The sequence below is a fragment of the Mesorhizobium sp. B2-7-2 genome (assembly GCF_006440775.1).
GTDB lineage: Bacteria > Pseudomonadota > Alphaproteobacteria > Rhizobiales > Rhizobiaceae > Mesorhizobium.
The window spans coordinates 1-227303 of record NZ_VFTZ01000007.1 but is presented as its reverse complement, the minus strand read 5'-3'; the positions used below and the strand labels follow the sequence as shown (position 1 = coordinate 227303).

At 63.7% G+C, this 227303-nt stretch carries 209 protein-coding genes, 2 tRNA genes and 1 riboswitch (1 of these 212 running past the window's edge); of the genes, 117 read left to right on the top strand and 94 right to left on the bottom strand.

All coding sequences use genetic code 11. The features are described 5' to 3' along the window. The 4 genes in view from FJ425_RS12515 to FJ425_RS12500 are tightly spaced (at most 41 nt apart) and all read left to right on the top strand, a layout consistent with a single transcriptional unit that may run on beyond the window. On the top strand, positions 1 to 1005 hold the 3' portion of the coding sequence (locus FJ425_RS12515) for an aminomethyltransferase family protein (protein ID WP_140634661.1). Its footprint begins 129 nt before the window's first position; the window shows 1005 of its 1134 coding nt (coding positions 130-1134); its start codon lies beyond the left edge, outside the window; it ends in the stop codon at positions 1003 to 1005. Positions 1006 to 1046: 41 nt separating this feature from the next. Next, complete coding sequence (locus FJ425_RS12510) at positions 1047 to 1637, top strand: dimethylamine monooxygenase subunit DmmA family protein (protein ID WP_140634659.1); 591 nt, start codon at positions 1047 to 1049, stop codon at positions 1635 to 1637. Then, positions 1634 to 2599, top strand: coding sequence for a PDR/VanB family oxidoreductase (locus FJ425_RS12505; RefSeq protein ID WP_140634657.1), 966 nt, complete (start codon positions 1634 to 1636; stop codon positions 2597 to 2599). Before FJ425_RS12510 ends, FJ425_RS12505 begins: the two co-directional genes overlap by 4 nt. Before the next feature lie 9 nt (positions 2600 to 2608). Then, positions 2609 to 3649: a DUF3445 domain-containing protein gene (locus FJ425_RS12500; RefSeq protein ID WP_140634655.1), complete on the top strand. Its 1041-nt coding sequence runs from the start codon at positions 2609 to 2611 to the stop codon at positions 3647 to 3649. A gap of 251 nt (positions 3650 to 3900) precedes the next feature. Here FJ425_RS12500 and FJ425_RS12495 read toward each other — a convergent pair whose 3' ends face one another. Then, positions 3901 to 4623, bottom strand: coding sequence for an XRE family transcriptional regulator (locus FJ425_RS12495; protein ID WP_140544172.1), 723 nt, complete (start codon positions 4621 to 4623; stop codon positions 3901 to 3903). 48 nt (positions 4624 to 4671) lie between these two features. On the opposite strand from FJ425_RS12495, the gene FJ425_RS12490 reads away from it, so the two are divergent. Further along, entirely contained in the window at positions 4672 to 4944 is a 273-nt protein-coding gene (locus FJ425_RS12490; protein WP_140723727.1) for a hypothetical protein, read from the top strand. Continuing rightward, positions 4941 to 6299 (top strand): NAD(P)/FAD-dependent oxidoreductase, encoded by a 1359-nt coding sequence (locus FJ425_RS12485; RefSeq protein ID WP_140634653.1) that lies wholly within the window; start codon positions 4941 to 4943, stop codon positions 6297 to 6299. Before FJ425_RS12490 ends, FJ425_RS12485 begins: the two co-directional genes overlap by 4 nt. A 46-nt stretch (positions 6300 to 6345) precedes the next feature. On the opposite strand, the gene FJ425_RS12480 is transcribed toward FJ425_RS12485, so the two are convergent. The 4 genes from FJ425_RS12480 to FJ425_RS12465 form a co-directional block, all read right to left on the bottom strand. Further along, on the bottom strand, positions 6346 to 7449 hold the full coding sequence (locus tag FJ425_RS12480; protein WP_140723724.1) for a mandelate racemase/muconate lactonizing enzyme family protein: 1104 nt from the start codon (positions 7447 to 7449) through the stop codon (positions 6346 to 6348). Positions 7450 to 7645: 196 nt separating this feature from the next. Continuing rightward, entirely contained in the window at positions 7646 to 8794 is a 1149-nt protein-coding gene (locus FJ425_RS12475; protein ID WP_140634649.1) for an efflux RND transporter periplasmic adaptor subunit, read from the bottom strand. A 36-nt stretch (positions 8795 to 8830) separates the two neighbouring features. Then, the gene (locus FJ425_RS12470) at positions 8831 to 12028 is read right to left on the bottom strand and encodes a multidrug efflux RND transporter permease subunit (protein ID WP_140723721.1); all 3198 of its coding nucleotides are present in this window, start codon (positions 12026 to 12028) and stop codon (positions 8831 to 8833) included. Further along, complete coding sequence (locus FJ425_RS12465) at positions 12022 to 12258, bottom strand: hypothetical protein (protein ID WP_095768759.1); 237 nt, start codon at positions 12256 to 12258, stop codon at positions 12022 to 12024. Before FJ425_RS12465 ends, FJ425_RS12470 begins: the two co-directional genes overlap by 7 nt. A 251-nt stretch (positions 12259 to 12509) precedes the next feature. Between FJ425_RS12465 and FJ425_RS12460 the strand changes: the two genes are divergently transcribed. Next, positions 12510 to 13091, top strand: coding sequence for a TetR/AcrR family transcriptional regulator (locus FJ425_RS12460; RefSeq protein ID WP_140544202.1), 582 nt, complete (start codon positions 12510 to 12512; stop codon positions 13089 to 13091). A gap of 782 nt (positions 13092 to 13873) precedes the next feature. On the opposite strand, the gene FJ425_RS12450 is transcribed toward FJ425_RS12460, so the two are convergent. From FJ425_RS12450 to FJ425_RS12430, 5 genes are all read right to left on the bottom strand, one after another. Beyond that, complete coding sequence (locus FJ425_RS12450; protein WP_140723718.1) at positions 13874 to 14896, bottom strand: LacI family DNA-binding transcriptional regulator; 1023 nt, start codon at positions 14894 to 14896, stop codon at positions 13874 to 13876. Positions 14897 to 14983: 87 nt separating this feature from the next. Further along, positions 14984 to 15775: an ATP-binding cassette domain-containing protein gene (locus tag FJ425_RS12445; RefSeq protein WP_140723715.1), complete on the bottom strand. Its 792-nt coding sequence runs from the start codon at positions 15773 to 15775 to the stop codon at positions 14984 to 14986. Between the two features lie 4 nt (positions 15776 to 15779). Then, the gene (locus FJ425_RS12440; RefSeq protein ID WP_140634641.1) at positions 15780 to 16766 is read right to left on the bottom strand and encodes an ABC transporter permease; all 987 of its coding nucleotides are present in this window, start codon (positions 16764 to 16766) and stop codon (positions 15780 to 15782) included. A 107-nt stretch (positions 16767 to 16873) separates the two neighbouring features. Further along, complete coding sequence (locus FJ425_RS12435; protein ID WP_140634639.1) at positions 16874 to 17806, bottom strand: substrate-binding domain-containing protein; 933 nt, start codon at positions 17804 to 17806, stop codon at positions 16874 to 16876. Between the two features lie 269 nt (positions 17807 to 18075). Then, complete coding sequence (locus FJ425_RS12430) at positions 18076 to 19233, bottom strand: fumarylacetoacetate hydrolase family protein (RefSeq protein ID WP_140634637.1); 1158 nt, start codon at positions 19231 to 19233, stop codon at positions 18076 to 18078. Between the two features lie 199 nt (positions 19234 to 19432). On the opposite strand from FJ425_RS12430, the gene FJ425_RS12425 reads away from it, so the two are divergent. From FJ425_RS12425 to FJ425_RS12400, 6 genes are all read left to right on the top strand, one after another. Next, entirely contained in the window at positions 19433 to 20716 is a 1284-nt protein-coding gene (locus tag FJ425_RS12425; RefSeq protein ID WP_140634635.1) for an FAD-dependent oxidoreductase, read from the top strand. Between the two features lie 103 nt (positions 20717 to 20819). Then, positions 20820 to 21707 (top strand): ABC transporter permease, encoded by an 888-nt coding sequence (locus FJ425_RS12420; protein ID WP_140723712.1) that lies wholly within the window; start codon positions 20820 to 20822, stop codon positions 21705 to 21707. Then, entirely contained in the window at positions 21704 to 22522 is an 819-nt protein-coding gene (locus tag FJ425_RS12415) for an ABC transporter permease (protein WP_140723709.1), read from the top strand. The genes FJ425_RS12420 and FJ425_RS12415 overlap by 4 nt, the downstream gene beginning before the upstream one ends. Positions 22523 to 22549: 27 nt before the next feature. Next, a complete protein-coding gene (locus FJ425_RS12410) occupies positions 22550 to 23620 on the top strand; it encodes an ABC transporter substrate-binding protein (RefSeq protein WP_140634630.1) in 1071 nt (356 codons plus the stop codon). Between the two features lie 175 nt (positions 23621 to 23795). Next, positions 23796 to 24404 (top strand): cupin domain-containing protein, encoded by a 609-nt coding sequence (locus FJ425_RS12405; RefSeq protein ID WP_140634628.1) that lies wholly within the window; start codon positions 23796 to 23798, stop codon positions 24402 to 24404. Beyond that, complete coding sequence (locus tag FJ425_RS12400; RefSeq protein ID WP_140634626.1) at positions 24394 to 25479, top strand: ABC transporter ATP-binding protein; 1086 nt, start codon at positions 24394 to 24396, stop codon at positions 25477 to 25479. The genes FJ425_RS12405 and FJ425_RS12400 overlap by 11 nt, the downstream gene beginning before the upstream one ends. Positions 25480 to 25492: 13 nt before the next feature. Here the strand turns inward: FJ425_RS12400 and FJ425_RS12395 are convergent, their stop codons facing one another. Continuing rightward, positions 25493 to 26194 carry a GntR family transcriptional regulator gene (locus FJ425_RS12395; protein WP_181164991.1) on the bottom strand — a complete coding sequence of 234 codons (702 nt, stop codon included), beginning with the start codon at positions 26192 to 26194 and terminating at the stop codon, positions 25493 to 25495. Between the two features lie 266 nt (positions 26195 to 26460). Here FJ425_RS12395 and ggt point away from each other — a divergent pair, with 266 nt between their 5' ends. From ggt to FJ425_RS12360, 6 genes are all read left to right on the top strand, one after another. Further along, positions 26461 to 28047 carry a gamma-glutamyltransferase gene (gene ggt, locus FJ425_RS12385; RefSeq protein ID WP_140634622.1) on the top strand — a complete coding sequence of 529 codons (1587 nt, stop codon included), beginning with the start codon at positions 26461 to 26463 and terminating at the stop codon, positions 28045 to 28047. 45 nt (positions 28048 to 28092) lie between these two features. Beyond that, positions 28093 to 29622: an acyl--CoA ligase gene (locus FJ425_RS12380; protein WP_140723706.1), complete on the top strand. Its 1530-nt coding sequence runs from the start codon at positions 28093 to 28095 to the stop codon at positions 29620 to 29622. Further along, positions 29622 to 30608: a 2-dehydropantoate 2-reductase gene (locus tag FJ425_RS12375; protein WP_140634618.1), complete on the top strand. Its 987-nt coding sequence runs from the start codon at positions 29622 to 29624 to the stop codon at positions 30606 to 30608. The genes FJ425_RS12380 and FJ425_RS12375 overlap by 1 nt, the downstream gene beginning before the upstream one ends. Positions 30609 to 30664: 56 nt before the next feature. Continuing rightward, a complete protein-coding gene (locus FJ425_RS12370) occupies positions 30665 to 31300 on the top strand; it encodes a 2'-5' RNA ligase family protein (RefSeq protein ID WP_140634616.1) in 636 nt (211 codons plus the stop codon). Between the two features lie 135 nt (positions 31301 to 31435). Continuing rightward, entirely contained in the window at positions 31436 to 31789 is a 354-nt protein-coding gene (locus tag FJ425_RS12365) for a nuclear transport factor 2 family protein (protein ID WP_140546912.1), read from the top strand. 230 nt (positions 31790 to 32019) lie between these two features. Further along, complete coding sequence (locus FJ425_RS12360; RefSeq protein ID WP_140634614.1) at positions 32020 to 32373, top strand: ArsC family reductase; 354 nt, start codon at positions 32020 to 32022, stop codon at positions 32371 to 32373. Positions 32374 to 32583: 210 nt separating this feature from the next. On the opposite strand, the gene FJ425_RS12355 is transcribed toward FJ425_RS12360, so the two are convergent. From FJ425_RS12355 to FJ425_RS12345, 3 genes are all read right to left on the bottom strand, one after another. Further along, positions 32584 to 32940, bottom strand: a complete 357-nt coding sequence (locus tag FJ425_RS12355) for a DUF488 domain-containing protein (protein WP_140723704.1) — start codon at positions 32938 to 32940, stop codon at positions 32584 to 32586. A 95-nt stretch (positions 32941 to 33035) separates the two neighbouring features. Then, entirely contained in the window at positions 33036 to 34292 is a 1257-nt protein-coding gene (locus FJ425_RS12350; protein WP_140723701.1) for an aminopeptidase, read from the bottom strand. A gap of 126 nt (positions 34293 to 34418) precedes the next feature. Next, on the bottom strand, positions 34419 to 35333 hold the full coding sequence (locus FJ425_RS12345) for a LysR substrate-binding domain-containing protein (RefSeq protein WP_140723698.1): 915 nt from the start codon (positions 35331 to 35333) through the stop codon (positions 34419 to 34421). Between the two features lie 98 nt (positions 35334 to 35431). Here FJ425_RS12345 and FJ425_RS12340 point away from each other — a divergent pair, with 98 nt between their 5' ends. From FJ425_RS12340 to sbmA, 3 genes are all read left to right on the top strand, one after another. Further along, positions 35432 to 35632, top strand: coding sequence for a hypothetical protein (locus FJ425_RS12340; protein WP_140723696.1), 201 nt, complete (start codon positions 35432 to 35434; stop codon positions 35630 to 35632). Between the two features lie 191 nt (positions 35633 to 35823). Then, the gene (locus tag FJ425_RS12335) at positions 35824 to 36981 is read left to right on the top strand and encodes a YbfB/YjiJ family MFS transporter (protein ID WP_246677923.1); all 1158 of its coding nucleotides are present in this window, start codon (positions 35824 to 35826) and stop codon (positions 36979 to 36981) included. A gap of 122 nt (positions 36982 to 37103) precedes the next feature. Further along, on the top strand, positions 37104 to 38381 hold the full coding sequence (gene sbmA / locus FJ425_RS12330) for a peptide antibiotic transporter SbmA (protein ID WP_140634605.1): 1278 nt from the start codon (positions 37104 to 37106) through the stop codon (positions 38379 to 38381). Between the two features lie 16 nt (positions 38382 to 38397). Here the strand turns inward: sbmA and FJ425_RS12325 are convergent, their stop codons facing one another. Further along, positions 38398 to 39408, bottom strand: coding sequence for a polysaccharide deacetylase family protein (locus FJ425_RS12325; protein ID WP_140634603.1), 1011 nt, complete (start codon positions 39406 to 39408; stop codon positions 38398 to 38400). Positions 39409 to 39610: 202 nt separating this feature from the next. Here FJ425_RS12325 and FJ425_RS12320 point away from each other — a divergent pair, with 202 nt between their 5' ends. After that, a complete protein-coding gene (locus FJ425_RS12320; protein ID WP_140723693.1) occupies positions 39611 to 40276 on the top strand; it encodes a tetratricopeptide repeat protein in 666 nt (221 codons plus the stop codon). A 6-nt stretch (positions 40277 to 40282) separates the two neighbouring features. Then, complete coding sequence (der, locus tag FJ425_RS12315; protein WP_140723690.1) at positions 40283 to 41713, top strand: ribosome biogenesis GTPase Der; 1431 nt, start codon at positions 40283 to 40285, stop codon at positions 41711 to 41713. A 226-nt stretch (positions 41714 to 41939) separates the two neighbouring features. Here der and FJ425_RS12310 read toward each other — a convergent pair whose 3' ends face one another. Then, positions 41940 to 42860: a LysR substrate-binding domain-containing protein gene (locus FJ425_RS12310; RefSeq protein WP_140723688.1), complete on the bottom strand. Its 921-nt coding sequence runs from the start codon at positions 42858 to 42860 to the stop codon at positions 41940 to 41942. A 116-nt stretch (positions 42861 to 42976) separates the two neighbouring features. On the opposite strand from FJ425_RS12310, the gene FJ425_RS12305 reads away from it, so the two are divergent. From FJ425_RS12305 to FJ425_RS12275, 7 genes are all read left to right on the top strand, one after another. Beyond that, positions 42977 to 44254: an MFS transporter gene (locus tag FJ425_RS12305; RefSeq protein WP_140723685.1), complete on the top strand. Its 1278-nt coding sequence runs from the start codon at positions 42977 to 42979 to the stop codon at positions 44252 to 44254. Between the two features lie 169 nt (positions 44255 to 44423). Beyond that, complete coding sequence (locus FJ425_RS12300; protein WP_095768725.1) at positions 44424 to 45605, top strand: cell wall hydrolase; 1182 nt, start codon at positions 44424 to 44426, stop codon at positions 45603 to 45605. A gap of 390 nt (positions 45606 to 45995) precedes the next feature. After that, positions 45996 to 46388, top strand: coding sequence for an AtpZ/AtpI family protein (locus FJ425_RS12295; RefSeq protein ID WP_140693977.1), 393 nt, complete (start codon positions 45996 to 45998; stop codon positions 46386 to 46388). Positions 46389 to 46453: 65 nt separating this feature from the next. After that, positions 46454 to 47212, top strand: a complete 759-nt coding sequence (locus tag FJ425_RS12290) for a F0F1 ATP synthase subunit A (RefSeq protein WP_095768723.1) — start codon at positions 46454 to 46456, stop codon at positions 47210 to 47212. Between the two features lie 75 nt (positions 47213 to 47287). After that, entirely contained in the window at positions 47288 to 47512 is a 225-nt protein-coding gene (locus FJ425_RS12285) for a F0F1 ATP synthase subunit C (protein WP_027164582.1), read from the top strand. A gap of 60 nt (positions 47513 to 47572) precedes the next feature. After that, positions 47573 to 48154, top strand: coding sequence for a F0F1 ATP synthase subunit B (locus FJ425_RS12280; RefSeq protein WP_140634593.1), 582 nt, complete (start codon positions 47573 to 47575; stop codon positions 48152 to 48154). A gap of 11 nt (positions 48155 to 48165) precedes the next feature. Next, positions 48166 to 48657: a F0F1 ATP synthase subunit B gene (locus tag FJ425_RS12275; protein ID WP_140546306.1), complete on the top strand. Its 492-nt coding sequence runs from the start codon at positions 48166 to 48168 to the stop codon at positions 48655 to 48657. A gap of 447 nt (positions 48658 to 49104) precedes the next feature. Here the strand turns inward: FJ425_RS12275 and FJ425_RS12270 are convergent, their stop codons facing one another. Then, entirely contained in the window at positions 49105 to 49803 is a 699-nt protein-coding gene (locus tag FJ425_RS12270) for a ribonuclease HII (RefSeq protein WP_140634592.1), read from the bottom strand. A 294-nt stretch (positions 49804 to 50097) separates the two neighbouring features. Next, positions 50098 to 51252 carry a PA0069 family radical SAM protein gene (locus FJ425_RS12265; RefSeq protein WP_140545516.1) on the bottom strand — a complete coding sequence of 385 codons (1155 nt, stop codon included), beginning with the start codon at positions 51250 to 51252 and terminating at the stop codon, positions 50098 to 50100. Positions 51253 to 51400: 148 nt separating this feature from the next. Between FJ425_RS12265 and FJ425_RS12260 the strand changes: the two genes are divergently transcribed. Continuing rightward, on the top strand, positions 51401 to 51904 hold the full coding sequence (locus FJ425_RS12260; protein WP_095768718.1) for a glycosyltransferase: 504 nt from the start codon (positions 51401 to 51403) through the stop codon (positions 51902 to 51904). A gap of 180 nt (positions 51905 to 52084) precedes the next feature. Here the strand turns inward: FJ425_RS12260 and FJ425_RS12255 are convergent, their stop codons facing one another. The 7 genes from FJ425_RS12255 to FJ425_RS12225 all read right to left on the bottom strand — a co-directional run bounded on the left by FJ425_RS12255 (position 52085) and on the right by FJ425_RS12225 (position 56488). Next, a complete protein-coding gene (locus FJ425_RS12255) occupies positions 52085 to 52510 on the bottom strand; it encodes an aldehyde-activating protein (protein ID WP_140545517.1) in 426 nt (141 codons plus the stop codon). A 124-nt stretch (positions 52511 to 52634) separates the two neighbouring features. Further along, positions 52635 to 53192 (bottom strand): molybdenum cofactor biosynthesis protein B, encoded by a 558-nt coding sequence (gene moaB / locus FJ425_RS12250; RefSeq protein WP_140545518.1) that lies wholly within the window; start codon positions 53190 to 53192, stop codon positions 52635 to 52637. Continuing rightward, positions 53179 to 54072, bottom strand: coding sequence for a 4-(cytidine 5'-diphospho)-2-C-methyl-D-erythritol kinase (locus tag FJ425_RS12245; RefSeq protein ID WP_140634590.1), 894 nt, complete (start codon positions 54070 to 54072; stop codon positions 53179 to 53181). The genes moaB and FJ425_RS12245 overlap by 14 nt, the downstream gene beginning before the upstream one ends. Positions 54073 to 54097: 25 nt before the next feature. Further along, positions 54098 to 54283 carry a hypothetical protein gene (locus tag FJ425_RS12240; protein WP_095768715.1) on the bottom strand — a complete coding sequence of 62 codons (186 nt, stop codon included), beginning with the start codon at positions 54281 to 54283 and terminating at the stop codon, positions 54098 to 54100. 84 nt (positions 54284 to 54367) lie between these two features. Beyond that, positions 54368 to 55225 carry a S49 family peptidase gene (locus tag FJ425_RS12235; protein WP_140634588.1) on the bottom strand — a complete coding sequence of 286 codons (858 nt, stop codon included), beginning with the start codon at positions 55223 to 55225 and terminating at the stop codon, positions 54368 to 54370. A gap of 241 nt (positions 55226 to 55466) precedes the next feature. Next, complete coding sequence (locus FJ425_RS12230) at positions 55467 to 56264, bottom strand: methyltransferase (RefSeq protein WP_140634586.1); 798 nt, start codon at positions 56262 to 56264, stop codon at positions 55467 to 55469. Beyond that, a complete protein-coding gene (locus tag FJ425_RS12225; protein WP_140545522.1) occupies positions 56264 to 56488 on the bottom strand; it encodes a DUF2007 domain-containing protein in 225 nt (74 codons plus the stop codon). The genes FJ425_RS12230 and FJ425_RS12225 overlap by 1 nt, the downstream gene beginning before the upstream one ends. A 154-nt stretch (positions 56489 to 56642) precedes the next feature. On the opposite strand from FJ425_RS12225, the gene FJ425_RS12220 reads away from it, so the two are divergent. The 5 genes from FJ425_RS12220 to FJ425_RS12200 all read left to right on the top strand — a co-directional run bounded on the left by FJ425_RS12220 (position 56643) and on the right by FJ425_RS12200 (position 61588). Next, positions 56643 to 57656: a polyprenyl synthetase family protein gene (locus FJ425_RS12220; RefSeq protein WP_140634738.1), complete on the top strand. Its 1014-nt coding sequence runs from the start codon at positions 56643 to 56645 to the stop codon at positions 57654 to 57656. 100 nt (positions 57657 to 57756) lie between these two features. Beyond that, positions 57757 to 58422, top strand: coding sequence for a GntR family transcriptional regulator (locus tag FJ425_RS12215; RefSeq protein WP_140634584.1), 666 nt, complete (start codon positions 57757 to 57759; stop codon positions 58420 to 58422). Between the two features lie 165 nt (positions 58423 to 58587). Then, complete coding sequence (locus tag FJ425_RS12210) at positions 58588 to 59196, top strand: biotin transporter BioY (protein WP_140634582.1); 609 nt, start codon at positions 58588 to 58590, stop codon at positions 59194 to 59196. Beyond that, positions 59193 to 59609, top strand: a complete 417-nt coding sequence (locus FJ425_RS12205; protein WP_140634580.1) for a DUF1284 domain-containing protein — start codon at positions 59193 to 59195, stop codon at positions 59607 to 59609. The genes FJ425_RS12210 and FJ425_RS12205 overlap by 4 nt, the downstream gene beginning before the upstream one ends. A gap of 203 nt (positions 59610 to 59812) precedes the next feature. Then, on the top strand, positions 59813 to 61588 hold the full coding sequence (locus tag FJ425_RS12200) for a tetratricopeptide repeat protein (RefSeq protein ID WP_140634577.1): 1776 nt from the start codon (positions 59813 to 59815) through the stop codon (positions 61586 to 61588). 509 nt (positions 61589 to 62097) lie between these two features. Here the strand turns inward: FJ425_RS12200 and FJ425_RS12195 are convergent. After that, positions 62098 to 62559: a GNAT family N-acetyltransferase gene (locus FJ425_RS12195; RefSeq protein ID WP_140634575.1), complete on the bottom strand. Its 462-nt coding sequence runs from the start codon at positions 62557 to 62559 to the stop codon at positions 62098 to 62100. Positions 62560 to 62752: 193 nt separating this feature from the next. On the opposite strand from FJ425_RS12195, the gene FJ425_RS12190 reads away from it, so the two are divergent. Genes FJ425_RS12190 through FJ425_RS12180 form a run of 3 tightly spaced genes read left to right on the top strand, consistent with a single transcriptional unit; the run spans position 62753 to position 65635 of the window. Continuing rightward, a complete protein-coding gene (locus FJ425_RS12190) occupies positions 62753 to 63676 on the top strand; it encodes a glycine--tRNA ligase subunit alpha (RefSeq protein WP_176480037.1) in 924 nt (307 codons plus the stop codon). A gap of 43 nt (positions 63677 to 63719) precedes the next feature. Then, positions 63720 to 64739, top strand: a complete 1020-nt coding sequence (locus tag FJ425_RS31995; protein ID WP_246673517.1) for a hypothetical protein — start codon at positions 63720 to 63722, stop codon at positions 64737 to 64739. 29 nt (positions 64740 to 64768) lie between these two features. Further along, a complete protein-coding gene (locus tag FJ425_RS12180) occupies positions 64769 to 65635 on the top strand; it encodes a DUF4209 domain-containing protein (protein ID WP_246673516.1) in 867 nt (288 codons plus the stop codon). A gap of 85 nt (positions 65636 to 65720) precedes the next feature. Here the strand turns inward: FJ425_RS12180 and FJ425_RS12175 are convergent, their stop codons facing one another. Beyond that, on the bottom strand, positions 65721 to 65903 hold the full coding sequence (locus FJ425_RS12175) for a hypothetical protein (RefSeq protein ID WP_140634573.1): 183 nt from the start codon (positions 65901 to 65903) through the stop codon (positions 65721 to 65723). A 252-nt stretch (positions 65904 to 66155) separates the two neighbouring features. Here FJ425_RS12175 and glyS point away from each other — a divergent pair, with 252 nt between their 5' ends. Continuing rightward, positions 66156 to 68456 (top strand): glycine--tRNA ligase subunit beta, encoded by a 2301-nt coding sequence (gene glyS, locus FJ425_RS12170; RefSeq protein ID WP_140634562.1) that lies wholly within the window; start codon positions 66156 to 66158, stop codon positions 68454 to 68456. A gap of 267 nt (positions 68457 to 68723) precedes the next feature. Further along, on the top strand, positions 68724 to 69077 hold the full coding sequence (locus FJ425_RS12165) for an ATPase (RefSeq protein ID WP_140634560.1): 354 nt from the start codon (positions 68724 to 68726) through the stop codon (positions 69075 to 69077). 95 nt (positions 69078 to 69172) lie between these two features. Here the strand turns inward: FJ425_RS12165 and FJ425_RS12160 are convergent, their stop codons facing one another. Together FJ425_RS12160 and FJ425_RS12155 are read right to left on the bottom strand one after the other, a co-directional pair. After that, entirely contained in the window at positions 69173 to 69562 is a 390-nt protein-coding gene (locus FJ425_RS12160) for a hypothetical protein (RefSeq protein WP_140634558.1), read from the bottom strand. Positions 69563 to 69662: 100 nt separating this feature from the next. Further along, positions 69663 to 70151, bottom strand: coding sequence for a hypothetical protein (locus FJ425_RS12155; protein WP_246677922.1), 489 nt, complete (start codon positions 70149 to 70151; stop codon positions 69663 to 69665). A gap of 174 nt (positions 70152 to 70325) precedes the next feature. On the opposite strand from FJ425_RS12155, the gene FJ425_RS12150 reads away from it, so the two are divergent. From FJ425_RS12150 to FJ425_RS12140, 3 genes are all read left to right on the top strand, one after another. Beyond that, complete coding sequence (locus FJ425_RS12150; RefSeq protein ID WP_181175886.1) at positions 70326 to 71288, top strand: L-threonylcarbamoyladenylate synthase; 963 nt, start codon at positions 70326 to 70328, stop codon at positions 71286 to 71288. A gap of 79 nt (positions 71289 to 71367) precedes the next feature. After that, the gene (locus FJ425_RS12145; protein WP_140723682.1) at positions 71368 to 72801 is read left to right on the top strand and encodes an FAD-binding oxidoreductase; all 1434 of its coding nucleotides are present in this window, start codon (positions 71368 to 71370) and stop codon (positions 72799 to 72801) included. Positions 72802 to 72985: 184 nt separating this feature from the next. Further along, on the top strand, positions 72986 to 73552 hold the full coding sequence (locus FJ425_RS12140) for a DUF6101 family protein (protein ID WP_140723679.1): 567 nt from the start codon (positions 72986 to 72988) through the stop codon (positions 73550 to 73552). Between the two features lie 168 nt (positions 73553 to 73720). On the opposite strand, the gene ubiA is transcribed toward FJ425_RS12140, so the two are convergent. Then, positions 73721 to 74704, bottom strand: a complete 984-nt coding sequence (ubiA, locus tag FJ425_RS12135) for a 4-hydroxybenzoate octaprenyltransferase (protein WP_140723825.1) — start codon at positions 74702 to 74704, stop codon at positions 73721 to 73723. Positions 74705 to 74770: 66 nt separating this feature from the next. Further along, complete coding sequence (locus tag FJ425_RS12130) at positions 74771 to 75682, bottom strand: LysR family transcriptional regulator (RefSeq protein WP_140723676.1); 912 nt, start codon at positions 75680 to 75682, stop codon at positions 74771 to 74773. Positions 75683 to 75774: 92 nt separating this feature from the next. On the opposite strand from FJ425_RS12130, the gene FJ425_RS12125 reads away from it, so the two are divergent. Together FJ425_RS12125 and purD are read left to right on the top strand one after the other, a co-directional pair. After that, positions 75775 to 76569, top strand: coding sequence for a phytanoyl-CoA dioxygenase family protein (locus FJ425_RS12125; protein WP_140547226.1), 795 nt, complete (start codon positions 75775 to 75777; stop codon positions 76567 to 76569). Between the two features lie 461 nt (positions 76570 to 77030). Next, complete coding sequence (gene purD, locus FJ425_RS12120) at positions 77031 to 78311, top strand: phosphoribosylamine--glycine ligase (protein WP_140545719.1); 1281 nt, start codon at positions 77031 to 77033, stop codon at positions 78309 to 78311. 9 nt (positions 78312 to 78320) lie between these two features. On the opposite strand, the gene FJ425_RS12115 is transcribed toward purD, so the two are convergent. From FJ425_RS12115 to FJ425_RS12090, 6 genes are all read right to left on the bottom strand, one after another. Continuing rightward, the gene (locus FJ425_RS12115) at positions 78321 to 79691 is read right to left on the bottom strand and encodes an alpha-glucosidase/alpha-galactosidase (protein WP_140545718.1); all 1371 of its coding nucleotides are present in this window, start codon (positions 79689 to 79691) and stop codon (positions 78321 to 78323) included. A 20-nt stretch (positions 79692 to 79711) separates the two neighbouring features. After that, positions 79712 to 81382: an ABC transporter ATP-binding protein gene (locus tag FJ425_RS12110; RefSeq protein WP_140545717.1), complete on the bottom strand. Its 1671-nt coding sequence runs from the start codon at positions 81380 to 81382 to the stop codon at positions 79712 to 79714. Positions 81383 to 81391: 9 nt separating this feature from the next. After that, positions 81392 to 82531 carry an ABC transporter permease gene (locus FJ425_RS12105; RefSeq protein ID WP_140723673.1) on the bottom strand — a complete coding sequence of 380 codons (1140 nt, stop codon included), beginning with the start codon at positions 82529 to 82531 and terminating at the stop codon, positions 81392 to 81394. Further along, complete coding sequence (locus FJ425_RS12100) at positions 82532 to 83539, bottom strand: ABC transporter permease (protein ID WP_140545715.1); 1008 nt, start codon at positions 83537 to 83539, stop codon at positions 82532 to 82534. Positions 83540 to 83649: 110 nt separating this feature from the next. Then, positions 83650 to 85731, bottom strand: coding sequence for an ABC transporter substrate-binding protein (locus FJ425_RS12095; RefSeq protein WP_140723671.1), 2082 nt, complete (start codon positions 85729 to 85731; stop codon positions 83650 to 83652). Between the two features lie 105 nt (positions 85732 to 85836). After that, positions 85837 to 87303 carry an alpha-glucosidase/alpha-galactosidase gene (locus FJ425_RS12090; RefSeq protein ID WP_140634538.1) on the bottom strand — a complete coding sequence of 489 codons (1467 nt, stop codon included), beginning with the start codon at positions 87301 to 87303 and terminating at the stop codon, positions 85837 to 85839. A 51-nt stretch (positions 87304 to 87354) separates the two neighbouring features. On the opposite strand from FJ425_RS12090, the gene FJ425_RS12085 reads away from it, so the two are divergent. Continuing rightward, positions 87355 to 88392, top strand: a complete 1038-nt coding sequence (locus FJ425_RS12085; RefSeq protein WP_348639823.1) for an AraC family transcriptional regulator — start codon at positions 87355 to 87357, stop codon at positions 88390 to 88392. 40 nt (positions 88393 to 88432) lie between these two features. On the opposite strand, the gene FJ425_RS12080 is transcribed toward FJ425_RS12085, so the two are convergent. Both FJ425_RS12080 and FJ425_RS12075 read right to left on the bottom strand, forming a co-directional pair. Beyond that, positions 88433 to 89596: a glycoside hydrolase family 25 protein gene (locus FJ425_RS12080; RefSeq protein ID WP_140634536.1), complete on the bottom strand. Its 1164-nt coding sequence runs from the start codon at positions 89594 to 89596 to the stop codon at positions 88433 to 88435. A 76-nt stretch (positions 89597 to 89672) separates the two neighbouring features. Beyond that, positions 89673 to 89909, bottom strand: a complete 237-nt coding sequence (locus FJ425_RS12075; RefSeq protein WP_140634534.1) for a hypothetical protein — start codon at positions 89907 to 89909, stop codon at positions 89673 to 89675. A 421-nt stretch (positions 89910 to 90330) separates the two neighbouring features. Between FJ425_RS12075 and FJ425_RS12070 the strand changes: the two genes are divergently transcribed. Next, positions 90331 to 92100: an acyl-CoA dehydrogenase family protein gene (locus FJ425_RS12070; protein ID WP_140723668.1), complete on the top strand. Its 1770-nt coding sequence runs from the start codon at positions 90331 to 90333 to the stop codon at positions 92098 to 92100. Between the two features lie 19 nt (positions 92101 to 92119). After that, complete coding sequence (locus tag FJ425_RS12065) at positions 92120 to 92872, top strand: crotonase/enoyl-CoA hydratase family protein (protein ID WP_140723665.1); 753 nt, start codon at positions 92120 to 92122, stop codon at positions 92870 to 92872. A gap of 21 nt (positions 92873 to 92893) precedes the next feature. Here the strand turns inward: FJ425_RS12065 and pdxH are convergent, their stop codons facing one another. Continuing rightward, the gene (gene pdxH, locus FJ425_RS12060; RefSeq protein WP_281407503.1) at positions 92894 to 93520 is read right to left on the bottom strand and encodes a pyridoxamine 5'-phosphate oxidase; all 627 of its coding nucleotides are present in this window, start codon (positions 93518 to 93520) and stop codon (positions 92894 to 92896) included. Positions 93521 to 93547: 27 nt separating this feature from the next. On the opposite strand from pdxH, the gene FJ425_RS12055 reads away from it, so the two are divergent. The 4 genes from FJ425_RS12055 (at position 93548) to FJ425_RS12040 (ending at position 96620) form a co-directional block, all read left to right on the top strand. Further along, the gene (locus tag FJ425_RS12055; protein ID WP_140545707.1) at positions 93548 to 94009 is read left to right on the top strand and encodes an RT0821/Lpp0805 family surface protein; all 462 of its coding nucleotides are present in this window, start codon (positions 93548 to 93550) and stop codon (positions 94007 to 94009) included. 115 nt (positions 94010 to 94124) lie between these two features. Next, positions 94125 to 95051: a J domain-containing protein gene (locus FJ425_RS12050; RefSeq protein WP_140723659.1), complete on the top strand. Its 927-nt coding sequence runs from the start codon at positions 94125 to 94127 to the stop codon at positions 95049 to 95051. A gap of 108 nt (positions 95052 to 95159) precedes the next feature. Next, positions 95160 to 95978, top strand: coding sequence for an enoyl-ACP reductase FabI (fabI, locus tag FJ425_RS12045; protein WP_140545705.1), 819 nt, complete (start codon positions 95160 to 95162; stop codon positions 95976 to 95978). Between the two features lie 54 nt (positions 95979 to 96032). After that, positions 96033 to 96620 carry a histidine phosphatase family protein gene (locus FJ425_RS12040; protein WP_140723656.1) on the top strand — a complete coding sequence of 196 codons (588 nt, stop codon included), beginning with the start codon at positions 96033 to 96035 and terminating at the stop codon, positions 96618 to 96620. Positions 96621 to 96849: 229 nt separating this feature from the next. Here FJ425_RS12040 and FJ425_RS12035 read toward each other — a convergent pair whose 3' ends face one another. After that, on the bottom strand, positions 96850 to 97113 hold the full coding sequence (locus tag FJ425_RS12035; RefSeq protein WP_140723654.1) for a DUF1344 domain-containing protein: 264 nt from the start codon (positions 97111 to 97113) through the stop codon (positions 96850 to 96852). Positions 97114 to 97312: 199 nt separating this feature from the next. Here FJ425_RS12035 and aroC point away from each other — a divergent pair, with 199 nt between their 5' ends. Together aroC and ribB are read left to right on the top strand one after the other, a co-directional pair. Continuing rightward, positions 97313 to 98425 carry a chorismate synthase gene (gene aroC, locus FJ425_RS12030; protein ID WP_140723651.1) on the top strand — a complete coding sequence of 371 codons (1113 nt, stop codon included), beginning with the start codon at positions 97313 to 97315 and terminating at the stop codon, positions 98423 to 98425. A gap of 99 nt (positions 98426 to 98524) precedes the next feature. Further along, positions 98525 to 99625: a 3,4-dihydroxy-2-butanone-4-phosphate synthase gene (gene ribB / locus FJ425_RS12025; RefSeq protein WP_140723649.1), complete on the top strand. Its 1101-nt coding sequence runs from the start codon at positions 98525 to 98527 to the stop codon at positions 99623 to 99625. A gap of 230 nt (positions 99626 to 99855) precedes the next feature. Here the strand turns inward: ribB and FJ425_RS12020 are convergent, their stop codons facing one another. Further along, complete coding sequence (locus FJ425_RS12020; protein ID WP_140723645.1) at positions 99856 to 101076, bottom strand: MFS transporter; 1221 nt, start codon at positions 101074 to 101076, stop codon at positions 99856 to 99858. A gap of 119 nt (positions 101077 to 101195) precedes the next feature. Here FJ425_RS12020 and FJ425_RS12015 point away from each other — a divergent pair, with 119 nt between their 5' ends. Continuing rightward, a complete protein-coding gene (locus FJ425_RS12015) occupies positions 101196 to 101789 on the top strand; it encodes a TetR/AcrR family transcriptional regulator (protein WP_140541513.1) in 594 nt (197 codons plus the stop codon). 131 nt (positions 101790 to 101920) lie between these two features. Beyond that, on the top strand, positions 101921 to 102904 hold the full coding sequence (locus tag FJ425_RS12010; RefSeq protein ID WP_140694178.1) for a hypothetical protein: 984 nt from the start codon (positions 101921 to 101923) through the stop codon (positions 102902 to 102904). Here the strand turns inward: FJ425_RS12010 and bluB are convergent, their stop codons facing one another. After that, positions 102905 to 103636 (bottom strand): 5,6-dimethylbenzimidazole synthase, encoded by a 732-nt coding sequence (gene bluB / locus FJ425_RS12005; protein WP_140723642.1) that lies wholly within the window; start codon positions 103634 to 103636, stop codon positions 102905 to 102907. Between the two features lie 42 nt (positions 103637 to 103678). After that, a riboswitch (cobalamin riboswitch) is annotated at positions 103679 to 103857 on the bottom strand. A 116-nt stretch (positions 103858 to 103973) separates the two neighbouring features. Between bluB and FJ425_RS12000 the strand changes: the two genes are divergently transcribed. The 6 genes from FJ425_RS12000 to FJ425_RS11975 all read left to right on the top strand — a co-directional run bounded on the left by FJ425_RS12000 (position 103974) and on the right by FJ425_RS11975 (position 109157). Further along, positions 103974 to 104900: a histone deacetylase family protein gene (locus FJ425_RS12000; RefSeq protein ID WP_140723640.1), complete on the top strand. Its 927-nt coding sequence runs from the start codon at positions 103974 to 103976 to the stop codon at positions 104898 to 104900. A 3-nt stretch (positions 104901 to 104903) separates the two neighbouring features. Further along, positions 104904 to 105155 (top strand): exodeoxyribonuclease VII small subunit, encoded by a 252-nt coding sequence (locus tag FJ425_RS11995; protein WP_140723637.1) that lies wholly within the window; start codon positions 104904 to 104906, stop codon positions 105153 to 105155. Between the two features lie 193 nt (positions 105156 to 105348). Continuing rightward, positions 105349 to 105615, top strand: coding sequence for a DUF2277 domain-containing protein (locus FJ425_RS11990; RefSeq protein ID WP_095766753.1), 267 nt, complete (start codon positions 105349 to 105351; stop codon positions 105613 to 105615). 9 nt (positions 105616 to 105624) lie between these two features. Beyond that, positions 105625 to 106545: a pirin family protein gene (locus FJ425_RS11985; RefSeq protein ID WP_140723634.1), complete on the top strand. Its 921-nt coding sequence runs from the start codon at positions 105625 to 105627 to the stop codon at positions 106543 to 106545. Between the two features lie 266 nt (positions 106546 to 106811). Beyond that, positions 106812 to 108719, top strand: a complete 1908-nt coding sequence (gene dxs / locus FJ425_RS11980; protein WP_140723632.1) for a 1-deoxy-D-xylulose-5-phosphate synthase — start codon at positions 106812 to 106814, stop codon at positions 108717 to 108719. Positions 108720 to 108869: 150 nt separating this feature from the next. Further along, positions 108870 to 109157, top strand: a complete 288-nt coding sequence (locus FJ425_RS11975; RefSeq protein WP_140694251.1) for a hypothetical protein — start codon at positions 108870 to 108872, stop codon at positions 109155 to 109157. Here FJ425_RS11975 and FJ425_RS11970 read toward each other — a convergent pair. Beyond that, complete coding sequence (locus FJ425_RS11970; protein WP_140723629.1) at positions 109154 to 109555, bottom strand: GFA family protein; 402 nt, start codon at positions 109553 to 109555, stop codon at positions 109154 to 109156. The genes FJ425_RS11975 and FJ425_RS11970 overlap by 4 nt on opposite strands. A gap of 107 nt (positions 109556 to 109662) precedes the next feature. Between FJ425_RS11970 and FJ425_RS11965 the strand changes: the two genes are divergently transcribed. The 3 genes from FJ425_RS11965 to FJ425_RS11955 all read left to right on the top strand — a co-directional run bounded on the left by FJ425_RS11965 (position 109663) and on the right by FJ425_RS11955 (position 114410). After that, complete coding sequence (locus FJ425_RS11965; protein ID WP_140723626.1) at positions 109663 to 110430, top strand: TlyA family RNA methyltransferase; 768 nt, start codon at positions 109663 to 109665, stop codon at positions 110428 to 110430. Beyond that, a complete protein-coding gene (locus tag FJ425_RS11960; RefSeq protein ID WP_140723622.1) occupies positions 110427 to 111668 on the top strand; it encodes a class I SAM-dependent RNA methyltransferase in 1242 nt (413 codons plus the stop codon). Before FJ425_RS11965 ends, FJ425_RS11960 begins: the two co-directional genes overlap by 4 nt. Positions 111669 to 111833: 165 nt before the next feature. Beyond that, positions 111834 to 114410, top strand: coding sequence for a caspase domain-containing protein (locus FJ425_RS11955; RefSeq protein ID WP_140723619.1), 2577 nt, complete (start codon positions 111834 to 111836; stop codon positions 114408 to 114410). A 239-nt stretch (positions 114411 to 114649) separates the two neighbouring features. Here the strand turns inward: FJ425_RS11955 and FJ425_RS11950 are convergent, their stop codons facing one another. The 5 genes from FJ425_RS11950 to FJ425_RS11925 all read right to left on the bottom strand — a co-directional run bounded on the left by FJ425_RS11950 (position 114650) and on the right by FJ425_RS11925 (position 118419). After that, positions 114650 to 115309: a transglutaminase-like cysteine peptidase gene (locus tag FJ425_RS11950; RefSeq protein WP_181175892.1), complete on the bottom strand. Its 660-nt coding sequence runs from the start codon at positions 115307 to 115309 to the stop codon at positions 114650 to 114652. 198 nt (positions 115310 to 115507) lie between these two features. After that, the gene (locus tag FJ425_RS11940; protein WP_140723616.1) at positions 115508 to 115783 is read right to left on the bottom strand and encodes an AbrB/MazE/SpoVT family DNA-binding domain-containing protein; all 276 of its coding nucleotides are present in this window, start codon (positions 115781 to 115783) and stop codon (positions 115508 to 115510) included. Between the two features lie 39 nt (positions 115784 to 115822). After that, positions 115823 to 117235, bottom strand: coding sequence for a metalloprotease TldD (gene tldD / locus FJ425_RS11935; protein ID WP_140723613.1), 1413 nt, complete (start codon positions 117233 to 117235; stop codon positions 115823 to 115825). 99 nt (positions 117236 to 117334) lie between these two features. Further along, positions 117335 to 117802, bottom strand: a complete 468-nt coding sequence (locus FJ425_RS11930; protein ID WP_181165023.1) for a YbjN domain-containing protein — start codon at positions 117800 to 117802, stop codon at positions 117335 to 117337. A 77-nt stretch (positions 117803 to 117879) separates the two neighbouring features. Further along, complete coding sequence (locus tag FJ425_RS11925) at positions 117880 to 118419, bottom strand: invasion associated locus B family protein (protein WP_095766761.1); 540 nt, start codon at positions 118417 to 118419, stop codon at positions 117880 to 117882. Positions 118420 to 118748: 329 nt separating this feature from the next. Here FJ425_RS11925 and coxB point away from each other — a divergent pair, with 329 nt between their 5' ends. The 14 genes from coxB to FJ425_RS11855 all read left to right on the top strand — a co-directional run bounded on the left by coxB (position 118749) and on the right by FJ425_RS11855 (position 129194). Then, the gene (coxB, locus tag FJ425_RS11920) at positions 118749 to 119633 is read left to right on the top strand and encodes a cytochrome c oxidase subunit II (RefSeq protein ID WP_140635281.1); all 885 of its coding nucleotides are present in this window, start codon (positions 118749 to 118751) and stop codon (positions 119631 to 119633) included. A 38-nt stretch (positions 119634 to 119671) separates the two neighbouring features. After that, a complete protein-coding gene (gene ctaD, locus FJ425_RS11915) occupies positions 119672 to 121321 on the top strand; it encodes a cytochrome c oxidase subunit I (protein ID WP_140541529.1) in 1650 nt (549 codons plus the stop codon). A gap of 76 nt (positions 121322 to 121397) precedes the next feature. Further along, positions 121398 to 122342: a heme o synthase gene (locus FJ425_RS11910; RefSeq protein ID WP_140723610.1), complete on the top strand. Its 945-nt coding sequence runs from the start codon at positions 121398 to 121400 to the stop codon at positions 122340 to 122342. Further along, positions 122339 to 122530, top strand: a complete 192-nt coding sequence (locus FJ425_RS11905; RefSeq protein WP_140723607.1) for a hypothetical protein — start codon at positions 122339 to 122341, stop codon at positions 122528 to 122530. Before FJ425_RS11910 ends, FJ425_RS11905 begins: the two co-directional genes overlap by 4 nt. Then, a complete protein-coding gene (locus FJ425_RS11900; RefSeq protein WP_140723604.1) occupies positions 122530 to 123159 on the top strand; it encodes a cytochrome c oxidase assembly protein in 630 nt (209 codons plus the stop codon). The genes FJ425_RS11905 and FJ425_RS11900 overlap by 1 nt, the downstream gene beginning before the upstream one ends. 1 nt (position 123160) lies before the next feature. Continuing rightward, positions 123161 to 124042: a cytochrome c oxidase subunit 3 gene (locus tag FJ425_RS11895; protein WP_140541533.1), complete on the top strand. Its 882-nt coding sequence runs from the start codon at positions 123161 to 123163 to the stop codon at positions 124040 to 124042. A gap of 84 nt (positions 124043 to 124126) precedes the next feature. After that, on the top strand, positions 124127 to 124513 hold the full coding sequence (locus FJ425_RS11890) for a DUF983 domain-containing protein (protein ID WP_140541534.1): 387 nt from the start codon (positions 124127 to 124129) through the stop codon (positions 124511 to 124513). Continuing rightward, entirely contained in the window at positions 124510 to 125265 is a 756-nt protein-coding gene (locus tag FJ425_RS11885; RefSeq protein ID WP_181175884.1) for an SURF1 family protein, read from the top strand. Before FJ425_RS11890 ends, FJ425_RS11885 begins: the two co-directional genes overlap by 4 nt. 137 nt (positions 125266 to 125402) lie before the next feature. Continuing rightward, the gene (gene ispH / locus FJ425_RS11880) at positions 125403 to 126407 is read left to right on the top strand and encodes a 4-hydroxy-3-methylbut-2-enyl diphosphate reductase (protein ID WP_140723601.1); all 1005 of its coding nucleotides are present in this window, start codon (positions 125403 to 125405) and stop codon (positions 126405 to 126407) included. 6 nt (positions 126408 to 126413) lie between these two features. After that, entirely contained in the window at positions 126414 to 127376 is a 963-nt protein-coding gene (locus FJ425_RS11875; RefSeq protein WP_140723598.1) for a homoserine kinase, read from the top strand. Next, positions 127373 to 127903, top strand: a complete 531-nt coding sequence (gene rnhA, locus FJ425_RS11870; RefSeq protein ID WP_140541537.1) for a ribonuclease HI — start codon at positions 127373 to 127375, stop codon at positions 127901 to 127903. Before FJ425_RS11875 ends, rnhA begins: the two co-directional genes overlap by 4 nt. 39 nt (positions 127904 to 127942) lie before the next feature. Then, positions 127943 to 128536 (top strand): histidine phosphatase family protein, encoded by a 594-nt coding sequence (locus FJ425_RS11865; RefSeq protein WP_140723595.1) that lies wholly within the window; start codon positions 127943 to 127945, stop codon positions 128534 to 128536. Positions 128537 to 128617: 81 nt separating this feature from the next. Further along, positions 128618 to 128899 (top strand): type II toxin-antitoxin system ParD family antitoxin, encoded by a 282-nt coding sequence (locus FJ425_RS11860; protein ID WP_140723592.1) that lies wholly within the window; start codon positions 128618 to 128620, stop codon positions 128897 to 128899. Next, on the top strand, positions 128889 to 129194 hold the full coding sequence (locus FJ425_RS11855; RefSeq protein ID WP_140723589.1) for a type II toxin-antitoxin system RelE/ParE family toxin: 306 nt from the start codon (positions 128889 to 128891) through the stop codon (positions 129192 to 129194). The genes FJ425_RS11860 and FJ425_RS11855 overlap by 11 nt, the downstream gene beginning before the upstream one ends. 28 nt (positions 129195 to 129222) lie before the next feature. On the opposite strand, the gene FJ425_RS11850 is transcribed toward FJ425_RS11855, so the two are convergent. The 3 genes from FJ425_RS11850 to FJ425_RS11840 form a co-directional block, all read right to left on the bottom strand. Beyond that, a complete protein-coding gene (locus FJ425_RS11850) occupies positions 129223 to 129699 on the bottom strand; it encodes a DUF2938 domain-containing protein (protein ID WP_140723586.1) in 477 nt (158 codons plus the stop codon). Positions 129700 to 129790: 91 nt separating this feature from the next. Beyond that, complete coding sequence (locus FJ425_RS11845) at positions 129791 to 130273, bottom strand: peroxiredoxin (protein WP_140723583.1); 483 nt, start codon at positions 130271 to 130273, stop codon at positions 129791 to 129793. A gap of 139 nt (positions 130274 to 130412) precedes the next feature. Then, a complete protein-coding gene (locus FJ425_RS11840) occupies positions 130413 to 131219 on the bottom strand; it encodes a protein-disulfide reductase DsbD domain-containing protein (RefSeq protein WP_140723581.1) in 807 nt (268 codons plus the stop codon). Between the two features lie 125 nt (positions 131220 to 131344). On the opposite strand from FJ425_RS11840, the gene FJ425_RS11835 reads away from it, so the two are divergent. Further along, the gene (locus tag FJ425_RS11835; protein ID WP_095767156.1) at positions 131345 to 131953 is read left to right on the top strand and encodes a YqgE/AlgH family protein; all 609 of its coding nucleotides are present in this window, start codon (positions 131345 to 131347) and stop codon (positions 131951 to 131953) included. 163 nt (positions 131954 to 132116) lie between these two features. On the opposite strand, the gene FJ425_RS11830 is transcribed toward FJ425_RS11835, so the two are convergent. From FJ425_RS11830 to thrC, 4 genes are read right to left on the bottom strand one after another with little or no spacing between them, the layout of a single operon-like run. Continuing rightward, entirely contained in the window at positions 132117 to 135005 is a 2889-nt protein-coding gene (locus FJ425_RS11830) for an EAL domain-containing protein (RefSeq protein WP_176476983.1), read from the bottom strand. Positions 135006 to 135007: 2 nt separating this feature from the next. Next, positions 135008 to 135604, bottom strand: a complete 597-nt coding sequence (locus tag FJ425_RS11825; RefSeq protein ID WP_140541542.1) for a GNAT family protein — start codon at positions 135602 to 135604, stop codon at positions 135008 to 135010. A gap of 15 nt (positions 135605 to 135619) precedes the next feature. Then, positions 135620 to 136912 carry a pitrilysin family protein gene (locus tag FJ425_RS11820; protein WP_140541543.1) on the bottom strand — a complete coding sequence of 431 codons (1293 nt, stop codon included), beginning with the start codon at positions 136910 to 136912 and terminating at the stop codon, positions 135620 to 135622. A gap of 14 nt (positions 136913 to 136926) precedes the next feature. Beyond that, positions 136927 to 138324: a threonine synthase gene (gene thrC, locus FJ425_RS11815; protein WP_140723578.1), complete on the bottom strand. Its 1398-nt coding sequence runs from the start codon at positions 138322 to 138324 to the stop codon at positions 136927 to 136929. A gap of 128 nt (positions 138325 to 138452) precedes the next feature. Between thrC and FJ425_RS11810 the strand changes: the two genes are divergently transcribed. Further along, positions 138453 to 139196, top strand: a complete 744-nt coding sequence (locus tag FJ425_RS11810) for a hypothetical protein (RefSeq protein ID WP_140723575.1) — start codon at positions 138453 to 138455, stop codon at positions 139194 to 139196. Positions 139197 to 139255: 59 nt separating this feature from the next. Here FJ425_RS11810 and FJ425_RS11805 read toward each other — a convergent pair whose 3' ends face one another. Further along, the gene (locus tag FJ425_RS11805) at positions 139256 to 140818 is read right to left on the bottom strand and encodes a winged helix-turn-helix domain-containing tetratricopeptide repeat protein (protein ID WP_140723572.1); all 1563 of its coding nucleotides are present in this window, start codon (positions 140816 to 140818) and stop codon (positions 139256 to 139258) included. Positions 140819 to 140927: 109 nt separating this feature from the next. On the opposite strand from FJ425_RS11805, the gene FJ425_RS11800 reads away from it, so the two are divergent. Further along, on the top strand, positions 140928 to 141389 hold the full coding sequence (locus FJ425_RS11800; protein WP_140723817.1) for a cupin domain-containing protein: 462 nt from the start codon (positions 140928 to 140930) through the stop codon (positions 141387 to 141389). Between the two features lie 17 nt (positions 141390 to 141406). Here FJ425_RS11800 and FJ425_RS11795 read toward each other — a convergent pair whose 3' ends face one another. Further along, entirely contained in the window at positions 141407 to 142096 is a 690-nt protein-coding gene (locus FJ425_RS11795) for an HAD family phosphatase (RefSeq protein WP_140723569.1), read from the bottom strand. 173 nt (positions 142097 to 142269) lie between these two features. Between FJ425_RS11795 and FJ425_RS11790 the strand changes: the two genes are divergently transcribed. Then, complete coding sequence (locus FJ425_RS11790) at positions 142270 to 143403, top strand: site-specific DNA-methyltransferase (protein WP_140635258.1); 1134 nt, start codon at positions 142270 to 142272, stop codon at positions 143401 to 143403. Positions 143404 to 143449: 46 nt separating this feature from the next. On the opposite strand, the gene FJ425_RS11785 is transcribed toward FJ425_RS11790, so the two are convergent. Further along, positions 143450 to 144061, bottom strand: a complete 612-nt coding sequence (locus tag FJ425_RS11785; protein WP_140723566.1) for an HAD family phosphatase — start codon at positions 144059 to 144061, stop codon at positions 143450 to 143452. 10 nt (positions 144062 to 144071) lie between these two features. Then, complete coding sequence (gene mutY / locus FJ425_RS11780) at positions 144072 to 145223, bottom strand: A/G-specific adenine glycosylase (protein WP_140723562.1); 1152 nt, start codon at positions 145221 to 145223, stop codon at positions 144072 to 144074. Between the two features lie 32 nt (positions 145224 to 145255). Between mutY and FJ425_RS11775 the strand changes: the two genes are divergently transcribed. The 3 genes from FJ425_RS11775 to smc all read left to right on the top strand — a co-directional run bounded on the left by FJ425_RS11775 (position 145256) and on the right by smc (position 150203). Further along, the gene (locus tag FJ425_RS11775; protein ID WP_140541553.1) at positions 145256 to 145765 is read left to right on the top strand and encodes a DUF721 domain-containing protein; all 510 of its coding nucleotides are present in this window, start codon (positions 145256 to 145258) and stop codon (positions 145763 to 145765) included. Positions 145766 to 145919: 154 nt separating this feature from the next. Next, the gene (locus FJ425_RS11770) at positions 145920 to 146681 is read left to right on the top strand and encodes a DsbA family protein (RefSeq protein ID WP_140723559.1); all 762 of its coding nucleotides are present in this window, start codon (positions 145920 to 145922) and stop codon (positions 146679 to 146681) included. Between the two features lie 63 nt (positions 146682 to 146744). Further along, entirely contained in the window at positions 146745 to 150203 is a 3459-nt protein-coding gene (gene smc, locus FJ425_RS11765) for a chromosome segregation protein SMC (protein WP_140723556.1), read from the top strand. 31 nt (positions 150204 to 150234) lie between these two features. Here smc and FJ425_RS11760 read toward each other — a convergent pair whose 3' ends face one another. After that, a complete protein-coding gene (locus FJ425_RS11760) occupies positions 150235 to 151947 on the bottom strand; it encodes an HAD family hydrolase (RefSeq protein WP_140635250.1) in 1713 nt (570 codons plus the stop codon). A gap of 238 nt (positions 151948 to 152185) precedes the next feature. On the opposite strand from FJ425_RS11760, the gene FJ425_RS11755 reads away from it, so the two are divergent. After that, positions 152186 to 152695 (top strand): anthrone oxygenase family protein, encoded by a 510-nt coding sequence (locus FJ425_RS11755; RefSeq protein ID WP_140635248.1) that lies wholly within the window; start codon positions 152186 to 152188, stop codon positions 152693 to 152695. A gap of 85 nt (positions 152696 to 152780) precedes the next feature. Here FJ425_RS11755 and FJ425_RS11750 read toward each other — a convergent pair. The 5 genes from FJ425_RS11750 to FJ425_RS11730 form a co-directional block, all read right to left on the bottom strand. Continuing rightward, positions 152781 to 152855, bottom strand: a tRNA-Gln gene (locus FJ425_RS11750). A gap of 204 nt (positions 152856 to 153059) precedes the next feature. Beyond that, complete coding sequence (locus tag FJ425_RS11745; RefSeq protein ID WP_140635247.1) at positions 153060 to 154043, bottom strand: NAD-dependent epimerase/dehydratase family protein; 984 nt, start codon at positions 154041 to 154043, stop codon at positions 153060 to 153062. 95 nt (positions 154044 to 154138) lie between these two features. Further along, positions 154139 to 155122 carry a GDP-mannose 4,6-dehydratase gene (gene gmd, locus FJ425_RS11740; RefSeq protein WP_140635245.1) on the bottom strand — a complete coding sequence of 328 codons (984 nt, stop codon included), beginning with the start codon at positions 155120 to 155122 and terminating at the stop codon, positions 154139 to 154141. A 99-nt stretch (positions 155123 to 155221) separates the two neighbouring features. Further along, on the bottom strand, positions 155222 to 156646 hold the full coding sequence (locus tag FJ425_RS11735) for a phosphomannomutase (RefSeq protein WP_140723553.1): 1425 nt from the start codon (positions 156644 to 156646) through the stop codon (positions 155222 to 155224). A gap of 392 nt (positions 156647 to 157038) precedes the next feature. Then, complete coding sequence (locus tag FJ425_RS11730; RefSeq protein ID WP_140723550.1) at positions 157039 to 157371, bottom strand: hypothetical protein; 333 nt, start codon at positions 157369 to 157371, stop codon at positions 157039 to 157041. Between the two features lie 250 nt (positions 157372 to 157621). Between FJ425_RS11730 and FJ425_RS11725 the strand changes: the two genes are divergently transcribed. Together FJ425_RS11725 and FJ425_RS11720 are read left to right on the top strand one after the other, a co-directional pair. After that, positions 157622 to 158722 (top strand): acyltransferase, encoded by a 1101-nt coding sequence (locus FJ425_RS11725; RefSeq protein ID WP_140723547.1) that lies wholly within the window; start codon positions 157622 to 157624, stop codon positions 158720 to 158722. A gap of 113 nt (positions 158723 to 158835) precedes the next feature. Further along, positions 158836 to 159891 (top strand): NAD-dependent epimerase/dehydratase family protein, encoded by a 1056-nt coding sequence (locus tag FJ425_RS11720; RefSeq protein ID WP_140723544.1) that lies wholly within the window; start codon positions 158836 to 158838, stop codon positions 159889 to 159891. A 40-nt stretch (positions 159892 to 159931) separates the two neighbouring features. Here the strand turns inward: FJ425_RS11720 and FJ425_RS11715 are convergent, their stop codons facing one another. Then, entirely contained in the window at positions 159932 to 161800 is a 1869-nt protein-coding gene (locus tag FJ425_RS11715; protein WP_140723541.1) for a rhamnan synthesis F family protein, read from the bottom strand. Between the two features lie 172 nt (positions 161801 to 161972). Here FJ425_RS11715 and FJ425_RS11710 point away from each other — a divergent pair, with 172 nt between their 5' ends. Continuing rightward, positions 161973 to 162863: a hypothetical protein gene (locus FJ425_RS11710; protein ID WP_140723538.1), complete on the top strand. Its 891-nt coding sequence runs from the start codon at positions 161973 to 161975 to the stop codon at positions 162861 to 162863. Here FJ425_RS11710 and FJ425_RS11705 read toward each other — a convergent pair. The 7 genes from FJ425_RS11705 to FJ425_RS11675 all read right to left on the bottom strand — a co-directional run bounded on the left by FJ425_RS11705 (position 162845) and on the right by FJ425_RS11675 (position 169417). Continuing rightward, positions 162845 to 164278 carry an ABC transporter ATP-binding protein gene (locus FJ425_RS11705; protein WP_140723535.1) on the bottom strand — a complete coding sequence of 478 codons (1434 nt, stop codon included), beginning with the start codon at positions 164276 to 164278 and terminating at the stop codon, positions 162845 to 162847. The genes FJ425_RS11710 and FJ425_RS11705 overlap by 19 nt on opposite strands. Then, a complete protein-coding gene (locus FJ425_RS11700; RefSeq protein WP_140723531.1) occupies positions 164268 to 165050 on the bottom strand; it encodes an ABC transporter permease in 783 nt (260 codons plus the stop codon). Before FJ425_RS11700 ends, FJ425_RS11705 begins: the two co-directional genes overlap by 11 nt. Positions 165051 to 165075: 25 nt before the next feature. Beyond that, positions 165076 to 165963, bottom strand: coding sequence for a dTDP-4-dehydrorhamnose reductase (gene rfbD / locus FJ425_RS11695; protein WP_140723528.1), 888 nt, complete (start codon positions 165961 to 165963; stop codon positions 165076 to 165078). Continuing rightward, positions 165960 to 167153, bottom strand: coding sequence for a dTDP-glucose 4,6-dehydratase (rfbB, locus tag FJ425_RS11690; protein ID WP_246677920.1), 1194 nt, complete (start codon positions 167151 to 167153; stop codon positions 165960 to 165962). Before rfbB ends, rfbD begins: the two co-directional genes overlap by 4 nt. Before the next feature lie 14 nt (positions 167154 to 167167). Then, on the bottom strand, positions 167168 to 167722 hold the full coding sequence (gene rfbC / locus FJ425_RS11685; protein ID WP_140723525.1) for a dTDP-4-dehydrorhamnose 3,5-epimerase: 555 nt from the start codon (positions 167720 to 167722) through the stop codon (positions 167168 to 167170). Beyond that, positions 167715 to 168605 carry a glucose-1-phosphate thymidylyltransferase RfbA gene (gene rfbA, locus FJ425_RS11680; protein ID WP_140723522.1) on the bottom strand — a complete coding sequence of 297 codons (891 nt, stop codon included), beginning with the start codon at positions 168603 to 168605 and terminating at the stop codon, positions 167715 to 167717. Before rfbA ends, rfbC begins: the two co-directional genes overlap by 8 nt. Before the next feature lie 221 nt (positions 168606 to 168826). After that, positions 168827 to 169417, bottom strand: a complete 591-nt coding sequence (locus FJ425_RS11675; RefSeq protein WP_140541571.1) for a biotin transporter BioY — start codon at positions 169415 to 169417, stop codon at positions 168827 to 168829. 220 nt (positions 169418 to 169637) lie between these two features. On the opposite strand from FJ425_RS11675, the gene FJ425_RS11670 reads away from it, so the two are divergent. Then, positions 169638 to 170546, top strand: coding sequence for an MBL fold metallo-hydrolase (locus FJ425_RS11670; RefSeq protein WP_140723520.1), 909 nt, complete (start codon positions 169638 to 169640; stop codon positions 170544 to 170546). Here the strand turns inward: FJ425_RS11670 and FJ425_RS11665 are convergent, their stop codons facing one another. Continuing rightward, the gene (locus FJ425_RS11665) at positions 170547 to 171332 is read right to left on the bottom strand and encodes a DUF1499 domain-containing protein (protein WP_140723517.1); all 786 of its coding nucleotides are present in this window, start codon (positions 171330 to 171332) and stop codon (positions 170547 to 170549) included. An 82-nt stretch (positions 171333 to 171414) separates the two neighbouring features. After that, entirely contained in the window at positions 171415 to 173043 is a 1629-nt protein-coding gene (locus FJ425_RS11660) for a fatty-acid--CoA ligase (RefSeq protein WP_140723514.1), read from the bottom strand. Positions 173044 to 173235: 192 nt separating this feature from the next. On the opposite strand from FJ425_RS11660, the gene FJ425_RS11655 reads away from it, so the two are divergent. Next, positions 173236 to 173592 (top strand): hypothetical protein, encoded by a 357-nt coding sequence (locus FJ425_RS11655; RefSeq protein ID WP_140541575.1) that lies wholly within the window; start codon positions 173236 to 173238, stop codon positions 173590 to 173592. 200 nt (positions 173593 to 173792) lie between these two features. Next, a complete protein-coding gene (locus FJ425_RS11650) occupies positions 173793 to 174182 on the top strand; it encodes a DUF427 domain-containing protein (RefSeq protein ID WP_140541576.1) in 390 nt (129 codons plus the stop codon). Positions 174183 to 174265: 83 nt separating this feature from the next. On the opposite strand, the gene FJ425_RS11645 is transcribed toward FJ425_RS11650, so the two are convergent. The 4 genes from FJ425_RS11645 to ppdK all read right to left on the bottom strand — a co-directional run bounded on the left by FJ425_RS11645 (position 174266) and on the right by ppdK (position 180476). Further along, positions 174266 to 175003, bottom strand: coding sequence for a polysaccharide deacetylase family protein (locus FJ425_RS11645; RefSeq protein ID WP_140723814.1), 738 nt, complete (start codon positions 175001 to 175003; stop codon positions 174266 to 174268). 134 nt (positions 175004 to 175137) lie between these two features. After that, positions 175138 to 176238, bottom strand: a complete 1101-nt coding sequence (locus tag FJ425_RS11640) for a glycosyltransferase family 9 protein (RefSeq protein ID WP_140723511.1) — start codon at positions 176236 to 176238, stop codon at positions 175138 to 175140. 313 nt (positions 176239 to 176551) lie between these two features. Then, positions 176552 to 177655: a glycosyltransferase family 9 protein gene (locus FJ425_RS11635; RefSeq protein WP_140723508.1), complete on the bottom strand. Its 1104-nt coding sequence runs from the start codon at positions 177653 to 177655 to the stop codon at positions 176552 to 176554. A gap of 136 nt (positions 177656 to 177791) precedes the next feature. Beyond that, the gene (ppdK, locus tag FJ425_RS11630) at positions 177792 to 180476 is read right to left on the bottom strand and encodes a pyruvate, phosphate dikinase (protein ID WP_140635205.1); all 2685 of its coding nucleotides are present in this window, start codon (positions 180474 to 180476) and stop codon (positions 177792 to 177794) included. A 216-nt stretch (positions 180477 to 180692) separates the two neighbouring features. On the opposite strand from ppdK, the gene FJ425_RS11625 reads away from it, so the two are divergent. Then, positions 180693 to 181037 carry a VOC family protein gene (locus FJ425_RS11625; RefSeq protein WP_140541580.1) on the top strand — a complete coding sequence of 115 codons (345 nt, stop codon included), beginning with the start codon at positions 180693 to 180695 and terminating at the stop codon, positions 181035 to 181037. Between the two features lie 394 nt (positions 181038 to 181431). Here the strand turns inward: FJ425_RS11625 and FJ425_RS11620 are convergent, their stop codons facing one another. The 4 genes from FJ425_RS11620 to FJ425_RS11605 are packed head-to-tail and all read right to left on the bottom strand — an operon-like array spanning position 181432 to position 184814. Continuing rightward, positions 181432 to 181812, bottom strand: a complete 381-nt coding sequence (locus FJ425_RS11620; RefSeq protein ID WP_140635203.1) for a hypothetical protein — start codon at positions 181810 to 181812, stop codon at positions 181432 to 181434. After that, positions 181802 to 182752, bottom strand: coding sequence for a WxcM-like domain-containing protein (locus FJ425_RS11615; protein ID WP_140635202.1), 951 nt, complete (start codon positions 182750 to 182752; stop codon positions 181802 to 181804). The genes FJ425_RS11620 and FJ425_RS11615 overlap by 11 nt, the downstream gene beginning before the upstream one ends. Continuing rightward, positions 182749 to 183687 carry a glycosyltransferase family 2 protein gene (locus tag FJ425_RS11610; RefSeq protein WP_210239106.1) on the bottom strand — a complete coding sequence of 313 codons (939 nt, stop codon included), beginning with the start codon at positions 183685 to 183687 and terminating at the stop codon, positions 182749 to 182751. The genes FJ425_RS11615 and FJ425_RS11610 overlap by 4 nt, the downstream gene beginning before the upstream one ends. Next, the gene (locus FJ425_RS11605; RefSeq protein WP_140635198.1) at positions 183684 to 184814 is read right to left on the bottom strand and encodes a DegT/DnrJ/EryC1/StrS family aminotransferase; all 1131 of its coding nucleotides are present in this window, start codon (positions 184812 to 184814) and stop codon (positions 183684 to 183686) included. The genes FJ425_RS11610 and FJ425_RS11605 overlap by 4 nt, the downstream gene beginning before the upstream one ends. Before the next feature lie 571 nt (positions 184815 to 185385). Here FJ425_RS11605 and FJ425_RS11600 point away from each other — a divergent pair. From FJ425_RS11600 to FJ425_RS11590, 3 genes are all read left to right on the top strand, one after another. Next, on the top strand, positions 185386 to 187416 hold the full coding sequence (locus FJ425_RS11600) for a nucleoside-diphosphate sugar epimerase/dehydratase (RefSeq protein WP_181165019.1): 2031 nt from the start codon (positions 185386 to 185388) through the stop codon (positions 187414 to 187416). A 92-nt stretch (positions 187417 to 187508) separates the two neighbouring features. Further along, positions 187509 to 188420 carry a glycosyltransferase family 2 protein gene (locus FJ425_RS11595; protein WP_246673563.1) on the top strand — a complete coding sequence of 304 codons (912 nt, stop codon included), beginning with the start codon at positions 187509 to 187511 and terminating at the stop codon, positions 188418 to 188420. A gap of 3 nt (positions 188421 to 188423) precedes the next feature. Then, positions 188424 to 188960 carry a sugar transferase gene (locus FJ425_RS11590; protein ID WP_140635194.1) on the top strand — a complete coding sequence of 179 codons (537 nt, stop codon included), beginning with the start codon at positions 188424 to 188426 and terminating at the stop codon, positions 188958 to 188960. A 13-nt stretch (positions 188961 to 188973) separates the two neighbouring features. Here FJ425_RS11590 and FJ425_RS11585 read toward each other — a convergent pair whose 3' ends face one another. Then, a complete protein-coding gene (locus tag FJ425_RS11585) occupies positions 188974 to 189918 on the bottom strand; it encodes an NAD-dependent epimerase/dehydratase family protein (RefSeq protein ID WP_140635192.1) in 945 nt (314 codons plus the stop codon). Beyond that, positions 189915 to 191207: an O-antigen ligase gene (locus FJ425_RS11580; RefSeq protein ID WP_140635190.1), complete on the bottom strand. Its 1293-nt coding sequence runs from the start codon at positions 191205 to 191207 to the stop codon at positions 189915 to 189917. The genes FJ425_RS11585 and FJ425_RS11580 overlap by 4 nt, the downstream gene beginning before the upstream one ends. Positions 191208 to 191662: 455 nt before the next feature. Between FJ425_RS11580 and cysD the strand changes: the two genes are divergently transcribed. The 3 genes from cysD to cysQ are packed head-to-tail and all read left to right on the top strand — an operon-like array spanning position 191663 to position 195301. Next, on the top strand, positions 191663 to 192568 hold the full coding sequence (gene cysD / locus FJ425_RS11575; RefSeq protein WP_246673561.1) for a sulfate adenylyltransferase subunit CysD: 906 nt from the start codon (positions 191663 to 191665) through the stop codon (positions 192566 to 192568). 2 nt (positions 192569 to 192570) lie between these two features. Beyond that, positions 192571 to 194508 carry a sulfate adenylyltransferase subunit CysN gene (gene cysN / locus FJ425_RS11570; RefSeq protein WP_181165018.1) on the top strand — a complete coding sequence of 646 codons (1938 nt, stop codon included), beginning with the start codon at positions 192571 to 192573 and terminating at the stop codon, positions 194506 to 194508. Between the two features lie 7 nt (positions 194509 to 194515). Beyond that, the gene (gene cysQ, locus FJ425_RS11565; RefSeq protein ID WP_181165025.1) at positions 194516 to 195301 is read left to right on the top strand and encodes a 3'(2'),5'-bisphosphate nucleotidase CysQ; all 786 of its coding nucleotides are present in this window, start codon (positions 194516 to 194518) and stop codon (positions 195299 to 195301) included. A gap of 72 nt (positions 195302 to 195373) precedes the next feature. Here cysQ and FJ425_RS11560 read toward each other — a convergent pair whose 3' ends face one another. From FJ425_RS11560 to FJ425_RS11545, 4 genes are all read right to left on the bottom strand, one after another. Beyond that, positions 195374 to 196516 carry a DegT/DnrJ/EryC1/StrS aminotransferase family protein gene (locus tag FJ425_RS11560; RefSeq protein WP_140635185.1) on the bottom strand — a complete coding sequence of 381 codons (1143 nt, stop codon included), beginning with the start codon at positions 196514 to 196516 and terminating at the stop codon, positions 195374 to 195376. 244 nt (positions 196517 to 196760) lie between these two features. Then, entirely contained in the window at positions 196761 to 197684 is a 924-nt protein-coding gene (locus FJ425_RS11555) for a carbohydrate kinase (protein WP_140723505.1), read from the bottom strand. Further along, positions 197681 to 198127: an RbsD/FucU domain-containing protein gene (locus FJ425_RS11550; protein ID WP_140635181.1), complete on the bottom strand. Its 447-nt coding sequence runs from the start codon at positions 198125 to 198127 to the stop codon at positions 197681 to 197683. Before FJ425_RS11550 ends, FJ425_RS11555 begins: the two co-directional genes overlap by 4 nt. Before the next feature lies 1 nt (position 198128). Further along, on the bottom strand, positions 198129 to 199352 hold the full coding sequence (locus FJ425_RS11545) for an ROK family transcriptional regulator (protein ID WP_140541595.1): 1224 nt from the start codon (positions 199350 to 199352) through the stop codon (positions 198129 to 198131). A gap of 212 nt (positions 199353 to 199564) precedes the next feature. On the opposite strand from FJ425_RS11545, the gene FJ425_RS11540 reads away from it, so the two are divergent. The 10 genes from FJ425_RS11540 (at position 199565) to FJ425_RS11495 (ending at position 216020) form a co-directional block, all read left to right on the top strand. After that, positions 199565 to 200599, top strand: coding sequence for a sugar ABC transporter substrate-binding protein (locus FJ425_RS11540; protein WP_140635179.1), 1035 nt, complete (start codon positions 199565 to 199567; stop codon positions 200597 to 200599). A 162-nt stretch (positions 200600 to 200761) separates the two neighbouring features. Next, complete coding sequence (locus tag FJ425_RS11535) at positions 200762 to 201823, top strand: ABC transporter permease (protein WP_140541596.1); 1062 nt, start codon at positions 200762 to 200764, stop codon at positions 201821 to 201823. A gap of 2 nt (positions 201824 to 201825) precedes the next feature. Next, positions 201826 to 202608, top strand: coding sequence for an ATP-binding cassette domain-containing protein (locus FJ425_RS11530; RefSeq protein ID WP_176477005.1), 783 nt, complete (start codon positions 201826 to 201828; stop codon positions 202606 to 202608). Positions 202609 to 202750: 142 nt separating this feature from the next. Beyond that, complete coding sequence (locus tag FJ425_RS11525; RefSeq protein WP_140635177.1) at positions 202751 to 205213, top strand: glycogen/starch/alpha-glucan phosphorylase; 2463 nt, start codon at positions 202751 to 202753, stop codon at positions 205211 to 205213. Positions 205214 to 205367: 154 nt separating this feature from the next. Continuing rightward, positions 205368 to 207581 carry a 1,4-alpha-glucan branching protein GlgB gene (gene glgB / locus FJ425_RS11520; RefSeq protein WP_140635309.1) on the top strand — a complete coding sequence of 738 codons (2214 nt, stop codon included), beginning with the start codon at positions 205368 to 205370 and terminating at the stop codon, positions 207579 to 207581. Positions 207582 to 207643: 62 nt separating this feature from the next. Beyond that, positions 207644 to 208912 (top strand): glucose-1-phosphate adenylyltransferase, encoded by a 1269-nt coding sequence (gene glgC, locus FJ425_RS11515; RefSeq protein ID WP_140723503.1) that lies wholly within the window; start codon positions 207644 to 207646, stop codon positions 208910 to 208912. Between the two features lie 196 nt (positions 208913 to 209108). Further along, positions 209109 to 210554, top strand: a complete 1446-nt coding sequence (glgA, locus tag FJ425_RS11510) for a glycogen synthase GlgA (protein ID WP_140723501.1) — start codon at positions 209109 to 209111, stop codon at positions 210552 to 210554. Between the two features lie 3 nt (positions 210555 to 210557). Next, the gene (locus FJ425_RS11505) at positions 210558 to 212186 is read left to right on the top strand and encodes an alpha-D-glucose phosphate-specific phosphoglucomutase (RefSeq protein WP_140723499.1); all 1629 of its coding nucleotides are present in this window, start codon (positions 210558 to 210560) and stop codon (positions 212184 to 212186) included. 181 nt (positions 212187 to 212367) lie between these two features. Then, positions 212368 to 214365: a glycogen debranching protein GlgX gene (gene glgX, locus FJ425_RS11500; protein WP_140723496.1), complete on the top strand. Its 1998-nt coding sequence runs from the start codon at positions 212368 to 212370 to the stop codon at positions 214363 to 214365. Continuing rightward, entirely contained in the window at positions 214365 to 216020 is a 1656-nt protein-coding gene (locus tag FJ425_RS11495; RefSeq protein WP_140723493.1) for an alpha-glucosidase family protein, read from the top strand. Before glgX ends, FJ425_RS11495 begins: the two co-directional genes overlap by 1 nt. A gap of 8 nt (positions 216021 to 216028) precedes the next feature. Here FJ425_RS11495 and FJ425_RS11490 read toward each other — a convergent pair whose 3' ends face one another. Together FJ425_RS11490 and FJ425_RS11485 are read right to left on the bottom strand one after the other, a co-directional pair. Further along, positions 216029 to 217783, bottom strand: coding sequence for a TadG family pilus assembly protein (locus FJ425_RS11490; RefSeq protein ID WP_140723490.1), 1755 nt, complete (start codon positions 217781 to 217783; stop codon positions 216029 to 216031). Further along, a complete protein-coding gene (locus FJ425_RS11485) occupies positions 217780 to 218208 on the bottom strand; it encodes a TadE/TadG family type IV pilus assembly protein (protein WP_140723487.1) in 429 nt (142 codons plus the stop codon). Before FJ425_RS11485 ends, FJ425_RS11490 begins: the two co-directional genes overlap by 4 nt. Before the next feature lie 312 nt (positions 218209 to 218520). Here FJ425_RS11485 and FJ425_RS11480 point away from each other — a divergent pair, with 312 nt between their 5' ends. The 4 genes from FJ425_RS11480 to FJ425_RS11465 all read left to right on the top strand — a co-directional run bounded on the left by FJ425_RS11480 (position 218521) and on the right by FJ425_RS11465 (position 223952). Further along, entirely contained in the window at positions 218521 to 220113 is a 1593-nt protein-coding gene (locus FJ425_RS11480) for a peptide ABC transporter substrate-binding protein (RefSeq protein ID WP_140541605.1), read from the top strand. A 177-nt stretch (positions 220114 to 220290) separates the two neighbouring features. Further along, positions 220291 to 221214, top strand: coding sequence for an ABC transporter permease subunit (locus FJ425_RS11475; RefSeq protein ID WP_140541606.1), 924 nt, complete (start codon positions 220291 to 220293; stop codon positions 221212 to 221214). After that, positions 221207 to 222331: an ABC transporter permease subunit gene (locus tag FJ425_RS11470; protein ID WP_140723482.1), complete on the top strand. Its 1125-nt coding sequence runs from the start codon at positions 221207 to 221209 to the stop codon at positions 222329 to 222331. Before FJ425_RS11475 ends, FJ425_RS11470 begins: the two co-directional genes overlap by 8 nt. Position 222332: 1 nt before the next feature. Then, positions 222333 to 223952 carry an ABC transporter ATP-binding protein gene (locus FJ425_RS11465; protein WP_140541608.1) on the top strand — a complete coding sequence of 540 codons (1620 nt, stop codon included), beginning with the start codon at positions 222333 to 222335 and terminating at the stop codon, positions 223950 to 223952. 27 nt (positions 223953 to 223979) lie between these two features. On the opposite strand, the gene FJ425_RS11460 is transcribed toward FJ425_RS11465, so the two are convergent. Further along, positions 223980 to 224306 carry a hypothetical protein gene (locus FJ425_RS11460; protein WP_140541609.1) on the bottom strand — a complete coding sequence of 109 codons (327 nt, stop codon included), beginning with the start codon at positions 224304 to 224306 and terminating at the stop codon, positions 223980 to 223982. A gap of 256 nt (positions 224307 to 224562) precedes the next feature. After that, positions 224563 to 224639 (bottom strand) — tRNA-Pro (locus tag FJ425_RS11455). A 191-nt stretch (positions 224640 to 224830) separates the two neighbouring features. On the opposite strand from FJ425_RS11455, the gene FJ425_RS11450 reads away from it, so the two are divergent. Further along, a complete protein-coding gene (locus FJ425_RS11450; protein ID WP_140635156.1) occupies positions 224831 to 227068 on the top strand; it encodes an AGE family epimerase/isomerase in 2238 nt (745 codons plus the stop codon). Positions 227069 to 227303: the final 235 nt, after the last annotated feature.

The following is a 227303-nucleotide window of genomic DNA, read 5'->3' as shown; positions in this document are numbered from 1 at the left end:
ATCCGCACCAAGGCCGGGCTGATGGACGTCTCCGGCCTGAAGAAGGTCCACATCACCGGGCCTCACGCCTCGCATCTCATCGACCTCGCCACGACGCGCGACGTGGAAAAGATCTATCCCGGCAAGTCGACCTATGCCTGCATGCTGAACGAGGCCGGCAAATTCACCGACGACTGCATCCTCTACCGCATCAGCCCGAACTCGTGGATGGTCGTGCACGGCTCGGGCACGGGCCATGAGGAGCTGCAGCGGGCGGCGATGGGCCGCGATGTCTCGCTGCGCTTCGACGACAATCTGCACGACCTGTCGCTGCAAGGCCCGACCGCGGTCAACTATCTCGCCAAGCATGTGCCGGGCATCCGCGACCTCAACTATTTCCATCATATGCAGACGCAGCTCTTCGGCTTTCCGGTGATGATCTCGCGCACCGGCTACACCGGCGAGCGCGGCTACGAGATCTTCTGCCGCGGCCAGGATGCCGGCACGATCTGGGACAGGATCCTCGAGGAGGGCAAGAGCGCCGGCATCATTCCCTGCCGCTTCACCACGCTCGACATGCTGCGCGTCGAGAGCTATCTGCTCTTCTATCCCTATGACAACTCGCAAAAGTATCCGTTCGAGAACGAAGGCCCCGGCGACACGCTGTGGGAGCTCGGCCTCGACTTCACCGTCAGCCCCGGCAAGACCGGCTTCCGCGGCGCCGAGGAGCATTATCGGCTGAAGGGCAAAGAGCGCTTCAAGATCTATGGCGTGCTGCTCGACGGCAAGGAGCCGGCCGACGAGGGCGCGCCCGTCTATCGCGACGGCAGACAAGTCGGCGTGGTGACCTGCGCCATGTATTCGCCGCTGGTCGAGAAATCGATGGGCATCGCGCGCCTCGATGTCGACTGCGCGGTCAAGGACACCAGGCTCGAGATTCGCAACCGGAGCGGCTCGATCAAGGCGACGGCGCAACCGCTGCCGTTCGACGATCCCAAAAAGACCAAGCGCACCGCCAAGGGTTGAGGCATCATCACGGGGAGGGGGCTCGAGGTACGAAGGAAAGAATGACAGCCAAGACGATCATCAGCCGGCCCGTTTACGGAACGCTGTCTCCGCAGCCCGGCAAGCATCATCTCTTCATCGCCGACGCGGAAGGCGCGCTGGCGATTACCGACATGGCCGGCAAGGCGCCGCCCGGCTTTTTCGACGGCGCGGAAATCGTCTTCATTCCGGGGGGCAAGCACATCGCCGCCCTCGAAGCGCTGAAGCCGATGCAACTCCACATAGCTCCGTCCTTCGCCAGTCTCTTGCCGCGGCTGAAGCAGATGCTGACCAACGCCCATATGGGGCTGCGCCTTTATCTTGCCGGCACCGAAGGCCTTATCGGACAGGCGATGCAAGTAGCGCTCGAAGCCGGCATCGACCACACCTCGATTGAGACCGAGCATCGCGGCTCGCTGGCGCGGCGCATGCAATGCGTGCACTGCAAGGGCATCACCGAAAACGTGACGACGCAGCCTGCCACCTGCTCGCATTGCGGCTTGCTGCTTCTGGTGCGCGATCACTATTCGCGGCGCCTCGCGGCCTTCCAGGGCGTGTGCATCAACGCCGAGGATCGCTCCGAGAGTCCTCCGATCGAGGAGGCCTTCCCATGAGCACCGGCACCACCAAGCTCGACGTCGTCGTCAGCGATGTCGTTCCCGTCAACGATCTCGTGACCCGCTTCCATTTCCGCCGTCGCGACGGCGAGCTGCTACCGACCTTTTCCGGCGGCGCCCATGTCGTGGTCGAGATGCGCGACGGCGACCGCACCAGGCTCAATCCCTATTCGCTGATGGGCTCGCCGCTCGACACGCGCGAATACACGATTTCCATCCGGCGCGACGATGTCGGCCGCGGCGGTTCGCTGTTCATGCACCGGCAGGTCAAGCCCGGCCTGGAGATGGTGATCAGCTATCCGGTCAATCTGTTCTCGCTGGATCTCCGGGCGAAGAAGCACCTGATGCTGGCCGGCGGCATCGGCATCACGCCTTTCATGGCGCAGACATCGCAGCTGGCAGCCGCCGGCGGCAATTTCGAATTGCACTACACTTGCCGCACCGCCTCGCTGGGGACCTATGCCGATGTCCTGCAGCAGCGCTATGGCAACCGGGTCAGGCTCTACCACGACGACCGCGAGGAGCGCATCGACCTCGAGCGGCTCTTGTCCTCGCAGCCGCTCGGCACGCACCTCTATGTCTGCGGCCCGGCCGGCATGATCAACTGGGTGCGCGATCGCGCAGCTAGCCTCGGATGGCCGCCGGAGACCGTGCATTTCGAGCATTTCGCGGCCCCGCAGCCCGGCGCGCCGTTCGACGTGACCTTGGCCGTCAGCGACAAGACGATTCGCGTCGGCGAGCAGCAGAGCCTGCTCGAGGCGATCGAAGCCGCCGGCGTCGACCCGCCTTATCTCTGCCGCGGCGGCGTTTGCGGCCAGTGCGAGACCAATGTGATCTCCTTCGACGGCAAGTTCATCCACAACGATCACTGGCTGAGCGAGGAAGACCACCGTTCCGGCTGCAAGATCATGCCTTGCGTCTCGCGCTTCGAGGGCAAGTCGCTGGTCCTGGAAAGATAGGAGGCGTCAATGGGCATCACCTTTCGCAAAGAAACGTTTCGCGACGATTTCACCTTCAAGAACAGTCCGGAGCACATCCGGCGCTTTCCCTTCCCGTTCAACGAAGACGCCTACATGTATGCGGTCAACATCGAGCCGCATGTCGTCGGGCCCAAGGGCAGCGTTCTCGAGAACCTGATCGACGTCGACGAGCACTATGTCGCCGAGATGCAGGACCGCGCGCTGGTGCTGGCCGAGGATCCGCTGCGCTGCCAGTCGCTGCCGCATATGACGCTGGCCGGCTGGGACCTGCTCGAGCTTCTGATGGAGCAGCAGGCGCTCGGCTATCCCGAGCATTTCACCTTGGAGCGAGACGGCGACCGCTGGCGCTGGATCAACCGGCCACTCGGCATCGACGACACCTTCATCTTCGGCGACACCTCGACGCTGCCCTACGGGCCGATGGAATACATCACCCGCCAAAGCCAAGGCGATTTCTGCATCCTGGACCAGCGCGACGGCAATCTGTGGATGGATGCCGGCATGGTCACCACCCAGGCCGACTGGTCGCTCGACTTCGACATCGGCATGAACTTCTTCGAATGGCACGCGCCGGTGCCGCTGGCGCATGAGAAGGGCATTTTCACCCGCGCGCTGAAATTCCTCACCAACATCCAGCAGGGCAAGCCGGCAAGGCGCCTCAACTGGACGATGACCATCAATCCGCGCCTCGATACCAGCCCCGAGAACTATCACAAATGGGGCCCGGACCGCGCCACGGTCACGCCGGAGAATGTCGGCGACAAGGTGCATCTGCGCGTCGAATTGCAAAGCTTCTGGCGGCTGCCGCGCTCGAACGCCATCGTCTTCCCGATCCGCTGCTACCTGATCAAGATGGACGAGCTGGTCACGCAGCCGAAATGGGCGCGCCGCCTGCACCGCGTCATCCGCGACCTGCCGGAAGAGCTCGCCACCTATAAGGGCCTGACACGATACAGGCCGACGCTGGTGGAATGGCTGTCGAAGCTCGACGACGGCAGCCCGACGTCACCAGGATTCGGGCCGGATTGAACTGCCGATCTCCACCTTGGGCGCCTCCGGCGCCGACGTTGGAGATTGGCCGAAGCCCCCGTGACGTCGTCATACTCGGGCTTGACCCGAGTATCCATGCCGTGAACTCGGCCGTAGGGTGCAAAGGCACGGAATTCGGTAACCGTTGCAACGCCTTAGCGTCACGGCCTGGATTCTAGGGTCTGCGCGCGTCGCTTCGCTCCTTGCTTCGCCCTAGAATGACGAAGCGCGGTAAGGGCGAGATCAGTCAATCACCCAGCGCTGTTTTGCGGATAGCAGATGATCGACAGATACCGCATCGGCAGCCGCGTCAACTCTTCCGGGCCGTGCGGCGCGTCGGCGTCGAAGAACAGGCTGTCGCCCGGCTTCATCGGATAGAGATTATTGCCGTGCCGGTAAACGACCTCGCCCTCGAGCATGTAGAGGAATTCCATGCCCGCATGCTGGAAGGTCGGGAACACGTCCGAATTCTCGGTCAATGTGATGAGATAGGGCTCGACGACAACGCCGCTGGTGTTGGCGCCGATATGTCCGAGCAGGTTGTACTGGTGGCCGGCGCGGGTGCCGCGCCGCTCGACATCGACGCCTTCGCCGGCCTTGACGAAAACGGCGCTGTGCTCTTCCTCGAAGCGCCGGAAGAACGCGGTCACCGGAACGCCCAGCGCCCGCGACAGCGCCTGCAATGTCGTCAGCGATGGCGAGGTGATGCCGTTTTCGATCTTCGACAGCATGCCGAGCGAAATTTCGGTGGCGGTGGCGAGATCGGCGACGGTGATGCCGAGCTTCTTGCGGAACGCGCGCACCTCATGGCCGATCGCCACTTCCAGCACTTTTTCGCGCGTATCGCGGATGGCGTGCGGATTCTGCGTCAACGGCGCGCGTATCGTGCGCCCGGCCGCCGAAACGCGCTTTAGCGGCGCCTTGCCCTTCGCTGCCGCATCGGTGGACTTGGTGCCGGAATTCTTGTTCGCCATGTCGCCCCCGACTCTCGCGGATTATTTCACTCAAGGTGAACATATTCGGTGGCGATACAAGAGCGCAACCGCGACAGCAAGCCGCTGGATGTTGCGGGGCACGCCTGCTTCAACGTGACGCCGCCGCCTTTGCGCGCAAAAACCGTTTCACGCAAACGCCGTCGCCGCAGATGTTTGTTGACAGCACCAAAGACCCAATTACTGTCACTGTCAGTAAAATTTGTTTCGTGGGAGCAATTCCAGGAAAAGTGTCGAACGGTTTTCCGCCCGGAATTGCGTCAACAAAAAAGTCGAATCAAAAAAGGAGGACGCCCGCAATGAAATCTCGTGTCGCGGTCATCGGAGCCGGACCGTCGGGCCTGGCGCAGCTAAGGGCCTTCAAGTCGGCCGCCGACAAGGGCGCGGAGATCCCGGAAATCGTCTGCTTCGAGAAGCAGAGCGACTGGGGCGGGCTGTGGAACTACACCTGGCGCACCGGCCTCGACGAGCATGGCGATCCGGTGCACGGCTCGATGTACCGCTATCTGTGGTCGAACGGCCCGAAGGAATGCCTCGAATTCGCCGACTACACCTTCGAGGAACATTTCGGCCGGCCGATCGCTTCCTATCCGCCGCGTGCCGTGCTGTGGGACTACATCAAGGGCCGCGTCGAGAAATCCGGCCTGCGCGAATGGGTGCGCTTCAACAGCCCGGTGCGCATGGTGACCTATTCCGGCGAGACCAAAAAGTTCACCGTCACCGCGCATGATCGCACCAACGATGTGACCTACTCGGAGGAGTTCGACAACGTCGTGGTCGCTTCGGGCCATTTCTCCGTGCCCAATGTGCCCTTCTTCGACGGTTTCCCCACCTTCAACGGCCGCATCCTGCACAGCCACGATTTCCGCGACGCCATGGAATTCAAGGGCAAGGACATCTTGATCATCGGCCGCTCCTATTCGGCCGAGGATATCGGTTCGCAATGCTATAAATACGGCGCCAAATCGATCACCTCCAGCTACCGTTCCAAGCCGATGGGTTTCAAATGGCCGGAGAACTGGAAGGAGGTGCCGCTGCTGCAGAAGGTCGTCGGCAAGACAGCGCATTTCAAGGACGGCACCACCAAGGACGTCGATGCCATCATCCTGTGCACCGGCTATCTGCATTCCTTCCCCTTCCTCACCGACGACCTCAAGCTCAAGACCGCCAACCGGATGTGGCCGCTCGATCTCTATGAAGGCGTCGTCTGGGAGAAGAACCCGAAGCTTTTCTACATCGGCATGCAGGACCAGTTCTACACCTTCAACATGTTCGATGCGCAGGCCTGGTATGCGCGCGACGTCATCATGGGCCGCATAAAGCTGCCATCATCGGAAGCGATGGCCGAGCACGGCGCCAAGTGGCGAGCGCGCGAGGAGACGCTGGAGGACGCCGAGCAGATGATCTGGTTCCAGGGCGACTACACCAAGGAACTTATGGACCAGACCGACTATCCGGGCTTCGACGTCGAGGCGGTCAACCGCACCTTCATGGAGTGGGAACACCACAAGATGGAAAACATCATGACCTTCCGCGACAATGCCTACCGCTCGCTGATGACCGGCACCATGGCACCGGTCCACCATACGCCCTGGCTGCAGGCGCTGGACGATTCCATGGAAAGCTATCTCGAGGTGAAGGGCGTGGCGGCCGAGTAGCACGGCGCGCTCGCGCCGACGTTCTCAGGCTCGACGCGCCTGATCTTCAGCCGATCTCGAAGAAGGGCTTGCCGAGCAGGCCAGGGTCCACATCGATGCCAAGGCCGGGGCCGTCGGGAACGCCCATATGGCTGCCGGTCACCGGCGGTGCATTCCTGGCCGTACGAACCGTCACCCATTCGTGGAAGGCGATGGCGTGCAGCCGGCGCTCCTGTGGCGTCGACAGCGACAGATGCGCCATGGCCGCTGTGTCGATCTCGGCGCCGCCGGTGTCCTCGACGGTGATCATGAAGCCGAGATCGACGGCGACGTCGCGGATCAGGCGGGTCTGCGTGACGCCGCCCAGTCGCGAGATCTTCAGCGTCAGCCCGTCGGCGGCGCCGCGGCGATGAATTTCCAGCATTTCGCCCAGCGAGGTGACGGATTCGTCCAGCACCATCGGCTTGTCGAGCATGCGGCGCACCGACATGTTCTCCTCGATCGTCGTGCAGGGCTGTTCGAACGTGTAGTCGATGCCGCGCGTGGCGTCGGCGAACTGGCGCGCCTGGTAAGGCGTCCAGCCGGCATTGGCGTCGCAGAAGATTACCGTGCCCTTCGGCACGGCGGCGGCCACTGCCGAGACCCGCTCGATGTCGTCATGCACATTGCCGCCGACCTTGACCTGCAGGCGCCGGCAGCCTTCGCCGATGATCCTTTTGGCAAGCGCTGCCATCTGATCGAGCGTGCCGTGGGTGACGACCCGGTAGGTCTCCGCCATGTCGCTCTCGCGGCCGCCAAGCATGGTCACCAGCGGCACGCCGGCGGCGCGGGCAGTGAGATCCCAGCACGCCATGTCGAGCGCCGACTTGATATAGGGATGGCCCTTGAATGCCGTGTCCATCAGTCGGCCGATGCCGGCAAGGCCGCGTGGATCCTGGCCGATGAGATGCGGCGCGATCTCCGGCACGCCCGCGCGTGTGCCTGCGGGAAACGCGGCCGAGTAGAAATTGCCGAGCGGCGCCATCTCGCCCCAGCCGGTCACGCCGCTGTCGGAGGTTATGGCGACGATCACCGCGTCGAAGCAGTCGGCGATCCGCCCCTTGGACATACGGTAGGGCCCGTCCACGAAGGGCTGCACGACATGATAGGCCTTGATACTCTTGATCTTCACGTTTGTGTCCGTGGCGGGTCAGGTCATATTCCGATGAGCTGCCTGCAAGACAATCAGGTTGTCGACAATCCAACAAGGGGCCCGTCCGTGGAAGAGCGGTCCTTTGCTCGCCGGAAATTGCCTGACCCCAAATAGTAAACGGCGCCCTCGACGTGGGTATCGAGGGCGCCGTCGGACCGGAAACTGATGGGGGTTATCAGCTGGCCGGTTTCGGTTGCGGCAAGGGAGAAACCGGCATTCCGGGTCCGATCTTCTGCAAATTGCCCGTGATCACCTGGTCGGTCTCCGAGATGCCGGAAGTCACGGAAATCAGGTCGCCGTCGGTCGGGCCGAGCGACACCAGCTTCTGGTCGACGGTGTTGCCCTTGCCGATGACATAGAGGTATTTGCCGAGCTGGCTGGAACCCAGCGCCACCTGCGGCACCATCAGCGTGTTGGGCTGTTCCTTCACATGCAGCCGAACCCGTACATATTGTCCAGGCAGCAGCGTGAACTTGGCATTGCCGATCGTGGCGCGCGCCGTGATCGTGCCGGTCGAATGGTCGATCGTGTTGTCGATGAAGGTGAGCTCGCCCTTCTGGCTGGGCTGGGTCTCGCCGGGCAACAGCACGTCGACGGCGATCGGACCGGCGGCCTTCGCCTGCTCGATCTGCACCAGATCGCTCTCGCTCGGATTGAAGGTCACGTAGATCGGATCGAGCTGCACCAGCGTGTTGAGCACCGTGCCGGCGACGCTGACCAGCGTGCCGACCGAAGCCTGGTTGCGGCCGATGCGGCCCGAGAAGGGCGCCTTGATCTCGGCATAGCCGAGGTTGAGCTCGGCCGTCCGCACCGCCGCCTGGTCGACGGCAAGGGCGGCCTGGGCCGCGCGCAGATTGCTGGTGCGCTGGTCGAAGCTGTCCTTGTCGAGATAGCCGGCCTTGGCGAGGTCGGTGCCGCGGCCGAGGTTGGATTTTGCATAGTCGAGCGTCGCGCTATCGCGCTGCACCTGCGCCTTCGCCTGCTCGAGCGCGGCCTGATAGTCGTCGGGCGCGATGCGGTAGAGCAGGTCGCCCTGCTTGACGTCGCTGCCGTCGGCTGCGTTCTGCTCCTGCAGATAGCCCGGCACGCGCGCCTGCAGCGTGATGCTGCGGATCGACTCCACCCGCGCGGCGTAGTCGAGATAGATCGGCAGCGTCTTCTTCACGACATTCACCACCGGCACCGGCATCACGAAGGCCGCCGGCGCTGGCGCGGCACCCGCTGCGCCGCCGCTCAAATTGCCCATGTCGAGAAAGTGCACGCTGGCCACCGAGATCGCGCCGAGCGCGACGGCCGTTCCCAAGGCGATTTTCCATCTACGCATAATTGATCTCCAATCTTATTCGGCCGCCTGGGCGACCTATTCAGCCGCCTGGGCGAGCGGCTGAAGCGCCGGCTCGGCGGTCGGTTCAATTTCGTCTTGCCGAGGCGCGTCGTCGTGCGCCTTGGCAGGTTCCCTTTCGCCACGTTCGCGCAACTGCTCGATCACGGCGTAGAAGACAGGCACGAAGACCAGCGACAGGATGGTCGCCGCCACCATGCCGCCGAAGACGGTGGTGCCGATCGATTGCCGGCTGGCAGCACCGGCACCCGTCGCGAACATCAGCGGCAGCACGCCGAGGATGAAGGCGAAGGCGGTCATCAGGATCGGCCGCAGTCTCAGCCTTGCCGCTTCCATCGCCGCTTCGACGATGGTGAGACCCTCCTCGCGCCGGCGTCTGGCGAATTCGACGATCAGGATCGCGTTCTTCGCCGCCAGGCCGATCAGCATGACGAAGCCGATCTGCGAGTAGACGTCGATCTGCATGCCGCGCAGCATCAGCACGATGAAGGCGCCGAACAAAGCGAGCGGCACGGCCAGCAGCACCATGAAAGGCATCGCCCAGCTTTCATACTGCGCCGCCAGGATCAGGAACACGAAGACGATCGCCAGCCCGAACACAACAGAGGCGATCGATCCGGCCTTGAGCTCCTGGAAAGTGATGCCGGTCCATTCGTAGCCGAAGTCGCGCGGCAGCACATTCGCCGCCGCCCGCTCCATGGCCGCCACCGCCTGTCCGGACGAGAAGCCGGGGGCAGCGCCGCCATTGATCAGGGCCGAGGCGTTGTTGTTGTAATGCGGCACGGTCTCCGGCCCGACGATCGGCACCAGTCTGCCCAGCGTGCTCAGCGGCACCATGCCGCCCGACGCGTTGCGCACATAGAGCCGCGAGATGTCGGTGGCGTCGGCGCGCGCGTCCTTGTCGGCCTGGATGGTCACGCGGAAGGTGCGGCCAAACAGGTTGAAGTCATTGACGTAGAGCGAGCCGAGATAGATCTGCAGCGTGTTGAAGACGTCCGGCAGGTTGAGGCCGAGCAGCTTCGCCTTGCTGCGGTCGAGTTCGTAGTTGAACTGCGGCGTCGAGGTCGAGAAGGATGAGAACAGCTGCTGCGGGTTGAGCTCCGGCTGCTTGCGCGCCTCGGCGAGCAGCGCCTGCGTGACGTCATTCAGCGCCGCACTGCCGCGCCCCGACAGATCTTCCACCTGGAACTCGAAGCCGCCGGTGGTGCCGATGCCCGGGATCGAAGGCGGGTCGAAGGAGAGCGCGAACGCATCCGGCATCTGCAGAAGCTTGCCGCGCACCTGCTCGACCAGTTTCGAGGCGCTCTGGTCAGGACCGCGTTCGTCCCATGGTTTCAGGATCGCGAACTCCACCGCCGAATTCGACTGGGCGGCGCTGGTCAGGAAGTTCAGGCCGCTGATCGAGCCGACGATGTCGACGCCGGGCGTCGATTGCAGGATGTCGCGCGCCTTTTGCGCCACCGCGTCGGTGCGCTCCAAGGAAGCGCCGTCCGGCAGCTGGATGACGACGAAGAAATAGCCCTGGTCTTCCACGGGAAGGAAGGTCGAAGGCAGTTTCTGCCAGACGAAATAGGTGGCGACGAGGCCGGCCGCGAACAGGACGAGCATGGCCCAGCGCAGCTTGATCAGCAGGCGCACGCCATGCGCATAGGCATGCGACAGCCAGTCGAAGCCGGCGTTGAACCAGCGGAACAGCACGAACTGGGTCTCGCCGCGATGGCGCAGGAATGCCGCGCTCAGCGCCGGCGAGAGCGTCAGCGAGTTGAAGGCGGAGATGCCGACGGAGATCGCGACGGTCAGCGCGAACTGGTTGTAGAGCCGGCCGGAGACGCCCGGGATGAAGGCGACGGGAACGAACACCGCCATCAGCACCGCCGTGGTGGCGATGATCGGCCCGGTCACCTCGGCCATCGCCGCGCGCGTCGCGGCAAGCGGCTTGAGCCCCGCTTCCAGCTGTCGCTCGACATTCTCGACCACGACGATCGCGTCGTCGACGACAAGGCCGATCGCCAGCACCATGCCGAGCAGCGAGAGCATGTTGAGCGAGAAGCCCAGCATGTACATCACCGCCAGCGTCGCGATCAGCGAGACGGGAATGGCGATGGTCGGGATGATGGTGGTGCGCCAGCTCTGCAGGAAGATGAACACCACCGCGACGACCAGCACCAGCGCTTCGCCGAGCGTGATCAGCACGTCATGCATCGAGGCCGACACGAAGCGTGTCGTGTCGTAATGCATGGCGTAGCTGACGCCCTTCGGGAAACGCTGCGACAGCTCCTGCATCTTGTCCTTGACCCGCTGCTGCAGGTCAAGCGCATTGGAGCCCGGCATCTGGTAGACGGCCAAAACCACGGTCGGATCCTTGCCGAAGAAGGCGGAGGACGAATATTGCAGCGCGCCGAGCTCGATGCGGGCGACGTCGCGCAGCCGCACAAGCGAGCCGTTCTGCGAATTGGCGCGCACGACGATGTCGCCGAATTCCTTCGGGTCGCTAAGGCGGCCGACGGCATTGACCTGCATCTCGAAGGCGGTGCCGGCCGGCGCCGGCGACTGGCCGATCTTGCCGGCCGCCACCTGCACGTTCTGTTCGGCGATGGCGTTCTGCACGTCGACAGCGGTGATGCCGAGATTGGCAAGCTTGTCCGGATCGAGCCAGACGCGCATTGAATAACGGCGCTCGCCGAAGATCTGCACGTCGCCGACGCCGGGGAGGCGCTTCAGCGGATCGACCACCTGCAGATAGGCGAGGTTGCTCAGCGCCACCGGATCGACCGAACCGTCGGGCGAGGTCAGGTCGACGATCAGCACGAAATTGGGGTTCTGCTTCTTGATCGTCACGCCGCCCTGGTTGACGATGGCCGGCAGGGAGGATGCCGCTTGGCTGACGCGATTCTGCACGTCGACGGCCGCCGTGCTCAGCGGATAGCCGACGTCGAAGGTGATGGTGATGGTGGAAGAGCCGTCATTCGAGCTCGTCGACGACATGTAGGTCATGCCTTGCACGCCGTTGATCTGCTGCTCGAGCGGGGTGGTGACCGTATCGGCCACGACCTGGGCGCTGGCGCCGGGATAATGCGCGCTGACCACGACCTGCGGCGGCGTGATGTCGGGGAACTGCGAGACGGGCAAAAGGAAATAGGCGATCGCACCGGCGAGCACCATGATGATGGCGATCGCCGACGCGAAGATCGGGCGGTGGATGAAGAAGTTCACCATGATGCGGACGCCTCGCCGAACGGGTTTGCGAAATGGCGCAGGCGCCGGGCCCGGCCGGAGCCGGAATCCTGCAGGAAGGATGGCGGGATGTTGCCCGGCGCCTGGTCAGCCGCGCGCTGGCGCAGCATCCGTTCGAAGGCTTTGGGGTCGATCCCGTCCGCCTTCATCACCAGCCGGATCATCGGATCCCGGATGGCTTCGTCGATCGTCAGGTCTTTGCGCTTTTGCATAGGAGTGGCTCCTTGCTCGGTCCGCATCGCTTGATCACGGACCGCTTTTTCTCGTTCTTCACCGGCCAAAGCCGCATGACAGGCAGGTTTTGCGTCCCATCTCACTCTGGCAGGGCTATCGGAGGGCCTTGTCGTTTGACGGCGAGTGATATAGGTGTTACCAGTAAGTAACATGCTGGAAGTTACAGACCGGTAACACCCTAGTCAAGAGGTGGCGACGGTTTTTTTGGAAACGACGAAAGGAGAGCATGATGACTGACGGCGTTGCGGAGCGTTCCCGTCCCCGGGATCGAATCCTGGAGACGGCGCAGGACATGTTCCACAAGCACGGCATCAAGGGTGTGGGCGTCGACGCCATCACCGAGGCTGCCGGCACCAACAAGATGACGCTTTACCGTCACTTCGAGTCCAAGGACGAATTGATCGTCGAATGCCTGCGCGCAACGGCGGCGAAGGCTTCGAGGATCTGGGACGAGTTCGAGGCCAAGCATCCCGGCGACAAGCTCGCCCAGTTGCATGCTTGGGTCCAAAAGGCTTCGGAACTGCTCAGCGCCGACAGCCGCGGCTGCGATATGGCCAATGCCGCCGTCGAGCTCACCGAGACCGATCACCCGGCAAGGCGCGTCATCAAGGAACTGAAGGAGGCCCAGCGCGAAAAGCTGGTCGCGCTTTGCCGCGATGCCGGCATCGGCCAGGCCGAGCTTCTCGCCGACACGCTGTCGCTGCTGCTCGAAGGCGCGCGCGTCTCGATGCAGAGCGTCGGCGCCGAAGGTCCGAGCGCGCAATTCGTGCGCATGGCCGAAAGCCTGATTGCTTCGTTCCGGGCGCGCTGATCTCCGAGGTCGCCCTTTTCAGCCGCCCTAAGAGGGGGACGACGCGCCCCGGCTAGTGGCACTGCACAGGGGTTTTGACCGGTCGGCTTCAGTCGGCTCTGTTTTGCGTTCGCAGGTGGCACGCGTTGGAGATTGGCCGAAACGCCTACCCCTTCGTCATTCCAGGGCGGAGCAAGGAGCGAAGCGACGCGCGAAGACCCTGGAATCCATGCCGTTACCTTCGCCAGAACGTGCAACGGAGCAGAATTCTGCACCGTGGCGGCGCTTCGAAGTCACGGAATGGATTCTATGGTCTGCGCCGCGTCGCTACGCTCCTTGCTCCGCCATAGAATGACGAGGTTGGGGCGGCTTCAACCAATCTCCAGCGTTTGCGCTGATTTCACGCAAATGAACGGAAATCTTGCACCAAGACAAACCGCAATCTTTTCAAAAATCCCTGTGTCAGACGGGCGGAAAAGACCATTTGACGAAGATGCAGAATGTCCTGAAGGCTTACGTTATGGCGCACCGGCACTCCTAGGCGAGAGCGGTGGAGTGAGGGGGAAGTTGCGGGCAAAGAAAAGCCCGCTGCCGGGAGGAGGTGGCAGCGGGCTCGATTTCGAATACGGCACGGGAGGAGGTGTACCGCACTCAGCGTCGGCATCACATCTGGGAGGAGGAGACGGCCGACACCCAGATAAATACGAGGTGCCTAACGATTCGGCAATTGCGAAACCTGCATAGCTGCTGTGCAGAATCGCGGGATCAATCGTCAGACAAATAGGCGATCGGCGCGCCCCGCGCTACTGCACCGGGACGTTTTCCTTGAAGATCAGCCGCGGCTCGATGAATTTCTTCGTCAGATACGGTGCCGATGAGGCGATGGAGCCGAGCAGGCGGATCACCGATTGCTCGGCGATCAGCCGCGCATTCTGGTCGATGACGACGTCGGCGAGATCGTCGACGAGATAGCGGCGCGTTTCCTTGGTCAGATCGTGGCAGATGAAGACCGGCTTCCTGCGCGGCTTGGTTTCCAGCAACGCTTTAGCCACGCCGGAGCGTCCGGCGCCGACGCAATAGATGCCGAGCAGATCCGTTTCGTCGTGCAGCGCCTTGACGGTCGCGCGGTAGCTGGCGTCCGGGTCGTCGTTGCTTTCGGCCGCGCTTGAGACCGTGAGGTCGGGAAACTCTTCGGCGAGCACCGAACGAAAACCCATCTCGCGCTCCTCGTGGCCGCGATAGGAGCGCGATCCGACCACCATCGCCAGATGTCCTGTACGGCCGCCGAGGAAGCGGCCCATCAGCAGCGCCGCCGTGCGGCCCGCCACCCGGTTGTCGATGCCGACATAGGCCGAGCGGGGTGCCGCCGGCACATCCGAGATCAGCGTGACCAGCCTGATCCCGGCATCGACCAGCTCGCGCAGGATGTTGCGTGTGCGCGGATGGTCGACGGCGATGACACCGACGCCATTGGCCTTGAGCGACAGGTTCTCCACAGCACTCTGCAGCGCGCCTGGCGAAATGCCGGCAAGGTTATGGATGCGGCAGGAGGCGACCAGCGGCAGGCGCGCCGCATAGTCCTCGATGTGATGGGCGAGATCGGCCATGAAGGCATTGGAGCCGATCGGCAGGAAGAATTCGAGATGCGCCGGCTTCGACGGCAGCACGACCTGGTCGAGCGTCGGCAGATAACCGAGCTGCTTGGCCGCCTCCAGCACGCGCTGCCGGTTGGCAGCGCTTGCACCCGGGCGGTTGTTGAGCACCCGGTCGACGGTCGCGGTCGACAGGCCGCAACTCTGGGCGATATCGGCTACGGTGGCTTTCATGGGTCCAGTCATAGGCGCTGATGCAATCCTGTGCCAGCGGCGGGCGTGAAGCGGCTGCCGGCCGCCGATCCGCCTGCCGGTCAGCCCTCAGCCATGCTGCGAACCGTCGGCGATGGCGTCGCGGATTTCCTTGTCCGACATGCCGGTGATGACGCGCTCGACCTCGGCGACCGTTGTCTTTTTCGGATCGATGTCGTCGGCCACCACCTTGCCCCGGCGCATCACCACGATGCGGTCGACCACCTGGAAGACGTGGTGGATGTTGTGCGCGATGAAGATGCAGGAATGCCCTGAATCGCGGGCGCTGCGCACGAAGCTCAAGACCCCTTGCGTCTCGGCGACGCCGAGATTGTTGGTCGGTTCGTCAAGGATGATGAGATCGCTGTCGAAATGCATGGCGCGGGCGATCGCCACGGCCTGCCGCTCGCCGCCCGACAGCGAGCCGATCGGTGTCGTCGGTGGGATGTTCTTGGTGATGCCGACCTGTCTGAGCAGGTCGCGCGCCACCGCGTTCATGGCGTCCTGGTCCATGCGGTTCAGGAAGCGCGGCGCCTTGATCGGCTCGCGCCCGAGGAACAGGTTGCGCGCGATCGACAGCTGCGTGACCAGCGCCGAATCCTGGTAGATCGTCTCGATGCCGTGGGCGATGGCGTCGCTGGTGCTGCGCAGCATGACCTTCTTGCCGCGGATAAAGATGTCGCCGCTGGTCAGCGGCACGGCGCCCGACAACACCTTGATCAGCGTCGACTTGCCCGCGCCGTTGTCCCCCAGCAGGCCGACGATCTCCTTTTCATTGACGTGGAAGTTGGCGTCCACCAGCGCCTGCACGCGCCCGTAGGACTTGCGGATATTTTCCATGCGGATGAGCGGTTCGGCCATCGTCCTAAGTTCCTGCCTGGTGACGGCGCTCGAGCCATGAATGCAGCGCCATCATGCCGAGGATGATCGCGCCGATGAAGATGTTGTAGGCGAGCCCCGGCACGCCGATCAGCACAATGCCGTTGCGCATGACGCGCAGGATCAGGATACCGAGCACGGTGCCGATGATGGTGCCGCGTCCGCCGGTCAGCGCCGTGCCGCCGATCACCACCATGGCGATGACCTCGAGCTCGTATCCGGTGCCGCTGTTGGGGTTGGCTGCGGAGGTGCGGAGCGACGAGATCACGCCGGCGAGCGAGGCCATCACCGCCGACAGGATGAACAGGCCGACCTTGACGCGGCTGACGTTGACGCCGCGCGCGCGGGCTGCGTTCGGATTGCCGCCGGCGGCCTGGATCCAGTTTCCGGTGCGGCTCTGCGTCAGCACGTAACCCAGCACGATCGCAGCGCCGATGAACCAGAACAGCGAGGCGTAGATGCGGAACGGCCCGACATAGAAGTCGCCGACCAGGATGTTCGCCAGCCAGCTGCCTTCGGCGCTCCAGGTCCTCTGCGGAAAGCCGTCGGTGATGAACAGCGCCGAGCCGCGCACGACCAGCAGCATGCCGAGCGTCACCAGGAAGGACGGGATCTTGAGCTGCGTCACGAACCAGCCATTCACCAGCCCGATCAGGGCAGCGACGATCAGCGCGATCAGCAGGCCCATTTCCAGCGAGGTGACGCCGCTGTTGAAGAGCGTCCACATCAGCACCGGCGAGAAGCCGAACAGCGAGCCGACCGAGAGGTCGAATTCTCCGGATGTCATCAAGAGCGTCATCGCCAGCGCGATCAGGCCGAGCTCGACGGTGAAGGCCAGGATGTTGGAGATGTTCTGCGGCGACAGGAAGTCGGGATTGATGCCCCAGAAGACGACGAGCTCGACGATAAGCAGCACCAGCGGGCCGAATTCCGCTCGAGCGATGAAACTTTGAATGAAGGAACGGTTTTCCATTGAGCCCGCGGCGTGGATGATTGGCTAAAGCCCACTCCGATCAGGCAGGGCTCGACGGTACAGGAAAGCGGCCGCGGCCCGAAAGCCGCGACCGTAGATGCCAAGGATTATTTGCCGGACAGGATCTTGTCGTAGACGCCGGCGGTGTCCTTCTCATAGAGCGCGCCGGTGATGACGTTGAAGCCTGGAGGAATGCCGCTGGCCGCCATGTTGGCCAGCGAAAGCGCCACATAGCTGGTCGCCTGCGGGTCCTGCCACTGCCCGGCATTGACGTAGCCGTTCAGCACTTCCTGCGTGGTGTCGAGCGAGTTGCCCCAGCCGACGACCGGGATTTCGCCTGGCTTGACGCCGGCCTGGTCGAAGACGCGCTTGATCGAGCCGGTGACGAGGTCGCCGAGGCCGATGATCGCCTTCACCTTGCCTTTGTGGGCGGTGAGATAGTCGACCATGCGGTTGATCACTTCGGCCTGGTCGAGCGTCGCTTCTGTCACCTCATAGGTGACGCCGGCCGGCCCGAACACGCTCTTGATGCCTTCCTCTTCCTGCACGCCATAGGTGGCGCCGGGGACCTCGACCGGCATCCAGACGAAATCGCCCTTCTTCACCAGGCCCTTGTCGACCAAATATTGCGCCCAGTGCTTGCCGAAGGTGACGTTGTCGCCGCCGACATAGGCGTTGAAGTTGGCCTTCGGATCGGGCGTGTTGAAGTTGATGATCGGGATATTGGCCGCGCGCGCTTCCTTGACGATCTCGACAAGGCTGCCCGGATCCGGACTGGTGGTGACGATGCCGTCGGCCTTGGCCGAGATGGCGGCGCGGACGGCCTCCTGCTGCGAGGCCACATCGCCATTGTGGAACGAGGTGTTCACCTTGTTGCCGGTGTCGCTCGCCCATTGCTTGGCGCCGGCCAGGAAGTAGGTCCAGACCGGATCGGCAGGGCCGCCATGCGAAATCCAGTAGAACGTCTTGGCCTCGGCCATCGCCGGAATGGCGAGCATGGCGATCAAGCCAAGCACGAGCAGTCTTAGCCGCGAAAGCATTCGATTTCCTCCCATGTTGAACTCTCCTCCTGGATCGGCGCGATGTGGCCTTGGCCGCATCTCCTGCCCGCGCCGACCGGAACGTCTAGAGCATTCTCTTTTTCAGGCAGTGGCAAGCCTCCATCGCCAATGGATGTTGGCACAGGCGCTCGCGCCATCAGCAATCCCATCAGATTGCATCAGCAGCAGTGATATTCGTTGGGCAAACAACACCATCGACCATCCGCTGCGCGGATTGGCCTCCAAGCAACCGCCCTTCCGGTGCGGCGTTAGATCAGACCCGCTTTGGCCAGGTCGCGCATCAGATGGCTGGCGCCGTAGGTCCAGTGCGGACAATCGGGCGACAGCCGTACGCGGTTGGTGAGCGCGCCGAGCTTTTCCGACGAGATGGTGACGATGTCGCCGACCTTGTGGGTAAAGCCCTTGCCCTTCTCGCCGCGGTCCTTCGAGGGCACGAACATGGTGCCGAGATAGAGCGCCAGCCCGTCCGGATACTGGTGGTGCGGTCCCATCGCCGCCTTGACCAGCTCTTCCGGCGAACGGCTGATTTCGGCCATCGAGCTCGCGCCCTCCAGCGAGAAGCCGTCCTCGCCCTCGACGCGGAGCCGCACCGTGGCGCGCTTCACGTCGGCGATGGAGAAGGTTTCGTCGAACAGCCGGATGAACGGCCCGAGCGATGCGGAAGCGTTGTTGTCCTTGGCCTTGCCGAGGAGCAGCGCCGAGCGCCCCTCGACGTCGCGCAGGTTGACGTCGTTGCCGAGCGTGGCGCCGACGATGCGACCCGAGCTATCGGCGATCATGGCGATCTCAGGCTCGGGATTGTTCCAGGTGGAGACGGGGTGCAGCCCGACATCGGCGCCGAAGCCGACGGAAGCCATCGGCTGGCATTTGGTGAAGATCTCGGCGTCCGGGCCGATGCCCACTTCGAGATATTGCGACCAGGCCCCGCGCGCGATCAGCTTGGCCTTGATCTCCATCGCTTCCGGCGAGCCGGGCTTTAGCTTCGACAGATCGTGGCCGATCAGCCCGGCGATGTCGGCGCGGATGGCATCCGCCTTTTCGGCCGAGCCGCGCGCCTGCTCCTCGATGACGCGCTCGAGCAGGCTGACGACGAAGGTGACGCCGGAGGCCTTCACCGCCTGCAGGTCGACGGGCGACAGCAGGATGGGCTTACCGGCATCACGTTCGGCCTCGAAGCTGTTCGCCGCAATTTCTTCCAGCGCGCCGATCGCCTTGCCCTTGGCCGAGCGCAGATAGCCGGCCGGATCCTTCAACTCGCAAAGATCGCGCACCGTAGGCGCCGCGCTCGAGGTGATGTCGATCACCTCGCCGTCCCGCACCGTCACCACCAGCGGATGGGAAGCGGCGCTGGTCTTGGCGCGGCCGACGAAAATTCCATCGGCGGGCAGGCGGGTCGGATCGGTCATGGCATCATTCCTCTCGATTTTTTCGCGCGCGGCACTTTTCCCCGATTTCGCGAAAACGTCTATCCCGCCAGCCGCAACATTTATGACCATGGATGTGCTGTCACACAGCCACAGCCGAACTGGCCCATCCAAGCGCTCTTTCAAATTCATGAAATCGGCGATAGGATTTTCACGAAGCTCCAGCGTATAGGTGACCTTCTTGGCCGCAGCCTTCTCCGATCCGATCTGGCGGAAGCCCCAGGCGGCCATGGCGTTCCAGTCGGAGCTTTCGGCCGGTGCCACGCTGGACGCGGTCATCGTCGGCGGCGGCATCATGGGGCTGTCGACCGCGCTGCATGCGGCGCGCGCGGGCATTTCCGTTCAGGTGCTGGATGCCGGCGCGATCGGGCAGGGCGCTTCGGGCCTCAATGGCGGCCAGGTCATCCCCGGCCTCAAATACGATCCGGAGTGGCTGATCGAACACTTCGGCAAGGAGCGCGGCGAAGCCCTGGTCGCGTTCGCCGCCTCGACGGCCGATGCCGTGTTCGATGTGATCCGCGACGAGAAGCTGGCGGTGCCGTTCACGCGCAAAGGCTGGATCCAGGCCGCGCACACCGAGACCGCGCTGAAGGCAGCGGCGAACCGGGATCGCCAATGGCGCTCGCGGGGTGCCGACGTCAAATTGCTCGATCAGGCCGAGATCGCGGCCATGACCGGCGCCAAAGGGTATCTCGGAGGCTGGCTCGACCGCCGCGCCGGCGTCATCGATCCGCTGTCCTACACGCTCGAGCTCGCCCGCGTCGCCTCGGCCGCCGGCGCCAGCATCGCCGAGCAGCAGCGGGTGGTGAAGCTCTCCAAGGATGCCAGCGCCTGGCGGGTTTCGACGCAAGGCGGCGCCGAATTGCGCGCCAAGGCGGTCGTGCTCGCCACCAATGCCTACACGGACGGCCTGCTGCCGGGCCTTGCCCAGACGATCGTGCCGCTGCATTCCTTCCAGATCGCCACCGCGCCGCTTCCGGCCGAGCTTGCCGCAAGCATCCTGCCGGGCGGTCAGGCCGTTTCCGATTCTCGTCGCATCCTGGTCTACTACCGCCGGAGTCCCGATGGCCGGATGGTGCTGGGCGGTCGCGGCCGCACGGCGCTGCCTTCAAGCGCCGCCGATTGGGCGCATTGCGAACGCGCGCTCATCCGCCTCTATCCGGCGCTTGCCGACATCGCCATCGAAAAGCGCTGGTTCGGCCGCGTGGCGCTGACGCCGGACCACCTGCCGCATCTGCATGAACCGGAAAAAGGCCTGCTGGCGGTCGTCGGCTGCCAGGGCAGGGGCGTCGGCCTGATGAGCGCGCTGGGCAAGCGCATGGCGAATTACCTCGCGAGCGGCGACGCTCGGCAATTGCCGTTTCCGCTGTCGCCGATCAAGCCGATCCCGTTCCACGCCTTCCGCCAGGTCGGGGTTGCCGCGGCAATCACCTGGTACCGCATGCTCGATGCGTTCGAACGCTGACGCCGAATGCGTGCAGCGCACAAGCGAATCTGCTTGACAGTTTCATGAATATGAAAAAGCATCAGGCGATTTCAAAAATCCGATGGAGCCAATAGGCACTTCGATGTCGACCATCGCCGCAACACGGCCCCTGCCGGAAAACCGCATCTCGCCGGTCTTCCGCTTCGCCATGCTGCTGCCGGGCGGGCTGGTCACCTTCTTCCTCATCCTGTTCGCGCTCGGCCTGGTGGTCTTTCTCGCCTTCAGGGGCAATGACGGCTCGCTGCTCGGTGTCGGGCTGACAGCGGAGAACTTCGTCACCGTCGCAACCGATCCGCTCTATTGGACGGTGACGCTGCGCTCGCTGGTCATTGCCGGCCTCGTGACGCTCGCCACCGTCGTTACCGCCTATCCGGTCGCCTACTATCTCGCCTTTCATGCCGGGCGGCGCCGCAACCTGCTGCTCTTCCTGGTCACGCTGCCGTTCTGGACCAGCTATCTGCTTCGCGTCTTCGCCTGGAAGATCGTGCTTGCTTATAATGGCGTGCTGAATTCGGCCTTCATCGAGACCGGCCTTTGGAAGGAGCCGACGCTCGCCTTCCTCAACACGCCGGCCGCGGTGGTCGTCACGCTCGCGCACGCCTATGCGCCCTTCGCCATCCTGCCCATCTATGTGGCGCTGGACACGATCCCCAAATCGCTGCTCGAGGCTGCATCCGATCTCGGCGCGCGGCCTTTCACCAGCTTCCGCCGCGTCGTGCTGCCCAATTCTATGCCGGGCGTTCTGGCGGCGGCGCTGGTCGTCTTTGTGCCGACGGTCGGCGACTATGTCACGCCGGCCATGGTCGGCGGCCCGGCCAGCACCATGATCGGCACGCTGATCCAGTCGCAATTCGGCAAGGCCAATGACTGGCCATTCGGCGCCGCGCTCTCGGTATGCGTCATGCTGGTCATCCTTTGCGTGGTGCTGGTCGCGCGCGGCGCCGACCGCCGGTTTGGCAGCCGCACATGAGCGTCCGGGCAGGCACCAAAAGCGACGGCCGCTGGCTCGCCCTCTACGTGCTTGGCTATCTCGTCTTCCTCTATTTGCCGGTGCTCTTGATCCCGCTGTTTTCCTTCAACAACTCGATCCAGGCGGCGTTTCCGCTGCAAGGCTTTACGCTCGAATGGTACCGCACGCTTTACGGCAACCCAGCACTGTCCGGCGCCTTGGCCAATAGCCTGGTCATCGGCGTCATCGCCGCCTTCGGCGCGACGCTCTGCGGCATCACCGTTTCCTATATGGACCTTTACGGCCGTTCACCGCTCGCCGCCACCATCAGCGCCATTGCTCGCCTGCCGATCCTGATCCCCGGCGTCATCGTCGGCATCTCGCTTCTGATCCTGGTCAACCTCATCGGCCTCGGCCCGTCGCGGATATCCATCGTGCTCGGCCACATCCTCGTCGCGCTGCCGACGACGGTGGTGGTGATGCGCAGCCGCTTCGCCGCCATCCCGAAGACGATCCGCGAGGCGGCGCTCGATCTCGGCGCTTCCGACTGGACGACGTTCCGGCGCGTGATGCTGCCGCTGAGTGCGCCCGCCGTGCTGTCGGCTTTCATGCTCTCCTTCCTGATTTCCTTCGACGAGTTCATCGTCGTCTTTTTCCTCGCCGGCACCGAGCCGACGCTGCCGCTCTACATCTGGAGCCAGCTGCGCTTCCCGCGCTCGCTCCCGACCGTGATGGCGCTCGGCACGGTGATCCTCATTGTCTCCTTCGTCATCGCTGGCACAGCCGAAATCCTTCGCCACCGCGGTCTTGGCGCCGCGCGCCGCAATCCAGCCTGAACCACAACAAAGAAGAGGAGAACGAAAATGACAGTCCACCTGAAATCGATCGCCGGACACAAAGCCCGGGCCGGCCTTGCCGCGCTGGCGCTCGCGCTGTCGTCGACAGTCGCGCTTGCCGCCGACAAGCTGCAATATTTCACCTGGTCGGGCTACGAATTGCCCGACTTCAACAAGAGCTTCCTTGCCGCGCATCCCGATGGCGTCGAGGCGACGATCTTCGGCGATGATGACGACGCCTTCACCAAGGTCAAGGCCGGCTTCCGCCCGGACATCGCGCATCCCTGCTACGACAAGGTGGCGCGCTGGAACAAGGAAGGCCTGCTGCAGCCGATCGACACCAAGCGCATCAAGAACTGGGATTCGATCTTCCCGGTGTTCAAGAACCTGGCCGACCTGCAGGCCGGCGACGGCAAGGTGTGGATGGTGCCGTGGGACTGGGGCAACACCTCGATCCTCTACCGCACCGACCTGGTGAAGAACCCCGAGGCGAGCTGGAACCTTCTGTGGGATAAGCAATATGCCGGCCGCATGGCGACCATCGACGCCGTGCACGACACGCCGATCGTCGCGGCCCTCCTGGCGGGCGTGAACCCCTTCGACATGACGCCGGACCAGATGGACAAGGTGGCCGAAAAGCTGCGCGAGCAGCGGCCGCTCATGTCGAGCTACACCACCGACATGACCTCGGTCGAGCAGGCGCTGGCCAGCGGCCAACTGGTCGCCGCCATGACCTGGAACGCGTCCGCCACCTCGCTCAAGAAGCAGGGCGTGCCGGTCGAGTTCATGAAGCCGAAGGAAGGCATGCTGACCTGGGCCTGCGGCTTCGTCATGCTCAAGGACGCCAAGAACGTCGACCTCGCCTATGACTTCATCAACAGCCGCCTCGACGCCGACTCCGGGAAATTCCTGATCCAGTCCTATGGCTATGGCAGCTCGCTGAGCACCGCGTTTGCCGGGGTATCGAAGGAAGAGCTGGACAAGCTGCAGCTGCCTGCGGATCCGGACGTGATGCTGAAGAGCACCATCTTCACCGGCCCGATGAAGCAGAATGACGACGTGGCAAAGATGTTCGAGAAGGTGAAGGCCGGGGGCTGAGCGTCCTTACCTTCTCCCCTTGTGGGAGAAGGTGGCCGCGAAGCGGCCGGATGAGGGGTGCTCCAGGGAACACAAACGTCTCACTCCGCTGGAACACCCCTCATCCGTCTCGGCGCTTCGCGCCGATCCACCTTCTCCCACAAGGGGAGAAGGGAAAGATAACGAGGACCATTGCATGGATGTCTTTGACGAAGCCGCCGAGAGGTCGAAAGACGATGCCGATATCCGCGTCGGCCGGCGCGTGCGGGCGCTCAGGCTCGAGCGCAAGCTGTCGCTGGCCGAGCTCGCGGCCAAGGCCGGCATCTCCATCGGCGCGCTCAGCCAGATCGAGCGCGGCATGTCGTCGCTGCGCGTCAAGGTGATCTGGCCGCTCGCGGCGGCGCTCGACATCGAGCCGTCGGCGCTGATCGCCGACGGCAACGAAGCGGTCAACGATCTCTATTGCGTGCGCGCCGACAAGCGACGGCAGATTCCGGTGAAATCCGAAGGCATCGCCAAGGCGCTCCTGTCGCCGCCGGCCGCGACGCTGACCGGCATGCTGGTCACGGTGGAGGCCGGCGGCGGCACGGCAGAAGCCTACGCCCATGCCGGTCACGAATTTGGCTTCGTCATGGCGGGCGAGGTCGAGCTGGTGGTGGACGCCAGCACCTATGTCCTCAAGGCCGGCGACAGCTTCGCCTTCAAGAGTACGCTGCTGCATGCCTTCCGCAATCCGGGCGCCGAGCGCTGCCAGATCCTTTGGGTCAACACGACAAAACCGTCCGAGGTGCGCGATGGCGCCTGATGCGCTCGTTCGGCTGCAGAAGGTTTCGAAAGTTTTTGCTGGCGGCATTGTCGGCCTCGAAGCCGTCGACCTCGACATCGCGCCGGGCGAGTTCCTGACCCTTCTCGGCCCTTCCGGTTGCGGCAAGACGACGAGCCTGCGCGTCATCGCCGGCTTCGAGAGCCCGACCAGCGGCAATGTGCTGCTCGACGGCCGCGACATCACCGGGCTGCGGCCTTTCGACCGGCCGGTGAACACCGTCTTCCAGGACTATGCGCTGTTTCCGCATATGGACGTCGCGGCCAATGTCGGCTTCGGCCTGTCGCTGCGCAAGCTCACCCGCGCCGAGCAGGCCAAACGCGTCCGCGAGGCGCTCGACATGGTAGGGCTCGCCGACAAGCTGCGCGCCCGCGTCTCCGAACTCTCCGGCGGCCAGCGTCAGCGCGTCGCTTTAGCCCGCGCGATCGTCTGCGAGCCGCGCGTGCTTCTGCTCGACGAGCCGCTGTCGGCGCTCGACGCGCATCTGCGCGAGCAGATGCAGGTCGAATTGAAGCGGCTGCAGTCGCGGCTGGGCACCACCTTCGTCATGGTCACTCACGACCAGACCGAGGCGCTGTCGATCTCCGACCGCATCGTCGTCATGAACAAGGGCCGCATCGAGCAAATCGCGCCGCCGGCCACACTTTACGACCGTCCGGCAACGCGTTTCGTCGCCTCCTTCATCGGCACGATGAACCTGTTGCCCTCGCGCTTTGTCGGCCGCGACGGCGAGCGCCTGCGCTTTGCCGCCGGCGACCTGCCGCTGGAGGCGATCTCGGACAGCGGCGAGACGCCGGCCGCCGGAGACACGCGAACCATCGGCGTGCGGCCGGAAGATCTCCTGATTGTCGGTGAAGCCGGCGAAGGCACCGCGCCGGCACGTGTCAGCGGCGTCGTCTTCCACGGCCGCACCCTGCGCCTGCATGCCGAGCTAGGGCAGGGGGTCCCGATCGTCATCGACGCCCCGCGCCGCGCCGACGGTTCTCAATTCAGCGTCGGCGACGTAGCCTATGTCAGCCTGCGGCTCGGCGCCAACTGCCCCATGCTTTCCAGCTGATGCGATAGGCGCTTCAAGACGCCTTGGCGAAGAATCCCTGATAATCGGACTTGGCCTGCAGCAGGCGCAGGATGTTCTCGCGCGAGCCGCGCACATGCGCACGGGCGCGCTCGCCGGCCAAGGCGACATCGCCGGCGCAGATCGCGTCGACGATACCGGCATGTTCTTCGCGGGTGAGCTTCCACTCGTCCAGCCACAACAGCTCGGTCCACACATATTGCTGGCATTTGTCGAGGATGCCGCAGAGCATGCCGTAGAGCATCCCGTTGCCGCCGATTTCGGCGATTGCCCGGTGCAGGTCGATGCCGACCTGGAGTTCCTCGAATTTCTCCCTGGTGCTGCGATCCGGGATCGCCGCCAGCCGCTCGCATTCGGCGAGCATCTCGCGCAGCCTTGCCTTGTCGGCGGCGGTCGCGTTTGCCGCCGCCAGCTCGGTCGCGCGCCCGTCGAGCAATTCGCGGATGTCGAAAGCCTCGCGGAACATGGTCAGGTTGAATTCGGCCACCACATAGCCCTGGCGCGGCCGCCCGATTACCAGGCCGTCGCGCTCCAGACGGTTGAAGGCCTCGCGCACCGGCGTGCGGCTCACCTTCAGGCGCTCGGCGATTTCGTTTTCCGTCACGCGGCCGCCCGGCGGGATCTGGCCGGTGATGATCAACGCTTTCAGCGCCTCGAACACCGAGTCGCGCAACGTGTTCTTTCTCTCCTTGCTCAAGCGTCCCGCCTCCAACGGTCAACCGCACGTCCGACGTTGACATCGGCTTTCGACGAACTACACTCAAAATTGTATACAAATTCGCATACCAAATCGATGACAGCAGGACACCGGTTGGAGAAGCGAAAATGACGAAGAGAGCTGCGCGACCGGATCGACCCGACGATCGCCGCCATTGCGACGTGTCTGATCGTGCTATCGATCGTCTTGTTGTCCGCCGCCCAGTTTTCGGCCGCGGACGTTGATACAAGGTTACCCAGACCCGCATGCGTGATTTCCAGTTTCTCGGCCGCTCGCCGGTCCGCGCCACCGAGGCGATGGCCGCGACCTCGCATCCGCTCGCTACGCTCGCGGCCATCGACATGCTGCGCTCCGGCGGCAACGCGATGGACGCCGCGGTCTGCGCGGCCGCGGTGCAGGCGGTGGTCGAGCCGCAGTCGACCGGCGTCGGTGGCGACTGCTTTGTCCTCTACTGCCCCAAGGGCGACGCGAACGTGCTTGCCTTCAACGGCTCGGGCCGTGCGCCAAAGGCCGCGACGATCGACTGGTATCTGGACAAGGGATTTAGCGAGCTTCCGAAGCAGGGTCCGCACGCCGTCACCATCCCAGGCGCCGTCGACGCCTGGTGCCGGCTGCTGGAGGATCATGGCCGCAAGGGCCTGGCCGACGCGCTCGCTCCGGCCATTCGTTACGCGGAAGAAGGCTATGTCGTGCACGATCGCGTCGCCTTCGACTGGAAGGATCCCGAGACCGACCTGTCGGCTGACGAGGTGGCCACGCGCATCTTTTTGCCGGGCGGCAAGCCGCCGAAGGCCGGCGACATCCATCGCCAGCCGGAGTTGGCGGAGACGCTGCGCATCATCGCCAGGAAGGGCCGCGCCGGATTCTATGAAGGCGAGGTCGCGGAGGATCTGGTCGGACGGCTTCGCGCGCTCGGCGGCCTGCATACGCTCGACGATTTCGCCGCCACCAAGGGCGATTACCGGAGCGCGGTCAGCACCGCCTATCGGAGCTACGACATCCACCAGATGCCGCCCAACAACCAGGGCCTGACCGCGCTTCTGATGCTGAACGTGCTCTCGGGCTTCGAGCTGGGCAAGCTCGATCCGGACGGCGCCGCGCGCCTGCACCTCGAGATTGAGGCCGGCCGGCTCGCCTATCAGGATCGCGATGCCTTTTTCGCCGACCAGGACCATGTCGATGTCCCGGTCAAGGCGCTGCTTTCCAGCGCCTATGCCGACAGCTTGCGCGCCGCGATCGATCCCGAGCGCGCCATGACCGATCTGCCGCGTCTCGATCTTCCCGGCAGCGACACGGTCTATATCAGCGTCGTCGATCGCGACCGCAATGCGGTGAGCTTCATCAACTCGACCTATTATTCGTTCGGCAGCGGCGTCGTCGGCCCGAAGACCGGGGTCGTGCTGCAGAACCGTGGCTCGAGCTTCCGCCTCGATCCGAAGCACCCGAATGTGATAGCGCCCTGCAAGCGGCCGATGCACACCATCATGCCGGGCATGATGACGAAGGATGGCCGCGCTCTCATGCCTTTCGGTGTGATGGGTGGCGGCTACCAGCCATTCGGCCATGTGCATCTTTTGACCAACATGATCGACTTCGGCATGGACCCGCAGCAGGCGATCGATGCGGCGCGGGTGTTCTTCAACCACGACGTCGTCGAGGCCGAGCGAAGCGTGCATCCCGAGGCCATTGAAGGCCTGCGCCGGCGTGGTCATCGTGTTGTGGAGCCCGACCATCCGCTGGGCGGCGGGCAGGCGGTGCTGATCGACTGGGAAAAGGGCACGCTGACCGGGGCGTCCGACCCGCGCAAGGACGGCCTGGCGCTCGGATATTGAGCGGCGCTGGACATAAGCCGATCGTTCGAAACATAGTCTGGAACCATGACGAACAGCGAAAACGCCACCGATCTCGCCCATCGCCTTGCCCCCGGCGCCGACGATGCGCCGGCCATCGCCGCGCCGGAACGGACGGCCCTCTCGCATGGCGGGCTGCGCCGCCTGATCCGCGATACCGTCGCGCGCTTGAACGCGCTCGGCATCGGCCGCGGCGACCGCGTCGCCATCGTGCTGCCGAACGGCCCGGAGATGGCCACGGCCTTCATCACGGTGGCGGCGGCTGCGTCCACCGCGCCGCTCAACCCGGCCTATCGTGCCGACGAGCTCGATTTTTATCTCAGCGATATCGGCGTCAAGGCGATCCTCGTCGGTAAGGACGAGGCAGGTCCCTCGGTCGAAGTCGCCGGGCGCCTGGGTATCCCTGTGCTGCGGCTGCTGGTGCCGGAGGGCGCGCCGTCCGGAACCTTCACGATCGAGGGTGAGCCGGTTGGATCGCCGGTCTCGTCTGGCTTCGCCGCGGAAAGCGATGTTGCGCTGCTGCTCCACACCTCCGGCACGACGTCGCGTCCGAAACTGGTGCCGCTCAGCCACGCCAACCTTGCGGCGTCGGCGGCGCATATCGGCGCGACGCTCGGCCTGACGCCGGCCGACCGCTGCCTCAACATCATGCCGCTGTTCCATATCCATGGGCTGATCGCCGCGGTGCTGTCCTCGCTCGCCGCCGGCGGCAGCGTCTTCTGCACGCCGGGCTTCAACGCGCTGCGCTTCTTCCAGTGGCTCTCCGAAGCCAAGCCCAGCTGGTACACCGCCGTGCCCACCATGCATCAGGCGATCCTGCCGCGCGCCGCCCGCAATCCCGAGCAGCTTGCCGAGGCGAAGCTGCGCTTCGTCCGCTCGTCGTCGGCGTCATTGCCGGCGCAGGTGATGGCCGAGTTGGAGAAGACCTTCGGCTGCCCGGTGATCGAGGCCTACGGCATGACCGAGGCCGCGCATCAGATGGCGTCCAACCGTTTGCCGCCGGGCCTGCGCAAGCCCGGCAGCGTCGGCGCGTCGGCCGGACCGGAAGTCGCCGTCATGGCGCCGGACGGGCGGCTGCTCAAAGCCGGCGAGGTCGGCGAGATCGTCATTCGCGGACCCAACGTCACGGCAGGCTACGAGAAGAACCCGGATGCCAATGCCAGCGCCTTCGCCCATGGCTGGTTCCACACCGGCGACCAGGGCGTGCTCGACGAGGATAGCTATCTGCGCGTCACCGGCCGGCTGAAGGAGATCATCAACCGCGGCGGCGAGAAGATCTCGCCGCTCGAGGTCGACGGCGTCTTGATGGATCATCCGGCGGTGGCGCAGGTCGTCACCTTCGCCATGCCGCATGACAAGCTGGGCGAGGAGGTGGCGGCGGCCGTCGTGCTGCGCGAAGGCCAGAGCGCCAGCGAGGCCGATATCCGTGGCTTTGCATCGACCCGGCTCGCCGATTTCAAGGTGCCGCGCAAGGTGGTGATCCTCGACGAGATTCCGAAGGGCGCGACCGGCAAGCTGCAGCGCATCGGGCTGGCGGCCAAGCTCGGGCTCGGCTGATGCGCATCACCGTCTTCGGCGCCGGCGCCATTGGCGGCTACCTCGCCGCGAAGCTCGCGATCTCCGGTCCTGTCGATCTGTCCATCGTGGCGCGCGGCGCGCATCTGGAAGCGATTAAGGCCGACGGCCTGCGCCTGATCGAGAACGGCAAGGAAACAGTGGCGCCGGTGAAAGCAGCGGCACGCGCCGAGGAGCTCGGCGTGCAGGACTATGTCGTGCTGGCGCTGAAGGCGCATTCGCTGGCCCCGGCGCTGGACGAGATCGCGCCGCTCTTGGGCGAGGCGACAGCCGTCGTCACCATGCAGAACGGCGTGCCCTGGTGGTATTTCTACAAGGCGGGCGGCGCTCTCGAAGGCACGCGGCTGGACGCGGTCGATCCAGGTGGGGCGATCTGGCAGCGCATCGGACCGGAGCGCGTCATCGGCTCCGTCGTCTATCCCGCTGTCGAGGTCGATGCGCCGGGCCTGATCCGCCATGTCGAAGGCACGCGCTTTTCGCTGGGCGAACCTTCGGGCGAAAAGAGCGAGCGGGCCACCGCGCTGGCACGCGAAATGGTCAAGGCCGGGCTGCAGGCGCCGGTGCGCGAGGACATCCGCTCGGAGATCTGGGTGAAGCTCTGGGGCAATCTCTCCTTCAACCCGATCTCGGCGCTGACCGGCAGCACGCTTGCGGCCATCGTCGCCGACGAAGGCGCACGCGCCGTCGCCCGCGCCATGATGCTGGAGGCGCAGGCGATCGGTGAGCGCCTCGGCGTGCGCTTCCTCATCCCCGTCGATCGTCGCATCAAGGGCGCCGGCGATGTCGGTGAGCACAAGACCTCGATGCTGCAGGACCTTGAGCGCGGCCGTCCGATGGAGATCGACGCGCTGGTCACCGCCGTGCAGGAGCTCGGCCGCCTGACCGGCCAGCCGACGCCGACCATCGACACCGTGCTGGCGCTGGTTCGGCGGCTGGCGATCGAGCGCGGGTGCTATTCTCCCTTGTAGTTTGTTCTTGTTTTGTTCTAGTCTGATTCTTTGGACGACATCCGAAAGGATCAGCCGTGAATGGAGAACCGTGGTACGGGATCGGCAGGAACGGCCAAGCTTTTTTCCGGTGGGATCGAGCCAGCCACGATCCGACTGATCGATTGTTCTTCGCCATCCTTGCCGAACAGATGATCGCCCCTATTCTGGAATCGCGTGCTGTGGCTTGGCAACGAGAGTTGGGACTTGGAGGCAAGTTGGTTCGTCCCAGTCATCGCCATATCTCGCTTGTCATGCTCGGTGATTACGACGGCTTGCCGAGGCTTTTGGTTGAGGATGCCTGCTACGCGGGCTCACTGGTACGAGCCCAGGTCTTTGATGTCTCTTTCAACCGTCTTTCGGCCTTTGGCGGCGGTGCATTGGTCTTGCGGGCAAGTGATGGCGTCCCACAATTTGAAGCCTTTTGGCGGGCGTTCACGGCAGCGCTTTTCGATAGCCCGTTGCAGCCTTTTGTCCCGAATTCAATGGCGCCGCATGTTACTTTGCTGCGTGACAAAGCACGCGTTCCGAAAGTTGAGGAGCGGGCAGTTGAGCCGATCGGTTGGACTGTGCGCGAGTTCGTGTTGATACACAGCTTCCTGCGTCAGAATCGATACCAGGTCATCAGGCGCTGGCAATTGACCGATCGGGACGACGCGCATGCTGTCATGTGAGCATCTCGAATCGTCCTTATCATCAGCGCGCAAGCCTCACCATCCTGACAGGATTTGTCACCTGTGGAGGGGGCCGTCGATGGCAGGCGAACGATCGATACCTACTTGATGTCTGGTCCAAACCGGGAGGAAATCATGACCACTGCCGAAATTGCCAAGGATTTCACCGAGCTCCTCAAGCGAGGCGACAACCACGGCGCTGCCGCGAAATACAATGCCGACGACATCGTCAGCTACGAGGCGATGGAAGGGCCGATGGCCGTCTGCAACGGCAAGGAGGCCGTCAAGGAAAAGGGCGCCTGGTGGGAAGCCAACCACGAGGTTCACGGCGGCTCGATCGAGGGTCCCTATGTCAATGGCGACCAGTTTGCGCTGCGATTCAGCTTCGACATAACGCCCAAATCGACCGGCGAGCGCGTCAAGATGGATGAGGTCGGCCTCTATACCGTCAAGAACGGCAAGATCAGCGAAGAGCGTTTCTATTACTGAAGCCGATCGGCCTGAGGCGTCTCGCTTCTTTCGCGACGTAAACTTGAAATCAGAGATGGCGACCGGGCTGGTGTTCCGGTCGCCATGTCTGCTTCTCAAATCGTCTTCACATAATCCGCAAGCTGGTCGGCCACCGTGCCCCAGCAAAATCGCGCCGGCGCGCTGGCAAAGCTTATAGGGCCGGCCTAGGCTCCTGCCGGATTCGAAAGCTCATGTGACAGAGGCCCGTCTTGACCATCACCATGTATGGCATCACCACCTGCGACACGATCAAGAAGGCGCGCGTCTGGCTGGAGAGCCATGACGTGCCATATCGTTTTCATGACTACCGGGCAGAGGGGATCGAGGCGGAGAGGCTCAGCGGTTGGATCGGCAAGGTCGGCTGGGAAAAGCTGCTCAACAAAGGCAGCACGACCTTTCGCGCGCTGCCGGAGAAGGACAAGGAAGCGCTCGATGAGAAGAAGGCGAGGAAGCTGATGCTCGCCAAGCCGACGATGATCAAGCGGCCGGTGCTTGAGGTGGGGGATGGCGTTATCGTTGGGTTCAAGCCGGAGGTTTACGAGGAGGCGGTGGGCGGGGAATGAGGCTCGACCACTTACGTCGAGTTCCTTCGCCCCCCTCTCTGTCCTGCCGGACATCTCCCCCTCAAGGGGGGAGATTGGCAGCTTTGACGAGGCGCTCGTCTTGCAACGTCTGCGATTGGCGAAAGCCGGCGTGAAGGCTGATCTCCCCCCTTGAGGGGGAGATGTCCGGCAGGACAGAGAGGGGGGCGAAGGAACTCGACGTCTCAATAATTATGCTTGGGCTTCCAAATACGCCGCCAGCGCCACCGCATTGTTGTGCGCCTCGTCATGCGCGCCATAAAGCAGCGTCACCTTGCCCTCGCGCAACAGGCCATGCAGCTGCGCCACCGCTTCCTTGTTGGCGTCGAGCTCGGCCCGATACCGCTTCTGAAACTCGGCCCAACGCTCGGGCTCGTGCCCGAACCATTTGCGCAGCGCGTCGCTCGGCGCGATCTCCTTCAGCCATAGCGACAGTTCGGCGTCCTTCTTGCTGACGCCGCGCGGCCAGATGCGGTCGACCAGCACCCGTTGGCCGTCGGCTTTCGCCGGCGGCTCATAGACACGCTTCACCGCAATGTCGAAGGCCACTTACGCCTCCTTTGCCAAGCCCTGGAAAAGTACAGCGGTTGGGCTCGGCGACTTGGCCGGAGCCGTCCGTTCGGAATTGCGCCAACAAAGTACCGTTACGCCCACTCGCCCTTGCGCATCACCGGCACGCGGCCGCCATCCTTGGCCACGCCGTCAATGTCGATCTTGTCGGACCCGATCATCCAGTCGATGTGGATGAAGCTCTTGTTGCCGCCGCGCTCCGCGATCTCATCCTGGCTGAGCGACGCGCCGTTGACGAAGCATTTCGAATAGCACTGCCCGAGCGCGATGTGGCAGGCGGCGTTCTCGTCGAACAGCGTGTTGAAGAACAACAGCCCACTCCGCGCGATCGGCGAGGAGTGCGGCACCAGCGCCACCTCGCCGAGACGCCGCGCGCCCTCGTCAGTGTCGAGCACCTTCTGCAGCACGTCCTCGCCCTTCGAGGCCTTGGCCTCGACGATCCGGCCGCCTTCGAAGCGCACCGAGATATCGTCGATCAGCGTCCCTTGGTAGGAGAGCGGCTTGGTCGAGGAGACATGGCCCTCGACGCGCCTCGCATGCGGCGTGGTAAAGACCTCCTCGGTCGGGATGTTCGGGTTGCAGGTGATGCCGTTCTTCGCAGTCGAGGCGCCGCCCATCCACTCATGGCCGTCCGCCAGCCCGACGGTCAGGTCGGTGCCCGGTCCGGTGAAATGCAGCGCGTGGAAACTGTGCTCGTTGAGCCATTTCGTGCGCTCGGCCAAGGCGGTGTTATGCGCCTTCCAATTGCCGATCGGGTCCTCGACGTCGACCCGCGAGGCTGAGAAGATGGCGTCGGCAAGCTTCACCACCGCGACGTCGTCCGGCTCACCCGGAAAGACCTGTTTTGCCCAGGCAAGGTCGGGATAGGCGACGATGTTCCAGTTGATGTCGAAGCCGGTGATCTTCTCCAGCGCCGGCTGGTAGGCCATCGAGTTGGCCTTGTTGGCGCGCGCCACCTTGGCCGGATCTTGCGACGACAGCAGCGACGGATCCTCGCCGCGCACCGCAAGCCGCGCCGCATTGTTGGAGAACGCCTTCGCCATGCCTTCGTAAAGCCAGCCGGCAGCGCGGTCGAAGCCGGCGTCCGCCCCATAGCGGAAGCGCGCCAGCGTGATCTCGTCGTCGTTGAAGATAGGCGTCACCAGCCCGGCGCCGGCCTTATAGGCGTGCTCGACGATGCGGCGGGTCAGCGGCAATGCCGCGATCGAGGAGGTCAGCACCAGGTCCTGTCCGGGCTGCAGCTGCAGTCCGACCTTGATGGCGACTTCCGCCAGCCTGTCGAGCTTCACCGGGTCGATGCTTGCCGAAACGCCGCGCGAATGTGTGGTCATGATCCTGCTTGCCGTTATGTTGGGGTTCTCGTCCTTACATAGACCGCTGCGATTGACCTTTCCACCGCGATCGACTGGGCCTGCTTTCAAGCATGACGGACCGCGTCGTTGAAGAATGCGGAGCGGTTAAGCGGCGCTGTCCAGCGCCCGGAACTGCGCCATGGTCGCCTCGATCTCCTCGCGGATCCAGGCCTTGAAGTCGCGTACCTTGCGGCTTTCGCCCTTGGTGGCCGAGGTCACCAGCCAGTAACCCAGCCCGCTCTCGGCCCTGATCCCGAAGGGCGCGACCAGCCGGCCGTCGGCCAGCGCGTCGGCGGTCAGCAACTGCCAGGCGAGCATCACGCCATGGCCGGCAATCGCCGATTCCAGGCAAAGCATCGGATCGGTGAAACGCGCCCCTTTCTGGAAGGTGACCGGCTCGACGCCGGCCGTCTCGAACCAGCCGTCCCAGCTGAACATCGCCTTTTCGTCGGTGATGGCGCAGGTCTGCGCCAGATCGCCGATCGACTTCAGCCTGGCCGCGATCGAGGGCGCGCAGACCGGAAACACTTCCTGGGCAAGCAGAAGCTCGGCGCGCCCGCCCGGCCATTTGCCGTCGCCAAGCCGGATGGCGATATCGACATCGGAGCGGTCGAGATCGGCGACCCTGGCCGAGGCGTCGATGCGCAACAGCACATTGGGGTGTCGCGCGAAATGCCGCGACAGCCGGGGCAGCAGCCATTTCGAGGCGAAGGCCGGCGCCACCGAGACAACCAGCGTGCACTCGTTGGTCTCGTTGGCCAGCGCCACCGCTTGCGCAAGCTCGCGGAAGCCGGCGCTGAGCCGCGCCGTAAAGACGGCGCCGAATTCGGTCGGCACGAGCCCACCCGGCGTGCGTTCGAACAGCGCCTGGCCCAGCTGCTTTTCCGTGCGCTTGACCTGCTGGCTGACGGCGCTGACCGAGACGTTGAGCTCCGCCGCCGCGCCCGCCAGCGATCCCAGCCGGGCGACGGTTTCCACGGCGCGCAGGCCGTTGAGATGGACGCGGTTCAGCATAGCCATCCAGTTTTTCTAAAGTGAACGGGCCGAAATCTCAATTGAAACCCCGACAGGAAAGGGCAGAATTTACCTGCAACAACCTTGAGCCATGAGGTGGCCCGATGAAGATTTTATCTTTGCTGAAAGGGCTTTCCGGCGCCGAGGCGAGGCCGCGCGACGACGGCGAGATCGCGCGCTGGATCACCGATCCGCTGTCGCATCCGGTGCTCGACACCATGTCGGAGCGCGAGCTCGGCGACATGCCCTTCCGGCTGACGGCCCGCCGCACTGCGTATGAGACGATGGGTGCGGCTGGCCGCTAAGTTGCCGCTCATCCGGCCGCTTCGCGGCCACCTTCTCCCCTTGGGGAGAAGACATGGCGCAGGCACCGACAGGCTCCTCTCTCCACCGGGGAGAAGTCAGCCGAGCGAAGCGGAGGCTGGGTGAGGGGACGTGCACCTGGCCCAACGCAAGCACATTGTTTCGCGGATACACATTCTTATTGTGCGCCGCAATGAACGCCTCGCCATCTCCCTTGCGGCTTGCTCTCGCCGGCATGGTCGCGCTCGCCGTAGCCATGGGCATCGGCCGCTTTGTCTACACGCCGATCCTGCCGGGCATGATGGAGGGACTTGGCCTGACGCCGGCCGATGCCGGTTGGATCGCTTCGGCCAATTATGTCGGCTACCTCATCGGCGCGCTTGCCGCGGCCGGTGGCTGGGCGCATGGCCGCGAGCGCATGCTGATGTTCGCCGGCCTCGCCGCCAGCGCCGTGCTTGCGGCCTTCATGGGGCTTAACGAGACGATGGTCGCCTTCCTCGTCATCCGATTCCTCGCCGGCCTCGCCAGCGCCTTCGTCATGGTGTTCATGGCCTCGATCGTCTTCAGCCACCTGGCTGAGGCTGGCCGCGGCGATTTGCAGGCGCTGCATTTCGGCGGCGTTGGCCTGGGCATTGCCGCGTCCTCAGCGCTGCTGGCGGTCCTCGTCTCCGAACACGCGGGCTGGGCCGCCGGCTGGCTCTGGTCCGGAGCGCTTTCGGCGGTTGGCCTGCTCATCGTCATGCTGCTCGCCGGCTCGACCACGCCGGCCAACGTCGCCGACGGGCGCGAGCCGGCGCTGCCGAAGGACGGCTCCCTGGTGAGGATGATCATCGCCTACGGGCTGTTCGGCTTCGGCTATGTGGTGACGGCCACTTTCCTGGTCGCTATCGTCCGCCAGGGCGGCGGCGGGCGCGTCTTCGAGGCGACTGTCTGGATGGTCGCCGGCCTTGCCGGCTTTCCCTCGACTTGGGCGTGGCAGAAGCTCGCCGGCCGCGTCGGGCTCTACGCCGCTTATGCCGCGAGCTGCCTGGTCGAAGTGGTCGGCGTCACCGCCAGCGTCGTCGTCAAAGGTGCAGCCGGACCGTTGATCGCCGGCATCCTGCTCGGCGGCACCTTTATCGCCATCACGGCGCTGGGCCTACAGATGGGCAGGCAGCTCGCGCCGCGGGCGCCGCGCCGCATCTTCGCGGTGATGACCGCGGCCTTCGGTCTCGGCCAGATCGTCGGCCCGATCGCCGCCGGCCTGCTCGCCCAGGCTTCGGGCAATTACGTGCTTGCCTCGATCATTGCGGCGTCGGCGCTGCTCGCCTCTGGCGTCATTGCCTGGTCGGCTGCGCCAAAATCGCCATGATTTGCGGTTTGTTCGATGCCGGGCGTTGGGCACGGGCATTTTCTTTCCCCCTAATGTGTGACTTTATGCCCGCCGAACTGCAACGCCGCTGATTTGCGGTCAGACCGAGGAAACCCGCCACAGTGTTCGTATCCTTCTTCCCGCAGCCGAAGCTCTTCTTCACCTCGGCCGCCGTCTGGAGCCTTGCCGCGATCCTGTTCTGGTTCTTCGGCGGCGAGCAGCTGGGCGCCGTCTTCGGCCTGCCGCCCGTGGCGGCGGGTTCGCCGCCGATCATCGGCATCGCGGTGCTGTGGTCGAAGCCGTTTCTGTGGTTCTACATGTACTTCGTGGCCTGCGTGGCGATCTTCTACGCCTTCTGGAGCTGGTACGCCCCGCACCCGTGGCAGAACTGGTCGATCGTGATGACCGCAGTCATCCTGTTCTTCATCTACTTCAATGTTCAGGTCTCGGTTGCGGTCAACAACTGGTACGGTCCTTTCTTCGACTACGTTCAGGGCCTTATGTCGGGAACGACTCCCTCGACCAACACGGAATTCTACAAGGGATTGGCCGATTTCTCCTGGCTGGCGCTGGTCGGCATGAATGTGCAGGTGGTCAATGCCTTCATCGTCAGCCACTGGATCTTCCGCTGGCGCACCGCGATGAATGATTACTTCATGGCCAACTGGGGCCGGCTGCGCCACATCGAGGGCGCCTCGCAGCGTATCCAGGAGGACACGATGCGCTTCTCGCAGATCATGGAAGATCTCGGCTCGACCTTCGTTCAGTCGATCATGACGCTGATCGCCTTTCTGCCGGTCTTGATTCAACTGCAGGCCCACATCACCGAATTGCCGATCATCGGCACGGTCCCCCAGCCGCTGGTCGTTGCCGCATTGGGCTGGTGTCTGTTCGGAACGATTTCCGTGATGATCGCCGGTCTCAAATTGCCCGGCCTCCAGTTCCGCAACCAGCGCGTCGAGGCGGCTTACCGCAAGGAACTTGTCTACGGCGAGGATCATCCCGATCGGGCGCAGCCGGCGACGACGACACAATTATTCGCCAATGTCCGCCGCAATTATTTCAAGCTATATTTTCACTACATCTATTTCAACGTCGTGCGTTACACCTACCTGCAGGCCGACAACATCTTCTCGTTGCTCATCCTTGGGCCCTCGCTGGTTGCGCATAAGATCACGTTCGGCGCCCTGAACCAGATATCGAACGCGTTCGGCAAGGTGACGAATTCACTTCAATTCCTACTGAATTCGTGGTCGACGATTGTCGAATTGCAATCGGTGCACAAACGTTTGCGGGCCTTCGAAGCGACGCTGCAGGGCGAGCAACTGCCGATTGTCGATCAGCACTATCTAGAACGCGAGCAAGCTGGCATGCGTCCCGAAGATCAACCGGCAAGCTAGAGCGCGGCCAGCCCAGTTAGCCGCCCACACTCACCTGTGACGACTGGCCGGCGCGCTGGCGCGCGACATAGTCGCGGAAACTGATGCACTCGACTTGCGGCATCGCGCAGACCTCGTCGGCGAAGCGCTCCAGCGCGTTCCAGTACGCGCCGTTGTTCATCAGCGTGAAGTGGAAGCCGAGCTCCAGCGGCAGGCGCTTGCCATTGTACTGAGCCTCGAAAGCAGCGTGGAACGCCTGGTAGGCCCGCTCGGTGAATGCGTCCGCCATGGCCGGCTTCTCGGTGCCGCCCGAGTGGCGGACATAAAGATTGTAATCCATGGCGACGACCGGCTTCGCCTTCGGTCCCTCCGGGACAAGCGGCAGGGCAAAACGGGTTGTGCCATTCAGGGTCGGCGGCACGACCGGGCCGTTCGAGACGCCGCTCGCATCGTATTCAAAGCCGGCCTCGGGCAGCGCTTCGAAAAGCGCACTACCGGTGGACAGATAGGGCGCGCGAAAACCGGTTACGGTATGGCGGGCGAAATCGCGCCAGCCGGGCGGCTCGGGAGAAATGCCGTTGATCGCATAGGCGTTCTCGAAAATGCGCCGCGCGGAGGCGAATTCGGCCAGCCAGTCGGCCTTGCTCCAGGCCTTGCCGTCGAAATGGCCGCAGGCATGGCTGCCGATGTCGTGGCCCTCGGCAGCCGCCAGCCGGACCTGCTCAAGCCGGTCGGCGACATCCTGTTTCGAGGCGCCGAAGCCGACATTGGATTTGCCGGCGGCCATGCCGGGGCCGGCATAGTGCAGCCGCGTCTCGGGAGAGAGCAGGAAGACGCAGGACAGGAAGTAGGTGAAATGCGCGCCCGTGCGCTTTGCCAGCGCCCGGCTGCGCTGCCATTGCGAGATATCGCGGGCGGCATCGAACGAGATCAGCACGACCTGCTTGGCCGGCGAAACGGTTGGCGATTTCGGCGGATCGGCGAAGGCGCCGTTGGCTGAGGCGAGCGAGGCGAGACTGATCGCAAGAACGCGGTACGAACGAAGCATTGACAACCTTCTGGCGGGGACGTCTCCGGCCGATCGGAAGCCGGCTATCGCGCAAATGTGGCGCGGTTGCGTTCAGGTATGGACTGTGGGCGCCCGGCATTCTCAGCCGATTTTCCGGCCCGCCCCCTTCCATGCCGACGAAATTTCGCTAAAACGCGGGCTCAAGAAGCGCCTCCTCCTGGGGCCGCAATGGTTTTGATTGATGTCGGACGACAGTTTTATCCGCGAAGTCAACGAAGAGATGCGTCGCGAGCAGGCGCAGAAGCTATGGGACCGTTTCGGCCCGGCCATTCTCGGCCTTGCCATCCTCATCGTGCTCGGCACCGCCGCTGTCGTGGGCTACCGCTATTGGGACGAAACCCGCGCCAACCGCTCGGGCGACGCCTTCTCGGCCGCCCTCAAGCTCGCCAATGACGGCAAGAACGACGAGGCCATCGCCGCGCTCGACCAGCTGGAGAAGGACGGCTACGGCGCCTATCCGCTGCTCGCCCGCATGCGCGCCGCGACCGTCAAGGCCAACAAGGGCGACGTCGACGGCGCGGTCAAGGATTTCGACGAGGTCGCCGCCGACAACGCCATTCCCGCCGGCATTCGCGATATCGCGCGGCTGAGGGCGGCGCTCCTGCTCGTCGACCACGGCTCCTACGCCGATGTCTCCAGCCGCATCGAGGCGCTCACCGCCGACACCAATCCGCTGCGCCATTCGGCGCGCGAGGCGCTCGGCCTTGCCGCCTGGAAGGACGGCAAGGCGGCGGACGCGCTCAAACTGTTCGACCAGATCTCTTCGGATGAAGCCGCCCCGCGCAATGTGCGCCAGCGCGCGCAGCTGATGTCCGAGCTGATCCGCGGGTCGGGCAACGTGTCGTGATCCTGGATGGGCTTCAAAGTCGCCATCATCGGCCGGCCTAACGTCGGCAAATCGACTCTTTTCAATCGGCTGGTCGGAAAGAAGCTGGCGCTTGTCGACGACACGCCGGGGGTGACGCGCGACCGCCGCGTCCACGCGGCAAAACTCTACGATCTTCACTTCGATGTCATCGACACCGCCGGCTTCGAGGACGCGGCGGCTTCGACGCTGCCCGGCCGCATGCGCCAGCAGACCGAGATCGCCATTCGCGAAGCCGACCTCATCTTCTTCACGGTCGATGCCAAGTCGGGCCTGATGCCCGACGACCGCACCTTCGCCGAGGTGGTGCGCAAATCCGGCAAGCCGGTCGTGCTTGTGGCCAACAAGGCAGAGGCGCGTGGCGCTCAAGGGGGCATGCTGGAAGCTTGGGAGCTCGGCCTCGGCGAGCCGATCCCGATCTCGGCCGAGCACGGCCAGGGCATGCCGGATCTGCGTGACGCGGTGATTGAAGCGCTCGGCCAGGAACGCGCTTTCGGCGAGGACGAGGAAGACGAAGCCGGCGAGATCGCCGCCAGCGAGGTTCTGATCGGCGAGGACATCGCCGACCCGGAGGCTGAAGCGTCCTATGACGACACCAAACCGCTGCGCATCGCCGTCGTCGGCCGCCCGAACGCCGGCAAGTCGACGCTGATCAATGCGCTGATCGGCGAGGAGCGGCTGCTGACCGGTCCGGAAGCCGGCATCACGCGCGATTCGATCTCGGTCGACTGGGATTGGCGCGGCCGCCGCATAAAGCTGTTCGACACGGCCGGCATGCGCCGCAAATCCAGGATCCATGAAAAGCTGGAAGTGCTCTCGGTGCAGGACGGCCTGCGCGCCATCCGCTTCGCCGAGATCGTCATCATCATGCTCGACGCCACCATCCCGTTCGAGAAGCAGGACCTGCAGATCGCCGACCTCATCATCCGCGAGGGCAGGGCGCCGGTGATCGCCTTCAACAAATGGGACCTGATCGACAACCCGCAGGAGCTGCTGGCCGAGCTGCGCGAAAAGACCGAGCGGCTCCTGCCGCAGGTGCGCGGCATCCAGGCGGTGACGGTGTCGGCCGAGACCGGGCGCGGTCTCGACCGGCTGATGGAAAGCGTCATCAAGACACACAAGGTCTGGAACAGCCGCGTCTCCACCGGCAAGCTCAACCGCTGGCTGGAAGGCATCCTCGCGCATCACCCGCCGCCCGCCGTCGCCGGCCGCCGGCTGAAGATCAAATACGTCACGCAGGCCAAGACCCGCCCGCCGGGCTTCGTCGTCTCCTGCTCGCGCCCGGACGCGATGCCGCAATCCTATGTCCGCTATTTGACCAACAGCCTGCGCGAGGCCTTCGACATGCCCGGCGTGCCGATCCGCATGGCGCTGCGCACCTCGGACAATCCGTTTGCGGGCAGGGCGAAGAAGCGGTGAGGGCTTTGGTGGCAGCCGCCGGTCTTTCGTCATCCACGGGCGAAGCAAGGAGCGGAGCGACGCAGCGCAGACCCGAGGATCCATTCCGTGACTTAGAAGCGCCGCGGCGGTTCAGAATTCTGCACCGCTGCATTCCTTGCGCGAGGTAACAGGATTCTATGGTCTGCGCGCGTCGCTTCGCTCCTTGCTTCGCCATAGAATGACGAGCGCGATAGGGACCAAAACCTCACGCGACCTCTCGCAACCCATCGCCCGTTCGCGCTCCCTCCGGCAGCGTCTCCAGTGCCGCCTGCAGCAGGATCTCCGCCAGCCGCGTCGCCACGGGGTCGAGCTCGGCGTCCTTCCGATGCAGGTGCAGCGCCATCGTCGGCAGCGCCGGCAGCCCGAGGACTCCCGGCGCGATTGCCCTGACATTGGCAGGCAGGCCGATATCGGTGCGGATCGTCAGGCCGAGACCCGCCGCCACCGCCGCCCAGATGCCGCCGAGGGAAGGACTCGAGAAGGCCATGCGCCAGGGCATGCCCGCGCGATCGAGTGTCTCGGTCGCCACGGTTCTGAGCAGGCACGGCGCCTCGAACACTACCAGCGGCAGCGGCTCGCCATTGCGCGGACCAGCCTCGATCGGCTTGGCCGGGCCGATCCAGCGCGCCGGCACGTCGGCGACATGGCGGCTATAGGGCAGGGCCGTGCCGTCATGCCAGGCAAGCGCGATGTCGAGATTGCCTGACAGGACACGCTCGGCAAGGTCATGGCTGCGGCCGATCCGTGCTTCGATGCGAACCTTGGGATGGGCGCGGGCGAAGCGGCCGAGCACGTCGGGCAGCACGGCCTCGCCGAAATCCTCCTGCAGGCCGAGCCGTACCCATCCTTCCAATTCGACGTCGCGGATGGCGGAGGCCGCTTCATCGTTGAGCTCGATCAGCCGCCGCGCATAGCTAAGCATCGTCTCGCCGGCTTCGGTGAGCGCCAGGCCGCGTCCCGCCTTGCGGAAGACCGGCGTCGCAGCCTGCTCTTCCAGCTTCTTCAATTGCGCGCTGACCGCGGACGTCGAGCGGCCAAGCCGTTCGGCCGCCTTGGCGAAGCTGCCTAGCTCCATGCCCGTGACGAAGGTTCTGAGGACATCGAGGTCGAAGGTGACGCGGCGCATCGGGATCGTCCTTGTTTTCAGGATTGTTGGTGCAAAACTTCCTGATTTTATGGATGAAGCTATGGCGCTACATCCGGTCCGTCAAGCCGTCAGCCGGCCATCACAGGAATGGAGCCATGTCCGCCATCGTCACACGAAATGTCTGCCAGCCGCCCGCGGGAGACATTGCCGGAGCCTCAGCCCGCCGCGCCTTCGGCCCTAACCATCGCTGGAAGGTGCTGGGCATCGGGGTCGCCGCCAATGCCGGCTTCTCCGCCACCTTCTCCGGCATTCCAGCGACCGCGGTGGCGATGCGCCAGGGCTACCACCTCGATAATGCCTCGCTTGGCCTGGCGCTCGGGCTTCTCGGCCTCGGCGTGGCGCTGAGCGAATTGCCCTGGGGAGTGCTCACCGACCGCTGGGGCGACCGCCGCGTGCTCCTGACCGGACTCGGCGCGACGGCGGCATGGCTCTTCATCATGGCGATGCTCGTCGTGCCGACGAAGACAGCCATTCCCGGCGTCGTGCTGCTGTCGGCAAGCCTGCTCGTCGTCGGCCTGCTCGGCGGCAGCGTCAACGGTTCCAGCGGGCGCGCCATCATGGGCTGGTTCGGCGAGGGCGAGCGCGGCTTCGCCATGAGCATCAGGCAGACGGCGGTGCCGCTCGGCGGCGGGCTGGGCGCGCTTGTCTTGCCGTCGCTGGCGTTGAGTTTGGGCTTCACGGCGGTCTTCGGCCTGCTTGCGGTCGTCTCCGCGCTCTCGGCCTGGTTTGCCTGGCGCTGGCTGCACGAGCCGCCAGTGGAAAGCGGCGCTCACGCCGCCACGGCGACACTTGGCCCAGCGCCGTTGCGCAACATCGAGGTATGGCGCATCTCGACCGCTATCGGCCTGCTCTGCTTCCCGCAAGTCGCGGTGCTGACCTTCGCCTCGGTCTTCCTGCATGACTTCGCCGGCATGGGCACCTTTGTGACCAGCGCCAGCCTCGCCGCGGTGCAGGCCGGCGCGATGGCGATGCGTGTCTGGAGCGGGCGCTTCACCGACCGCCACGGCAACCGCCAGCCGTTCCTGAAAGGCTGCAGCGCGCTGAGCGCCTTAGCATTCCTGGCGCTGTGGCTGCTGGTGATCGGCGCTGCCGGCGCGCCGTCGCTGCTGCCGTTGCTTCCGCTGATGGTCGTCGTTGCCGGCATATCCGTCTCCGCCTGGCACGGCGTCGCCTATACCGAGCTTGCCACGCTTGCCGGGGCCGGCCATGTCGGCACCGCGCTCAGCCTGGCCAATAGTTTTGTGTTCATCGGCTTCTGCCTGGTGCCGATCGCCATTCCGTGGCTGCTGGTGGTCTTCGCATGGCCGGGCGTGTGGCTCGCGGCCGCGATCTGCGCGGCGCTCGCCTGGCCGATCTTCCTGCGCCCCGCCTGATTGATCCCACGCCTTGTTCACCCAGGCCAGATTCTTCGCCGGCTTGCCGCAGAAACGGCAAGCCGGCTTTCCTCAAACATGAAAAGAACACGATCGATGTCGTTAACCCCGCATCAAGGTTAATGCTTCATTTTGACTCTCCGGGGTCAGTAGCGTTCTGGAGAGTTCCGTGCATCGACGCGTTTCATTGCGGCTTGCCGCCGCCGCCGTTGCGAAAAAACGTTCCTTTCTTCCTCCTTTGGTGCTCGGGCTCGGTATTTGGATCGGCTTTCCGTCGGCCGTCGCCTATCAGGATATGGCGAGCCTGATCTCCGGCCTGGAATCGTCCGACACCCGCTGGAACGCCTATATCGAGAAATCCGCCGCCGGCTCGGTGCATGCCGCCGAAATGCCTTTTGTCGATTCCGTCACCACCGGCTCGCTCTCCGGTTCCGGCGTGAATTTGCCGGGGGTGGGCACCGTCGCCTTCCGCGGCAAGGGCAGCGCCGTGGGCGTGACGCCCGATGAGGATCGTGTCGTGCGCGCCGACAAGAAGGGCCGCATCGTCAAGGTCTCGCCGGTCGCGCCGCCCAAGAATTTCAGCGCCGGCTCGATTTTCGAGCGCACCTCCTCGCTGCTGCGTCCCGCGATGGACAGCGGCCTGAAGTTGACCTTCGCCAAGCCCGGCATCAAGGGCAAGGAAGTCCAGATCGCCCAGGCCTTCCATCTTCGCGAGGACAAGAGGCCGGATCCGGCGCTGCCGGCGGCACTTGTCGCTCTCGTCAACAACGACAAGCCGGACATTCTTGCCACGGCCTATGCCCAGTCCGCGCCCGACTACGCCAAGGCTTCGCCCTTCGAGGCGCTGCTGCAGGACGATCCGAATGATGGCCGCTTCATTCCGCCGATGGGCAAGGGCGACCATGCCTGGCTGCAGACCCCCCTGCCGGCGAGTGTCTTTTCCAAGCCCGAGCAGGCCTGCCTTGCCAAGGGCATCTATTTCGAGGCGCGCAGCGAGCCTGTCCGCGGCCAGGCGGCGGTGGCGCAGGTGATCCTCAACCGCGTCCGCAACCCGACCTATCCGAAGACGATCTGCGGCGTCGTCTACCAGAACGACAACTGGTTCAACCGCTGCCAGTTCTCCTTTGCCTGCGACGGCAGGAAGAAGACAATCACCGACCTGGCCTCCTACAAGACCGCCCAGGAGGTTGCCATGGCGGTGACCGCCGGCAAGATCTTCATTCCCGAGGTCGGCTCATCGACGCATTACTACGCCAATTACGTCCATCCGGGCTGGGCGCGGGCCATGCACAAGATGACCAGGATCGGCCTGCATATCTTCTACCGCACCTATGGCGGCGGCTGGAGCTGAGCCGTTAAGGCATGTCTCCCGAGAGTGGTAAGCGGTCTCGGGAAAAGACATGCGCGGAATCAAAACTTGAAGCGCATGGAGCGAATCTGAAGGATCGCGACGCGCTTTAGGCGGCTCGAGCTGAGCCGCTTAAATACCGCCCCGGCTATCCTTCCTCCGACGCCCGGCAATGCCTCGGCGGACGCGCCTTGTCGCGCGGATTCGCGCCGTCGCCTCACGCGGGCGTGAAGGGCACGATGTCGCACCTCGATAAACCATTGATTTAACTGTTAAAAATACATCGCTCGGAAGTTCGGCCCGTGGCTTGACGGGGGCGGACCCTCTAACTATGTTGCCGGCGACTTTAGAAGCGGACGGACTGCAATCGTCTGCCCGGGCAGGGGGGTTGCGATGGCCGACAAAACCGGGCCAGACGGAACCGGAGAAACCGGCCGCGGCAGGCAGCCAGAAGCCACCATCCGCGACGACGAACTTGAGCGCCGCCGGCGCGATCTCGAAGCATCGCTTGCGACGAGGCGCACGGACCGGTCCGAGGGGAAAGACGAAGCGAAAGCTGCGACCGGTTACGGTCAGGCGCTGAAGCTGTCCAGCGAGTTCATCGCCGGAGTGGTGGTCGGTGTCGGCTTGGGCTGGATCATCGACCGTGTGGCGGGAATAGCGCCCTGGGGTCTGATCGTCGGCCTGTTGCTGGGCTTTGGCGCAGGCATACTCAATGTCCTGCGTTCGGCGGGACTGGCATCGGAATTCGGCCAGGGCGGCAAGCCGCGCGAGCCGAGAGAATGAAGTGAGGCGCCGCAGGGCGCTAAAGTGAATTAAAAAGCCGTTTGTGGCTTTGACGGGGATTTAAAGTGGCTGCTGACAAGGTCGATCCGATCCACCAGTTCCAGATCCATCCGATCATCCCGCTGCATATCGGCGGCTACGACGTATCTTTCACCAACTCCTCTTTGTTCATGGTCGTCACGATCGTCCTGGCGTCCGCCTTCCTCTATATGAGCACCGCCAGCCGGGCCTTGATTCCGGGTCGCCTGCAGTCGGTGTCCGAAATGGCCTACGAATTCGTCGGCAACATGCTGCGCGATGCCGCGGGCAAGCAGGGCATGCAGTTCTTCCCGCTGGTGTTCTCGCTGTTCATGTTCGTGCTGGTCGCCAATCTGATCGGCCTGTTCCCTTATTTCTTCACCGTCACCAGCCACATCATCGTCACCTTCACGCTGGCGATCCTGGTCATCGGCACGGTCCTCGTCTACGGCTTCGCCAAGCACGGCTTCGGCTTTCTCAAGCTGTTCGTGCCGCATGGCGTGCCGGGCTATCTTCTGCCGCTGGTGGTGGCGATCGAAATCATCTCCTTCGTCTCGCGGCCCGTCAGCCTCTCGGTTCGTCTTTTCGCCAACATGCTCGCCGGCCACATCACGCTGAAAGTGTTCTCGGGCTTCGTCGTCAGCCTGAGCGCGTTTGGCGCCGTCGGTATCGCCGGCTCGGTGCTGCCGCTTGCCATGGCGGTCGCGCTCTCCGCGCTCGAGCTGCTGGTGGCCTTCCTCCAGGCCTATGTGTTCGCGGTGCTGACCTGCATGTATCTGAACGACGCACTGCACCCGAGCCACTGATTTTCACCGGCGCCCCGGCGCCAGCTTACCCAACGTACCAACTGCAACGAACAGAGAAACCACAGGAGTTTTGAAATGGACGCAACTGCAGCAGCTGCTATCGGCGCTGGTATCGCCTGCATCGGCATGGGCGGCGCGGGCATCGGCCTCGGCAACATCTTCGGCAGCTACCTCTCGGGTGCGCTCCGCAACCCGTCGGCCGCCGACGGCCAGTTCGGCCGCCTGATCTTCGGCTTCGCGGTGACCGAAGCTCTGGGCATCTTCTCGCTCCTGATCGCTCTGCTCCTGGTCTTCAAGTAAGAGCCGGCGCTGACGAAAGGGGCCGCATGGTGCGGCCCGTTCTAGGGACAGGGGAATGAGATGTTCGTGACATCTGCCTATGCGCAAGAAGCAGCGCCGGCCGCGGCCGAGGGCGATACGCATGCCGGCACTGCCGTGCCTGCCGCGGAGCATGAAGCGTTCCCGCCGTTCGATGCCAAGACCTTCCCGTCGCAGATCCTGTGGCTGGTCATCACCTTCGGGCTCTTCTACCTGTTCCTGAAGCGGGTTGTGATGCCGCGTCTTGGCGGCATCATCGATGTCCGCAACGACCGCATCGCCCAGGACCTCGATCATGCCGCAAGGCTGAAGGGCGAGGCGGACGCCGCGGTTGCTGCCTATGAGCAGGAACTGGCGGAAGCCAAGGTCAACGCCAACAAGATCGGCCAGCAGGCGAACGACGCCGCCAAGGCGCAAGCCGAGGGCACGCGCAAGAAGCTCGAGGCCGAGCTTGAGAAGAAGCTTGGCGAAGCCGAGGCGAGCATCGCCTCGATCAAGGCCAAGGCGATGAAGGAAGTCGGCACCATCGCCGAGGACACGACCTCGGCCATCGTCGAGGCGCTTGTCGGCGGCAAGACCGACAAGGCCGAGATCGCGGCCGCGGTCAAATCCGCGAGCCAGTGAGGAGCGGGATCATGGACGCCACATCACTCGCCACGCTCTGGGCCACCATCGCCCTGATCATCTTCCTCGGCGCCGTCATCTATCTGAGGGTGCCGGGCATGCTTGCCAAGTCGCTCGACGCCCGCGCGGCCAAGATCAGCAGCGAGCTCGAGGAGGCACGGCGCCTGCGCGAGGAGGCCCAGCAGCTGCTGCGCCAGTATCAGCAGAAGCGTAAGGAAGCCGAGAAGGAGGCCGCCGACATCGTCGCTGCCGCCAAACGCGAGGCTGACTTGCTTGCCTCCGAGGCGGCCAAGAAGACTGAGGACTATGTCGCCCGGCGCACTGCGCTTGCCGAGCAGAAGATCAGCCAGGCCGAGCGCGAGGCGGTCAGCGAAGTGCGCGCCACCGCCGTCGACATCGCTGTCGAGGCCGCCCGCGCGCTGCTTGCCGCCAAGGTCGACGTCAAAGCCGGCGCGGATCTGTTCAAGTCGGCGCTGGATGACGTCAAGGCCAAGCTGAATTGAGCTGATCGCAGTTACGAATGAGAAAGCCGCTGGGCAAACCCGGCGGCTTTTTTGCTTGATAGGGGAAGCGGGACGCCGAAGCCGCCAATCTCCCCCATAAGGGGCTACGCTATGCACACATTTCCGAGCAGCTGGTCTTTGGCGATAGCGTGCATGGCAGCTTGGCGCATGCATTGTTTGATGTAGCGCTGGTCGACCCCCACTCCGTCTCGGCTTCGCCGAGCCACCTCTCCCCCGATCGACGGGGCAGAGGAAAGGCGCCGAGTTTTTTGCCGTCAACGCTCGTCCAGCAACGCTTCCTTCCTTTCCCTCCGGAGGGGGGAAAGGTGGCGCTGCGAAGCAGCGACGGATTGGGGGAACCACCTGGCAATCAAGCCTGCGCCGATCAGTCACGCCAGTGACAGAAGATGTCCGCAAGCCGTAACCACAAGGGGGGAGATCAGCTAACTACTCCAGCCCGGCGAGGCTCTCTTCCTCTTCCGCCATCTCAGCTCCACCCAATCGGAACGGCGCGAACGAGGCCCGGTGGAGCCGTGCCACCGGCCCATGCGCCTCGATCGCGGTGCGGTGGCGGACCGTCGCGTAGCCCATATGCACTTCGAAGCCGTAGTGCTCGTGATGCCCGCCGCAGCCGCACATCATGCGGTCGCGCATTACCTTGGCGACGATCGAGGCGGCGGCGATCGACTGCGAGCGCTGGTCGCCCTTGATGAGCGCGCGGCCTTCGCAGGCGAGACCTGGCGGTATGTCGCGGCCGTCGGCCAGGGCGAGCTTCGGCCGCAAGGACAGGCCGGCGGCAGCACGGCGCATCGCTTCCAGGCTGGCTTTCAGGATGTTGCTGCTGTCGATGCCTTCGGCGCTGACCGAAGCCATCGAGATGCTGAGTGCCGAGCCAAGAATCTTGAGGAACAGCGCCTCGCGCTGCAAATGGGTGAGGCGCTTGGAATCGTCGAGGCCTTCGGGAATGTTAGCGGGGTTGAGCACCACCGCGGCGGCCACCACCGGACCGGCGAGCGGACCGCGGCCGGCCTCGTCCATGCCGGCGACCGGCCACAGCCCGTCGGCTATCGCTTTCGTCTCGATCGAGAAGTCGGGCTTCTCAACCATTTCAAAGAGAAGCGGAGAATCGGAACGCGCGCGAGCCATGGTGCGGCGAGGTTCGCATCGGCTCCGATTCTCCGCAAGTCCTTCCGGGTCGGATGGGGCGTCGGACCGGGAAGGCACCGTCTCACAGCCGGGGGACAGGGGCCGGACGGAATTTCGAAACAAATGGCAATTCCAGACCGAAAATCGCTTTGCCTGGAAGTGCTTAGCGCCGGCCGTCATGGCCGGTGCTGGCGCTGGATCAGGATGACATTGGTTGCATCGTCATCCTGATCCAACCTTTTGTTGGAGCATGATCTTTTCCGAAAACCGGTTCCCACTTTTCGGGATCATGCTCTAAAGCAGCATCAGCTGCTCGCCGGCACTGGCGCCTGCGACGAATTGGTCGGTGCGAAGCTGCCGCCGCTCGACATTGAGGCCGAGCCGCTTGGCGGCGATCTCGAAGCGCCGGCCGATCTGCCAGGCATAGGGACCGGCACCCTTCATACGCTTGCCCCATTCGGAATCGTAATCCTTGCCGTCGCGCATCGAGCGGATCAACGACATCACATGCCGGTAGCGGTCGGGATAATGGCGCAACAGCCAGTCCTTGAAGATCGGCGCCACTTCGAGCGGCAGGCGCAGGATGACATAGCCGGCCTCCCGCGCGCCGGCGGCTCTAGCCGAATCGAGGATGCGCTCCATCTCCGGATCGGTAAGCCCCGGAATAATCGGCGCCACCATGACCGATGCCGGGATGCCGGCATCCGAAAGTTGGCGGATCGCCTCCAGCCGCTTCGTCGGCGTCGAGGCGCGGGGTTCCATCGTTCTCGCCAGCATCCGGTCGAGCGTCGTCACCGACAGCGCCACCTTGGCAAGGCCGCGCTCGGCCATGCGCGACAGGATGTCGATGTCGCGTGCCACCAGCGCCGATTTGGTGACGATTCCGACCGGATGGCCGCGCGCCTCCAGCACTTCCAGGATCTCGCGCATGATGCGGTATTGCTTCTCGATCGGCTGATAGGGATCGGTGTTGGTGCCGATGGCGATCGTGCGCGGCTGGTAGCCCGGTTTTGACAATTCCCTGTCCAGCATGCGCGCGGCATCCGGCTTGGCGAACAGCTTCGATTCGAAATCGAGCCCCGGCGACAAGCCCATGAAGGCATGCGTCGGCCTGGCGAAGCAGTAGACGCAGCCATGCTCGCAGCCGCGATAGGGGTTGATCGAACGGTCGAAGGAAATGTCGGGCGACTCGTTGCGGGTGATGATGGTGCGCGGCTTTTCGACCTGCACTTCCGTCTTGAACGGCGGCAGTTCCTCCAGCGAGTTCCAGCCGTCGTCGAACACATGCCGGCTGATCGGCTCGAACCGGCCGGACGGATTGATGCCGGCCGAGCGGCCGCGATTGCGGTCGGGCCGCACGCGCATGCCGCTCTGCTCGATCATCGCGTTCGCCATCTCGGCTCGGCCTGCTCCGAAAGCGGCAATGTCGGCGCGCACGATCTGTTCCATTTTCGCCCTCTCCCAAGGACTGTCGGCAGGCTGTCGAATCGCTCTGTTCATGAAACTATTCCTATTTCGCCGAAGAGAACAAAGCAAGAACTTTTTCGCTTGACGCGCGCAACTGGCGCATCGCCGCACTTTCCGCTATTCGGCTAAAATGCTCAGCGTCCTTATCGAAACCCGCAACGACGAAGAGGGGCTTGCCCGTACGCTCGCCTCGCTGGTCGGCGGCGCGGTCGAAGGCGTCGTGCGCGACGTGATCGTCTGCGATCAAGGCTCGACCGACCAGACGCATCGGGTGGCCGAGCATGCCGGCTGCCACTATGCGACCGGCGGGATCGGCGCCGGTATCGGCCAGGCCAAGGGCGACTGGCTGCTCCTGCTCGAGCCGGGCGCGCGGCTCGCCGAGGGCTGGATCGACGAAGTCGTGGCGCACACGGCGAAACAGACCATGCCGGCGCGCTTTTCACGCGCCCGCGCCAACCGTGCGCCTTTCCTGGCCAGGGTGTTCTCGAGCAATCGTGCGCTGGCCGAGGGGCTTGTCATCAGCAAGCGTCAGGCCTCGGCTCTGGCAAAGAGCGCGCGCAGCGCCGAAGCCCTGGCGCGCGGCCTGGCGACCAGAAGGCTGAACGCGGAAATCTGGATCGCGCCGCCGAAATGATGCAAGCTCCACCCTCTCCCCTTGTGGAGAAGGTGTGGCCGAAGGCGACGGATGAGGGGTGCTCCAGGGAGAGCCAGCGCCTCACTCCGCTGGAACACCCCTCATCCGTCTCGGCGCTTGCGCGCCGATTCACCTTCTCCCACAAGGGGAGAAGGTGAAGGCAGCGCTGGGCCTGCCCAGTCAAATCCCCTTAATCTCAACCGGCATCCACGCGCTGCGGCGCCTGGCGAGACGTTGCTCGCGCGTCTCGGCATCGTAGCGGACCGGGATCGGCTCGCGCGAGAACCGCTCGCGATCGTCGAGCGCGTTGACGATGACGATCGCCGTGGCATCGTCACCCTCTCCGGCGATTGCCGCGACATAGACGCCGCACTCGCCGCACAGAAGATAGTCGGCGGTGCGCAAGCCGAAGCGATAGGCCCGCAAGCGCTGCCTGTCCTCGACCGAGACGACCAGCCTGCCGTTCGGGTCGGCGGCCGCGCGCGAGCCGTGCCGGGTGCAGAACGAGCACTGGCAGGCGCGGATTTCCAGTTGCGCGGGATCGAGCGCGGTCGAGAAGCTGAGGCGGATGTTGCCGCAATGGCATCCGCCGCTGTGAACGGTCATGGCGCTGCTCATTGTTTTCTCACATAAGCTACCGTGCCGGCACCGCCTTCGAACATGGCGCCTCGAAGGCGCCAGCGCCAATCCGCCTGCGAACCCTATGCCGGCCGGGCGCCTTAACTGAGCTTTACGAGGTTGGCTTGCCGCCGCGCCTGAGATGCTCGTCCAGCCGCGGCATGATCTCGACGAAGTTGCAGGGCATGTGCCGATAGTCGAGCTGCGCCTTGATAATGCTGTCCCAGGCGTCCTTGCAGGCGCCGGGCGAGCCCGGCAGCACGAAGACGAAGGTGGCGTTGACGACGCCGCCGGTCGCACGGCTCTGGATCGTCGACGTGCCGATCTTATCGTAGGAAATGCGGTGGAAGACTTCCGAAAAGCCATCCATGCGCTTTTCGAAGATCGGCTCCAGCGCCTCCGGCGTCACGTCGCGGCCGGTGAAGCCGGTGCCGCCGGTGGTGATGACGACATCGATGTTTTCGTCCTTCGACCAGCCGAGCACCTTGTCGCGGATCTTTTCGCGGTCGTCGGTCACGATATCGCGCGCGGCAAGGCTGTGGCCGGCTTCCGCGATGCGGTCGGCCAGCGTCTGGCCGGATTTGTCGTCGGCAAGGCTGCGCGTGTCGGAAACCGTAAGCACCGCGATGCGCACCGGAATGAAGGGCCGGCTTTCGTCAAGCTTCGCCATCGCCCACCTCCATGCTGCGCGTCGCGGCAACGAACCAGTCGGGGTGGCGGGCGCGGATCTCGATCGCCGCGCGCTTTGCGACATTGCCGGTCTCGAACAGGCCGAAACAGGTGGCGCCCGAGCCGGACATGCGCGCGAACGCGGCGTCGGCTTTTTTCAGCGCCTTGAGCGCCTCGCCGATCGCCGGCTTGATCGAACGCGCGGCAGGCTCGAGATCGTTGCGCGTCGTCTCCAGCCAGTTGCGGATCGTGTGGAAGTCGAGGCGTTTCGGCAGCGGCGGCAGCGCCTCGTTGTTGCGACTGGAGAGCGCCTTGAACACGTCCGGCGTCGAGACCGCGATGCCCGGATTGACCAGGACGAGGCCGAGCGCCGGAAACGCGGGCAGCGGCGAGACCTCATCGCCGATACCGCGTGCGATCAGCGGCTTTGATTTGAGGCACATCGGCAGATCGGCGCCGAGCGAAAGCCCGATCCGGGCCAGCGAATTGTGGTCGATATCGAGCTTCCAGAGCCGCGCCAGGCCGTTGAGCGTGGCCGCTGCGTCACTCGAGCCGCCGCCGACGCCGGAGGCGATGGGCAGGTTCTTCTCCAGCCGGATGGCGACCGGCGACGCCTGTTGCATGCCGGCTTCCCGGCGCAAGGCATCGCGCGCCTTCACCACCAGATTGTCGCCGTCGAGCGGCAGCCCGGCGGCATAACGGCCGGATACCGAGAATTCATCCTCTTCCGCCGGCTCGATCTCGAGCCGGTCGCAGAAGCGGGTGAAGACGGCAAGGCTGTCGATGAGATGGTAGCCGTCGGCGCGCTGTCCGGTGACATGCAGCGCCAGGTTGATCTTGGCAGGCGCAAGCCACGTCCGGACCTCTGTGCCGGGCTCCAGGATGTCGGCTGCTGGCGAGATGGGATCAGTCCTTGGCGAGACGATATTCGCCGGTCTTGGGGTCCTTGACCAGCGTGCCCGTCGTGCCGTTCGCCGCCTGTCTTTCGGTGCGCCGGATCTTGGCCGTCACGCGTTCGGCCTCGCGCACGAAAGCGCGGTAGCCAAAGTAAGCGGCAGCGCCGACAACGGCGAAGAAAATGATCTGCGGCATCTCTAAAACTCCTCCCGCGTCCTCGCGGCAAGGCCGGCCGAATGGGTCGGTCAAGCGGCCATGCTAGCCGCATTCATGGCTTTTTCAAAGCCCGAAGCGCGCCCATAGCGCGCGCTCTTCCGCCGCATCGAGGACGCCGCTGGCGGCGGCCGCCGCGATATCCGGCGCCGAAACGCGCGAGCCGAACAGGCCGAAACGGCCGAACAGACCGCGTGACGCGGTGATCAGCTTGAGCTGCGTCTTCTCGCCGAAACGGGTCTTGAGCACGCTGCGCATATCGCCCAAAGCATCGACAAGGCCGAGCTCGAGGCCGCGCTTGGCGGTCCAGAACAGGCCGGTGAACAGGTCCGGGTCGTCCTTGAGCTTGCTGCCGCGCCGTTCCTTGACGAGGTCGATGAAGGTCTCGTGCACTTCGAGCTGCAGCGCCTTCAGTCGCTCGATGTCCTCCTTCTTCTCGGGCTTGAACGGATCGAGCACGGCCTTGTTCTGGCCGGCGGTGTGGACGCGCCGCTCGACGCCTATCTTCTTCATCAGTTCCGGGAAACCGAACGAGGCCGAGACCACGCCGATCGAGCCGACGATCGAGGACGGGTCGGCGAAGATCTCGTCGCCGGCGACCGCGATCATGTAGCCGCCGGAGGCCGCCACGTCCTCGACGAAGACCAGCACCTTCTTGTTCTTTTCCGCCGCCAGGTCGCGGATGCGCTTGAAGATCAATCGCGACTGCACCGCTGAGCCGCCCGGCGAATTGATCGAGATGGCGACCGCCGGCGCGTCGAAGCCGAACGCCTTTTCGATCAGGCCGGCCGTCGAGGCGAGCGACAGGCTCGGCCGGAACTGGCCTCCGCCGGCCATGATGGGGCCTTGCAGTCGGATGACCGGAATGGTGACGGCTGTCGAGCGCCAGGATTTCGGCAGCAAGCGGTTGAAAAGGCGTTTCACGAACGATTGTCTCCGGACAAAATGCAAAGGAGCAAGATGAGATCAGGTCGGTTGGTCTGTTTCACGGGCGCGGCGTCATCCTGCCTGGGCATGTAAGGAACTCGCCAGCCAACGGCAATGCCGCATCGCCGGCCAGTGCATGTCGCGCAAAGTGTGCAGCGGTTTTGCGAAAAAGACATGCATAAAGCAAAAACTTAAAGCGCGTCGCTAGAATCCATTTCAACGCGACGCGCTTCAAGGATCAATCGCCGAACAGCGACGCCAGGCCGTTATTGATCATTTCCGTGCGCTCCGCCGGCCCGTTGCCGGACGGCCCGTGCAAGATGAGCGGCGGGCGGATCGACAGTTTTCCGCGCGCGCTGAGCACCGCCCTGACGACGATGCGGATCGCCGCCGCATCCGGCCGCGGATGCACGCATAGCAACTCGGCATCGCCGAACCGCCCCTCCATCGCGTCCAGGATGGCAACCAACTGCTCGGGCCGCGCGATGACGGCCAGCCCGCCGCGCGGCTTGGCGACGGCGGCGGCGCTTCGGATCCAGCGCTCGAACAGCCCGTCCTCCGCCACATGCGCCTCTCTGCGCAACGCGTCGGGCGTCGAGCGATCTTGCGCCGCGTTGAACGGCGGGTTCATGATGACGAAATCGAACTGGTTGTCCGCAAGCCCGGTCTCGCCACGCGCTCGACCGGTCAGCGTCACGTCGGCAATCAGCACTGAGGCGCGGTCGCCGAGATGGCCATTGCCGGGATGCGAAAGCGTGGCAGTGGCGAACCCGGCCATTTCGGCGGAGCGCTCGACAAGCACGGCCTGCGCCGCCGGACAGCGCGACAGGACGGCAAGGGCGGCGGCGCCGGCGCCGGCGCCGAAATCGGCGAGCCGGCCGGAAAAGCCGGACGGCACGGCGGCCGCCAGCATCATGGCGTCCATGCCGGCGCGATGACCGCCCCGGCTCGGCTGCACCAGCCAGAAGCGCCCGCGATGGAAGGCATCGACCGTGTGCGCCGGCGTATCCGGGACGGGGGCGGTGCTGGTTGCCATTATTTTTTGCGGATCTCGTTCTCGATGCCGGCATCCTTGAGAATGCGGCGCGCGGCATCGACCCTTTCGGCATCGACCATCACGCGCCGCGGCAGGATGCCGAGCGAACCGTCGAGCACGCTCATATTCTGGTCGGCGACGAAACAGGCGATGCCGGCATCGCGCATCAGCGATTCGACAAAGGAGATGACGACGGCGTCGTTGGTGCGGACAAGCTCGATCATGAAACGAAAATCGCAGGTTGTGGCGTTCGTGTAAACGTGCGCGTGGACACTCCGTCGGCGGAGCCGCGCTAATTCGCCTCTTGCCGTGCCCGGTTGCGCCGCCCTAGAGTCGGCGCGGGACCAAGGGTGCGTCAGATTGACGGGAGTTGTCGTGGTGGGTGTCGTTCTCAACATCGAAGGCAAGCGGGAACCCGCTTCCATCAAGGATTTGATCGATCTGACAGCCGCCGATATGGGGCGGGTCAACGAGCTGATCCTGTCCAAGGCCGGCTCCGACGTCGAAATGATCCCGGAGATCGCCAATCACCTGATCTCCTCCGGCGGCAAGCGGCTCAGGCCCATGCTCACGCTCGCCGCCGCGCAGATGTTCGACTATTCCGGCGAAGGCCATGTCAAGCTCGCCACGGCGGTCGAGTTCATGCACACGGCGACGCTTCTGCATGACGACGTGGTCGACGAGAGCGCGCTGCGCCGCGGCAAGAAGACGGCGCGCATGATCTGGGGCAACCAGGCGAGCGTGCTCGTCGGCGATTTCCTGCTCGGCCAGGCTTTCCGCATGATGGTCGAGGTCGGTTCGCTGGAAGCCTTGGACATCCTGTCGGCCGCGGCCTCCATCATCGCCGAGGGCGAGGTGATGCAGCTTGCCGCCGCCAAGAACCTCGAGACCACCGAGGACGAGCACTTCGCCGTCATCAAGGCCAAGACGGCGGCGCTGTTCTCGGCCGCCGCCGAGGTCGGGCCGGTCATCGCCCAGGCCTCGCGCACCGACCGCGCGGCGCTTCGCTCCTACGGCATGAATCTCGGCCTTGCCTTCCAGCTCATCGACGACGCGCTGGACTATGGCGGCTCGAGCAAGGAGCTCGGCAAGAATGTCGGCGATGATTTCCGCGAGGGCAAGGTGACGCTGCCGGTGATCCTCGCTTACCGGCGCGGCACCAAGGCCGAGCGCACCTTCTGGAAGCGCGCCATCGAGGACAACGTCGCCGACGATGCCGGGCTTGAAAAGGCCATCGGCCTGATGGCCCGCCACGGCGCCATCGCCGACACGATCGGCCGCGCCCGCCATTTCGGCGAGATCGCCCGCGACGCGTTGGCGCCGCTGGAGGCGACGCCGCAGAAGTCGGCTTTGATCGACGTCATCGATTTCTGCATCAGCCGCGTCAACTGAGCCTGCGGGTCCGGCTCATTTGCGTCCGCCGGGAAGGGCGCTTGTGAATCCCGCGCCGGCCGTCTCGACAAACGGCGGTCTGGCAAATTATCTATAAAATATGGCCAGCAAAGAAGACACGATCGCCGTCCGCATCAGCAAGGAACTGGCGGACCGCATCATTTCGGGCGCGATCGAGCCCGGTTCGCGGCTGCGCCAGGACCATGTCGCCGAGGAATTCAACACCAGTCATGTCCCGGTGCGCGAGGCTTTCCGGCGCCTGGAGGCTCAAGGGTTGGCGATCGGCGAGCCGCGCCGCGGCGTGCGCGTCGCTTCCTTCGATCTCGGCGAGGTCAGGGAGGTGGCCGAGATGCGGGCGGCGCTCGAAGTGCTGGCGCTGCGCCATGCCGCGCCGCATCTGACGACATCAATCCTCGACCAGGCCGAAGAGGCGACCAAGGCCGGCGACAAATCCCGCGACGTGCGCTCCTGGGAAGAGGCCAATCGCACCTTCCATCGGCTGATCCTGGCGCCCTGCAACATGCCGCGCCTGCTCTCCACCATCGACGACTTGCACGCGGCAAGCGCGCGTTTCCTGTTCGCGGCCTGGCGCTCCGAGTGGGAAACCCGCACCGACCAGGATCACCGGGCGATCCTGAGCGCGCTGAGGCAAGGCAACACCGAATCGGCCGCCGCGACACTCGGCCGGCACGTGCAATGGATCGGCCAGAAGCCGGTCAAGACCGCGTCCGGCAAGACCCGCGACGCCTTCGCCATCGTGGGGTAGGTTTGGCGATTGGCCGAGGCCTCTCAGCCTCGTCATTCTAGGGCGGAGCAAGCCCTGGAATGACGAATTCGAGGGCAGGCGCTTGCCATCTCCGCGAAAATATGGATTCGATAATAGATGAAGTTCAAAAATTATCTATAATTCACACGAGCCAAGGAAGACACTGTGACCAACGCAGCCATTTCGACCCAAAACCCCTCCTTCAGCCCGTTGCGGCTGCACAGCCGTTCGCTCGCCTGGCAGATCGGCGCGGTGATCCTTGGTTCGCTGTTCCTGGCGCTGTCGTCCTATATCGAGGTGCCGATGGTGCCGGTTCCGGTCACCATGCAGACCTTCGCCGTCACGCTGGTCGGCGCGCTTTATGGTTGGCGCTTCGGTGCGCTGACCATCGCCGCCTGGCTCGTCGAGGGCGCCGCCGGTTTTCCGGTTCTTGCAGGCGGCGCCGCTGGCCTACAGCATTTCGTTGGCCCGACCGGCGGCTATCTCTTCGCTTTTCCGGTCGTCGGCGCTGTCGTCGGCTGGCTGGCCGAACGCGGCTGGAACGGCAATCGCGTCATGCTTGCCTTCGCTGCCATGCTCATCGGCAACCTGCTTTGCCTGGTTCTCGGCACCGCCTGGCTTGCCGTCATGATCGGCACTGAAAAGGCCATCACCTTCGGCTTCGTGCCCTTCATCATCGGCGGCCTGCTCAAGTCGGCGCTGGGCGCGGCGACGCTGAAGCTCTTTTCCACCTATCGTGCGGAGCAACGCGACCGCTCGTCCGGGACGCGATGACCATCAAGCTGCGCGCCCATCATCTGCTCTGCCTGCTGACCTATGTCGGCAAGGGCTACTCGCCCGCCTTCACCGCCAATTACGACAAGGTGGTGAAGCGGCTGGGCGAGGGCGAGGCGGTGGCGATCGTTTCCGGTCCGGACGACATCTGCGCCCCGCTGCTCGACGAGCCGGAGCCGCATTGCCTGCGCGAGAGCGCCGCCGAGCGGGACCGGATGGCGGCCCGCGATGTCGGCGCTCTCCTCGGGCGGCCGATCCAGGCTGGAGACCGGTTCGTGCTGGACGCCTCCAGCCTGGCCGGGATGCGCAAGGCATTTTCCGCCGGCCTGACGCGCCAGGCGTGCTCCGGCTGCGAATGGTCCGGCCTGTGCGACGCGGTTGCCGCCAGCGGATTCAGCGATACCTATCTGTAGGCAATCCGATGCCGCATATGGGCGTCCCGGGCCTCCGCGCGGGATTTTCGCTGGCGCGGCATCGTTTTTTAAGCCGGATGATTGCATTGTGATTCGCTCGGCAATTGAAGCCTGACCCCAAAAAGGCCATGCTTTGACCGGAAAAGAGCGAGTCTGTGGGCGGTCCGCCAAGGGCGGGATCGCATCTGGCTGAAAGGGATACGATGCGGCAAGGACGTGCGCGCTGGCTGACGAGGCTGGCATTTTTGACCGGTGTGGCGCTTTGGGTGCTGCCGGTCCAGGCCAAGGAAGAGGCCCGACCGCTCCAGATCACGTCTTTCTCGGGCGCCTATCTCGCGGCTCATATCGCCGAAAGCGACAACGATCTCGACGATGCGATCGCCTACTACAAGCAGGCGCTGGCCTTTGCTCCAAACGACAAGGAATTGCAACAGAGCCTGATGCTGGCTCTGGTCGCGCAAGGCCGCTTCGAAGAATCGCTCGTCTATGCCGACAAGCTGAAGGAAGTGCCGGACGTCGAGCGCTTCTCGCGCCTGGCTCTGGCCATCGATTCTTTCCACAAGAAGGACTACGCCAAGGCCCAGTACTGGCTCAAGCTCTCGCTGGAATCCGATCTCGACCGGCTGCTCTCGGGCGTCATGGACGGCTGGGCCAAGGAAGGTGCCGGCAACGCGTCCGAGGCCATGGACTCCATCGACAAGCTCAAGGGCCCGGACTGGTTCGGCCTGTTCAAATCATTCCACCGCGCGTTGATCGCCGACGCCGCCGGCCTGAACGACAAGGCCGAGGAACTCTACGCCGCCACCATGGCCGATACCGCGGCCGGCGGCTCCGCGCCCGAAACCTGGATGCGCAACGCCCAGGCCTATGCCTCGTTCCTGGTCCGCAAGGGCGACAAGTCGAAGGCGCTGGCGGTGTTGAACCAGGCCGAAGCCTTCGCGCCGGGCAAGCTCGAGATCACCACGCTGCGCGACCGCATCAGCAAGGGCGACAAGATCGAGCCGCTCGTCGCCGGTCCGGCCGACGGCGCATCCGAAATCCTGCTTGACCTTGCCACCGCGCTCAACCGCGGCGGCGGCGAGCCTTTCGTGCGGCTCTATCTGCAATATGCGCTGGCGCTGAAGCCGGACAGCGACGCGGCCCTTGTGCAGCTTGCCGCCGTGGCCGAGCAGCTCAAGGACGGCGAAGGCGCCGTCTCGCTCTACCGCCGCATTCCGGCATCCTCGCCGTTGAAGGAGCTCTCCGACCTGCAGATCGGCCTCAACCTTGCCGATCTTGACAAGCATGACGACGCGATTTCGCATCTCAAGGCCTATCTCGAAAGGCATCCGGACGACATGCGCGCCTATCTGGCGCTTGGCGGTGTCTATGGCTCGAAGGAAGATTTCCGCTCGGCCGCCAGTCTCTACGACAAGGCTGTCGAGCAGCTGAAGACGCCGACTGCCGCCAATTGGAACATCTTCTACCAGCGCGGCATCGCCTATGAGCGGCTGAAGGAATGGCCGAAGGCGGAACCCAATTTCCGTAAGGCGCTGGAGCTGCAGCCCGACCAGCCGCAGGTCATGAACTATCTCGGCTATTCCTGGGTCGACATGAACATGAACCTCAAGGAAGGCCTGGCGATGATCCAGAAGGCCGTGGATCTGCGGCCGAACGACGGCTACATCGTCGATTCGCTGGGCTGGGCCTATTACCGCATGGGCCGCTTCGACGACGCCGTGCGCGAGATGGAGCGAGCCGTCTCGCTGAAGCCGGAGGATCCGGTCCTCAACGACCATCTCGGCGATGCCTACTGGCGCGTCGGCCGCAAGCTCGAGGCCACCTACCAGTGGACGCAGGCACGCGATCTGAAGCCCGATCCGGATGTGCTCGCCACTTTGCAGCAGAAATTGCTCAAGGGCCTGCCGCCGATCGAATCCAACACCGCGCAGGAAACGCCCAAGGTGAAGCCGGACCCGACGCCCGCGCCGAAAGGCTGAGCCTCTCGCCAGCGTTCAAGAAAACGGGGCCCGTCGAGCCCCGTTTTCGTTTCGGCTCGGCGTCTGCCGAGCTTAAGGTCGGTCCGGCTCTACTTGAATATCGGCAAACACCCTTCCCTGCCGGAGAAAATCTTGACAGGTAGGCTGTGTTTGCGTTGGCAGGCGGCATGCGTTGGAGATTGGCCGAAATGCCACCCCGTCGTCATCCACGGGCGGAGCAACGATCGCAGCGACGCGCGCAGACCCGAGGATCCCATTCCGTGATTTCTGAGCGCTGCTGCGGTGCAGAATTCTGCTCCGCTGCACTCTTTGAGCAGGGTCACGGAATGGATTCCAGGGTCTCCGCGACGCCGCTTCGCGGCTGCTCCGCCCTGGAATGACGAAGTTGAGAGGGTTCCGCCAATTTTCAGCGTTTGTGCCGATTTTCATGGAATGAACGGTGACGATCTTGCCGCCGACGAACGGCGGCCTTTCAAATCTCTGTCGAGGAAATCCCTGTGTCGAGGAAACTAGAACATCTTTCTGTAGACGACGAACCCCGACTTCTCGCCGATCTTGTCATAGAGCTGCATCGCGGTGTGGTTCGTCTCATGCGTCAGCCAGTAGACGCGGTTCGCGCCCGCTTGCCTGGCGCGTTCGTAGACGCCTTCGATCAGCGCCCGGCCGATACCCTGGCCGCGCGCGGCCTCGCTGGTGAAGAGGTCCTGCAGATAGCAGCTCGGCGCGATCGATGTGGTCGAGCGATGATAGAGATAGTGGACGAGGCCGAGCAGGTTGCCTTCGCGCTCGGCGACCAGCGCATGCACCGGCTCATAGGCGTCGAAGAAACGCGACCACGTCATCTGCGTGATCTCGCCGGCAAGCGCCGTCGGCCCGGAGCGTCCGTAAAACGCGTTGTAGCCGTCCCACAGTGGCAGCCACTGCTCGTAATCCTGCCTTGTGACGGGTCGTACAGTGAGTTGACCGGACATAGCGAAACCTCTGTCGTTGAGCTGGAACGGAGCAAACGGCGACCGCCGCCCGACGGCAATGGGCCAGCCCGCCGCAAAGCTTTCCGCCTTGCCGGGCGCGAGCCTCCCGCCTTGACGCTTGCCGGCCCGGCAACTAGGGAAGCGGCATCCCGCGCTTTCCGAGGCCGCCGTGACCATCGAGATTCCTGCCCATATGCATCCCAGCCGCTCCTTCCAGGGGCTGATCCTGACCTTGCACAATTACTGGGCGGACTATGGTTGCCTCATCCTGCAGCCCTACGACATGGAAGTCGGTGCCGGCACCTTCCATCCGGCCACCACCTTGCGCGCGCTGGGTCCGTTGCGCTGGAACGCGGCCTATGTCCAGCCCTCGCGCCGGCCGAAGGATGGCCGCTACGGCGAAAACCCGAACCGCCTGCAGCACTATTACCAATACCAGGTGATCCTGAAGCCCAATCCGCCGAACCTGCAGGAGCTCTATCTCGGCTCGCTGGAAGCAATCGGCGTCGACCCGCTGCTGCACGACATTCGCTTCGTCGAGGACGACTGGGAAAGCCCGACGCTGGGCGCCTGGGGGCTCGGCTGGGAGTGCTGGTGCGACGGCATGGAAGTCTCGCAGTTCACCTATTTCCAGCAGGTCTGCGGCATCGAATGCGCACCGGTGGCGGGCGAGCTGACCTACGGCCTGGAACGGCTCGCCATGTATGTGCAGGGTGTCGACAATGTCTACGACCTGAACTTCAACGGCCGCGAGGGGGCCGAAAAGGTCACTTATGGCGACGTCTTCCTGCAGGCCGAGCAGGAATATTCGCGCCACAATTTCGAATTCGCCAACACCGCGATGTTGCTGAGGCATTTCGAGGACGCCGAGGCCGAGTGCAAGGCGCTGCTCGATGCCGGCACGCCCAAGCCAAGCGACAATCTGGCGATGCACCGCATGGTTTTCCCGGCCTACGACCAGTGCATCAAGGCAAGCCACGTCTTCAATCTGCTCGACGCGCGCGGCGTCATCTCCGTCACCGAACGGCAGAGCTACATCCTGCGCGTGCGCAATCTGGCCAAGGCCTGCGGCGAAGCGTTCCTCAAGACGCGGGCGGGCGGCCTGGCGGCGGCTTAGCGTATGCTATCATGATCTCGACCATGGAGGGGCGGTGGGGTCGATGACCAGCAGCGAAAACGATGCGGCTCCAGAAGGAGCCGCACCCCAGCCGGAACTATCTTGGCTGCGCGCCTCGGCAGAGGATATTGCCACGGTGGATTTCGAGGCTCCTATCTCAGGGGCAACGACGGCAGATTGTGCCGAGTTGAGTGATCTTTATCGCGCCGCAGTACGACCCCAGGACAATTCAGCGGAACCACCCGATACGCCGGAAGTGCGCGTGTTCATTATGCTATCCGCCATCACCGACATGTATCCAAAGCCCCAAGAGCGGAATGAGCCGTTCGGGCCGATGGTGACTTTCGCTGACGGTCGTCGGTCGGCTATCCCTTCCGATTTCCGGGCGCATATCCCCCTCGTTGGGGACATGGCAACTCGTGCAGCTAACCCGGTGCTTCGTGCGCGACTTTCCGATCTGTGTTGGCTGCTCGACAAGAAACAAGGCGGGTTGGGTCTCGCAGCTATCGCTGCGTACACCGAAATCGTCCAGAAGATGGACGATGGCGAGCTAAAGCACCGTTTCGCAAGCGAGAATGGCGCTCTTCAACACGGGGCCAGGGACTATCTTCTTCGAGCGTTGCAGATTGGGCGCGCCGTCGGATGGGAAAAGCCGGAGATGCTTACCGCACGCGACCTTGTCGGGCAGCTTAGGCGGAAGGCCCTGCAGAAAGGAGGCTTGGTTCCAATTTACTGGTTTTCCGACCTCGATCTTGACTACCGCATATCTGACCCCGCCGAAATTGGGGCAAGCCTTCGCAAAGCTCTTGCAGCCGTGCCTTTCGGCTCGGATGTTCACAATGTCGTCAATCTCTGGCAGCTGGCCGCGACGGCCTACCACCTGGCTAAAATGGAGGACGAGAAGCATCTATGCCTCAGCGAGGCGGCTGAGGCGCTGGTCGCCGAGGCGGAGGCCAAAAACGGCTCGGCCATGCTGGCTGCGCATTTTATGAGCGCGGCGATTGCGCAGCTCCATGGCATTCCCGGCAAGAAGGACAAACGGACGGCATACGCCACAGGCTGATAGATATCCAGGCGCAGGTGCCCGAAGAATTGTCTGTCATTTCGCAGGAGATGGACCTTCGAGAGATAGCGGAAGAGGTCCGGTCTGCCTTCAGTCAGGGGTGTCTGCTCCATAAGTTGTTTTCCTTCGCAGCGCTGGCAAGGTCCCCAGACCCGAACAAGCTGGAGAGCGATGCGGCAGGGATGATTAAAAGGCACCCGCTCTCGTCACTCTTCGGAATGTCGCATCTGGATGACGAAGGGAAGGTAATCCATCGCACCCAAGGCGGAGGCGTCGGCGATGCGGCGGACCGATCTGCCATAGATCAGCAAATCGCGCAGGCTGAAGGTATCCGCAGAAAGATAGTCGTGGGGGGAACGATCGAACCGGCCCGTCAGATTGTTGTCGAGCGACATTTCATCTCGGACGATCTCTTGGGAACAGTTCTGCAGTACAGTCCTTTTGTTCCACCCGATCTCGTTCACACCTTTGCGCGAGCTTACGCACGCTTCTTCCAGGGGGATTTCGTCAGTGCGACTTACATTCTCACGCCCCTGCTGGAAAACTCCCTGCGACACTTGCTGAAGTCCAATGGGCATGAGGTCACCATTTTTGATGACGCAACGCGGACGCAGCAAGATCGAACGATATCTTCTTTGTTCGAGCAGATGCGAACGGAACTCGATGGCATTCTGACGCCAGCTATTGCATCCGACCTAGAGCGCCTGTTTCTGATGAAGCAAGGTCCCCACCTGCGCCACGCCGTAGCGCATGGCCTTTTGCGCGACGGAGACCCATATGGGACGGACGCGATATACGGCTGCTGGTTGATCTTTCGACTTTGCTTATTACCGCTGTTTCGACATCAAGACGAGTTGCGCTCGATGTTCATTGGTAGCGAGCTATGCCGAATGTGAACCCCGAAATTCTGAGATGAGCGCGTGAGACCGCCGAGCTGGCTGACGACCCGGTGCCTTCGGGCTGCTCGGGATCGCTGTCCTACTAAGCCGGTACGACTTTCGCGGTCTCGGTAACAGCGCCGGCCGGCAACACGATCTGCGCCGCTGCGCCGTCGATCGTGCGCATGGCCTGCCTGATCCCCGGCATCGTGATCGTGCCATGCGCCTGGGCGGCGAAGCAGGCGCTGAGCGCCAGGATCTGCAGGGTTCTCGATGCCGTCTTCATCGTCGTTCAGCCAATAGGTCTCTGCCTGAGCGTTTGTCGCTTCAGCGCAGCGTTCGGTTCATGGGAAGTTCTGCTCCAAGGACGGGCTGCCTGGCGCCAACCCGACAGTGGGTCGAAAAATTCCGTGAAATCGCTTGAAGAGGCGATCTGCTTGCGGGGTGACAGCGGCCGGCCGAGTTGCTATTTCCCGCCCATTCGTTACGGCGCCTCGCGCCGACCCTCTCCATCACGGGGAGGGTGGGGAGCTTAACTATGCCCGACCTGCTCTTGGAACTCCGCTCGGAAGAGATTCCCGCCCGCATGCAGCGCAAGGCGGCCGGCGACCTCAGGAAGTTGCTGACCGACGGTCTGGTCGAGGCGGGCCTGACCTATGAGGCGGCGCGCGAATATTGGACGCCGCGGCGCCTAGCGCTCGACATCCGTGGCCTGACCGCGCGCTCGAAGGACATCCGCGAGGAGATCAAGGGTCCTTCGACCACGGCGCCCGAGCAGGCGGTGCAGGGTTTTCTTCGCAAGGCCGGCCTGTCGTCGATCGCCGAGGCGCATGTCCATTCCGATCCCAAGAAGGGCGACTTCTACGTCGCCCACATCACGAAGCCGGGCAGGGCGGCCGAAGAGATCATCGCCGAGCTGGTGCCGGGCATCATTCGCGCTTTCCCTTGGCCGAAATCGATGCGCTGGGGGCCGGCCTCGGCCAAGCCCGGTTCGCTGCGCTGGGTGCGGCCGCTGCAGTCGATCGTCTGCACCTTCGGCCCGGAGACCGAGGAACCGGTGGTTGTCGATTTCGAGATCGACGGCATCCGCGCCGGCAACATCACCTATGGCCATCGCTTCCACGCGCCGGGCGCGATCACCGTGCGCCGCTTCGATGACTATGTGGCGAAGCTCGAGGCGGCCAAGGTCGTGCTCGATGCCGACCGGCGCAAGGAGATCATCCTGGCCGATGCCCGCAACATCGCCTTCGCCAACGGCCTCGACCTGGTCGAGGACGAGGGCCTGCTGGAGGAAGTCTCCGGCCTGGTGGAATGGCCGGTCGTGCTGATTGGCGAGTTCGAGCAGGATTTCCTCACCATTCCGGGCGAGGTCATCCGCCTCACCATCCGCGCCAACCAGAAGTGTTTCGTGACGTCGCGCCCGATCCCCCCACTAGAGGGGGAGATGTCGGCGAAGCCGACAGAGGGGACTCAGCGCGAGGCCCCCCTCTCTGCCCTGCCGGGCATCTCCCCCTCAAGGGGGGAGATTGGCAAATCGCCACTTTCGAACCGCTTCGTGCTGGTCGCCAATATCGAGGCGAGCGACGGCGGCAAGGAGATCGCCTACGGCAACGGCAAGGTGGTGCGCGCGCGCCTGTCCGATGCGCTCTATTTCTGGCGGACCGATCAAGGCGATTTGCCCGACCTCGATCAACTCGCTGAGTCGGCGGCGAAGTTCGACCTGGATTTGAAGAAGCCGCTCGACCAGCGCATGGCGCGCCTCGATCATCTGAACGTCACCTTCCACGCCAAGCTGGGCACGCAAGGCGCCCGCGTTGAGCGCATCAAGCGGTTGGCTGAGGAACTGGCATCTGTCGTCGGAGCCGATGCCGCGCTGGTCGCCCGCGCGTCGGTGCTCGCCAAAGCCGATCTGCAAACCGAAGTGGTCGGCGAGTTCCCCGAGCTGCAAGGCGCCATGGGCCGCAAATATGCGCTGCTGCAGGGCGAGCATCCGTCGGTCGCCGCGGCCGCCGAGGAGCACTACAAACCGCAAGGCCCATCCGACCGCGTGCCGACCGATCCGGTCTCGGTTGCCGTCGCGCTCGCCGACAAGCTCGACACGCTCACCGGCTTCTGGGCGATCGATGAAAAGCCCACGGGCAGCAAGGATCCGTTCGCGCTGCGACGTGCGGCTCTTGGCGTGGTCAGGATACTCGTCGAGAACCGGATTCGTCTGGCGCTGACGTCTGTTTTCGCCAAGGCCTTTGAAAACTTCAAAGGCGGCGCGGACCAGTCGTCCGACCTCCTCGCCTTCTTCCACGACCGTCTGAAAGTCTATCTGCGTGAAAGCGGTGCGCGGCATGACTTGATCGATGCCGTGCTGTCGGCGGGCTCGCGCCCAATCTCCCCCACAAGGGGGAAGATCGGCCAATCGCCGAACGACGACCTGCTGCAGATCGTGCGCCGCGTCGAGGCGCTGGGCTCCTTGCTCGACACCGAGGAGGGCAAGAACCTGCTTGCCGGCACCAAGCGCGCCGCCAACATCCTGGCCGCCGAGGAGAAGAAGAAAACGGCAATCGCCGAGGCTGTTGAGCCGGCGCTGTTCCGCGAGGAGGCGGAAAAGAAGCTCTTTGCCGCGGTGAATCAGGCCGAGAAGGAAGCCGGCCAAGCAATTCAAAACGAAGATTTTTCTGCCGCCATGCTGGCGCTTAGCGTGTTGCGCGAACCGGTTGATTCATTCTTTGAGCGTGTTCTCGTGAATGATGAGGACCAGGCCGTGCGCGCCAACCGTCTGGCGCTGCTCGCCCGCATCCGCGCCGCCACCGATCAGGTCGCGGATTTTTCAAAAATCGTCGGCTGACGGCTCGGAAAACCGTACATTTGAAGTCTGTCCGCATCCGCTAGGATGCGGGCAGGCTTGAACAATTCGGCGCCCGAAATTTAATGCACCGGAGCCGGCTTACAGTCATATGACGATGACCTCCGCATGGGACAACCATGCATGTCGTCCAGAAGCGTTGAGCGGTTCTGGGGCAACGACATGCATCAACCAAAGACTTAAGGCGCGTTGCCCGGGATCGTTTCGCGGGGCGCGCCGTAAGACATTCCCCAAACACGGAGGCATGCCATGAATTCCGTTGACGATATCGACCTGATTGAAGAGACCCCGGCCGCCGCCGAGGCGATCGATTCCGCTTCCGAAAACCTTCTCGACCACGCCGCCGCCGCGGCGGTCGAAGCCGCCGATCCGTCCGAAGACGACGAGGAAGACGGCGACGAGGAAACCACTGCCTCGGCCGACGACGAGTCGGACGATGAAGATGAAGGCGACGAAGACGGCGACGACGAAGACGCCGACGAAGACGCCAAAGCCTCGGGCGACGATGAGTCCGATGACGAAGATGAAGATGGCGACGAGGATGAAGACGAGTCCGATGATGACGACAAGTCCGACGATGACGACAAGGAAGAAGCGGCCTGAGCCGTCTCCTCTCGTCTGAAGTATGAGGGCGGCGCGTCGCGTCGCCCTTTTTCGTCAGTGCGGCTCTTGTCAATCTTCCAGGAAAGATTGACCCGTCAATCCTCCACTATGCTGACCCGCACGCTGTCCGGATAGACGTCGACCTCGACCAATGGCTCGCCATTGACGATGGCGCGCCTTGTGGCGCTGCTCATGGCGCCGCCGCGTTCCAGCATGCGCTGCAGGTCGGCGCGCGAGCCGTCGCTGCGGAACCAGGAATCACCCTGGTCGTCGCTGTCGTGCCGGTGGAATTTGTGCCAGTTGGCGCGGTCCTGCCGCACCATCTGCGCCGCGCTGCCGAGCGGGTAGCCATCGCTGGCGCGGTGATCGCGGTCGGAAATCCGCGCCGTGTAAGAGCCAAGCATGTCGTCGGCCCGTGCCGTACCCGCGCCCAGTGTCGTCGCCGCCAACAGCGCGGCAACGGCCATTGCTTTCGAAACAGTCATGAATCCCCCTTTTGAAACACCGGCGCAATCATGCCCGATCCCGATGACGGGAATCGGACAGGTTAAGCGCCTAGCATACCAAGGCCGGACCCAGTGTGATCTACATCGCCTTGCCGACGCGCGGCACTGACCCTTGCGGCTGCGCGCCGCCCGACGCATTGGCCGTCGCGGCCGGCTGGCTGCCGGCTGCGCCGTTGCCGTTTGAAGCGGACGCGGTGCCGTTCGCGGGCGTTGCCGGCGTGGTGGCGTTTGCCGGCGCGGCGGCGGTTGTTGTTGCCGGTGCTGTGGGCTTGGCCGCGGGCGTTTCGAAAGCGCCGCCGACAATGCCGCCGCGAATGATCATCGGGGCCTGCTGATGCCCTGACTTCGCGGGGATTGCTGCGACCTTCTCGTTGGTGACGGCGGGCATGGGATCGCCAAGCGCTATCATCGATGGCGTCGAGGCCGCCGACAGCTTGGTCGGTTCGATCGCATTCAGCTTGACGATCGACGGCGTCGACGTAGAGGGTCCGACCACGACGATCGACGAGGCATGTGCCGCGCCGTGCATCCCCAAAAGGCTGATCCCGAACGCTCCAAGCAAACGCATCACAAATACTCCCAAGCCCGCAACCGCATCAAACCCGCACCATAGCGCCGGCACATTGAAGCCGGCTTGCGCGGAAACTTAACATTTTAGGGATTGATAAATCGCCAATGCCCGCACTTGCCCGATGCAAGCGGCCGTATTACGGGACCGGCATGTTCAGGACTGGTGGCAAATTTGGCTGAGATACTGGCGGTCGGCGAGGCTATGGAGCAGGCTCTGGCGCTGCTCGAAGGCGGCGACGTCGTCGCCATCCCCACCGAGACGGTTTACGGCCTGGCCGGCGATGCCACCAACGGCGTTGCCGTGGCGCGCATCTTCGAGACCAAGGGCCGGCCGCGCTTCAACCCGCTGATCGCCCATGTCGCCGATCGCGCGATGGCGGACCGTATCGCCGGCTTCGATCCGCTCTCGGCAAAACTGGCCGATGCCTTCTGGCCTGGTCCGCTGACGCTGGTGCTGCCGCAACGCGGCGGCAACGGCATCCATTCGCTGGTCACCGCGGGGCTGGACACCATTGCGCTGCGCATGCCGCGCGGGTTCGGCGGCGAGCTGATCGCGCGGCTCGGCAGGCCGCTCGCAGCCCCCAGCGCCAATTCTTCCGGGAAAATCAGCGGCACGACAGCGCAAGCGGTCGCCGCCGACCTCGGCGACAGGATCAGGCTGGTCGTCGATGGCGGCGCGACGCCCGTCGGCCTGGAATCGACCATTCTCAAGGTCGAGAACGGCAAATTGCGCCTGCTGCGGCCCGGCGGCATCGGCGCCGAGGAGATCGAGGCGGTGGCCGGCGCGAAGCTGTCGCGCTGCGCCAGCGGCATCGAGGCGCCGGGCATGCTTGCCTCGCATTACGCCCCGGGCGCCGCGATGCGGCTGAACGTCGAGAAAGTTGCCGAAGGCGAGGCGTTGCTTGCATTCGGCCGCAACCGTGCCGAGGGCTGGGAACAGGCCGTTGCGCTGCGCAACCTCTCCGAGGCTGGCGACCTGCGCGAGGCGGCCAGCAATCTGTTCGCCTTCATGCAGGCGCTCGACCGCGTCGGCGCCGCGACCATCGCCGTCGAGCCGATCCCGTTCGAGGGGCTGGGCGAGGCGATCAACGACCGGCTTGCCCGTGCCGCCGCGCCGCGTGACAAGACCGGCTGAGCCTATCTCTTTGTTTTGACGCAATTCCGGACGGAAAACCGCTTCACACTTTTCCTGGAATTGCTCTAGGTTCAGTCTCATGAACGATCAGCCCTTGGACCTCGATCCCGCCCTCATCGACCGCTTCGCGGCAATCGTCGGCGACAAATATGCGTTGCGCGAGCAGGCCGACATCGCGCCTTACGTCACCGAGCGGCGCGGCCTTTGGCACGGCCGCACATCGCTGGTGCTGCGCCCTGGCAGCGTCGAGGAAGTGAGCCGCATCATGCGGCTGGCGACCCAGACCGGAACGCCGATCGTGCCGCAAAGCGGCAACACCGGGCTGGTCGGCGCCCAGGTGCCGGATAGATCCGGTCGCGACATCGTGCTGTCGCTGTCCAGGCTGAACCGCATCCGCGAGATCGATGTCCTGTCGAATACGGTGACGGCAGAGGCCGGCGTCATCCTGCAGACGCTGCAGGAAGCGGCCGACGCCGCCGACCGGCTGTTTCCGCTGTCGCTCGGCGCGCAAGGCTCCTGCCAGATCGGCGGCAATCTCTCCTCCAATGCCGGCGGCACGGGCGTGCTTGCCTATGGCAATGCGCGCGAGCTCTGCCTCGGCGTCGAGGTGGTGCTGCCGACCGGCGAGGTGTTCGACGACCTGCGCAAATTGAAGAAGGACAACACCGGCTACGATCTGAAGAACCTTTTCATTGGCGCCGAAGGCACGCTCGGCATCATCACTGCCGCGGTGCTGAAATTGTTCCCGAAGCCGAAGGGCAGGGAGGTCGCCTTTGCCGGCCTGCCGTCGTCGCCGAAAGACGCGCTTTCGCTGTTCACCCTGGCGATGGACAGCGCCGGCGCATCGCTGACCGCTTTCGAGCTGATCGGCAAAAGGCCATACGATTTCACGCTCAAGCACGGCCAAGGCATCACCCGGCCGCTGGCCGGCGACTGGCCGTGGTATGTGCTGATGCAGATTTCGTCCGGCCGCTCCGAAGAGGACGGCAAGGCGCTGATCGAAGAGATCCTGGCAGAGGCTCTCGAGCAGGGCATCGTTGGCGATGCGGTGGTGTCGGCAAGCCTTGCCCAGGGCGAGGCCTTCTGGAATTTCCGCGAGACCTTGCCCGAATCCCAGAAGCCGGAGGGCGCTTCGATCAAGCACGACATCTCGGTGCCGATCGCCTCGATCCCTGAGTTCATCGAAAAGGCGGCCGGCGCGGTGGAGGGGGTTTGCCCCGGCGCGCGCGTGGTCTGCTTCGGCCACATGGGCGACGGCAATCTCCACTACAACATCTCGCGACCCGTGGATTGGCAGGATGGAGCATTCCTCGACCTCTACCACCCCATGAACAAGGCCGTGCACGATGTCGTGCGGTCCTTGCACGGCTCGATCTCGGCAGAGCACGGCATCGGCCAATTGAAGCGCGACGAGCTGATCGCCACGGCCCCGCCGATGGCGATCGACCTGATGCGCCGCGTGAAAGCGGCCTTCGATCCGGCCGGCATCATGAATCCCGGTAAGGTTATCTGATCCTTCCCACATCGGGCGCCGGTCGCATTCCGATAACCATCGGCTCAGATCAGCAAAATTTAACCGACTTTCTTAAGCGCGCCGGTAAGAAGCGAGCGCTAATGTTTCTTCCCATAACGAGGCCGGAAAAACCGGCCCTGAGAGAACCGGAAAACGGCCCTCAGGACTAACAGGGAAGACATCGATGAACACTGGACTGAAGCCAGTCTGGGCCGGGCGCAACATGCGTCTCGACCCGTTTCGCCTGCCGCAGATGGTGAGCTATGCCACCCGCGACGACTATGGCGATGTCACCTTCACCATCGACCAGCGCGGCGCCGTCATCCGCCGTGTGCTGGAGATGAGCGGCGTGCCGGCGATCATCGCTTTGCCCGCCAAGGCGTTCCGCGGCGTCGCCGCGCGCGCCATGGAGGATCCGAGCGGCAATGTCACCGTGACGCTCGAGCTTCTGCACAATGACCCGATGCTGTCGGTGCCGCTTCTGGTCGCCGACGACCTCGACGACGTCGCCGCCGACTGGCGCGCCTGGGCCGACGCCTATCGCCTGCCGATGCTGCTGATCGAGGCCGACGGCATTGCCCGCACCCTGGAAGAATCGCTCGGCGCCGCCATCAAGGCGCTGCCGCCGCAGGAGCGCCGCAAGGGCCGCGCCTCCACCACGCGCCGCCCGCGCTTCCTCGCCCGCCGCAAGGCCGGCAATCTGGGCTTGAGACTGGTCATCGACGGCCAGGAGATTATCGCAAGGGAGTAGCTCGGTTTTTCCTTCTCCCCTTGTGGGAGAAGGTGGCCGCGAAGCGGCCGGATGAGGGGTGCTCCAGATGACACCAACGTCTCACTCCGCTGGAACACCCCTCATCCGTCTCGGCGCTGCGCGCCGATCCACCTTCTCCCACAAGGGGAGAAGGAAAAGCGGCGCCCACTACACCAGCGGCTTCAGCCAAATCCACACCGAACCGCCGATCAGGCCGAGGAAGATCAGCCAGCCGACCTGGTTGTTCGATTTGAACAGTTTCAGGCACTGGTCCGGATTGTTGATGTCGAGCCGGATGATCTGGCGCGCCATATGTGCGCCGGCGGCGATCAGCCCGGCCAGCGCCACGATCGGCACCTGCGCCGAGGCGAAGGCGATGGCGAAGCAGATCAGCGCGCCGCCGTAGAGTCCGGCCAGCCAGGTCTTTGTGTTGTCGCCGAACAGCCGCGCCGTCGAGCGCACACCGACAATGGCGTCGTCTTCTTTGTCCTGATGCGCGTAGATCGTGTCGTAGCCGATCACCCACAGGATCGAGCCGATATAGAGCATGATCGCCGGATCATCGAGATCGCCGAACTCGACCGCCCAACCCATCAGCGCGCCCCAGGAGAAGGCCAGCCCAAGCACCAATTGCGGCCAGTTGGTGATGCGCTTCATGAACGGGTAGACGGCGACGATCGCCAGTGAGGCGATGCCGAGCGGAATGGCGAAGCTGTTGAACTGCAACAGCACGGCCAAGCCCACCAGCGCCTGGATGATGACGAAAGCCCAGGCCTGGCGGCGTGTCACCTTGCCGGCGGGCAGCGGCCGCGAGCGGGTGCGCTCGACCTGGTTGTCGATGTCCTCGTCGGCGAGATCGTTATAGGTGCAGCCGGCGCCGCGCATGGCGACAGCGCCGATGAAGAACAGCAATAGATACCAAGGCGTCGGCAGCAGCGTCAGCAGCGGGTCGGTCGGGCGCGGATAGGCGCCCGCGGCAAGTGCTGCCGACCACCAGCAGGGCCACAAAAGCAGCTGCCAGCCGATCGGCCTGTCCCAGCGCGCAAGCTGCGCATAGGGCCACAGCCAGCGCGGCAGCACGCGGTAGACCCAATGGCCGCTCGGCGCGTCGGCGACACGGCCCTGGGTCGCTTTCGACTGGACGGTTTCCATCACGCTGGAGTGGCAGCAGCAAGCAGCGCCGTCAAGCGGCCGCGTTGTCGCTCAAGCGCTGAAAACCTAGGCGGTGAAAACATCGTGACCGGCAAACCATGCCTTGGCGACCTCGATGAAGGCGACCGCTGCGTTTGACAGGCGCTGGCGCGTGTCGTGGGTCAGGATGATGCGCTGCATGGGCAGCGGATCGGAGAGCGGCTTGCAGACCAGCGGCAGGCCGTCATAGCTGCGGTCGCCATAGGGCCTCGTATAGCTGACCGCGACGCCGAAGCCGTTGGCCACCATGGAACGCTGCAGCTCGAATGAGCTGGTCGTCGTTCTGGCGATCGACGAGAGGCCGCGGCTGAGGAAAAGGTCCAGCATGTGCTGCCAGCTGTGCGGCTGGTCGGTGGTGATCAGCGGATGCTGCGCAAGCTCGGCCAGGCTGACGGCGTGCTTGTCCGCCAGCACATGGCCGGCGGGCAGAAGCGCGTGCGGCCGCAATTCATGCAGCAGAATGCGCTTGAAATGCCCGGGCAGGCCGAGATCGTAGGTGAGGCCGAGATCGACGGCGCTGTCGGCCAGGCGCCGTCCGAGCGTGTCGAAAGTCTCGTCGCTTATGACGACCGTGACGGCCGGGCAGCGTTCGGCGAAGACGCGCACGAGCGCCGGCGCGAAATAGGGTGCCAGATCCTCGAAGCAGCCGAGCGCCAATTCGCCGCCGACATCGGCGTCGCGCGAACCGAGCGCCGCCAGCTCGTCCGCCTCGCCCAGCACCTGCCTTGCCTTGGCGACGGCCTTGCGGCCGAAGGATGTCAGCGAAACGCCGCTGCCGCGCTGGCGCACGAACAGTTTCTGGCCAAGCGCGTCCTCGACATTGTCGATCGCCACCGAGATCGACGGCTGCGACACGTTCAGCGCCTGGGCTGCCGCGGTCACGCTGCCATAGCGGGCGACGGCAACGACATAGCGCAATTGCGCGAGGGTCAGTCTCATAGGCAAAAACTATAAACCAGATGGCAAGTTATTATTTTACGCGATGTCGGGCTCTTGCGATAGTTGCTTGCCAAACCCAAGGAGAACGCGCCATGGCCAGCCCAATGATCGATGCCTCGACGATTGCCGATTACCAGCGCGATGGCGCGGTCTGCATCCGCGGCGCCTTCAAGGACTGGGTCGGTGTCATCGCCGACGGCATCGAGCGCAACATTGAGAACCGCAGCGCCGCCGCCTCCGACATCGCCGGCGGCAAGGGCAGCTTCTTCGACGATTACTGCAACTGGGAGCGCATCCCGGAATTCGTCAGGATCGTGCGCGAGTCGCCGGCCGCCGAGCTCGCGGCTGCGGTCATGCAGTCGCGCAGCGCCCAGTTCTTCCACGACCACGTCCTGGTCAAGGAGCCCGGCACGCAGAAGCCGACGCCGTGGCACCAGGACATTCCCTATTACTTCGTCGACGGCAGCCAGACGGTGAGCTTCTGGATCCCGATCGATCCGGTGAAGGAAGCGACGCTGAGGCTGATCGCCGGCTCGCACAGATGGGAAAAGATGGTGCTGCCGGTGCGCTGGCTGAACGACGACAACTTTTATGCCGGCGAGGGCGACTACCGGCCGGTGCCCGACCCCGACAACGACGCCTCGATGAAGGTGCTCGAATGGGAGATGGAGCCGGGCGACGCCATCCTGTTCGATTTCCGCACCGCGCATGGCGCGCGCGGCAACATGACGGCGGCGCGGCGCCGGGCACTGTCGCTGCGCTGGGTCGGCGACGACGCGCATTATGTCGAACGTCCCGGCCGCACCTCGCCGCCCTATCCGGGGCACGACATGAAGCCCGGCCAGAAACTGCGCGAGGATTGGTTCCCCGTCATTTTCCAGAGCTGAGGCGTTTTCCAGAGCTGGTGTGTTTCCCCTGGTACAGGAATTTTTGATTGGTCGGCTATATTTGCGCCGGCAGTCCATGCCTTGGGGATTGGCCGAAACGTCACTTCGTCATCCACGGGCGGAGCAAGGAGCGAAGCGACGCGCGCAGACCCGAGGATCCATGCCGTGACCTTGAAGCGTTGCAGAATTCTGCGCCGTTTGCATCCTTCGGCTAAGGCAACGGCATGGATTCTAGGGTCTGCGCGCCGCTTCGCGTCGCTCCGCCCTAGAATGACGAGGTTGAGGAGGCTTCAGCTAATCTCCCCGGAATTGCTCTAGCCTAGCCGAACGCGGAACTTATCTCATCAGCCTTGAAGAGGCCCATGTTCCCGTGCGCAATTGCCGCCAAAATGTCAAGACTCCTTGACCCGTCGCCCGCGGACCAATAGCGGGTTTAGGGAGACGATCAGCAAGAGGTGGCCATGAACGTTCTTCTTCTCGGCTCGGGCGGCCGCGAACATGCGCTCGCCTGGAAGATGTCCGCCTCGCCGCTGCTGACGAAGCTCTACGCCTCGCCCGGCAATCCGGGCATCGGCCGCGTCGCCGAACAGGTGAAGCTGGACGTCGCCGACCATTCCACTGTGGCCGCCTTCTGCCAGGAGAAGAAGATCGACCTCGTCGTCGTCGGCCCGGAAGGTCCGCTGGTGGCCGGCATCGCCGACGATCTGCGCGCCTGGGGCATCCGCGTCTTCGGCCCCTCCAGGGCGGCGGCGCGGCTCGAGGGCTCGAAGGGCTTCACCAAGGATCTTTGCGCCAAGTTCAACATCCCGACCGCCGCCTATGGCCGCTTCAGCGACCTCGCCTCGGCGAAGGCCTATGTCGGGAAGACAGGCGCGCCGATCGTCATCAAGGCCGACGGGCTTGCCGCCGGCAAGGGCGTCACCATCGCCATGACGCAGGACGAGGCGAACGCCGCGCTCGAAGCCTGCTTCGACGGCGCCTTCGGCGCGGCCGGCGCCGAGGTCGTGGTCGAGGAATATCTGACCGGCGAGGAGGCAAGCTTCTTCTGCCTGTGCGACGGCGCCACCGCGCTCCCCTTCGGCACTGCACAGGACCACAAGCGCGTCGGTGACGGCGATACCGGGCCGAACACCGGCGGCATGGGTGCCTATTCGCCGGCGCCGGTGATGACGCCGGAAATGACCGAGCGCACCATGCGCGAGATCATCGAGCCCACCATGCGCGGCATGGCCAACATCGGCGCGCCTTTCGCCGGCATCCTCTTCGCCGGCCTGATGATCACCGACCAGGGCCCCAAGCTGATCGAATATAACACCCGCTTCGGCGATCCCGAATGCCAGGTGCTGATGATGCGGCTAAAGGACGATTTGCTCGTCCTGCTCAACGCCGCCGTCGACGGCCAGCTCGCGCATATGTCGGTCCGCTGGAGCGACGAGACGGCGTTGACCGTGGTGATGGCGGCCAGGGGTTATCCCGGCACGCCGGAAAAGGGCTCCGTCATCCGCGGTCTCGACAAGGCGGAAGGCGAGGGCGTCCAGGTCTTCCATGCCGGCACCGCCATCAATGGCGGTGCGCTGGTCGCCAATGGCGGCCGTGTGCTCAACGTCACCGCGCTCGGCAAGACCGTCGGCGAGGCGCAGGCAAAGGCGTATGCGGCGATCGACCAGATCGACTGGCCACAAGGCTTTTACCGCCACGACATCGGCTGGCGCGCCGTCGAGCGCGAGAAGGCCGGGGCCTAATTCCGGGATTCAGGCGGCCGCGCTCTTGCGCCGGCCTCGTGCCCAGGCCGGCAGCCAGTCGCCATGCGCGGCAAGCAGGTCGTCCACCAAGGACCAGATCTGATCGAGGTCGAGCTCGGCCGCCGTATGAGGGTCCATCATCGCCGCGTGGTAGATGTGCTCGCGGTTCTCGCTCATCAGCGCCCGCACCGTCAGCTCCTGCACATTGATGTTGGTGCGGATCAGCGCCGTCAGCTGCGGCGGCAATTCGCCGATGTAAGTGGGCTGGATGCCGGAGGCATCGACCAGGCACGGCACTTCCGCCGCGCAGTCGAAAGGCAGCGAGGTGATGCAGCCATTGTTGCGCACATTGCCGTAGATCACCGACGGTTCGCCGGTCCAGACCGAATTCATGATCGAGGAAGCGTATTCCCTGGATTGCTCGACCTCGATCCGGTCGGCCGAGCGGTAGGCCTCCGCCTCGCCCTTCCAGCGCTCGATCTGCTCGATGCAGCGTTTCGGATATTCGTCGAGCGGGATGCCGTATTTCTCGATCAGGTCGCCGCGTCCGTCCTTGATGAAATAGGGCGTGTATTCGGCGAAATGCTCCGAGCTTTCGGTAACGAAATAGCCGAGCCGGGTCAGCATCTCGTAGCGCACCTTGTTCGGGCAGCGCGGGTTCCAGCCGGGTTTTGGCGCACGACCCTCGCGGTAGGCGCGCACAAGGTCGGGATAAAGGTCGCGGTAGGTGCCGTCCGGCTGGCGATGCTCGAACTTGAGATAAAACGCCATGTGGTTGATGCCGGCCGAGCGGTAGCGGATCTCCTCATAGGGAAGGTCGAGATCGTGCGCCAGTTCCATCGCCGTGCCCTGCACCGAGTGGCAGAGCCCGACCTGCTTGATCGTGGGATATTTCTCGGCGATCGCCCAGGTGTTGATCGCCATCGGGTTGACATATTGCAGCATGATCGCTTCCGGGCAGACCGCGAGCATGTCCTCGCAGATATTCCATAGATGCGGCACGGTCCTAAGGCCCCGCATGATGCCGCCGACGCCGAGCGTGTCGGCGATCGTCTGGCGCAAGCCGTATTTCTTCGGCACCTCGAAATCGGTGACGGTGCAGGGCTCGTAGCCGCCGATCTGGAAGGCGACGACGACGAAGTCGGCGCCCTTCAGCGCCTTGCGCTGGTCGGAATAGGTCTCGGCCTTCGCCTTGACGCCGAGCGTCGCGATCAGCTTGTTGACGACGACGGCGCTTTCTTCCAGCCGCTGCGGGTTGATGTCCATCAATGCGATGGTGGCGCCCGACAGCGCTGGCCGCTGCAGCACGTCGCCGACGATGTTCTTCATGAACACCGTCGAGCCGGCGCCGATGAACGTGATCCTGGGATTCTTTGCCACTGTAAAAACCTCCGGCACTTCTAAGCCACGTCGAAAGCGGCCCTGACGAGCCGTTCGGTGTAGGCGGTCTTGGGATTGGAAAGGACCTCGTCGACGGGCCCCTGCTCGACGATCTTGCCGTGTTGCATGACGATGACGCGGTGGCAGAGCGCCCGCACCACCTTGAGGTCGTGCGAGATGAACAGATAGCTCAGGCCGCGCTCGTCCTGCAGCTTGCGCAACAGGTCGATGATCTGCGCCTGCACCGAAAGGTCGAGCGCCGAAGTCGGCTCGTCGAGCAGGATGAATTCGGGCTCCAGCGCGATGGCGCGCGCGATCGCGATGCGCTGTCGCTGGCCGCCGGAGAACTCGTGCGGGAAGCGCGACAGGATGTTACCGGGCATGCCGGCGCTGACCAGCGCCTCGCGCACCCGCTCGTTCCGCTCGCGCCGCGTCGCGCCCAGCCTGTTGACGACCAGGCCTTCCTCGATGATCTGGCCGATCGTCATGCGCGGGTTGAGCGAGGAGAAGGGATCCTGGAAGACGACCTGCATGCGCGAGCGCAGCGGCCGCATCTCGGTGCGCGAGAAGTTCTGGATCGGCTGGCCGTCGAAGCGGATCTCGCCGCGCTTGGCGTCGGCCAGCCTGATCAGCGCCTGGCCGAAGCTGGTCTTGCCGGAGCCGGATTCGCCGACCAGTCCCAGCGTCTCGTGACGGCAAAGCTTCAGGTCGAGGTCGTCGACCGCGACCAGCTCGCGCCAGTCCGGCTTGAGGAACGAGCCGTGGCGCAGCATGAAGCAGACGCGCACGCCGTTCGCCTCGAGGATGGTGCCGCTGCCCTCCGGCAGCGGCTGCGGGCGGCCGCGCGGCTCGGAGGCGAGCAGCCGCTGCGTGTAAGGGTGCCGCGGATCGGCGAACAGCCGCTCGGTGACGTTGTGCTCGCGCATTTCGCCATGCTGCATGACATAGACGTAGTCGGAGAACTTGCGCACCACGGTGAGATCGTGGGTGATCAGGATCACCGCCATCCGCAGTTCCTTCTGCAGGTTGCGGATCAGGTTCAGGATCTGCGCCTGCACCGTGACGTCGAGCGCCGTGGTCGGCTCGTCGGCAATCAGCACGTCGGGTTCGTTGGCCAAGGCCATGGCGATCATCACCCGCTGCCGCTGACCGCCCGACAGCTGATGCGGATACTGCTTGAGCCTTGCCTCCGGCTCGGGGATCTGGACATGCCGTAGAAGCTCGAGCGCGCGCGCCCAGGCTTGTCTGCGGCCGACTTTGCGATGCACCCGGATCGCCTCGACGATCTGGCTGCCGACCGTATAGATCGGGTTGAGCGAGCTCATCGGCTCCTGGAAGATCATCGAGATGCGGTTGCCGCGCAGCTTGCGCCGGGCGCTCTCGGGGAATTTCAGGATGTTCTGCCCGAGATATTCGACGCTCGATCGCGGCGAGACGGTTGCCCGCCTGGACAGCAGCCCCATGACGGTGCGCGCCGTCACCGACTTGCCGGAGCCGGACTCGCCCACGATCGCGATAGTCTCGCCGCGATAGATCTGGAAGGAGACGTCCTTGACCGCCTCGACGGTGCCGTGCTCGACCTTGAACGCGACCTCGATGTTGCGGGCGTCGATGACGGGTTGGTCATGGCGTCCGCCATGGTCGAGCCGGACGGCCGGCGCGAGGGAGTCTGCGAGCGCGATCGTCGTCATCCGGCCACCTCAATAAGGATCGACGGCATCGCGCAGGCCGTCGCCCAGCGCGTTGAAGGCAAAGACGGTGATCAGCACGAAGCCGACCGGCGACAGGATCCAGGGATAGGTGCCGATGACCGAATAGGTCGCCGTGTCCTGCAGCATCAGGCCCCAGGAGATCAGCGGCGGCTTCACCGCGAAACCGAGGAAGCCAAGGAAGGATTCGAGCAGCACCACCGTCGGGATCGCCAGCGTCACGGCGACGATCACATGGCTCATCACATTGGGGAAGATGTGCTGCATGATGATGCGCCGGTCGGTGGCACCGACCGCCATGGCGGCGCGCACATAGTCGATCCGCGCCAGCGCCAGCGTCTTGCCGCGCACCTCGCGCGACATCTGCGCCCAGCCCAGCGCCGACATGACGATGATGACGAAGGCGAGGAAGACATTGGTCGGCGCGGTGACCGGGATCAGCGTCGTCAGCGCCAGATAAAGCGGCAATTGCGGAAAGGCGAGCACAAGCTCGACGAAGCGCTGCATCCAGACGTCGAACTTGCCGCCGAAATAGCCGGAGATCATGCCGACGCTGGTGCCGATGACCGTGATGATGAAGACCACCGTCAGCGCGATCATCAGCGACACGCGCGAGCCGTATATGGCGCGCGACAGCACATCGCGGCCGAACTTGTCGGTGCCGAGGAAATGCACCGGCTGGCCGTCCATCGAGGCGAAGAAATGCCGGTTCGCCGGGACGAAACCGAGAAGCTTGTAGGGCGCGCCTTCGACGAAGAAGCCGAGCAGCCTTGGATGGTCGTAGTCGGGGCCGACGATCGGCTGGAAGGTGACCGGATCGAGATCGGCCGAATCGGCCAGCGCATAGACCCGCGGCCGCGCGACGAAATTGCCGTCCTTGTCGTGGAAGGCGGGCAGTTGCGGCGGCGCGAAGGCGACGTCGGTCGCCTTGGGATCCATCGGCGCCAGGAATTCGGCGAACACCGCCATGACAAGCAAGAGCGCGACCAGGCAAAGCCCGGCCATGCCGGTCCAGGAACGCTTCAGCCGGCGCCAGACAAGCGCGATGTAGCTCTCATTGCCATGCGCGGCTTCGGCCACCGGGACGCTTTCGGCCGGCAGCGGCAGGGGTGAGGGATCGCGGGCCAGCATCTAGCGCTCCCCGAACTGGCGGATGCGCGGGTCGAGCAGGACCAGCAGCATGTCGGCGATGATGTTGCCGACGATCAGCGTCGCCGACAGCACCATCATGAAGGTCGCGGTGACATAGACGTCGCCGACCGCCATCGAGCCGACGATCGCCGGGCCGACAGTGGGCAGCGCGAAGATGATTGCCGTCTCGATCTCGCCGGTGAGCATATAGGGCAGCACCACGCCTTGATACATCACCAGCGGATGCAGCGCGTTGGGCACAGCGTGCCGCATGACGACGGCGCCGCCGGTCAGGCCCTTGGCCTTGGCCGTCTCGACATATTGCGCGTTGAGCGTGTCGAGCAGATTGCCACGCATGACGCGCATATTGTAGGCGAGGCCGCCGAAGGTCGCGATGGCCACAACCGGCCAGACATGTTTGATGAGGTCGACGAACTTCGCCCACGACCAGGGCGCGCCGCCATATTGCGGCGAGAAGAACGAGCCGATCTCGGAGACGTTGAACTGGAAGACCAAGAGATAGACGATGATCAGCGCCATCAGGAAGCGCGGCACCGTCATGCCGAGGAACGAGATCGCCGAAAGTGTCGAGTCGATCCAGCTATACTGTCGCGTCGCCGCCCATATGCCGAAGCTGATGCCGAGCACCGAGGCGAGCAGATGGCAGACCAGCGCCAGAAGCAAGGTGCGCGGCAGGCGCTCGCCCACCACATCGGCCACAGGCTTGTTGTAGTAGAGGCTGTAGCCGAAATCGCCGCGGGTGACGATGCCGCCGATCCAGTTGAGGTACTGGACGGGCAGCGGCTTATCGAGGCCGTGCTCGACGCGGTAGGCCTGGGCTTGCGCTTCAGCCTCGGCGTAGGAAGCGCCGCCCTGGTTGATCAGCTGCGAGCGGATGTAATCCGCATAGTCGCCGGGCGGCGCCTGGATGATGGCGAAGGTGACGAGGCTCAAAATGGCGAGGACGGGAAGCGCCGACGCTATGCGCATAAGCAGGAATCGCAGCATGGGCGGTCAGCTTCCTTTCTGGCGGTCGCTCCCTGAGGTGCGTTCGGAGGTTTCGTTGTCCGGCCGCGCCGCGGCGCGGCCGGACGTCCTTTCGTCAGGGGAGGTAAACCTTACATCGGACCCTTGTCACCCGGTTTGCCGGGAAGCTCCTCCGGATACAATTCGTGCTTCGCCTGCTTGTCGGCGGCGACGAAGACACGTTCGCGGACGATCGAATCCTCGGCCCAGTTGAACATGTAGATCGGCGTGCCTTGCGGGATGTTGGAGAAGCGCTTGTTGATGATGAGCGCGCCCGGATACTCCGTCAGCCCGACATTGTAGACATGCTCGGTCGATATCTTCTGGAACTTTCGCATCAGGTCGGCACGCTGGTCGTTGTCCTGCGTCGTCACGAACTTGTTGACGATGTCCACGAGGTCCTTCTCGAAGGGCATCAGGTCGACCTCGCCGCTTTCCGGTGCGCGGTGATTCCAGCTGGTCTTCGGGCCGACGGGAGCAAGTTGCTCGGTGTTCTGCACCACCGAGGTCAGCTCGGTCTCGTTGCGCCGGATCAGCCAGTCGAAACGGCCGGAATATTGGATGGCGTCGCGCTGCGTTCCGTTGACCCCGTTGAGCACGACCCTCAGCCCGAGCTTTTCCATCTGCGCGACCACGCCTTCGGCAAGGCTCTTGTCGGTGGTGTAGTCGTTGTTGACCAGCATCACGATCTCGACATTCTTGCCGCCGGCGGTGCCGGCCGGGAAGTTCACGATGCCGTCGCCGTCGGTGTCCTTCAGCCCGGCCTTTGCAAGCTCGGCCTTGGCGCCGTTGAGATCGAACGGATAGTAGACCGTCGACTTGCGGTCATAGAAGCTGGTACCCGACGAGAAGCCGCCCGGATAGATGGCGGTGAACGGACCCTTGACCAGCGAGTCGCCCAGCGCCTTGCGGTCGAGCGCCATGGTCACCGCCTTGCGGAAGTCCTCGTTGCGGTTCAATTCACGCACCGCCTGGCCGCGTTCGTCCGGGTTGCCCCAGCCATTGGCGGAGAAATTCATGCGCAGATTGTAGCCGATGAGGCGCGGGCCGAAGGCAAGCCGGGCCGGCGCGTTCGAGTCGGCCGCGCGCTTCAGCGAGGCGACGAAATTCTCGGGCTGCTCAAGGTTCGAGAAGTCGCCCGAGCCCGCCACCGCCTGGACGTCGCGGTCGGCCCAGGTCGACAGCTTGTATTGCAGCTCGTTGAGATAGGGCAGCTGGTTGCCCTTTTCGTCGACCTTCCAATAGTAGGGGTTGCGCCGCAAGACGATGATATCGTCCGGCCGGTATTCGACCGGCACCCAGGCGCCCATCACCGGCATGTTCATATAGTCCGGCGGGAAGGCATTCTTGAACTGATCGTAGGTGTTCTTCGAATATTTCGGATGCTGCGGCTTCAGGATATGCGAAGGGCCGGGACAGAAGGTGCCGTAGGCCATCGCATAGAGATATTGTCGCGGGAACGCCTCCTTGAAAGTCCACTCGACGGTGTAGTCGTCGACCTTCTTCAGCGTCGTGCCGACCCCAAAAGTCTCTGGCGTGGCGCCGTTCAGCGGCGAGACGTTGGGATCGACGACCTCGTCATCCCAGTAGAACATGACGTCGTCGGCGTTGAAGGGCGCGCCGTCGGACCATTTGGCGCCTTCGATCAGATGCATGGTGAGCTTGTGGCCGTCGCTCGACCAGTCCCAGCTCTTGGCGAGGTTCGGCAGCGGCTCGGTGTCCTTGGCCTCGACCTGGAACAGCGGCGCCGTGCGCGTCAGGCATTCGGACAGGCCGATATCGATGCCGCCCCAGCCTTGCGTCTGGCCGGCGCCGTAGTTCCAGCCTTCCGGCCTGCCGCCGATGACGTGGCGCATCGTGTCGCCATAGACGCCGATGCCGTCGGGCATGTTGCCGGTCTTGAAGACCAGCGGCTCCTTGGGCAGCCTGTCCTTGACCGGCGGCAGCTTGCCGGTCTTGACGTATTTCTCCGTCACCCAGTCCGGCTCGTGATATTCGGGCAGCGCCTTGAACTCCAGGATGGAGTCGCGCGCCACATAGTGGATCTTGCCTTCGGCCGGGAATGTCGCCGGCTGCGGCGGCACTGTCGGTTCGGACGCGAAAGCGTTGAGTGCGTGGACCGAAACGCTGAGCATCAGCCCGGCGGCGATGCCAATTCTATGCAGGTTCCTCATAGTCTCCTCCCAGATGTTTGGATGTCTGCTGTTGCCCGCCTCTTGTTCGGGACGGCTTATTCCGACGGGACCTGCCTCCTGCGGGTCCGGCTGCTTGTCCCGGTCTCAGCCGGCCTGTTTCAGCGCCGCCTTTTCGGCGCGCAATTCCTCGATCGAGCGCACGCTGCGCCGCGCCGCGCCCGCCCATTCACGCGTCTTGACCTTGGATTTCGAAAGCCGCTCCTTTGCCGCCGGAACGGCATGCGCATATTGCGGCAGCCATTGAGCCTGCGCGACGACCATCTCGTCCACCATCTGCCAGACCTCTTCCGGCGTCGACACGGCTCCGACCAGCGGATCGTGCAGCACGGCGAGCTTCAACAGGTCGATATCGCCGGCGATCGCGGCATGCACCGACATGCGCTGGACGTTGATCGAAGCCATGCAGGTGGCGGCGCAGGCTTCCGGCAAGGTGATGCCGGCGGCCATGTTGATGCCGAACCGGTCGACGAAGCCGGGCGATTCGATGATGGCGTCCTGCGGCAGGTTGGTGATCACGCCGTTGTTCTTGACGTTGAAATGACCGCGATAGACCCGGTTGGTCTCGAGCGCCTCGAGGATGTGGCTGGCGTGTTCGTTCGAGCGTTTTGCCGGGTCGATCGGTTTCGAGGCCGCTTCGAGGAACTGCGGATATTCCGTCTCGAACCAGTTGCGGGTTTCGGTCGAATAGCGCAGGTAGCCGCCCGTCTCGCCATGGATCCAGTCGGACATATCGATCCAGCGCGCGATCTCGTCGGGACGCTTGCGATACCAGGGCAGATATTCCGACAGATGGCCGTTACTTTCGGTCGAATAGACCCCAAAACGCTTCAGCACGTCGATGCGAAGCTTTTCCTGCTTCGAATAGACCGGATGCGCCTCGAAGGCGGAGATCAATTCGTCCTTGCCGATCGGCCGGCCGTTCAGCCTGAGCTCGATGAACCAGGTCTGGTGGTTGATGCCGGAACAGACATAGTCGAGCTCCTTGGGCGACTTCGCGCCGAGCACCTGGGCAATCTGCTCGGCGCCATGCTGAACGCCGTGGCAGAGGCCGACCGTGTCGACCTTGCCGTATTCGATCGCGGCCCAGGTGTTCATCGCCATCGGGTTGGCGTAGTTGAGGAACTTGGCACCGGTGGCGGCGACCTCCCTTATATCCTTGCAGAAGTCGAGGATCACCGGAATGTTGCGCTGGCCGTAGAGAATGCCGCCGGCGCAGATCGTGTCGCCGACGCATTGGTCGATGCCGTATTTCAGCGGGATGCGGATGTCGTCGGCATAGGCCTCCAGCCCGCCGACGCGCACGCAGCTGATGATATAGCGCGCGCCCTCCAGCGCCTCGCGGCGGTTGGTGGTCGCCGTCACCCTGGTCGGCAACTTGTTCGCCTCGACGATCCTGTCGAGGATCGCCTTGATCATCGCCAGATTGTGCTCGCTGACATCTGTCAGCGCGAATTCGATATCCTCGAACTCCGGCACGCACAGAATGTCGGTGAACAGCTTCTTGGTGAATCCGACGCTGCCGGCGCCGATAATAGCGATTTTGAAACTCATCACCTTCACCTCGATCCAATCGAATGCTAGGCAAGGAGCAAAGGAGAGAACATGGCCGCGCGCAGCAGCGCGCATGCCACCCAAAGCCGGAAATCCGGCTCTTTCTCCTCCCGCCCGCTCCTCGACCGCGGGTCTTTCGCGTTCTTGAGAGCCGGATTATGCGCTTATTCGCCGAGGGGGCCAGAGAAGGATTATGCTTTCGAGGGTAATTTTGTGCTGCGGGACCTGATCGCCAACGGAAAGCTGATGCGGACGATCTCGCTGCCGCGCGGCCGCCAGCGCCTGCATGCCATGCCGACCAGCACGGGCTATGAACTGCGCGAGGACGAGGCATATGACTGGGACGGCAGGAAGCGCGGCCAGACCCCGTTCACCGTGCTCCAGCATACGATCGGCGGCACCGGTCAATTGCGCTACGAGAGCCGCAATTACCGCCTGCAGGCGAACGACACGCTGCTGGTTCTGGTGCCGCACAACCATCGCTACTGGTTGGCCAAGGGCGACCGCTGGGAATACTTCTGGATCTCGATGAACGGCGAGGAGGCGCTACGCATCCACAAGTCCATCCTCAGCGTCTCGGGCCCGGTGCTGCGGCTGCAGCCGGCCACCATCGATCACCTTGCCGATTGCAGCCTGCGGCTGATCAAGGGCGCCGCTTCGCCAGGCGCGGCCTCGGCGATCGCCTATGAGGCGGCAATGGCGCTTTATGACGACGTCTTCGGCTCGCACGCCTTCGCCGAGAAGCAAAGCGCCATGCAGCCGGTCATCGACCACATCAACGCCAATCTCGACAAGCCGCTGCCCGTGGCGGAGCTGGTCCAGATCAGTGGCTTGAGCCGCGCCCATTTCTCGCGCTGCTTCGCTGAGAGCGAAGGATTGCCGCCGGCCGAATTCGTGCTGCAGCAGCGTCTGCAGCGGGCGGCGAAACTCCTGACCAAGGCCGATTTCCTGCCGGTCAAGGAAGTCGCGGTGCTGTGCGGCTTCGAGGATGCAAACTATTTCTCCAAGGTCTTTCGCCGCTGTTACGGCATCAATCCGACGCAGTTTCGCACCACCGGCATGTATGCCAGCCTGGGCAACCATCGTTGATGTTCCTCGGCTCCCGGAAGAAGTCGGCGCTTGGAAGAAGTCAGCGCTTGGCGCTGTCGAGCGCCGTCGAGGCGGTGCTGACCGGATCGGCGGCAGCGGCGAAGGCCGCGTCTATCTGCTCCGGCGTGCGCTGTCCGGAGCGTTTCCAGGCGACATATTGCGCGATGCCGAAGCCGGCGCGCCGCGGCACCGTCTTCACCACCGGCATGCGGAATCCGTCGCGGAATGTCTCCCAGCGCGCGCCGAGCACCGCGACCATCTCCTCGACGGTCGGCGGCGCCGCCACGTCGGCATAGGTGATCGTCACCTTGCCGGCGAGGGCTCTTTCGCGCGAAACCGGCACCGGGATCGAGGCGAGGTAGTCGGCCGGCACGTCGAGCAGGCCGCCAAAGGCCCATTGCCGGCGCAGCTCGTCGGCGCTCATCGGCGCGACGCTGACGTCGATGTCGTTGGGCGTGCCGGGCACGCGGTAGGGGCAACGGAAGCGGCCGCAATTGGTGTGCGCGGCGAATTGCCAGAGCGCATAGCCCTGCCAGTTGCCCATCGGGAAATGCACGTCGATGTCTGGCTTGTAGCGCGCATACCAGAGCGGCAGCCGCGACAGGAGCCGATATCGGTAGCGGTTGTCGGCGATATACTGGGCGGTCTTGCCGTTGACATAGAGCACCGGGAAGCGGCCGAGGCGGCGATGCACCTGGCGCACGAATTCTTCCGCGTCCTCCAGCGACATCCATTGCGTTGCATCGATGCCTTCGATGTCGAGGGCCATCAGCTCGTCGGGCGCCGGCTCGGCGAAATCGATGAAATTATTGGCCTGCTCGACCGGATTGCCGGGCCGCGCGAGGTGATAGGCGCCCCATTTCAGGCCAAGCGCCTTGGCCACCACCTTGCGCGTCTGGAACAATTCGCGCGTCACCGCATAGCGTTTCCACTGCGCCTTGCAGAGTTTGACGTCGGCTTCCGCCCCAAAGCAGAAATAGGGCGGCGGCAGCCCGTCGGACGCCTTGTTGATGAAGCCGGCGATACGCTTGTCGGTGACCAACTGCTGCCAGTCGATCGAATTGTATTCGTAGGCGTCGATCACCAGCGGGCGGTCAGCATTCTTCCACGGCTCGGAGAAATCCGAGGCCTTTGCCGCCGTGCCCAGCGCAACCGCCGCCGCGAGAAGCGCCAGGCGGCGAAGAGGGCGCGCCGGCTTTTTCAATCAGGGTGTCCCCACTGACCAGGGAACGATCCTGAACCGCCATGGTTAAGGAAGTGCTTTCAAAAACGCGAAGGCTTCAGCGCCTGAAGAGTGACGGAACCTCGAACGGATCGGGCGCCGGCTCCTGCGGCAGCGTGCCTTCGGTTTTGCGCTTCTTGTGATGCGCGAGAGAGCATTGCGGCGAGCACAACAGGCCACGATCGGTCCAGTAGGCGGGGCCTTCCTCGATGATGCCGTGATAGTAGTGGAAGCCCGGCGCCCGGTAGGGCAGCCCGCATTCGATGCAGCGATAGGCGTCGGGTCTGGCAAGCATGGGATGTCGGGTTCACTTTGCGCTGCAATCGGCGGATCATACCAGCCGGATGTAGCTCATCTTAGAAGTTTTGAGTGGTAATTGCAGCCCTGAGTTTGGCCATGACCTTCGCAATTTCGTCATTCTATGGCGGAGCCAGGAGCGAAGCGACGCGCGCAGACCATAGAATCCATTCCGTTACGTTGAGGCGCTTTTACGGTCCAGAATTCTACTCTGCTGCATCCGGCAGCCAAGGTCACGGAATGGATCCTCGGGTCTACGCGTCCGCTTCGCTCCCGCTCCGCCCGTGATGACGAAGTCTCGCAAAATCCGCGTGACAAAAGTTGACGTTTACGTAAAAAGAAGGCGTGAGGCCGGCCCAAAGGTGGATGGTTTCGCTTCGGCCATGCGCCTACGCTCGGCCGGAATGGGAGGAGCAGACATGTATCGCGCGCCGGTCGAGGACATAGCCTTCACGCTGAAGCAGGTGGCGGGGCTGAAGCCGGCACTTGACGCCGGCATTTTCGGCGATCTCGGCGAGGACCTTGTCGACGCTATCCTGGCCGAGGCCGGTCGTTTCGCCAGCGAGGAGGTCGCTCCGCTCTACAAGATCGGCGACGAGCAAGGTGCTGTGCTCAACGACTCTGCCGTCACCATGCCGCCCGGCTGGAAGGAGCTCTACCGGCGCTGGATCGAGGGCGGCTGGAACGCGCTGTCGGGTCCGGAAGAATTCGGCGGCCAGGGCCTGCCGACCATGCTCGGCGTCGCCGCGCTCGAAATGTGGAACTCCGCCGCCATGGCCTTCGGCATCGGCCCGACGCTCACCATGGGCGCAGTCGAGGCGCTCGACAAACACGCATCGGAAGCGCTGAAGCAAAAATATCTCGCCAAGCTCGTCTCTGGCGAGTGGATGGGAACGATGAACCTGACCGAGCCGCAGGCGGGCTCCGACCTCGCGGCCTTGCGCAGCCGCGCCGAGCCGGTCGGCGACGGCACCTACCGCATCTTCGGCCAGAAGATATTCATCACCTATGGCGAGCACGATTTCACCGACAACATCGTGCATCTGGTGCTGGCCAGGCTGCCCGACGCGCCGGCCGGCACGCGCGGCATCTCGCTGTTTTTGGTGCCGAAGTTTTTCGTCAACGACGACGGTTCGCTCGGCGCCCGCAACGACGTCTTCTGTTCCGGCCTAGAGCACAAGCTCGGCATCCATGCCTCGCCGACCTGCACCATGATCTATGGCGACGGTTTTCAAGGCTCCACACCCGGCGCCATCGGGTGGCTGATCGGCGAGGAGAACAAGGGTCTGGCCTGCATGTTCACCATGATGAACAACGCCCGCCTTGCCGTTGGCATGCAGGGCGTGGCCGTGGCTGAGGCCGCCACCCAGAAGGCGATCGCCTATGCCAATGAGCGCCGCCAGGGCAAGGCTTCCGCCTATTCGGGCTCAGGCATGGCGCCGATCGTCCATCACCCGGACGTGCAGCGCAACCTGCTAACCATGAAGGCACTGACCCAGATCGCCCGCTCGATCGCCTATTCCTGCGCGCATGCCATCGACCGCGCGCGTGTCGGCGAGGGCGAGGCAGCGGCCAACTGGCGCGACCGCGCCAACCTGCTGACGCCGCTCGCTAAAGCCTTCTCGACCGATGTCGGCGTCGAAGTCGCCTCGCTGGGTGTCCAGGCCCATGGCGGCATGGGCTTCATCGAGGAGACAGGTGCCGCAGCGCTTTATCGCGACGCGCGCATCGCCCCGATCTATGAAGGCACCAACGGCATCCAGGCGATCGATCTTGTGGCGCGAAAGCTGCCGCTCGGCGGCGGCGAGCATGTGCATTCCTATATCGGCGAATTGAAAGCGGTGGCCGATGCGGTGCGCACCTCCAACATCGACGGTTTCGGCCGCACCGCCGACAATCTCGACCGTGCGTTGGCCGATCTCGACGAGGCGACGCGTTTCCTGCAGAAGCTCACGGCCGATGGCAAGACCGACGCCGCGATGGCCGGCGCCACGCCCTATCTGCGCCTGATCTCGCTCGCCGCCGGCGGCGCCTATCTGGCGCAAGGCGGGCTGGCCGACCGCGGCCGCGTCGCGCTTTGCCGCTTCTTCGCCGAAAACCTGCTCGGCGAGACGCGCGCCCTGAAGGAGCGTGTCATCAATGGCGCCGAGAGCCTCGCCGCCGCCGGCAAGCAACTGATTTCCGCTTGACGTTCACAAGGAAAAAATCGTGACAGACCACATCCTCGTCGAGCGCCAGGGCGCCGTGCAGATCATCCGCATCAACCACCCGGACAAGAAGAACGCGCTGACGCGCGCCATGTATGAGAAAATGTCGGCGGCGCTCGCCGAAGGCGATGCCGATCCGGCGGTCCGCGTCCATGTCTTCCTCGGCGTTCCAGGCGCATTCTCCGCCGGCAACGACCTCGCCGATTTCCTGGTCATCGCCACCGGCGGCGAGGGTGGCAACGAGGTCTGGGATTTCCTGATGGCGTTGGCCAGGACCGAAAAGCCGATGGTGTCGGGCGTCGACGGCATCGCCGTCGGCATCGGCACCACGCTCAACCTGCATTGCGACCTGACCTTTGCGACCCCGCGAACGCTCTTTCGCACGCCCTTCGTCGATCTCGGCCTGGTGCCGGAAGCCGGCTCCAGCCTGATCGCGCCGCGGCTGCTTGGCCGGCAGGGCGCCTTCGCGCTGCTCGGCCTCGGCGAAGGCTTTTCGGCCGAGCGCGCCAAGGCCGCCGGTATGATCTACGATGTCGTCGCGGAAGGCTCCCTCGAAAGCGCGGTGTTGGCCGCCGCCAACGACATCGCGGCCAAGCCGCCGCAGGCGCTGAAGATCGCGCGCGACCTGATGCGCGAGCCGCGCGAGGAATTGACCGCCCGCATCGAGGTCGAAAGCGAACATTTCCGCGAGCGGCTCAAGTCGGACGAGGCGCGCGCGGCGCTGACTGCGTTCATGACGCGCAAGAAGGGCTGAGCCCTTCGCCTGCGGTACCGTTCAGGGATAAAGCCGCGTCTTGTCCCAGCCGGCGGCGTTGCGCGAGAAAAGGATGCGGTCGTGCAGGCGGAACGGCCTGTCATGCCAGAACTCGATCGTCTGCGGCAGGATGCGGAAACCCGACCAATGTTTCGGGCGCGGGATCTCGCCGATGGCGTAGCGCGCCGTGTATTCGGCCACCGCCTTCTCCAGTGCGAACCGGCTTTCCAGCGGCCGCGACTGTTTCGAGGCCCAGGCGCCGACGCGGCTGCCGCGCGGGCGTGTCGCGTAATAGGCGTCGGCCTCGGCGTCGCTGACGATCTCCACCGGCCCGCGTATACGCACCTGGCGGCGCAGCGATTTCCAGTGGAAGCACATCGCCGCCTTCATGCTGCCAAGAATCTCGCGGCCCTTGGCGCTCTCGAAATTCGTGTAGAAGACAAATCCCTTTTCGTCGAACCCCTTGAGCAGCACCATTCGCACATCCGGCATGCCGTCGGCGTCGACGGTTGCCAGCGCTACGCCGTTGGGATCGTTGGGCTCGCTTTTGGTGGCATCCTCCAGCCATGCGGCAAAGAGCCTGAACGGCTCCGCGGCCTCGGTGAAGTCACTGCTTGTTAACTCAGTTTCGTTCATAGTTTTCCGAATTTTACCGTTGCGGGAGGAGTTGGCCGATTGTCGCGTATCGCGCAAGCTTTTGACAGCAGGCAATGGGGCGTTATCGCTTCTGCCAGCGTCAAGGCTGTGGTCGTGACGTTGGCGCTATCGCTTGCCGCTTGCGGTGCCGGCGGCTTCAGCCTCGAAAAGGCCGACGTCGACCGCTCGATCATCACCTCCAGCGCGCCGTCGTCGCCGGCTGCCCCGGCGGCTGATAAGGACTCCGACCAGACCACCATCGGCAACGCGGTTTCCTCCGCCGACGTGAAGGAGCTTGGCGGCCAGGCGCTGCCATGGGCCAATGCCGGAACCGGGTCACGCGGCGCGATCACCGAACTGGTGGAACTGAAGGATGGTGGCCTGACCTGCCGCCGCTTCAGCGCCACGCGCGAGAGCTTCGACGGTGTCGCACTCTACAAGGGCAAGCTGTGCCTGGCCGAAGCCGGCGGCTGGCGCATGCAGGAATTCAAGGCGCTCTGATTGTCCGGCACTCTGATTTTCGGGTGCCAATTGCCCTTGCGCCACTGGAATTTCTTCCTATGCGAGCGCATATAGGGGGCGACTACAAATCCGTTCTCTCTTGCAGGCAGGAAGCATGCGCGACCCCTATGAGGTGCTGGGCGTTGCCAAGAACGCATCGGCCAAGGACATAAAATCGGCTTACCGCAAGCTCGCCAAGAAATATCATCCGGACCAGAATCCGAATGATCCGAAGGCGAAGGACCGTTTTGCCGCCGCCAACCAGGCTTACGAGATAGTCGGCGACGAGAAGACGCGCGCCGCCTACGATCGCGGCGAGATCGACGCCGACGGCAAGCCTAAATTCCAGGGCTTTGAAGGCGCGGCCGGCGGCGATCCGTTCGCCGGATTCCGTCGTCAGCAAGGCCCCGGCGGCGCGCATTTCGAATTTCGCACCGGGCGCCCGGGCGGCGATCCGTTCGACGGCAACAGCGACATCTTCAGCCAGATTTTTGGCGATGCCTTCTCCGGCGCCCGCGGCGCCGGCCGGGCCGACCGCCGTCAGCCGGTCCAGGCCGCGGACCTCAACGTCACCATGGATATCAGTGTCGAGGAGGCAGCCACAGCCGATAAGGTGACGGCGATGTTCCCCGACGGCCGCAAGGTGGCGGTCAAGCTGCCGGCCTATGTCGAGGATGGCCAGACGATCCGCTTGAAGGGCCAGGGCGAGCAGGGTCCAGGCCAGCCTGGCGATGCGCTGGTCAAGATCCATATCCGCCGCCATTCACGCTACCGCATCGAAGGCCGCGACCTGCACGTCGATCTTCCCGTCGATCTGGCCGATGCGGTGCTCGGCGCCAAAGTGGCGGTCGAGACGCCGACCGGCAAGCTCGCGGTCAACGTGCCCGCATGGTCGAGCTCGGACAAGGTGCTGCGCCTCAAGGGCAGGGGCCTGCCGGAAAAGGCAGGCGGCCATGGCGATCTCTATGCCCATGTGCGGCTGATGCTGCCGGAAGGCGGCGATGCCGAGCTCGAGGCCTTGATGCGCCGCCAAAAAGGCTGATTGAGGGAATTTTGTTCCTGTTACAGTGTCCTTTGGGCGCTTGAAGGGGCTTTGTGCCTGTGCGATAGGGCTCTCCACAAAGCAGATATTCTTGCGGAGAGCTTGCACATGGCGGGTGGACAGGGCCTGATGGCCGGTAAGCGGGGCCTGATCCTCGGCGTCGCGAACAATCGGTCGATCGCTTTCGGCATCGCCAAGGCTTGCGCCGACCATGGCGCCGAAATCGCGCTGACCTATCAGGGCGAAGCCTTCAAGAAACGCGTCGAGCCGCTCGCGGCCGAGCTCAACGCGCATGTCGCGGGCCATTGCGACGTAACCGACCCGGAAAGCCTCGACGCGGTCTTCGCCGACATCGCCAAGCACTGGGGCAAGCTCGACTTCCTCGTCCACGCCATCGCCTTTTCCGACAAGGACGAGCTCACCGGCCGCTATGTCGAGACGACGCGCGACAATTTCCTGCGCACCATGGACATTTCGGTCTATTCCTTCACAACCATCGCCAAGCGCGCCGAGCCGCTGATGACCGATGGCGGCTCGCTTCTGACGCTGACCTATTACGGCGCGGAAAAGGTGATGCCGCATTACAACGTCATGGGCGTCGCCAAGGCGGCGCTGGAGGCCAGCGTGCGCTATCTCGCCGTCGACCTCGGCGCCAAGAAGATCCGCGTCAACGCGATCTCGGCCGGTCCGATCAAGACGCTGGCTGCCTCCGGCATCGGCGACTTCCGCTACATCTTGAAATGGAACGAATACAATTCGCCGCTCAAGCAGACGGTAACCCAGGAAGAGGTCGGCGATTCCGGCGTCTATTTCCTGTCGGACCTGTCGCGCGGCGTGACCGGCGAGGTGCACCACGTCGATTCCGGCTATCATGTCGTCGGCATGAAGGCGGTGGACGCGCCGGACATCTCGACCGTCAAGGACTGATCCTTACCTCGCCTATCCTTCGTCCCAGGCCCTGGCCCGACCTTGGAAGACCTGATGTATCCGCTCGTCTACATCGTCCGCCACGGCCAGACCGAGTGGAATGCCGAGCACCGCCTGCAGGGTCAGGCCGACACCGACATCAACGCGCTCGGCCGCAAACAGGCGACACAGAACGGCCTGCGGCTGGCGGAACTCATCAGAAATCCTGCGGATTTCGACTTTGTCGCCAGCCCGATGCGGCGCACGCGCGAGACGATGGAGCTGATGCGCGAGGCTATGGGGCTCGATCCCTCCGCCTACCGCACCGATCCGCGTCTGGTGGAGATAAGTTTCGGCGACTGGCAGGGCTTCACCTTCGCCGAGCTCGAGCAACGCGCCCCCGGTTCAACCGACGGCCGTCGCCACGCCAAGTGGGACTTCCAGCCGCCCGGCGAGGGCGCGGAAAGCTATGAAATGCTGCTCGAGCGAATAAAACCGTGGCTCGAAGCGCTGCGCCAGCCGACCGTCTGCGTCACCCATGGCGGCGTCATGCGCTGCTTCTTCCGCTTGGTCACCGGCATTTCCAAGCAGGAGGCCGCCAGCCTCGAAATCCCCCAGGACCGTCTGCTGCGGCTGGAGGGCCGGAGCTTGGAGTGGATTTGAAGGCACTCCGCTTCGTCATTCCAGGGCGAAGCAGGAGCGAAGCTCCGTCGTGGAGACGCTAGAATCCATGCCGCGACCTAGGTCAAATGGTAAAAACGGTGCAGAAGAGCTGCACTGCTGCAAAGCGTCGACGTAACGGCATGGATTCTAGGGTCTGCGCGCGTCGCTTCGCTCCTTGCTTCGCCCTAGAATGACGAAACACGGACGCTCCAGCCTCTAACTCGAAAGATTAATTCTGGTCGCTGTCGGGCAACTGCATATCGGTCACGACATTCTCGCCATTGGCCACGTCATAGGCAATGACGATGTCCATGCCGGGCTTCAGCGAGTCGACATCGGTCTCGGCATTGAGCTTGTAGGCCTTGCCGTCGTCGAGCGTCAGCGTCAGCGTGTCCTTGTCGACCTTCTTGATCAGGCCTTCGGTTTGGCCGGCGAACGCGGCGGCGGTGGAAATCAGCAATATGGCGCAGGCCGCGCCAATCAGGGTACGCATCGTCGTCCTCTTTAGGTCATTGCGCCGGCTTGTCAGCGGCGGGTCCTCAACGGCGGATGGGAAAAGAGCAGAAACCAACCGAATGTGTCAAAACTAAATCCGCCACATCACAGTTTGATGCAGCCGTTTGACCACTGTGGAAAACGCCAATAGAAGGCAGCCTTAACCGGGTTCCTTCACCGGGGCAGGGCGTATTCTCATGTCTCACAACACATTCGGCCATCTCTTCCGCGTCACCACCTGGGGTGAAAGCCATGGCGCCGCGCTCGGCTGCGTTGTCGACGGCTGCCCGCCCGGCATCCGCTTCAAGCGCGAGGATATCCAGGCCGAGCTCGACCGCCGCCGCCCCGGGCAGTCGCGCTTCGTCACGCAGCGCCGCGAGCCGGACGAGGTCAAGATCCTGTCCGGCTTCATCCTCGACGAGGACGGCGAGACGATGATCACCACCGGCACACCGGTGTCGATGCTGATCGAGAATGTCGACCAGCGCTCCAAGGACTATGGCGAGATCGCCCGCCAGTACCGGCCGGGCCATGCCGACTACACCTACGACGTCAAATACGGGCTGCGCGACCACCGCGGCGGCGGCCGCTCCTCGGCGCGTGAGACGGCAGCGCGGGTCGCGGCGGGCGCCCTGGCGCGCAGGATAGTGCCCGGCCTGACGGTGCGCGGCGCGCTGGTCTCGATGGGCGAGAAATCGATCGATCGCGCCAACTGGAACTGGAATTTCGTCGGCGACGCCGAAAACCCGTTCTTCACCCCGGATCCCGCCTCGGTTCCGGTCTTCACCGCTTATCTCGACGGCATCCGCAAAGCCGGCTCCTCGGTCGGCGCGGTGATCGAGATCGTCGCCGACGGCGTGCCGGCCGGCCTCGGCGCGCCGATCTATGCCAAGCTCGACCAGGACATCGCGTCCGGCCTGATGTCGATCAACGCCGTCAAGGGCGTCGAGATCGGCAATGGTTTCGAGGCGGCCCGCATCACCGGCGATCAGAATGCCGACGAGATGCGCATGGGCAATGACGGCAAGCCGGTGTTCCTGTCCAACAATGCCGGCGGCATACTGGGCGGCATCTCGACCGGCCAGGCGATCGTCGCCCGCTTCGCTGTCAAGCCGACCTCGTCGATCCTGACCCCGCGCCAGTCGATCGACAAGGACGGCAAGAATGTCGAGGTGATGACCAAGGGTCGCCACGATCCGTGTGTCGGCATCCGCGCCGTGCCGATCGGCGAAGCCATGGTTGCCTGCGCGATCGCCGACCATTATTTGCGGCACAGAGGACAGACAGGGAGAGAGGGGAGTAGGGAGTAGGGGAGTAGGGGAGTATGTTACGGCCCCGCCGCCGAGTTTTTTCCTTCCCTACTCCCTTATTCCCCTACTCCCCTACTCCCGCGAGCGAAGCGAGCGCCGATGCCTTACGACCAGAAGAAGATCGTCGAAGCGATCCGTGCCTTCGAGCGCGGCGAGATCGTCGTCGTCATGGACGATGACGGGCGCGAGAACGAGGGCGACCTGATCGTCGCCGCCGTCCACTGCACGCCGGAGAAGATGGCCTTCATCGTACGCAACACCTCCGGCATCGTCTGCGCGCCGATGCTGCGCGAGGACGCGAGGCGGCTGAACCTCGCGCCGATGGTGGCGGACAACGATTCCGCGCACACCACCGCTTTCACCGTCAGCGTCGATTTCAAGCATGGTACGACAACAGGCATTTCCGCCGACGACCGCACGCTCACCGTGCGCAACCTTGCCAATGGCAATGTCGGCCCGTCCGATTTCGTGCGCCCCGGCCACATCTTCCCGCTGATCGCGCGCGAAGGCGGCGTCTTGATGCGCTCCGGACATACGGAAGCCGCAGTCGATCTCTGCAAGCTCGCCGGCCTGCCGCCGGTCGGCGTCATCTCGGAACTGGTCAATGACGACGGCACGGTCAAGCGCGGGCCGCAAGTGCAGGCCTTCGCCGAGGAGCATGGGCTGAAGCAGGTGTCCGTCGCCGACCTCATCGCCTACCGCCAGCGCAAGGAGACGCTGGTAGAGCGCGTCGCCTGCTCCGACATCGACACGCCCGGCGGCAAGGCGCAGGCCTTCACCTACACGCTGCCCTGGGATTCCATGCACCATCTCGCGGTCGTCTTCGGCGATATCCGCGATGGCGAAGAGGTGCCGGTACGGCTGCATTCGGAAGATGTCGTCACCGACGTCTTCGGCACCAGCCACCGGCTCGACGGCATCATGAAGGCGATGGGCGAGCGCAGGCGCGGCGTCATCGTCTACCTGCGCGAGGGTTCGGTCGGTGTCGCCCATCAGGAGCGCAAGCGGCCCGCGAGCGGCGAGCGCGAGGACCATGAGGAAGCCCGCCGCCGCGAGAACGAATGGCGCGAGATCGGCCTCGGCGCCCAGATCCTCAAGGACCTGGGCATCTCCTCGATCAACCTGATCGCCTCGCGCGAGCGCCACTATGTCGGCCTCGAAGGATTTGGGATTCACATCGCGAAGACCGAGATTCTGTAGTCTGTCGGAGGGTTGACGAACCGGAGGTCTGGCGGCAGCGCCCGCAGGCGTTGCTGATTGGCCGGCGCCTCTGCGACGGAGGCGATTGGCTGAAGCCTCCGCGACGTCGTCATCCACGGGCGGAGCAAGGAGCGAAGCGACGCGCGCAGACCGTGGATGACGAAGTTCCGGAGGCCACGGCCAATTTCCGACCTCTGCAATTATCATCGGACCGTCGGACGTCTCTCCCGTCACTCCGCCGGAACCACAGCCTCGCCCCTGTCAGCGTCGCAATCACCCGTCGCCAGCCGACATCGGCCGGCAAGCACGGTGGCCAGCGCGATGGCGCCTGCCGCGACCGAAACCCAGAACCCGTTCTGCGGACCGAAATTGTCGACCATCCAGCCGGCGGCGAAGGAGCCCAGCGCCATGCCGATGCCGATGCCGGTCGTCACCCAGGTAACGCCTTCGGTCAGCATCGCCGCCGGCACGTGGCGTTCGATCAGGCCGAAGGCGGTGATGAAGGTCGGCGAGATCGCGACGCCGCTGACGAAGACGGCGAGCGCCAGCGTCGGCACGGTGTCGGCGAAGAGCAGTGGCAAGGTGGTGAGCGCGATCACGGTGACCGCCACCGCCAGTTGCCGCTGCAGCGGCGCCTTAAGGCTGAGCGCGCCGACGATGATGCCGAGCACGAAGGATCCCAGCGCATAGACGCCGATGACGAGGCTCGCCGCCTCAGGTTGGCCGAGCTCTTTGGTGATCGCCACCGTCGTCACTTCCGTGGTGGCGAAGGTCGCGCCGACGAAGATCAGCGCGAAGGTGATGATCTGCACCGGCCGCAGGCGGATCGCCGACCCGGCCGCGCCATGTTCCGCCGGGCGGACCGGCGGCTCGGACGAGCGCTGCAGCAGGAATGCCGCCGAGCCGAGCGCAAGCAGCAACGTGCTGATCACCATGCCGGCTTCCGGGAACAGCGCCGCGCTCAGGCCCACCGACAGCGAAGCGCCGGCGATATAAACCAGCTCGTCCGCGGCCGATTCGAAGGCGAAGGCCGTGTTCAACTCGGCTCGGTCTCGAAATATCTCGGTCCAGCGCGCCCTGACCAGCGCCGGGATACTGGGCATGGCGGCGGCAAGTAGCGCCGACCCGAACAAGGTCCAGACCGGCCAATGCTGGTTGGCCGCAACGATCAATGTTGCGAAGGAAAGCACCGAGACGAGCGTCATGGGTGCTGCGATCGCCGTCTGGCCGCGCCGGTCCACCAGCCGCGACACTTGCGGCGACAGGAAAGCGTTGACCAGCGCATAGGTCGCCGAGACGGCGCCGGCCAGCCAGTATTCGCCATGCGTCTGCGACAGCATCGCCACGATGCCGATCGGGGCCATGGCGATCGGCAAGCGCGCGATGAAAGCCGCCGCGGCGAAGCCTTTTGTGCCGGGAGCCCGAAAGATGTCCGAATAAGGGTTTCGCATGATCCTGCTCCTCGACAATGGTGCATACTAAAATTACATACCCTGCGTATGACTATGAGGTAGTTCATACGCCGCGTATGTCAATTGGCATACGAGGCGTATGTGAATAGGCCAGAACCATGCACAGACCGCGCAAGGAGATGATCGCCGAGACGCGCGCCAAGCTGATCGCAGCCGCTCGCCATGCTTTCGGCACGATCGGCTATGCCGAGGCCTCGATGGACGATTTCACCGCGTCGGCCGGCCTCACGCGCGGCGCGCTCTACCATCATTTCGGCGACAAGAAGGGACTGCTGCAGGCGGTGATCGCCGAGATCGACGGCGAAATGGCTGTGCGGGTGAACGAGGTGGCTTCGAAAGCGCCGACCCGCTGGCAGCATTTCGTCGACGAATGCACCACCTATATCGAGATGGCGCTGGAGCCGGAAATCCAGCGCATCATGTTCCGCGACGGCCCGGCGGTGCTCGGCGACCCGGCGCAGTGGCCGAATGCCAGCGCCTGCACCGCCTCGATGACCAACCATCTGACCAGGCTGCAGGAAGAGGGCGAGGTCGTTCCGGAGCTTGATCCCGAGACGACCTCACGGCTGATCAATGGCGCCAGCAGCCAGGCCGCGCAGCGCATCGCCAATTCGACGGATCCCGAGGCGACCTCGAAAAAAGCGATCGCGGCCTTCAAGCAGTTGCTCGAAGGATTGCGAAAGAAGCCTTGACGGCACGCTCGGGTAACCAAGCCACCGGCTTGTGCACCGGTTTCGGGCCGGCGCAACCCTGCCGCGATTGACAATCGCCGGGGCAAGCGCATGCTCTCCGGCCATTCTCTTAAGGGTGGGAGACTCGGGGCATGTGGGACTTCAGCATCGCCAGATCCGTGTCGATCATGATGCGGACATGGCCGTTCATCGTCTTTCGCATGATCGTCTATTTCGGCATCACGGTCGCCTACATCATGGCGACCGGTACGGGTGCCAGCGTCGGCTATGGCGTCGGCCACATCTCCACCGATCCCGACGGCCCGATGTCCTTCGCGCTGTGGGGTGGCGTGGTCGGCTTCGGCGTCGTCTCGATCGCCGTCTACTGGATCCGCGAATACATCCTCTATGTGCTGAAAGCGGGCCATATCGCCGTCATGGTGCATCTGATCGACGGCCGTGACGTTCCCGATGGCCAGGGCCAGATCGCCTACGCCAAGGAAGTGGTCGCCCAGCGCTTCGCCGAGGCCAACATCCTTTTCGTCGTCGACCAGCTGGTCAAGGGCGCCATCCGCGCCATCACCGGCCTGATCGGCGGCATCGCCGCCTTCCTGCCCATTCCGGGCCTGAGCGGCATTGTAAGCTTCATCAACACGGTGATCCGCCTGTCGCTGACCTATGTCGACGAGATCATCCTCGGCTACAACATCCGCATCAATTCGAGCTCGCCTTTCGAGACGGCGCGGCAAGGCGTCGTGCTCTACGCGCAAAACGGCAAGCACATGGTCAAGAACGCCGTCTGGCTGGCGGCGATCATGTGGGGCGTTTCCTTCGTCATCTTCCTGTTGATGCTGGCGCCCGCGGCCGCCATTCTGTGGGTCATGCCGGGCCAGCTTGCCGGCTGGGCTTTCGTGCTCGCCATCGTCTTTGCCTGGGCCTTCAAGGCAGCCTTCATCGAGCCTTTTGCCATCGCCTCGCTGATGCAGGTCTATTTCGAAGCCATCGAAGGCCAAGCACCCAATCCCGAATGGGACCGCCGGCTCGCCGAGACCTCGTCCAAATTCAGGGAATTGCGCGACAAGGCACTGGGCTCTTTTGGCGGCGGCTCGCGCTGGGATACGCCGAGGGCCGCCTGATCATGGCTTTGATGGGCCGCCAAGCTTTGCGATTGCCGATTTAAGCGGCGCCTCGCCGGCGCCGCGAAACGTCTCGCTCATGACCAGTTCGGGCAGCGGCAGGCGCTTGCCCCAGCCATGCGCCTCAAGGTCCGGCTTCGGCGCGAATTCCGAGACGCGGCCGACGCAGAGATAGGCGATCGGCATGACATGTTCGGGGATCGCGAGAAGCCGCTTCAGCGCTTCGGTCTCGATGATGCTCACCCAGCCGACGCCAACACCTTCGGCCCGCGCCGCCAGCCAGAAATTCTGCACCGCGCAGACGGTGCTGTAGAGGTCCATCTCCGGATTGTGCCAGCGCCCGAGCGGCGAGTCCTTCGAGCGCTGCCGGTCGCAGGTGATGCACAGATTGAGCGCGCTTTCGCAGATGCCTTCGAGCTTCAGCTTGCGGTAGAGCGCCTGCCGTTCCGCCTCGATCGCCGGCAGCTCCTGCTCGCGCGCCGCGAGGAACAGGTCGCGCACTTGTCTGCGTCGCTCGGCATCGCGGATGACGATGAAATTCCACGGCTGCATATAGCCGACCGACGGGGCGTGATGCGCGGCGGTGATGAGCCGCGCCAGCAGGCTGTCATCGAGATCGTCGGGCACAAAATGGCTGCGCACGTCGCGCCTGGTGAACATGGCCCGGTAGACCGCGTCGCGCGCCAATTGGTCAAAGTCGTCGCCACTCGCGGCGATCGCTGCTGCCGTCATCGCTTTTCCCCTTGCGACAAGCAGTCCCCCGCCTGACCAAGCGGAAAACCATGTCTGCCGGGCCGGTCTTCTGGCTCGGGATCGTCCCGCATCCGGCGCCTTCCCGTCTTCGACAGTGGCGTTTGCCGGCGCGGTCCCCCTTACAGTGTTGGGCACGCCACGGAGTTCAACCGTGTTCCCGATTCTCCCGCGTCGCGGGCACCAGGCAGCGACGCGACCTTACAGCGAAGCTCGGGCCGCGCCAATGGCGTTAGCGACACGGCAAGACGCGATTTTCCCCAGCCATTCGGCCTGCCAAACATGGTCATTCGGCCGCCAGGTCCCTAGATTAGGCGCCATGGCCACCCGTCTCTACACGCATCCGATCTTCCTTGAACACCTCACCCCGCCCGGTCACCCCGAGCGGCCAGACCGCCTGCGCGCCATCGAGCGCGTGCTGGACGACGAGGCTTTTGCGGCGCTCGACCGCGTCAAGGCGCCGGAAGGCGACGAGAAAACGATCCTCTATGCGCATCCCGAGGATTTCGTCGAGCGCGTGCGCGCGGCGATCCCTGAGAGCGGCATCGTCTCGATCGACGCCGATACCAGCGCCAGCCCGAAAAGCTGGCAGGCCGTGATCACCGCGATCGGCGGTGCCAACGCGGCGGTGGACGACGTCTTCGAGGGCCGTGCGGCAAACGTCTTCGTCGCCGCTCGTCCGCCGGGGCATCATGCCGAAAAGACCACGGCAATGGGCTTTTGCCTGTTCAACACGGCGGCGATCGCCGCCCGTTACGCGCAGAAGAAGCACCAGGCCGAGCGTGTCGCCATCGTCGACTGGGATGTTCATCACGGCAATGGCACGCAGGACATCTTCTGGGACGACCCGTCGGTGCTCTATTGCTCGACGCACCAGATGCCGCTGTATCCGGGCACCGGAGCGAAGGGCGAGACCGGCGTAGGCAATATCGTCAACGCGCCGCTTGCGCCGCAGACCGGCAGCGACCTGTTCCGCGACGCCGTTCTGTCGCGCGTGCTGCCGTCCATCGACGCATTCGCGCCGGATCTGATCATCATTTCCGCCGGTTTCGACGCGCACCACCGCGATCCGCTGGCCGAGATCAACCTGACCGAGGACGATTTCGATTGGGCGACCGGCCAGTTGATGGAGCGCGCCGGGCGCCATAGCTCCAACAGGCTCGTCAGCCTGTTGGAAGGCGGCTACGATCTGCAGGGACTGGCATTTTCAGTCGCCGCCCATGTCGGGCGGCTGATGAAGGGATAGGGTATGGCATTGGAAGGCAATGAGGACGTCAAGTCGATGAGCTTCGAACAGGCGCTCGACGCGCTTGAGAAGATCGTCGATGATCTTGAGCGCGGCGACGTCCCGCTCGACCAGTCGATCAAGATCTATGAACGCGGCGAAGCGCTGAAGGCGCATTGCGACCGGCTGCTGAAAGCGGCCGAGGACAAGGTCGAAAAGATCAGGCTGTCGCGCGACGGCAAGCCGGTGGGAACTGAACCGCTGGACGCCGACTGAGGTGTTGATATTCAGGTGAGGCCGGCCTGCAAATGGCAACTTCCTGCGCTTCCGGTGCTCACGTACTTCAAGTACGCTCCGCTCCGGTTCTCGGAAACCACCATTTTCGGCTCGGCCTGACCTGAATCTCAACACCTCAGCGGATGATCTCAGACCGGGTAAGGGCAGAGAAAGCAGGTAAGGAGTTCAAGCCATGTGCCGCAACATCAAGACCTTGGCCAATTTCGAGCCGCCGGCGACCAATGACGAAGTGCATGATGCCGCACTTCAGTTCGTGCGCAAGCTTAGCGGCTCGACCAAGCCGTCCAAGCGCAACGAGCATGCCTTCTACCATGCCGTCGAGGCGATCGCGGCTGTCGCGCGCGAATTGATCGATTCGCTCGAAACCAACCAGGAACCGCGCAACCGCGAGGAAGAAGCTGCCAAGGCGAAGGCCAGGTCGGCGCTGCGTTTCGCCTGAGGATCCGACATGAGCTTCTTTCCGGGAAACGACCCTGAACCCGGCGATGCCTTCGCCTGCGATCAGATCGAGCTGATGGTCGTGCCGAACGCCAAGGACATTGGCGGCTTCGAGGTGCGCCGCGCTCTTCCGACGGCGAAGCGCCGGCTGGTCGGGCCGTTCATCTTCTTCGACCGCATGGGCCCGGCGATCCTGCGCGCCGGCCATGCGCTCGACGTGCGCCCGCATCCGCATGTCGGCCTGTCCACCGTCACTTACCTGTTCGACGGCAGGATCAGGCATCGGGATTCGCTCGGCACCGAAATGGTGATCGCGCCGGGCGACGTGAATTTGATGACCGCAGGGCGCGGCATCGTTCATTCCGAGCGCACGCCGCAGGAACTCCGCGGCACGCCAATGTCGGTCTCCGGCCTGCAGACCTGGCTGGCGCTGCCCGACGGCAAGGAGGAGATTGCCCCGGTGTTCGCGAACACGTCGGTGGCCCGCTTGCCGCAGATCGATGCCGAGGGTGTCAGCGGCCGCGTCGTCATCGGCGCGTTCTCAGGCCTTCGCTCGCCCGTGGCGACCGCTTCCGACACGCTCTACGCCGACCTCAGGCTGGCCGCCGGTGCCAGCGTGAAGATTCCGGCCGATGCCGAGGAGCGCGCCATCTACACGCTGGAGGGCAACATCTCGATCGCCGGCGATATTTTCCCGGCCGAGCGGCTCCTGGTGTTCAAGCCGGGCGAGGAGATCGTCGTTTCGTCCGAGCGCGGCGCGCATTTCATGCTGTTCGGCGGCGCTTCACTCGGCTCCAAACGCTACATCTGGTGGAATTTCGTCTCGTCCTCCAAGGAACGCATCGAGCAGGCCAAGCAGGAATGGAAGACGGGCCGCTTCGATATCGTTCCCGGCGATGAGGAGGAGTTCATTCCGCTGCCCGAGAACTAAGGTGTGTTGATATTCAGGTGAGGCCGGCCTGCAAATGCCGGTTTCCTGCGCTTCCGGTGCTCACGTACTTTGAGTACGCTCCGCTCCGGTTCTCGGAATCCATCATTTTCGGCGCGGCCTGACCTGAATCTCAATACACCTTGCAGCGTAGCACGCGTCACTGGCGCGCATTTACATTCGCCCGCCGGCGGCCTATTCCCGCGCATGATTATGGCGCAATCTGCTGGTAGCGCCGTGTTCGATCGATAAGGCAGGACGCGCCCCGAGTGAAGCCAGACACGCCGCTGCTCGACAAGGTCCGCATTCCGGCGGATTTGCGGACGCTTGATGAGAGCGCGCTGCCGCAGCTTGCCGCGGAACTCCGCGCCGAGCTGATCGATACCGTGTCGCAGACCGGCGGCCATCTCGGCGCCGGCCTCGGCGTTGTCGAGCTGACTGTCGCGCTGCACTACGTTTTCAACACGCCGCAGGATCGGCTGATCTGGGACGTCGGCCACCAGACCTATCCTCACAAGATCCTGACCGGCCGCCGCGACCGCATTCGCACGCTGCGCCAAGAAGGCGGCCTCTCCGGTTTCACCCGGCGCGCCGAGAGCGAATACGACCCGTTCGGCGCCGCCCATTCCTCGACCTCGATTTCGGCCGGTCTCGGCATGGCCATGGCGCGCGACTTGTCGGGCGCCCGCAACAATGTCATTTCCGTCATCGGCGACGGCTCGATGTCGGCCGGCATGGCTTTCGAGGCGCTGAACAATGCCGGCGCGCTCGACGCCCGGCTGATTGTCATCCTCAACGACAACGACATGTCGATCGCGCCGCCGACCGGCGCCATGAGCGCCTATCTGGCGAGGCTCGCCTCCGGCAAGGCCTATCTCGGCCTTCGCGATTTCGGCAAGAAGCTGACATCCTATCTCGGCAAGCGCGCCGACCGCGCCATCACCCGTGCGGTCGAGCATGCGCGTGGTTACGTCACCGGCGGCACCTTGTTCGAGGAGCTCGGCTTCTATCACATCGGTCCGATCGACGGGCACAATCTCGAACATCTGATCCCGGTGCTGAAGAACGTCCGCGACAATGGCAAAGGCCCGGTGCTGATCCATGTCGTGACTCAGAAGGGCAAGGGCTACGCGCCGGCGGAGGCTGCAGCCGACAAATATCACGGCGTCAACAAGTTTGACGTCATCACCGGCGCGCAGGCCAAGGCGCCGGCCAACGCGCCCGCCTACACCAAGGTCTTCGCCGAGAGCCTGATCCGGGAAGCGCGCGAGGACGACCGCATCGTCGCCATCACCGCCGCCATGCCGAGCGGCACCGGCCTCGATCTCTTCGGCGAGGCGTTTCCGAAGCGAACCTTCGATGTCGGCATTGCCGAGCAGCATGCGGTGACCTTCGCCGCGGGGCTCGCCACCGAAGGCTACAAGCCTTTTGCCGCCATCTATTCGACCTTCCTGCAACGCGCCTACGACCAGGTCGTCCATGACGTGGCGATCCAGAAACTGCCGGTGCGTTTTCCGATAGACCGCGCCGGTTTCGTCGGTGCCGACGGCGCCACTCACTGCGGCGCTTTCGATACGACCTTCCTGACCACGCTGCCGGGCTTCGTCGTCATGGCCGCCGCCGATGAGGCGGAGCTTCGCCATATGGTGCGCACCGCGGCTGCCTATGATGACGGCCCGATCGCCTTCCGCTATCCGCGCGGCAATGGTGTCGGCGTCGACATGCCGGAGCGCGGGTCACTGCTGGAGATCGGCAGGGGCCGCATCGTGAAGGAAGGCGCCAAGGTCGCGCTGCTGTCCTTCGGCACGCGGCTGCAGGATTGTTGTTTGGCGGCCGAGGAACTTGGCGCCGCGGGCCTTTCCACGACCGTTGCCGACGCCCGCTTCGCCAAGCCGCTGGACGAGGATCTGATCCGGCGGCTCGCCCGTTCGCATGAGGTGCTGGTGACCGTCGAAGAGGGCGCCATCGGCGGTTTCGCCAGCCAGGTGCTGCATTTCCTCGCCCATGAAGGCCTGCTGGAAAGCGGCCTCAAGGTACGGCCGCTGGTGCTGCCGGACGCGTTCACCGACCATGCCAAGCCGGAAAAGATGTATGCCGATGCCGGCCTGGATTCGGCAGGCATCGTGCGCACTGTCTTCGCCGCGCTCGGTCGCGGCGTGCAGGCGCAGCGCGCCTGAATCAGTGCATCAGGCGCCGGATCGGTTTGCCGGATGCCAGATGTAAGTATCTGTTAACGCTCCCGTTTGGCGGTTCGCTTACCCTGTCTCTTGGCCGATTTTCAACGGCGCCCTGCTAGAAGCTCGAGCCAGGCAGGGAGACAATCAAAAATGAAAACGCTTCTGTGCGGCATGGCCCTTTTGGCGGGCATGATTGCGCCGGTCGCAGCCGAGACGCGTTACGACCGCAATCTCGAAAAGGCGGTGCTGGATATCGTTGCCGGCAAGATGGGCAATATTCGCGGCGGCTTCTCCTATAAGCAGGTTCCTCAACTCGTCGTGCTGCCGGATGCAGGTCCCGTCGCGCTCACTCCGGTTGAGCCGCCGCGCAAGCAAGCCTCCGGCAATGACGGCCTGATGCCCGCCGTCGAGCGCCAGGTGTCGCGAACTATTTTTTAGAACCACATATCGCGCACGCAGCGGCCGTCGCGCGGCAGGTCGTCGAAACTATCCAGGCCGTCAAAATGGTCGATCGGCAGGTCGGCGACCTCTTCGGGCGGCGCAAGCCTGACATTGACGGCGATGCGCGTGCGGCCGCTCTTGCCGGAACGCAGGCCTCGCCAGGCGACCACGCAGGCGCAGGTCTGGCAGAACAGGATTTCCAGCGCGGGCTCCGCCACCTCGGCGCGTGTGTAGGATTTCACCGGTCCGGCGACGCGGATGCGCTCATCGACATAGTCATAGGCCCAGAGCGCTCCGTAGCGGCGGCAAAGCGTGCAATTGCATGCGGTGATTCCACCGGGATCGCCTTCCAGCGTCCAATGAACTGCGCCGCAATGACAGGTCCCCCTCAGCATTGCCACCTCCACCGACTGGCGAACCGCCCGTTCCTGTCGGCATTCTGCAGCCTCTTGCGCCGTATTCAACCATTGCGTTCGTGCCCGGCTTTCGTCAATGAAGGCCGATGAGTTCCCCTTTGCCAGCCAGCCGGCGCCAGCGGCTCGACGAATTGCTCGTCGGGCGCGGTCTGTTTGCCAGCCGCTCGCGCGCCCGCGACGCGATCGAGCGCGGCACGGTGACGGTTGACGGCGCCGTCGCCCGCAAGCCCGGCCAGCCCGTCGCGCCGGACTGCCTGGTTGCCATCGACGATCCGGCGCAGGCCTATGTGTCGCGCGCCGCGTTGAAGCTGATCGCCGGCCTCGACCATTTCGGCCTTGATCCTTCCGGCAGCGAGGCGCTCGACATCGGCGCCTCGACCGGCGGCTTCACCCAGGTGCTGCTCGAGCGCGGCGCGGCGCATGTCACAGCGATCGATGTCGGTCACGGCCAGATGCATCCAGACATTGCCGGCGACCCGCGTGTGACCGTGATCGAAGGGCTGAACGCGCGCGATCTGACGGCAGCCGATCTCGGCGGCCGTATTCCCGGTTTCCTTGTCTGCGACGTCAGCTTCATCTCGCTGAAGCTTGCGCTGCCGCCGGCGCTGGAATTGGCGGGCGAGGGCGCCAAGGCAGTTGTGCTGGTCAAGCCGCAATTCGAGGCGGGCCGCGAGGCCATCGGCAAGGGCGGCCTGCTCAAGGACCCGGGCGATGCCGAGCGGATTGCCGGGAACCTGCGCGACTGGCTGGCGGGTGTTCCCCGCTGGCGCGTGCTGGGACTCCAGCCGTCGCCGATCGAAGGCGGCGACGGCAACCGCGAGTTCCTGCTCGCCGCCATGAAGGACGGGCGATGAGCACACGCTTCACCATTGCAAGGCTCGGCTCGCAGGGCGACGGTATCGCCAATGCCGACGGCGGGGAGGTCTTCATCCCGTTCACGCTGCCCGGCGAAACGGTCACGGCCGCGCGCCAGAAGGACCGCGCCGCGCTGATGTCGGTATTGGAAGCCTCGCCGCTCAGGATCGATCCGGCCTGCCGCCATTTCACCGAATGCGGCGGCTGCGCGCTGCAGCATTACGAGGCCACAGCCTACCAACAATGGAAGCGCGAGAGGGTTGTGCACGCGCTGAAGGCCAAGGGCATCGCCTGCGAGATCGCTGCGCTGGTGCCTTGCGCGCCGCACACCCGCCGCCGCGTCACCTTCAGCGCCAGACGCACGGACGCCGGCATGCTGCTCGGCTTCGTGCGCGCGCTGTCCTCCGAGATCATCCCGATCGAGGAATGCCCGATCTCGCTGCCGGCGATGGTCTCGGCGCTCGACAAATTGCGTGCCCTGGCCGGCTTGGTCTGCGCCACCCCGAAGGCGTTTCATATGACGGTGACAGTCACGGCTTCGGGCCTCGACATTGCCGTGCACGATGCCGGCAAGCTTGGCGACCACCAGCGCCGTATCGCGTCGAATTTCGTCATGGCCGAAGGCCTGGCGCGGCTTTCCGTCGACGGCGAGATCGTGGTCGAGCCGAAGAAGCCGGTCGTGCAGTTCGGACCGGTCGCGGTCGCCGTGCCGCCCGGCGCCTTCCTGCAGGCCACGGAGGCCGCCGAGCAGGCGATGGCGGACCTTGTCGGCCAGCATCTGTCGCGCGCCAGGAAGGTCGTGGACCTGTTCGCCGGCTGCGGCAGCTTCGCGCTCAGGCTCGGCGCGCAATCCGAGGTCCATGCCGTCGAGGGCGATGCGCCGGCGCTTGCCGCGCTCGACCGCGCCTTCCGCTTTGCCAGCGGCCTGAAGCGCGTGACCAGCGAACGCCGCGACCTCTTTCGCCGGCCGCTGACTTTCAAGGAGTTGAACGCCTTCGACGGACTGGTCTTCGATCCACCGCGCGCCGGCGCCGAGGACCAGTCGAAGCAGATCGCCCGTTCCGACGTGCCGCTGGTCGCCGCGGTGTCCTGCAATCCGGTGACGCTGGCACGGGACCTGCGCATCCTGATCGACGGCGGCTATACGCTGAAGAGCGTCACGCCGATCGACCAGTTCCTGTGGTCGCCGCATGTCGAGGCCGTCGCGCTTTTGGAGAAGCCGAAGCGGCGGCGGTAGCTCGCGGCCGGGCTCGCGTGAAGATTGTGAAGCCTCTGTTCTTTCGACGAAATTGCGCCCTAAAGCCGCCTTTTTGCAGGGTCTTAATTCTGCGGTTAGGGAAACATTCCTGCCCCTCCGGCGTTATCACGTTGGACGAATGGCGGACAAGGATGGCGGATTGCAATGCGCTCGCTTCGGAAAGTCATCGGTCTTGTCGTCGTTCTCATCGTGTTCGCCGTCGCGTCCACGACGGGCGCGCTCGCCCAACAGCAGAAACGTCTCGCATTCGTCATCGGCAACGCCGCCTATCCGTCGGATGCGCTGGTCACCTCCGCGAATGATGCCGGTCTGATCGCGCAGACCCTGCAGGCAGCTGGATTCGATGTGGTCGGCGCACGCGATGTCGACCAGGAATCGTTGCGTGGCGCGCTGCGCGATTTCCTTGGAAAGGTTTCCGCCGCCGGCCCGGACGCGACCGTTTTCGTATACCTCGCCGGCCGCGGCGTGCAGTTCGAAGGCGAAAACTATTTCTTGCCGGTCGACGCCCAGATCGCCAATCCGGCCGACGTGCCGCTGCAGGCGATGCGGCTCTCCGATATCACCAAGTCCCTGGCGGGACTGCCGGCGAAGGTCAATATCGTCGTCCTCGACGCAGCACGGCCGAATGCTCTTCCGAAAATGAGCCAGCCGCTGGCCAGCGGTCTCGCGCTGGTCGACCCCGACCCCAACATGCTGATTGCGTTCAACGCGGCGCCCGGAACGGTTGCGCCGGAAGGCAAGGGCCCATACGGCGCCTATGCTCAGGCGCTCGCCGAGATGATGCGCGAAGGCGGCTTGTCGCTTGACGATGTTTTCGACCGCACGCGGCTACGCGTCAACGAGGTGACGCAAGGCGCCGAAGTCCCGTGGGACGCCTCGAAGATCAGCGCGCCCTTCGTCTTCTTCGAACGCGCTCCGGACGCGCCGCCGCCGAAGGTTTCGGAGGCCGAAGAACGGGCCAACCGGACCAGGCCGATCCGCGACTTCAATGCGCATGGCGCCTATGTCGCGGCACTCGACCGCGATACCATGCGCGGCTACGAGGAATTCCTCGTCGCCTATCCGCACGATCCGATGGCCAAGCGTGTGCGGGCCATCATCGCGGCGCGGCGCGAGGCGATCACCTGGCGCGAAACATGGCTGCGGGATACGCCGGAGGCCTATTGGTCCTACCTCGAGCGCTATCCGCACGGGCTGCATGCCTGGGACGCGCGCCGCCGGCTGGAGCATTTCGACGCCGAGCTCGAGCCACCGACGAGCTTCACCGTCATCGTCTACGACGTGCCGCCGCCGCCGCCGGAGGAAATCATCTATGTCGACAGGCCGGTGCTCTATTTCGACGATCCCGATTTCGAATTCGAGCCTCCGCCGCCGATCGACGTGATATTCCTGCCGCCGCCGCCGCCGGATTTCGTCGTGCTGACGCCGCCCCCGCCGCCGGTCGATGTTTACATCCTGCCGACGCCGGTCTTCGTCCCCGTGCCGGTCTGGGTCAGGCCGCCGCGTGACATCGTGCCGCCGCCGAACGACATCATCTTCAACAACATTCACAACACGACCGTCATCAACAACATCAACAACACGACGATCAACAACGAGCCGGCCAATCAGGCCGGACAGCCGAGCGCCAATGCACCGAGCGGCCTCACCACCGGCCAGAAGATGGCGGTTGGTGCGGGCGCGGCCTCCCTGGCAGCCAAGGTGGCGCTGCCGCCGGTGCTGCAGAAAAGGGCAGTGCTGTTCAAGCAAAACCAGGGCGGCCAGCCGCTGAAGCCGGGCCAGGCTGTCACGCAGGGCCAGCAGCCGGGTGCGACGCCGCAGGCGAGGACGATGGGCAAGCTCTCGACCGATCACGCCTTGCCGGGAGCTGACGGGAAGACGCTGCCGCTCGTCAACGGCAAGCCGGTGCTCAACGGTCAGAATGCGCCCAACAGGAAGGTGCTGGGCAAGCAAGGCACTGTGACTGGCAACCAGCAGGCTACCGGGAATGCCGGCGCCCCCGTTACCGGCAACGGCCAGCAGAACGGAGTCGTCGACGATCAGGGCAGGAAGGGCAAGTTCCGCAAGCTGCCGACCGTCAATGGCGCGCCAGGCGAGAACGGGCAGAACGCCCGGCAGAGGTTCGGGAAGAACAATCCGAATGCGTTGTCCGGCCAGAACGAAGGCAGACCGAGGAAGCTGACACGCAAGGATCTGTCGGCAGGCCAGACAGCTGTCAGCCCGAGCGATCAAGGCACGGTCAACGGAGGCGATAGAGGTAAGAAGTTCCGCAAGCTGCCGACCGTCAACGGCGCGCCGGCCGACAATCGGGCGAGTGTGCAGGAGCGGCTCAGGAGAAACAATCCGAGTGTGTTCTCCGACCAGAATCAGGGCTCGGCCAATGCAAACAGGAAGTTCCGCAGGCTGCCGAACGGCGAAGAGGGTTCCGCCGGCGCAGGCACCAATGTCCAGCGCAACTTCAAGCAGGAAAGACCGAACGTGCAGGTGCTCAGGCCGCAAAGGCCGGAGTTCCAGGCGCAGCCAAGGCCTCAGATGCAAGAGAGACGCCTGCAGCAGTTGAGGCCTGAGCCTCAGATGCAAGAAAGACGCTTGCAGCAGCAGCTACGGCCTCAGCCTCAGATACAGGAACGGCGCCTGCCGCAGCAGCCCAGGGAGCAGCCGCCGCAGGGAAACAAGAAGCTGACCTGCGGGCGTCCCGGCGAGCCGCCCTGCAAGCAGTAGGCCAGCAAGGCTTGCCTGGCCGCGGGCGGCAAACGCTCGTTCATAGGCAGGATTTCCTGCCTATGAATTTGCGAGGTAGAGAATGTGACGGATCAGGCCTTCAAAGCAGACCAGACCGCTCTGATCACGCCGGGAGCGATTGCGGGAAAAGGTGAAAGGTTCGGGCTCGGCGACTTCGCCATAATCCCATGGAGATAGAGCGGCTCGCCGTTTTCGTGAACGATGAAACGCTTTGGCCCTTATGAGTTCGGAGACAGCCGTTTCGCCGTGCCGCCGCGCTGGTTGATCGACACCCAGGTGTTCGGGTTCTGCTGCGATTGGCGTTTCAGGAAATAATAGCCGGTTGCGTTCCAGGGCCTGACCTCGTCGACCAGATTGTCCAGCACGAGATCGCCCTTGTCAGTTTTCACCGTCAGAATGGTGTGGCCCTCATTGTGGAGATCGCGCACCACCGTCATCAGCAGCGCCTGCCGGGGGAAGCCCGCTTCCAGGAGGAGCTTGCGCTTGTAGAGCGCGTAGATCTTGCAGTCGCCCTTGCCGTCCGTCGGATAGTCCCAGTGGTCCATCGTCGTGCCCCAGTGGTCGTAGTTGCTGACGGGCTTGATGGAGCGGTTCGCCTTCTGGTTTACCCGCTTGAGGATGCTCATGTTCTGCGCGGTCAGCCTGACGCTTGTGGCAGGCAGGGCAGGCACTTTGCATTCCTTCGGCCGGCGATGACAGAAATCGAGCCAGCCATATGGGACGCTGGTGCTGCCGCCGACTGCGGCGGAGCTCGCAGCCGCTAGCTTGAACAGCGACGACTGCGCCGCTGCAGGGCCGACTTGCAGCGATGATGCGCCAACCAGCGAAACGAGACCAATGAGGAAAGAAGAAGTCACGACGCCAGGGGAACGCTGCATTGCCACACCACCGCAACGAGAAGACTGTGGAGAAGCTAATGCGCAAACGCCCGCCCCGCCAATTAAACAATTAATAATGTCCTAACACGATTGTGTTCACTTCAAGGTGGAGGATGCATTCAAGCCGGAATCAACCGCCTGGCGCGCGGAGACTGCTCGGGATGTTCGTTCGTCAGGCAGCGAACGATAATGTTGGCATCAATCTCGAGCATGGCGCCGCCCTGCTTCAGCGAGGACGCCCGCGTCCATGTCTTCCAGTGTCTTCGGCGCGCCAGGGGATGGCAGGGAGCCAAAGACATCGTTCGGCTGCGTCGCCGCGAACACAGGCGCCAGCTTCAAAAGCACTCCCTCAGCCGTTTCCTCAACCTCGAGCCTCGTTCCCCGGCCCCACCCTCTCCGTTTCCGGATGGCACTGGGCAGGATCACTTGCCCCTTGGTCGAGACTGTGGTCGTCAGCTTTTCAGAGGTGGTCATGGCACCTTACCTGTGTAAGACGAAGGTATCGGTTAGACCTCAAACCCTGGTGCCGCCCACCGTCATCTGGTTCATCCGCAGATGCGGCTGGCCGACGCCGACAGGCACGCCCTGTCCGGCCTTGCCACACATGCCGATGCCGGTGTCGAGCTTCATGTCGTTGCCGATCATGCTGACGCGGTGCATGGCGTCCGGCCCGTTGCCGATCAGCATCGCACCCTTGATCGGCTGCGTCACCTTGCCGTTCTCGATCATGTAGGCTTCGGTGCAGCCGAACACGAACTTGCCGGAGGTGATGTCGACCTGGCCGCCGCCGAAGGAAACGGCATAGATGCCGTTCTTGACGGAGGCGATGATCTCTTCCGGCTCCACGTCGCCCGAGGTCATGTAGGTGTTGGTCATGCGCGGCATCGGCTGGTGCGCATAGCCCTCGCGGCGGCCGTTGCCGGTCGCCTTCATGCCCATCAGCCGGGCGTTCTGGCGGTCCTGCATATAGCCGACGAGTTTGCCGTCCTCGATCAGCACGTTGCGCGCCGAGGGCGTCCCTTCGTCGTCGACGGTGAGCGAGCCGCGCCGCTCGGGGATGGTGCCGTCATCGACCACGGTGACACCCTTCGCCGCCACCTGTTGGCCCATCAGGCCGGCGAAGGCCGATGTCTTCTTGCGGTTGAAGTCGCCTTCGAGCCCGTGCCCGACCGCTTCATGCAGCATCACACCCGGCCAGCCGCTGGAGAGCACGATGTCGAACGTGCCGGCGGGCGCCGGAACCGCTTCCAGATTGACCAGCGCCTGCCTCAGCGCCTCGCCGGCGGCATGCTTCCAGCTTTCCTCGCCGACGAACTCGCCAAAGCTCTTGCGGCCGCCCATGCCGTAGGAGCCGCTCTCCTGCCGGTCGCCATCGCCGACCACGACGGAAACATTGATCCGCACCAGCGGGCGGATGTCGCGCACGATCTGGCCGTCGCCGCGCACGATCTCGACATGCTGCCACGAGGCGGCAAGCGACGCCGTCACCTGGCGCACGCGCGGATCCTTGGCGCGCAGCCAGCCGTCGATCTCCTGCAACAGCTTGGCCTTGGCCTCGAAGGAAGGCGAGGGGATAGGGTTCTCGTCGCCATAGAGATGGCGGTTGGTGCGGGCGGGCGCTCCGGCCAATGTGCCGGAATAGCCGCCCTTGACCGCCGAGACGGCGTCGGCCGCGCGCAGCAGCGAGGCTTCGGACAGATCGCTCGAATGCGCATAGCCGCTGGCCTCGCCGGCCACGGCACGCAGCCCGAACCCCTGGTCAGTGTTGAAATTGGCTGTCTTCAGCCGGCCATTGTCGAACATCAGCGCTTCGCTCTCGCTGTATTCGAGGAACAGCTCGCCGTCGTCGGCGCCCTTGATGGTCTCGGTGACGATCTCCTTGACGCGATCGTCGGAAATGTCGAATTGGCCGATCAGGCTGTTCATGGCAAATCCATTCATGGAAACAAATCGTTCCTCGGCATGTAGGCGCGAAGCTGCTGTCGCACAATCGCCAACTGGGTCAAGCCGACGATTGCGCCGCCGTCACTTGCCGTTGACGAAGTCCTTGATGTTGCCGGCCATCGCGTTCCAATTGGAAAACTGCTCCTCGAGATTGGCCCTGGTAATGCCGCCGGCAAAGCTGACATCCATCCTGAAATTCGAGCCGTCGCCCGAATAGGCCTTCACCCAGCGGTATTTTGCGTTCCAGACGTTGGCTTGGTCAGCGGTAAGCGGGTCGGCGTAGCCGGTCGCGAATTGCAGCGACTTGCAGTTCTCGTGGTCTTCGCAGCCGTAGAAATAGATCAGGTATTTAACGCCGTCGATCCGCCCCGAAATCATCGGGTCGCCATTGTCGTCCTTGCCCATCCTGGCGGAACCGAAGCCCTTGGCGATATCGAGGATCGCCGCGGGGTCGGGCCTCTGGAGGATTTCGGCATCCTCGGCCCGGGCGACCGAAACCGCACCGGCCAGCGCCAGCCCAGCGATGAAAGCGGACAACGACGTGCGCATGGAGCCTCCTGCCGCTAAATCCGCATTCGCCATCCGACCTCAGCGTCGGAAATGGTCGCGGTGCATGGGCAAGAAGATCAAGGTAGGGCGGCGAAGCCGTCCGCAAAGCCCTTAAGATCGACGGGAATGCCGATGCCTTCTTCGGGCGTCTGGAAGACGATGAAGGTGGCCGACGTGCCGCTCTTCAGCGTGTCAAGCAACGGCTTTTCAAGGATCACCTCGGCGTAGCAGCCGTCCTGGAAGCAGCGCACGAAATAGGCGCGGCCGATATCCTTGCCGTCGACATTGAGGCCAAGGCCGTTGGGCAGGAGCACGCCGAGCGGCGCCAGCACGCGCAGGATCTCGGCCTTGTTGTCGGCTGTGCGCAGCACCACGACCGAAAGCCCCATTTCAGGGCGGTCCTCGGCGACGACGTTCTGCATCATCACGCATTGCTCTGACGTAGCACCTGCAGGCGTATCGCAGATGATCGACCACGCGCCATGCGTCGACTTCACCGTGCCGCTCGGCGGCTTGGCGTCGTTAGGCGAGGCGGGGGCGCCGACGGCTACGCCGACACCGAGCAAGGCGACGGCAAGGACGACCTTCGCCAGGGTTCTCGAAAGCCAGGAAGTCATGACGGCTCCATTGCGAATCACGGCACTTTAAGCCGCGCCGGGGCCAAGTAAAGGACGAGACCTCCGCCGGTCCGCCCCGACACCGGCAATCGCATGCTTTTCCAAAGCAAATTCGCCCGAATTGCGACCGTCGCGCATATAGCATGGCGGGCGCCGAACGCGGCCTTCGGCCTGCGCGCAAAAATGCCGCACGGTTTCCTCCGCTCCTTTCTTGCGGAGGGAAATAGAGTATGGTTTGAACCACCCTCGGGACAGACCCGGGATTCCCGATCCTGGCAGCGTCCGTTATTGGTGCGACCAGATCGCGGGAAATGGGAGACGAGAGGGCGATGAGGAAATTCCTGGCAAGCGCTGAATTCTTGGCAGGTGCGGCCGCTTCGGCCGTGCTCTTCTCCAGTGTGGCGGCTCGTGCCGACCAGCCGCGGGAATGGGAGATGACCTTCCAGGCGCCGGCGACCGACATGATGCGGCAGATCGAGCGGTTCGGGAACTACACCATGTGGTTCATCGTCCCGATCACCATCCTCGTGCTGGTGCTTCTGCTGGTCTGCATCGTCAGGTTCCGCGCCAGCGCCAATCCCGTGCCGTCCAGGACCAGCCACAACACGCTGATCGAGGTGATCTGGACGGTCGGGCCGGTGATCGTGCTCCTGCTCATTGCCATTCCCTCCTTCCAGCTGCTCACCGCGCAGTACACGCCGCCGGAAGAAGCCAAGCTCACCGTCAAGGCGACCGGCAACCAGTGGAACTGGGATTACGAGTACCAGGTCGACAAGACCTTCTCCTTCAACTCGGCGGTTCTGCAGGATGGCGACCGCGCCAAGGCCGGCAAGGAAGACCGCGCCCGCTATCCGCGTCTGCTCGCGGTCGACAACGAGCTGGTCGTGCCGGTCAACACTATGACCCGCGTGCTGATCACCGCCACCGACGTCATCCACTCCTTCGCCGTGCCGTCCTTCGGCATCAAGATGGATGCCGTCCCCGGCCGCACCAACGAGACCTGGTTCAAGGCGGAGAAGGAAGGCCTCTACTACGGCCAGTGCTCGCAGCTCTGCGGCAAGGACCATGCCTTCATGCCGATCGCCGTGCGCGTGGTGTCCGATGCGCAGTTCAAGACCTGGCTGGATACGGCCAAGACCGACGTGCCTGCCGCCAATAAGGCGCTGATGGCCGAGATCGATGGTACCAACAAGGTAGCGGCCGCCGGCAACTGATGCCGCGGGTTAGCAAGATTTAGGGAACGGAGCGGAACATGGCAGAGGCTGCAGCTCACGATCACGGCGACCACAGGCCGCATGGCTGGGTCCGCTGGGTCTACTCGACCAACCATAAGGACATCGGGACGCTCTACCTGATCTTCGCGATCATGGCCGGCATCGTCGGCGGCGCGCTCTCGGTTGCCATCCGCATGGAGCTGCAAGAGCCGGGCATCCAGATCTTCAGCGGCCTGGCCCAGATGGTCTACGGCATGCAGGGCGACGCCGCCATCGACGGCGGCAAGAGCATGTACAACGCCTTCGGCGCCGCGCACGGCCTGATCATGATCTTCTTCATGGTCATGCCGGCGCTCATCGGCGGCTTCGCCAACTGGATGGTGCCGATCATGATCGGCGCGCCGGACATGGCCTTCCCGCGCATGAACAACATCTCGTTCTGGCTGCTGCCGCCTGCCTTCATCCTGCTGCTCTCCTCAATGTTCGTGCCGAGCGCGCCGGGCGCCTTCGGCGTCGGCGGCGGCTGGACGATCTATCCGCCGCTCTCGACGTCGGGCCAGCCTGGCCCCGCGATGGATCTCGCGATCCTGTCGATCCACATCGCCGGCGCGTCGTCGATCCTCGGCGCCATCAACTTCATCACCACCATCTTCAACATGCGCGCTCCTGGCATGACGCTGCACAAGATGCCGCTGTTTGCCTGGGCGGTGCTGATCACCGCCTTCCTGCTGCTTCTGTCGCTGCCGGTTCTGGCGGGCGCCATCACCATGCTGCTCACCGACCGCAATTTCGGCACCGCTTTCTTCGTGCCGGACCAGGGCGGTGACCCGATCCTCTTCCAGCACCTGTTCTGGTTCTTCGGCCATCCCGAAGTGTACATCCTGATCCTGCCGGGCTTCGGCATCGTCAGCCATATCGTCTCGACCTTCTCGAAGAAGCCTGTCTTCGGCTATCTCGGCATGGCCTACGCCATGGTCGCGATCGGCGCCGTCGGCTTCATCGTCTGGGCGCACCACATGTACACGACCGGCCTGTCGCTCGACACGCAGCGTTACTTCGTGTTCGCCACCATGGTCATCGCGGTGCCGACCGGCGTGAAGATCTTCTCCTGGATCGCCACCATGTGGGGCGGTTCGATCTCCTTCAAGCCGCCGATGCTGTGGGCGCTGGGCTTCATCTTCCTGTTCACCATCGGTGGCGTCACCGGCGTTCAGCTGGCCAATGCCGGCCTCGACCGCTCGCTGCACGACACCTATTTCGTCATCGCCCACTTCCACTATGTGCTGTCGCTGGGCGCGGTGTTCGCGATCTTCGCCGGCTGGTATTACTGGTTCCCGAAGATGACCGGCTACATGTACTCGCCGGTTATCGCCAACACCCACTTCTGGGTCACCTTCGTCGGCGTGAACCTGATCTTCTTCCCGCAGCATTTCCTCGGCCTGGCCGGCATGCCGCGCCGTACCGTCGACTATCCGGACGCGTTCGCGGGCTGGAACATGGTGTCGTCCTACGGCTCCTACATCGCAGCCGTCGGTGTCGCGATCTTCCTCTACGGCGTGTTCGAGGCCTTCCAGAAGAAGCGCGTCGCGGGCGCCAACCCGTGGGGCGAGGGCGCCACCACGCTCGAATGGCAGCTGCCTTCGCCGCCGCCGTTCCACCAGTGGGAACAGCTGCCGAAGATCAAGTAGGCAGCGTCACAACGCATACGCGGCCGCCGGCTCGTCCGGCGGTCTTTGCCAACGGAATGATGGACTTTAAGTACGCATGGCGCTTGCCGAGGACAGATTGATGGAGGAAGCGGGCTTTCGCATGTCGGAAGCGACAGCAGGCGATTTCTTCGCCCTGTTGAAGCCGCGCGTCATGTCGCTGGTCGTCTTCACGGCCTTTGTCGGCATGATCGCGGCACCCGCCGCCATCAATCCGCTCATGGCGGTGATCGCCATCCTGGCGATCGCCATCGGTGCCGGTGCCTCCGGCGCGCTCAACATGTGGTACGACGCCGACATCGACGCGGTGATGACCAGGACCGCCGGCCGCCCGGTGCCGTCCGGCCGCGTCACGCCAGGCGAGGCGCTGAGCTTCGGCCTCGTGCTGTCGGTACTGTCGGTGATGACGCTCGGAGTGCTAATCAACTGGTTGTCGGCGTCGCTTCTGGCCTTCACCATCTTCTTCTACGCCGTCGTCTACACCATGTGGCTGAAGCGCTGGACGCCGCAGAACATCGTCATCGGCGGCGCCGCCGGCGCCATCCCGCCGGTGATCGGCTGGGCTGCCGTGACCGGCTCGGTCAGCCTCGAAAGCGTGGTCCTATTCCTGATCATCTTCCTGTGGACGCCGCCGCATTTCTGGGCGCTGGCTCTCTTCAAATCCGACGATTATGCCCGCGCCGGCATCCCGATGATGCCGAACGTCGCCGGCCAGGCCTCGACCCGCCGGCAGATCTTTGCCTATGCGCTGATCCTGGCGCCGGTCGGGGTGCTGCCCTGGGCGCTCGGCTACACAACGGCCGGCTATGGCGTCGTCTCGGCGGCCCTCGGCGCGGGCTTCGTCTGGTATGCCTGGAAAGTGCTTGCCATGGCCGACGAAGATCGCGCGATGAAGCCGGCCAAGGCGCTGTTCGGCTACTCGCTGCTCTATCTCTTCGCTATCTTTGCCGCCTATCTCGTCGACTGCGTGGTCGGGCGCGCGCTCATGATGGGGGGAGTATGATCGTGGCCGACAAGAACCTCGAACTGGTCACGCTGACCGAACGCCAGCAGAAGGCCCGCCGCAACCGCTCCATTGCCATCGGTCTCGCGCTGGCAGCGCTGGTCGTCGTCTTCTATGCCGCCACCATCGTGCGCTTCGGTCACAGCGGGGCCAGCATCACCGGCTCCGGCCTGTTGGGAGGCGGCTGATGGGCGGCGAGACCAGCAGCAAGCCCCGCAAGGTGAACAACGGCATCGTCGCCGCCGTCTGCCTCGCCTTCTTCACCGGCATGGTCGGCATGGCCTATGCGGCGGTGCCGCTCTATAAGATGTTCTGCCAGGTCACCGGCTATGGCGGGACCACGCAGCGCGCCGAAAAACAATATGCCGGCCGCGTGCTCGACCGCGATATCACCATCCGCTTCGATGCCAACACCAACGGCATTCCATGGCAGTTCGAGCCTGTCGCCCGCTCGGTGACGATCAAGATCGGCGCGACGGCGCAGGCGCATTACAGCGCCACCAACAAGTTCGACCGCACCATCACCGGCCGCGCCTCGTTCAACGTGCAGCCGGAAATGGCCGGTGCCTATTTCAACAAGGTGGAGTGCTTCTGCTTCACCGACACGACGCTGAAGCCCGGCGAGACGCTGGACATGCCGGTCGTGTTCTATGTCGATCCAGACATCGTCAACGTGCCGGAACTCAAGGACTTGAAGACCATCACCCTGTCCTACACGATGTTCCCGGTCGAAAACAAAAAGCCGGTCGCCTCGTCGGCGCCGGCCGCTGGCAGCAGCAACAAAGTTCCAGATTCCGACGCAAGCCTCGGGGGTTGATATGGCAGACGCGCACGCAAAACCACAACACGACTACCATCTCGTCAACCCCAGCCCGTGGCCTTTCCTGGGTTCAATCGGCGCGCTGGTCACCGCAATCGGCGGCGTCTGCCTGATGCAGTATCTGAAGGCCGGCAACTTCCCGGTCTTCGGCCACAACATCGCCAATCCGTGGCTGTTCTTCATCGGCATGATCATCGTGCTCTACACGATGTTCGCCTGGTGGTCCGACACCATCAAGGAAGCGCATGAGGGTCACCACACGCGCGTCGTGTCGCTGCATCTGCGCTACGGCATGATCATGTTCATCGCCTCGGAGGTGATGTTCTTCGTCGCCTGGTTCTGGGCCTTCTTCGACGCAAGTCTCTTCCCCGGCGAGGCGAACCAGTATGCCCGCACCGCCTTCACCGGCGGCGTGTGGCCGCCGAAGGGGCTTGAAGTCCTCGATCCCTTCCACCTGCCGCTCTACAACACCATCATCCTGCTTCTGTCGGGCACGACGGTGACTTGGGCGCACCACGCGCTTCTGCATGGCGACCGCAAGGGCCTGATCAACGGCCTGGTGCTGACCGTCGGCCTCGGCATGCTGTTCACCATGGTGCAGGCCTACGAGTACATGCACGCGCCGTTCGGCTTCAGGGATTCGATCTACGGCGCCACCTTCTTCATGGCGACCGGCTTCCACGGCTTCCATGTCATCATCGGCACCATCTTCCTGCTGGTCTGCCTCGTGCGTGCGATGCGCGGCGACTTCACGCCGAAGCAGCATTTCGGCTTCGAGGCGGCCGCCTGGTACTGGCACTTCGTCGACGTGGTCTGGCTGTTCTTGTTCAGCGCGATCTATGTCTGGGCCTCCAACGGCGCCATGATCGAAGGCCATTAAACCGACGGGTTTAGGAATCCCAAGGGGCGGCTGCGGCGACGTGGCCGCCTTATTCTTTGGGGCGAAAAGGTCTAGGGTGAGAACATGAGCGAAGACAAGGCGATCTGGCCCCCCATCGATCCGATCTCGGCCGGCCTGCATGGCCGCTGTCCGCGCTGCGGCGAAGGCAAGCTGTTCTCGGGGTTCCTCACCGTCGGCAAGCGCTGCTATAATTGCGGGCTCGACTATTCCTTCGCCGATGCGGGCGATGGGCCGGCAGTGTTTGTCATCCTGATCATCGGCTTCGTCGTCGTCGGCCTCGCATTGTGGATGGAGGTGACGTTCAGTCCGCCGCTCTGGCTGCACTTCATGTTGTGGATACCGCTCGCCTTGGTGCTGTGCCTGACGGCGCTGCGCCTGATCAAGGGTGTGCTGATCACCTTGCAGTATTCGAAGAAGGCCTCCGAGGGCAGGCTGGATTCCAACGAATGAGCGGGACGACCGGTTTGGTTGCCGGCCCTTCGCGGCCGCGCACGGCGTTGCTGCTTGGCCTCGGCCTTGTCCTGTTCGCTGTCCTGATCGGGCTCGGCACCTGGCAGGTCCAGCGCCTGCACTGGAAGGAAGGCCTGCTCGCAACCATTGACAAGCGCACCCATTCCGCACCGCTGGCTCTGGCGGACGTCGAGAAGGAATTCGCCGCTTCCCACGATGTCGACTACACGCCCGTGACGGTGACAGGCACTTTCCTGCACCAGGGCGAGCGGCACTTCTTTTCCACCTGGCAAGGCGACAGCGGCTTCAACGTCTACACGCCCCTGCAGCTCGAGGACGGCCGCTTCGTGCTCGTCAACCGCGGCTTCGTTCCCTACGACCTCAAGGATCCTTCCAAGCGCCGGCAGGGCGAGGTCGCCGGCAAGGTGACGGTGACCGGGCTCGCCCGCAATCCGCTGCCCGCGAAGCCGTCGATGATGCTTCCCGACAATGACGTCGCCAAGAACATCTTCTACTGGAAGGACCGCGACGTCATGGCGGCGACCGCTGGCCTGCCTGCCGGTTTCGTGCTGGTGCCGTTCTTCGTCGATGCCGACAAGACGCCGAATCCCGGCGGCCTGCCGGTCGGCGGCGTCACCATCATCGATCTGCCGAACAACCACCTGCAATATGCCGTCACCTGGTACGGGCTGGCCGCCGCCCTTGCAGCCGTGCTGATCCTGAGGTTGCGCCGCCCGGCGCAGGAGCAGTGAGCGCCGTCGCTCTTGACAGGGCAGGGGTGCGCACCTCATTTCGCCTAATCAAACAGATAGAGCATGATGTCGTCCGAAAACCGCTTCACACTTTTCGGCATCATGTTCTTGGTTCCGACTGAATCGGCCTTGCATTCATGACCCAGAAAAAGCCACCGCTGACGATCAGGCTCTGCCAGCCACGCGGCTTCTGCGCCGGTGTCGACCGCGCCATCCAGATCGTCGTGCTGGCGCTGAAGAAATACGGCGCGCCGGTCTATGTCCGCCACGAGATCGTGCACAACCGCTACGTCGTCGAAGGGCTGCAGAGCCTCGGCGCCGTCTTCATCGAGGAACTGTCCGAGATTCCGCCGGAGCATCGCCAGTCGCCCGTGGTCTTTTCCGCGCATGGCGTGCCGAAATCGGTGCCGGCGGACGCCCAGGCGCGCAATCTCTTCTACCTCGACGCCACGTGCCCGCTCGTCTCCAAGGTGCACAAGCAGGCGATGCGCCACCAGCGGCTCGGTCGCCATGTGCTCCTGATCGGCCACGCCGGCCACCCGGAGGTGATCGGCACGATGGGCCAATTGCCGGAAGGCGCGGTGACGCTGATCGAGACCGAGGCCGATGCAGCGCGCTTCGTGCCCTTCGACGCATCGGCACTGGGCTTCGTCACCCAGACGACCTTGTCGGTCGAGGACACCGCCGGCATCATCCGGGCGCTGCAGGAGCGGTTTCCCGAACTGCATGCGGCCGCGGCCGAATCGATCTGCTACGCCACCACCAACCGCCAGGAAGCGGTGAAGGAGACGGCGGCCGGCGCCGATCTTTTCCTTATCGTCGGCGCTCCCAATTCGTCCAATTCGCGTCGTCTTGTCGAAGTGGCGGAGCGCGCCGGCGCCACGATGTCGCTTCTCGTGCAGCGCGCCGCCGAAATTCCGTGGGATGAGATTGCCGGGATCAGGACGCTCGGCCTGTCGGCCGGCGCATCGGCGCCGGAAATCATCGTCGACGAGATCATCGACGCGTTCCGGCAACGCTTCGATGTCACCATCGATCTGGCCGTCACGGCCACGGAAACGGAGGATTTTCCGGTGATGCGGGTGTTGCGCGATGTCGAACTGACGGCGGCCGACATGGCCTTCGTCAATGGAGCGGCGTGAAACCGGATGGCCGTCTACACCGACGTCAACGAAGGCGAGCTGACCGCGTTCCTCAAAGCCTATCCGGTTGGTGAGCTGCTCTCCTACAAGGGCATCGCCGAGGGCACCGAGAATTCCAATTTCCTGGTCCACGCCTCGACCGGCTCCTACATCCTGACGCTCTACGAGAAGCGGGTCGACAAGGCCGACCTGCCGTTCTTTCTCGGCCTGATGGGCCATCTCGCCAGGAAGGGCATTTCCTGCCCGCTGCCGGTCACCGCGCATGACGGCACCGTCATCGGCATGCTCGCCGGCCGGCCGGCCGTCATCATCACCTTCCTCGAAGGCCTGTCGCTCAGGCGCCCGACCGCCGCGCATTGTGGCGAGGTCGGCAAGGCGCTCGCCGGCCTGCATCTTGCCGGCCGGGATTTTCAGATGCGAAGGCCGAATGCGCTGGCGATCGACGGCTGGCGCAAGCTCTGGGCGGCCTCGCACGAGCGCGCCGACGAGGTCGAGCCCGGCTTGGCGGCTGAGGTCGACGCCGATTTCGCCGATTTCGAGCGCAACTGGCCCACCGGCCTGCCGAAGGGTATCATCCACGCCGATCTGTTCCCGGACAACGTCTTCTTCCTCGGTGAGAAACTGTCGGGGCTGATCGACTTCTATTTCGCCTGCGACGACCTCTACGCCTATGATGTCGCCACCTGCCTCAACGCCTGGTGCTTCGAGAAGGATTTTTCCTTCAACCTGACCAAGGGGACGGCGCTGCTGGCCGGCTACCAGTCGGTGCGGCCGCTTCAGGATGACGAGAAGGCGGCGCTGCCGATGCTGGCGCGCGGCTCGGCGCTGCGCTTCATGCTGACCCGCCTCTATGACTGGCTGACCATTCCGGATGGCGGGCTGGTGATGAAGCGCGATCCGACCGAATATATCCGCCGCATGCGCTTCCACCGCGCCATCAAGTCGCCATCCGAATACGGGCTGACATGAACAAGCAGATCGAGATCTTCACCGACGGCGCCTGCTCGGGCAATCCCGGGCCGGGCGGCTGGGGCGCAGTGCTGCGCTACAACGGCGTCACCAAGGAGCTGTCCGGCGGCGAGGCCGAGACCACCAACAACCGCATGGAGTTGCTGGCCGCCATCACCGCGCTAAACGCGCTGAAGGAGCCTTGCGCGGTCGACCTCTACACCGACAGCAAATACGTCATGGACGGCATCTCCAAGTGGATCCACGGCTGGAAGAAGAACGGCTGGAAGACCGGCGACAGGAAGCCGGTCAAGAATGGCGAGCTGTGGCAGGCGCTCGACGAGGCCAATCGGCGCCACAAGGTCACCTGGCACTGGGTGAAAGGCCATGCCGGCCACCCGGAGAACGAGCGCGCCGACGAACTGGCCAGACAAGGCATGGCGCCGTTCAAGAAGGGGCCGGTGAAGCCCGTGTTGGCGGCGCAGCCTGCAGCGCAGCCGAAGCGGCCGGCGCTAGCAAAGGCGCGACGCTCGACCCAAAGTTACTGATCGGCCATCCAGCCCGCATCTGATCGGAGAAAGTTTGCCTTGCCGATCGCCTATTACATTACCCATCCGCAGGTTCGGATCGACGCCAACATTCCGGTGCCGGAATGGGGGCTGTCTGACATCGGCCGGGCAAGGGCTGTTGCGATGCTCGATCAGCCCTGGGTTGGCTCGATAGGGCGCATCGTGTCGTCCGCTGAACGCAAGGCGGTCGAAACTGCGGAAATCCTGGCGAAGCACCTTCATCTTGAGGTCGAGGTGCGGGAGCGGATCCACGAGAACGACCGGTCGGCGACGGGCTTCCTGCCGCCGCCGGAATTCGAAGCGGTTGCCGACGAGTTCTTCGCCAGGCCGCACGACAGCATCCGCGGATGGGAAAGGGCGATAGACGCGCAGCAGCGCATCGCGGACGAAGTCGACGCCGTGCTTGACGCCGGTCTCACCGGCAATATGGCTTTCGTTGGCCACGGAGGCGTGGGGACACTTCTGCTGCTTTCGCTCGATGGCCGCCAGATCAGCCGTATCGCGGATCAGCCGGCGGGCGGCGGCAACTACTTCGCCTATGATATCGGCGCGCGCCGCGTCCTGCACGGCTGGCGCCCGATCGACGATAGGGCGCCGGATCCCGGCATTTGATCGTCAGCGGATCTGCAGTGCCTTGATTGCAGTGCTGCAAAGGGAGTATTATTTACTACCATAGAGCAAGGATAGCTGCCGATGGCAAACGTGGAAAAAATCAGCGTGGCGGTCACGACGCAGCAGGCGGCCGTCATGCGTGAGGCCGTGGAAACCGGCGAATACGCGACCACGAGCGAAATCGTGCGCGAAGCGGTGCGGGACTGGTTGACCAAGCGAGAACTGCGCCAAGAGGACTTGCGCCGTCTGCAACAGCTCTGGGACGAGGGCAAGGCGAGCGGGAGACCGGAGCCATTGGACTTTGACGCCCTCAGAAAGGAAGCTCGGCAGAGGCTCAAGGACGCCGCGCCGAATGGCCGTTAAGGTAGTCTGGTCACCAGCGGCCAGAGCCGATTTAATCGACATCTATGTGGCCATTGGCAGTGAAAACTTGAGGGCCGCCGATCGCTACTACGACTGGATAGAGGACCGGGCGCTGCAATTGGCTGACCAGCCACGCATAGGCGTAAGGCGGCCTGACATTCGGGCGCGACGCGCATGTTGGTGGCGCCGCCGTTTGCTCTACGAAACGGTACCGGATGCGGATGATGATCCAATAGAGTTGGTCGAGATCGTTCGCGTCGTGGATGGGCGCCGGGACCTGAACCGTCTGTTCTGATTCAGCTCATCTGCCGGTGCCGGAATCGTTAGCGGATCAGCAGCGCCGTCGAGAACATGCCGAGCGCGAACACCGTGTGCGCTATGAGGTTGAGCGCGCGCACCTTCATCGGATTGGGAAGCTTGGACGCCGCCCAGCCGGCGCCCATGCCCGGCGCCAGGAGGAACCAGCCGGCCCCGACCGTGACGATGCCGAGAATGAAGGCCGGCAGGAATGTCGGCGCCGCCAGCCAGCCTGCGCCGGCGAGCACCACCAGGATCACGCCATAGAGGATGCCGACCAGATAGTGGAATGCCCAGCCGAGCGCCTTTTCATGCGCATAGGGCGCGGCCTTGCCGATATCGTCGTGAAAGACCCTCTCCGGCAGATGCCGCACCCAGCGTCCGACCATGCCCCAGTTGGGCAATGGCAGGCCGAACGCCTTGTTGAGGACGATCGCCCAGATATCCATGAACACCGTGGCGCCGATGCCGATCGCCACTGCGCGCCAGACGGTATCGAGCATCAGAGCACGATCCTGAAAAGGTCAGCGAACGCAAAAAGTGGGAACTGGTTTTCGGACAAGATCATGCGGTCAACGAAAACCTGATCCTGATCTAGAGCTGCTCGAGGATTTTTGCCGCGCCACTCTCGTCGACGCCTGGCTTGGTCTCGACATTGAGCGCCACGACCTTGCCGTCGTCGACGATCATCGAGAAGCGTCTCGAGCGCAGTCCCATGCCGGTAGCGGAAAGATCGTTGTCGAGTCCAACCGACTTGGCGAAATCGCCGCTGCCGTCGGCGAGATAGAGGATCTTGCCTTCGCCGCCGGTGAACCGCGCCCAGGCGCCCATGACATGCACGTCGTTGACCGAGACGACGGCGATCGTGTCGACGCCGCGGGCCAGGATGGCATCATGGTTCTCCAGATAGCCAGGCAGGTGGTTGTTGCTGCAGGTCGGCGTGAAGGCGCCGGGAACGCCGAACAGCACGACTTTCTTGCCGGCGAAGATCTCATCGCCGGTGATCGACTTTGCGCCGTCCGCGGTCATCGTCTTGAAGGTCGCTTCGGGCAGTTTTTCGCCAACCGCAATGGTCATGTTGTGCCTCGCTTGGGGGATGGGAAGGATCGATGCCTTCGATATCGAACTGCGCGGGCTCCGGCAACTCTTCAGAGCAATTCCAGGAAAAGTGTGCAGCGGTTTTCCGTCCGGAATTGCGGCTCGGAAAGACCCTGGATCAAGGGAAAGGCAGCAGGCCGTCCACCGAACCCTCGGCGCTGGTCAGCGTGTAATACAGCCCGCCATCGGTCGGCGCCGCCGACGGCCGGTCGAGGATCGGCACGGTGAAGATGAGCTTGCCGTCCTTCTGACTGCGCACCGGCGCGCCGAACATGTAGTCGCGCTCGCCGGCGATGAAGAGATCGACGGATTGCGGATCGCCGGGCGACTGCGCCTGGACGACAAGGGTCTCATGGTCGCTGGACAGCACGCTGATGCCGAAATCGGACCGCGCCGGGGAGGGCAGCGTCGCAAGCGCGGTTTTCACCAGGGCCGCGTCGGTCGCGTTATCCGGATCGGACCCGGGATCGACGCTGAGCCGGGTCTGCACTGGAATGCAGATCGTCTCGCAGATGCCGAGGAAGATGTTGGCATCGATGGTCGCCGGCTGGTCGGGCGAAGACAGCGTGAACGTCACCGGCAGCGACACCGGCCGATCGTAGCCGGCCCATTTGCCGTAGCCGTCGTCATGCCGCTGCGGCGGCGGGAACGACAATTGCGCGTCGGCGACATTGGTGCTGCCCGATATGTCGAGTTGCGGCGGCACGCCGGCGTCGCCTGGATCGCGCCAATAGGTCTTCCAGCCGGGCTTCAACGCTATGTCGAGCACGCCGTGGATCTTGCCGGCCTCGTCGGGCTTGCCGGTGGTCACCAGCCGAACCTTGCCGCCTTCACTGTTGTACCAGTTCGAGGAGGAGGCCTCGGCCGGTAGGATTGTAGCCCACCCGAAAACGACGCCGAGAACCAGTAATTTCATGTATCGCATGCGGTGATTTGACCGTCCGTTCTTGGCCGCGCAATGACTTCATCGCTCTCCCGGTATCATATTTGCGTGACATCGGGGACTGGCACCATCTTTTCGGCGCTGCCGAAACGCGTTACGCTGAAGCCATGGACTTGCTGCGCCACAAGAAGTCGGCCGCCGGACGCGGTTTCCTCGACGATCAGTTCCTGATTGCCATGCCTGGCATGAAGGACGACCGTTTCGCGCGTTCCGTCATCTACATCTGCGCCCATAGCGACGAGGGCGCGATGGGACTGATCATCAACCAGACGCAGCAGATGCTGTTTCCGGACCTGCTTGTGCAACTCGGCATCATGAACGAGCAGGAAGCGATCCGCCTGCCGGCGCATACGCGCGATTTCGTCGTGCGCAATGGCGGGCCGGTCGACCGCAGCCGCGGCTTCGTGCTGCATTCCGGCGACTATCGCGTGGAATCCTCGCTCAACGTCTCCGACGATATCTGCCTGACGGCAACGGTCGATATCCTGCGCGCCATCTCGACCGGCCGCGGCCCGCGCCATGCCCTCATGGCGCTCGGCTATTCCGGCTGGGGCGCCGGCCAGCTCGAAACGGAAATCTCCGAGAATGGCTGGCTCACCTGTCCGGCGACGCCAGAGCTTCTGTTCGACACCGATATCGAGCGCAAATACGACCGTATCCTTGCCTCGATCGGCATCGACCTCGCCCATCTGAGCGCCGCCGCCGGGCACGCTTAGCCTACCGTACCGAGCAGACGCAGAGGCCGTTTCGAAACTCGCTCATGCGAGTCATATGGTGGTGATTTCGAGAACCGGAGCGGAGCGTGCTTAACGCACGTGAGCACCGGAAGCGCAGAAAACGCCGCCAGATGGCCGCAGGAGCAGAGTTTCCAAACGGCCTCTAAGCCTGGGTCAGCGGATATTGTTCCCTCAGCGTCTTCAGCACCTGGTCGCCGGGCATCGGCGCGCCGAACATGAAGCTCTGCACATATTCGCAGCCCATCTGGCGCAGCTCCAGCGCGTCGCTTTCATCCGAAATGCCTTCCGCCACGACCGAAAGCCCCAGCTCATGCGCCATATTGACCATGGATTTGAGCAGCACGGCACGCTTCGGCGTGGCGTCGTCGACGAAGCTCTTGTCGATCTTGATGGTGTCGAAGGGGAAGCGCGTCAGATAAGAGAGCGAGGAATAGCCGGTGCCGAAATCGTCGAGCGACAGTCCGATGCCGAGCTGCTTCAGCTTGGTCAGCACATGCGCGGTCTGCTCGGGATTGTCCATCACCAGGGATTCGGTCAGCTCGAGCCGGAAGCAGCGCGGTTTCAGATTGGCGCGCGCGATGACCGAGCGGACGTCGCTGACAAGGTCGCGGCGGATGAGCTGGCGGCTGGACAGGTTGACCGAGACCGAGAGCGGCGCGTCGCCGATCTGCTTCTGCCAGGTGGCGAGGTCCTCGGCCGCCTGCTGCATGGCAAACAGGCCGAGCTGCACGATCAGCCCGCAATTCTCGGCTACCGGAATGAAGTCCCCCGGCGGGATCATGCCGCGGCGCGGATGGTCCCAGCGCAGCAGCGCCTCGAAGCCGGCGACGCTGCCATCCTCCAGCCGCACGATCGGCTGGTAGGCAAGCGTGAACTCGCGCCGCTCGATGGCGCGGCGAAGGTCGGATTCGAACTGCAGCCGATCGGTGCCGACGGTGCGGAAGGCGGGACGGAACGGCTCGATCCTGTCGCCGCCGAAACGCTTGGCCTGGTGCATGGCGAGCTCGGCGTCCTTGACCATGTCCTCGGCCGAAGTCTGCGCCGTCGTCCAGGTGATCAGGCCGATCGATGCGGTGAGCACGATTTCTCGCTTGGCGAAGGTGATCGGATTGTTGATCGCGTGCTTGATGGCGTCCGCCATGGCGGCGATGCGGGCCGGATCCTGTTCCGAAAGCAGCATCAGCGCGAACTGGTCGCCGGCAAAGCGCGAAAGCGAATCCTTCGGCTTGAGCAGCCGGTGCAGCCGGCGCGCGACAGTGAGCAGAATGGTGTCGCCGGCGGAGATGCCGAGGCCGTCATTGACCTGCTTGAAGCGATCGATATCGATGATGAAGACCGTCGGGCGCACCTTTTCCTCGGTGCGGGCGATCGAGATGATCGCTTCCAGCCGGTTCATGAACAATTCGCGGTTCGGCAGGCCGGTCAAATTGTCATGCACGGCGTCGTGCAGCAGCCTTTCCTCGGATTTCTTCTGCTCGGTGACGTCGATCATGGTGCCGACGCAGCGGATCACCTCGCCGTCGGAGCCGATCACCGGGCGGGCGCGCAGCGAGAACCAGTGGTAATGGCCGTCGGCGCCGCGCAGGCGGAAGTTCTGCGCCACCTTGCCGCGCCTATGCTCCAGCACCACGTCGAGCGTGGTGCGGAACGTGTCGCGGTCGTCGGCATGCAGCACCGGCAGCCAGTTGCGGGCAGCACCCCCGAGGCTGTTGGGCGCAAGGCCGAGCTGCAGGCTGATATCGGGCTTGGTCACCACGCGGTCGCGCAGCACGTCCCAATCCCAGACGATGTCGCCCGAGCCGGCGACGGCGAGCGCCTGCCGCTCGAGGTCGGAGAACAGGCCCTGATGCAGCGCGCCGCCGGCAAAGGCGTGCTGCATGACCGTGAAGCCGATCAAGAGGATGATCAGGATCAACCCGCCGCCCAGCGCCGGCTGGGCGATGTCGTTGTCCAGCATGCCGGTGATCGCCATCCACGACCCGCATAGCCATAGCAGCACCATCACCCAGCTCGGTACCAGCATGATCGCGCGGTCATAGCCGCGAATGCCGAGGAAGATGATCAGGCCGAGACCCGTGAGCGCGGTGGCGGCGAACGAGATGCGGGCAACGCCGGCGGCGACCGCCGGATCGACGATGGCCACCCCCGCGATCAACAGCAGCCCGAGGATCCAGACCAGCGCGCCGTAGCTGAAATGACCATGCCATCGGTTGAGATTGAGATAGGCGAACAGGAACACCACGAAGGTTCCGGCCAAGGCCACCTCCGTGCCGGCCCGCCAGATCTGCTCGTTGCCGGGCGATATCTCGATGATCTTGTTGAGAAAGCCGAAATCGACGCAGATATAGGCCAGCACCGCCCAGGCGAGCGCCGCGGTCGCCGGGAACATCGAGGTTCCCTTGACCACGAACAGGATCGTCAGGAACAGCGCAAGAAGCCCCGAAATGCCGATGACGATGCCGCGGAACAGCGTGTAGGAGTTGACCGAGTCCTTGTATGAATCCGGCTCCCAGAGATAGACCTGCGGCAGTTTCGGCGAGGCGAGCTCGGCGATGAAGGTCACCACCGTTCCGGGGTTCAGCGTCACCCGGAACACGTCGGCGTCCGGGCTTGTCTGGCGGTCGAGCGCGAAGCCCTCGCTGGGCGTGATGGCGGCGATGCGCGTGGAGCCGAGATCCGGCCAGAAGATGCCGGAATTCACCAGCCGGAAATGCGGCGCGACGATCAGCCGGTCGAGCTGCTGGTCGGTGGTGTTGGCGAGCGCGAAGACGGCCCAGTCGCCGCTCGAGCGAGCATCATTGGCTTCCACCTCGATGCGCCGCACGATGCCGTCGGGGCCGGGCGCCGTCGAGACCTGGAAATTCTCACCCTGGTTCCGGTAGATTTCCACGGCCCGCGACAGATCCAGCGCCTTGTCGTCGCGCGCGATCTTGATCGGCTCGACGGCAAAAGCCGGCATGGCCGAAAAAAGCGTGACGACGACCGTCATGATGAGGGCGAACAGCGACGCTAATCGCGGAAAATTCGTCACAATCAGCCCTTCGTTCCATCGCCCGGCGGATCGTCCGCAATCCGGGCGTAGAGGTAGTGATCCTGCCAGATGCCGTTGATCCTGAGATAGGATCGCAGAAGTCCTTCGCGCCGGAATCCGGCTTTTTCAAGCACACGGATCGACCGGGCATTTTCGGGAATACAGGCAGCTTCGATCCGGTGCAACCGCAGCGTATCGAAGGCGAAGCGCGACACCAGCTTGACCGCCTCGGTCATCATGCCGCGGCCGCCGAAGCGTTCGCCGATCCAGTAGCCGATATGGCCGCTCTGCGCGACGCCGTGGCGGATGTTGCCGAGCGTGATGCCGCCGGCGAGCTTGCCGCTCGATTTTTCGAAGATGAAGAAGGCGATCGCCGTGCCCTGGGCATAATCCTCGCGGTAGCGGCTGATGCGCAGGCGCCAGGCATTGCGGTCGAGCTCGTCCGGCTGCCAGCGCGGCTCCCAGGGTTCGAGGAAGGCGCGGCTTTCGCCGCGCACCGCCGACCATTCGCGGTAATCGTTGGTCAAGGGCACGCGCAACGTGACCTTGTCGCCCTTCAGTGCCGGCAGGTCGCGGCGAAAGAAAGGGAGCGCGAACACGGTTTTGGTCGAAGATCAGACGGCGAGCCGGCGGGCCGTCGTCTGCGGGCCCGCAAGCGATTCGAGGATCGCCTCGTAGGGCGCAAGCGTGCCCACGGGACCGACCGCGGTAAGCGTCGGCTTGGTCGAGAACAGCCGCGAGGAGAGGTCGGTCAGCCGCTCGATGGTCAGCGCCGAAAGCCGCTCCATCAATTCCTCCTTGGCGATCGGCCGTCCGAACAACAGCAATTGCCGGGCAATCTGCGAGGCGCGGCTCGCTGGGCTTTCGGCCGACATGATCAGGCCGGCGCGATATTGCGCCCGCGCCCGGTCGAGCTCGTCCTGCTGGATGCTCTCGCCGGCCTTCTGCAATTCGCCGATGATCACCGGCACCAGCTTGGCGATGTCGCTCTGCCCGGTGGCGGCATGCACGCCGAAGATGCCGGTGTCGGAAAAACCCCAGTGGAAGGCATAGACCGAGTAGCAGAGGCCGCGCTTCTCGCGCACCTCCTGGAACAGCCGCGACGACATGCCGCCGCCCAGGATCATCGACAGCACCTGCGAGGCGTAGAAATCGCGCACATGATAGGCGCGGCCTTCGAAGCCGAGCACGATCTGCGCATCCATCAGGTCGCGGTCCTCGCGGAAGTCGCCGCCGACATATTGCGCATATTGCGGGATATTGCCCGCCGCCTTGGCACGGAAGCCGCCAAGCCGCTTCTCGACCTCGCGCACGAAATTGTCGTGCTTGACGTCGCCGGCGGCCACGACGACCATTCGCTCGGCGTCATATTGGCGCTCGATGAAGCTGTGCAGCTGTTTGGAAGTGAAGGATTTGACCGTCTCCGGCGTGCCGAGGATCGAGCGGCCGATGGTCTGATGACGGAAGGCCGTTTCAGTGAAGCGGTCGAAGACGATGTCGTCGGGCGTGTCGTGCGCGGCGCCGATCTCCTGCAGGATCACATGCTGCTCGCGCTCCAGCTCGTCGGGATCGAATTCGGATTCCTGCAGGATGTCGGCCAGGATATCGACCGCCAGCGGCACGTCGTCGGAAAGCACCCTGGCGTAGTAGGAGGTCGTCTCGACGCTGGTGGCGGCGTTGATCTCGCCGCCGACATTCTCGATTTCCGAGGCGATCTCGAAGGCGCTGCGGCGCTTGGTGCCCTTGAACGCCATGTGCTCGAGCAAATGGGCCATGCCATGCTCTTCGTCGCGCTCGTTGCGGGCGCCTGACTTCACCCAGACACCAAGGGCAACCGATTCGATGCTTGGAAGGGTTTCGGTGGCGACTGTCAGGCCGTTCGACAGACGGCTTACCTCAACACCCATATGGCAAGTACTCCTTAACGCGCCGCCCGCGAGTGGCGGCTCACGTAATCTTCCACCATTTTCAAGTCGGATGGAAGTATCGTGTATTTTTCGTCGGCTGTCATCAAGCCGCCTAGCCATGCGGGCAGGGCAGGGGTGATGCCGCTCGCGGCCTCGACCGCCGCCGGGAATTTCGCCGGATGCGCGGTGCCGAGCACCACCATGGGCACCGCGCCGGAGTCCTGGGCGGCGGCGACATGAACGGCGGCGGCCGTATGCGGATCGAGCAGGTAGTTGCTCGCCTCGAGCGTCGCGCGAATGGTGGCGGCGACCTCGTCGACGCTAGCGCGGCCGGCGTCGAACTCGGCGCGGATGCGCTTTAGCTCGCCCTCCTCGATGGTGAAGGCGCCCGACTGCTTCAGGCCGTTCATGTAGCGCCGCACCGTCTCGGCATTGCGGCCCGCGGCCTCGAACAGCAGCCGCTCGAAATTAGACGACACCTGGATGTCCATCGACGGCGAGGTCGTGGCGAACACGCCCTTGGTGCGGTATTTGCCGCTCGCCAGCGTGCGCGCCAGGATGTCGTTGTCGTTGGTGGCGATAATCAGCCGCTCGATCGGCAGGCCTATGCGCTTGGCGGCGTAGCCGGCGAAAATATCGCCGAAATTGCCGGTCGGCACGGTGAAGGAGACCGGCCTGTCGGGCGCGCCAAGCGATAATGCGGACGAGAAATAATAGACGATCTGGGCCATGATGCGGGCCCAGTTGATCGAATTGACGCCCGACAGCGACACCCTGTCGCGAAAGGCATGGTCGTTGAACATGTCCTTAACCAGGCCCTGGCAGTCGTCGAAATTGCCCTCGACCGACAGCGCATGGACGTTTGCCGCGCTCGACGTCGTCATCTGGCGCTGCTGCACCGGCGAGACCTTGCCGTGCGGGAACAGGATGAAGATGTCGGTGCGGTCGCGGCCGGAGAATGCGTCGATCGCGGCACCCCCGGTGTCGCCCGAGGTCGCGCCGACGATGGTGGCGCGTTTGCCCCGTTCTGACAGCACATGGTCCATCAGCCGCGCCAGCAACTGCATCGCCACGTCCTTGAAGGCCAGCGTCGGGCCGTGGAACAGCTCGAGGATGAAGGTGTTTTTCCCGGTCTGCACCAGCGGGCAGACGGCCTCATGCCGGAAAGTCGCATAGGCCTCGCGCACCAGCCGCTCGAAGACGGGCGCCGCGATCTCGCCGCCGAGGAACGGCGTTAGCACGCGGATGGCCAGGTCCGGATAGGCAAGGCCGCGCATGGCGCGGATGTCGGCGGCCGAAAACTGCGGCCACTCGCGCGGCACGTAAAGCCCGCCGTCGCGCGCCAGGCCGGCCAGCACAGCGTCGGAAAATCCAAGCGCGGGCGCATCCCCGCGGGTACTCACATATTGCATCGTCAAAGGCCTATTGCTGCCGGTCGAGTCATCCACGGCAATTGGTTAATTTTCCGAGCCTGCTCAGTCGCATTTTTGCCGCGCGGTTGCTATACGTCACCGGCTTTGTGAGAGGGAAGTGCAGTTTCATGGGGTTTTATTCGGTCAACCGTCGTTTTGTCGCGGGTCTGGCGCTCACCGGCTTTATGCTTGCCGCCGCCGGCTGCCAATCGAGCGACAATGGTATTCTTAACTTTGGTTTAACCAAGAAGGATCCCGTCGCGCCGCCGCCGCCGCAGGATCCCAAGATCCTCGCCAGCCAGCTGCGCGCCTATTGTCCGAAGGTGACGCTGCGCGACGGCACCGCCTATTTCAACACCTATGCCAAAGGCACGACGGCGAAGCCCAAGAAAAAGAAGGTTGACGCCGCGGCCGACGCCGAGGCCCAGGCAGCCGCCGCGGCCGCGCAGGTCGGACCTAACGGCCAACCCGTCGATCCCAATCGCGATCCGTCAAGGATCATCTACCAGGCGTCGATCACCGACGTGACGCGCGATTGCACCCATGCCAACGGCCAGATGTCGATGAAGATAGCCGTCGCCGGCAAGGTCGTGCCGGGGCCGATGTTCGCGCCCGGCACCGTCACCATGCCGATCCGCATCGCGGTTCAGCATGGCGACGAGGTGCTTTATTCACAGCTGCATCCGTACCAGGTGCAGATTACCGACCCATCGGCCGCTACCCAGTTCGTCTTCGTCGACAACAACGTCGTGGTGCCTGAGCCGACCGCGCGCGACTACCAGGCCTATGCCGGCTATGACGAGAACACGCCGGTCGCCGCGGCCGACAAGCCGAAAGGCAAGGGGAAGAAGCGCGCTCCGGCGACGAACTGAGCAACGGCAGGAAACAACAACGGCATCTCGCTGGCCAACGAAACAAACGTGTTCGTCGTCTACTCAGGTAATCCGGCTGCCCGTAATGCGCTGCCAAGAGCCTGCGCGAGCGCGGGCGCGCAATTCACGCCTGCAAACTGGCGGCTGTAGCGAAAGCCAGGCTGAAGCTCGATCACGCGGGCGGCGGCCGCCCTCGCTTCGTCCAATCGGCCAAGCTTGGCCAGCGCGGCGGCCAATTGCACATAGGTGATACTGTGCGCCGGATTGGCTTGGACGGACTTGTAGGCAGCACGGCAAGCTTCTTCGTAGCGGCCGCGCAGCAAATGGCTCATCGCCTGCGCGTCAAATGCGGCCCAGGCCCATGAATCGAACGGGCTCAGCCGTAAGCCCTGCTCGCTCCACTCTATCGCGCGCTCTGCTTCACCGCTCCATCCGAGCATGACGCTGCCGAGAATGTAGGTCAGCGCCGATGACGGGCTGATGGCAAGCGCAGCTTCCAATGCCGCGAATGCGCCGGCGCGATTATGCGCATCCATTCCGATGGAAAAGCCCGCCCATGTGAGGGCGAGCGCATCATCCTGCCCGTGGACGATGGCCGACCGCGCGTGGCGGATCGAAGACGCACGGTTGATCTCCTGCAGGCCGGCGCGAAGGAACAGGCAATGATGGCACATCGCGGCATTGCCATGCGCCAGTGCATAGGCCGGCTCGAGCGCGAGCGCACGCTCGAGAAGCACCAGCGCCCTGGTCACCTGATCCGGCATGCCTGAATCCACGTCAGGCTGGGCCTGCAGCACGAGATCGTAGGCGTCGAGACTGTCGGGGCGCTTGCGCTTGACTCGTTCGATTTCGGCTTTCCGCACGCTCGGCGCAATCGCTCCTACTGCTGCCAGTGCGATCTCGTCTTGGAGCGCAAAGATGTCTTCGGAGCTGCGATCGTAGCGCTCGGCCCAGACATGAGCGCCGGTCGAAGCATCGATCATTTGCGCGGTAACACGCACGCTGCCGCCGGCCTTGCGCACGCTGCCTTCGAGGACATAGCGAACGCCAAGCTCGCGGCCGACCTGCTTCACGTCGATGGCGCGACCCTTGTAGCTGAAGCTCGAGTTTCGGGCGATGACGAACAGCCATTTGATGCGTGCCAGGCCTGTGATGATGTCGTCCACCATCCCATCGGCAAAATACTCCTGCTGCGGGTCGCCGCTCAAATTCGAGAACGGCAGGACCGCGATCGAGGGTTTCTCAGGTAAGCTCGGCGCCGACGCGGCGCGGGTGGTGGCCGAGGTGTCGGGAAGATTGGTGGCGACGGCCGGTCCGACATAGCGGTAGCCGCGGCGTGGCAGCGTCTCGATCCAACTCGCGACATTCGCCGCGTCGGCCAGAGTCCGGCGCAGGGCTGCAATCTGAACCGTCAGATTGTTATCGGCAACCGCCGATCCGCCCCAGCCGGCCTCGATCAGGGCGTCCTTCGATACGGGTTGGCCCGCACTCTGGATCAGGAGCCGCAGCAGCGCCACGGCGCGTCGTCCAAGCATGGTCGGCTCGGCCCCATAAAAGAGAATGCCCACCTCGGGATCGAGGCGGAACGGGCCGAACTGGTAGGCGTCGCCCCTGGCTGTCATTCGAGTCTTTTAGCAAATTTTTGGCAACGGATTCACGACTTTCCGGCGTGAGCAGCCGATGTTGCGCGAACGCTTGCCGCAAACAAGCGCGCTGCCAGAGGAGGATCATATGAGCGCTGATGCCGTCATCCGTATGCCCGACGAGAAGAAGGGCGTCATGTTGCGTGGCCATCCAATGGCTTTCCTCGTTACCGATGAAAATACCACGCATACGAGCATGTTCGACTGGACGATCCCGCCGGAATTCGCCACCGGGCGACACGTTCACCGGGTGCAGGAAGAGACCTTTTACCTGCTCGAGGGCGAGTGTGAATGGCATATCGGCGACAGAACGATTCGGGCAACGCCCGGCACCTTTCTGTTCATCCCGCCGGGAATGCCGCACAACATTACGAATGTCAGCGAGAAGCCGGCGCGCGTGCTGATGACCGTCTCTCCGCCCGGTCACGAACATTATTTCGAAGAGCTTGCCGAACTCACGGCGCAGGGCGCGCCGGATCCGAAAGCGCTCGCCGATCTGCGAAACCGCTACGACACCGACCAGCTGTCGACGCTGATGACGCGCTCGTAGCCGGATCCTTGAATTCTCTAGGCGTCCTCGGACCACCCCGACAGCGCCGCGATCGTGCTGTTGAGCTCCGCCCAGCGCCGGATGACCGTTTCGGCGCCGGCCTCGGTTAGCGCATCGGCATGGCCCGGATAGCTGTGCCCGGCGCCGGTGAAGCCGATGACGCGCATGCCGGCGGCCCTGGCGCCGGCGATGCCGTGCACGGAATCCTCGATCACGAAAGTGTTCTTCGGGTTGGCGCCGAGCTTTTCGGCGGCATAGAGGAACACGTCCGGCGCCGGCTTGGTCTTCTTGCTGGGAATATCGAGGCCCGAAAAGATGCGGCCGGCGAAGAACGGCAGCAGCCGCACTTTCTCCAGCATGAATTCAACCCGCTCGGTGCGTGAATTGGAGCAGACGGCGCGTGGCGCGGTTACGGCCGCGACCGCCTCGCGGGCGCCGTCGATGACGCGCACGTCTGCGCGCAGCTTGCGGTCGACGAGTTCTTCCTCGCGGTCGATCAGCGAAGCCTGGAATGGGATTCGCGACTTCTCCTCGACCCGCAGCATGATGTCCTTGAAGGTCAGGCCGGCATAGGTCTCGGCAAGCTCCTCGGCCGAAATCTCGAATCCGGCCGACGTCAGAAGCTCGGCATCGACGCGCGCGGCGATGATTTCGGAATCGACGAGCACGCCGTCGCAATCGAAGATGACAAGGTCTGGCTGGGGCATGGCAATCCGGAAGTTGAGAAGGGGAGCATGGCATGGCTGGCCCAAGCGGTGCGGCATACACCAACGGGCCGCTCTTCGCAAACCGCGCAAGCGTCTGCAGCCTTCACTGAATGTTTACGCTGATCGGTAACCATAACAGTCAGTAAACCGTAACGCGTGCTTTGGGTGTTTTGATGTCTGCCATGCGTCTTCTCGACGAGCTTTCCCACGCTCCCCAGCGGTCCGAATGGCTGGATACCATCCTGAAAGGCGATTGCGTCGCCGCGCTCGACCGGCTGCCGGAAAAGTCGATCGACGTCATCTTCGCCGACCCGCCCTACAATCTGCAGCTCGACGGCGACCTGCACCGGCCCGACCAGTCCAAGGTCGACGCAGTCGACGACGACTGGGACCAGTTCGAGAGTTTCGAGGCCTACGACGCCTTTACTCGTGCCTGGCTGCTCGCGGCGCGCCGCGTGCTGAAGCCCAGCGGTACCATCTGGGTCATCGGCTCCTATCACAACATCTTCCGCGTCGGCGCCCGCATGCAGGATCTCGGCTTCTGGATCCTGAACGACATCGTCTGGCGCAAGACCAACCCGATGCCGAATTTCCGCGGCCGCCGCTTCCAGAACGCGCATGAGACGATGATCTGGGCCTCGCGAGACCAGAAGGCCAAGGGCTATACCTTCAACTACGAAGCGCTGAAGGCCTCGAACGACGACCTGCAGATGCGCTCCGACTGGCTGTTCCCGATCTGCACCGGCGGCGAGCGGCTCAAGGACGAGAATGGCAACAAGCTGCATCCGACGCAGAAGCCGGAAGCCTTGCTTGCCCGCATCATGATGGCCTCGACCAAGCCGGGCGACGTCGTGCTCGATCCCTTCTTCGGTTCCGGCACCACCGGCGCCGTCGCCAAGCGCCTTGGTCGCCACTTTGTCGGCATCGAGCGCGAACAAGCCTATATCGATGCCGCCAATGAGCGCATCGCCGCGGTGCGCCCGCTGGAAAGCGCCGATCTCACCGTGCTTTCCGGCAAGCGCGCCGAACCGCGCGTCGCCTTCATCAGCCTGATCGACAACGGCCTGATGACGCCGGGCGCCACGCTCTACGACGCCAAGAAGCGCTGGGCGGCGAAAGTGCGCGCCGACGGCACGCTGGCCATCGGCGACAGCGCCGGCTCGATCCACAAGATCGGCGCCGAGGTGCAGGGGCTGGATGCCTGCAACGGCTGGACCTTCTGGCACTATGAGCGCAGCGGCGGCTTGACCCCGATCGACGAGCTGCGCCGCATCGCGCGCCTCGGCATGGAGCGGGCGGGGGCCTGATCCGCCTGAAGCTGAAACATCAACGGATCGCCGCAAGCGATTCAGATCAGGCTGCAATCCCCAGCCGCTCAAGGTCTGCTTTAAGCGCCTTGGCGTCGGTGAACAGCACGGCCTGCCAGCCTGCCGCTTTGGCGCCATCGACATTTTTCTGGCTGTCGTCGATGAACAATGTCGCGGGCGGTTTGAGCCCGAATGCGGCGACGTGATGGTCGTAGATCGCCTGATCCGGCTTGATCAGGCCGATCTCGCCCGAGACGGTGACGCCGCGCGGCCGGTTGAGGAAATCAAAACGTTGCCTGGCTTCGGCAAGCGTATCGGCGGCGAAGTTGGTCAGCATCGTCACATCATGACCCCTCTCGATCAGGCCGAGCATAACGGCGACGCTGTCCTCATAGGCGTGCGGCACCATCTCATGCCAGTGGCGGCGGAAGTTACGGATGTTCTCGGCGTGATCGGGATGTTCGGCGATCAGCGCCGCCTCGGCCTCTTCCCATGTCCGCCCGCGATCCTGCTCGATGTTCCAGGCGCTCGTGCAGACATTGTCGAAGAACCACTTCCGCTGCTCGGCATCGGGGATCAGGCGGCTGAACGGAATGTCCGGATCGTAATGGATAAGCACCTTGCCGATGTCGAAGACGATATGGCGGATTTCGGTCATTGCGGTCCTTTCAATGCTGCTGCTTTTTGGTCGCGCCCGGTATGGCCGTCTCGATTACCTTTTTCATGACGGTGGGCAGCGCTTCCCCGGAAATTTCATGGGCCAGCGACCAGAAATGCCCGTCGGGCGCATCGCGCTTGACGTGGGCATGAAAGATGTCGAGCTCGAGCGCGAAATGGGTGAAGACGTGGCCGATCTGCCCGGCGCGCCGCCAATCGGCGGGAAAAGGCGCGGCGTCCGCGGTCGTCGCGCCATCCACCCTGGCGGTCCAGGCGGTGGTCGGCACTTCGGTCATGCCGCCGAGCAGGCCTTTGTCGGGCCGCTTGCGCAAGAGGATGGCGCCGTCATCGCGCTCGGCGACGAAGGCGGCACCCTTGCGCAGCGGCTTGTCGTCCTTCGGCAGGCGGACCGGAAAGCGTTCCGGATCGCCGCTGAGAATGGCGCTGCAATCCTCGCGCACCGGGCACAGCATGCAGCGCGGCCGCTTCGGCGTGCAGATCGTCGCGCCGAGATCCATCATCGCCTGGGCGAAATCGCCGGGCCGCGTTTGCGGGACCAGCTTTTCCACCAGGGCGCGGATTTGCGGTTTGGCTTCGCTGAGCGGCGTCTCGATTGAATAGAGCCGGGCCACGACCCGCTCGACATTGCCGTCGACGACCGCCGCCGGCCGGTCGAAGGCGATCGCCGCGATCGCCGCCGCGGTGTAGGCACCAATGCCGGGCAATTCGCGCAGGCCCGCCTCGGTGTCGGGAAAGCGGCCGCCTCGCAGCGCCACGAGGTCGGCGCAGGCCTTCAGGTTGCGCGCCCTGGAATAATAGCCGAGCCCGGCCCAGGCCTTCATCACGTCCTCGGCGGGTGCCGCCGCCAGCGCCTCGACCGTCGGCCATTTCTCGACGAAATTGCGGAAATAGGCTTTTACCGCCTCGACCGTGGTCTGTTGCAGCATCACCTCGGACAACCAGACGCGATAGGGGTCGGGCCTTTCGCCGCGCGCAAACGCGCCCGGCGTCACGCGCCAGGGCAGGTCGCGATGATGCGCATCATACCAGGCAAGCAGGCGGGCCCCGATATCCCGGGATCCAGCTTTGCTGGTATCTCCGGATCCCGTATCGCCGGACGGGGCCTTCTGTGATGCCTTGCGGGTCTGATCGAGCGGTGTCATTGATCGGATGAGCTGGGGACTGGAGAACGCACATGGCAGGGAAAAGGCCCTTCGGCAATCCCGTTCCGGTGAGCGATCTCGCGACCGAGATCCTCGATCCGGTGCTGAAGAAGCGCGCCGGCATCTCGATAGGGTTGGTGCAGTCCTGGGAAGAGATCGCCGGACCGCGCCTTGCCGCCTACTCGCGGCCAGAGAAGATCCAGTGGCCGCGCCGGCTGCATGAGGACGACCCGTTCGAGCCGGCGACCTTGATCATCGCCTGCGAAGGCATGGCTGCGCTGCATCTGCAGCACGAGGCCGGCGAGGTCATCAACCGCGTCAACGCCTTCCTGGGTTTCAACGCGGTCGGCCGCATCAAGATTCTGCAAAAACCGGTGCTTTCGCAAAAGGCGCGCCCAAAGCCGGCGCCGCGCCCTTTGAGCGACGCCGAGAAATCGAAGCTTTCGCGCATGGTCGGCAAGATCGAGGATGACGGCCTGCGCGCTTCGCTGGAGCGGCTCGGCGCCACGATTATGGGTGAAAGGAAGCCCAAAGGGTCGTAAGAAGCGTCATGAATGCGTTACCGATCTCGCGCATTCGTGATGCTCATGATCGAGTTTCCCGATTGGATTGGGGATCGCGATGCCTTAATTCGCGCCAACTCTCGCCTTTTCTAGCCCTTGCATTGCAAAATCCAACCGATATCAGGTGATTCGCATGAACCGTGCCCCGTTTGGCAAAAGCCCGTTTGGCAATAGCTTGTCTCGCAGAAACCTTCTGACCACGCTGGCTGCTGTTCCTGCGGTGGCGCTGCTTGCAGCATGCAGCGACTCCGGCGAGCAGGCCAAGGCCGCCGATGTGAAACCGGCCAACCCGTCGACGCCTGCCAAGCCGGCCGCCACGCCGGCGGCGGCCCAGGTGCCCGAGGCGCAGGGCACCGTCGACATGGCGGAACTGCTCAAGCCCGGCGCGCTGCCCGAAAAGCAGCTCGGCAAGGACGACGCCAAGGTCACCATCGTTGAATACGCGTCGATGACCTGCCCGCATTGCGCGCATTTCGCCATGACCACTTTCCCTGAGCTGAAGACCAAATATATCGACACAGGCAAGGCCCGTTACATCCTGCGCGAATTCCCGTTCGACCCGAGCGCCGAGGCCGGCTTCATGCTGGCGCGCTGCTCGAAGGACAATTACTTCGCCATGGTCGACGTGCTGTTCAAGCAGCAGCCGAGCTGGGTTGGTGTCAGCAACACCAAGGAAGCGCTGCTGCAGATCTCCAAGCTGGCCGGTTTTACACAGGAGTCCTTTGAGTCCTGCTTGACGGACCAGAAACTTCTGGACGATGTGAGAGCAGTCCAGAAACGCGGAGCGGACGAGTTCAAGGTCGACTCGACGCCGACCTTCTTCATCAATGGAAAGACCTACAAAGGGGCGATGTCGATTGAGGAAATGTCGGCCATCATCGACCCTCTGCTCTGACATCCAGGCCGCGCCGAAGCGGTCCGGCTTCGGCGCGCACTCCTGTAGTGTTGGGCGGCGCGAATGAAGTTTTCGCGCCTTCGCCTCCTCGGTTTCAAGTCCTTCGTCGAGCCCGGCGAGTTCGTCATCGAACGCGGGCTGACCGGCATTGTCGGGCCGAACGGCTGCGGCAAGTCGAACCTCGTCGAAGCGCTGCGCTGGGTGATGGGCGAAAGCTCCTACAAGAACATGCGCGCGTCCGGCATGGACGACGTGATCTTCTCGGGCTCGGGTGCCCGGCCGGCGCGCAACACCGCCGAAGTCACACTTTTCCTCGACAACACCGATCGCACGGCACCCGCCGCCTTCAACGATGCCGATGAATTGCAGGTGTCGCGCCGTATCGAGCGCGAGGCGGGCTCGCTCTACCGTATCAACGGCAAGGAAGCGCGTGCCAAGGACGTGCAGCTTCTGTTCGCCGACCAGTCGACAGGCGCTCGCTCGCCCTCGATGGTCGGGCAGGGCCGCATCGGCGAGCTGATCCAGGCCAAGCCCCAGGCCCGTCGCGCGCTGCTCGAAGAGGCGGCAGGCATTTCCGGCCTGCACACGCGCCGTCATGAAGCCGAGCTCAGACTGAAGGGTGCCGAGCAGAATCTCGAGCGGCTGGACGACGTCGTCGGCGAGCTGGAAGGCCAGATCGAGAGCCTGAAGCGCCAGGCGCGCCAGGCCTCGCGCTTCAAGAACCTGTCGGCCGATATCCGCAAGGCCGAGGCAACGCTCTTGCATCTGCGCTGGACGCTGGCCAAGACGCAGGAAGGCGAGGCGCGTTCAGCGCTTGCCGTCGCCACCACGCTGGTTGGCGACCGCGCCGCCGCCCAGATGGCGGCGGCCAGGGAGCAGGGCATAGCCGCGCACCGGCTGCCGGATTTGCGTGACGCGGAAGCTGCCGCCGCAGCCGCCTTCCAGCGCCTGTCGATCGCCAAGACCCAGATCGAGGAAGAGGCCGGCCGCATCCGTGCGCGCCAGACCGAGCTCGAACGTCGGCTGCAGCAGCTCGACGCCGACATCGCCCGCGAGGAGCGGATGGTGCGCGACAATGCCGGCATCCTCGAGCGCCTGCGCGCCGAGGAGGCCGAGCTCAATTCGGAAAACGCCGGTGCCGCCGAGCGCGAGGCGACCACGCGCGCCGCCTTCGAGCAGGCCGGCGCGACGCTGTCGCAAAGCGAGGCGAAACTTGCCGCGCTGACCGCCGAGCGCGCCGAGGCGGCCGCCTCGCGCCACCAGATCGAGCGCTCGCTGCGCGAGACCGCCGAGCGCCGCGACCGCTTCGCCCGCCAGCTCGCCGAGGTCGACCGCGAGCTTTCCGATATCGTCGCGCGGATTTCCGGCCTGCCCGATCCGGCCGAGAAGCGCCTGCTGGTCGAGGACGCGCTGGCTCGGCTGGAAGAGAGCGAGGCCGGCGCCATTTCCGCCGAGCAGGCCGTCGCCGAGGCTCGCGCGGCCGAAAGCGCCGCTCGCCCGCCGCTGCAGGATGCAAGGGCCGAACTGGCGCGCATCGAGACCGAAGCGCGCACGCTCGCCAAGATCCTCAACGCCGCCAGCGGCGATCTCTTTCCGTCCGTGCTGGAGCAGATCAATGTCGAACGCGGCTATGAAACCGCGCTTGGCGCAGCCCTCGGCGAGGATCTCGACGTCCCGCTCGACCGCAGCGCCCCGGTGCATTGGGGCGAAAGCGTGGTGCAGCCCAGCGATGTGGCGCTGCCTGAAGGCGTCAAGAACCTTGCCAGCGTCGTGCGCGCCCCGCCGCAGCTTGCCCGGCGCCTCGCGCAGATCGGCATCGTCGACGGCGCCGACGGCCGTCGCATTCAGGCACTGCTTTCGCCTGGCCAGCGGCTGGTCAGCCGCGACGGCGCGCTCTGGCGCTGGGACGGCCTGACAGCGAGCGCCGATGCCCCGACCGCCGCCGCGCAGCGGCTGGCGCAGAAGAATCGTCTGGCCGAGCTCGACGCCGAAGCCGTGCAGGCGACGCGCGTCGCACGCGAGGCCGAGGAAGCGCTGGCTCGCGCCGAGCAGGCGATGCGCCAGGCAAGTGAGGCCGAGCGCAATGCGCGCCAGGCCGGCCGCGACGCCCAGCATGCGCTGGATGCCGCCCGCAACGCGCTGGCCGAGGCCGAGAAGGCCGGCGGCGAGCTGTTGAGCCGGCGCGCCGCGCTTGAAGAGGCACGCGCTCGCATCGTTGACAGCCACGAGGAGACGCAGGCCTCCTTCCTCGAAGCCGAGGAGATGCTGAAGGACGCGCCCGATCTCGGCGACCTGCAGCTTCAGCTCGAACAGGCTTCCGCCAACGTCTCGCGCGACCGCGCCACGCTTGCCGATGCGCGCGCCGTGCATGAAGGGCTGCGGCGCGAGGCCGAGGCGCGCATTCGCCGGTTGGACGCCATCGGCACCGAGCGAAGGAACTGGCTGGAGCGCGCCGAAAACGCCTCGACGCAGATCGCGGCGCTCGGCGAGCGCAAGGCCGAAGCCGAAGCCGAGCGCGAGAGGCTGGCCGATGCGCCCGACGAGATCGACGCCAAGCGCCGCGCCCTGCTGACGCAGCTTTCCGAGGCCGAGGCGCTGCGCAAGGCTGCCGGCGACCGTCTGCAGGAGGCGGAAAACAAGCAGGCGGAGCTCGACAAGGCGGCCACCGCCGCCATCCAGTCGCTCGCCGAATCGCGCGAAACCCGCGTTCGCGCCGAGGAGCGGCTGACCGCGGCGGATGAACGCCGCGCCGAGGTCGAGGCGCGTATCCAGGAGGCGCTGAACACGCCGCCGCATCTGGTCATCAAGCATACCGGCCTCGAAGCCGACGATCCGATGCCCGACATGACCGAGATCGAACGCCAGCTCGACCGGCTGAAGATCGAGCGCGAGCGGCTCGGCGCCGTCAATTTGCGCGCCGAGGAGGAGCAGAAGGAATTGTCGGAGCGCCTGGAAACCATCGTTTCCGAGCGCGAGGACATCATCGAGGCGATCAGAAAACTGCGCCAGGCGATCCAGAGCCTCAACCGCGAGGGCCGCGAGCGGCTGCTGTCGGCCTTCGAGGTGGTCAATGGCCACTTCCAGAGGCTGTTCTCGCATCTGTTCGGCGGCGGCACGGCCGAGCTGCAGTTGATCGAATCGGAAGATCCGCTGGAGGCGGGGCTGGAAATCCTCGCTCGTCCGCCTGGCAAGAAGCCGCAGACCATGACGCTGCTTTCCGGCGGCGAGCAGGCGCTGACGGCGATGTCGCTGATCTTCGCGGTGTTCCTCACCAACCCCGCGCCGATCTGCGTGCTCGACGAGGTCGACGCGCCGCTCGACGACCACAATGTCGAGCGCTTCTGCAATTTGATGGACGAGATGTCGAAGACCACCGAGACGCGCTTCGTCATCATCACCCACAACCCCATCACCATGGCGCGCATGGACCGGCTGTTCGGCGTTACCATGGCCGAGCAGGGCGTCAGCCAGCTGGTCTCGGTCGATCTGCAGGCCGCCGAGGCGATGCGCGAGGCGAGCTGAGAGCTCGACCGGTTCAGGCTGGCGAACCGATCTACTTCTCCGCAGCGGAGGCTGGCGCCGTATAGCGGCGGCGCACGGCGTCGATCACCAGCTTGCGGCTCTCGTCGGCCGACAATGTCTTGTTCTTCTCCGCCTCAGCCGTTTCTCGGGCGAGGTCCTCGTCTCTGATCTGCTGGCGGAACCATTTGGAATAGTCGCCGGCGCGCAGATGGTATTCCCATGTCCTGTCGTCGATGCCTTCCGCCATCTGCGCGAAGATGATGAGATTGTGGGCCCTGAGGTTCATCGCCTTCCTGGGACCGGTGAAGTAGAAGCTGCCCGCCTCGTCGAGTTCGCCTTCTGCATATTTGCGGCTGTGGCGCTTCAGCGACTGGTCGGGCTCGATTGCCTTTATCGTGAACGGCTTCTTGCCGTCGTGCGGCCGCCAGAACAGCACCCGGTCGTCCTTGGGCAACGGCATGTTCTTTGGAGCCTGGAGCCCCGTTTCCTTGCAGAAGGTCTTGATCACGCCCTTTGCCTTGGGCCCAAGCGCAATCACCGCCGTCACCAGGCCGAGCGCATCGGTCGAGATCGCTTCCGGATGGACGGTGATCAGCACCGTGCCGGGCAGCTCGATCGAAAGCACGGATCGCGTATCCCCGCGTCGCTTGGGCATCAAATGATGCGCCTCGTCGATGATCAGCCAGTGCGGCCTTGCCGTGCGATAGCGGACATTGCCGAGGCCGGGCAGCAATTCGGCGAAGAAATCGGGCCTTTCATCGACCTTCAGCGCCAGGCCGTTGACCACGATATTGGTCTGTGGTTTCTCGATCAATTCCAGCAACTGTTCCTTGTTCGGCGCGGTTGAGCCGTTGCCGAGCGGCACCGCGCCTTTCAGTTCGTCATAGTCGCCCTCGGGGTCGAAAATGCAGAATTGCAGACCCTTTTCGACCAGCCGCTCGGTGAGCGCTATAGCCAAGGTCGATTTGCCGATGCCCGAGCTGCCGGCGATCAGCACCGTTTCCATCGGCGACAGATAGATCTCTTTCCCGCGCGAGGTCCCGAGCAGCACGCCGCGCAAGCGTTTCTTAGCCACCAGATGATCGTGCTTGATCAGCTTGCGGATCAGTTCCTCGACGCCCGTGCCGCGCGCCTCCCTGGTGACGAGGTCGGCAGTTTCCTTGACGGCGGGCAGCGCGTTGGCCACCGCGACGCTGCAGCCCGAAGCCCTGAGGAAGGCGTGGTCGTTTTCGGCGTCGCCGACGGCCACGACATTGTGCGGCGACAGCTTCAGGTCGTCTAGCGCCGCCACCAGCCCGGTCGCCTTGTTGATGCCGGAAGGCAGGATCATCACCGCGCCCTTGTTGAAGATGATCTCCAGCTCCAGCCCGAGCTGCTTGATGACGTCGAGCACGGTGGCTTGGTGCGGCTCCCAGGTGGCGACGATCGAGCGGCCGACGGACAGCGGCTTCACGCCGCGCTTCTTGAGCCTGTCGACAAGATCCGCGGAAGGCGAGGGGGCGATCGTGCGCTCTTCCTCGCTGGCCGGCGTGTAGACCAGCGCGCCGTTTTCGGCGACGACCTTGTCGAACAGGGAAAGTTCGGGAAACACCTCCTTGAGATCGGGCAGTTCCCGCCCGGTGACCAGGATCAGCTTGCGCCCGGACTTCTTCAGCTTCTCCAGTGCCAAGATCGTGCTGGCCGCGACCAGGCCATCATGCGCCAGCGTGCCATCATAATCGGTGGCCAATGCCATGAAATACATCGGTTGAAACCTCTCCGAACGGTGTTTGTCGGTCCGTCTGGAACGAACAACGCCTGTCGGCGGAAAAGGTTTAGGTGTCGAAACGATCGCGGTGTTTCGCCCAGCTCACGGCCCATACAGCGCGCTGCCCGGCGGAATTGGAGCGTACGCCGATGGGAACTCGGTCGGCAGGATCACGTTCCGTCTTGACGAGGTTGCTTCCGCACAAGCGCTCGAGCTGGAGTGAGATGCCGATCCGATGTATGTCTTTCTGGAGGTCCTGACCGTCGTCCTTGTGGCCGGGGCGATGGCTATGGCGCTCGCCCACGCGCTGGAGCTGCCCGGCAAGTTGCTACTCGGTAGGCAAGAGTATTTCGTTGTCCAACGCATCTACTACCCGGGTTTCACGATTGGAGGCGGCATCGCGGAGATCGGTGGGATCCTCGCGACTTTTGCGCTGATGCTGACGTCGAGCGGTGCGCTCCATGTCTGGCTGATCGCCGGCGCCTTGATCGCGCTCCTCGCCATGCAGTTTGTCTTCTGGTTCATGACCCAGCCGGTCAACAAGCACTGGCTGCAGGACGTGGAATTGAACGCGCCGGCAAAGCGCTTCTTCGCGACTGAAGGCAGCGACGGAGCTCCGCTCCCATCAGCGCAGGAGTGGACAGCGCTGCGCAACCGCTGGGAACTGTCGCACGTTATCCGCGCGGCACTGGCGATGCTGAGCCTGATCCTGCTCACCACCGCAATCGCCATTCAAGGCGCCTGATGTCCGACGGCTTTCCGGTCGAACCACGCGATGCTTCAAACGCCTTGACCGATCGTCCGTTCGAGCTCGGCGCTGATGTGGAGGTTGGCTGGGGCGCCAGGATTCGAACCTGGGAATGTCGGTACCAAAAACCGATGCCTTACCACTTGGCGACGCCCCAGCAGGCGGGCATGCCGCGCTGCGCGCGGCCTTATAGGACGAGGCGGCGCAAAGCTCAATGCCGGGAGATCAACTAAAATCGGCAGCGAGGCGGGGCGCCATTTCCGGCCAGTTCGTCGCCGATCGCCCGGCGGTGGATCGTAAGCCGCACGCGTCGCGCGGCTGCTTCGAGCAGTGCTGGCGCGGGAGCGGCTCAGCTCCGGCTTCAGGGAAGCAGGCGATGTGTCCTTGCCTCCGCCTGGGCCACGCGTGCGCGGCAATCCTCCAGGACGGCCGCAAGCGTATCGTCGAAGGGATGCTCGGGCGCCCAGCCGAGCAGGGTCCGGGCGCGGGTCGCATCGCCGACGATGCATGGCAGATCGCTCGGCCGCAGCCGCAGCGGATCCTGCTCCGTGACGATCTTGACGCTGCTGCGGGCCAGCAGCCGATCGAGGATGTCTCCCATCCGCCAGGAGAGGCCGGACGCAAGGTTGAAAATGGCGTTCGGCGCAAGATCGCGGCTCTTCAGAACCGCGCGCGCATAGGCGTTGGCGATGTCGCGTGCATCCAGGAAATCGCGCCTCGCATCGAGATTGCCGACGCGGATCACCGGCGGAGCCAGGCCCGCTTCGATCCGGGCGATCTGCATGGCGAAGGCCGGCACGGCAAATGCCTCGGTCTGGCCCGGGCCCGTATGGTTGAAGGGGCGCATTCGGACACACTTCAACCCCTGGCGCGAAAGCGCGCCGAGCGCGAGGTCGGCCGCGGCCTTGCTCACGGCGTAGTCGTCGATCGGAGCAAGCAGCGTGCCTTCGTCGAGCGGGCGTCCGGTCTTGGCGCTTTCGCCATAGACCAAGCCCGATCCGACATGAACCAGCCAGCAGTCCGGAGCCTTGTCGAGGACGGCATGGGCCACGTTGAGCGCGCCGCCCACATGAATGCGCCATGTGTTGCGGGGATCGGCCTGGGCAGCACCCAGGGCGGCGACCGCCGCCATGTGAATGACATGGGCGGGCCGGTGACGGGCAATGGCATCATGGACGGCGGCCGGATCGGTCACGTCCAGTTCTTCCACCTGGCCGAAGGCGGGATGCGGACCACCATCCTTGGAGGTCGCGACAATGGCAATTTCGCGGCCGCAAATCCTGCGCAGCGCGTCGCCCACATAGGGCCCGACGAAACCGTTGGCGCCGGTTATCAAAACGCGCATGCCGGCCTCACGGACCACGACGAATTGTCCGCACGCGGATGCGTGGCAGAAGACGGTGCGTCAAGTCATCGACCTGTAGATGCAAGAGCTTCCTTTCAATTCCTGGCAGCCGAGTGGCGCGCCAGATCGGCGTCCACCATTTCGCGGATCATATCCTCCAGGGAGATCGTGGCTTCCCATCCGAGCTTCGCCTTTGCCTTGGCCGGATTGCCGCGAAGGATTTCGACTTCCGCCGGCCTGAACAGGTCGGGATCGATGAAAAGATGGTCATCCATCTCCAGCCCTACATGCTCGAACGCGATCCTGCACATATCGCGCACCGTCGTCGTCCTGCCGGTGGCGACCACATAGTCGTCGGGCTGATCCTGCTGCAGCATCAGCCACATGGCGCGGACATAGTCCCTGGAGTGGCCCCAGTCGCGCTTGGCGTCGATGTTGCCCAGGCGCAGTTCCCTTGCCAGGCCCTTCTTGATGCGCGCGACGGCGTCCGTGACTTTGCGTGTCACGAATTCGATGCCGCGAAGCGGCGATTCGTGATTGAACAGGATGCCGCTCGAAGCGTGCAGGCCGAAGCTCTCGCGATAATTGACGGTGATCCAGTGACCGTAGACCTTCGCCACCGCATAGGGAGAGCGGGGATGGAAAGGCGTGGTCTCCGACTGCACCGGCTCCTGGATAAGGCCGTACATCTCCGACGACGACGCCTGGTAGAAACGCGCCGCGGGGATCTCGAGACGCAGCGCCTCCAGAACATTGGTGACGCCGATACCGGTGACATTTCCGGTCAGAATCGGCTGCTGCCATGAGGATTTGACGAAAGACTGTGCGGCAAGGTTGTAGACCTCGTCCGGCCTTACGTCGCGCATGGTTCGACTAAGACCCGACAGGTCCGTCAGGTTGCCGTCCACGATCCGCACGTCGTTTTCGATCCCCAGCCATTTCAGGCGCGTGGTGTTGACATCGGCTGTGCTCGACCGCCGCGCCAGGCCGTGGACTCGGTAACCCTTCGAAAGCAGGAGCTGGGCCAGATAGGCGCCATCCTGCCCCGTAATGCCGGTTATCAACGCCGTTCTTGTCATCGATGCTCTCAGGGCTCGAGCGAGACGTGGGGCACGAGTCCCCGTTATTGTAGAGCGGGCCGCGCCCCAAGCCTGCGGCGATCGCTGGCTCCGTCTTCGTTATACGGCTTCTGATTCATCTGCCAGCGTGGTGTCGCGCACTCGTTCCAGCGCCATTGCCACAATCTCGCTCGCCCTGTCATGGCTGGCGGCCTCGGCATAGCACCGAAATTCGGGAGCGTTGCCGGAAGGCCGCAGATGGATGATCTCGCCGCTGGTCATCCGTGCCCTGAGACCGTCGGTCTCATCGACGTCCAAGACGCTGCCGAAGGGGGCAAGGAAGTGCTGCAAGGCGTCGCGGTCGGCGAGCTTTCGCATCAAGCCGCGCGATTTCTCGACAGGGAAGTTCTCGAGCCGTTCGCTGGCGCAGACCGGAAGCCTCCAGGTTTCGCGCAGGCCGGACAGCGATTTTCCGGACGATGCCATCGTGCCCAGCACCGCCAGGATCGGCAAAAATGAATCCCGTGTCGGCAGCGCCGACAAAAACTTGCCGTTCACCACGCAGTCCGACCCAAGAAGAACCCCGCCATTGGCTTCGAAGCCGACGATAATGCCGCCTGCCTGCCGCGCGGCGTCCATTCCCTCTATGACGAAAGGGGATCCGACCTTCGTTCTTCTGACGCAGAATCCGAAAGCCTCGGAGATGCCTGAATTGGAGGTGATCGGCGTCACCACAATGTCGGCCTTGAGGAACAGCGCCGTGGCCAACCCGATCAGGTCGCCGCGGAACAGTTCGCCACTGTCGTCGATGACAAGCGGGCGATCCGCATCGGCGTCGGCCGAGAGCACGGCGTCGAATTCGAATTCGCGCACCCAGTCTTTCACCCTCGCCATCGTTTCCTGGTCGACGGCCTCCGTATCGACGGGCACGAAGGTTTCCGTTTTCCCGACGGGGATCACCTCGGCGCCGTAGGACCGCAGGACCTCGACCAGCAGCTCCGCCGCAACCGTGCTGTGCTGGTAGACGCCGAGACGCATTCCGAAAAGGGCGCGAGGGAGCAGAATGCCGTCGACACGATCTCGAAAGGCCGCGAGCGCCTGTTCATGGCCGGCTTGCCGGTCCGCATGGGCCGGAGGCCAGGGATATCGATCCGACAGTTCCGCGACATGAGCGGTGATCGCGGCCTCGTCCGCCTTGTCGATCTCGCCCTTCGGCCCATAGAACTTGATACCGTTGCGGTCGGCGGGAATATGCGACCCGGTCACCATAAGCGCCGCGGCGCCGTGCAGGCGGGCGTAAAAGGCGAGCGCGGGCGTGGGGATGGGACCGCAATCGACCGGCTGGAAGCCGGCCGCGGCCAATGCCGCCATGCAGTCTTTGGCAATCGTTGGGCTGCTGTCGCGCAAATCGCGCCCGACGAAGACCTTGCCTTGCTGAAATCCGGTCGACCGCAAGCGCCGGGCGAAACCCTCGGTATAAAGTCCGCTTGGCCTTCCAACCAATTCGGAAGCCAAACCCCGAACGCCGCTTGAGCCGAATTTCATCAGTCTGCTTTGCTGTTGGAAGACTGCCGACGCTCATTGGAATGAGCCCGGCCGCCCCCGGCTGTCAACAGCAAAAACAACTCGAAATCCGCGTCTTTCCTAGAGCAATTCCAGGAAAAGTGTGAGCGGTTTTCCGTCCGGAATTGCGTAAAATCAAAGAGCCATGCTTGGCGATGCAGCTTACGAAATAAGCAGGCGCAGTTCCTTGTCTCGCTTGCGCAAGCTGTTGCGGATCGACGAGATCTTCTCGGCTTGCAGCGACCTCAGTGCTTCTTCTGGCATCTCAACTGGTGCCTTCTTCGCGGAAAAATAGAACTCGAATTGGCCAGGGGACGTCGGCTCGAGAAAATCCGGAACCAGGGAAAAGAGGCCCAACCTGCAAGCGCCGTCAATCAGGTCGAGAAACGAAGACGGCGTAAATATCCAGCAGTGACTATCGATGTAAGATGCATTGTCCCTAATTTCATATGCTTGTTGCAAAGCCAAGAATGGAGCTGGCGATCCGGAAAATGCAGGGGTCGCGTCAGTTCTTCAGTCGACGCATAGTCGACGTAGGAGACATCATCGACTGGCAGAGTAGGGAAATTAAGAGCGCCTATTTCAAGGCCCTTTTGTTCCCTATAGAGAACGCCGCGCGCCAAGCACTTTTCCCGGTTCGATGTTGGCTCCCACTTCGCCAGGAATTCTTCATCAAAGCCGTTCAGACCGTCCTGCGTCACTGCCATCACCATCCTCAAGCCAATTGAGTAGGCGCGAAGATGCCATCAGGCAGGCCCAGGACAAAAATATCGTCCACCGCCACTTCAGATTGCAGATCCCCGACCCGCCGCCCTGTTATCGCGTTAACGCAGGGAGAGGGAGGGCTAGAAGTTTTTTGGGGCACTTGGCTGCACGTATGTTTTTCGGACAGCTTTTGCTTTGCACTGTGTACCCCATCACGGTAGAAGCGCCATTCATACGAGAAGGACGCAGCTATTGCAGATTGAAGGGCAAGGAAAATCCAGGCTAAAATACCTGAATGCCCTGAGAGGCTTGGCTGCGATGTGGGTGCTGATGGAGCACACCGCTCTTAGCCTTTCCCCACGACTGTACGTACCCGATTGGCTCGATATGTTCGTTGTCAGCGGGTCGATGGGTGTCGAGCTTTTTTTCGTCGTCAGCGCCTTCTCGCTCTGCCTATCTATGCCTGGGCACGCCCAGGAAAAACGCCCCCTAGTCGGCTTCGCTCTGCGCCGCTTTTTCCGTATTGCGCCTCTATTTTACCTGGTAATGCTCTTGATGATCATCCGATATCCAGAACGTGAGTTCGGTGAAATCTTCGCGAACGTTTTTTTTGTTTTCAATTTTATTGATGGATACCAGCCATCGATAGTTCCTTCGGGTTGGACCATCGGAATCGAGATGCCGTTTTACCTCGTTTTCCCCTTTATTTACGCGCGAGTGAAAAATATTTGGCATGCGGCAGCAGCAGTTGTGCTGTTTATTATTATTGGAAACGTTTATCAGCTGGCACTACCGGCGCTGGTCGCCACCCCGAGCAATTACATTCTCTATGCCGCAATTCACAAATTGCCAATTTTTGGATTTGGTTTGCTCGCGTTCCATCTGGCTCCGTATCTGGCAAAAAACCCCGAAAAGCGGTCTATTGGTATCTTCTTGTTATTTTCATCGATAGCGATATTCATGATGATTCAGTCGGGTCGATCTTCGCTTATTGAGCCATACTACTGGCGTGGGGCGATGTTCTGCCTGGTCGTTCTCGGATTTTCCGCCGCTCCGATGCCTGCGCTGGTGAACTACTGGACAGATTGGTTGGGGGAGCGCAGCTACAGCATCTATCTCGTCCATGTTCCCGTCATTTTGATATTGCAGGGAGCAATCAGAGCAATCGAGCGATCCACGCCACAGTCGGTTTCCTACCTAGTGATACTGATCGTGGTCGCTACATGTGTCATTGCCGTATCCGCAGCAACATATTCTCTACTTGAGCGGCCGGTGAATGACTACGGGCGCAAGGTCGCCCGACGGCTAGCCGGCGCACCAGCGGTGGCACGACTAGCACCAGCTGAAGGATAGCGCGATATCGGCGGAGCGGCCCGGCGCCCACCAAGAGGCATAGGCCGGACTCTAGAGGTGCTGATCTCATCGCAACGGACTCTCTGTAACAGAATTGAAAAGGAGACCTATGAATGGACGGAGTTTGCCTCGTTACCGGTGGGGCCGGTTTTATCGGCTGCGCGATATCGGAGAAACTGACGCGTAAATTTGATCGGGTGGTCGCGATCGATAATCTTCACCCTCAAATCCACGCTGTACGAGAAAGACCGAAGGCGCTTTCGTCTCAAGTCGAACTGATCGTTTCGGACGTGACCGAGATCGCTACTTGGGACGACGTCCTAACAAGGTATCGTCCAGACGTGATCATTCATCTTGCGGCAGAGACCGGGACAGGACAGTCTCTCACGGAAGCCACGCGCCATGCGCTTGTGAATGTCGTTGGCACAACGCGAATGCTCGACGCGCTTGCAAAGGTCGATCACGTTCCATCTCGCTTTGTGCTGTCATCGAGTCGAGCAGTTTACGGAGAAGGTGCCTGGAAAGACAGGACGTCTGGAGCCACTATCTATCCAGGACAGAGGTCCAAGGCCCAGCTTGAAGCGAAGCAATGGGATTTTCCTAACGCGACGTCATTATCGATGGGTGCCAAACACACAAGGCCAGACCCCACAAGCGTCTACGGGGCGACGAAACTCACTCAAGAGCAGGTTCTGCGGGCTTGGACGCTTTCGTTCGGTTCGGTCCTCAATGTCCTGCGGCTTCAGAATGTCTACGGACCAGGGCAGTCGCTAACGAACTCCTATACCGGGATCGTTTCCTTGTTCATCCGGATGGCCAAGGAAGGGCGATCGATACCGGTCTACGAAGATGGAGACATCGGACGGGATTTTATCCTGATAGACGATGTCGCGAATGCAATAGTTGAAGCCGCTGATGCCGATCTGCCAAAGGCGGAGGCATTCGATATCGGAACCGGCGAAAAGACCACAATTCTGCAGCTCGCTGAAATCATTGCAAAAAGGTACGGGGCACCGCCTCCACAAATTACCGGAGCGTTTCGGAACGGAGACGTCCGGTGTGCCGTTGCCGACATCACCGACACGACAAAAGCAATGCGTTGGCGGCCGCAGTTCCCGGTCGGAAAGGGTATATCGATTCTTGGCGATTGGATCGACACGCTTGTTTAGGCAATTGTGCCTCGGCGCTCGAGCGCCGAGGCATCCCACGCTAGAAGCGGAAGCGAGCAACTAGTCGCTGATACAACGGACGAGCATACCGTGCCAACTTCGGGTAACGGAAGGCGGCACTGCGTTCTGTAGCGTACAAAAGGCCCCGCATTGCCTGCTTGATTGTTTCACCTGCATATCCTGACCTTTCCCATAGGGTCAGCATATGATTCTGCCAGCGAAAATCACCATTGGGAAAATGTGATGACAGTTGCCGATGCTTGTATTCCAGCATCGCATAATTGTGTTCGGCCTGATGCGCGCACATCACTACTATTGTGCGAAATCCAGCGCCTTGCGCAACATAGGGAATAAGGCGTTCTAAAACATGAGCTAGGCCACCGTCGACGTGATGGGGCTCGGCGTTGAAATCGTCATACTGCCACTTTCTTTCGAATAGTTTCCGCAGAGCCCTGGGCTTGAACCAAAACATCGTCCCGAAGGCGCCGACCGGCGTGTGCTCGTCAAAAGTCACGTTCAGCTCAAGTTCCTCAGCGACGCTTTGTGCTTTTGGACGGTTAGCAAACCAAGCATGCCCAAGTGTCGGATAGGATATGTGGACCAGCGGGGGTATAGCGAGGCCGAGGCTGGGTGAGCGGCTGAACAGCGCTATCAGGTGTTCGACATATCCTCGGCTGTTTAACAAATTATCGAACATGTGGCGCTTGAAAAGATTGCCCCGAGACGCAAAGACCTGTGGAGACTTTTTGGTATGAAGCCGACAGACAAGATCATATCGGTCATCCAAAAAGAATTCGCGGCAGTCGATAAACAGTGACGCCATATCGCGCCCGCGATTTTGCTTTACAACCAAAACGAATGCATTCTTGATCGATGCTTCCGAGCGAATTCGCTCTTCTATCTCAGCCTTCTTTTCTTCAGAGCTTGTCGTGGCGATAAAATCATAACCGTGAGGGATATGCCTCGCGTGAGACAAAATCTCATCAAGCATCTCGGTGTAGTAAACATGCGCGCAGACCGCTATACGCAGGCCGCTATCACTAGTTCCTTCTGAAATATCCGGCAAGACGCGAATAAGAGACGCATTTGTTATCAGAGTTCCGAGTGTCGCCGTCCTTAGAATGTTCGTCCAGATTTGTTCGACAGGATAATCCGACGTCTCCTCAATTATGCGCAACGCCCGCGGAAGGTCGACAGCATTCTGCTCGAGAAACATTGGATCATGGAAAAATAGTCTACGCTTTAATATCGGAGAACGCCGAAGTAAGGACTCGTCAACGTCGATAAATGCCGGATAGTCAGACCAATTATCGTCTGCATTGAGATAGACTTCCATCGAAAACCCGAGGTCCGTAAAATGCTGTGTGAAACGGCTTTCGTGCTTGAGGATGGAGTCTGTGTAACTGTCAATTGGCGACATCGAACGCCAGTACGACTCGAACTCGCTGGACATCGCCATCTTCTTCCGGATTGCGATGAAATGCGAATTCAGGTGCATGGGCAAAACACCAGCCCCCGTGAACGGGTTCGGAGTCATCTTGCGATGTGCGGTCATTCCCCAAAAATCACAGGACGTGGCGTCCATGCGGTCAAACATTTCGGAGAACGGATAGATTGGACCATAGAAGGTATGATTTAAAAGGATGACTTCATCCCATAGAGCGAGCTTATCGAACCCGACGTGCTCAAGGGCGGCTTTATAAGCCCAGACATCAAACCCTACGTTGTCGCGAATGAGAATTTCATCGACCAGATCGACAATTTTTGAACGTGATTCGGTTGTAATCGGACCATTGCTAACGAATACGATCGTGGAGACATTGGTTCGAAGCCCGCCTAACAGGGTCACCATATAGTCGTCTATGATGCCATCCTTGTCGTAAAAGAAGGCAATTGCTAAGCGCCGCATACAAATCTCCGGTTCATTCGAAATGACAAGGCTCGTGCATCAAGCCCAGTCTCGCCCCCGTTAACCCGCCGCGCGTAGATACAATACGAAACTAGGTAGTGCCACCGAAATGCTGTCGTACAAGTCTCTACCGGTTGCAAATAAGAAAATGCTAAACTAAGAAAATACTGAAATGACGAAACACGCCCTACTTATCCTTGGCGCCCCAAGGAGCGGAACATCATACATATCTCAACTCCTTGGAACCGCTCTTAACGGGCTTCCGCGATATTCGCTTCCAGCTAACGTGCTTAATGAGGCGGGATTTTGGGAACCCGCGCGAATTGTCGAGATCCACGACAGGCTGCTGACGGATATCGGGCTGGCATGGCATTCTAACCGTGAGCGCGACATCAGACGACTCACATATTCCCAATTGCAGACCTACAAGGCCGAATTGTGGTATGAGTTTTCCCGCAATTTCAGCGAGAGTTATTTTGCCGTGATGAAGGACCCTCGCCTTTCGAGCCTACTACCAATCTGGCAAATGATCTTTCGCGATCAGGGAGTCTGGGCTGCTTCGGTATTGGTTTATCGACCCTTCGTAGAGGTTCAATCCTCGTTCCAGCGGGCGTTCACGAGCTATGCCGATAAGGCTATCGAAGTCTGGCTTCGGTATACGCTTGACGCGGAACTATTTTCGAGGAGGCTACCAAGATCGATTGTACGCTACCATACCGCAATGGCCGACTGGAGATACGTACCTCAAAAGGTAGCGATAGATACGGGGATCGAGTTTCACACAGCCGTCAAGGATCGTATGCATATTCTGGAGACGATCCCCAGGCGCGAATTGAGACATTTCGATCAGCCTAGATCATCGTCTGTCGATGAAGGTCCCTTGCATTCGTTGGCCACTCGCCTCGAAGCGCTGATCGAGGCGGCCGCAGAAGGGCAGCTCGATATTTCCGCCATGGACGCGGTGCGAGCAGAATTCAACGAATTGGTCAACCTGGGGAGCGCTAGGGCTCCGAACAAAGTACCGCCGTCAACACCAGGTTTTCCTCAATCAATAAACTCGTGATTAAATACAATTCCTAAGTCTACGATTCCGGTTGCTTCTAGATCCGGAACTGCAGCAACTCGAAATGCCATACCATCCAAAATTCGATGGGCGAAAACGCTGCCTTCAGCTGACCGCCCCATTACTCCGGCGTTTAAAAAATACACATCAGGTAGCAATGAGGCGTTAAATTCTATAGATACCTTGACCCGTTCGCCTTTTTTCACCTGTTTTATAACAGGTGTACCTCGCACTCCTTTACCTATACCTGCAATACCAAGTCCGGTTCTGGTATTTATAAGCATACCAAATCCAACATTGTAGATTTCTTTGTCAAATTCGACATCGTATTGGTAAAAATACCTTTTTCCAAAGGCAAGTACGTTTACTTGATCTCCATTTAAGTTAACTATCTTAAGTCGATCTATCTTAGCTCCCTGCCTCTCATATTCAACTTTAGCTGGCGAGACAAGCGAAGGGTCAAACCAGCTATCGTCGCTGGAATTACTCGTATTTCTTTGATCGAAATCTAGAACGTGATCTTTATTATCAAGAGTGGTATTTTTGCTCTGACTATCGAGATGCTGAGGGCTCAGGCTACCTGTCTGCCTGATTTGTTCTCGGATGGTTAGAGCCTCGTCCCCCGCGAGGTTCATCAGTCTCTGATATTGACTTACGACACCTTTCGGCTGCCCTTCGAGTATCTTTTCGCCGCCATCGATCAACAGGGCCCGAGTGCACAATTGCACGATAGTCTGAGCTGAATGACTAACGAACAGAATAGTGCCGCCTCTGTCTTTGATGTCTTCGATGCGAGCAAAACATTTGCGTTGGAACGCTTCATCCCCCACCGCAAGGGCCTCGTCCACCACCAGAATATCAGGGTCGACATTGATGGCGGTAGCGAAGGCCAGCCGCACATACATGCCCGACGAATAGGTCTTCACTGGCTGATTGAGAAAAGGGCCGATATCAGCAAAACGGGCAATGTCATCGAAACGCCATTCCATTTCCTTGCGAGGCACGCCGAGGATCGAAGCATTGAGGAAAACATTTTCGCGGCCGGTGAATTCCGGATTGAACCCAGCACCGAGTTCAAGCAGAGCGGCGATCCGTCCGTTGACCTCGACCGAACCGCTGGTGGGCTGCAGCGTGCCACACACGATCTGCAGCAGCGTCGACTTGCCCGAGCCATTACGACCGATGATGCCGATCGTTTCGCCACGCCCGATTTCAAACGATACGCCCGACAGAGCGGCAAAATCGCGAAAATAGCGGCGCGGGGGACGGCCGATCAGACGCTCCAACCGTGGCACCACCATCTGCTTAAAGCGATCCTCGGGTCGCTCGAACATCACGTAATGCTTCGACACGTCACGCACTCGGATGGCAACATCCGAGCCGCTGGCGCCGGCCTGGTATCCGCTAGAGGACATCAGCAAATCCCCTGCGAGTTTTCTGAAAAAACTGATAGCCGAGGAACGCTATCACGATCCCCACCAGGGAGTAGTTGCCAAGCGCCACCCAGTCCGGCTGTACGCCGAAGATGACAACACTGCGAAAACTCTCGACTGGAACCGAGATGGGATTAAGTGAAAGCCATGGCTGTAGCCAGTCCGGCAGTGCCGTTCTCTGGAAAAATACCGGCGAGAGGAATACGGTCGCGGTGACGAACGGTGTCACGATCTGGTTCATATCGCGAAAGTAGACGCCGATCGATGCCAACGTCCAGGCGATGCCGAGCACCATGACAATCAGCGGCGCGAATACCACTGGGGCCAAAACCAGAGTAAGCGGAATGGCTCCGAACACCACATAGGCGAAAACGAGCAGCACCAGCAAACTGACGACGGCATGAAACAGCGCAGCGCCCGCCGAAACCACTGGCAGGATTTGAATCGGGAATACGATTTTCTTCACGTAGTTGGCATTGGCTACAATTAGCCCAGGCGCCTGTGAAACCACTTCCGCGAAAAACTGAAAAACGATCAATCCGCAGAACAGAATAATCGCGAACTCACCGGTCGAATGTGTTGCGCTTTCGTGACCGGGAACCGCCCAGCGCGATTTCATCACCACGCCGAAAACGAAGGTGTAGACGGCCAACATGAATAGAGGGTTGATCAATGACCAAAGAAGCCCGAGCGCGGAGCCGCGATAGCGGCCTGCAACTTCTCGCCCGATAAGCAGAAAGACTAACTCCCTCATAGATCGCCGGTGTACTCATGCCTGGTCATGCGCCGCTCCCCAGCCGGCGAACCACCTTCGCCGCCGACTCCCGCCATCCCGGCGCCTGCCACCCGAATGCAGCCTCAAACTTCGCGCTCGACAGCCGCGAATTTTGCGGGCGCCTGGCCTTGGTCGGATAGTCCGCCGTCGCGATATCACGCACCGTCGCGTGCGGGCCACCAAACGCCCGGCTTGTGTCGAGGATGTGACGGGCAAAGCCGCTCCAGTTGGTGTCGCCCTCGCCCGCCAGGTGATAGATGCCGAAGGCGGCGAAATTGCTGTCGTCGACCAGCTTCGGCGCCGCATGCAGGATCGCGTCGGCGATGTCGAGCGCCGAGGTCGGATTGCCCCATTGGTCGGCGACGACCGATATCTCGTCGCGGTCGGCGGCCAGCCTCAGCATCGTCTTGACGAAATTCCTGCCGAAGGGGCTGTAGACCCAGGCCGTGCGCAGGATGAGATGGCGCGGGTTGGCCGCGGCGACCGCCTCCTCGCCGGCGAGCTTGGAGGCGCCGTAGATGCCGAGCGGCGCGGTCGGGTCGGTCTCGACATAGGCGCCGTCCTTGGCGCCGTCGAAGACATAGTCGGTCGACAGATGGATGACGGGGACGCCGAGCCTTGCCGCGGCTTGCGCCACCTTGCCGGCGCCGGTTGCGTTCACGGCGAAGGCCAGGTCCTTGTCGTCCTCGGCCTGGTCGACGGCGGTGTAGGCGGCGGCGGAAACGATGAGGTCGGGCCTTGCCGCTTCAAGGGCCGCGAACACCGTGTCGGGCCGCGCAAGGTCGAGCACCGGCCGGCCGACGGCGACGACCTCGACATCGTCGCGGTTCCGCGCCGCCTCGACCAGGCTTGCGGCGACCTGGCCTTCGCGTCCGGTGACGGCAAGCCTCACGTGGTCACCTTCCGGCTCTCGGCCGCGTTTTCAGCCGGGCTACGTTCGGTCCTTGCGTCGCCGATCGGGGCGTTGCCGATCGGGGCGTTGCCGACCAGGGCATTCTCGACCTGGGCGTTTTCGACCGGGCGCGCCGTAGCCCGGCCCAGCCGCGCGCCGTCGTAGCGCTGCTCGCGGATCGGCCCCCACCACCATTTGTTGTCGAGATACCAGTCGACGGTCCGGGCCAGGCCGCTGTCGAAATCCTCCCGCGGCGCCCAGCCCAGGTCGCGCGCGATCTTGGAGGCGTCGATCGCATAACGCCGGTCGTGGCCGGGGCGGTCGGTGACGAAGGCGATCAGCTCGCGATGGCGCTTGCCGCCGGCGCGCGGCCGCCGCAGGTCGAGCAGGTCGCAGATCGCCTCGACGACGCCGAGATTGGTGCGCTCGGAATTGCCGCCGACATTGTAGCTCTCGCCCGGCCGCCCCCTGGTCGCCACCAGCTCCAGGGCGCGCGCGTGATCCTCGACGAACAGCCAGTCGCGCACATTGGCGCCGGCGCCGTAGACGGGCAGCGGCTTCTCGTCGAGCGCGTTGAGGATGACCAGCGGGATCAGCTTTTCCGGGAAATGGTAGGGGCCGTAATTGTTGGAGCAGTTGGAAAGCACGACCGGCAGCCCGTAGGTCTCGTGCCAGGCCCGCACCAGATGGTCGGAGGCCGCCTTGGAGGCCGAATAGGGCGAGGACGGCGCATAGGGGGTCTCCTCGACGAACATGCCGCCGTCGAAAGGCAGGTCGCCGAAGACCTCGTCGGTCGAGACATGGTGGAAGCGGAAGCCCGCCTTGCGCTCGTCGGACAGGCCGCGCCAATATTCCAGCGCGGCGTTCAGGATGCGGTAGGTGCCGACGATGTTGGTCTCGATGAAGGCGCCTGGACCGTCGATCGAGCGGTCGACATGGCTCTCGGCGGCGAGGTTCATGACGATGTCGATATCGTCGCGGCGCAAGATCTCCAGCACCGCGCGCTCGTCGCAGATGTCGGCCTGCTCAAAGCGGTAATTATGCGCGTTCTCGATCGGCCGCAGCGAAGCGAGGTTGCCGGCATAGGTGAGCTTGTCGAGATTGGTGACGCGGTAGGCCGGATTGGCGCACAGATGCCGGCACACGGCCGAGCCGATGAAGCCGGCGCCGCCGGTGACCAGGAAATTCATGCCGCCGTCCCTCCTCACGCGAACACCTCCGCCGCGCCCAGCAGCGGCGCGTTGCGGTCCTTGTCCGAAAGCTGGAAGCCGCCGGCGATCTCCGGCCATGCGATGCCGATCGCCGGGTCGTCGAAGCGGATCGAGCGGTCATGTTCGGGCGAATAGGTGTCGGTCACCTTGTAGAGCACCTCGGTATGCGGCACGAGCGTGACGAAACCATGCGCGAAGCCATTCGGCACCAGGACCTGGTTGCCCTTGTCGGCCGATATCTCCAGCGCTTCCCATTTGCCGAAAGTGGGCGAAGAACGGCGAATGTCGACCGCGACATCGAGCACGCTGCCCCGGATGACGCGCAGCAGCTTGGCTTGCGCGCGCGGCGGCAGCTGGTAATGCAGGCCGCGCAGCACGCCGGCCGCGACGGAATAGGAATGATTGTCCTGCACGAAGGCGAGATCGATGCCGGCTTCGGCGAAGCGCTCGGCATTCCAGGTCTCGCTGAAAAAACCGCGCGCGTCGCCATGCCGCTTCGGCACGATCTCCAGCACGCCGTCGAGGCCGAGCCGCCTGACCTCAAGCACCGCGTTCCTCCATCAGATCGGCCACCCGCCGGCGCAGATAGGCGGCATATTCGTTGTTGCCGAGCCGCGCGGCACGGTCCAGAACTTTGTCGGCGCTGATCCAGTGCTGTTCCAGCGCAATCTCCTCGGGGCACGCGATCTTGATGCCCTGGCGATGCTCGATCGTGCGCACGAAAGACGATGCCTCGAGCAGGCTGTCATGCGTGCCTGTATCCAGCCAGGCATAGCCGCGGCCGAGGCGATGCACATGCAACTCGCCACGCTCGAGATAGACATTGTTGACCGCGGTTATCTCGAGCTCGCCGCGCGCCGAAGGGCGGATCGTCGAGGCGATGTCGACCACGTCGTTGTCGTAGAAATAAAGACCGGTCACCGCCCAGTTTGACTTCGGCCTTTGCGGCTTCTCCTCGATCGTCAGGGCCTTGCCGGTGGCCTTGTCGAAGGAGACCACGCCATAACGCTCGGGATCGTCGACATAATAGGCGAAGACCGAGGCGCCGCCGTCGCGCGTCGCCGCCTCGCGGCAGAGCTGCGACAGGCCGCCGCCGAAATAGATGTTGTCGCCGAGAATCATCGACACGCTGTCCTTGCCGATGAAGTCGCGGCCGATGATGAAGGCCTCGGCGAGGCCGTTGGGCTGCGCCTGCACGGCATAGGACAATTCCAGTCCGAATTCGGAACCGTCGCCCAGCAACGCCTGGAAAACCGGCAAGTCGCGCGGAGTTGAAATGACCAGAATCTGGCGAATTCCCGCGAGCATCAGCACGCTCAGCGGGTAATAGATCATCGGCTTGTCGTAGATCGGCAGTATTTGCTTAGAAACTGCTAATGTTAGCGGATAAAGACGTGTTCCGCTGCCACCCGCAAGGATAATTCCTTTCAAAAAGCTCTCCTTGAACTACCGCGGCCCCCGCCTCGACGCCAAGTTGCCCGTGCTTAGTTTTCGGGCGCTGGCTTGTCAATGTCGGCTTTGACTGCTTCCCGACGTTACTTCATCGCTTTCTATCATCCGGCATAAGGCGGTTTCGAGCGAAATCCGACAGCGCCATGAAAAAGGGCCGGCAGGCGCCTGTCGCCCGCCGGCCCTTTTCTCGTCGATTGTTCTCAGCCGCGCTTGAGCAATGTCCACACGGCCGGCACCAGGCTGGCGGCCAAAGCCACCTTGATCAGGTCGCCGACGATGAAGGGCAGGACGCCGAACTGCCAGGACTTTTCCGGCCCGATGAGCGTGGCCAGCCAGGCAAAGCCCATGGCCATCATGACGACCTCCGCCGCCAGCATGGCGCCGAACAGCTTGAACGGGTCGCGGTCCCAGCCGCGGTCGGCGGCCCAGCCGGCGATCGCCGCCATGACCACGAAGCCGGCGAGATAGCCGCCCGTGGAGCCCAGCATATAGACAATGCCGATGCCCTTTTCCGGCGTGCCCTGGAAGACCGGCAGACCAAAAGCGCCCTCGGCGAGGTAGAGAAGGAGCGTCGCGACGGCAAGGCGCAGGCCGAATGCCGAGGCGATCAACAGCACGGCCAGCGTCTGCAGCGAGATGTCGACCGGGCCGAGCACCACTTTGGTCTTGGCCGAAAGCGTCAGCAGCAGGGTTCCGGCAAGCGCCAGGAAGAGCTGGGTCGCCAGCCGGGCAACACCCCGATCCGGCAGGGTGAGAGAAACAAGCGGGCGCATCGTGGTTGCAGTTGCCATGGTCTTCCCCATTCTGGCTGATTTGCCGGGTGGCTGATCAGCTGGCTCTTAAAGCGCATCGCGCAGAAACGCATTCAGGCGACGCGCTTTAGAATTGTCTTGATGCATGTCGTTCTCCCAAAACCGCTGCGCAGTTTTGGGAGACATGCATTGATTTTCCTATATTGGCTTCCGTATCGGACGGCAATCATTTTGCCGCATCGCAACGGAGCCCGCAGGCATGGCCCTTGAATTCGACACCAGCTTCGATCCCGCCCACGACCGGGCGGTTTCGGTCGCGCCGGATGTGCTGCGCATCACCGCAAGAAATCCGGGCCCTTTCACCTTCCACGGCACCAACAGCTATCTCGTCGGCAGCGACACGCTGGCAGTGATCGATCCAGGGCCGGAAGACGACGCCCATCTCGAAACACTGCTCAAGGCGATCGGCGGCCGACCGGTCAGCCACATCTTCGTCAGCCACACCCATCGCGACCATTCGCCTTTGGCTGCGCGCCTGAAAGAGCGCACCGGCGCGCCAACGCTTGCCGAAGGCCCGCATCGGCCGGCGCGCCCCTTGCGCATCGGCGAGGTCAATCCGCTCGACGCCAGCGCCGATCTCGCCTTCGTTCCCGATGTCGTGCTGGCCGACAATGCGCTGACCGAGGGCGACGGCTGGGCCATCCGCACCGTGCTGACGCCCGGCCACACCGCCAACCACGCCGTGTTTGCGCTCGAGGGGACCGGAACCCTGTTTTCAGCCGACCATGTCATGGCCTGGTCGACCTCGATCGTCGCGCCGCCGGACGGCGCCATGGCCGACTATATGAGCTCCCTCGACAGGCTTTTGGCGCGCGAGGATCGCTTGCTGTTGCCTGGCCATGGCGGGGCTGTGACCGCACCCCAAAGCTTCATGCGCGGCCTGAAGACGCATCGCAAGATGCGCGAAAGGGCGATCCTGGAGCGCATCCGCGCCGGAGACCGGACGATCGCGGAGATGGTCGCGGCGATCTATCGCGACACCGACCCGCGGCTGCACGGCGCCGCCGGTCTTTCAGTGCTTGCCCATCTCGAGGATCTGGTCGCGCGTGGCCTCGTGGCCACAGAAGGCGATCCGGCGATCGACGGCATTTTCAGCCCCGCCGCGTGATCACTGAGCCGGCGCCGCGCCGACCTGCCCCGCGACCTCCTGGTCGAGCTCGCCGAGGAAATCCGTGATGCGGGCGGCATTGTCGCCAAGGTCGTAGCGGCCGTAGCGCGACGCCGAGCGCATATCGACGATGACCTGCTCGCCGTCGTCGGTGATGCGGATGGCGACGTCGGCCGGCAGTCCGAGCACGAAGCCCTTGGCCAGCGCGTTGATTGTCGCTTCGCTCTGGCCGTTGATGTCGGGATAAGGCGCCGTCAATTGCCAGTCGCGGCGGTCGAGCACGGTTTCGACAGCGTCGACGACGGTTTCGAAAGGCAGATTGTAGCTGCGCCCGCTGACCAGCGGATAGGCATCGGCCTGCAGGCTCTGCTCGCCCGGGGTCGGCGGCGACAACTCGTTCATGTCGGCGGTGCGGTCGCTGGTGTCCAGCACCGGCGGATCGTCGAGATCGGTCGAGATGTCGCGCAGCGGCGGATAGATCGTCGCCCAGTAGACGGCGACGCCGTAGGGTGCCAGCACGAGCAGGGCCAGCAGCGCGCCGATGGAGAGATCGCGGCCGCCGCGATCGCCGAAGCTCCAGACCCTCGCCAGGCCGAGACCTGCCAGCAACAGGTCAAGCGCGGCCAGCAGCGCCACGAGCGCCAGTACCCACAGGAAAGGCGGCGTCTCGACGAGACCCAGCCGGTAAGCGGCAACGGCGGTGAGCAAAAGGACGAGAGAGAATGCCCCGATCCGCCGCGACCAGCCGGCCGCCCTTGACGTCTGCCGTTCAGGAATAGATGCCATTCTTTGCCGTGTCGCCCCAACCCGAGCCGAGAGTTAGCGGTTTTTGGCGCCGGCTTGAAGCCGAAAGATCGAACATTTTTCGTCAATCCGTCGGCAGGCGGTAATCCTTGAACTGGTCGCGCAAACTGGTCTTCTGGATCTTGCCGGTGGCGGTGTGCGGAATTTCGCCGACGAAGGCGACGTCATCGGGCATCCACCACTTCGCCACCTTGCCGCTCATGAAGGCGAGGATTTCGGTCTTGGTCGGCTCCTTGCCGGGCTTGCGCACCACGACGAGCAAAGGCCGCTCGCCCCATTTGGAATGCGGGATGCCGATGGCCGCCGCCTCCGCCACGTCCGGATGGCCGACGGCAAGGTTCTCGAGATCGATGGTCGATATCCACTCGCCGCCGGACTTGATGACGTCCTTTGCGCGATCGGTGATCTGCATATAGCCGCTGGCGTCGATATGAGCGACATCGCCGGTGTCGAACCAGCCATCGGCGTCGAACTGCTCGGCGCCGGCGCCGCCATAATAGGCGCGGGCCACCGCGGGGCCGCGCACCTTGAGATGTCCGAAGGTCTTGCCGTCCCAGGGCAGCGCGTTGTTGTCGTCGTCCGTCACTTTCATCTCGACGCCGAAGGGCGGGAAACCCTGCTTGCCCTGGACATCGAGCCGCGCCTCGCCGGTCAGCACCTCATGTTGCGGCTTCAAGGTGCACAGCGTGCCCAGTGGCGACATCTCGGTCATGCCCCAGGCATGCACCACCTGCACGCCGTAATTGTCCTGGAACTTGGCGGTTATGGCGCGCGGACAAGACGCCCCGCCGATGACGACCTTCTTCAGATAAGGCAGCTCCTTTCCCGTCTCCTCCAGATACTGCAGCAGCATCATCCATACGGTCGGCACGGCGGCGCTGAACGTCACCTTCTCGGTGTCGAGCAGTTCATAGACCGAAGCGCCGTCCATCTTGCAGCCCGGCATCACGAGCTTGGCACCGATCATCGGCCCGCTCTGACCGAGCCCCCAGGCGTTGGCGTGAAACATCGGCACGACCGGCAGGATCACGTCCCGGGTGGCCATGCCCATGGCGTCGGGCATGGCGGCCATCATGGCGTGAAGGACATTGGAGCGGTGGCTGTAGAGGACGCCTTTCGGGTCGCCCGTCGTGCCCGACGTGTAGCACATGCCGGCGGCGGTGTTCTCGTCGAACGTCTTCCAGGCGAAGGCGCCGTCGGCTTCGGCCAGCCATTCCTCGTAGGCGATGGCGTTCGGCAGCGAGGTTTGCGGCATATGCGCCCGGTCGGTCAGCACGATCACCCGTCGCAGCGATCGGACTGCGCCGGCGATCTTTTCCAGGAGCGGCACGAAAGTCAGGTCGACGAAGATCGCCTTGTCCTCGGCATTGTTCATGATCCAGGCGATCTGCTCGGGAAAAAGCCTCGGGTTGAGCGTGTGGTAGATCGCGCCGATGCCCATGATGCCGTACCAGGCCTCGATATGGCGGGCCGTGTTCCAGGCGAGAGTCGCGATGCGGTCGCCGAGCCTGAAGCCGTCGCGCTCCAGCCGTTGCGCCACCTTGAGCGACCGGTGATGGATCTCGGCAAAGGTGGTGCGCACGATCGGGCCTTCGATCGAGCGCGACACCACCTCCCTGCCGCCATGCTGACGTTCCGCATGATCAAGCAGCTTGTGGCAAAGCAGCGGCCATTCCTGCATCAATCCGAGCATCAATTCCTCCCCTTTGCGCATTTCGCGTCATTTGTTTCACGCATTGTGGAACGAACCGGCGGATTGTCCAGCCGTCATAAGTCGAAGCCGGTGGATGGATCGAAGGGCCAGGCAAAGCCGCCATAATCCGGCCATCGTCGCCGTTAAGGTTCATTAACGGGCTGGGTGAGATTGGCGGATGGAGAGGTTCGCATGGACGCGCAGCTCGACGATAAGGCCCTCGAAAGCACGCTTGCCGAAAGTCTGGACGATCTGACGCCGGACACCAAAACCGTTTCCGAAGATGAATTTGCCGAAGTCGTCGGCGGCGCGCTGGAGGCCGTCGGCGGAACGCTGCTGTTCCAGATGCGCGTTGAAAACGGCGCCGAGGGCGAGCATGTCGCCGCGGCCTGCATCGGTAACGCCGACAATCGTCAGTTCCTGCTGCTCACGCTGCCGACCACCGGCGGCGCGCTGAAGGTCGAGACGGCGGCGAGAAGCACCAATCCGGTCGCGGGCATTGCTGCTGCCTATGCCGGCCTCATGGACGCCTTCAAGACGGCCGCCTGACGACCCGAAGCTGACGTTCAATGAATGGTGATGACGCCAAGTGGGACGCGCGCTTGCGCGACGCGCCTGGCCGACACATGTAAGTCCCCCCTGAGAACGTTTCACCGTTTCGCGGAAACGACGAAACGTTCTCTCTTCGTTTTGACGCAATTCCGGACGGAAAAACGCACTTTTCCTGGAATTGCTCCAGGAGACCATTCATGGACAAGCTTACCAATCCAGCGCCCGGCTTCCAGCGCAACCGGGACAAGGTGATCACGGTCGAACCTTATCGCGGCACCGTCACGGTCCGCGCGGGCGACAGGATCATCGCCACATCGACTGCGGCAAAGGTTCTCTCGGAGCCACCTTACCCGGCCGTCTTCTACATCCCGTTCGACGATATCGATTTCGGCAAGCTCGCCCCGACCGACCATTCGACACATTGCCCATACAAGGGCGATGCCAGCTACTGGAGCGTCCAGCCAGCCGGCGAAGCCGGCGAGAATGCGATGTGGGCTTACGAGCATCCGTTCGACGAAATGGTCGAGATCCGCAATCACGGCGCGTTCTACACGAACAAGGTGACGGTCGAAGCCACGCCGGACTGAGCCGTAAAGGGAGGGCGTTTACGTCAATCTCGAAAGCATGTGGCTGCCAAAAATTCAGCCGTCGCCACCCTCGCGCCGCGCTCTCAATCCGTGGTGCCGTCATTGCCGACGCCCCCGGCATCGTCGAGGCGTACGAAGGTCATGCCCTTCTGCTTCAAGGCCAGCAGCCCCTGAACCACGCCCTCGCCGGCGGCATGGGTCGGCTGGTTGATGTGGGCGATGATGACATCGCCGTCCTTGGCGGCCCCGATGCGGCGCGCCGTTTCCTTCGCGCCGAGCAGCGAGCCGCCGTCGCCATTGACCGAGAAGCCTGCGATCTTGAAGCCCAGCCTGCGGATCATGGCGATCGCCGAGGGGCTGTATTCGGCGGTGGCGCCGCGAAACCATTTTGCCGCAGGGCCGCCCGCGCCAACCAGGGCGGCGGCGCCGGATTCAACCTCGGCCTGCACGGCGTCCGGACTGCCGGCGCTGCGGATGCCGAAGATCTTCCGCGGCATATCGACCGCCGGAATATGGCGGCCGCCGTGATTTTCCAACTCGAACAGGTCGGGATGCGCCCGCATGATCTCGACGGCCTCGGCATTGCGCTTCAGCCAGATGCCGGTCACGAAGATCGTCGCCGGTATCCTGTTGTCGACAAGCGCCGAAAGTATCCTTGTGTCGGTCTTTCCGCCGCAGGCATCGAGTGTCAAGGCGACGCGACCACCACCTTCAACGCCCTGCGGCTTCAGATGCAGCGTCGGCTCGAGCAGCGTCGCGGCATTGCCCGCCGACGCCGCGAACAGCACCATCGCGCAAAAGGAGTTTCGAAGCAGACCCATCATTCATTCCAAACCGGCACGCTCGGCATCATCTTCGCGCCGCGCCAAAAACTTGTCTCTAGAAGACCGGCATCTAGGCGAAAATCGGGACGGCAAACAGCGTAAAAACAGCAATCGCGAAAATTTGCTTTCGCCTATACCGCTGCTTCCAGAGGCATCTCGGTTCGGGCCAGCAACTGGAGCACGGCCTCGACGACCGCGTCGACCTCCAGGCGCCAGACGCAGCATGCCTTGTTGGGGTCGGGCCGTTCGCACAGGTCGCCACCGACGCAGTCACAAGGCATGGACGGGCATACCGCGATGCTCGGCGCGCCGACTGGCCCCCAGTGGATCGGGCTCTGCAGGCCGAACAGGCCGACGACGGGAGTGCCGACCGCGGCAGCCATGTGCATGGGGCCGCTGTCGTTGCCGAGAAACAGCCGCGCCTGCTTGAACAGCGCCGGCAACGTTTCGAGCGGGAGCGCCCCGACCAGGTTGACGATCGGCGTCTTGGCAGTCGCCAGAATCTTCTCGGCCACCCCGTTCTCATCCGGGCCTCCGACCAGGGCGACGTCGAGACCGGTTTCGGCCGCTATCCGATCGATTGCAGCGGCAAAGCGCTCGGGCTGCCAGCGGCGCCCAGGGAAGCTTGCCCCGGCATGCACCGCGACAAAGGCGTTCGGCCGAAGGTGCAGCTTGTCCAGCAGCGCCAAGGCTTTCGTCGTCTCGAACGGCAGCGGCCGGAAGGCGGGAGCCCGCACGCGCAGGTCGACGCCAAGCGCCTCCAGCGGCGAAAGATAACGATAGAGAAAGTGCTGCTCGCCATAGCCGAACGGCTTTGCCTTCACATTGGCAGGTTGGCGCGCAAACCAATGCAGGGGCCTCTCGGACGGGTGATATCCCACCCGAACCCGTGCGCCGACCAGCCCCAAGATGAACCGCGACGTCTTGGTGTCGGTGATGTCGATGGCCATCTCGAAATGGTTACGGCGCAACTTAAAGAGCGTGAGAACGAGCTCCTGCAGGCGTAGCAGCGGCGTGCCGCGCATATGGGAACGGCGGAAGGTCACAACCTCCGAGGCGATGCCGTTGGCGGTGAGGAGACCGCCGAAGCGGGCGTCGCAGAGGAAGACGATGCGGGCGTCGGGATATTCGAGCTGCAGGTTCTTCGCCAGCGCGGAGGCAAGAACGAGATCGCCAATGTGCTTCGTCTGCAGGATCAGAACCGAGCGGACCGCGGAGGTAGCCCGCGGCATCAGTGTCTGGGCTCCGGACGGACCGGAATTCGCGAAGCCGGGTTGAGATGTCGACATGTGGAACCATCACGCGCATTTTCACGTAATCTTATACAAGACGACACGGTCGCGGACCATCGGAGTCTCGCGCGCCGATAGAGCGTTTCAACATTTCTCGGAAACCGCGAAGAATGCGCTATTTCGTCGTCTTTGACGCAATTCCGGACGGAAGGCTAAGGCGAAGTCCCAGGACCCGACCGTTTCACACGTTTTCCTGGCTTTGCGCAAAGAGGCGGGACGCAGCCGACGGGCGGTCCAAAATTTCCAGCAAATGTCAGACCGCGGTTTCCAGGACCATCTCGGTGCGCGCCAAGAGTTCCAGCGTCGCGTCCACCACCGGATCGACCTCCAGGCGCCAGACGCAGCATGCCTTGCTCGGGTCGGTTCGGCGGCACAGGTCGCCCCCGATGCAGTCGCAAGGCATCGATGGCCGCAACGAAATGCTGGGCACGCCGACCGGCGCCCAAAGGACCGGGTTGGTCAGGCCGAACAGGCCGACGACCGATGTTCCGGCCGCGGCTGCCATATGCATCGGTCCGCTTTCGTTGCCGAGAAACAGCCGCGCCTCACAGAGCAGCGCCAGCAGCGTTTCCAGCCGCAGCGTGCCCGCCAGGTTGGCGACAGGCGTCTTCGCCGCGGCCATGATCCTGTCGGTCGCCTCAACCTCGTCCGGACCGCCGACCAGGACCACGCGCAGGCCGGTTTCGCGGGCGATCCTGTCGATTGTCTCGGCAAAGCGCTCCGGCTGCCACCGCCGCCCCGCGAAGCTTGCTCCGGCATGGACCGCAACAAAAGCGTTTGGCTGGATCCGGTGCCTGGCGAGCAAGGCCAGGACGCGCGTCGTCTCGAAGGGCAGCGGCCGGATGGCCGGCGCCCTGACGCGCAGATCGATGCCCAGCGCCTCCAGCGGAGACAAATAACGGTAGAGATAGTGCTTCTTGCCGAATCCGAACGGCTTCATCCTGACGTTGGCGGGTTGACGCTCGTGCCAGCGCAAAGGCCGCTCCGTCGGAAAATAGCCGACCCTGACCGGAGCGTTGACCAGTCCGGAAATGATCCGCGAGGTCTTGGAGTCGGTGATGTCGATGGTCATGTCGAAACGGTGTCGCCGCAATGTGCGCACAATGCGGAAGAGCTCGCGCCCGCGCTCGAGCGGCGAGCCACGCATCCTGGCACGGCTGAAGGGGACGACCTCGGAAGCTATGCCATGGGCAGTCAGGAAGCCGGCGAAATGGGCTTCGCAGAGAAACACGATCCTGACGCCCGGATATTGAAGCTGCAGGTTCTTCGCCAGTGCCGAGGCAAGCACGATGTCGCCGATGAACTTGGTCTGCAGGATCAGGATCGATCGGTAAACGGATGGGGAAATCTGCAACATGGGTTTTCCGACACAGATAAATTCGGTGTCGGAAAGTCGCTTGGAACGGTGTCGAGATTCAGGGCCGTCACGCGCACGTTCGCGTGACATTGCATACAAAGTCGTAATGTATCGGGACGCCGCTGGCCGAAGCCCGTCAGGCGCGTTTTGCCGCGCCCTTCGCTGCCGCCACTGCCGCCTGCGCAGCGGCCAGCCTGGCGATCGGCACGCGGTAGGGCGAGCACGACACGTAGTCGAGGCCGACCTCCTCGCAGAAACGGATCGAGGCCGGATCGCCGCCGTGCTCGCCGCAGATGCCGAGCTTTATACCCGGCCGCGTCGCCTTGCCCTTTTCGGCCGCGATCCGCACCAGCTCGCCGACGCCGTCAATGTCGAGCGACACGAACGGATCCTGTTCGATGATGCCCTTCTGCCGGTAGGTTTCGAGGAAGGACGCCGCATCGTCGCGCGAGATGCCGAACGTGGTCTGCGTGAGATCGTTGGTGCCGAAGGAGAAGAATTCGGCCGCTTCGGCAATGACATGCGCGCGGATCGCCGCGCGCGGCAATTCGATCATCGTGCCGGTCAGATAATCGATCTTGGTGCCGGTCTCCTGCATGACGCTTTGCGCGACCGCATCGATGCGCGCCTTGACGTATTGCAATTCCTTCACCAGGCCGACCAGCGGCACCATGATCTCCGGCACGACCAGCGCGCCGGCCTTGCGGCCGGCCTCGACCGCCGCCTCGAAGATGGCGCGCGCCTGCATCTCCGCGATCTCGGGATAGGAGACAGCGAGCCGGCAGCCGCGATGGCCGAGCATCGGGTTGAATTCGTGCAGGGCTTCCGTGCGCTGCCTGAGCTTGTCGGCCGAAACGTTCATGGCGGCGGCGACCTCGGCGAGCTCGGCCTCGGTCTTCGGCAGGAATTCGTGCAGCGGCGGGTCGAGCAGGCGGATCGTCACCGGCAGGCCGGCCATGATCTCGAACAGCTCGAGGAAGTCCGAGCGCTGCATGGGCAGGAGCTTGTCCAGGGCCGCACGCCTGTCCTTCTCGGTGTCGGCCAGGATCATCTCGCGCATGGCGACGATACGGTCGCCATCGAAGAACATGTGCTCGGTGCGGCAAAGGCCGATGCCCTCGGCACCGAAGGAGCGCGCCATGCGGGCGTCGAGCGGCGTTTCGGCATTGGTGCGCACCTTCATGCGGCGCGTGGCGTCGGCCCATTCCATGATGGCGGCGAAATCGCCCGACAGCTCCGGCTGCAGCATGGCGACCGCCCCTTTGAGCACCTGGCCGTTGCCGCCGTCGATAGTAATGATGTCGCCTTTGCGGAAGGTCTGGCCCATCGAGAGCAGCGTGCCGGCCTTGTAGTCGACACGCAGCGAGCCGGCGCCGGACACGCAGGGCTTGCCCATGCCGCGCGCCACCACCGCGGCGTGGCTGGTCATGCCGCCGCGCGTGGTGAGGATGCCTTCGGCGGCATGCATGCCGTGGATGTCCTCCGGGCTGGTTTCGATGCGCACCAGGATTACCTTACGGCCTTGCGCCCTGGCGTCCTCGGCATCGCTGGAGGAAAAAACGATCTCGCCGGTGGCGGCGCCGGGCGACGCCGGCAGGCCCATGCCTATGACATCGCGCGCGGCATTCGGGTCGATGGTCGGATGGAGCAGTTGATCGAGCGAGGCCGGATCGATGCGGGCGACCGCCTCCTCCCTGGTGATCAGCCCATCCTTCGCCATCTCGACGGCGATCTTCAGCGCAGCCTTGGCGGTGCGCTTGCCGGAGCGGGTCTGCAACATCCATAATTTGCCGCGCTCGATGGTGAATTCGAGATCCTGCATGTCGCGGTAGTGCTTTTCCAGCCGGTCGGAGATGTCGACGAAAGCCTGGAAGGCGTCCGGCATAAGCTTCTGCAGCGACGGCTTGTCGGAGCCGGCGGCAATGCGCGCCGCCTCGGTGATGTTCTGCGGCGTGCGGATGCCGGCCACCACGTCCTCGCCCTGGGCATTGACCAGGAATTCGCCGTAGAGCTGCCTTTCGCCGGTCGAAGGATTGCGCGTGAAGGCGACGCCGGTGGCCGACGTGTCGCCCATATTTCCGAATACCATGGCCTGGACGTTGACGGCGGTGCCCCAGCTTTCCGGGATGTCGTGCAGGCGCCGGTAGGTGACGGCGCGATTGTTCATCCAGCTCGAGAACACAGCGCCGATCGCGCCCCAGAGCTGTTCCTGCGGGTCTTGCGGGAACGGCTTGCCGAGCTCTTCCTCGACCTTGGCCTTGTAGAGCGAAATCACGCCTTGCCATTCCCGGGCCGTCAGGCCGGTGTCGAGCTCATGGCCGAGACTGGCCTTCTGGTCCTCGAGGATTTCCTCGAACACTTCGTGGTCCAGGCCCATGACCACGTCGGAATACATCTGGATGAAGCGGCGGTAGCTGTCATAGGCGAAACGCGCATCGCCGGAATCGGCGGCCAAGGCCTCGACCGTCTCGTCGTTGAGGCCGAGATTGAGCACCGTATCCATCATGCCGGGCATCGAGGCGCGAGCACCGGAGCGCACGGAGACCAGAAGCAGCTTCGACGGGTCGCCGAAGCGGCGGCCGGTAATCCGGCCGATATGGTCGAGAGCGGAGACGACATCCGTCTCGAGCCCGCCGGGATAGGTGCGGCCGTTGGCGTAATAGGCGTTGCAGACCTCCGTGGTGATGGTGAAACCGGGCGGCACCGGCAGCCCGAGGCTGCACATCTCGGCCAGATTGGCACCCTTGCCGCCGAGAAGGTTGCGGTCGCCGGCACGGCCCTCGGCGGCGCCGTCGCCGAAGGTGTAAACCCACTTGGTCATGCTTGCCCTCCAGTTCGTGGAAGATAGAAACATCCGGATGATGGCCGTTTCCCGCCTTCCCCCGCTCCCGAGCGATAGGATGCTGCACTGCGAAAGGCAAGGCACCGGCAAGCAACCACCGCGGCTACAATCGATTAAGCAAAAGCTGCGTCAAAAAGACTTGCCGGAGGGAAACGGCCGATCTAGAACATAACGGGAACGCAGTGGAGTAGCGTGATGAAACTCAACGGAAAACTCGACCATCTCGAACTGCCGGCGACGGGCGGCACGCTGGACAGCGTCAAATCTTTCTACAGCGCCGCCTTTTCATGGTCGTTCACCGACTACGGTCCGACTTACGCCGCCTTTGCCGAAGGGCTCGACGGCGGCTTCCAGGCAGATGCCGGGGAGGCGCCGGCCAAGCCGCTTCCGGTGCTTTATTCCGAGAGCCTCGAGGAAACGCTGGATGCGGTGGAGAGCGCCGGCGGCACCATCGTCAAGCCGATTTTCGCCTTTCCCGGCGGCAGGCGATTCCATTTCACCGATCCGGCCGGCAACGAACTGGCCGTTTGGGGACATTAGAGCGCTTCACCGTTTCACTGAAACGGTGAAGCGCTCTAACTTTGCCCAAGCTGGTAGGCGCGCAGTAATCTTGCAACTCTGGCATGGGTGGGAGGCCAAAAAATCTATGGCTCTCCCGCCCGCTCCGCGCTGATGAGGTAGCCGGTGACGGAGGTTGGGGTTTTGCAATCTAGAATGGTGGCGGACGATGGTCGGTCCGGCGCAGTTTTGGTATGCATGTCCTCACGCCTGGAGTTCAGTGCTGCCCAATGACCGCAGACGTAGAAGCCGTATCGGAAATCCGTCCGAGGATGCGGGCGCACCATGATCGTGCGCTTCACCCGCACGACCCAGCCTGCCGAATACGCCGGCATCATGGCCACCGACAGCGTCGCCCGGATCGAGGAGGGGCGTATCAGTATCGTCTGCGCAGTATCCATCGGGAAACCAGGAAATTGAGCATCGTCGTGACGACAAGCGTTGCAAAGAATGCCGCCGCTCGGCTTTGCAGCGCCCGCTCAAGAAAATGAAGAGTCGCCAACCCGGCTACAAATACCACCGCGACCGAGCCGCCGACCGCCAGCCGGTCCGTCAAGCCGGTGCGACCGCCGGGAAAGACGCGGTCCGGATAGAACACCATCACGAATGCGAGGCCTGCCAGCCAGGCAATGGAGTAGGAAACGCCCGACGACAGGATCGTCAGGCCGGCAAAGTAGACGGCACTCGTCAGCGCGGTGTTCAGTCCTCCCGCCGCAAGAAAACGGAGCACATCCGAGCCTATCCGGTCAGCGGCCATCCGGCCCGACCGTCGCGAGGAAATCCGAATAGTCCCTGATATAATCGCTTGCGTCATATGGATGCGAGGCCATGACGAGCAAGACCGTGTCCGGCTGGAACTTGTACTGGATGCCCCACACGCCGGGCGGCAGATAGAGCCCGACCGAGGGATCTGCCAGCGACACTTCCTTTCTGTCGTGGCCGTCATCGACGACCACCGACAGGCGGCCATGGGTGGCAATCAGGAACTGGTGGCACTGGCGGTGCGCATGCTCGCCCCTGACCTTGTCGGAACGGACGCCGTAAACGAGAAACGAGCGCAAGGGCTTGAACGGCAGGTTGTGTCCGAACTCGAGCGGGGCCAGCTCGCCGCGAAGGTCGCTGAAGTGCGGCAGCCGCCAGAGCTCGCATCCGCCGACGCCCAGCGCCATCCTGTCGCCTGCAGCGCCGGGGGCCGCTTGCGTCATCACAGGCTCGACCTGCGGGCCGGTCTGATAGCCGACGATGACGGCGGGATTTCCAACGACCACGGCGTTTGCCGGGACGTTCTTGGTGACCACGGCGCCGGCGCCGATCATCGCCTGGCGGCCGATCGTTATGCCCGGCAGGATCGTTGCGTTGGCGCCGATCGACGCGCTGTCCTCGACGACCGTCTGGAGAAACTGCTCCGGATAGTGTTTCGAACGCGGGAAGCGGTCGTTGGTGAAGGTTGCATTCGGGCCAACGAACACGCGGTTGCCCAGCCGGACGCCGTCCCATAGCTGAACGCCGCTTTTTATCGTGACGTCATCGCCGACGCTCACGTCGTTTTCGATAAAGACGTGATCGCAGATGTTGCAGTTCGCGCCGATCGCGGCCCCTGGGAGGACATGGGCAAACGCCCATATGCGCGTGCCATTGCCGACGCGCGTGCTTTCGCAGATACCGTGGTCATGGACAAAAAACGGTTTGTCGTTCATGCGGACGTCCCGTCAACAATGTGACTTATTATCCGCAATGGGCGCGATTTGGTGTTTTCAACCGCCCGCCAAAGATAACAGCCAAGAATGCCTTGCACCGCGAGGATCGCTGATCCAAACCCCACGATCAGCAGCACCAGGGTCGTGTATCCGGCCGGATCGATCTTGCCCAGCAAGCGGGCGACGACGGTGATCGCGGCAAACACAAGGCTGAGCACGCAGCCCGCAATTCCTACCCAGAGTACGAAAACGATCGGAAAATCGGAAAACGAGAAGATCGAATCCATCATATATCTGAGCCGGCGCCCAATACCCCAGGCACTCTTCCCATGCTCCCGCTCGCGCCGCCGGTAAGGCACGAACTCCCGCCTGAACCCGACCCAGAACAGCTGAACCACAAGCGAGCTGTTTGGCTCCTCGATTGACAGGATCGCATCGAGCGCCTGGCGGTTGCAGGCAAATATATCGACGCCGCCGCTCGGCATGCTGGGCAAAATCAGCCTGCGGTAAACGCTCCAGAAGGCCCGGGACAGGAAACGTGTCAGAAGGGGGTCGTCGCGGCCGGTTCTGCGGCCAAACACAACGTCGGCCGTGTCCTTTTCCAGCATCGAAAAGAATTCGACAATGAGTTCGGGCGGCTCCTGCAGGTCGGCAGCCATCGCGGCCACATGTTTGCCGGACGCGTGCTCGAGCCCCGTCCGAATGGCCGTGAAGGAGCCAAAATTCCGGCTGTGGAAGATGATCTTGTATCTGTAGCTGGCGCCCTTCAAGGCCCGGACCAGCAGGCCGCCCGACTGGTCGGGCGACCCATCGATGACGAAGACAAACTCGATGTCGCCCTCATACGTGGCGTCGAAATTGGCGACGGCCTGCAACAGGGAAGGGATGTTCGGCTCATTGCGGTAAATGGGAAAAACAAGAGAGCGCGCAGTCACATTGCCTCCCATTCGCCGAGGGCCCCGCACACTTGCTCGACCTCATCATTCGTCATGTCCGGGTAGCACGGGACGGAACAGAGACGACTGATGCTTGCCCGCGAGATCGCAAGATTTTCGGTCCCTTTCATGGGCAGGGCAGCCCAACCAACCTGATCGCAATCGAGCACGGGATAGTGGACATCGGTATCGACGCCGCGTTCCTTCATGAAGGTGCGGAACGCGTCCCGGTCGTCACACAGCAGGACCGCGAGGTGTGCGACGGCGCCGTTGCCGCCGTCGAGGAATTTGAGCCGGCGCCCGGTAACGGCCTTAAATCGGCCAAGGATGGCCCGGCGTTTTTCGTTGCGGCTGTTCAAGTCCGGAAGAAGTACATCCAAAATCGCGGCCTGGACCTCGTCCATGCGAGAGTTGCGCCCTCCCGGTAGGGCTACATGGTATTTGGAACTCCAGCCATACTGATGAAGCTGACGAACGCGCTCCGCCAGTCTTGGGTTGGAGGTGAGGACTGCGCCGCCGTCACCCATCGCGCCGAGATTCTTGGTCGGATAGAAGCTGAAGGTGGCGATGTCTCCAAGCGATCCAGCCGTTTCACCCCCGATGCGAGCCCCATGTGCCTGGGCGCAATCCTCGATGACTGGTATGTGCGACATCCCGGCATTGACAAGTCCTGCCCGGATAGCGGGTACATCGACCACGCCGCCGTAAAGATGGGTAACGACAATCGCAGCGGTATCGGTACTCACCGCTTCCAGCACCGATTGGACGCTTGCAAGTTGGCTAGCTGGTTCGATATCGACATAGTGTGGAATGAGGTCGTTGTGCCAGCACGCGCAACTGGCATATCCCCCGGCATTCGCCGCCACGATCACCTCGCGTCCATGCGCATCGCCAAGCCCGACGATAGAGCGTAAAGCGAGTTCAAGGGCGTCCGTTCCGTTGGCGACGAGGATGCAATCCGAGGCTCCTGCAAACGTCGCAAAGTTCGCTGCGAATCGCTTCCCTGCCGCGCCATTGAGCCACCATCCGGACCGCAGCGTGCCTGCTACTTCGCGCGCGATTTCAACCTCATAGCGCTGGTACAGACGCTTGAGATCATTCATCGGAACGGCATTCGGCTTCGTCATCAACAACTCGACAGCGTGTCTTGTTCGCTCCGGCGTGTTCGCCCGCAAACATTCGGAAATTCAGATGATTCTGGCATGACTCAGTTAAGAATACTTGCACCGCAGAAACAGCGGAAAGCCAAAACCACGTGCCCAACTATTGAGATTTCGGCTCGGTCGCGACAGGCTGGCGTCATTTGTGGAACGCTGTGAGCCTAGGGGCTGGCCAAAACCGCTTCGGCAGACCTGATCGGCACCGCCGTCAGCGACTCATAGCTATTGCGACAAGCTTGTTGCAGCGTGCTGCGCCGTGGTGAAGCCGGATCGTCACATCGTGACATCTATTGGCTTCCCTTTTGGGCGCCCGACAGGTTCTCTGAACGACTGACAATCCGCTCCGAGTTATTGCCGTTCCTAGTCAAATCATTCGCACAATTAAATATCCCCAAAAAACCTCTAGCCCTCCCGCCCTCTCCGCGCTAAGGCGGTAACCGGGTGACGGGGTTGGGGATTGCAATCTGAAGTGGCGGTGGGCGATGTTTTGTCCGCGGCCGTTCTGATAGTATCACGCGCCTGGAGTCAGTACTGCCCAATGACCGCATACGTAGAAGCCGTATCGGAACTCCGACCGAGGATGCGGCGCGCCATCATCATGGTCCAGGATCTCGTCATGGTCCTGGTCGCGGTGGCGCTTAGTCTCATCCTGTCGCAGTCGCGGCTTTCCTTCGACGCGTTCTCCGTCGGCGGGCTGGCCTGCTGGGCGCTCATCGTGCTCATCGCCCATCTGCTGTTCCGATCCAGCGGCCTCTACAACACCGTCTGGCGCTTTGCCTCCACGCCCGACTTCTTCAACATCCTCAAGGGCTGCGGCAGCCTGACGGTGGTGCTCTACCTGGCCTCGCTTGCCTTCCGCTTCTTCTTCCAGCCGGTCGCCGGCCTCAACGAGCGCCAGTTCATCGTCTTCTTCCTGGTCTCCTTCACCATCATCTCGGCGCCCAGGCTCTATTACCGCTTCCTGCGCGACGGCGCGAGCTGGCGCATCCTGCGCCGCGCCGCCGGGGAGGTCTCGACCAAGCAGGCGCTGTTCATCGGCCGGCTGGGCGAGGCGGATCTGATCGTGCGCTTCACCCGCACGGCTCAGCCCGCCGAATACGCCATCGCCGGCATCATGGCCACCGAGAGCGCCGCGCCGCTCGGCACGCGGATCCAGGGCGTTCCGGTCGTGGCGCTGCGACCGCGCCTAGTCGAGGTGCTGGAAGACTATGTCAAAGGCACGCAAAGCCTCGACCTCCTGATCTTCGGCCAGGGGGTCGAGCGCGAGATCGAAGACTATGCCGAGCTGGTGCGCGTCGCCCGCCACAGCGGTATCGCCGTCGTCCAGTTTGCCGGCCTGTCGGAACTGGGGCAGGGTGGCAAGCTGGTTCTCGATGCCGTTGAGATGGAAACCATCATGCGCCGTTCGGCGGTCGCCACCGATACCACGCGCATCGGCGTCTTCGTCGGCGGCAAGCGCGTGATGGTCACCGGCGGCGCCGGCTCCATCGGCCGCGTGCTCGTCAAGCGCGCGCTGGAGCTGGGCGCCGAGGCGGTGCTGGTGGCCGACAATTCCGAATTCGGCATTTTCCAGCTCGATCAGCAGACCGACGACGCCGACCGCGACCGGCTGACCAGCCGCATCGTCGACGTCACCGACCGGCCCCACATGACGCGCCTCGTCAAGGAGTTCAAACCCGCGATCATCTTTCATGCCGCGGCGCTGAAGCATGTGCCGCTGCTCGAGGAGAACTGGGAAGCGGCGATCGAGACCAATGTCTTCGGCACGCTTGCCTGCGCCGAGATCGCCGCCGAATGCGGGGTGCCGCGGTTCCTACTGATTTCCAGCGACAAGGCGGTCGACCCGACCTCGGTGCTGGGCGTCACCAAGCGTGCGGCCGAACAGATCGTCTCCTCGCTGCATGAGGCCCAGGCGGCCTCGGCGCCGCGTGCCGGCGCGGCGAATGGCCATGCCGGCGCCGCCGATCTGCGTCATTTGGGCACGAAATTCATCGCCGTGCGCTTCGGCAACGTCTTCGGCTCCAACGGCTCGGTGGCGACCGTCTTCCAGGCGCAGATCGAGGCCGGCGGGCCGGTCACCATCACCGACCGGCGCATGACCCGCTATTTCATGACCGTGGCCGAGGCCGTCGATCTCGTCATCATGTCGGCCGCCGATGCCGAGCAGCGCCAGGGCAAGGACGACTACGCCATCTATATGCTCGACATGGGCAAGCCGGTGCCGATCCTCGAAGTCGCCGAAACCATGATCCGCATGGCCGGCAAAAGCCCCCACACCGATATTCCGATCCGCTTCACCGGCATCAGGCCCGGCGAGAAGCTGCACGAGACGCTGCACGCCGAGAACGAGGAGGTGGTCAAGCTCGACACCGCCAAGATCTTCGGTCTCAGGACCGGCGTCGTCGAATGGCCGAGGATCGAGGCGGCCCTGCCGGCGCTGGCGGCCGCGATGCACGATCGCGACAAGGCCGCCGCGCTTGCCATTCTGGCCGGGCTCTACCGGGCGGAAGAAGACATCGGCGGCGTGCGCGAGGAAGCGGAACCGAAAACGGCCGGGCAGGTCGGTTAAAACTTTGCCGCGTGCCCGCAATTAGCTATTGAAACCTTTCAAGCACCTCGCGGGCAAGTGATTCCAAAGCCGTGACCAGAAAAGATCAGCGCGTGGCCGTTCTCATGGGCACGAAGGATGGCGCGGCCTATATCGGCGAACAATTGGAATCCTTGGCTACGCAATCCTGGCCGCTCGTCGATCTCTGGGTCTCCGACGACGGCTCGTCGGACGCCACGGCCGCGATCGTCGAGGCGTGGCGGTCCCGCTGGAACAAGGGGTCGCTGACACTTTCGCAGGGCCCGCGAAGGGGCTTCGCCGCCAATTTCCGCTCCATGATCCTCGATCCGCGCATCGATGCCGACTGCTACGCCTTTTGTGACCAGGACGATGTCTGGGAGCCGGATCGGCTGGAGAGCGCCATCCGCTGGATGGAGGGAGAGGACATGGAAACGCCGCTCCTGTTCTGCTCGCGCACGGCGACTATCTCTGAGGCCGGCGTTCCGGCCGGCTACTCGCCGCTCTTCCGGCGCCCGCCGTCCTTCCGCAACGCGCTGGTGCAAAGCATCGCCGGCGGCAACACCATGCTCTTCAACCGCAAGGCGCGCGACCTTCTGGCGAAAGCGTCGGCCAGAACCGAATTCGTCAGCCATGACTGGTGGGCCTATCTCATCGTCACCGCCGCCGGCGGCAAAGTCCGCTACGAGCCGCGGCCGCTTGTCAGATACCGCCAGCACGCGGCAAACCTCGTCGGCGCCAACGTTTCATGGAGAGCGAGGTTTTCAAGGCTGGGCCGCCTGTTCAAGGGCCAGTTCGCCACCTGGACGGACACCAATCTGCGCGGCCTAGCCGTCAACCGGGACCTCATCGCGCGCGATGCCGCGCTTTGCCTTCGCCTGTTCATCAGGGCGCGCAAGGGCAATGTCTTCAGGCGCTTCGGCCTGCTCGGCAAAAGCGGTGTCTACCGGCAGACATTCATGGGCACGCTCGGGCTCTATGTCGCTTTCCTCTGGCGCCGGATCTGAGCCATGACGGCCAAGCGCGCGCTCGACCTGGCGGTCGCTGTTCCGATGCTGGCGGTAACGTCGCCCGTCCTCCTTGTCGCGATGCTGGCGATCCGGGCGACGTCGGCGGGCCCCGCCATCTTCTCGCAGATCCGCGTCGGCCGGGGAGGAGCCCTCTTCGCCTGCCACAAGCTGCGCACCATGTATCGGGAAACCCCTTCCTTGCCCACCCACGAGGCGCCGGCCCGTTCGGTCACCGCGGTCGGCAAGGTGCTGCGCGCAACCAAGATCGACGAACTGCCGCAGCTCTGGAACGTGCTGAAGGGCGAGATGAGCCTTGTGGGCCCTCGTCCATGCCTGCCGACGCAGGCGGAGCTGATCGAACGGCGCAAGGAACTGGGCGTGCTCACCGCACTTCCGGGCATCACAGGGCTGGCGCAGATCAAGGGCATCGACATGTCCGATCCAAGACTTTGCGCGCAAACCGACGCGGCCTACGTCAAGGCCGCCTCGACCGGCCTGGACCTCAAGATATTGCTGGGCACGTTCTTCCGCGCATAGAGCGGTTCACCGTTCACGGAAGCGGCGAACGGCTCCTCTGTCGCGCCAGTTCTTCAAGCCGGCCGAGTGTGTCGGCTTCCCGTTCCCAGCCTTCCAAAGCAAGCAACGACGAATCGCAGACCTGCGTCGCCACCAGAGCTTGCCACGCGGCCCGTCTGCCGCTGAGCGTGGCCAGCATTCGGAACGGCCAGGCCGGCATGGGGAGAAGCCGGGCCGGGCGGCCGTATCCGCGCCGAAACGCGGTGACGATTTCGGACACCGCAACCGGAGAAGCATCGCCCAGCACATAAGTTGGGAGCGGCGCCGTGGGACGGCTCAAAAGATGCGTCACGGCGCCGGCCACGGCGTCATGCGAGACGAACGAGCGAACCGCCGTCAGAGCGGCTGTCGGCAACGGCAGGCCGGTGGCGGCCAACCGCATCAGCCCGCGCAGATTTCCCTTCATGCCTTCGCCATAAACCGGCGGCAGCCGCAGCGCCGTCGCGCCGTCGCGTCCGGCCGTGGCAAAAGCCTCCAGCATTGCGATCTCGCCTTCGCGCTTGGAGCGCCCGTAGGCGCATTGCGGGGCAGGGGGCGTGGCTTCGTCGATTATGCCGCTGAAACCGGCGCCCACCACGGCGCGAATCGAGGAGAGATGGACGAAGCGCCCGTCGATGCACGTGGCGGCGGCCTGGGCGAGCCGTCCGGTCAGCGTCGCGTTGACGGCTCGCAAGTCGGCCGTGCCGGCGCTGCGGTCATTATTGAGCGCCGCGCAGTGGACGACATGCGTCACGTCACGCATCAGGGCCAGAAAGGCTTCATTCGGTGCATCGGTACCGGGCAGCGCGACGGCATCGGCCTCGCCTGCCAGCCGCTGCGGCAGGCGCGATGCGATCCGTGTGTCGAATCCGGCCTCGCCCAACCGGCTCACGACCCGGCGTCCAATGAAGCCCGTCGCGCCGGTGACCAGGACCTTCATGGTTGCGGGCTGGCGCCCGGCGCCATGGTGGGCGCGCTTTTGCCGGTCGGCGCTATCGTCCGCCCGGACGCGAGGTAGGTTCCCACAATCAAGAACACCATCAGCGTCGCGTCGAGGATATCGTGGCCGACGAGGATGCCGGTCATTCCGCCGGTGAGATAGGTGATGATTGCGACAAGGATCATCGTCGCGCCGAACCGCTCCACCGGATCGGCGCTGCGGCGCAGCGTCCGTGCCGCATTCCATGCGGCAACGACGAAGATCGAGGCCAGGGCCAATGCTCCCAGCAGGCCGGCCTCGACCAGTGCCGTCAGGAAGCCATTGTGGAAATGGCTGAAACCCTGCTGTAGGCCAAACTGGTCCTGCAAGCCTTGCTTCATCAGCGCCCGGCTCGCCGAGATGCCGTGGCCGAAAATCGGCATCTCGCGAAACGCGGCAAAACCGATTTCCCACATCGCCACGCGCAAGCCGAGCGCGGTCGAATGGTCGCCATTGGCATTCAGCGCATCCCAGTCGCTGATCAGGAAATCGGCCCGGTCCAGGATGACGCGAGAGCCGATGGCGGCAATCACAAGGGCGACCACGACGCCGATCGCCACGAAGCGCGCTACGCTGGCGCCGGTGAACCGGCGGCGGTTGATGAGAAGCACGACGATGCCGGCAATCGGCACGGCCACCCAGATCATGCGCGATCCCGAATAGACGATCGCCATGGCTCCGGCGATCGCCGCCAGGACCAGCAGCTTCCAGCGTTTCTCGATGCCCGACAGGGCGCCGGCGAGGCATGTCATGGCGGCAAGGCAGGTAACGGTTGCGAAGACGATCGGGTTTCCGGCGCCGCCCTCCGCCCTCACACCGAGCCAGTGAGACTGGAATACGGCCATCGCCAGCGCGCCGAAGCAGGCCGCGGTGCTGGCCAGAATGGCGATGCGTGCCAGTGCGGTCTTCTCGGTGATGCTCCATGTCGAATAGGAGAGGGGGAAAAGCAGGAAGGTGATCAAGGGCAGGAAGAACCGCAAATCGGCAGTCAGCGTGTCGTTGACGATCGAAGCGAGAACCATCGCCGCGCAATAGGCATAGATCGCCGCCGTGACGGCGAGCATCGGCCGGTCGATATTGAAGCGTCGCCGCTTCGCGGCCACCACCATCGCCGACCACACGCCACCGGCATTGAAGGCGACGCTGACCAGCGATCCAAGCACCGGCGGCGAAAAAAAGCAGACGATCGAGAAATAGATGTTGATCTGTGCGGGCGTGAGGTGGCGCCGGAGCGTTGTAGACGGGTTCAAATGCTTCGCTTCGCAATTTCCAGGTTGCGCCCGGATCCATGGAGCCAGCCAAAGGCCGCCTCGCCGGTCTCCGTTTGCCGCGCCTTGCCCGTTCCCCGAGCCCATATAGCGGCTGGCGCCGACCTGCGATAGTGCGGTCGACAATGTTGCAACAGAAATCCCCCGGTCCGGTGAGGATCGGGGAACTCCGGAATTATCTGGGCACCACTGCTTTTCCCCGCTCAGCGCTTTCGACGGCTCCGGCAGGATTTTCCGCTTTGCCGGACGTGTTTGGAAAATTCGTTCTCCAATCACCGCGAGCCGCGCGGGTCTTGCATTGTTATCGGCGGCGCCGATCTGTTAGAACGCCCGCACGAAACAGTTTGTCCGAAGTGAAATCTGCGCCTGGGCGGCATCGGATTGCCCCTGCGATGCAAGATTTCCGCTCCACGGCACGAGAGAACGCTCGACGCTCCATGAATATCGCGCTCACGCATCTGCAGCGGCTCGAGGCCGAATCCATCCACATCTTCCGCGAGGTCGCGGCGTCTTTCTCCAAGCCGGTGATGCTCTATTCGGTCGGCAAGGATTCCTCGGTGCTGATGCATCTGGCGATGAAGGCCTTCTATCCGGCCAAACCGCCTTTCCCGTTCCTGCATGTCGACACCACCTGGAAGTTCCGCGAGATGATCGCCTTTCGCGATCAGATGGCGCAGAAGCTCGGCTTCGACCTTTTGGTCCACGTCAACGAGGACGGCGTGCGCGACGGCATCAATCCGTTCGACCATGGTTCCAACACCCACACCCATGTCATGAAGACGGTGGCGCTGCGCCAGGCGCTCGACAAATACGGTTTCGACGCCGCTTTCGGCGGTGCCCGCCGCGACGAGGAGAAGTCGCGGGCCAAGGAGCGCATCTTTTCCTTCCGCAACGCCCAGCACGCCTGGGACCCGAAGAACCAGCGGCCGGAAATGTGGAAGATCTTCAACACCCGCATCGCGCCGGGCGAATCGATCCGCGTCTTTCCGCTGTCCAACTGGACCGAGCTCGACATCTGGCAGTACATCCTGCAGGAGAACATCCCGATCGTGCCGCTCTATTTCGCCAAGGAGCGGCCGGTGGTCGAGCGCGACGGCATGCTCATCATGAAGGATGACGACCGCATGCAACTGCATCCCGGCGAGGTGATCGAGAACCGCCTGGTGCGCTTCCGCACGCTGGGGTGCTACCCGCTGACCGGCGCGATCGAGTCCGATGCCGACACGCTGGAAGCCATTGTCGGCGAGATGCTGACCGCACGCACCTCCGAGCGCCAGGGCCGCCTCATCGACCGCGACGAGGCCGGCTCCATGGAAAAGAAAAAGCGCGAGGGGTATTTCTGATAATGCGCCACATCATGGCCAAGAGCCTCGCCCCGACCGATTCGATCCGCGACTACATGGCCGCGCAGGAGAAGAAGTCGCTGCTGCGCTTCCTCACCTGCGGCTCGGTCGACGACGGCAAGTCGACGCTGATCGGCCGGCTGCTCTCCGACACCAAGCAGATCTTCGAGGACCAGCTCGCCGCGCTCGAAAGGGATTCGCGCAAGCACGGCACCACCGGCGACGACATCGATTTCGCGCTGCTGGTCGACGGGCTGGAGGCTGAGCGCGAGCAAGGCATCACCATCGATGTCGCCTATCGCTTCTTCGCCACGCCGAAGCGCAAGTTTATCGTCGCCGACACGCCCGGCCACGAGCAGTACACACGCAATATGGCGACGGGCGCCTCGACAGCCGATCTCGCCATCGTGCTGATCGACGCGCGCCAGGGCGTGCTGCGCCAGACCCGGCGTCACTCCATCATCGCTTCGCTGCTCGGCATCCGGCATATCGTGCTTGCGGTCAACAAGATCGACCTCGTCGGCTTCGACAAGATCGTGTTCGACCGGATCGTCGCCGACTACGGCGAATTCGCCAAGGAACTGGGCTTCATGAGCGTCGCCCCGATCCCGATGTCGGCGCGCTTTGGCGACAACGTCACCAGCCGCTCGGACCGCACGCCCTGGTATTCCGGGCCGTCGCTGATCGAGCATCTGGAAACCGTGTCTGTCGACGAGGCCGCCGTCGAGCTGCCGTTCCGCTTCCCCGTTCAGTATGTGAACCGTCCGAACCTCGATTTCCGCGGCTTTGCCGGCACCATCGCCTCCGGCACCGTCTCTGAAGGAGACGAGGTCGTTGTCGCCAAGTCCGGCAAGGCGTCCAGGGTCAAGCGCATCGTTGCGCAAGGCGGCGACCTCGAGCAGGCGGTCGCCGGCCAGGCCATCACACTTGTGCTCGACGATGAGGTCGAGGTGTCGCGCGGCAACCTGCTGGTGTCGCCGGCCGCGCGACCGCAGGTCGCCGACCAGTTCGCCGCCAACATCGTCTGGTTTGACGAGCAGGCGCTGCTGCCCGGCCGCTCCTACATCCTGCGCACCGAAACCGACCAGGTGAGCGCGACCGTCACCGACCTGAAATACCGGGTCAACGTCAATGATTTCGCGCATGAGGCGGCGAAGTCGCTCGACATCAACGAGGTTGGCGTCTGCAATCTGTCGACGCGCGCGCCGATCGCTTTCGATCCCTTCGCCGAAAACCGCACCACCGGCGCCTTCATCCTGATCGACCGCATCACCAACGGCACCGTCGGCGCCGGCATGATCCTGCATTCGCTGCGCCGTGCCGAAAACATCCACTGGCAATCGCTCGATGTCGGCAAGCGCGGCCGCTCCGACCTGAAGAACCAGCGCCCGGCCGTGTTCTGGTTCACCGGGCTCTCCGGCTCAGGCAAGTCGACCATCGCCAATTTGTTCGAGAAGAAGCTGTTCGCGTCCGGCCGCCATACCTACATCCTCGACGGCGACAATGTCCGCCACGGCCTCAACCGCGATCTCGGCTTCACCGACGCCGATCGTGTGGAAAACATCCGCCGCGTCGCCGAGGTGGCCAAGCTGATGGCCGATGCCGGCTTGATCGTCATCGTCTCCTTCATCTCGCCCTTCAGCGCCGAGCGGCGCATGGCGCGCGAGCTGATGGCCGAGGGCGAGTTCGTCGAGGTGTTCGTCGACACCCCGTTCGAGGAATGCGCCCGCCGGGATCCGAAGGGCCTCTACGCGCGCGCCTTGAGCGGCGAGATCAAGAATTTCACCGGCGTCGATTCTCCTTATGAGGCGCCGCAGAATCCGGAAATTCACCTGAAGACTCTGGGCAGGAGTCCGCAGGAGATGGCGGAAGCCCTGGAGCACTGGTTGACCGAGCGCGACATTGCCGAGGAGCAGTACGACAATGGCGGCGGTATCTGACGAGGCGATGCTCGGCGTCTTCGAGCGCCTGGCGCTCGAGGCCGGGCGCGAGGTGATGCGCGTCTTCCACGAGGGCTGCGCCGTCGACAGCAAGGCCGATTCTTCGCCGGTGACGGAAGCCGACCGCGAAAGCGAGAAGATCATCCTGGCCGGCCTGCGCGCCACCTATCCGGACATCCCCTGCGTGGCGGAGGAGGAGGTCGCGGCGGGAATCGCAACGCCCGATCTCGACGGCGCCTTCTTCCTGATCGATCCGCTCGACGGCACTAAGGAATTCGTCAACCGCCGCACCGATTTCACCGTCAACATCGCGCTGGTCCGCCATGGCGTGCCGGAAGTCGGCGTCGTTTTCGCGCCGTGCACGGGACGCTTTTTCTCCGGGCGACCGGGCAAGGCCGAGGCGCTGGAGATCGATGCCGACTATCGCATCGTCGGCCGCCGGCCGATCAAGGTGCGGGCAGGGGGCACGCCGCTCGCGGTCGTGGCCAGCCGCTCGCACAACACGCCGGAAACCGAGGAATTCATCCGCGATCTCGGCGCCGCGGAGATCGTCTCGATCGGCTCGTCATTGAAATTCTGCCTGCTCGCCGCGGCGGAAGCCGACGTCTATCCGCGCTTCGGCCGCACCATGGAATGGGACACGGCGGCGGGCGACGCGGTGCTGCGCGCCGCCGGCGGCATGACGCGGACCCTGGACGGCGAGCCGCTGATCTACGGCAAGCGCAACCAGGCCAGCGACAGCGATTTCGCCAATCCGCATTTCATCGCGACGGGGAAAGGCGCGGCGGTTTAAGCGCTTCAAATTGCCGCCAGCCATGGTGTTCATCATCCTCGGGGTCAAGCCCGAGGATGACGGAGCGCGCTGTTAAGCCGCTGCGACATGCGCCGAGTTCGAGCCGATGTAATTCCTGATCGTCTCGATGATCCGGTCCTGATCGGCCTCGCTCAAATAGGCGTGCATCGGCAGACAGAGGATCTGCTTCGGCAGTTGCTCCGAGACGGCAAGGCCGGTCGGTGTCCGCGGATAGTGCTTGTAGGCGACCTGCTCGTGCAGCGGCTTCACGTAATAGATCACCGACGGGATGCCCTTTTCGCCGAGATGGGCCTTGAGCCCGTCGCGCTTCGGCGTCTCGATGGCGTACTGCGCCCAGGCCGAGCGGCCGTGGCCGAGATTGCGCGACGCCTTGACGATGTCGCCAAGGCCCTTGGCATAGCGGTCCGCGACCACCTGCCTGGCCACCATCTCATCCTCGAGGATGGCGAGCTTTTCGATCAGGATCGCCGCCTGCAGCGTGTCGAGGCGCGAATTGATGCCGACGCGGACATTGTCATATTGCGTCTCGCCCTTGCCGTGGAAGGCGAATGAACGGAGCTTGTCGGCCAGCGCAGCATCGTTGGTGAACATCGCGCCGCCATCGCCGTAGCAGCCAAGCGGCTTGGCCGGATAAAAGCTGGTCGAGCCGACATGGCCGAAGGCGCCGCACATGGTGCCGTCGGCGGAACCGCCCATCGACTGCGCAGCGTCCTCGATCACCAACAGGTTCTCGCGCTTGGCGATCGCCATGATCGCCTCGTAGTTCGCGGAGAGCCCGAACAGGTCGACCGGGATGATGGCCTTCGGCTTCAGCCTGCCTTCCTTCTTGATCATCTCGATCGCCGCCTCGAGGCTGGCGATGTCCATGTTGTAGGTGTCGCGGTCGACGTCGACGAAGACCGGGTCGGCCTTGGCGAGCGCCACCACCTCGGCGGTGGCTGCGAAGGTGAAGCTCGGCACGAACACGGCATCGCCCGGGCCGATGCCGGCGGCAAACAGCGGCAGGAGCAGCGCGTCGGTGCCGTTGGCGCAGGCGACCACATGCTTGACGCCGATATAGGCGGCGAGCTTGTTCTCGAATTCCGCAACCTGCGGCCCGAGGATATAGCGGCCGTCCTCCACGACGTGGTCGATCGCGGCCTTCAGCCGGTCGCGGATTCGTTCGCGCTGCGCGCCAAGATCGATGAACTGCATGTCGGCCTCGAAAGTGACTGTAAAACCGGCCCGCTGGTAACAGACTTGAACCGGCTGAGAAAGCCGGTGGCGGCCGGCGCAAATTGCTCAGGTGTCGCAGCCTGTTACCGATTTTGCCGGCGCAATGCCTGAAAATCCGAGCTGCGAGAGGCGTTTTCCAGCCCCTCCTATCGCGTCATCCACCGGTGGGAAACATAAAGTGATCGGCCGCGAAGGGCGGATTCGCGTCAGTGTAAGTGCCGGATCAGCCTATTTCGTGCCGCCAGGGCGGGTTGGCGCCGGCCCGCGAAACCGTCACCGCGGCCGCCTTGGCGCCGAGCTCCAGCGCCTTGCGGATCGCATCTTCCGGCAGGTCGCCGATCGCCGCCTTGGTGAGCAGGCCCTGCTCGTGCAGGGAGGCCAGAATGCCGGCGTTGAAGGTGTCGCCTGCGCCGACCGTGTCGATGACCTTCACTTTCTGCGGCATGACCGTGACCTTGTGCGCCTTGCTGTAGCCGACGGCGCCTTCGCTGCCATGGGTGACGACGATCAGCTTCGGCCCACGCTCCAGCCAGTTGCGCACCACATCCTCATGCGAGCCGGCCTCGTCGAACCATTTGAGATCCTCATCGGAGAGTTTCACGATGTCGGCCATCGCCATCATCTCGCGGATGCGCCTCAGATGCTTCGCCTTGTCCGGGGTGAAGTTCGGCCGGATGTTGGGGTCGAGCATCATCACCCGACTCTCGTGCTCGCGCCGCATGAATTCCTCATAGGCCGATCCCGCCGGCTCGGAGATCAGGCTGATGGCGCCGAACAGCATCGCCTCGATCTCGGACCCGAGCTTCGGCAGGTCCTCGATGGTCAGCATGCGCCCGGCGGTGTTCTCGTCATAAAAGGTGTAGGTCGCTTGGCCGTTGGTGAGCCGGACGAAGGCGAGCGTCGTCGGACGCGGCGAGGTGTGCGCATAGGTGGAGCTCACCTTGCTTGCGCCGAGCGCCTCGCGGAACTGGCCGCCGAACAGGTCGGAGGAGAGGCCGGAGAAGAAGCCGGCCGGAGCGCCGAGCCGGCCGAGCGCGATCGCCGAGTTGAACACCGCGCCGCCGACATAGGGAGCGAAGGCCGCTTCGCCTTGCGTCGTGGTGCGCGGCAGCATGTCGATCAGGGCTTCGCCACAGCAAAGGATCATGTCGTCTTGGTCTCCGGCGGATGGATCACGCCCTTGCGGATGATGATGTTGGCAAAGAGCCTGGGTTCGCTGGTTGCAACGATGGCGTGCGCCGCCTTGACGCGTGCATAGAAGTCGGGCCCGGCCAGCGCAACCACCTTGTGGCCCGGCGCACGCCTGGCGCAAACCGATTCCATCTCATGATGCACGGCGTCGGCCAGCGCCGGATCGCCCTTCACCGAGGCACGGAACAAAGCCTGCGGCACCGCCTCGTCCACCGGCAGCACGCTGAGCACGGCGTCGAGGACGGCTATGACGTGGTGGCCGTCGGCGCGAATCAACCGCCGCGCCTGTTCCTCGGCCGGATAATTGCCGTCGACGATCGCGATCTCGTCGCCATGGCCCATGGCCCTGAGCGTCGCCAGGAACTGGGGCCCGAGCAGCGACGGGATGCCGATCAGCATGTCAGGCGCCCCCGGACGTGTGAGGCCCGATCAGGAAGCGCTCGGAGAGCGGCAGGCTGGCGCCGCCCATGGCGCGTGCGTGAATGCCGACCGTTCCCTCGCGCACGACAGGCAGTTTCAGTCCTTCGGCATCGACGCGGGCGATCGCTTCCGTAACGGCATCGACCAGCCGGCGCCGCACATCGAGCGGCATCCAGCCGTCGATAACCGCCGCTTCGAAATCGATGACCGACGAGGCAGCGACAATGGCATAGGCCAGCGCCCGCGAGGCGCTGGCGATCCATTCGTCGAGCTCGGCGCCGATCTCGCCCCATTCCTGCGGCGAGGTCCACAGATAGGAGCCGTCGATGCCCTTGGCGGAGAGCGCCTTTTCCAGCATCGCGATCGAGGCGACGTCGATGAGCTGCGTCGGCTTGCCGTCCGGCCCGGGCACCGGCATCGAGCCCAGCGCACCGGCGTTGCCGTTCGGTCCGCTGTAGAGGCGGCCATTGAGCACGATACCGCCGCCGGCGAAGGCGCCGATGTAGAAATAGACGAAATCGCGCGCTGCGCCCGCTCGTCCGAAGACGAGTTCCGCGCCGCAAGCCGAAGTCGCGTCGTTCTGCAGGTAAACCGGGAACTCGCACTGCCCCTGGATGTCCGCGCGGATGTCGCGATGGCGCCATTCGTCCATGATCTCGCGCGGCGCGCCGGCCGTGTCTGCCCAGTTCCATAGCTCGAATGGCATGGCGATGCCGAGCCCGGCAATGCGCTTATCCTGGGCCGGCGTCAGTTCGCCGCGCATCGTCTTGATGCCGGCAGTGACGAATTCGACGGTCTCGCGCGGTGCGGGATAGCGGTAGGAATGCTGCAGCATGGCGCGCACATTGCCGAGGAAGTCGATCAGCACGAGCTCGGCCGAGCGCCTGCCGATCTTGAGGCCGATGAAAAAAGCGCCTTCCGGATTGAGCGCCATCGGAATCGAAGGTTGGCCGATCTTGCCGCGCAGCGGCTCCTTGCGCACAAGCAGCTTGTCTTCCTCGAGCTCGCGCATGATCACCGACACCGTCTGGGCCGACAGCCCGGTCATGCGCGCAATGTCGGATTTGGCCAGGCTGCCGTGCTGGCGCACCAGGGACAGCACGAGCCGTTCATTGTGGTCGCGCATGCCGCTCTGGTTGGTGCCGCGGTGCAGCCGGCTCTCCAAAGCCTCGGGCGAACCGTGCCTCGCAATGCCGGTCTCCACCCTGTTTCCTCCCGTCTGTTTCCCCTCGATGCTTTTCGTTCAGAATGGGTGAACAGCGCAAGGCTGTCAATAATAAATAAGAGTGATTTAATTATTGACAGCCGTTGCGGACTGGTGTCTTTTGATCTGGCGTCCACGCTGGGAGAAATGGTTGGATGCGTTTGAGGCGCCGGGTTGGCCGGCGTCCGGAATGGTTCCACTGGGAGGAAATCGTGACCAAGAAATCGCTGCTGAAATCCACCGTATTCGCGGCGGCCGGGCTGGGCCTGTTCGCATTTGCCTCGTCCGCGTCGGCCGCGGGCGTCGGCGCCTGCCTGATCACCAAGACCGACACTAATCCCTTCTTCGTCAAGATGAAGGAGGGTGCGACCGCCAAGGCCAAGGAACTCGGCGTTGACCTCAAGACCTATGCCGGCAAGATCGACGGCGACAGCGAGAGCCAGGTCGCGGCGATCGAAAGCTGCATCGCCGACGGCGCCAAGGGTATCCTGATCACGGCTTCCGATACCAAGGGCATCGTGCCGACGGTGAAGAAGGCGCGTGACGCCGGCTTGCTGGTGATCGCTCTCGACACGCCGCTCGATCCGATCGACGCCGCCGACGCCACTTTCGCAACGGACAATCTCGAAGCCGGCAAGCTGATCGGCGCCTGGGCGGCCGCTACGCTTGGCGACAAGGCCAAGGACGCCAAGATCGGCTTCCTCGACCTGACCCCCTCGCAGCCGACCGTCGACGTGCTGCGCGACCAGGGCTTCATGATGGGCTACGGCATCGACGTGAAGGACCCCAACAAGATCGGAGACGAAACCGATCCGCGCATCGTCGGCCATGACGTGACGAACGGCAACGAAGAGGGCGGCCGCAAGGCGATGGAGAACCTTCTGCAGAAGGACAACACCATCAACGTCATCCACACCATCAACGAGCCGGCCGCTGTCGGCGCCTATCAGGCGCTCAAGGCCGTCGGCCTCGAGAAGCAGGTGCTGATCGTCTCGGTCGACGGCGGCTGCCCGGGCGTGAAGTCGGTCACCGAAGGCGTCATCGGCGCCACTTCGCAGCAATATCCGCTGCAGATGGCGGCGCTCGGCATCGAGGCGATCGCCGCCTTCGCCAAGGACGGCACCAAGCCCAAGCCGACCGAAGGCAAGAACTTCTTCGACACCGGCGTCAACCTTGTCACCGACAAGCCGGCCAATGGCGTCAAGTCGATCGACACCAAGGAAGGCCTGGCCAAGTGCTGGGGCTGATGCTCTGAGAGGTCCACGAACCGTGCGGCTGGGGGCTTGATCCCCGGCCGCATCGGGTGGACGATGCGCTTTCGTCAAAGCGCGACAATCCTGGCGACAAGACCGGAATAGGCGTCGACGGCGTGTGCGGCAATGAGAGGCCGTATGCAGACGGGAGGACATATGTCTCAGATACAGGAATTCGAGAAAGTACTTACGGGAAGCGACACCAGCGTCGCCGCCTTCGACGAGCACAAATCGGCCGTCAAGCGCGCCCAGCACTTCCTGCATTCCACGCCGGCGGCGGTGCCGCTGATCGTGCTGGTTCTGTCGGTCATCATCTTCGGCATCGCCATCGGCGGACGTTTCTTTTCGTCCTATACGCTGACGCTGATCCTGCAGCAGATCGCCATCGTCGGCATTCTCGGTGCCGCGCAGACATTGGTCATCCTGACCGCGGGCATCGATCTCTCGATCGGCGTCATCATGGTGATTTCGGCGGTGATCATGGGCAATTGCGCGGTGACCTATGGGATGCCGGCCATTCTCGCCGTGGCGATTGGGCTTGCCGCCGGCGGCGCCTGCGGACTGCTCAACGGCCTTCTGGTCGCTTACATGAAGCTGCCGCCCTTCATCGTCACGCTCGGCACCTGGAACATCGTCATGGCCACGAATTTCATCTATTCGGCCAATGAGACGATCCGCGACACCGACGTCGACGTGCAGGCGCCGCTGCTGCATCTGTTCGCGGTGAGCTTCAGGGTCGGCTCTGCCGTGCTGACGCTTGGCGTCATTGCCATGGTCCTGCTGGTGATCCTGCTGTGGTACGTGCTCAACCACACCGCATGGGGCCGCCATGTCTACGCCGTCGGCGACGACCAGGAGGCTGCGAAACTGTCGGGCATCCAGACCAAGAAAGTGCTGATGACGGTCTATGCCCTTGCCGGGCTGATCGCCGCTTTCGCGGCTTGGGTCTCGATCGGCCGCAACGGCTCGGTCTCGCCGTCCGCCGCTGTCACGGACTACAATCTGCAGGCCATCACCGCGACGGTGATCGGCGGCATCTCGCTGTTCGGCGGGCGCGGCTCGATCCTCGGCACGCTGTTCGGCGCCATGATCGTCGGCGTCGTCTCGATGGGCCTCAACATGCTGGGCGCCGATCCGCAATGGAAGGTGCTGCTCACCGGCGTGCTGATCATCGGCGCCGTGGCGATCGATCAATGGATCAGAAAGGTTTCGGCATAGTCATGACCCAGGAGCCCATTCTCACAGCGCGCGGCCTCATCAAGCGCTATGGCCGCGTTACCGCCCTCGACAATGCCGATTTCGACCTCTATCCGGGCGAAATCCTCGCCGTGATCGGCGACAACGGCGCTGGAAAATCATCGCTGATCAAGGCGATTTCCGGCGCGGCCGTGCCCGACGAAGGTGAAATCCGCCTTGAAGGCAAGCCCGTTGCCTTCAAGTCGCCGATGGAGGCCCGGGAAGCCGGCATCGAAACCGTCTACCAGAACCTCGCTCTGTCGCCGGCGCTTTCGATCGCCGACAACATGTTTCTCGGCCGCGAGATACGCAAGCCAGGTCCGCTTGGCAGCTGGCTGCGCATGCTCGACCGCCCGGCGATGGAGAAGCGTGCTCGCGACAAGCTCACGGAGCTCGGCCTGATGACCATCCAGAACATCAGCCAGGCGGTGGAGACGCTTTCGGGTGGCCAGCGCCAGGGTGTGGCGGTGGCGCGTGCTGCCGCCTTCGGCTCGAAAGTGGTGATCATGGACGAGCCGACGGCCGCCCTTGGCGTGAAGGAAAGCCGCCGCGTGCTTGAGCTGATTCTGGACGTCAAGAAGCGGGGCCTGCCGATCGTTTTGATCTCGCACAACATGCCGCATGTCTTCGAGGTGGCGGACCGCATCCACATCCACCGGCTTGGAAGGCGTCTCTGCGTCGTCGATCCTAAGCAGATTTCCATGTCAGATGCGGTGGCGCTGATGACTGGCGCCAAGAAGCCGCCGGAGGACGCGCTGGCGGCTTGATCCCTACGACATGTCCCTGTTGCCGCAGGCGGGCTGATGGGTCGGTTAAGTAAATCGATTGAACCTATGCTGCAACGCACTAAGATGGGCTGGGAGGAACGGTGAAAGCCGCTATGATCAGGCCAGTTGAACGAGAGGCAGCATGACATCCGCCATGACGATCGAAGTCCCTGTTCTCGACAATCCCGACCCCAAGACGCTCGCCGAAGAAGTCTTGATGTCGCTCAAATACCGAGTCGGCAAGGACACAACCGTCGCCACGCCCTATGACTGGCTGACCGCTTCGATCAAGGTGGTGCGCGACCGCGTCGTCGACCACTGGATGCAGGCGACCAGGGAAGCCTACGACCAGCAGGAAAAACGCGTCTATTACCTTTCGCTTGAATTCCTGATCGGGCGCCTGATGCGTGACGCCTTCTCCAATCTCGGCCTGATGGAGAACATGCGTGAGGCGCTGTCCTCCCTCGGCGTCGATCTCGACCTGATCGCGGGGCTCGAACCGGACGCCGCACTCGGCAATGGCGGCCTCGGCCGTCTCGCCGCCTGCTTCATGGAAAGCATGGCGACCGTCGATATTCCCGCCCATGGCTACGGCATCCGCTACGCCAACGGCATGTTCCGCCAGGAAATCCACGGCGGCTGGCAGGTTGAGCTGCCGGAGACCTGGCTCGATCACGGCAATCCCTGGGAGTTCGAACGGCGCGAGCGTTCCTTCGAGGTCGGCTTCGGCGGCTCGGTGGAATCGATCACCTCGAAGGAAGGCCGGCTCGAACGCCACGTCTGGAAGCCGACCGAGCATGTGCTCGCCGTCGCCTACGACACGCCGGTAGCCGGCTGGCGCGCTAGGCGCGTCAACACGCTGAGACTCTGGTCCGGCATGCCGATCGACCCAATCCTGCTCGACAAGTTCAACGCGGGCGACCACATCGGCGCGCTGGCCGAAAGCAACAAGGCCGACGCGCTGTCGCGCGTGCTTTATCCTGCCGATTCCCACATGGCCGGCCAGGAACTCAGGCTACGGCAGGAATATTTCTTCTCCACCGCCTCGCTGCAGGACATCGTGCAGCGTCATTTGAGCCAGTATGGCGACCTGAAATCGCTGCCCGACAAGGCGGCGATCCACTTGAACGACACCCATCCCGCGGTCGCCGTGCCGGAGCTGATGCGGCTCCTGATGGACGTCCACGGCATGGATTTCGACCAGGCCTGGGACATCACCAAGCGCACCTTCGGCTACACCAACCACACGCTGTTGCCCGAGGCGCTTGAAAGCTGGCCGGTGCCGCTGTTCGAGCGTCTGCTGCCGCGCCACATGCAGATCGTCTACGCCATCAATGCGCAGGTGCTGCTCGAGGCCCGCGCCACCAACCAGTTCTCGGGCGATCAGATCGCCCGCATCTCACTGATCCAGGAAAATGGCGACCGCCGCGTGCGCATGGGCAATCTGGCCTTTGTCGGCTCGCATTCGATCAACGGCGTCTCGGCGCTCCACACAGAGCTGATGAAGGAGACGGTGTTCGCCGATCTCCACAAGCTCTATCCCTATCGCATCAACAACAAGACCAACGGCATCACGCCCAGGCGCTGGCTGATCCAGTGCAATCCCGGCCTGACCTCACTTGCCCGCGAGGCGATCGGCGACCGCTTCATGGACGACATCGAGGCGATCAGGGATCTCGATCCGCTCGCCGATGACGCGGCTTTCCGTGAGAAATTCGCCGCCGTGAAGCGGCAGAATAAGGCGCGGCTCGCCAATCTTGTCGCCGACCGGCTCGGCATCAGGCTCGATCCGTCGGCGCTGTTCGACATCCAGGTCAAGCGCATCCACGAATACAAGCGCCAGCTGCTCAACATACTGGAAGCGATCGCGCTGTACGATCAAATTCGCTCGCATCCGGAACGGGACTGGATGCCGCGCGTCAAGATCTTCGGCGGCAAGGCGGCGCCCAGCTATCACAACGCCAAGCTGATCATCAAGCTGGCCAACGACGTCGCGAAGGTCATCAATGGCGATCCGTCGGTGCGCGGCCTGCTGAAGGTGGTGTTCGTGCCGAACTACAATGTCAGCCTGGCCGAGGTGCTGATGCCGGCCGCCGATCTCTCCGAGCAGATTTCGACCGCCGGCATGGAAGCTTCGGGCACCGGCAACATGAAATTCGCGCTGAACGGCGCCTTGACCATCGGCACGCTCGACGGCGCCAATGTCGAGATCAAGGAACATGTCGGCGACGACAACATCTTCATCTTCGGCCTCACCACCGCGGAGGTCGCCGAGCGGCGCAACAATGGCTACAATCCGCGCGGTGTGATCGAGACCTCGTCCGAGCTGGCGCAGGCGGTATCGGCCATTTCCTCCGGCGTCTTCTCACCCGACGATCCCGACCGCTATCGCGACCTGATGAACGGCCTCTACCAGAGCGACTGGTTCATGGTGGCGGCCGACTTCGATTCCTACGCCGCCTGCCAGCGCGAGGTCGATGCCGTGTGGCGCAACAGCCCCGACTGGTACGCGCGCGCCATCCGCAACGTCGCCCGCGTCGGCTGGTTCTCGTCCGACCGCACAATCCGCCAATATGCGAAAGACATCTGGAACGTGCCCGTCTGATATGATTGCATGAGCCACAAAGAATGTGGCCAGATGCATGTCGCCCAAAAGTGCGTAGCGGTTTTGGGACCACGACATGCACCAAGACAAAGAACAGCGCATGCCGGAGCGAGGCATGCGCCAGAACAAGGTGCCCGGGGAGGGCGACCGTTTGATGAGGAAGCCGCGCGCGACCGCTGCGACAAGCGGGCCGGACGGACTGGCGCCAGCCGGCGATGTCGCGGCGATTGTCGCCGGAACGCATGGCGATCCTTTCGCGGTCCTGGGCGTGCATGAAGCCGGCAAGGGCTTCATTGCCCGCTGCTTCGTGCCCAATGCCGAATTCGTCACCGCCTACACGCTGACCGGCAAGGAGGTCGGCGAGCTTTCCCGCAGCGACGATGCCGGCTTCTTCGAGGGCAAGGTCTCGATCCGCAAGCGCCAGCCGCTGCGCTATCACGCCAGGAATGCCGGCGGCGATTGGTGGCTGACCGATCCCTATTCCTTCGGCCCGGTGCTCGGTCCGATGGACGACTATTACATGGCCGAAGGCTCGCATCTCAGGCTCTTCGACAAGCTCGGCGCGCACATTGTCGAACACGAGGGCGCCACCGGCGTGCATTTCGCGGTCTGGGCGCCCAACGCACGGCGCGTCTCCGTGGTCGGCGCCTTTAACGAATGGGACGGCCGCCGACACACCATGCGCGACCGCAAGGACACCGGCATCTGGGAATTGTTCATTCCCGATCTCGGCGCGGGCCGGCCCTATAAGTTCGAGATCATCGGCCCCGACGGCGTGCGCCTGCCGCTCAAGGCCGATCCGTTCGCCTTCGAGTCGGAACTGCGGCCGGCGACCGCCTCGGTGACGGCGCCGCCCATCGCGCATCAATGGGGCGACGAGGCGCATCGCGGCTATTGGCAGAAAGCCGATCCCCGGCGCGAGGCGATCTCGATTTACGAGGTCCATGCCGGCTCCTGGCAACGCCGCGACGACGGTACGTTCCTCTCCTGGGACGAGCTCGCCGCACGGCTGATCCCCTATGTGGCCGACACCGGCTTCACCCATATCGAGTTCCTGCCGATCTCGGAGCACCCCTACGACCCATCCTGGGGCTACCAGACCACCGGGCTTTATGCGCCGACAGCCCGCTTCGGCGACCCCGATGGCTTCGCCCGCTTCGTCGACGGCGCGCACCGCGCCGGCGTCGGCGTCATCCTCGACTGGGTGCCGGCGCATTTCCCAGTCGACGAGCATGGCCTGGTCCATTTCGACGGCACGGCGCTCTACGAGCATGCCGACCCGCGCCAGGGTTTCCACCCGGACTGGAACACGGCCATCTACAATTTCGGCCGCCGCGAGGTGGTGTCGTTCCTGGTCAACAACGCGCTGTTCTGGGCCGAGAAATACCATGTCGACGGCTTGCGCGTCGACGCGGTCGCCTCGATGCTCTACCTCGATTATTCGCGCAAGGCCGGCGAGTGGATCCCCAATGAGAAGGGCGGGCGCGAGAACCTGCAGGCCGTCAGCTTCCTGCAGAAGATGAACAAGGAGGTCTACGGCCACCACCCCGGCGTGATGACGATCGCCGAGGAATCGACCTCATGGCCGAAAGTGTCGCGACCCGTGCATGAAGGCGGCCTCGGCTTCGGCTTCAAGTGGAACATGGGCTTCATGCACGACACGCTGGAGTATCTCTCCAAGGAGCCGATCTTCCGCAAGCATCATCACAACGACATCACCTTCGGCCTGGTCTACGCCTTCTCGGAAAATTTCGTGCTGCCGCTTTCGCATGACGAGGTCGTGCACGGCAAAGGCACCCTGCTCCACAAGATGGCAGGCGACGACTGGCAGAAGTTCGCCACGCTGCGCGCCTATTACGCCTTCATGTGGGGCTATCCCGGCAAGAAGCTCCTGTTCATGGGCCAGGAATTCGCCCAGCGCCGCGAGTGGAGCGAGGAACGCGCGCTCGACTGGGACCTGCTCGAATTCGCGCCGCACCGCGGCGTCTGGCAGACGGTGCGCGACCTGAACTATCTCTATCGTTCGCGCCCGGCGCTGCATGCGCGCGACTGCGAGCCGGAGGGCTTCTCCTGGCTGATCGTCGACGACCGCGACAATTCGGTCTTCGCCTGGCTGCGCAGCGCGCCGGACGGCAATTCGATAGCCGTCGTCTCCAATTTCACGCCGGTGCCGCGCGAGAACTATCGCGTGCCGCTGCCAAAGGCAGGAAAATGGCGCGAGATCATCAATACCGACGCCGAGGTCTATGGCGGCTCCGGCATGGGCAATAGCGGCATGGTCGAGGCAAGCGGGGAAGGAGGCGGCGTATCGGCGACGATGCTTTTGCCGCCGCTGTCGACGATCATGCTGGAATTCGTCACGGATTGAAGCAGATGATGTCTCATCCTGCTCTTGCACAGTCCGGGCAGCTTGTTTGGGAGGGTAACAGAATGGCAGAGATCAGAAGAACCCAGCCGCTGGCACGCGATGCCATGGCCTATGTGCTGGCCGGCGGCCGCGGCAGCCGCCTCAGGGAGCTGACCGACCGGCGCGCCAAGCCGGCGGTCTATTTCGGCGGCAAGACGCGCATCATCGATTTCGCCCTCTCCAATGCGCTCAACTCCGGCATCCGCCGCCTCGGCGTCGCCACCCAGTATAAGGCGCACTCGCTGATCCGCCACCTGCAGCGCGGCTGGAACTTCCTGCGGCCCGAGCGAAACGAAAGCTTCGACATCCTGCCTGCATCGCAGCGCGTCTCGGAAACGCAGTGGTATGAAGGCACGGCCGACGCCGTCTACCAGAACATCGACATCATCGAGGCCTACGGCCCCGAATACATGGTTATTCTCGCCGGCGACCACATCTATAAGATGGATTACGAACTGATGCTGCGCCAGCATGTCGACGCCGGCGCCGACGTCACCGTCGGCTGCCTGGAAGTGCCGCGCATGGAGGCGACCGGCTTCGGCGTCATGCATGTCGACAAGAAGGACAACATCATCGCTTTCGTCGAAAAGCCGGCCGATCCGCCCGGCATTCCGGACAAGCCGGAATTCGCCCTGGCCTCGATGGGCATCTATGTCTTCAAGACCAAGTTCCTGATGGAGCAGCTGCGCCGCGACGCCGCCGAACCCGGCTCCAGCCGCGACTTCGGCAAGGACATCATCCCCTATATCGTGCAGCACGGTAAGGCGATCGCCCACCGCTTCGCAAAATCCTGCGTGCGTTCCTCGCACGAGGCCGAACCCTATTGGCGCGACGTCGGAACTGTGGACGCCTATTGGGAAGCCAATATCGACCTCACCGACATCACGCCCGAGCTCGACCTCTACGACCGCGACTGGCCGATCTGGACCTATGCCGAGTTGAAGCCGCCGGCAAAGTTCGTGCATGACGAGGACGGCCGCCGCGGCGAGGCGATCTCCTCGCTGGTCTCCGGCGACTGCATCGTTTCCGGCGCCTCGCTGCGCCGCAGCCTGATCTTTACCGGCGCGCGCATCAATTCCTATTCCAAGCTCGAGGAAGTGGTGATGCTGCCCGACGTCCAGGTCGGCCGCAACGCGAACCTCAAGCGCGTCGTCATCGACCACGGCGTCCACATCCCGGAAGGGCTTGTGGTGGGCGAGGATCCGGCGCTCGACGCCAAGCGTTTTCGCGTTTCGGAAAAGGGCATCTGCCTGATCACGCAGGACATGATCAACAAGCTGTCGACCCCGTAGGGTCGATCGGCAAGCTGTCGATCCCGTAGGGTCGATCAACAAGCTGTCGGCCTGATAGGCTCGATCGGCAAGCTGCCAGGTCGATCAGCAAGCTGGCGGGGTCGATCAGCAAGCTGTCGGGTCGATCAGCAAGCTGACGACTAGATCAACAGATTGTCACTTTGAGCTGTCATCTTGAGATCGGAATGTGGAGCGCATGCAGGTTCTGTCGGTCACGCCCGAAATCTTCCCGCTGATCAAGACCGGCGGCCTTGCCGACGTCACCGGCGCCTTGCCGATCGCGCTTGCCGGCAAGGGCGTGGCGATGCGCACGCTGGTTCCCGGCTATCCCGTGGTGATGGCGGCCTTCGCCAAGAAGAAGGCGGTCTACCAATATCCGCTGCTGCAGGGCGCTAAGGCTTCGATCCATGCCGTCAAGATCGGCGATCTCGATCTCTTCGTTTTGGACGCGCCGCATCTCTTCGATCGCCAGGGCGGCCCTTACGGCACCGCCTCCGGCGCCGACTGGCCGGACAACTGGCGCCGCTTCGCCGCGCTCAGCCAGGCCGGCGGCGACATTGCCGGCGGCGCGATCTCCGGTTACCAACCCGACATCGTGCATGCCCATGACTGGCAGTCGGCGATGACGCTTGCCTATATGCGCTACGGCAAGGCGGTCGGCGTGCCGTCGCTGATCACCGTGCACAACCTCGCCTTCCAAGGTCAGTTCGGCGCGGGCATTTTCGGCGAGCTCGGCCTGCCGAGCGTGGCGATGCAACTGGACGGCGTCGAATATTATGGCGGCGTCGGCTTTCTCAAGGCCGGCCTGCAAGCCGCCTGGGCCATCACTACGGTCAGCCCGACCTATGCGCAGGAAATCCGCTTGCCCGAATTCGGCATGGGTCTCGACGGGCTGATAAACATGCGCTCCACCGATCTCTACGGCATCGTCAACGGCATCGACGTCGACATCTGGAACCCGCAGACCGACAAGCATCTGGTCGCCAATTATTCGGCCGAGACGCTTGCGGCGCGCGGCAAGAACCGCAAGGCGGTCGAAGAGCGCTTCGGCCTGGAAGCGGATGGCAGCCCGATCGTCTGCGTCATCAGCCGGCTGACCTGGCAGAAGGGCATGGACATCCTGGCCGCGGTCGTCGACGGCATCGTCGCCGCCGGCGCGCGGCTGGCGATCCTCGGCTCCGGCGACGCCGGCCTCGAAGGCACGCTGCTTGCCGCCGCCGCCCGCCATCGCGGCCGCGTCGGCGTCGTCGTCGGTTACGACGAAGACCTTTCGCACGTCATGCAAGGCGGCTGCGACGCCATCATCATCCCCTCGCGCTTCGAGCCCTGCGGTCTCACTCAGCTCTATGGCCTGCGCTATGGCTGCGTGCCGGTCGTCGCCAGGACAGGCGGTCTGGCCGACACCATCATCGACGCCAACGAGGCCGCCTTGTCGGCCGGCGTCGCCACCGGCTTCCAGTTCGCGCCCAACAATGGTGCCGCGATGCTTCATGCCATCCAGCGGCTGGTCGAGCAGCATGCGCGGCCCGCGACCTGGGCCTCGATCCAGCGCCAGGGCATGAAGGCCGATGTCTCCTGGGACAAGAGCGCCGAAAAATACGTCGAACTCTATCGCTTGCTGCTTTCAAAAAGGGCTGCCTGAGGCATGATCAAAACCGTCCCCACCAAACCCTATACCGACCAGAAGCCAGGCACCTCCGGCCTGCGGAAAAAGGTGCCGGTGTTCCAGCAGGAGCACTATGCCGAGAACTTCATCCAGTCGATCTTCGATGCGCTGGACGGTTTTCAGGGCAAGACGCTGGTGATCGGCGGCGACGGCCGCTTCTACAACCGCGAGGTCATCCAGAAGGCCATTGCGATTGCCGCCGGCAACGGCTTCGGCAAGGTGATGGTCGGGCAGGGCGGGATTCTCTCGACGCCGGCCGCCTCTAACATCATCCGCAAATACAAGACTTTCGGCGGCATCATCCTGTCGGCCAGCCACAATCCAGGCGGTCCGCACGAGGATTTCGGAATCAAGTACAATGCCGGCAATGGCGGCCCGGCGCCGGAAAAGATCACCGACGCGATCTTTGCCAAGTCGAGGGAGATCAAGAGCTTCAAGATCGCCGAAATCGGCGCCATCGACATCGACACCATCGGCACCGTCAAGGCCGGCGACATGACGGTCGAGATCTGCGACCCGGTCAAGGACTACGCCGAACTGATGGAAAGCCTGTTCGACTTCGACGCGCTGAGGAAGCTTTTCAAATTGGGCTTCCGCATGCGCTTCGACGCCATGCATGCGGTGACCGGCCCGTATGCCAAGGAGATCCTCGAACGCCGGCTCGGCGCGCCGGACGGCACCTGCCGCAACTTCAAGCCGCTGCCCGATTTCGGCGGCCACCACCCGGACCCGAACCTGGTGCACGCAAAGCATCTCTACGACGAGATGATGGGGCCGGACGCGCCGGATTTCGGCGCGGCTTCGGATGGCGACGGCGACCGCAACCTGATCATCGGCAGAGGCATCTTCGTCACGCCGTCTGACTCTGTGGCGATGCTTGCCGCCAATGCCAAACTGGCGCCGGGCTACAAGGACGGCCTGAAAGGCATTGCCCGCTCCATGCCGACCAGCGGCGCCGCCGACCGCGTCGCCGAAAAGCTCGGCATCGGCATCTATGAGACGCCGACCGGCTGGAAGTTCTTCGGCAACCTGCTCGATGCCGGCATGGCCACCATCTGCGGCGAGGAAAGCGCCGGCACCGGCTCCAACCATGTGCGCGAGAAGGATGGCCTGTGGGCCGTGCTTCTGTGGCTCAACATCCTCGCCGCGCGCGGCGAGAGCTGCAAGGACATCGTAACCGGGCACTGGGAGACCTACGGGCGCAACTACTATTCGCGCCACGACTATGAGGAGGTCGAGAGCGATCGCGCCAATGCGCTGGTCGACGGATTGCGTGCCAAGCTGGGCTCGCTACCCGGCACCAGCGTGCGCGGCCTCAAGATCGCCAAGGCCGACGACTTCGCCTATCGCGACCCGGTCGACGGCTCGGTCAGCGAGCACCAGGGCATTCGCATCCTGTTCGAGGGCGGCTCGCGCGTCGTGCTGCGCCTCTCCGGCACCGGCACGTCAGGGGCGACGCTGCGCCTCTATATCGAGCGTTACGAGCCGGACAAGGCAAGGCACGACCTCGACACGCAGGAAGCGCTCGCCGATCTCATCGCCGCCGCCGACGACATCGCCGGCATCAAAAGCCACACCGGCCGCAACAAGCCGAGCGTGATTACTTGAGGGTGGTGCGGCGCGACTCCCCCTTCTCCCCTTGTGGGAGAAGGTGTCGCCGAAGGCGACGGATGAGGGGTGCTCCAGCTTGGCCCAAACCGGCGCTCGCATCGCCGGCGCCTCATTTCTTCCAACACCGGCGCTGCGCGCCGATCCACCTTCTCCCACAAGGGGAGAAGGGGGAGCCTGCATGACCCTCGGCGCCACCATCACCCCCGAAGGCATCCGCTTTGCCGCCTGGTCGTCATCGGCGAGACGCCTGTGGGTCTCGATCTTCGACGACACCGGCGCGCTTGAAACCGACCGGCTGGAGCTTAACCCGGATGGCGGGGGCGTGCACGCGCTCCTTGTCTCCGGCCTTGGCGACGGCGCGCGTTACGGTTTCCGCGCCGACGGCGACTATGCGCCGGAGCGCGGCCTGTGGTTCGACCCGAACAAGCTTCTCGCCGACCCCTATGCCGTCGAGGTCGATCGTCCATACCAATATCATTGGCGGCTTGCCGCCAAACGCAACGAAGGCGCCGACACCGCTCCGCTGATGCCGAAGGCGATCGCGCGTTTACTGCCCAAACCGGTGCCGCCCCAGCCGCCGCTGTTCCGGCCAGGCGGGCTGATCTACGAGCTCAATGTCCGCTCCTTCACCAAGCTGCATCCGGACGTGCCGGAAACCCAGCGCGGCACCATCGCGGCGCTCACCCATCCGGCTGTCGTCGAGCACCTGAAGCGTCTCGGTGTGTCGGCCGTCGAATTGATGCCGGTCACCGCATCGATCGACGAGCGGCATCTGCCGCCATTGGGGCTGAGCAACGCCTGGGGCTACAATCCCGTCACCTTCATGGCGCTCGATCCGCGCCTTGCGCCCGGCGGTCTCGAGGAACTGCGCGGCACCGTCGCCGCTCTGCGCCAGGCCGGCATCGGCACCATCCTCGACCTCGTCTTCAATCACACCGGCGAAAGCGACCGGCTCGGGCCGACTTTGTCGCTGCGCGGGCTCGATGCGCTGGCTTACTACCGGCATCGGCCGGATGGCAGCCTGATCAATGACACCGGCACCGGCAACACTGTCGCCTGCGACCATCCGGTGATGCGCGAGATGGTGCTCGATACGCTGCGCCACTTCGTTAGCTTGGCCGGCGTCGACGGCTTCCGCTTCGATCTGGCGCCGGTGCTCGGCCGCGTCGACGGCGCCTTCGACCCGGAAGCGCCGCTGCTTCGGGCCATTTTCGGCGATCCCGGGCTCGCCGACCGCGTGCTGATCGCCGAGCCCTGGGACATCGGTCCGAACGGCTACCAGCTCGGCAATTTCCGGCCGCCATATCTGGAATGGAACGATCGCTACCGCGACGATGTCAAGCGCTTCTGGCGCGGCGATACCGGCGCGATCGGCGCCTTGGCCACCCGGCTTGCGGGTTCCTCCGATGTCTTCGGCAGGGAGGGCCACCCGGCAAGCCGCACGGTCAATTTCATCGCCGCGCATGACGGCATGACCCTGGCCGACATCGTCGCCTACGAGCGCAAGCACAATGAGGCCAATGGCGAGCACAATCGCGACGGCCACAACGACAATTTGTCATGGAACAACGGCGCCGAGGGCGAGACGGACGACGCAGCGATTGCCAAGGCGCGCTTCGACGACCAGCGCGCGCTGCTGGCGACACTCTTCGCCTCGCGCGGCACCATCATGCTGACCGCCGGCGACGAGTTCGGCCGCACGCAAAAAGGCAACAACAACGCCTATGCGCAGGACAACGCCATCACCTGGCTGGACTGGGCCGGCCGCGATCAGGCGTTGGAGCGATATGCCTCATCGCTCTCTGCAATACGTCGTGCCTTGCCCGCGCTGTCGGACACGCATTTCCTGACCGGAAAGCCGGCCGATGCTTCGGCCATTCCGGATGTCGAGTGGCTGACGGAGACGGGCGCGCCGCTTGGCGACACGGAGTGGAACGATCCCGATCGACATCGCCTCGTCATGATGCTCAGCGATAGCGGAGGCAGTCGCCTCGCCGTCATGGTCAATGGCGACCGCCGCCAATGCGTCTTCACCTTGCCGGTCCGGGACGGCTACGAGTGGCGCCCGGCGATCGAGGCGCAGCCGGTCGATCTTGCGCGGCCGCTGCCCGGCCGAAGCGTCAATTTCATGATCGAGCGGCGTGCCGCTCAATCGCGCAACGGGAAGGGCTTGTGATGGCTGCCGAAAATTCCGGGCAAGGGAGCGAATGGTGGCGTGGCTGCGTCATCTACCAGGTCTACCCACGCTCCTTCCAGGACACAACCGGCGATGGCAGCGGCGACCTCAAGGGCATCACCGCGCGGCTCGCCCATGTCGCGTCGCTCGGCGTCGACGCCGTCTGGCTGTCGCCCTTCTTCAAGTCGCCGATGGCCGACATGGGCTACGATGTATCCGACTATCGCGACGTCGATCCGATGTTCGGCAGCCTGGAAGATTTCGACGTGCTACTCGCCGAGGCGCATCGGCTCGGCCTGAAACTCATCATCGACCAGGTGATCTCGCATTCTTCCGACAAGCATGAATGGTTCGTCGAGAGCCGCGCCAGCCGCGACAATGCCAAGGCCGACTGGTATGTCTGGGCCGACGCCAGGCCGGATGGCAGCGCGCCCAACAACTGGCAATCGCTGTTCGGCGGGCCGGCCTGGGAATGGGACGCTACCCGCCGGCAATGCTACATGCACAATTTCCTGGCCGCGCAGCCGGATCTGAACTTCCACAATCCGGACGTTCAGGATGCGCTTTTGGACACCGTGCGCTTCTGGCTGGAGCGCGGCGTCGACGGCTTCCGGCTGGACACGGTCAACTACTATGTCCACGACCGCTGGCTACGTGACAACCCGCCCTTGGCCGCAAGTGTCGCCGGCACCAATGGCGCCACCAGCACCTACGCCTTCCAGGAGCATCTTTTCGACAAGACGCGGCCCGAAAACCTCGACTTCCTGAAACGCTTCCGCGCGCTGCTCGACCAATATCCAGACCGCGCCGCGGTCGGCGAGGTGGGTGACGAGGAGCGGTCCTTGCAGACGCTCGCCGCCTACGTATCGGGCGGCGACAAATTGCAGATGTGCTACACGTTCGACCTGCTCAGCCCGCAATTTTCCGCCGCCCATGTGCGCGGCTGCGTCGAGGCGTTCGAGACGACTGCCCCGGACGGCTGGGTCTGCTGGGCCTTTTCCAATCATGATGTCGTACGCCATGTCAGCCGCTGGACGCGGCCCGGGGAAAGCCCGGACGCGGTGGCGAAGTTCTCGATCGCGCTGCTTGCCTGCCTGCGCGGTTCGATCTGCCTCTATCAGGGCGAGGAACTGGGGCTGGAGGAGGCGGAGCTAGCGTATGAGGATCTGCGCGATCCCGTCGGCATCCGCTTCTGGCCCGGCGTGAAGGGCAGGGACGGTTGCCGCACCCCGATGGTCTGGCAGGCGGAGGCGGACAATGGCGGCTTCTCCACGGCCAAGCCCTGGCTGCCGGTGCCACAGGCGCATCGCGCCCGGGCAGTCGACGTCCAGAATGGCGAGGAACGGTCGGTGCTTGCCGCCTATCGCTCGATGCTCGCCTTGCGCAAGAGCCATCCGGCACTGATTGCCGGCTCGGTTCGCTTTCTCGAGGCCGAGGGCGATGTGCTTGCTTTCCTCCGTGAGTGCGACGACGAAAGGCTGCTTTGCGTTTTCAATTTCTCGACCGAGGCTACAGGCTGGGCGCTGCCCACCGAGATCGGCGAGGCCGAGATAACGGCATTTGACGTTGACGCCGCCGGCGTTCTTACAGGTGTTGTCGAGGACAGCGTGCTGGCGCTGGCGCCTCTGGGCAGTTTCGTCGGCAGGATTGGCTGACGGTTGTCTTACTGCACCAGCACCGAACGCCCGCACGTCGCGCCGGTCACCCGGACGTCGGCCTCGCCGACACGGACGCCAAGCGCCCCGAGAACGTTGTAGACCAGGCTGTCGACCGGCGCGGTCACGCCGTTGAGCAGTGTCGTCACCGCCGGTTTCACCGTGCCGAGCAGGGCGGTCACATTGAGGCCTAGCCCCAGCGCATTGATCGAAAGCGACAGGTTGTTGACCAGCGATGTCGTGAGCGACTGCGTCAGGTTCTTCGTCGACACCGTCTTGATCGTCTTGTTGGCGATGTCGGTGGCGCTGAAGGTCAGGTTCGTCGGCGCCATATTGGTGACCGAGAAGGCCGACGAGCCTGTCACCTGCAGCAACGGGATGAGCAACAGCCTCAGGTCCGCGATATCGGCGTTGGAGAAGGACTGCGGCTGGGCGAAGTCGGCAAAGCCGCTGGCATTACTGTTGGCGAGATGCGCCGAGACGACGCCAGGCTGCGCGGCGATCGAGACATTGATGCTCGACGGCCCGGTCGGGCAGGTTATGTCGGTTAGCTTGGCTTCGGCATAGGCCACTTCGACATTGAGTGGCAGGTGGACGGCGACAAGACTGGTGCCGCCGCCGAGATTGGAATTGCCGACAGTGACATCGGCGTTGAGCTTGATGCGGGTCTGCGCCGTGCGCACCACGGTGCCGGCTTCTCCCACCGCCAGCCAAGCCGAGTTCTGCATCGGCTCGCCGATGGCGATCGCAAGCGTCGTCGATGCCAGCCCCGGTATGGTGGCGCCGAGATTGACCGCGACCTGATTCGTGCCATTGGCCAGAGCGGCAGCCGCGGTGAGCATGCTGAGCGCGCTGGCTGTCACGTTGAGGCCGGCCGGCTTTTGCCCGATGCCGAGATCGCCGACGGAGCCGAGATCGATGAGAGTGCTGAGCGGAATCCTGACCGTATTGGTGGCGCTGGAGGCCATGGTCTGCAGAGCGAGTTTGGCTGTGCGGTCGAGCCCCGGCACATTGGCCATTGCCGTGGCGATCTGGCCGATCGTTGCTTTGGAGGCGAGCACGTCGTTGTAGGAAACGCCGGTCAGATGCAGTTGCGTCGCCAGCGCATCGGTGAACGAAAGAACGTCGACATCGGCCGACACCAGTGAATTGTAGTCCATCACGCTGAGCGAGATGTTGCCGCCGAGAAGGCCGCCGAGAAGCGCGTTGAGAATGCCGCCATTGAGGCTGGCGAGCCGCGAGCCGACCGAAAAAGCCGCCTGCGGCTGCGCGCTGGCGATAGCGGTCGTGCCGAGAGTGGGTGGCGCCATGATCGAGCCGGCGAAATAAAGCGTACCCTGCTTCTTGAGCGTTACCTGGACCGCATTGTAGGGCAGCTTGCCCGCCTCGAAACGGCTGCCGGCGGCAATGGTGCTGATGCCCGTGTAGCGACCCGGCACGACCTGGACGACGGCCTTGCTGGCGGTCGGCGCCACCGTCGTGCCCTGTCGCTGCACGGCGACCGAGGTGATGCCGTTGTCGCTGAGCGCGGTCAGCACCGCCTGCTGGGCGTTGGTGATGTTCGAGGCCGCGGTGATGGCGGCGAGGTCGACGATCGACTGCGCGGCGCGGCGCTCGTTGTAAAGGGAACCTTCGTCGATCGCGAAGGCGGTCAGCGCCAGCGCCACCGGCGTGCACAGCGCGGTCATGACGGCGAAATTCGCGCTCCGGTCGACAAGCAGCCGTCGCGTCGCCGCCATCAATCCCCCCTTGATGGGCATCATATGCCTCCGACGCGGATCGTCGATTGACGTTGGATCGTCGTGCCCGGCAGCGGCAGCGTCCGGAACAGGTTCCAGATCGGCAGGTTGCGCGCATCGTAGGTGACCGAGACGACGAACTGGCTGCCGTCGACGGCGCTGTCCTGCGCGTTGACGGTCAGCTTGTTGGCGTCGACGAACGGATAGCCCGAGACATCGTGAGTGATGAAATCGGTGACCAGCGCCTGCCGCTCGGTCTGGTTGAGGCCGGCAATCGCGGTGCGCGCCGCGTCGGCGGCGATCTGCTGCACCGAATGACTGGCGCCGAAATAAATCCCATATGCAACCATGCCGAGCAGAAGCAGGATGAAGACCGGCGCCAGCATGGCAAATTCGATTGCCGACGTGCCCGTGGCGTCAGCCCGGAAACGAGACCACGGAACAAGCATTTTTCGGTTCTTCAGCATGGCGCGGAGAATGCCAAAGGCCGCCTGCAAAAACAGAAAACAGCTGGAACAACCGGCAGGTGTGCCAAGTTGAAAGCAAGCTCTAAGCTTTAGGTTTCGCTGTTTTAGCGTTATGGCGCTCACTTTGCGTCAAGCAGGCAATGGTTGAAATAAGATTTCGCTCTGTCTAGTCTCCTGCCACCAGCCGCCGGAAGGAACCGGCGGCACGCCTGAAACGGGGCCGTTTCAACGGTTCCGAGGTGTCAAAACTTAAGAAGGCGCGGCTGAGGGGCTGCGCCGACAGGGAGAAACTTCATGCTGAAAGACATGCTGAAGGCGACGGTGTTCGCCACCACATTGGCCTTGGCCGCTGGCACATTCTACACGCCTGCCTTCGCCGAGACCGTCTACAACCGCGGCGCCGCCGCTGAGGCGGAGACGGTCGATCCGCACAAGACGTCGACGGTCTACGAAGCCGATATTATACGCGACCTGTTCCAGGGCCTCGTCATGCATGACCAGAAGACGAATCTCATTCCGGGCGCCGCCGAAAGCTGGACGGTGTCGGATGACGGCACCGTCTACACCTTCAAGCTGCGCAAGGACGGCCTCTGGTCGGACGGCACCCCGGTGACGGCGGACGACTTCGTCTTTTCGTTCCATCGACTGGAAGATCCGGCCACCGCTGCAGAATACGCCTCGATGCTCTATCCGGTGAAGGGCGCCGAGGACTTCAACACCAAGAAAGGCAAGGCCGAGGATATGGGCGTGAAGGCGATCGACGCCAACACGCTTGAAGTCACGCTGAAGGCTCCGACGCCCTACTTCCTGGAGATGCTGACTCACCAGGCGACCTATCCGGTCAACAAGGCGTCCATGGACAAGCTCGGCGCCGACTGGATCAAGCCGGGCAAGCTGGTCTCCAATGGCGCCTATACGCTGGCGGAGTGGGTTCCCAACGACCATATGAAATTGGTCAAGAACCCGAAGTTCTGGGACGCCGCGAGCGTCAAGCTCGACGTGGTCAACTACATCCCGACCGAGGATCGCTCGTCGGCGATGAAGCGTTTCGAGGCGGGCGAGCTGGACAGCTATGGCGACCTGCCGACCGAGCAGCTCGCCGATCTCAAAACCAAATTCGGCGACCAGGTCCGTGTCGGGCCGTATCTCGGCACTTATTATTACGCGGTCAAGACCGACAAGGCGCCTTGGGATAACGTCGAGTTGCGCAACGCCATCTCGATGGCGATCGACCGCGACTTCCTCGCCGAGAAGGTCTGGCAGAACTCGATGCTGCCCGGCTATTCGATGGTGCCTCCGGGCATCGAGGGCTACACACCGGCACTGGCCAAATATGCTGACATGCCGCAGATCGACCGCGAGGATGCGGCCAAGAAGATCCTGGAAAAGCTAGGCTATACACCCGAGCATCCGTTGAAGATGGAGATCCGCTACAACACCTCGGAGAACCATAAGAACACGGCTGTCGCCATCCAGGAACAGCTGAAGCCGCTCGGCGTCGAGGTGACGCTGCTCAACACCGACACCAAGACCCATTACAGCTTCCTCGAGCAGAAGGGCAATTACGACGTCGCCCGTGCCGCCTGGATCGCCGACTACAAGGATCCCGAGACCTTCCTCGGCATCTCGCGCAAGGCGAGCGGCAACAACTACTCGAACTACAACAGCCCTGCCTATGAAGCCGCCATGGACAAGGCGGCCGCCGCGGGCGGCAAGCCCGAGGACCGCATGAAGGACCTCGCCGCAGCCGAGCGCATCCTCGTCGACGACGTCGGCGAGATCCCGCTTCTCTACTACAGCTACCACGACATCGTTTCCTCGAAGCTGCATGGCTTCGACGACAATGTGATGGACATTCATCCGTCCCGCTTCATCTCCAAGGACTGACAAGAAACCTTGGCCGTGCCGCCGCTCTCTTTTTGGGAGCGGCGGTCGCGGTCTGTCGTCGTGCCGGGCCGAAAGTCGGATTGGATTTTCGGGCTGCCCGGTGCGAAGATCAGAGATGCCGGCGCGCCACGGATCTTCGACTGGAGAGCCTGTCGCCCTGGCTGAAGCGGGGCGCCGATGCTGCGTTATGTTTTCCGGCGGCTGTTGACCGCCATCCCGACGCTGTTCGTCATCGTGACGGTGGCGTTCTTCCTGATCCGCGTCGCGCCAGGCGGCCCGTTCAACCAGGAGCGGGGCTTGAGCCCCGAGATCAGGGCCAATCTCGAAGCCCAGTTCGGCCTCAACGATCCGCTCTGGCTGCAATATGTCCACTATCTCGGCAATCTTTTGCGCGGCAGTTTCGGCCCGAGCTACAATTTGCCGGATTTCACCGTCACCGAACTCTTCGCCAAGGGCCTGCCGATCTCGATACAGATCGGCACCTCGGCTCTGGTGCTGGCGCTGCTGTTGGGCTCGATCCTCGGCACCATCGCTGCGCTCAACCAGAACAAGATAGGCGATTATTCAGTGATCGCCTTGGCCACGGCAGGCAGCACCATCCCGACCTTTGTCATCGCGCCCGTGATCCAGCTCGTCTTCGGGCTGTCCTGGAAGCTGTTGCCGATCGGCGGCTGGGGCGACGGCGCCTTGATCAACAAGGTCGGTCCGGTGCTGACGCTGGCTCTTCCGCAGATCGCCATCGTCGCCCGCCTGATGCGCGGCTCCATGATCGAGAGCCTGCGTTCGCACCATATCCGCACCGCCCGCGCGCTCGGCCTGTCCGACTGGTCGGTGGTGGTCAAGCACGCGCTGCGCGGCGCCGTGCTGCCGATCGTCTCCTTCACCGGCCCGGCGGCGGCCGCGCTGTTGACCGGCTCGATCATCGTCGAGACGATCTTCTCCATACCCGGAGTCGGCCGCTACTTCGTCGATGCAGCCCTCAACCGCGACTACACGCTTGTCATGGGAACCGTGGTGGTGATCGCGCTCTTCACCATCGTCTTCAACCTGATCGTCGACCTGCTCTATGCGGTCGTCGATCCGAGGGTGCGCTATGACTGACCTCGCCGTCGCCGTGCCCGAGCCGATCGTCGGCCGCTCGCTCTGGGGCAATGCCTGGGCGCGGCTCAAACGCAACCGCGCCGCGATGCTCAGCCTCTATTACCTGGCTTTCATCGCCGTCATCAGCATTTGCGGCCCGTGGGCCGTGCCGCATGCATACACCACCATCTATGGCGACTATGTGCGCATGCCGCCGAGCCTTTCGGCCTATCCGAAACCCGACATGATCCAGGGTGCCCTGGGCGATGCCATCAAGCGCATGCGCGCCGACATCAAGGAATGGCACCAGGACGGCAATCGCGTCACCGTCACCGTCACCTCGACCAAGCCGATCGACGACCGCAACATCCGCTATCTCGACCGCTCCGACGCCTTCGACGACACCAGGATCGAGAACAAGTCGCCCGATGGCCTCGAAGTGACGATGAGCTCGGCCGTGAAGCAGCAATATTTCTTCTTCGGCACCGACAACACCGGCCGCGACCTGCTTTCGCGCACGCTGATGGCCGGACGCATCTCTTTGGCCATCGGCCTGCTCGCCGGCGTCGTCGCCGGCGTCATCGGCGTCATCTACGGCGCGACCGCGGGATTCTCCGGCGGCAAGGTCGACGAGGTGATGATGCGCATCGTCGACGTGCTCTATTCGCTGCCGTTCATCTTCTTCGTCATCATGCTGGTGGTGTTTTTCGGCCGCAACTTCGTGCTGATGTTTCTGGCGGTTGGCGCTGTGTTGTGGCTCGACATGGCGCGCATCGTGCGCGGCCAGGCGCTGTCGATCCGCAGGCAGGAGTATGTCCAGGCGGCGGAGGCCATGGGCGTCGGCCAGCGCGGCATCCTGTTGCGCCATGTCATCCCCAACCTGCTTGGCCCGGTCGTCATCTACATGACGCTCTTGGTGCCGCAGGTCATCATCCTGGAGAGCTTCCTCTCCTTTCTCGGTCTAGGCGTGCAGGAGCCGATGACCAGCTGGGGCGTGCTGATCTCGGTCGGCGCCAAGAACATCGGTTACGCCAACTGGCTGCTTCTGTTCCCGGCCTTCTTCCTCGTCTCGACGCTGTTCGCCCTGAATTTCGTCGGCGACGGCCTGCGCGACGCGCTCGATCCCAAGGACCGCTGAGATGACTGCCTCCGAAACGATCCTCAGCGTCAAGGACCTGCGCGTCCGCTTCCAGACCCTCGACGGCACGGTCGAGGCGGTCAAGGGCATCAACATCAAGGTCAATGCCGGCGAGACGGTCGCCGTCGTTGGCGAATCCGGTTCCGGCAAGAGCCAGACGATGATGGCGGCGATGAGCCTGCTTTCCTCCAATGGCGAGGCGACCGGCCAGGTCGACTATCGTGGCCGCAATCTCCTGACGATGTCAAAGAGCGATCTGAACCAGGTGCGCGGTCGCAAGATCAGCATGATCTTCCAGGAGCCGATGACCTCGCTCGACCCGCTCTACACCATCGGCAACCAGCTGATGGAACCGATCAGTCGACACCGCGGGCTGAACGCGGCCGCGGCGCGGGAAGAGGCGCTGAAATTGCTCAGGCTGGTGCATATTCCAGATCCCGAACGGCGGATGAAATCCTATCCGCACGAGATGTCGGGCGGCCAGCGCCAGCGCGTCATGATCGCCATGGCCTTGGCCAACGATCCGGACATCCTGATCGCCGACGAACCGACGACGGCGCTCGACGTCACCATCCAGGCGCAGATTCTGATGCTGCTTGCCGAACTGCAGCGCAAGCTCGGCATGGCCATCGTCTTCATCACCCACGACCTCGGCATCGTGCGCCGCTTCGCCGACCGCGTCTATGTCATGCGCCTGGGCGAGGTGGTGGAGGAGGGCGATGCCGAAGCGCTCTTCGCCAATCCGCAGCATGCCTACACGAAGATGCTGCTGGCGGCCGAGCCGACGGGCGCCAAGGCGGCGCCGCCCGCCAGTGCGCCGGTGCTGCTCGAAGGCCGCAATGTCGAAGTCGTCTTCAAGATCGGCGGCGGCTTCCTTGGCGGCGAGCCGCTGATGCTGCGCGCGGTGGACAGGATCTCGATCCGGCTGAAGCGTAACCAGACGATCGGCATCGTCGGCGAGTCCGGTTCAGGCAAGTCGACGCTTGGCCGCGCGCTGCTCAGGCTCTTGCCCAGCGACGGCGTGATCCGCTTTGGCGACCGCGACATTTCGGACGCGGACCGCCAGGCGATGCGGCCGCTCAGGCGCGAATTGCAGCTGGTCTTCCAGGATCCGTTCGGCTCGTTGTCGCCCCGCATGACCGTCGGCCAAGTGATCACCGAGGGACTTTTGGTGCACGAGCCCTCATTGACCGGCAAGCAGCGCGACCAGCGCGCCGTCGAGGCGTTGCGCGAGGTCGGCCTCGATCCCAATGCGCGCAACCGCTACCCGCACGAGTTCTCCGGCGGCCAACGCCAGCGCATCGCCATTGCCCGCGCCATGATCCTGAAGCCGAAAGTGGTGGTGCTCGACGAGCCGACCTCGGCGCTCGACCGTTCCGTGCAGAAGCAGATCGTCGAGCTGTTGCGCAAGCTGCAGGCCGACCATGAGCTGTCCTACCTCTTCATCAGCCATGACCTCGCGGTGGTCCGTGCCATGGCCGACTACATCATCGTCATGAAGCAGGGAAAGATTGTCGAGGAAGGTCCGACGCAAGAAATCTTCGACAATCCGCGCGAAGCCTACACCCAGACGCTGATGAACGCCGCGATCGATACGGCACGGTTCCGTATGAGCGCTTGAAGCCGTGTAAGCTTAGCCTCGCTCGCCTCACTGCGAGGACGGGCACCTCTGGTTCCGCGTCGCGACGATCGCCTGCTGCTGTTGCTGCAGCCGTTCGATCCGGGCGGCTTCGCGGTTGGCGACCGCCGTCTTCACGCGCTCGCCGCCGAGCAGCCATGTCGGCACGCTGGTGCTGGCGACCTTGCCGCGAGCGATTGCGGTGCGTGAAATATCGGTCGCGGTGTCGCCGACCGCATTGTTGAGCTCGGGGCAGTTCATTTTGTCGTATTTCGCCGGGCCGATCGACGCGGTGGTCGACGAGCAGCCTGCCAGAAGCAGCGTCGCGATCGAAATGGCTATAAACTTGAACGTCATTCCCTCAATTAACCGCTCTGCGGCTCCGCCTCAACAGTCCCATCCTCACGCTGCCTTACGCGGCCATGCAGCGCCTCAACAGATCGACGAGAAGCTGCATCGCGAGGTCGCCTGAACGCCAGGAGAACGCCCAAAGTCTCAGGTGAGACGTGAGACGGTCTCACGGTCGTCCATGTTCTCTGCTTGTTCCCATCACCGAAGCGGCGCAAACCGTTGTGGCGCAAGGCTTTCAGGGGATTTCTCGGGAGCTTGAAACTGGTCGGAGTGGCAGGATTTGAACCTGCGACCCCCTCGTCCCGAACGAGGTGCGCTACCAGACTGCGCTACACTCCGTGACCAGACCGCGGGCTTATAGCTGCCGCTTTCCGATCCTGCAAGCGGCAATGGCAGTCCTTCTGTCGCATTTCCTTTCTTTCGCGGAGCTTGCCCGAATGGCATAGGATTTGGTTGTGAGGTAAAGGTGGGCTTAAAGGCTTTTGTCGTAAGTCCGACCCAAGGGAGCCGGACTTTTGACAGGGTCGTTCATGAACCAGCGCATCGTCAGTTTCGTCATGAGCGGCGGCGTCGGTTCGCGGCTGTGGCCGCTGTCGCGCGAGGACAATCCCAAGCAGTTCCACGATTTCTCGGGCGACGGCTCGATGCTGGCCAAGACTTTGCGCCGGCTGGCGGCGCGGCCCGACGGTGGGACGCCCATCTTCCTGATCGCCTCGGAGCGTCACGCCGACCGCGTCCATGCCGACCTTGCCGGCATCGATCTGGCCGGCGGCGGGCCGCTGTTCGAGCCGACGGGCCGTAACACGGCCGCCGCCGTGGCGCTGGCCAGCCTGCGCACGCTCTCCGACTATGGCGACGAGCTGGTGCTGGTGGTGCCGTCGGATCACGAGATATCGACGCCGGGCCAGTTCTGGCAAAGCATCGAGGCGGGCGCGGGCGCGGCAAATGCCGGCCGGCTCGTGGTGTTCGGCCTCAAGCCGACCCAGCCCGAGACCGGCTATGGCTATATCGAGGTCGGGGCAGGCCAGGACGGCGTCTTCGACGTCTCGCGCTTCGTCGAGAAGCCGGATCTCGCCACCGCGCAGGCCTATGTCGACGCCGGCAGCTTCTACTGGAACACCGGCATCTTCCTATTCCGCGCCGGCGCCATGCGCGACGCCTTCGCGGCTCATGAGCCGAAAATCTGGCAGGCGACGGAGGCCGCCTACAAGACGGCGACCAGCGATCTGTCCGGTCTCTACATGCCGCTGGAACTCTATTCCGCTATCCCGTCGACCTCGATCGACTACGCCATCATGGAACGCGCGAAAGACATCGCCATGGTGCCCGCCAGTTTCCGCTGGAACGATCTCGGCTCCTGGCAGTCGCTGCTCGATGTCGGCCCGTCCGACAAGGGCGGCAACGTCATCGTTGGAGACGTCGTCGCCATCGATTGCGAGAACTCCTATATCCGCAGCGAGGGTCGGCTGCTGTCGGCCATCGGCATGAAGGACGTGGCGATCGTCTCCACGGCCGACGCCACCTTCGTCGCGCCGGTCAGCCACAGCCAGCACGTCAAGAAGATCGTCGAGCAACTGGAGAAATCCGGCCGGCTCGAAACAAGGTTCACGCCGGCGCATGATCGCGTCATCGAGAGCGGCGCCTGGCGGCGGCGCGTGCGCCACTGGCTGTTCGAGGAGACGCTGCCGCTATGGTCGACGCTTGGCGTCGACGAACGCCATGGCGGCTTCCACGAGGCGCTGGGCTTCGACGCCGCGCCGCTGATGAAACCCAAGCGCATGCGCACGCAGGCGCGTCAGGTCTATGCCTTCGCGGTCGCCAAGGAGCGCGGCTGGGACGGCCCGGCCGACCGGCTGATTGCGCACGGCATCGACTTCATGGCGGGGCAGGGCCGCACCGATCGCGGCGGCTGGGTGCGCACGCTCAACATCGACGGCTCGGTCGCCGATCCGGTCGAGGATGCCTACGACCATTCCTGCGTGCTTCTGGCGCTCGCCCACGCCCATATGTCGGGCCATCCCGACGCGTTGCGGCTCGCAGGAGAGACATTCGCCTTCCTCGACGCGCATCTGGAAGATGACCGCCTGACCGGCTTTCTGGAAACCTCCGACGGCGCGGAGGAACGGCGCTCCAATCCGCACATGCATCTGCTCGAGGCCTTCCTCGCCTGGCACAAGGCGACGGGCGAGCGCGTCTATCTGCGCCGCGCGGCGCGCATCATCGATCTTTTCCGTAGCCATTTCTTCGATGCCGAGAGCTGGACACTGGGTGAATATTTCGACGACGGCTGGAAACCGGCGGCAGGCGACAAGCGGAGCTGGACCGAGCCTGGCCATCACTTCGAATGGGCGTCGCTGCTGGTCGATTTCGCCGCTCGCAGCGGCCAGGGCGAACTCACCGCCTTCGCCCGCAAGCTCTATGCCTCGGCCGTTGCCAATGGCCTCAACCGCGCCACCGGCCTCGCCTATGGCGCGGTCTCGCGCCAGGGCCTGCCGCTCGACACGGTCTCGCGAAGCTGGCCGCAGGCCGAAGCGATCAAGGCGGCAATCGCGCTCGACGGCTCGGGCGGGCCGGACCTCAAGCCCGAGATCGAAGCGCGCGTCGGCCGCCTTTTTCGCTGGCACATAGATCCGGCCCCGCTCGGCTTGTGGATCGACCGCATCGACGAGCGCGGCCGCTCGCTGGCGACCGACGTGCCGGCCAGCATCTTCTACCACCTGGTCTGTGCGCTGACGCAGTATCTGGACGGAACGGCGGAGAAGGGGTAGCGGAAGAGATCGCAAGTCTCATTCCTTCGCGCCCCCCTCTGTCCTGCCGGACATCTCCCCCACGAGGGGGGAGATTGGCCATTTCTCCGCTGGCGCTTTTCCTGCGGCAATGGCGATTGGCGAAAGCGGTGGCGGCATCTGATCTCCCCCCCATGTGGCTAGGGCATATACACATCTCGCAAGGCCCAACCGTCGGCACAGGCACGGAAGTATGCGAGGCCGTTGTAGAAGGTGA

What these genes read in the sequence shown, in the direction of transcription:
- FJ425_RS11860 (WP_140723592.1), top strand. Translation starts at nt 128,618, where the DNA reads ATGGCAAACGTGGAAAAAATCAGCGTGGCGGTCACGACGCAGCAGGCG.
- FJ425_RS12420 (WP_140723712.1), top strand. Translation starts at nt 20,820, where the DNA reads ATGTCGACCATCGCCGCAACACGGCCCCTGCCGGAAAACCGCATCTCG.
- FJ425_RS12305 (WP_140723685.1), top strand. Translation starts at nt 42,977, where the DNA reads ATGTCCGCCATCGTCACACGAAATGTCTGCCAGCCGCCCGCGGGAGAC.
- FJ425_RS11820 (WP_140541543.1), bottom strand. Translation starts at nt 136,912, where the DNA reads ATGGGTGTTGAGGTAAGCCGTCTGTCGAACGGCCTGACAGTCGCCACC.
- FJ425_RS11460 (WP_140541609.1), bottom strand. Translation starts at nt 224,306, where the DNA reads ATGACGTTCAAGTTTATAGCCATTTCGATCGCGACGCTGCTTCTGGCA.
- FJ425_RS11615 (WP_140635202.1), bottom strand. Translation starts at nt 182,752, where the DNA reads ATGAACGACAAACCGTTTTTTGTCCATGACCACGGTATCTGCGAAAGC.
- FJ425_RS12410 (WP_140634630.1), top strand. Translation starts at nt 22,550, where the DNA reads ATGACAGTCCACCTGAAATCGATCGCCGGACACAAAGCCCGGGCCGGC.
- cysD (WP_246673561.1), top strand. Translation starts at nt 191,663, where the DNA reads ATGAATATCGCGCTCACGCATCTGCAGCGGCTCGAGGCCGAATCCATC.
- FJ425_RS12215 (WP_140634584.1), top strand. Translation starts at nt 57,757, where the DNA reads ATGGCCAGCAAAGAAGACACGATCGCCGTCCGCATCAGCAAGGAACTG.
- FJ425_RS11735 (WP_140723553.1), bottom strand. Translation starts at nt 156,646, where the DNA reads ATGAAATTCGGCTCAAGCGGCGTTCGGGGTTTGGCTTCCGAATTGGTT.
- FJ425_RS11620 (WP_140635203.1), bottom strand. Translation starts at nt 181,812, where the DNA reads ATGGCCGCTGACCGGATAGGCTCGGATGTGCTCCGTTTTCTTGCGGCG.
- FJ425_RS11585 (WP_140635192.1), bottom strand. Translation starts at nt 189,918, where the DNA reads ATGAAGGTCCTGGTCACCGGCGCGACGGGCTTCATTGGACGCCGGGTC.
- FJ425_RS11940 (WP_140723616.1), bottom strand. Translation starts at nt 115,783, where the DNA reads ATGACCACCTCTGAAAAGCTGACGACCACAGTCTCGACCAAGGGGCAA.
- tldD (WP_140723613.1), bottom strand. Translation starts at nt 117,235, where the DNA reads ATGAACAGCCTGATCGGCCAATTCGACATTTCCGACGATCGCGTCAAG.
- FJ425_RS11560 (WP_140635185.1), bottom strand. Translation starts at nt 196,516, where the DNA reads ATGCAGTTCATCGATCTTGGCGCGCAGCGCGAACGAATCCGCGACCGG.
- FJ425_RS11810 (WP_140723575.1), top strand. Translation starts at nt 138,453, where the DNA reads ATGGGGTTTTATTCGGTCAACCGTCGTTTTGTCGCGGGTCTGGCGCTC.
- mutY (WP_140723562.1), bottom strand. Translation starts at nt 145,223, where the DNA reads ATGACACCGCTCGATCAGACCCGCAAGGCATCACAGAAGGCCCCGTCC.
- FJ425_RS12405 (WP_140634628.1), top strand. Translation starts at nt 23,796, where the DNA reads ATGGATGTCTTTGACGAAGCCGCCGAGAGGTCGAAAGACGATGCCGAT.
- fabI (WP_140545705.1), top strand. Translation starts at nt 95,160, where the DNA reads ATGGCGGGTGGACAGGGCCTGATGGCCGGTAAGCGGGGCCTGATCCTC.
- FJ425_RS12495 (WP_140544172.1), bottom strand. Translation starts at nt 4,623, where the DNA reads ATGGCGAACAAGAATTCCGGCACCAAGTCCACCGATGCGGCAGCGAAG.
- FJ425_RS12075 (WP_140634534.1), bottom strand. Translation starts at nt 89,909, where the DNA reads ATGCTTGCCAGACCCGACGCCTATCGCTGCATCGAATGCGGGCTGCCC.
- FJ425_RS11770 (WP_140723559.1), top strand. Translation starts at nt 145,920, where the DNA reads ATGAACCGTGCCCCGTTTGGCAAAAGCCCGTTTGGCAATAGCTTGTCT.
- FJ425_RS11475 (WP_140541606.1), top strand. Translation starts at nt 220,291, where the DNA reads ATGCTGCGTTATGTTTTCCGGCGGCTGTTGACCGCCATCCCGACGCTG.
- FJ425_RS11675 (WP_140541571.1), bottom strand. Translation starts at nt 169,417, where the DNA reads ATGGCAACTGCAACCACGATGCGCCCGCTTGTTTCTCTCACCCTGCCG.
- FJ425_RS11985 (WP_140723634.1), top strand. Translation starts at nt 105,625, where the DNA reads ATGAGCTTCTTTCCGGGAAACGACCCTGAACCCGGCGATGCCTTCGCC.
- FJ425_RS11710 (WP_140723538.1), top strand. Translation starts at nt 161,973, where the DNA reads ATGACGAAACACGCCCTACTTATCCTTGGCGCCCCAAGGAGCGGAACA.
- thrC (WP_140723578.1), bottom strand. Translation starts at nt 138,324, where the DNA reads ATGCAATATGTGAGTACCCGCGGGGATGCGCCCGCGCTTGGATTTTCC.
- FJ425_RS11665 (WP_140723517.1), bottom strand. Translation starts at nt 171,332, where the DNA reads ATGGCATCTATTCCTGAACGGCAGACGTCAAGGGCGGCCGGCTGGTCG.
- FJ425_RS11905 (WP_140723607.1), top strand. Translation starts at nt 122,339, where the DNA reads ATGATCGTGGCCGACAAGAACCTCGAACTGGTCACGCTGACCGAACGC.
- FJ425_RS11800 (WP_140723817.1), top strand. Translation starts at nt 140,928, where the DNA reads ATGAGCGCTGATGCCGTCATCCGTATGCCCGACGAGAAGAAGGGCGTC.
- FJ425_RS11470 (WP_140723482.1), top strand. Translation starts at nt 221,207, where the DNA reads ATGACTGACCTCGCCGTCGCCGTGCCCGAGCCGATCGTCGGCCGCTCG.
- FJ425_RS12195 (WP_140634575.1), bottom strand. Translation starts at nt 62,559, where the DNA reads ATGTCCGGTCAACTCACTGTACGACCCGTCACAAGGCAGGATTACGAG.
- FJ425_RS12460 (WP_140544202.1), top strand. Translation starts at nt 12,510, where the DNA reads ATGACTGACGGCGTTGCGGAGCGTTCCCGTCCCCGGGATCGAATCCTG.
- FJ425_RS12140 (WP_140723679.1), top strand. Translation starts at nt 72,986, where the DNA reads ATGAACACTGGACTGAAGCCAGTCTGGGCCGGGCGCAACATGCGTCTC.
- FJ425_RS11650 (WP_140541576.1), top strand. Translation starts at nt 173,793, where the DNA reads ATGGACAAGCTTACCAATCCAGCGCCCGGCTTCCAGCGCAACCGGGAC.
- FJ425_RS11795 (WP_140723569.1), bottom strand. Translation starts at nt 142,096, where the DNA reads ATGCCCCAGCCAGACCTTGTCATCTTCGATTGCGACGGCGTGCTCGTC.
- FJ425_RS11505 (WP_140723499.1), top strand. Translation starts at nt 210,558, where the DNA reads ATGATCAAAACCGTCCCCACCAAACCCTATACCGACCAGAAGCCAGGC.
- cysQ (WP_181165025.1), top strand. Translation starts at nt 194,516, where the DNA reads ATGCTCGGCGTCTTCGAGCGCCTGGCGCTCGAGGCCGGGCGCGAGGTG.
- FJ425_RS12340 (WP_140723696.1), top strand. Translation starts at nt 35,432, where the DNA reads ATGAAGATTTTATCTTTGCTGAAAGGGCTTTCCGGCGCCGAGGCGAGG.
- FJ425_RS12440 (WP_140634641.1), bottom strand. Translation starts at nt 16,766, where the DNA reads ATGGAAAACCGTTCCTTCATTCAAAGTTTCATCGCTCGAGCGGAATTC.
- FJ425_RS11720 (WP_140723544.1), top strand. Translation starts at nt 158,836, where the DNA reads ATGGACGGAGTTTGCCTCGTTACCGGTGGGGCCGGTTTTATCGGCTGC.
- FJ425_RS12380 (WP_140723706.1), top strand. Translation starts at nt 28,093, where the DNA reads ATGACGAACAGCGAAAACGCCACCGATCTCGCCCATCGCCTTGCCCCC.
- rfbB (WP_246677920.1), bottom strand. Translation starts at nt 167,153, where the DNA reads ATGAATTTCCTGGTCACCGGCGGCGCCGGCTTCATCGGCTCGGCCGTG.
- FJ425_RS12510 (WP_140634659.1), top strand. Translation starts at nt 1,047, where the DNA reads ATGACAGCCAAGACGATCATCAGCCGGCCCGTTTACGGAACGCTGTCT.
- FJ425_RS12430 (WP_140634637.1), bottom strand. Translation starts at nt 19,233, where the DNA reads ATGACCGATCCGACCCGCCTGCCCGCCGATGGAATTTTCGTCGGCCGC.
- glgX (WP_140723496.1), top strand. Translation starts at nt 212,368, where the DNA reads ATGACCCTCGGCGCCACCATCACCCCCGAAGGCATCCGCTTTGCCGCC.
- FJ425_RS12090 (WP_140634538.1), bottom strand. Translation starts at nt 87,303, where the DNA reads ATGAGTTTCAAAATCGCTATTATCGGCGCCGGCAGCGTCGGATTCACC.
- moaB (WP_140545518.1), bottom strand. Translation starts at nt 53,192, where the DNA reads ATGGCGAAGCTTGACGAAAGCCGGCCCTTCATTCCGGTGCGCATCGCG.
- FJ425_RS11970 (WP_140723629.1), bottom strand. Translation starts at nt 109,555, where the DNA reads ATGCTGAGGGGGACCTGTCATTGCGGCGCAGTTCATTGGACGCTGGAA.
- ggt (WP_140634622.1), top strand. Translation starts at nt 26,461, where the DNA reads ATGCGTGATTTCCAGTTTCTCGGCCGCTCGCCGGTCCGCGCCACCGAG.
- FJ425_RS11835 (WP_095767156.1), top strand. Translation starts at nt 131,345, where the DNA reads ATGGACTTGCTGCGCCACAAGAAGTCGGCCGCCGGACGCGGTTTCCTC.
- FJ425_RS12035 (WP_140723654.1), bottom strand. Translation starts at nt 97,113, where the DNA reads ATGCGTACCCTGATTGGCGCGGCCTGCGCCATATTGCTGATTTCCACC.
- FJ425_RS12275 (WP_140546306.1), top strand. Translation starts at nt 48,166, where the DNA reads ATGGACGCCACATCACTCGCCACGCTCTGGGCCACCATCGCCCTGATC.
- FJ425_RS12280 (WP_140634593.1), top strand. Translation starts at nt 47,573, where the DNA reads ATGTTCGTGACATCTGCCTATGCGCAAGAAGCAGCGCCGGCCGCGGCC.
- FJ425_RS11925 (WP_095766761.1), bottom strand. Translation starts at nt 118,419, where the DNA reads ATGACTTCCTGGCTTTCGAGAACCCTGGCGAAGGTCGTCCTTGCCGTC.
- FJ425_RS12225 (WP_140545522.1), bottom strand. Translation starts at nt 56,488, where the DNA reads ATGATCGAGCTTGTCCGCACCAACGACGCCGTCGTCATCTCCTTTGTC.
- FJ425_RS12415 (WP_140723709.1), top strand. Translation starts at nt 21,704, where the DNA reads ATGAGCGTCCGGGCAGGCACCAAAAGCGACGGCCGCTGGCTCGCCCTC.
- FJ425_RS11755 (WP_140635248.1), top strand. Translation starts at nt 152,186, where the DNA reads ATGTATGTCTTTCTGGAGGTCCTGACCGTCGTCCTTGTGGCCGGGGCG.
- FJ425_RS11965 (WP_140723626.1), top strand. Translation starts at nt 109,663, where the DNA reads ATGAGTTCCCCTTTGCCAGCCAGCCGGCGCCAGCGGCTCGACGAATTG.
- FJ425_RS12000 (WP_140723640.1), top strand. Translation starts at nt 103,974, where the DNA reads ATGGCCACCCGTCTCTACACGCATCCGATCTTCCTTGAACACCTCACC.
- FJ425_RS12155 (WP_246677922.1), bottom strand. Translation starts at nt 70,151, where the DNA reads ATGCGTTTGCTTGGAGCGTTCGGGATCAGCCTTTTGGGGATGCACGGC.
- FJ425_RS12165 (WP_140634560.1), top strand. Translation starts at nt 68,724, where the DNA reads ATGAATTCCGTTGACGATATCGACCTGATTGAAGAGACCCCGGCCGCC.
- FJ425_RS11700 (WP_140723531.1), bottom strand. Translation starts at nt 165,050, where the DNA reads ATGAGGGAGTTAGTCTTTCTGCTTATCGGGCGAGAAGTTGCAGGCCGC.
- aroC (WP_140723651.1), top strand. Translation starts at nt 97,313, where the DNA reads ATGTCTCACAACACATTCGGCCATCTCTTCCGCGTCACCACCTGGGGT.
- FJ425_RS11480 (WP_140541605.1), top strand. Translation starts at nt 218,521, where the DNA reads ATGCTGAAAGACATGCTGAAGGCGACGGTGTTCGCCACCACATTGGCC.
- FJ425_RS11705 (WP_140723535.1), bottom strand. Translation starts at nt 164,278, where the DNA reads ATGTCCTCTAGCGGATACCAGGCCGGCGCCAGCGGCTCGGATGTTGCC.
- FJ425_RS11495 (WP_140723493.1), top strand. Translation starts at nt 214,365, where the DNA reads ATGGCTGCCGAAAATTCCGGGCAAGGGAGCGAATGGTGGCGTGGCTGC.
- FJ425_RS12375 (WP_140634618.1), top strand. Translation starts at nt 29,622, where the DNA reads ATGCGCATCACCGTCTTCGGCGCCGGCGCCATTGGCGGCTACCTCGCC.
- FJ425_RS12175 (WP_140634573.1), bottom strand. Translation starts at nt 65,903, where the DNA reads ATGAAGACGGCATCGAGAACCCTGCAGATCCTGGCGCTCAGCGCCTGC.
- FJ425_RS11655 (WP_140541575.1), top strand. Translation starts at nt 173,236, where the DNA reads ATGGACGCGCAGCTCGACGATAAGGCCCTCGAAAGCACGCTTGCCGAA.
- FJ425_RS12020 (WP_140723645.1), bottom strand. Translation starts at nt 101,076, where the DNA reads ATGCGAAACCCTTATTCGGACATCTTTCGGGCTCCCGGCACAAAAGGC.
- FJ425_RS12260 (WP_095768718.1), top strand. Translation starts at nt 51,401, where the DNA reads ATGCTCAGCGTCCTTATCGAAACCCGCAACGACGAAGAGGGGCTTGCC.
- FJ425_RS12015 (WP_140541513.1), top strand. Translation starts at nt 101,196, where the DNA reads ATGCACAGACCGCGCAAGGAGATGATCGCCGAGACGCGCGCCAAGCTG.
- der (WP_140723690.1), top strand. Translation starts at nt 40,283, where the DNA reads ATGGGCTTCAAAGTCGCCATCATCGGCCGGCCTAACGTCGGCAAATCG.
- FJ425_RS12465 (WP_095768759.1), bottom strand. Translation starts at nt 12,258, where the DNA reads ATGCAAAAGCGCAAAGACCTGACGATCGACGAAGCCATCCGGGATCCG.
- FJ425_RS12110 (WP_140545717.1), bottom strand. Translation starts at nt 81,382, where the DNA reads ATGACGACGATCGCGCTCGCAGACTCCCTCGCGCCGGCCGTCCGGCTC.
- rnhA (WP_140541537.1), top strand. Translation starts at nt 127,373, where the DNA reads ATGAACAAGCAGATCGAGATCTTCACCGACGGCGCCTGCTCGGGCAAT.
- FJ425_RS11525 (WP_140635177.1), top strand. Translation starts at nt 202,751, where the DNA reads ATGACATCCGCCATGACGATCGAAGTCCCTGTTCTCGACAATCCCGAC.
- FJ425_RS11775 (WP_140541553.1), top strand. Translation starts at nt 145,256, where the DNA reads ATGGCAGGGAAAAGGCCCTTCGGCAATCCCGTTCCGGTGAGCGATCTC.
- FJ425_RS12040 (WP_140723656.1), top strand. Translation starts at nt 96,033, where the DNA reads ATGTATCCGCTCGTCTACATCGTCCGCCACGGCCAGACCGAGTGGAAT.
- FJ425_RS11975 (WP_140694251.1), top strand. Translation starts at nt 108,870, where the DNA reads ATGAAAACGCTTCTGTGCGGCATGGCCCTTTTGGCGGGCATGATTGCG.
- FJ425_RS11645 (WP_140723814.1), bottom strand. Translation starts at nt 175,003, where the DNA reads ATGGGTCTGCTTCGAAACTCCTTTTGCGCGATGGTGCTGTTCGCGGCG.
- glgB (WP_140635309.1), top strand. Translation starts at nt 205,368, where the DNA reads ATGAGGAAGCCGCGCGCGACCGCTGCGACAAGCGGGCCGGACGGACTG.
- FJ425_RS11745 (WP_140635247.1), bottom strand. Translation starts at nt 154,043, where the DNA reads ATGCGCGTTTTGATAACCGGCGCCAACGGTTTCGTCGGGCCCTATGTG.
- FJ425_RS11840 (WP_140723581.1), bottom strand. Translation starts at nt 131,219, where the DNA reads ATGCGATACATGAAATTACTGGTTCTCGGCGTCGTTTTCGGGTGGGCT.
- FJ425_RS12265 (WP_140545516.1), bottom strand. Translation starts at nt 51,252, where the DNA reads ATGGAACAGATCGTGCGCGCCGACATTGCCGCTTTCGGAGCAGGCCGA.
- gmd (WP_140635245.1), bottom strand. Translation starts at nt 155,122, where the DNA reads ATGACAAGAACGGCGTTGATAACCGGCATTACGGGGCAGGATGGCGCC.
- FJ425_RS11990 (WP_095766753.1), top strand. Translation starts at nt 105,349, where the DNA reads ATGTGCCGCAACATCAAGACCTTGGCCAATTTCGAGCCGCCGGCGACC.
- FJ425_RS31995 (WP_246673517.1), top strand. Translation starts at nt 63,720, where the DNA reads ATGACCAGCAGCGAAAACGATGCGGCTCCAGAAGGAGCCGCACCCCAG.
- FJ425_RS11875 (WP_140723598.1), top strand. Translation starts at nt 126,414, where the DNA reads ATGGCCGTCTACACCGACGTCAACGAAGGCGAGCTGACCGCGTTCCTC.
- FJ425_RS11635 (WP_140723508.1), bottom strand. Translation starts at nt 177,655, where the DNA reads ATGTTGCAGATTTCCCCATCCGTTTACCGATCGATCCTGATCCTGCAG.
- FJ425_RS12335 (WP_246677923.1), top strand. Translation starts at nt 35,824, where the DNA reads ATGAACGCCTCGCCATCTCCCTTGCGGCTTGCTCTCGCCGGCATGGTC.
- FJ425_RS12270 (WP_140634592.1), bottom strand. Translation starts at nt 49,803, where the DNA reads ATGGCTCGCGCGCGTTCCGATTCTCCGCTTCTCTTTGAAATGGTTGAG.
- FJ425_RS12200 (WP_140634577.1), top strand. Translation starts at nt 59,813, where the DNA reads ATGCGGCAAGGACGTGCGCGCTGGCTGACGAGGCTGGCATTTTTGACC.
- bluB (WP_140723642.1), bottom strand. Translation starts at nt 103,636, where the DNA reads ATGACGGCAGCAGCGATCGCCGCGAGTGGCGACGACTTTGACCAATTG.
- FJ425_RS12130 (WP_140723676.1), bottom strand. Translation starts at nt 75,682, where the DNA reads ATGAGACTGACCCTCGCGCAATTGCGCTATGTCGTTGCCGTCGCCCGC.
- FJ425_RS11550 (WP_140635181.1), bottom strand. Translation starts at nt 198,127, where the DNA reads ATGCTGATCGGCATCCCGTCGCTGCTCGGGCCCCAGTTCCTGGCGACG.
- FJ425_RS11600 (WP_181165019.1), top strand. Translation starts at nt 185,386, where the DNA reads ATGACCGCATACGTAGAAGCCGTATCGGAACTCCGACCGAGGATGCGG.
- FJ425_RS12350 (WP_140723701.1), bottom strand. Translation starts at nt 34,292, where the DNA reads ATGACCACACATTCGCGCGGCGTTTCGGCAAGCATCGACCCGGTGAAG.
- FJ425_RS11715 (WP_140723541.1), bottom strand. Translation starts at nt 161,800, where the DNA reads ATGCGGCGCTTAGCAATTGCCTTCTTTTACGACAAGGATGGCATCATA.
- FJ425_RS12445 (WP_140723715.1), bottom strand. Translation starts at nt 15,775, where the DNA reads ATGGCCGAACCGCTCATCCGCATGGAAAATATCCGCAAGTCCTACGGG.
- FJ425_RS11805 (WP_140723572.1), bottom strand. Translation starts at nt 140,818, where the DNA reads ATGACAGCCAGGGGCGACGCCTACCAGTTCGGCCCGTTCCGCCTCGAT.
- FJ425_RS11785 (WP_140723566.1), bottom strand. Translation starts at nt 144,061, where the DNA reads ATGACCGAAATCCGCCATATCGTCTTCGACATCGGCAAGGTGCTTATC.
- FJ425_RS12095 (WP_140723671.1), bottom strand. Translation starts at nt 85,731, where the DNA reads ATGAGGAACCTGCATAGAATTGGCATCGCCGCCGGGCTGATGCTCAGC.
- FJ425_RS11855 (WP_140723589.1), top strand. Translation starts at nt 128,889, where the DNA reads ATGGCCGTTAAGGTAGTCTGGTCACCAGCGGCCAGAGCCGATTTAATC.
- FJ425_RS11895 (WP_140541533.1), top strand. Translation starts at nt 123,161, where the DNA reads ATGGCAGACGCGCACGCAAAACCACAACACGACTACCATCTCGTCAAC.
- FJ425_RS11465 (WP_140541608.1), top strand. Translation starts at nt 222,333, where the DNA reads ATGACTGCCTCCGAAACGATCCTCAGCGTCAAGGACCTGCGCGTCCGC.
- FJ425_RS12325 (WP_140634603.1), bottom strand. Translation starts at nt 39,408, where the DNA reads ATGCTTCGTTCGTACCGCGTTCTTGCGATCAGTCTCGCCTCGCTCGCC.
- glgA (WP_140723501.1), top strand. Translation starts at nt 209,109, where the DNA reads ATGCAGGTTCTGTCGGTCACGCCCGAAATCTTCCCGCTGATCAAGACC.
- FJ425_RS12205 (WP_140634580.1), top strand. Translation starts at nt 59,193, where the DNA reads ATGACCATCAAGCTGCGCGCCCATCATCTGCTCTGCCTGCTGACCTAT.
- FJ425_RS11930 (WP_181165023.1), bottom strand. Translation starts at nt 117,802, where the DNA reads ATGCGCACGTCGTTGTCCGCTTTCATCGCTGGGCTGGCGCTGGCCGGT.
- FJ425_RS12190 (WP_176480037.1), top strand. Translation starts at nt 62,753, where the DNA reads ATGCATCCCAGCCGCTCCTTCCAGGGGCTGATCCTGACCTTGCACAAT.
- FJ425_RS11640 (WP_140723511.1), bottom strand. Translation starts at nt 176,238, where the DNA reads ATGCCGCGGGCTACCTCCGCGGTCCGCTCGGTTCTGATCCTGCAGACG.
- FJ425_RS11960 (WP_140723622.1), top strand. Translation starts at nt 110,427, where the DNA reads ATGAGCACACGCTTCACCATTGCAAGGCTCGGCTCGCAGGGCGACGGT.
- FJ425_RS11660 (WP_140723514.1), bottom strand. Translation starts at nt 173,043, where the DNA reads ATGCTCGGATTGATGCAGGAATGGCCGCTGCTTTGCCACAAGCTGCTT.
- FJ425_RS12230 (WP_140634586.1), bottom strand. Translation starts at nt 56,264, where the DNA reads ATGGCAACCAGCACCGCCCCCGTCCCGGATACGCCGGCGCACACGGTC.
- FJ425_RS11535 (WP_140541596.1), top strand. Translation starts at nt 200,762, where the DNA reads ATGTCTCAGATACAGGAATTCGAGAAAGTACTTACGGGAAGCGACACC.
- ubiA (WP_140723825.1), bottom strand. Translation starts at nt 74,704, where the DNA reads ATGGAAACCGTCCAGTCGAAAGCGACCCAGGGCCGTGTCGCCGACGCG.
- glyS (WP_140634562.1), top strand. Translation starts at nt 66,156, where the DNA reads ATGCCCGACCTGCTCTTGGAACTCCGCTCGGAAGAGATTCCCGCCCGC.
- FJ425_RS11590 (WP_140635194.1), top strand. Translation starts at nt 188,424, where the DNA reads ATGACGGCCAAGCGCGCGCTCGACCTGGCGGTCGCTGTTCCGATGCTG.
- FJ425_RS11955 (WP_140723619.1), top strand. Translation starts at nt 111,834, where the DNA reads ATGCGCTCGCTTCGGAAAGTCATCGGTCTTGTCGTCGTTCTCATCGTG.
- FJ425_RS12100 (WP_140545715.1), bottom strand. Translation starts at nt 83,539, where the DNA reads ATGCTGCGATTCCTGCTTATGCGCATAGCGTCGGCGCTTCCCGTCCTC.
- FJ425_RS11605 (WP_140635198.1), bottom strand. Translation starts at nt 184,814, where the DNA reads ATGACGAAGCCGAATGCCGTTCCGATGAATGATCTCAAGCGTCTGTAC.
- ribB (WP_140723649.1), top strand. Translation starts at nt 98,525, where the DNA reads ATGCCTTACGACCAGAAGAAGATCGTCGAAGCGATCCGTGCCTTCGAG.
- FJ425_RS12345 (WP_140723698.1), bottom strand. Translation starts at nt 35,333, where the DNA reads ATGGCTATGCTGAACCGCGTCCATCTCAACGGCCTGCGCGCCGTGGAA.
- FJ425_RS12295 (WP_140693977.1), top strand. Translation starts at nt 45,996, where the DNA reads ATGGCCGACAAAACCGGGCCAGACGGAACCGGAGAAACCGGCCGCGGC.
- FJ425_RS12450 (WP_140723718.1), bottom strand. Translation starts at nt 14,896, where the DNA reads ATGAAAGCCACCGTAGCCGATATCGCCCAGAGTTGCGGCCTGTCGACC.
- FJ425_RS12320 (WP_140723693.1), top strand. Translation starts at nt 39,611, where the DNA reads ATGTCGGACGACAGTTTTATCCGCGAAGTCAACGAAGAGATGCGTCGC.
- FJ425_RS11890 (WP_140541534.1), top strand. Translation starts at nt 124,127, where the DNA reads ATGAGCGAAGACAAGGCGATCTGGCCCCCCATCGATCCGATCTCGGCC.
- FJ425_RS12010 (WP_140694178.1), top strand. Translation starts at nt 101,921, where the DNA reads ATGTGGGACTTCAGCATCGCCAGATCCGTGTCGATCATGATGCGGACA.
- FJ425_RS11790 (WP_140635258.1), top strand. Translation starts at nt 142,270, where the DNA reads ATGTCTGCCATGCGTCTTCTCGACGAGCTTTCCCACGCTCCCCAGCGG.
- FJ425_RS11625 (WP_140541580.1), top strand. Translation starts at nt 180,693, where the DNA reads ATGAAACTCAACGGAAAACTCGACCATCTCGAACTGCCGGCGACGGGC.
- FJ425_RS11490 (WP_140723490.1), bottom strand. Translation starts at nt 217,783, where the DNA reads ATGATGCCCATCAAGGGGGGATTGATGGCGGCGACGCGACGGCTGCTT.
- FJ425_RS11760 (WP_140635250.1), bottom strand. Translation starts at nt 151,947, where the DNA reads ATGTATTTCATGGCATTGGCCACCGATTATGATGGCACGCTGGCGCAT.
- FJ425_RS12435 (WP_140634639.1), bottom strand. Translation starts at nt 17,806, where the DNA reads ATGCTTTCGCGGCTAAGACTGCTCGTGCTTGGCTTGATCGCCATGCTC.
- FJ425_RS12310 (WP_140723688.1), bottom strand. Translation starts at nt 42,860, where the DNA reads ATGCGCCGCGTCACCTTCGACCTCGATGTCCTCAGAACCTTCGTCACG.
- FJ425_RS11670 (WP_140723520.1), top strand. Translation starts at nt 169,638, where the DNA reads ATGGCCCTTGAATTCGACACCAGCTTCGATCCCGCCCACGACCGGGCG.
- ispH (WP_140723601.1), top strand. Translation starts at nt 125,403, where the DNA reads ATGACCCAGAAAAAGCCACCGCTGACGATCAGGCTCTGCCAGCCACGC.
- FJ425_RS11450 (WP_140635156.1), top strand. Translation starts at nt 224,831, where the DNA reads ATGAACCAGCGCATCGTCAGTTTCGTCATGAGCGGCGGCGTCGGTTCG.
- smc (WP_140723556.1), top strand. Translation starts at nt 146,745, where the DNA reads ATGAAGTTTTCGCGCCTTCGCCTCCTCGGTTTCAAGTCCTTCGTCGAG.
- FJ425_RS12365 (WP_140546912.1), top strand. Translation starts at nt 31,436, where the DNA reads ATGACCACTGCCGAAATTGCCAAGGATTTCACCGAGCTCCTCAAGCGA.
- FJ425_RS12470 (WP_140723721.1), bottom strand. Translation starts at nt 12,028, where the DNA reads ATGGTGAACTTCTTCATCCACCGCCCGATCTTCGCGTCGGCGATCGCC.
- FJ425_RS12255 (WP_140545517.1), bottom strand. Translation starts at nt 52,510, where the DNA reads ATGACCGTTCACAGCGGCGGATGCCATTGCGGCAACATCCGCCTCAGC.
- FJ425_RS12125 (WP_140547226.1), top strand. Translation starts at nt 75,775, where the DNA reads ATGGCCAGCCCAATGATCGATGCCTCGACGATTGCCGATTACCAGCGC.
- FJ425_RS11845 (WP_140723583.1), bottom strand. Translation starts at nt 130,273, where the DNA reads ATGACCATTGCGGTTGGCGAAAAACTGCCCGAAGCGACCTTCAAGACG.
- FJ425_RS11900 (WP_140723604.1), top strand. Translation starts at nt 122,530, where the DNA reads ATGGGCGGCGAGACCAGCAGCAAGCCCCGCAAGGTGAACAACGGCATC.
- FJ425_RS11485 (WP_140723487.1), bottom strand. Translation starts at nt 218,208, where the DNA reads ATGCTTGTTCCGTGGTCTCGTTTCCGGGCTGACGCCACGGGCACGTCG.
- FJ425_RS12085 (WP_348639823.1), top strand. Translation starts at nt 87,355, where the DNA reads ATGGCCGCGCGCAGCAGCGCGCATGCCACCCAAAGCCGGAAATCCGGC.
- FJ425_RS11910 (WP_140723610.1), top strand. Translation starts at nt 121,398, where the DNA reads ATGGCGCTTGCCGAGGACAGATTGATGGAGGAAGCGGGCTTTCGCATG.
- FJ425_RS12160 (WP_140634558.1), bottom strand. Translation starts at nt 69,562, where the DNA reads ATGACTGTTTCGAAAGCAATGGCCGTTGCCGCGCTGTTGGCGGCGACG.
- FJ425_RS12485 (WP_140634653.1), top strand. Translation starts at nt 4,941, where the DNA reads ATGAAATCTCGTGTCGCGGTCATCGGAGCCGGACCGTCGGGCCTGGCG.
- purD (WP_140545719.1), top strand. Translation starts at nt 77,031, where the DNA reads ATGAACGTTCTTCTTCTCGGCTCGGGCGGCCGCGAACATGCGCTCGCC.
- FJ425_RS12500 (WP_140634655.1), top strand. Translation starts at nt 2,609, where the DNA reads ATGGGCATCACCTTTCGCAAAGAAACGTTTCGCGACGATTTCACCTTC.
- FJ425_RS12475 (WP_140634649.1), bottom strand. Translation starts at nt 8,794, where the DNA reads ATGCGTAGATGGAAAATCGCCTTGGGAACGGCCGTCGCGCTCGGCGCG.
- FJ425_RS12050 (WP_140723659.1), top strand. Translation starts at nt 94,125, where the DNA reads ATGCGCGACCCCTATGAGGTGCTGGGCGTTGCCAAGAACGCATCGGCC.
- glgC (WP_140723503.1), top strand. Translation starts at nt 207,644, where the DNA reads ATGGCAGAGATCAGAAGAACCCAGCCGCTGGCACGCGATGCCATGGCC.
- cysN (WP_181165018.1), top strand. Translation starts at nt 192,571, where the DNA reads ATGCGCCACATCATGGCCAAGAGCCTCGCCCCGACCGATTCGATCCGC.
- FJ425_RS11730 (WP_140723550.1), bottom strand. Translation starts at nt 157,371, where the DNA reads ATGGCAGTGACGCAGGACGGTCTGAACGGCTTTGATGAAGAATTCCTG.
- ctaD (WP_140541529.1), top strand. Translation starts at nt 119,672, where the DNA reads ATGGCAGAGGCTGCAGCTCACGATCACGGCGACCACAGGCCGCATGGC.
- FJ425_RS12105 (WP_140723673.1), bottom strand. Translation starts at nt 82,531, where the DNA reads ATGCTGGCCCGCGATCCCTCACCCCTGCCGCTGCCGGCCGAAAGCGTC.
- coxB (WP_140635281.1), top strand. Translation starts at nt 118,749, where the DNA reads ATGAGGAAATTCCTGGCAAGCGCTGAATTCTTGGCAGGTGCGGCCGCT.
- FJ425_RS12505 (WP_140634657.1), top strand. Translation starts at nt 1,634, where the DNA reads ATGAGCACCGGCACCACCAAGCTCGACGTCGTCGTCAGCGATGTCGTT.
- FJ425_RS11950 (WP_181175892.1), bottom strand. Translation starts at nt 115,309, where the DNA reads ATGCAGCGTTCCCCTGGCGTCGTGACTTCTTCTTTCCTCATTGGTCTC.
- FJ425_RS12240 (WP_095768715.1), bottom strand. Translation starts at nt 54,283, where the DNA reads ATGCCGCAGATCATTTTCTTCGCCGTTGTCGGCGCTGCCGCTTACTTT.
- FJ425_RS12400 (WP_140634626.1), top strand. Translation starts at nt 24,394, where the DNA reads ATGGCGCCTGATGCGCTCGTTCGGCTGCAGAAGGTTTCGAAAGTTTTT.
- FJ425_RS12285 (WP_027164582.1), top strand. Translation starts at nt 47,288, where the DNA reads ATGGACGCAACTGCAGCAGCTGCTATCGGCGCTGGTATCGCCTGCATC.
- FJ425_RS11530 (WP_176477005.1), top strand. Translation starts at nt 201,826, where the DNA reads ATGACCCAGGAGCCCATTCTCACAGCGCGCGGCCTCATCAAGCGCTAT.
- ppdK (WP_140635205.1), bottom strand. Translation starts at nt 180,476, where the DNA reads ATGACCAAGTGGGTTTACACCTTCGGCGACGGCGCCGCCGAGGGCCGT.
- FJ425_RS11555 (WP_140723505.1), bottom strand. Translation starts at nt 197,684, where the DNA reads ATGATCCTTTGCTGTGGCGAAGCCCTGATCGACATGCTGCCGCGCACC.
- FJ425_RS11995 (WP_140723637.1), top strand. Translation starts at nt 104,904, where the DNA reads ATGGCATTGGAAGGCAATGAGGACGTCAAGTCGATGAGCTTCGAACAG.
- FJ425_RS12070 (WP_140723668.1), top strand. Translation starts at nt 90,331, where the DNA reads ATGTATCGCGCGCCGGTCGAGGACATAGCCTTCACGCTGAAGCAGGTG.
- FJ425_RS11850 (WP_140723586.1), bottom strand. Translation starts at nt 129,699, where the DNA reads ATGCTCGATACCGTCTGGCGCGCAGTGGCGATCGGCATCGGCGCCACG.
- FJ425_RS12145 (WP_140723682.1), top strand. Translation starts at nt 71,368, where the DNA reads ATGAACGATCAGCCCTTGGACCTCGATCCCGCCCTCATCGACCGCTTC.
- FJ425_RS11885 (WP_181175884.1), top strand. Translation starts at nt 124,510, where the DNA reads ATGAGCGGGACGACCGGTTTGGTTGCCGGCCCTTCGCGGCCGCGCACG.